Below are 230,686 nucleotides of genomic sequence, written 5' to 3'. Positions count from 1 at the left end.
GGCCTGCTGCTCGGGTCTGGCCATCGAATCAGCCCTTTTCGCTTCGGCATCCAGCGCCTTGTTGCAGTACAAGGCCCAGTTCCAGCCACCCGCTACCGCTCCCTCGCACCCCAGGATAGGACCGTAGAAATTCGATGGATCGGGGAAGTCGGCGATCCAGGCCATACCGCCCGACCACACCATAGGTGCCTTGTCTTTCTCGCTTCCTGCCGCAATCACGTTGGCCTGCGCCAGGGACTTGATCTGTGCACGAATACCCACTTTGGCCAAATCCTGCTGGATGGACTGGGCGATACGTGGCTGCGGGTCGGTATTCATCACATACAGCTCGGTATCGAAACCGTTGGGAAAGCCTGCATCGGCCAGGAGCTTCTTGGCGCCCTCCACATCGTAAGCATAGCCCTTGTACGCAGCGTCATACCCGGGCATGGCCGGCGGCAGTGGCTGGTTGGCCGGCTTGGCGCGACCATTGATGATGCGAACGATCCGGTCCTTGCTGATCGCCATGTTTACGGCCTTTCGAACCTCAAGTTTGTCGAACGGAGGCAACGTGGTCTTCAGCGTGAGGTATCCCGTTTGTAACTGGTCACCGATGACCATCAGCTCCTTCTGCTGCGGGTTATTCTTGAATTGCAGAAATTGCGCGGGGGGCACACCATCCCCGGCGATGTCCACTTCACCCTTTTGCAGGCGCATCAGGGAGACCGTCGGGTCCTGGCCGATCTCGAACTTGATGCTATCCAGATACGGTACGCCAGCATGGAAGTAGTTCGGGTTCTTCTTGAAGACCAGCTGCTGGCCCAGTTTCCACTCGGCCAGCTCGAAGGCACCGGAACCTACCGGATGCTTGCCGAAGTCAGCGCCCCACTGTTCGACCGCCTCTTTCGGAACGACCGAGGCGAAGTTGATCGCCATGATGTGCAGGAAGGTAGCGTTAGGCTGATTCAGCTTTATCTTGACGGTGTATTCATCAGGCGTCGTGACCCCGCTCAGCGTCTGGCTCTTGCCAGAGGTCATGTCTTCATAGCCCTGGATGGACGAGAAAAATCCGGCGCCCGGACTCTGGGTTTTCGGGTTGACGGCCCGCTCCAGGGAATATTTCACGTCGCTGGCCTTCAACTCGCGACCATTATGGAATTTGACGCCTTTCTTCAGCGTAAAGGTGTACTCGGTGCCGTCATCGGAGACGGTGTACTGTTCAGCCAGTGACGGGACCAGCTCCGTCGTGCCGGGCTTGTAGTCGACGAGCCTGTCAAACAGGCTTTTAATCATGGACCAGTTTTGCCAGTCGTAGCCAATGGCTGGATCCAGCGTCGCCACATCGTTCTGATAGGTGATGACCGCCTCGCCGCCCGTCTTGGGTTCGGCCGCCAGCAGGTTGCCAGCGAACAGCGTAGCCGCAATGGCCAGGGATAAAGCGTTCCTTCTCATGCTCCTGCCTCTTTTTAGATGTCGTTAGTGCTTTTTCACATCGATACGCGGATCAACCAGCGGAATCACCAGATCAGCCAGCAGATTGCCTACGACAATCGCCACGGCCGAGACGGTCGTAACGCCAACAATGACGGGAATGTCCACTTGCTGAATGGCCTGCCAAGCGAGCTGACCAATGCCAGGCCAGCCGAACACTGACTCCACGACCACCAGCCCACCCATAAAAATGCCGATATCGATTCCGATCATCGGAATGATTGGAACGATGGCATTAGGCAGCACATGGCGAAACACCACACGCAGACGACTCAGCCCCTTGGCCCGCGCCGTCCGAATAAAGTCCTGATGCAAGGCCTCGATCATGGAAGAGCGCACCATCCGCGAGTACCAGCCGCTCCCCAGGAGCCCCAGTGTCAGAGCAGGCAACAGAATATGGCGAAACTCGCCATACCCGCCCATGGGAAACCAGCCAAGCTTTAAAGCAAAGAAGTACAGAAAAAGCATGGCGGCGATGAACTGGGGGGACGACACGCCTATGAAGGAAAAGGCCATGAGCAGGCGGTCGGCAAACGAATCCCGCTTGAGCGCGGCGATAATGCCCAGGCCGATCCCGATGATCAGCTCGAACAGGATGCCCATCCCCATGAGCTGCAGCGAAGGCACAAGACGTGAGCCGATCAGCTCAGAGACCTCCGAGCGCTGGATAAAGGAGCGCCCCAGGTCGCCGTGTAACAGCCCTTTCAGGTAGTTGAAGTATTGCTGGTAGAACGGTAGATCCAGCCCCAACTGATGGCGAATGTTCTCGACCACCTCGGGTGTCGCGCTGCGCCCGGCGATCTGTCGCGCCGGATCGGCCGGCAGCATGAACAGGAGCAGATAGGTAATCAGCGTAACCCCTAGCAGGATCAGCAATGCGTACGCCACTCGGCGGGTCATGAAGGTCAACATCAGCCTCTCCCCTTCAGCGTCGGATCAAGGGCATCGCGCAACGCGTCACCGACCAGATTGAACGACAGCGACAGCAGTACGATGGCCGCCCCGGGAAACAGCACCAGCCAGGGCGCTGACGTAAAGTAGGTCTGACTTTCAAAAATGATGTTGCCCCAGCTGGGTGTTGGCGGTTGAACCCCCACACCCAGAAACGACAACGTAGCTTCCAGCAATACGGTGGTGGAGATGCCCAGCGTGGCCCAGACCAGAATCGTAGGGACCAGATGCGGTAATAGGTGGGAAAACAGAATGCGCATGGAGCTTGCACCCAGGGTACGCTCGACCTCAACGAAATCCCGCGCCGACAGCGCCACGGTTTCCGAATAGATCACCCGGGCGATCTGCACCCAGTTCACCATGGCGATGACCAGCGCCACAATCCACACGCTGGGCTGAAAGATGGCCGCCAAGGCGATGGCCAGCAGTAGCGCCGGAAAAGCCATCATGAGGTCGGTGAACCGCATCAGAATCGTTCCGAGCCAACCGCGTATGAAGCCCGCCGCAAGGCCGACCAGCGTGCCGATCAATACGGCAATCCCATTGGCCAGTACGCCGATGAATAAGGAGGTTCGTGCGCCATAGAGCAGACGCGACAGCAGATCACGGCCCAGCAGATCCGTTCCCAGGTGATACGTCGCGTCCGGCGGTAATGGCGCACCTTCCAGGGTCAGCCCCTCGATGAACTGCTCAGAAGGATCATAGGGCGCCACCCAGGGCGCCAGTACAGCCAGCAACACGATTGCCACAATGAACAGCAATGCGATCACGACGGAGGGCCGACGGTACAAAGTGGCTACGCCCGTCATGAGCGAGCCTCCCTTGCATCTTGCCGATGCGCCTGGGTCAGATCCAGGCAGATCTCTTCCAGGCTCCGGTTGGTTTGCATCGAAAGGTGACGGATACGCTCGTAGGCCTGGGTTTCAGTGATCTCCAGCTCGACCATCAGCCAGGCCAGCGCCTGAGCCACGAGGGGGCGGCTGTCCACCTTGTCTTGCAGACCTACGACTTTCTGCTGCTCATCACGCAGCCGGTCGCGCAGCCCGATGGCCATCATCAGCGTGGTATAAACCGAGCCCTGCGTGATGGGCTTGTTCAGCATCGCAGTTGCGCCTAACTCCAGCGCACGCTGAATTTGTGACAGCGTCTCGTGCTGGGTCAGTGCGATGATCGGCAGAGCGCGTCTATTCGCCTCGGCCAACAGCTCGGGGCTGGCGAACTGATCCAGCTCCACGACCAGCGCCAATACATCATTCAGGCCGGTTTCGGCATCCTGCGCCACGACCGACGCCGCAACACCCAGACGCTGCAGGCTTTTTTGCAGACTCGCCTGGGCGCGCTCATCACAATCCACCAGCAGCAAACGGGTATTCTCGAAATCGGGACGCTCAAGCAGAGTCATTTGACGATCCTCAAATGGCGGGACGGTACGGCGTGCCGCCGGGTACGAAATACGCTGAGGTCAGTCGCCGTCAGGTACGGGTCCGCCTCACATAATGTGGGCTCGACATGCCGGATCACGAAGCGCTCGTCTTCAAGCTCGGCGATGTAGCATGGCAGGCTGGTGTGGTTGTTGCGGGGCGATACCTGTAGGTCGCCCAACGCTGTTTTCACCGGTGCGGCATACAGGGCTTTGCATACCTCGGCTGGTGTATCGTTGCTGCCTCTCTGGCAGGCCTCCGCCAGCAGATACACTCCGGCGTAGGTACAGGCGTAATAGTGTGAATAAGGGTGCGGCCCATGCCGACGGCGTTGGCGCAAGCTGAACACCGGGTCCACTGCCTCGAAGTAAGGACCGCAGGAAAACAGCCGCAAGGCCTGCATGCGTCCCAGCTCGACCAGCTCCCCTTCGGTAAAGTTGCAGCTGAGCACCGGCAGGCGCATATCACGCTCGACGCACACCTGGTCCAGCTGCTGCAAAAAGGCATAAGAAGATTCGCCAACCAGGTTGTTCAGTACGAACGTTGGCCGACTGGTGAGTAAACTTTCGATCACCTCGCCAAACGCAGTAATGCCCAAGTGGAAATACTTCTCACCACAAGTGACGCCACCCGCTGCCTCCATGATTTCGCGGGCAATGCGGTTGCTTTCCCAACCCCATACGTAGTTGGAGCCAATCAGCATGGCTCGGTCACCAAATGCCTCGATGGCAAAACGCAGCAGGGGAATCAACGTCTGGTTAGGACAGCCCCCGAGGTATAAGACGTTTTCGCTGCTTTCGAACCCTTCATAAGGGCATGGAAACCAGAGCAGACTGTTGCGCTGCTCAAGATCAGGGATGATGTCCTTACGGCTGGCCGAAGTGATAGGCCCGAAAATGTGTCGGACTCCCTGTGCATGCAACTCAGCCAGCCCTTCACTGTAGCGCTCTGGTCTACCTTCGGGGTTGAAATGATGCAGACGAAGCTCAAAGTCCAGGTGACCGCTTTCATTAAGCTCGGCAATGGCATGCTCTGCACCCGCTAGGGCATTCCGGCCCATACGCCGGTAAGTGCCGTCGGTAGAGAGTAAAGCGCCAATCGATACCACCTTACGGTGCATTTTTTCGCTCCAAAAAAAAGCCCGAACAGGTGTCGTGAAACACGTGTTCAGGCTTCGTTACCCGGGCGCATCGGGGCGCATAAAGAGTCAAGGCTTACAGGCACATCGCCATGCTTTGTGAAATAGATAAGAAAAAATGATGCCAACTCTCCTTCTATCAGGGAACAAGGGCTCTAGCTCGCGCTCTAACCGCTTGCCTCCTCTGATGACGTGCACCACTTTCAGGCATGATCAGACGGGAAGGCCCTGATTCGGAGCGTTTCCATACTTGGAAAGTGTTTCGAAAGGCCCCATTCATTAGGGCTGACAAATAACGCAATACATTAAGAATAGGTGACAAGACCGTTTAGGCCTTATATAAATAGGGCTTAGCCTGATGGCCGTTCAGTATCTTTTCAACTTGGCCATCGACTCGTGCGGTCAGTAGCAATACACGCTCGCCCTGAGCTTGTATCAACCGCCTTGACTACAACAAATAGTGAAGATTTAAATAAAGTGACGAAAGAAGAACTTCGCGCCGAACTGGAACGCCAGGCCCAGCGCTTTCAAAACATCTATGGTGGTGAAATCACCACATACGCGGCTCAATCAACTCCTGACCGTAAACCCTGGCGGAAACGTCCCAGCGTCATGGACCGGGTCTACGAAGCGGAAGTGCAGAAGATCGCTGAACAAAAAGCTCAGTCCGAGCAGGACGTTCACGAACAGGAAGCCTGACCGGCAACTGTTGTCTACCAAGACTAGAAGGCGCTCGCCTCACTTAATGACAAAAGAGGCATTGTCATGCCTCTTTTGTCACTGCCTTTACACTGATCCCTTTGCCGACACGCCAATTGAGCTGACGGCTACTCGACTTATTTCTATTTCCTTTAACCCGCCTGAACTCCCTATCAGGGCTATCCAGGCAGACTCGAAGGAAAAGAATCAGTGCTGATGATGATGCTCATGGGCGTCAGGCGCGTCATCCTGAACAGCCACCTGTACTTCAATATTGCCTGCCTTCTCGAAATGCAGCGTCAGCGGAAAACGCTGTCCTGCAACCAGAGGCTGCTTGAGCCCGACCAGCATCAGGTGATTACCCTGAGGCTCCAGGCGCAACTCGGCACCGGACGCGATCTCGGCCCCCTGCTCCATATGGCGCATGCCCATCATCCCATCCTTGTTGATAGTGGTGTGCAGTTCGGCACTTGCTGCGACAGGCGAATCAGCGCTTAACAGTCGATCCGCCTGCTTACCGTGATTGTGCACGACAAAGTAAACCGCTCCGGTGGGCGCCCCGGGAGGCGTAGCGCGTGACCAGGGATGATCAATATGCAGCTGGCCCGTTTCATATTCATGTGCCATGGCATAAGGCGTGAGAAGCAGTGCAGCAACAAGACTCAACAAAATACGCATAAAAATACCTTACAGGCGTCAGACGCCAGCGTGAACAAAACAGAATTACCGTGCCGTCGAGGCACCTAAAATATCGAGTTGCTCAAACACCTGCGGGCGGCGCCCGGGTCATGGCCCCTATAAAAACGGGCAGCCGCGCAAAGCCCCGTGCAGCCAGGCCCAGGTATGCCGGGCTGTCATACAGTGTGCGCGGCGGACGTATGACGAATTCAGATGAAAGCGGCGGATTATTGAACAGCAGATCGCAATAGCCGCATTTCTCCCAGACATACACCCAGTGTGGCGTCTGTGTAATCTGCAAGGTATTCGATACGGACGGCTGCTTGTCCAGAGAATGGGTCATGCCATCGTGATGATGCTCATGCCTGTGGACGTGATGGGCTGCCAGAGCCTGGGACACCACCGGTGCGACAAAGGCCATGGCCATGGCAAACAAGCCAAGCCAGGCAAAACGTCGCGGGCGCCTCTGCGGTATCACGTATCAGCTTCCAGTCTCAGTGAGTCATTATGGTCGCATGTTTGATATTCCCAAGCGACCAGACATCCGAACCATCGCTCGGACACCCTTTACGCGCATCAAAAAATAATCCAACAAACCCCTAATTTTTAACTTTTTATTGCTTTAAAAAGCATCTGGCGATGATTTATACCAATTTTTTAAACATGCTTGCCATTCAAGGCATTCCTCACTAGTGTTGAGGGTATGACTACTTCACATACCCTCATCCTGCTACGGCAACACGCCTGCCTGCGTCTGGTCAGTCCGCGACTGCGACCCTGAACTCGACACACATCGAATTCACTTGCCGCAGTGCTTTCTAGCGCCATGACCGGCAATTCAACTATGGCGCCGCTCTTACGGTCGCGGAAAGAAACAAGAACTAAAGGATTATTCTCATGGCCATGCTCAACGATCCGTCCAAGAAATACCGTGCATTTCCCACTATCGACCTGCCCAACCGCACCTGGCCGTCCAAGACCATTACCGAAGCGCCTATCTGGCTGAGTTCGGACCTGCGTGATGGAAACCAGTCTCTGATCGAGCCTATGGACAGCGAGAAGAAAATGCGTTTCTTCAAGACGCTGGTGCAGGTAGGCGTAAAGGAAATCGAGGTAGGCTTCCCATCAGCCTCGCAGACCGATTTTGATTTTGTCCGTGAGCTGATCGAAAACGGCCACATTCCGGATGACGTTACCATTCAGGTATTGACCCAGGCGCGGGAGGACTTGATCGAGCGCACCTTCGAGTCGTTGAAAGGTGCCAAGCAGGCAATCGTGCACTACTACAATGCCTGCGCGCCCAGCTTCCGTCGCATCGTCTTCAACCAGGACAAGGAAGGCGTCAAGGCAATTGCCGTCAATGCCGGTCGTGTCATCAAGCGCCTGGCTGATGCCAATCCGCAGACGCAATGGCGTTTCGAGTACTCACCTGAGGTATTCAGCTCCACGGAAACGGATTTTGCCGTCGAAGTATGCAATGCCGTGATTGACGTTTTTCAGCCGACGCCACAAAACCGCCTGATCCTCAACCTGCCCGCCACCATCGAGGCGGCCACGCCAAATGTCTATGCGGATCAGATCGAGTGGTTCTGCCGTCATGTCAATCGTCGCGACAGCGTGCTTGTCAGCCTCCATACTCATAACGACCGCGGTACTGGCGTTGCAGCCAGCGAGCTGGGCCTGATGGCAGGCGCCGATCGTGTCGAGGGCTGCCTGTTCGGCAATGGCGAGCGCACCGGCAACGTGGACCTTGTGACACTGGCTCTGAATCTTTATACCCAGGGAGTCGATCCCAAACTGGATTTCTCCGACATCGATGCCGTGCGCAAGGTGGTCGAGGAATGCAATCAGTTGCCGGTTCATCCCCGCCATCCCTACGTGGGTGATCTGGTGCACACGGCGTTTTCGGGCTCACACCAGGATGCCATCCGCAAAGGCTTCGTCCAGCAGAAGCCGGACACCCTGTGGGAAGTACCCTACCTGCCGATCGACCCCGCCGACATTGGTCGCAGCTACGAGGCGGTCATTCGGGTCAACAGCCAGTCCGGCAAGGGTGGTATCACCTATCTGCTTGAGCAGGAATATGGCATTACCTTACCGCGTCGGATGCAGATCGAATTCAGCCAGGTCGTTCAGAAGGAAACCGATCGCCTGGGACTGGAAATGACGGCACAGCAGATTTACGACCTGCTTGATAACGAGTATCTGAAGGCCGTTTCGCCTTACCAGCTCAAGCGCCACCGCCTGCAGGAAGAGAATGGTATCAGTGCGGTCAACGTTGAAGTCATGGCCAAGGGTGAAACCCAGCATTGGCAAGGCACCGGCAATGGCTCACTGGAGGCGCTGGTGTCAGCGTTGCCGGTCCAGATCGAAGTCATGGATTATCATGAGCACGCCATTGGTGCGGGCGCCAATGCCAAGGCGGCAGCTTATATTGAGGTCCGCCTGGACGGCGGCCGTCCGTTGCATGGCATCGGCATTGACGAAAACCTGACAACCGCCAGCTTCCGCGCACTCTTCAGTGCCCTGAACCGCGCCGTCTCCCAGATACAGTAACGCCTTTGGCCCCGGTCAATGACCGGGGCCCCACCCTTTCGCTCCTCCTTCCTTACGCCCGCGTCCAGAACGATCCCTGCTCACTCTAGTCACACCTCCTTTGAGGTCTGTTCGCCGCTTGGCAGCGGACGGTCCTATCGTCGTTAAAAGGAGAACACCATGAGCACACGTCAACTCGGTCAATCCGGCCTGCACGTTTCTCCACTTGCCTTGGGTGGGAACGTATTCGGCTGGACGCTTGATGAAGCCAAGTCGTTCACTCTACTTGATGGGCTAGTCGACCACGGGCTCAACTTCATCGATACGGCTGACGTCTACGAGCGCTGGGTACCCGGCAATCAGGGCGGTGAGTCGGAAACCATCATTGGCAACTGGTTGAAGAAGAGCGGTAAACGCGACCAGATCGTTCTGGCTACCAAGGTCGGTATGGATATGGGGGACGGTAAGAAAGGTTTACGCGCCGACTATATTCAGCGGGCCGTAGAGGACTCCCTCAAGCGCCTGCAAACCGATCATATCGACCTGTATCAGGCCCATATCGACGATTCTGATACGCCTTTGGAAGAAACCCTGCAGGCCTTGGCCAAACTGGTCGAGCAAGGCAAGGTCCGCGCTATCGGCGCATCCAACTACAGTGCCGAGCGCCTACGCGAAGCGCATCAGATCGCCCAGCGTCTTGGGATTCCGGGTTATATCAGTCTTCAGCCTCACTACAACCTCTACGAGCGCGAGGACTATGAAAAGAATCTTGAGCCTGTGGTACAGGAATTGGGGCTGGGTGTGATCAGCTACTACTCATTGGCCAGCGGCTTTCTGACCGGCAAGTACCGCACCAAGGATGATATCAAGGGTGCCCGCAGCGATTCCGTGAAGAAATACATGACCGAGCGAGGCGTTACGATTCTGTCAGCTCTGGACGAAGTGGCTGAGGAGTATGACGCGACCCCAGCTCGTGTAGCCCTTGCCTGGCTTATGGCACGTCCCAGCGTCACGGCCCCCATTGCCAGCGCCACCTCTCTTGACCAGCTCAAGGAGTTGGCAGAGGCCACCCGCCTTCAATTGAGTGCCGAGGATATCAGCACGCTGGATCACGCCAGCGCGTACTGATATTTGGCGCTTCGAAAGACGTCGCGTTCTATTTCCTGGCTCAAGTCTCCCTGCGGTAGCCCGCAGGGAGACCCTGTCGTGTTTGTTCTTTAGCTAACGAAGCGAAAGCTTTCGCTCTAGAACAAGGTCTTAGCGAACGTCTTTTTACTGTAATGGTCCATTCATGGGCACAGGGAGAGAACATCTGAACGCATGAGCCTGCATTATCCTTTTTACCCACAATGCTCATGTCGGTGGTTTCAGACGGTTCTTATAAGAAGCCGAACGGAGGAAGCTCCATCGTGCATATTGCTGATATGACCATGTTTTATGCACCTGCCAGCGGCGGTGTGCGCACATATATTGATGCCAAACACCGCCGTCTACGTCGTTATCCTGGAGTTCAGCACAGTGTGCTTGTTCCAGGAGAAAGCTATCGACAAAACGGCGGAATCTATGAGATTCCATCGCCCCCCCTACCCTTTGGAAAGGGCTACCGCTTTCCAGTCCGACGCGGTCCGTGGCGCAACGTACTGCACGAGCTGCAGCCTGATCTGATTGAAGTGGGCGATCCTTACATGACGGCCTGGGCAGCACTGGACGCAGGTCGCCGGCTGGACGTACCCGTTATCGGTTTCTATCACTCCGACCTTCCGCTTCTGGCCAGTAACCGGCTCGGCACCTGGTTCGGCAGCAACATGAGTACCTACATCGCGCGCCTGTACCGCAGCTTTGATCGTGTCCTGGCACCGAGCAAGGTCATGGTCGAAAAGCTTGAGCGCATGGGCGTGAGCAATGTATATGTGCAGCCGTTAGGGGTGGATCTTGAAACGTTCCATCCATCCTTGCGAGATCCACATCTCAAGCGCGAGCTCGGATTGGATGAGTCTACTCGTCTGATGGTGTTTGCCGGTCGCGGTTCAAGGGAAAAGAATCTGCCCATCCTGCTGGAAACTGCTCGTCAATTGGGCAAGCCCTATCACCTGCTGTTAGTGGGCTCGAATATGCCCAGCTATGTACCGGACAACGTTACGGTCATGAATGGCTTTCGCCCGGCATCCGAAGTTGCACGCCTGGTCGCCAGTTGCGACGTGCTGCTGCACGCAGGGCATCAGGAGACGTTTGGCCTGGTGGCGCTCGAGGCCATGGCCTGTGGTATTCCGGTTGTTGCCGTCAAGGCAGGCGCCCTGGCGGAAATCGTTCCCTTCAATACCGGACGCCTTTGCCAACCCCATGATCCGGTTTCCATGGCGGCCACCGTACGCGAGCTCTTCGAGGACGATGCCCGTCTCGTGGGCCGTCAGGCCCGCCAACATGTAGAGGCCCACCATGCTTGGGATACAGTAGTCGCGGGTCTGCTCTCTCACTATCATGCCGTGCTGGGTACGTCTGAAATGCCGGTAGCTGCACATGGTTGAACGCAATGTCATGCTGGTGCTACATGATGTGGCACCAGAAACCTGGAAAGATTATCAGCCCTTTGTGGAGTCGGTAGACGAATTGGGCAATGTGCCCATGACGCTGTTGGTCGTTCCCGATTTCCATCATCGTAACCCGCTCGATCAGCATCCAGCCTTCATCAAGCTCATGGACCAGCGTCTGGCTCGCGGCGATGAACTGGCGCTTCATGGCTACTTCCACTGTGATGATGCCCCAGCGCCCACGAATCCGCGTGACTGGTTCATGCGCAGGGTTTACACCTACGAGGGTGAGTTCTACACCCTTGATGAAGCACAGGCCCGCGAGCGTCTTGAGAAAGGCATTGCGCTGTTTGAGCGCTTTGGCTGGCCTCTGCATGGGTTTGTGGCGCCAGCCTGGTTGATGAGCGAAGGAACATGTCGTGCCCTGAGCCAGACCGACTTACGATATACCAGCGATCCTCAGCATTTTTATCTGCTACCTGACCATCGCCAGATAGAAGCGCCTGGGTTGGTATGGAGTGCCAGAAGCCCATGGCGAAGAGGCATGTCCTGGCTTATGAGCGAGCAAGCCGCTCGCCGTCATCGATCAGCGCCCCTGCTTCGCCTGGGGCTACACCCTGTCGATATGCGACATGAATTTTCCAGGGACTACTGGCTGGGGCTACTTAAACGCCTGATGGCAGAAGGACGCACCCCCATCAATAAAATCGATTGGCTCAACCGGCATTATTTCAACGAGCGTCTCGCGGCATGAGCCGTGGTGTATGGCTGCTGCTCAGTGCATTGCTGGCAGCAGCACTCATTCCCCTCCTATTAGGCGGCACCGGTCTACTAGGCAAGCTGCGGGACTTTCCACTTGATCTGCTGCTGCTTATGCTGGGCATGATAGTGCTGTGCTGGAACATCAATGCGATTCGCCTGCGCCTGCTACTCAGACGCCTGCATCGCACCACTCACCTTCGCTCCCTAGGTATTGTGATGGCAACCGAATTTGCCATTTGCGCCACGCCTGGCGGTGCAGGCGGTCCGTTTACCATGATGGCGCTTCTTGCGCGCCGCGGCGTACGACCGGCACAAGCCACCGCAGTCTTTGCAGTGGATCACATCAGCGACCTGCTGTTTTTCGTCTGTGCACTGATCGGCATCCTGATTTATGCCCTCTTCCATGCGCTGAGTCCCCACGTAGGTTTGCTGCTGGGAGGCACGGCTGCCCTGATGACAGGAATTATCGTTCTGCTGTTCGGATTGGCACGCTTTCATCGCGCCGTTTTGCGCAGCAATGGACGAATCATGAAGCGCCTGGGCGTAAAACAGTCACGACGCCTGCGCTGGGGACGCAAGGTACTGCGCTTTCGCAATGCCTTGAAGGAAAGCTTGCGGATGCCTCACTCCACTCTGGCGGCGGTGTTTGGCCTGACAGCCCTGCATTGGTTGCTACGCAACAGCATCTTGTATATCACGCTGGTCGGTTTGGGAGCCGTCATTCCCTGGGCGTGGACCTTTCTGATACAGATGCTGGCCCTGACCGCTGGACAGGCAAGCCTGCTGCCCGGCGGCGCCGGAGGTGCGGAGTTGGCATCAGGTGCGCTGCTTACGCCCATGGTGGGCAAGTCGACAGCAGCGGCAGCTATCCTGATCTGGCGAGCCGTGACGTATTACTTCTATCTCATAGCAGGCGCCCCGGTGTTTATTCACCTGGCGGGACGTCCCTTGCTTAATCGCTTGATTCGCTTTCGCCAGGCGTAGAGCCAGCCAAGAGATTCTGCCAGAGCTCAGCGGCACCCGGAAAATCGGTGCCGCTGTCTTCATTGAGCGCCTCCGGGTCGTAGCGCTGCGTACATCCCTCCCCCAGGATGGGAGGAGGAAAAGCCACTGCACGCTCGAAAGGATCGCTCATAAGACCTCAGGACCTATCAGTTGAAGACGACCGTCTTGTTGCCATGTACCAGCACACGGTCTTCCAGGTGATAGCGCAGACCACGCGACAGCACCATCTTTTCAACATCCTTGCCCAGACGCACCATGTCCTCGACATTGTCACGATGGGTGATACGCACCACATCTTGCTCTATGATCGGACCAGCATCCAACTCCTCGGTCACGAAGTGACAGGTTGCCCCGATCAGTTTTACGCCCCGCTTGGCGGCCTGGTGGTAAGGCTTGGCCCCCACGAAGGACGGCAGAAAGCTGTGATGGATATTGATGACCTGATGCGCATAGCGCTGGCAAAGATCCGGCGGCAGGATCTGCATGTAACGCGCCAGCACCACAGTATCGGCCTGATGCTCATCGATCAGCCGGGAGACCTCGGCAAAGGCGGGCTGCTTGTCAGTCGGGTCGACCGGAACATGGAAATAAGGAATACCATGCCATTCGACCATGCTGCGCAATGCATCATGATTGGAAATAACACAGGGAATTTCACAATCAAGTTCGCCACTGTGCCAGCGATGAAGCAAGTCTGCCAAACAATGGGATTCGCGGCTGGCCATAAGTACTACACGCTTTTTAACTGCAGAGTCAGTAATGCGCCACTGCATGGAGAACTCTTTGGCTATTGGCGCAAACGCCTGATAAAAACCCTTTAAATCGAAGGGTAAAGAATCGGCGCGTATTTCGTGACGCATAAAGAACCAGCCACTCTCGGTATCGGAGTGGTGGCTGGCTTCACTGATCCAACCATTGTAAGTCGCCAGGAAGTTACTTACCTTGGCTACTATACCTACGCCGTCCGGGCAGGCAATCACCAGACGAAAAGTGCGCATAGAACAACCTCGAAAAAACGGAGGCCGCCATTCTAGCCTTGCGCACGGAAAACTTCAGCTTCCATCGACTTGCGGCGACGAATATCGCGCCTGAGTTTTAATGTTAGTTGAACATTATCAACCTTATTAACTTGTTTTATGCTTGCAAAAAGTTAATAGTAGGTTTACTTGTTGTTACGCCAACACTATCATTAAAAAAAGACCAGCCCTTGCATTGCAGGTAAATGTATGTCCCTTATCAATGAATACCGTGCCACTGAAGAAGCTATTAAAGAGCTGCAGGAGCGCCTGCGTAATCTTTCCCAAGACGATAAACTGAAAAAAGAACTGGAATTCGAAGAAAAGCTGCGCGCATTGATGGGTGAATACTCCAAGTCCCTGCGTGACATCATCGCTATTCTTGACACTGATGCCAAAAACACTCGTGGCACTCGCAGTAATGCCAAGAGCACTCAAGGCAGCGGCACCAAGCGTGCACGCAAAGTAAAGCAATACAAGAACCCGCATACGGGTGAAGTTATCGAAACCAAAGGCGGCAACCACAAGACTCTGAAAGAGTGGAAAGCCAAGTGGGGCGCCGATGATGTCGAGAGCTGGGCCACCCTGCTCGACTGATATCCGTCAGTTAGATAAAAAACGCCAGCAATGCTGGCGTTTTTTATAGGTGTTTAAAAGGTTTTAAACTCCGAACCGAGTTCTCAACTGCTGCGCATGTACCCGCCATGTATTGAGCAGGGCTTGCTGTGATTCGCTGGCGGTCTGCACCAGTGCATGCAAGGCTTCCTCAAAAGAGGACAGTGTATTGGGTGCGCCCAATTCACTATTGATCAAACGATCACGGCAGAATGAATGCCAACGCCCTTGCTCCTCAGCCGTCAAAGTATGGGAAAAGTTTCGGGCCCGATAACGGAAGTAAAGTTCAGGCAAACGTTCGTCCGTGAATAACCACCTTTTATCTACCAACTTAATAGGGTCACAGCTTCGAATTTCATCACATAAGCGCCTATCGCTTTCACATATAAAGCCATTGTACAGCTGCTGTTCAGGATCAAAGACTGCATTCTCAGCCTTTATTTGATAAAGCTGCGACAATTTGTCTCGCCATATTTTTGCCTTACTTTGTAAAAGAGCTGCGCGTTGCTTGTACATCTGCATATTTATTTGCAGTCTTTCCTGATCCTGCTCTCTTAGAACAGCCAAAGGTGCCAACACCGGGCATCGGTTTATCTGGATAAGTTTAAGCGGTACTGGCAGTTCGTCATTGGCCAACAAGTCCTCACGCCGGGTATAGAGTTTTTGATGTAGCGTTTGAACGTCCAGCTCTAATATAGGGTTTGGGTCAAAGTGAAGATCACAGACAACTAACGCATTACGGTTATGAGGATGCCAGCAAAGCGGCAATACAATGGAAAGAAAATTACGCTCGGCTGAAAACCGTCCCGAAACGTGGACTAGCGGTTTAAGTAACGTAATGTGCTCCAACACTGAACGTTTGTGTCTGAGCTGATACAAGAAATGATACAGCCGTGGCTGCCGATCACGTACCAGCCGAGCGAGTTGTATCGTAGCGTGTACATCCGACAGAGCATCATGTGCCTGACCATGCTCCAGGTCGTTGGCCTGGGAAAGACGCTCAAGCTTCAAGGTCACCCGCCCCTCATCCTGAGGCCACTCGATGCCCTCCGGCCGCAAGGCATAAGCCGCACGTAGCAAATCGATCAGATCCCAGCGGGTATTCCCGCCCTGCCATTCCCGCGCATACGGATCGTAGAAATTTCGATACAGGCTATGCCGTGTCACTTCATCATCAAAACGCAGCGTGTTGTAACCAGCCGTACATGTACCTGGCTGGCTTATATGAGCATGCAGGTGGGCCATGAAGGTGGCCTCGGGAAGCCCCTCGCGTTCGAGGCGCTCAGGCGTAATGCCGGTAATCAGGCAGGCAGCCGGATGCGGCAGGATATCGTCGCCCAAGCGGCAATACAGGTTGAGCGGCTCGCCAACAATGTTAAGGTCCTCATCCGTTCGCAAGCCGGCCACCTGTAGTGGGCGATCGCAGCGTGGATTGGTTCCTGTGGTTTCGAAGTCATACCAGAATATGGTGCGGCTCACGACAAAGCTCTCCTAGCTATCAGCGCCTCGAGTCGAGCACTCTGGATTTTTCAGTTGCCTATACGCCTGATGGGTCGCTAGGCTTATCATGTCGCAGGCTGCGACCGTATGTATGTCATTGAATTCATGATACCCATGGATTCCAAGCCGTGCGTCAGAATAGCCAAGCTGCGTTAACGTGCACAGACGCACCAGGTGTGGGTGATGACCTTATCAAAGGAGTGATAATGTGCTGAAGCGCTTGCCTGCCGACTGGTTATTTTTGTCGTTCCAGTCTGCGTAGGGGTTCTCATCCAATGACACCGTGTGAACGCCGAGCAACCTCTTGTGCCGACCTACACTAGAGAAGGCTCATCTGTACCCATGTCACTTCCACTCGATACGCTGTTACGCGTCGAAACCCCGGAAGCCATCGACCTGATGTTGCGTCCAGCCAGCGTCATACCTCGCGCCCTGGCGTATGCCATCGACCTGGCTATTCGAGGCGCTATCATGGCGCTTGCCTACCTTGTGCTCGGCTTTCTAGGCCATGTCGGGGTTGGCTTGATCGCTCTGCTGACATTTCTGATCAGCTGGTGGTACATGGTGTTGTTTGAAGTGCTCAACCAAGGCCGCTCACCAGGCAAGCAGCTCATGAAACTGCGCGTTTTGAATGATGATGGCACCCCGGTGGGCTGGTCCGGCTCGCTGCTACGCAATCTGTTGCGCGTCGTGGATCTTCTCCCCTTCGGCTATGCCATGGGTATCCTGAGCAGCCTGTTACATCCCAGCTTCAAACGCTTGGGAGATCTGGTGGCAGGCACCCTGGTCGTTCACCAAGAGCAACCACACGAGCGCTTTACCTTACAGGACGTCATTCCATTGTCCCCCCCATTTGCGCTGGGGTTAATAGAGCAGCAGGCCATTCTCTCGTTTGCCGAGCGTCAGAACGGGTTGTCTCTATCCCGTCGAGACGAGCTGGCTGCACTACTGGCAGAGCCTCTGGGGGTAGACCGCAGCGAAGCCACTGAGCGTCTGAACCGAATTGCACAAGCCCTGCTAGGGGCTCACGTATGAGGCAGGCGCCTTTCGAACATCGCTACCAGGCTGAGTGGGCTCGCTTCAGTGAGCAGTTGTCTGCGCTGGAAAAACGCACCCCGACTTCAACGCTCGAACACAGCAAGGCATTTGTTGCTAGCTACCGTCGTCTGTGCCAGCACTTGGCACTTGCTCAGGCACGTGGCTACAGCCCCCAGCTGATTGAGCACCTGCATCAACTGACGCTGCGTGGCCACCAGCTCATCTATCGCCATCCGGGCAATATTCGGCAGCGATTGCTCGGCTTCCTGCTGGCAGACTTTCCTCGACTGGTCCGGGCAGAATGGCGCCTGGTCGCTGTAGCAAGCGCCCTCTTCTATGGCAGCCTTCTCATAATGGGTTTACTGGTCTATTACATACCTGATCTAGTCTACAGCCTGCTGGACCCCGCCCAGGTTGCCAACATGGAAAGTATGTACAGGCCGGATGCCGAGCGCATAGGAGCCTTGCCCGAGCGGGCCAGCAGTCAGGACTGGCAAATGTTCGGCTATTACATTCGCAACAATATAGGAATCGCCTTTCAGACATTTGCAGGCGGGTTGCTGTATGGCCTGGGGACACTGTTCTTTCTGCTGTTCAATGGGCTTAACATCGGTGCGGTGGCAGGTTACCTGACGCAACTGGGCTCAGGCTCTACCTTCTGGCCCTTCGTGGTAGGGCACGGCGCATTTGAGCTGACAGCGATTACGCTGGCCGGCTCGGCAGGCCTGAAGCTGGGCTGGGCGCTGGTGGCGCCGGGCCGGCTGCGCCGCAGTGATGCCCTGCGACATGCCGCCAAACCCTGTGTTGGCATGATTGCCGGTGTCTTTGTGCTGCTAACGCTGGCCGCCTTTGTCGAGGCCTACTGGTCATCAAGCGCTGCACTCAGCCCTACCCTTAAATACAGCGTAGGTGCCCTGTTGTGGCTGGCCGTTGGAGGTTATTTCGGGCTGGCAGGAAGAAATCGACATGCGCCTGAGTGAAAGCCAGGCGGTTATCCGCCCCCGTAGCCCTTGGGAAGCTCTGGATCTTGGCGTGAGACTCGCCCGTGAACACCTGCGTGTCTTGATGACCAGCTGGGCACTGCTCACCCTTCCTGTTCTGGCCCTGTTGAGCGCCGCCCTCTGGAATTATCCTTCCATCGTCATGCTGGTTTTCTGGTGGTTGAAGCCACTGTTCGAGCGGCTACCCCTGCATATTTTGTCCCGTGCGCTTTTTGGCGAAACGATTACGGCCAGACAAGCGCTGATGGCTTATCCATGGTTGCTGAGCGTACAGCTGCTGCCCAGCCTTCTATGGAGACGTTTTACGCCCAAGCGCAGCTTTCTATTACCCGTACAGCAGCTTGAAGGCCTGTCCGGCGCATCACGTCAGGCTCGTGTTCGGGTCCTGACGCAACAAGATACACAGGCCGCCTTCTGGTTGACCCTTACCGGTGCGCACATTGAAATGGCCCTTTATCTCGGTCTTCTGGGCCTGATTTATCTCTTCATTCCCTCGCAGATCGTCGAGCAACTCGATTGGCTCAAACTGATCGATGTCGAGGCTCATAGCCTGCTCTGGGTGGAGCACCTTACAAATTTGCTATATGCACTGGTTCTGCTTGTATGGGAGCCCGTGTATGTGGCGTGCGGCTTCAGTCTTTATCTGAACCGGCGTACAGCGCTGGAAGCCTGGGACATTGAGCTGACCTTTCGACGCCTGCGCCAGCGCCTGACAGGTGCGATACCCATGCTGCTTGTGGTCGGAGCCATGAGCGTTTTGTTTTCGCCGCCGCCCGTCCTGGCAGATGAGCTGTCAGCTGCGGCGATCTGCCCACTGCCACCTCAGGAAGCAGCCGGCCCGGATGCGCCTCGCCTGCTGAACCAGCCCCTGAACAGTCAGGTTGCCCGGCAGCACATCAGCGTCATACTGACGAGCCCGCCCTTCAGGAATGAGCGCACCCAGTTGGAATGGCACGTCGGCCAGCAGGACAAAAACAAGGCCTCGGTGACGTCATCCAATGGCCTGCACTGGCGGGACCTCGAAACACTTATTGCCCATGCGGCCCGCTTCATTGAGATCCTGTTATGGACGTTACTGATTGCAGGGCTTGGCGTGCTGCTCTGGCGTTACCGCGTCTGGCTAACCCTCTTTACCCGGCGAATCGCCACCAAACCTGCCAGACCTGTCGACACGCCTCGTCAGCTGTTTGGTCTGGAAGTCGCCCCGACCAGTTTACCTTCCGATATCCCTGGCGAAGCCGAGCGCCTCTGGCAACACGACCCTCGCAGCGCACTGGGGTTGCTTTATCGAGGCCTGCTGAGCCGTCTTTTGCATGACTTTCATCTGCCCTTGAAGGAGGCGCATACCGAAGGCGAAATCCTTGAGCTTGGCAGATCAATACCCAACGCCGATGTGGTCGGTTATCTGCACGGTGTGACGATCCAATGGCAGGCGCTTGCCTATGGCCATCGCATGCCTTCCCAGGAAACGCTTCAAGCGCTCTGTCACCAATGGCGTCATCTGTTTGGTCCGCAGGTGTCTGCATGACGCGTCGGCATTCGCTGTGGATTATTCTGATGGTGGCCGTCCTGCTGCTGACCGGGTTATGGGCCTGGAAGTACATCACCCTGACAGAGACGCTGAAAGATGCAGGGCCCAGTCCGGAAGCCCGGAACAACCCCTATCTGGCTGCCGAGCGCTTTCTGAAGGAACGGTCCATTACCATTCAACACAGTGATTCCTTTGCGGTGCTGAATGGGCTGCCTTCGACAGGCCACACGTTGCTGCTGCTTGCAAAACGAGACCGTATGTCACCCGCCCAGAGTCAGCAGGTCCTGGACTGGGCCAGCCGAGGTGGACATGTCGTTTTTGTAGCCGAGCAGTTGTGGGATGAGCAGAGCAAAAAAAGCGGCGACTTCCTGCTTGACGCCATCGGTGTACAGCAGTTGCTGACGCGCGACCTGGAGGATGAAGAGACGGATCAGCAGGACGCTGAACCCGCTCCTGCCGAAAAATGGGCTCCGTTGACCAAGCTTTATCTGGAAAACGAACAGGAGCCAGCCTATATCGGTTTCGACGACGAGTTTCATCTGTACGACTCCAGGAATCTAGCCCAGTCCTGGGCCAACAGCGAAGCCGCTACGCACATGATGCAGCTGCCATGGGGCAACGGTTTGATTACCGTCATGACGGACCCCTGGATCTGGCAAAACGCCCATATAGGCGAATATGACAATGCCTGGCTGCTCTGGTATATCACCCAGGACAGTGACGTCACGCTGCTATACCGCGCCGACAAGGAAAGCCTTGTTACGCTCATGGCACGCTACTTTCCTGAAACGCTGGCCGCCGCAGTCCTGCTTCTAGCGCTCTGGCTGTGGCAGTCAGCGCAGCGCCTGGGACCCCTGCTACCAAGTCCCGCCACCGGGCGCCGTCAGCTGAGTGAGCACCTGCGAGCCAGCGCCGAATTCATTCGCCGACATGCTGGGCTGGCCAGCCTGATCACATTGCTGCAGAAAGATATTCAGCAGCACGCCCGACGCCGTCATCCCGGCTTCGAACGCCTCCCTGTTGCCGAGCAATGGCAGCTTCTAGGCCGCCTGGCTCGTTTGTCTGCGCATGAGATCAGCCAGAGCATGCGTCCGCTGGCATCAGAGAAACTGTCTCCAATCGACTTCACGCGCCGCGTTGCACATCTGCAACGCATTAGGAAGGCACTATGACTCGCGGTGCACTCCCCTCGCGGCCTACTCAAGGAAATACGCCATGACCGAGCCTACTGCGACTCCCACGCCCCCTGATCATACGGCACAGCGTCAACGCGCCAGCAGCCTCGCTCAATCGCTGCGGCAAGCCCTCAACAAGGCATTGATAGGCCAGAGCACAGTAATTGATGATGTCCTGACCGCCCTGCTGGCTGGGGGGCATGTCTTGATCGAAGGTGCACCCGGACTGGGCAAAACCCTGCTGGTTCGCGCGCTGGCTCGCTGTTTCGAAGGCAGTTTTGCACGTATTCAGTTCACGCCGGACCTCATGCCCAGCGACATCACAGGTCATGCCATCTATGACCTGGCGACGGAGCAGTTCAAGCTGCGCAAGGGACCTGCCTTTACCAACCTTTTGCTGGCCGACGAGATCAACCGTGCGCCAGCAAAAACCCAGGCGGCATTGCTTGAAGTCATGCAGGAGCGGCAAATTACATTGGAAGGCCGAGCGCTGCCAGTTCCTCAACCCTTCATGGTATTAGCCACCCAAAACCCGATAGAGCAGGAAGGCACTTATCCGCTGCCAGAGGCGGAACTGGACCGTTTCATGTTCAAGCTCTATATCGACTATCCCGGCGAAGAAGACGAACGCGCCCTGGTCAGACAGGTCACTCGCTCCACACGCAGCGACATGTTGGATGTCACGCCTCTGCGCCCAATACTGCAAGCCAAGGAAATCATGGCCATGCAAAAGATTGCAGCGGACCTGCCGGTGGACGACCAAGTGCTGGATTATGCCGTGCGGCTGGCGCGCTCAACCCGTAACTGGCCCGGCATCATGCTGGGCGCCGGGCCACGTGCCTCTATCGCCCTGCTCCGCGGCGCGCGTGCGCGAGCCCTGCTGCGGGGTGGCGAGTTCGTTCTGCCCGATGACGTGAAGCAGTGTGCCCTGCCCGTTTTGCGCCACCGGATTAGACTGTCGGCAGAACTTGAAATCGACGGCATTACGGTTGATCAGGTGCTGCGGCAGATCATTGATCAATCCCCAGCCCCTCGCCTCTAATTCGCGCCTTTATGAAGCCCTCCAGACGTTTTCTGCTGATCCTGACCGGACTGCTTGGGACAGCACTGATCCTAGGTACGCTCGAGGCGCTGGGCCTCTCCGTGGCTGACACGCTACATACCGTCTGGTGGGGCGCTTTGCTGGCGCTTTTGCTGATGGCCGGAGGCGATGCTGTCAGTACCTATCGACGCGCCCCTCCCATCCTGAAGCGTACGCTGCCCGGGCAGTTATCATTGGGACGCTGGAGCGACGTTCAGCTTACGCTGTATCATTCCTATCCCCGCGAATGCTCCGTCACGCTGTTCGACCATATTCCCGCCTCCGTGGCCCACGAGCATCTACCGCTGGAGATGACTCTAAAGCCCGGCCAGCAGACCGAGGCGCACTACCGAATCAGGCCTCTGGAGCGAGGGCATATCCGCTTTCCGGCCTGTGATTGTATCCTGCCCAGCCCACTGGGATTCTGGCAGCGCCGTTACCGGCTGGAGCACCCTGGAGACGCACGGGTCTACCCGGACTTTGCCCGTCTTTATAGCTCATCGCCTCTGGCGGGCGAGCAATGGCTAGGTCAACTGGGTGTCAGGCAGAAACCTCGACGAGGCCTGGGGCTCGAGTTTCATCAGCTGCGAGAGTTTCGCCAGGGCGATACGTTGCGGCAGATGGACTGGAAAGCCACGGCACGCAAGAAAATGCCCATCGCCCGCGAATATCAGGAGGAACGGGACCAGCAGATCCTGCTGCTCCTGGACTGCGGCAGGCGTATGCGTAGCCAGGACGGTGAGCTGTCGCATTTCGACCAGGCTCTGGATGCGTGCCTGCTTCTGGCCCACGTTGCCCTTCGCCAGGGCGATGCCGTAGGTATCAGCACCTTTGCTCATGAGCAACCACGGCACGTGGCGCCTGCCAAAGGCCATGGGCAGCTGGGCCGACTGCTCAATGCCGTCTATGACCTCAAGCCTACACTGACCCCTGCCGATTACAGTTCAGCCGCCCAGCAGCTTCTCAGCCGCCAGCGTCGCCGTGCCCTGATCGTTCTGGTCACCAACCTGCGTGATGAAGATGACGATGATCTAAGGCTTGCCCTTGGCCATATCGGTCGCCAGCACCGCATGCTGATTGCCAGCCTGCGTGAAGATATCTTGGATACGAAGATGCAGCAGGTGATAGAAACCTACGAGGATGCGCTGGAATATTGTGGGGCCATGGATTACCGCCAGGCCAGGGAGTCGCTGCACGAGCGCCTGTCGGCCCAAGGTGTTGCGCTCATCGATACACGTCCGGCCGCCCTAGGCCCTGAACTGGTCAATCAGTATCTCACCTGGAAACGTGCCGGAACCCTCTGACTAAGCCTTGCAGCGTTCGTCTGCCTAAACGGACTGCTGCATGGGGTGAAAGCTGAAATAGTTACGCAGCGATTCCACCAGCTCGGTGAACTCATGCGGTGGCGCCGAGATCGAGAAGCCTGAATCGTAATACCCTGGCGTTACGTCTTCCCGGCTCCACTGACAGTTGGCATCGAAGTCAATGAAGTGCAACTGCCCGTCCTGACCCGGCACCTTCAAACGCAATTCGAATCTGGCCCCAACCAGCAGCGGTAGCTGGCTAATGAGCAACATCCCGTCCAGGGAAATATTACCCAGATAGCCCATGGGCCTGTCAGTGAAACGATTGAACACCTTCAGAAAGTACGGTAACTGATGGCGCTCGATATGACGATTCTGTTTCATGGACCCATCCCGGAAGTCACTGCAGTCTGATGCCGCTCCAGTCGGCACCCATCAGACCACAAGCATAACCAGAAGCATGCGAAAGGGCATCTTTACTTGGCCAGCACCGGCTTGAGCGGCTGCGGCTGAACGATTACCGGTCTGGAACCATCGAGCCCCAGCTGGGTGAGCGTATCGATTCTGGCCCGAGCCCGGTACGCATACTCGCTGCTGGGGTAACGCCTCTCGATGAAGCGATAGGTTTCCACCGCATCGACATACAAACGCTGCCGCTCAAGGCATTGACCACGCAGCATGGAAATCTCCGGCTGAACCCACGGGCGAGCCCGGCTCTTGCGTTCGGCCTGGGACAGCTCCAGCATGACCTGATCGCAGTCACCCTCAGTATAGGCATCGTAAGCCTTGTCCATATGACGATTCATGGACGCACCCGTACAGCCGGCCAGCGACACGACGACGAGCGAAAATAAGATATGACGCATGATTGATCCTCCGTTGCCGGGTTATCGGCAGGCTCGTCCAGGCCTGAAGCGCAGCTCACCGGTTAATTCAAGCATTACTTTTTTAGGATTGCCGCACGGAGATGAAACCTTTCATGTGCCTGGACGCTCAGCAAGGCTACAATGCACAGTAGCCTTTGAAGCCAAACGTCAGATTCGGCCCGTTTCATTGCCGATCACGGTTGAAACCATCTGAAAGGAAAACCTGAATGATTTATCGCCGTACCAAAATCGTTGCCACCCTTGGCCCAGCCAGCAATTCGCCTGAGGTGCTCGAGCAGCTCATCATTGCCGGTATCGATGTGGCCCGCCTGAACTTTTCTCACGGAACCCCGGATGAACACCGTGCACGGGGTCAGCTGGTACGCGAACTGGCTGCCAAGCATGGCCGTCATGTGGCCTTGCTGGGCGATCTTCAGGGTCCCAAGATCCGTATCGCCAAATTCACTGACAAGCGCATTCAGCTCAAGGAAGGCGACACCTTCCGTCTGTCCACGGCCCATCCACGTGATGCTGGCACCCAGGAGGTCGTTGGTATCGACTATCCGGGCCTCGTGACCGATTGCCATGTCGGCGATGAGCTGCTGCTCGATGACGGCCGCGTGGTACTGCGCGTCGAAGGCGTAACGGCCAATGAACTGCATACCGTCGTTTTGATCGGCGGCCCGCTGTCGGACCACAAGGGCATCAACCGTCGCGGCGGCGGTCTGACCGCACCGGCCCTGACCGACAAGGATCGCGAAGACATCAAACTTGCTAGCTCCATGGAAGTGGACTATCTGGCGGTGTCCTTCCCACGTGATGCGGCAGATATGCACGAAGCCCGTCGCCTGCTGGAAGAAGCCGGCGGCAAGGCCTGGCTGGTGGCCAAGATCGAGCGCGCCGAAGCTGTAGCCAATGACGAAGCACTGGACGGTCTGATTCAGGCCAGTGACGCAGTCATGGTGGCCCGTGGTGACTTGGGCGTCGAGATTGGCGATGCCGAACTCGTAGGCATCCAGAAACGCATCATTTCCCATGCGCGCCGCTTCAACAAAGCGGTTATCACGGCTACGCAAATGATGGAGTCGATGATTACTAACCCGATGCCGACACGCGCCGAAGTGTCTGACGTTGCCAACGCCGTACTCGACAACACCGACGCCGTGATGCTGTCCGCCGAGACGGCTGCCGGTGCGTACCCGGTTGAGGCCGTCAAGGCGATGGCCCGCATCTGTATCGGTGCTGAAAAGCAGCCTACCAGCAAGCTGTCCAGCCATCGCCTGGGGCAGACCTTTACCCGTTGGGACGAAAGTATCGCGCTGGCGTCCATCTATGTGGCTAACCACTTCCCGGGCGTGAAGGCCATCATCAGCCTGACCGACAGTGGTTATACCCCGTTGATCATGTCTCGCCTACGATCCTCCGTTCCGATTTTCTCGTTTGCTTCATCCCGCATAACACAGGCGCGCACTGTACTATTCCGCAACGTCTACACCATTCCGTTCGATCCCAAGTCAATGCCGGCCGACAAAGTCAGCCAGAATGCCGTAGACGAACTGCTCAAGCGCGGCATCGTGGAGCGTGGCGACTGGGTCATTCTGACCAAGGGCGACAGCTACACCAAGCGTGACGGCACCAACACCATGAAGATGTACCGTGTCGGTGATCTGCTCGTCTGATTATTGCTCACAAAAAAGCCGCCTTCGGGCGGCTTTTTTAATGCTAGAGAGCCTTGGACACAAAGGTCTCTGTCAGCAGTTGTCCCCGCGGAAGCCCTGCCATGAATAATCGACGGGACACAGCCTCAACAAATGCGGGACTGCCACAAACCAACGCGATCGTACGCCGACTGGATAGCCGCAAAGTCTTGAGCCACGGCTCCCACCCCTTTTCATCCAGGTACTCGACACTCAGCGCGGGTTGCTCGGCGGCCAACCTATCCAATGCTGGCCTCAGGTAATGCCCAGACGCCCCGCGCGCCCGGTGTACTACCGTGATCGGCCCAGCATGCTCCTGATCCAGCGCTTCACGAAGAATGCCCCAAAGCGGCGCCAATCCTGAGCCGGAGCCCAGCAGCAGCAACGGAGAATCGGGTTGTTCCGCCGGATAGTGCAGCGCACTGGGATTCAATACACCCAGGCACAATCGATCACCCGGCTTTATTACGCGTGCGGCAGTGCTGAACTGGCCCGGACGGCTGCAATCGATGTGAAACTCAAGCCAAGGTGCCTCTCCAGGCAAACTGGCTATGGAATAGGAGCGAGCAATACCGTTGAGCCAGAGCACTACGGACTGCCCCGGTCGATAACGTACGGAACGCTCCGGCTGCATACGTAAGCGAACCACATCTGCACCTAGCCAATCGACAGCCGTCAGCGTCGCAGGAATCCCATCTTCCTCAGGGTTGAAGATCGATACCCGAACATCACCTACAATACGGCACTGGCAGGCCAGCCGCCATCCTTCGGCCCGCCGTTCAGGAAGTAGCGCTTCCGGCTGCGCGTCTGCAACATGCCCCTCAAGACACCGAACCAGACATGCATGGCAACTGCCCGCCCGACAGCTGAAAGGCACCGCCAGGCCTACGTCGAGCAGGCTGTCGAGCAGAGTGCGATCCGACTCGACTGTCCAGACCGATGCTCCTACCTCAAGCTTAGGCACGTCAGCTCTCCCATGAAACCTCACAGCGATTACGCCCATTACGCTTGGCACGATACAACGCCTGATCAGCCAGCAGTAACGACTCTTCAAGGGTACGTCCGGTCATGATGAGGCTCATGCCGATCGAAACGGTCAAGGTGCCCAGATCAGCGTGCTCGAAAACCGTCCTTGAAAAGGCTTCACGTAAACGCTCACAGCAGACTACCAGCTGCTGCGGATCGCTAAAGGGCAGCAGGAGGACGAACTCTTCTCCGCCGTAACGTGCCAGGACATCCTGCTCTCGCAAGCAGGCCTCGCCTACCTTGGCAAACGTTTTAAGCACCAGATCGCCTATTCCATGCCCAAACTGATCATTGATCTGCTTGAAAAAATCCATGTCGATCAATGCCAGCCCGTGCATCCGGCCATGCCCCAGCCGATGAAGCGCCTCACTGGCTATTTGCAGAAAATAACGGCGATTACGCAGCCCCGTCAGCTCGTCCGTAATCACCTGAGCTTCCAACTGACGCATCACATGGCGCAGGTTGTCCTGATGCCGCTCCAGATCGGCCCGCCGAACGTTGAGCTGGTAGCGGATACGGTGGTGGTAGCATGCAAATAGCACCATGGAAACCAGAACAATGGCTAATATGATGCTCTGGACAATCATCATTCTGACGGTCCGACTGTCCTGTGGCTCAAGGTTTATCCATAGGCACAACCCTACATAGGCACCGTAGGCCAGCAGCGCACAGCGTACAAACGCCGCCAGTCGTATCTGAAATATACCCAGCATCAATACGAGTACATAAGACACCAGAAAGGTACCGCGCAAATGCACGATATGGGTCAGGGAATACGTTAGAAACAGAATCGAGACAATGATATAGGGCTCAAGCGGCAAGGCCTTCAGATGCTTGCCACCGGCCCAGACAATCACCACCGTCATCACGGCGACTCCCGCCAGAAAGCCCAGCGTGTCGGCAAAAAAAGAGCTGATCGAAAATGAATAGAACCCCGCAGCCGTAGATAACAGCAGCGGAAGCAACGCCAGCACAACCACGGCTAGAGGCAATACCTGATGACCAATGACAAACGCATTGATGCTGCGCGTGACAGTAAGATCCCGCATGGTGACGACACCTGATCCATGGCATAGCAATTAGCCAGCAGTTTACCCTGTTTCTGTGACGTATTTCCTTATCAGCTGGTCGGCTTCGCTCAAGCGTCTCATAGCGCTATACTGCCCCGCCTTTGTCGTGTCGGCTACACCCTAGACGTGGTGTCTGGACTTCTTTTCTCAGTGTTGGAAGCCGGACCTGCGCGCCCGGACGCTGCTTTTCGTGATCAGACGACTTTCGCCTGCTTCCAAAACGACGCCACGGACGAGACACGAGAACCGCGCAGTACTGATAGCCTAATAAGGAGCGCGTACATGACCGTGATCAAGCAGGATGACCTGATCCAGAGCGTTGCTGATGCCCTGCAGTTCATCTCCTATTACCATCCCGTGGATTTCATCCAGGCTATGCATGAGGCCTACCTGCGTGAGGAATCCCCTGCCGCACGCGACTCCATGGCCCAGATCCTGATCAACTCGCGCATGTGTGCGACCGGCCACCGTCCGATCTGCCAGGACACGGGTATCGTGACCGTATTCGTCAAGGTTGGCATGGACGTGCGCTGGGACGGCGCCACAATGAGCCTGGACGACATGATCAACGAAGGCGTTCGCCGCGCCTATAACCTGCCGGAAAACGTCCTGCGTGCATCCATCCTGGCCGACCCGGCCGGCGCGCGCAAAAACACCAAGGACAACACCCCGGCCGTCATCCACTACAGCATCGTTCCTGGTGACAAGGTTGAGGTTGATGTTGCAGCCAAGGGCGGCGGCTCCGAAAATAAATCCAAGATGGCCATGCTCAACCCGTCCGACTCTATCGTCGACTGGGTTTTGAAAACTGTTCCGACCATGGGTGCAGGCTGGTGCCCGCCCGGCATGCTGGGTATCGGCATCGGTGGTACGGCCGAAAAGGCAGCGGTTCTGGCCAAGGAATCGCTCATGGAGGAAATCGATATCCATGAGCTGAAAGCCCGCGGCCCGCAGAACCGTATCGAAGAGCTGCGCCTGGAGTTGTTCGAAAAGGTCAACCAGCTGGGTATTGGCGCTCAGGGCCTGGGCGGCTTGACCACAGTCCTGGACGTCAAGATCAAGGACTATCCGACTCACGCGGCCTCGCTGCCGGTGTGCATGATTCCGAACTGTGCAGCGACACGCCATGCCCATTTCATTCTGGATGGCTCTGGCCCCGCTGCCCTGGAAGCTCCGCCGCTGGATGCCTATCCGGAAATTGTCTGGGAAGCCGGCCCTTCTGCACGTCGCGTCGACCTGGATACGGTAACCCCGGAAGAAGTATTGACCTGGAAACCAGGCGAGACCCTGTTGCTCAACGGCAAGATGCTGACCGGCCGCGATGCTGCGCATAAGCGCATGGTCGATATGTTGAACAAAGGCGAGACGCTCCCCGTAGACCTCAAGGGTCGCTTCATTTACTACGTTGGCCCGGTCGACCCGGTTGGCGACGAAGTCGTAGGTCCGGCAGGCCCCACCACGGCTACCCGCATGGACAAGTTCACCCGTCAGATTCTTGAGCAAACGGGTCTACTCGGCATGATCGGCAAATCCGAGCGCGGCCCGATCGCTATTGAAGCGATCAAGGACAACAAGGCGGTTTACCTCATGGCCGTAGGCGGTGCAGCGTATCTGGTGGCCCAGGCGATCAAGGCCTCCAAGACCCTGGCCTTCCCGGAACTAGGCATGGAAGCGATTTACGAGTTCGAGGTCAAGGACATGCCGGTTACCGTTGCGGTCGATAGCAATGGTGAGTCCGTGCATAACACCGGCCCGCAAATCTGGCAGAAGAAAATCGCTGAAAGTCTGGCGGTTGAGGTTTCCTAAACCTGTAGGATGGACAATAAAGCCCGGTACAGCCGGGCTTTATTGCATCTGCACCACTGACTCAAGGCTCAATACGTGTACCGAGCATATCCAGAAACTTGCGCAACCACTCCACATGAGCGGTCCACACCGGACCGGTTACCAGCTTGCCGCTGACATGAGCACCGTCCATGGGTAATTCAATATAGGTCCCACCGCCCCCTTTGACATCAGGCGCACACGCCGGATAGGCATTGCACTCAACGCCATCCCTGAGCACGCCGGCCGCTGCCAGGATCAGGGGACCATGACACAGTGCAGCAACGGGCTTGTCAGCCTTGAAAAATCCTCTTACCAGCTCAAGCACCTGTTCGTTGACGCGCAAATACTCGGGTGCCCGCCCTCCAGGAATGACCAGAGCGTCATAGTCGTCTACACGTACCTTGGCAAAGTCCCCATTGAGCGTAAAGCGATGGCCCGGCTTTTCACTGTAGGTCTGCTCACCTGTGAAGTCATGAATGGCGGTTTGCACAGTATCGCCGGGTGCCTTGCCTGGACAGACAGCATCCACTTGGTGTCCGGCAATCTGTAGCGCCTGGAAAGGCACCATCACTTCATAGTCTTCGATGAAGTCACCTACCAGCATGAGAATTTTCTTTGCCGCCATAGCAGTCTCCTTCCAAAGGTGGGTTCGACTGTTCTTCGAGCAGAGGGTCCACCCGCAGTTCCCTGGCAGACCCGGCGCCTGAAAGTTTCCTGTGCGCTATGTAGGCAGTTGCCTGGTCTTTTCTACCTTGGGCAACAAATGCCTGATCAACCATCGCCGGGTAGGTGCCACGGCCTGTTCCTGGAAAATCACACAGATGAAAATCACAAACAGCAGGAAGAGTCCGTAAACCTCGATGGCGTTCTCTACGTGACCGGCAGCCTCGATACACGCGCTCCAGTTGCTAAAGCACAGCGGGAAGTCACCCATAATCCATTTCTCGAGCGTCATGAACAGTCCTGACAACGGCACATGCAGTGCGAACATGGACAATGACGCCGCACCCAGCCGAGGCGACCAATGTTTGAGCCATTCGCTCTTGGGTTCCTGCGCCAATGCGCTGAGATAGACCAGTATCAATTGGGACGGCAGTAACAAACCGTTATGAAGCAAGAAGTACCAGAATTTAGGACCATGGGTAAACAGCGCGGTGGCCACTGCAAAACTCAATAGCAGATAGCCGGTCATCACCAGGCGGATGACCCGGCTTGGCTGCGCGCCTCGCTCACTTTGCTGACGGAAGAGGCCATACGCCACGATGCCAGCCAGAAACTCCGGCAGGCGCAGCAACGGGACTCGTTGCAGCAAACCGGTATACGGCATGCCGTAATCCTGGCTCCAGATCACCAGAACAGGAGGAATCAGGTAGCACAGGCCTATGATGGCAAGCACACCCCATTTGTTGCGCGCACGCATCAGGCGCGGCGCCGCATAGGGAAAGACCAGATAGAAAAAGAATAACGCCGAGATGGACCAGAGCGGCGCATTGAAGGTGAGGTAGTAGGGATTCCAGGCCTGCAGCATCGTCATCTGCAGCAGCCCATTGAACGCAAGCTCCAGATTGGTCATGTAGTGCTGGAACAGTTCCGGATTGGTTCGGGCCAGCACCTCGTTGGTGTCGTAAACCACGAACCGAACGCTGGCCTTGGCTCCATCAGGCGGTATGGCCATGAAGCCGATCCAGGTTACGACGACTATGGAAAACAGCAGCGCGAAAATATGGATCGGATACAGATTGGAAAATCGCTTAACCCAGAAACTCCTGGCAGGCTCTCGCATCTGGTTATCAGTGAGATAGACGTGCGCCAGCAGGAACCCGGAAAGTACAAAGAAGGTGCTGGTCGCAAAAAAACCCATACTGGTCAGTTCGTCCAGCAACGGAACGGTTTTGCGTTCGGGATAAAAATGAATGGTGTGGTAGATGACCACATAAAGACCCATCAGGAAGCGAAGCCATTCAAGCCCAATGAATCGTTGTTTTTCTATTTTGAGCATTACGCTCACTCCTTACTACAAGGCGCGTAGTGTATCGCCTTAAAAAAATGCAAGGCTTGCTTTACTCAAGACTTACGCTTGCTCAGAAGGGTCAGCACCAGACGGTCCAACGTGCCCCACAGACGTTCACGCAAGCGTTTCCACCAAGGACGGTTGCGCCAATCCTGTAGCGTGATTTCGCGGCTTTGCTGGAAGTCCATCAGAAAGCACTCGCTGACGGCCTGGCTCAGCGTCGGGTCAATGGCTTCCAGGTTAGCGTCAAGGTTGAACCGAAGATTCCAGTAATCGAAATTGCATGAGCCTACGCTGACCCAGTCATCGACCTGAACCATCTTGAGGTGGGAAAACCGCGGCTGATATTCATAGATCTTCACACCTGCCCGGAGCAAGCCCGGATAATAGCGCTGCCCGGCAAAACGGACGGGAGGATTATCCGTATGCCGGCCCGTCAGAATCAGCCTCACGTCGACGCCTCGCTGAGCGGCCTTGCGCAAGGCTCGCCTGACCCGCCAGGACGGTAGAAAATATGGCGTAGCAAACCAGATACGCTTCTTGGCAACAATCAGGGCTCGAACCAGGGACAGTACAATATCCCGATGCTGGCGAGCATCGGCATAGGCCACACGCCCAAGACCCGTAGTTGCCTGCGGCGGTCTGGGAACCAGGATACGACCACGGCTGGCCTCGGGCTTCCAAGCATACCGCTGATGGCAGGCTTGCCACTGGCGCTGGAACAGGCTCATCCAGTCGGACACCAACGGTCCGCGCATACGCACCATCACTTCATGCCACTGGCAAAGCTCCTCCCCCGGCGCCCAGAAATCATTGGTTGCCCCGCTTCCACCTACGAAGGCCTGCGACTCGTCCACAATCAGGAGCTTGCGATGGTCACGGTACAGGTTGCGCCAGCCACGCCAGAGACCTACCGGATTATAGATACGCACCTGACCGCCCGCTTCGCTCAACTGGGCCCGGTGCATATCGTCCATCTTGAGCGTACCAAAACCATCGAAAAGACAACGCACCTGTATTCCCCGATGCGCCGCCTCAATCAAGGCCTCCATCAGGGCAGTTGCACACGAGCCCTTTTCTACCAGATAGAGTTCGATGTCGATGCTATACCGGGCTTTGGATACGGCTTCCAGCATGGCAGGAAAAAAACACCCGCCATCAACCAGCAGCTCATATTCATTTTGTTCGCGCCATGGATACACCGCACCTGGCATGATGACGCTCCTGGAAAGCCCGCCACTCAGGTAGGGGTAGGCACTTGGCGAAGGGTTAACAGCACAGAAACGGGCACCTCAGGTGTAATCGAAGGGACGCTGGCAATTTCCTTGAGCTTGTCCAGCCCTTCCAACAGGCTGAAGTCAATCGCCTTGATCAACACCGGCTGCAAAGTACTGACCTGAACCAATGTTTCCCCGATTCGGGTAACCGAAACATCCGCTTTCAAGCGCTGCTTCTGGCCGTTGATTTCAAGCTCGAAGTCCAGCTTTTCCTGGCGAATGCTTCCTACCGGCATTTGCTCCCAGGTAGGCAGATCGATCTGACTGGTAATGACCGCTTCCGGATACTGATCTGCCTTGAACAGAGTTTCTCTCATCCGCTCGGTTTGTAGCGCCAGGGTGTTGTCCAGTGACTCGTATGGAAGCGCCAATCGAGCACTACCATGCTGATCGATCACGCCCGTTACGGTGGAAAAAAATTGAACGTCAGCCATGTTGCCGCGCTTCACGGTTACAAAGCTGACACGAGAATAGCTTGACTCAACCTGCCAATCCGCGAAGACAAAAGGACTGAAGGCCACTGTGAGGGCTAGGATAAATGCGCGCATGAGCTCTCCTGAGAGTTTGTCCGGCTCACCAGGACCTTGCCGCACAGTATTGACATGGGCCTCTTGCGAGCGCCTTCTATCCAAAAGACTGAGCAGCGATAGACCCGACCGGACCTGATCCAATCACGGTATGGCTTATACGGCACCCATCACAACGGCGAGTTCCCTGCCCACATGAGGAGTGTGAGCAAGGACACTTCTATAGCGAGTAGTCGGGACGACGACTGCTCCAGTCCACGCGATCAGGAAAATGCTGGGTCACATCGGAATTGAGCGGCTTGGAAACCAGAAAGCCCTGCATGATCTCGCAACCGTGCTCAAGCAACCACTCCCGCTGTTCCAGTGTTTCGACACCCTCTGCCACGACCTCAAGCCCCAGGTTACGTCCCAGCTCAAGAATAGTGCTGACGATCGCAGCATCGCGTGGCGAGTCGAGCATATTGGCAATGAACAACTGGTCGATCTTCAAGGTATCGAGTTCGAAGTGACGCAGGTAGGCCAGTGAAGAATACCCCGTACCAAAATCATCCACGGCTGTTCGAACACCAAGCGCGCGCAGTTGTGCCAGTTGAGCGCGGGTATAATCAATGTCATGCATCAGAGCCGTCTCGGTTACCTCAATCTCGAGCTGATCGGGTCGCAAACCATAACTGTCGATGATCTGCCGAAGGCTTTCAGCCAACTGCGGCATGCCGAACTGGACAGGACTCAAATTGATGCTCAGCAAAAGCCCGTTGCCGTAGACTTCGGACAGGCTTTGCAGCTTCATAGCGCCTTCGCGAAAGATCCAATCACCGATGCGATTGATCAGCCGAGTCTCTTCCAGCAGCGGGATAAAGACGTTCGGTGAAACCTTGCCCGCCACGTTGTGCTCCCACCGCAACAAGGCCTCAAAGCCGCGCAGCTTGCCGTTTTTCAGGTATACCTGAGGCTGATAAGCCAGCACGAAATCCTTGTTATCGATGGCGTTGCGGACGCTCTCCTCCAGCATGAGGCGGGAGCGTGCACGGCCATTCATCTCCGGTGAGAAGAAGCGGTATTGCTGGCGGCCACCTCGCTTGGCTTCATACATGGCGATATCGGCCGAGCGCAGCAATCCGTCGACACTATGACCACACTCGGGATAGCTCGCGATCCCAATGCTTGCGCCCAAGCTGACCTCTACACCGTCAACGGTATGCGTTTTGGTCATCAGCTCAAGCAGCTTTTCGGCGACCCGGGCGGCATCCTCGGGATGATCCAGGGTATCAAGCAATGCGGTGAATTCGTCACCGCCCATACGCGCCAGTACATCGTAAGGACGCATACAGGTTTTGAGCTGTTCGGCAATCATGCACAACACACGGTCGCCAGCCTCATGACCAAGCGAGTCGTTCACCTTCTTGAAGCCGTCCAGATCAATGTAGAGGACGGCCATACGCTTGCCGTTACGCCCCGTACGAGCCAGTGCTGCCTCCAGGGTCTGGTTGAAGCCCCGCCGGTTGAGCAAACCGGTCAAGGCATCGGTAACCGCCTGCGATTCCAGTTGATCCTGCAGCTCGCGCATCATGGACATGTCGAGTGCAATCATCACCATGGCGCGCTGCATCCGCGGCAGGGGCGCACAGGAAAGAGTCACCGGCAATATACCGCCTCGGGATGTGCACAGACTGGCATCATGCAGGCGATAGGTTTCACGTCTTTCGTAGTGCTCCATGAACGTCGAGTCGGCCCAGCTATCGCCTAAGTCAGGATTGCTCAGATGAGCCATGAACTCGGAGTTTACGAGATCGCTGATATGACGCTTGAGCATGCGGGCAATCGCCGCATTGGCAAATGTGATCAGACCATGCTCATTAACGACCAGAATGCCTTCTGCCGCATTGTCGAGCAGGGAGTCACTGAATGCCTTGGCAAGCTCCAGCTGCTGACTCAGCTGCAGGAGTTCGCGACGATTGCGCTCATGTTCGAGAAGGGAGCGCACCTTGTGCCGCAGGATGTTGGGATCAACCGGCTTGAGCAGATAATCCACCGCACCGGTAGCATAGCCTCGTAGAACAGCCTCGTAAGAGTGAGCCTCGGCAGAGACGAAGATGATCGGCGTAAAGCGGGTGCGCAAATTGCTGCGTATCATCCGAGCCACCTCAAAGCCATCCATGATGGGCATCTGCACATCCAGCAGTACGAGGTCAATAGGCTCGTCGAGCAAGTATCTCAAGGCACGCTCACCCGAGTTGGCGGTCAAAACACGCCAGTCCTCTATTTCAAGCAGTGCCTGCATGGCCATGAGGTTTTCTACCCGGTCATCGACAACGAGCAGTACAGGCCCCTGATTGGTATTAGGAACTGGACTTTCCGTGTCGCCTCCTTTCAGTTCGTACTGCACTGAATACAACTCCTCCCTTCGAGCACTCGGCAAGGCCCTACTGCATGCCAGTAATAGAACCGAGGTTTGGCGATAAGGTTATTATCCAGAACAACAAAAATACAGCGCCATTTTCTTGACCAAACCGTGACGCTACCAGATTCCGCTGAACGGTAGCATCACGGAGGGGTGCATTTACTGGGTCACTGCACCAGGCAACGGCCTTAGATTGACCTCGACACGACGGTTCTGGGCACGGCCATCAGCGGTCGCATTAGTCGCGACCGGTTGATCCGGCCCGGCACCGCGTGTACTGACGCGTGAAGCATCGACACCCTGAGCGACGAGGTAGTTCGCTACACTCTGGGCACGTCGATTGGACAGATCCATGTTATGAGCACGGCTACCTGTACTATCGGTATAGCCCACAATTTCGACACTGTTCTGATCGAACTGCTTAAAGGATGTCGCCAGATCGTTTAACGGCTTGTAGAAATTACCGGCGATATCGGCCGAATCCGTTGCAAACGTGATGTTGCCCGGCATGATCAGCTTGATGTCATCACCCTGGCGCTGTACTTCTACGCCAGTGTTCTGCATCTGGCGACGCAGCTCGGCTTCCTGACGATCAGCATAGTAACCATAGCCCGCTGCCGCCGCGCCTACCGCCGCCGCGCCAATTAAAGCGCCCTTGCCACGATGGTTATGATCGATGGCTGCGCCGGCGACAGCACCTGCCAATGCGCCCAGGCCGCCATAGGTCGCGGTACGGGATCCGCCACTACCGCCCTGGTTTTCGTAAGGATTACTGGATGCACACCCTGCAAGTAGCGCACCGGCCAGTGCCAGAATCAAAGGACGCTTCATAGACGCCATGAACTTCTCCAACTTCTAACGGACCTGTGAAAACTGCTCTTTTCACAGAAAGACTAGCCATGAGCAGTCATGCTTTCGCATGAAAGTCCTAATGAACCCATGGCGAAAGAGCGGTTTACCGGTATCAGGACGAATAATCAATTCGCTTCAGCGAAACGGCTGAACGACCGCACAAGACTAGTCGATAAACGTGCCCCTCTCTGGACGAAACCGCTAAACGGTAGTGTACGACCAGATGCCAACACACCTTCTTAAACAATCAGCGTATCTGCATCAGACATTAGGTAGCTAAACAACATTGTATATCGTTTCATTTCGATATAAGGTTCGTCTTATCCCGATAAACCGATATGCGAACATTATGGATATCGATGATCTGATCAAGGCGATAGCCAACCCCGTCCGACGAGAGATTCTGGCCTGGCTGCGCGAACCGGAAAAACACTTCATCCAACAGGACCACCCGTTGGAGATTGGCGTGTGCGCAGGCCTTATCGATCAGAAAACGGGACTTTCCCAATCCACAGTCTCGGCTCATCTGGCCACGCTTCAGCGTGCCGGCCTCGTTACAACCCGGCGTGTTGGCCAATGGGTCTTCTACAAACGTAACGAAGCAGTGATCAATGCCTTCGTCGAGCAGCTGGGCCGAGAGCTCTGATTTTTCCGCCTTAACATAGAGAGATGCGATGCCCGCTTCATTATTAGTGCTGGCGCTTAGCGCCTTTGCCATCGGCACCACCGAGTTTGTGATCATGGGGCTTTTGCCCAATGTAGCCAACGACCTTCATGTCAGCATCCCATCTGCCGGCTGGCTCGTCAGCGGGTATGCATTGGGTGTTGCAATCGGTGCGCCCTTCATGGCCATGGTGACGGCTAACTGGCCACGCAAGATGGCCCTGCTCGTTCTGATGGGTATCTTTATCATTGGCAATGTGCTCTGCGCCTTAGCCGGAGACTACAACATCCTGATGCTGGCTCGCGTCATCACGGCGCTCTGCCACGGTGCCTTCTTTGGTATCGGCTCGGTGGTAGCGGCCAGCCTGGTCCCAGCGAACCGCCGGGCCTCTGCCGTCGCTCTCATGTTCACAGGCCTTACGCTGGCGAACGTTCTTGGCGTACCGCTGGGCACAGCACTAGGACAGGCAACCGGTTGGCGTTCAACCTTTGCGGCCGTCTCCCTCATTGGTGTCCTTGCGCTGGCAGGTCTCTGGTTCGCTCTGCCCAGCAAGGCGCCACAGGAAAAAACCGACCTGCGCCGTGAAATGGCGGCGCTGAAGGGGGCCGGTTTCTGGCTGTCCCTCTCGATGACAGTGATGTTCTCTGCCTCGATGTTTGCCCTCTTCACCTACATCACACCGCTGCTTACTGATGTAACAGGTCTGTCAGAGTACGGTGTAACCAGCACGCTGCTATTGATCGGTGTAGGCCTTACCTTCGGCAACATCCTGGGTGGACGCCTTGCAGACTGGCGTCTGTCCACAACGCTCATAGGTATTTTCATCGCGATGGCCGTCGTGTCATCCCTTTTGGCCTGGACCAGTCATAGCATGGTCGCTGCCGAGATCACCCTGTTCCTATGGGCAGCCTGCGCCTTTGCAGCGGTTCCCGCACTTCAAATCAACGTGGTCACCTTTGGCAAGGACGCACCCAACCTCGTTTCTACCTTGAACATTGGCGCTTTCAACGTTGGCAACGCGCTGGGCGCCTGGGTAGGAGGAAGCGTTATCGCCCATGGACTGGGCCTGACCAGCGTTCCGCTGGCTGCCGGGGGACTGGCCCTGATTGCCTTGATTCTGACCCTACTGACCTTTAGCCATGCCCGGAAAAGCGGCTTGGCTGTCAGCCAATGATTCACCTACGGAGTCGTTACCATGCCCAACCTGTTTGATCCGATCAAAATCGGCGCACTGGAATTGCCGAACCGCTTCGTCATGGCACCGCTGACTCGTTGTCGCGCAGATGATAATCGCGTCCCTACCGACCTTATGGCCGAGTACTACGCGCAGCGTGCGTCGGCTGGTCTGATTTTAAGCGAGGCCACCTCCGTCGACCCAATGGGCGTGGGTTATCCAAATACCCCGGGCATCTGGTCCGACGAACAAGTGGAGGGCTGGAAAAAGATCACTTCAGCCGTGCACAAGTCAGGCGGGCGCATCATGCTGCAACTCTGGCACGTAGGTCGTATTTCCGCACCGCTTTACCTCCAGGGCGAAAAGCCGGTGGCTCCAAGCGCCATCGCCGCCAAAGGTCATGTGAGCCTGGTCCGTCCCAAGCAGGAATACGTCATCCCGCGCGCCTTGGAAACCGATGAGATTGCCAGTATCGTCGAGGCTTACCGCAAGGGTGCCGAGAACGCCAGAAAAGCGGGTTTCGATGGCGTAGAAGTTCACGGGGCCAATGGTTATCTGCTGGACCAGTTCCTGCAAACCAGCACCAACCAGCGTAGCGATCAATATGGTGGCTCCATTGAAAACCGGGCTCGCCTGATGCTTGAAGTGACCGATGCCTGTATCGATGTCTGGGGCGCCGATCGTGTAGGCGTTCACCTTTCGCCTCGGTGTGACTTGCATGACATGGGCGACGAAAATCCGGCCGAGACCTTCGGTTATCTGGCCCGTGAGCTGGGCAAGCGCGGCATTGCCTTTATCTGCGCCCGTGAGGCTGAAGCTGATGACAGCCTTAGTCCACAACTTAAGGACGCTTTTGGCGGCGTTTTTATCGCCAATGAACGCTTCACCCATGACAGCGCCAATGCCTGGTTGGAAAGTGGAACCGCCGACGCTGTGGCGTTTGGTGTTCCGTTTATAGCCAACCCTGACCTGCCGGAGCGCTTTGCCCGTCAGGCCATGTTGAACGAGCCTCACCCGGAAACCTTTTACGTGCCTGGCCCTGTAGGTTATATCGACTACCCCCGGCTGTAATAAAAAAAGCCCCGCTCTGGCGGGGCTTTTCATGTCTGAAGAATGTCAGCGGCGAGTGTTAATCTGCTGCTGAAGGTTCTGCAGCTGGGTCTGAATCGTACTGATATTGCGCACGGTCTGGGCCCTGAACGCATCGAACGAAGCGGAATCCGGTCCACTGTTGTTACTACGTGAGTCCAGCTCACTGCGCAGTACAAGAAGATCCTGCTGCAGGTTTTCGATAGCGCCAGAAGGGTCGCCCCGTTTCTTGAGCGCAGCGATATCTGCCTGCAAACTCTTGTTTTGCGCCGTGAGCGAATCGATCTGATCACTGAAGCGTTTCAAATCCCCTTGCGCCGCTTTCAGGCCAGCCTGCTCATCAGCCAACGCCGCTACGCGGCCATTCAGATCCGAGGCGTTGCCCTGCTGCGTCTTGAAGTCAGCGGCCAGCTGGTCGATTCGCTTGTCCAGGGCACTTTGCGCATCCACTGCCGCCTGTTGCTGGCGGGCTACGTCTGCTACCTTGGTCTCGATATTTTTCAGCCGCAACAACAAAGACTCTCGACTGGACGTCCCACTTGATTCGCTGGCAACCAGCTTGCCCGAGATATCCTGAAGCCGACCGGCAGCCTCTTCACTGATTCGTGCAAAGTTCTCCTGGGTCGCGACGACCTGCTCCTGCATGAGCTGAATTTGCTGATGACTCCACCAACCCAGCCCCGCCAACGCAATGATCATGGCCGCAATCAATGCCCATAGAGGACCTGTGCTCGGAACGCGAGCCGGTTTGGCTCCACGCGAAGCCCGTAATGGCTCTTGGGGATTAGCCGCGACATGGGCCTCGACTTCCCGCCCCTGTTCCACAGGCGCATGGCGATGATGCCGACCGTGGCTGGCACGCCCAAAGTCTTCGCTAAGGTCCTTGTCAGGCGTCAGGCTGGGTACATTGTCGAGTTCATCAAATGAATCGTTTCGCATGGCGGACCTTCATTGGTGAAAAAAGCATAAGCCGACAGGCACAGGGCTTGCTCTCAAAAAGTTAGTATACAAATGCCATCACAGCGCTGGCAGTCTGGCGTTATCGCCTTGCGGAGCGGTTTTCAATATATTCATCCAAAGCTTTCCAGACCGTGGTCTGGGGTTGAAAACCCAGGATATCGCGGGCCCGATTGATATCCAGTGTAAAATTGCGATCCATCAGGTGCAGAGGATCGGGTTCACGTTCTTTTCTGGCGGATTTGATTGCAGCAAGCATATCTTGCAGCAGAACCTTTGGCTGAATGCGAGCCGTGGCCTGCCCCAGAACCGGAAGCTTCAGACGGCGCATCAGATAATTCACTACGTCCCATACCGGCTGAGATTGCCCCTCGCTCAAGTTGAAAGCCTTGTTCCGCGCGTCTGGGTGCTCGGTCATAAGTGCAACACCCAAGGCTGTGCAAAGGCTGTTCATGCTGGTGAAGTCCCAGCGATTGAGACCGTTACCCAATTGCCGCAAACGTTTTTGACGGTTGAGCTGAACAAGCTTTGGCGCCCAAGCGTTATCAGGCAGCCCAATAATCTGCGCAGGGCGCAACACAATGACGTCCAACCCGAACTCTGCTGCTGTAAAAACCAGGCGCTCGATCTGCAAGCGCCGCTGCGCCTCGGCTGTCCGCGGCTTGGCAGGTACGGCATCCTCCTTGAGCGCCTCCCCTCCCGCTTCGTAAACATGGCTGGAAGATAGATAGACCAGGCGCGAGACCCGCATATGCAGGCAGGCCTCGATAAAGGAAAAACTGGCGTCCATGGCCTGCGCCGAAAGATCGCCTACGCCATCGGTACAATGTGCAACGGCATCGATGTCATCACACAGGCGCCGCGCCTGCTCCGTGTCGGTCAGGGTCCCCGGGATATATTCAGCGCCCTGCTTTACCAACGCATCGAGCATAGCTCCCGGCTGACCGTGAATACGCACCAAATGCTTGTCCGCCAATAGATCCAGGGCGAGGCGTGCACCAATGTAGTCACTCGCGCCCGTCACCAGAATTCGCATCAGATCTCCCCGTCAAGTCGCTACCAGCCAACAGGCTGCCTGGCTCTCCAGATGTCGAGTCAAGGCCGTCAGCAAATCACCACCGTTACGCCAGGAATGCCAGTACAGCGGCACATCGATCACCTGCCCCGGCACCAGATCAATTAATTCGCCTCGCTCGCGCTCCGCCTGGGTTTGCAGCTCAGGGAGCAACCCCCAGCCAAGCCCGTTGGCGACCATTTTCACGAAGCCCTCCGAAGAAGGACATAGATGATGATCGAAATGACCAGTAAAGCCCAGCCGTGCCAGGAAATGATGCTGAAGCTGATCATCCGGCCCATAGACGACTGCAGGCACCTGAGCGAGGCGCTCAGCCGTTACGCCCTCGGACAGGTAATGTGCATGAAAGGCGGGACTGGCGACTGCCCGGTAACGCATGGCGCCCAGCAGTACCGCCCGGGCACCGGCGACCGGACGCGCACTGGCACAGACGCAGGCAGCTACCTCCCCGGCCTGCATACGCTTGAGTCCCACCTCCTGATCCTCGACAACCAGATCCAGCAAGATTCCTTGCCTGGTACAGAAGGGGCCGACACTGGCCGCCCACCAGGTAGCCAGACTGTCGGCATTGATGGCGACCCGCAAACGCTCCACCGTCCTGGCTTCATCAAGCCCCGGCACCTGACTATGGAGGTCGCGTTCAAGCAATCGCACCTGCTGAACATGGTTTAGAAGCCTTTGCCCTACATCAGTAGAGGTGGGTGGTGATGTACGCACAATGACAGGCTGTCCAATGCGGGCTTCCAGCAGCTTGATTCGCTGTGAGACCGCAGACTGGGACAATCCCAGTACATGTGCCGCGCGCTCAAAACCGCCCTGCTCTACGACAGCGGCGAGCGCAGCCAAAAGTTTATAATCAAACATCAGTTTTCCTAATGACTGATCAGCACTATTTGTTTTTCTTATACAGGCTTTCTCTTCAGACTGGCCATCCCTTTCTGGAGAACACTGATGTCTCACGCCATTCATGATCTTTCGCTTCTGCTGAGCCAAATGCAGCCTGTGCTCAATCCAGGCCAATACGTGTTTTGTTCGTTGCATGAACAGACGTTGCCTCAGGACGTAATCCCCCTGGCAACCTTCAGGGAGCAGGAAGGCCTGACCGTTGTCCTGACCAGGCAAGATGCTGACTGCCTGGCGCTCTCCTATACCTACGTAGCTGCCTGGATCACCCTGAACGTTCACTCTGCCCTAGAGGCTGTTGGTCTGACTGCCGCGTTTTCGAGCGCTTTGGCACAACAGGGCATCAGCTGCAATGTAGTCGCCGGTTTTTACCATGATCATCTCTTCGTTGCAGAGGCGGACCAAGCACGCGCCATGGCTGCCCTACTCACGCTGGCGGGCCAATAAGATGTGGCAGAGCTATCTGACAGGACTCATGACCATGGGCGGTCTGATCATAGCCATCGGTGCGCAGAACACATTCATCCTTGCCCAAGGATTGCGCAGGGAACATCACCTGCCTGTGGCTGCGCTTTGTCTGTTCTTCGATATCAGCCTGGTAACCATTGGCGTGTTTGGCCTGGCCACCTTACTTGCCGGGAATGCCTGGCTGATGGGCGTCTTCAAATGGGCTGGTATTATCTTTTTGCTCTATTACAGCATCTGTGCCTACAGACGAGCACTTACGTCACAGTCACTGCATAGCGCAGCGGCGGCACCCCGCTCATTGGGCAAGACGCTGGGCATTGCGCTAGCCGTTACGCTACTCAATCCCCATGTCTATCTGGATACCGTTCTGGTTCTCGGAGCGTTAGGTAACCAGCAGCCGGCACCACTGGCTTTTACGGTCGGTGCAGGCTGCGCATCTGCTCTCTGGTTCTTCACATTGGCAATCGGCTCGGCGCAGCTGGCACCCTACCTGACCCGACCGCGCGTATGGCGCATGATCGATATGGCGATTGGAACCGTCATGCTGATCACGGCCATACAGCTCATCCTTTACAAGCCATAAGACCTTCTGTCGGGTTTGTTACATGGCGAGCTAACGAAGCGAGTGCTATGATCCCCCGCCGCGGTATTGAGCCTAATGCCTTACCGCAGGTTAGACCGGCGCCTGATCGGTCGACCATTGCCGTGCAATGCCCTGACGAAACATTATGGAGAGATAACCATGGCTTTCGAATTGCCGCCGCTGCCCTATGAGAAGAACGCCCTCGAGCCGCATATTTCCGCCGAGACGCTGGAGTTCCATCACGGCAAGCACCACCAGACCTATGTCACCGCACTGAACAACCTGGTGCCCGGCACTGAGTACGAAGGCAAAAGCCTGGAAGACATCATCAAGACGTCCTCTGGCGCGATCTTCAACAACGCTGCCCAGGTATGGAACCATACGTTCTACTGGAACTGCATGACGCCTAACGGTGGCGGCCAGCCTACGGGCGCTCTGGCAGATGCCATCGCAACGGCATTTGGTTCCTTTGACAAATTCAAGGAAGAGCTGACCAAGACGGCCATCGGCACATTTGGTTCCGGCTGGGCCTGGTTGGTCAAGAAGGCGGATGGTTCCCTGGCGCTGGCCAGCACCATCGGTGCTGGCAACCCCATCACTTCGGGTGATAAGCCCTTGCTGACCATCGACGTGTGGGAACATGCCTACTACATCGATTATCGCAACCTGCGTCCAAAGTACCTCGAGTCCTTCTGGAACACGGTGAACTGGGACTTCGTAGCGAAAAACTTCGCTGCCTGATCCTGGTATCTCTCGACAAAACCCGGCTTTTCGCCGGGTTTTGTTTTTAAGTCATGCCTACTTTTGCGAAGTGACAGCTAGACTCGGTTATTACACATTTCATCCTGTAGTAGACATAGGATGGCAAAGCCATCCATGGAAAGGAGCACGGAGTGAAACTGAGCATTCGGCATAGCCTGTCGTTGAAGCTGCTGCTTGTAGCATTACCAACGGCCTTGCTCGTCGGACTGCTGTTGGGCATCGTACAGATTGCCTATGAGGCCAGACAGGTACGTGATCAGATCCAGACGGACGCACGCCAGACGCTGTCCATGTTCAGGGACCCTGCCACCCAGGCCATGTATCGCCTGGATGACACCATGGCCGAACATGTTACCCGTGGCTTGTTCAAGCATCCCTCTATTCGTGAGGCTTACATTGGCGCTCCCGGCGAGCAGCCCTTGTCAGAGCACGCTCGCCCACTGCTCAGCGGCTCGACACGCCTGCTTACTGATAGGCTCTTTGGCAAAGAGCAGCGCTTCAACATCCGTCTTACAGGCGAGCCACCGATTGAGGAGTATTATGGCGACTTGCGCATCGCTGTGGACACAGCCCCTTACGGGCAGAAATTTTTAAAGAACTCAGCCTTTATCCTCGTCTCGTTACTGGTTCGCGTCCTGATTCTGGTGCTGGCGCTTTATCTGGTCTATCACTGGGTTCTGACGCGCCCCCTTTCCCGACTGCTCAACCATCTGGCATCGATCGAACCCGGCCTGCCAGGCCATAAGCCTCTTCCTCTCCTCAAAGGACATGAGCAGAACGAGCTAGGCCGCTGGATAACGACTGCCAACCAGCTACTTGCCTCGATCGAGCGAAACACTGCGCTTCGTGAAGAGGCCATCAGCAACCTTCAACGGATCAGTCAGCATGACCTGCTGACGGGCCTTTCCAATCGACAAGCCCTTCATGGTCAGCTTGAATGGATCCTTTCCGAGGCGGATCGACAAAACCTGAGCGTAGCCGTGCTGTGCCTGGGCCTTGATGATTTCAAAAGCATTAACGAGCAATACGGCTATCAGGTGGGTGACAGGCTTCTGCTCAAACTGGTAACCCGACTGCGGGCGGGCTGCCCGGGAGTAGACGGTTTTGGACGGCTTGGGGGGGATCGCTTTGCGCTCATCAAGCTGATCAAGCAACCCGACGAAGCCGCTGAGTTGGCCCATGCTGTTATGGATGCGCTCGATTCGCCCTTCAGTGTCGAACAGTATCAAGCCCACCTGAGCGCTTCGATCGGCATCGCGCTATACCCGGAGGATGGCCAGACCGCCGACCAGTTGATGCAGCGCGCCGAGCAGACGATGGCCCTGGTAAAAACCCAGGGTTATAGCGGCTACAAGTTCTACGTGGCCAGTGTGGATCAGGACATCCGCTTCAGGCGCGGTTTGGCAAAGGACCTTCGTGAAGCCCTGAGACGCCAGGAGCTTTATCTGGTCTACCAACCTCAGATTGACTATGCGAGCCAAGGGATCAGTGGAGTGGAAGCCCTATTGCGCTGGAATCATCCTGTCCACGGATTCATTCCACCCGATGTATTCATTCCCCTGGCCGAGCGCACTGGCAGCATCGTAGCTCTCGGAGAATGGGTGCTTGAGCAGGCCTGCAGTCAACTGCATACCTGGTACGCAAGCGGTTATACCTCCCTGCGCATGGCCCTCAATCTGTCAGCTGTGCAGCTACAACAGGAAAATCTGCCTGCGTTTATACAATCGCTCCTGTTACGCCACGGGATTCCGCCCAAGCGGCTGGAGCTTGAGGTTACTGAAACGGCACTGATGGAAGATGTGGACACTGCCGTGCAAACGCTGCGTCGTCTCAGGGAAGTCGGCGCGCTGATAGCACTGGATGATTTCGGCACCGGTTATAGCTCTCTGGCTTATCTGAAGCGACTGCCTCTGGACAAAATCAAGATCGACAAGAGTTTCGTACAGGATCTGAGCGACGAAAAAGACGACGCTCCCCTGGTACGCGCCATCATCCAACTGGGCAAAAGCCTCAACAAAGAGCTTATCGCCGAAGGTGTGGAAACCGACCTGCAGGAGGCCTACATTGTGGAGCAAGGCTGTGACGAGGGTCAGGGTTACTTCTACAGCAGGCCAATTCCCGCCGATCAGATCCCCGCGTTTATCGAGGCGCGTACTCAAGGCCTGCCCATTTCACGGGTTATGCCAGTAAAGCACTGACCCCTGGCGAAAAGGGTTTTCAAAAATGAAAATCTTTCGCATTATTATCCGGCTTTTCTCCTGACTCATGTAATGAGCACCCTATTTTAGAAAAGGATTCCGGAATGACCCGTATGCATTGGGCGAGCGTAAGCCTCCTCGCTATCGCCATTTCCCTGGCAGGCTGTGGTGACGACAAGAAAGAACAGGCACCCGCCAATCAAGCAGCAGCCCCTGCAGTCACCTCAGCGACAACGTCACAGGCGGCGAAACCGGATGAAGCCGCGGCCAAGGCCGTGATCAAGAATTACGCTGACATTGCCGAGGCTGTGTTCAGCGACGCCTTTACAGCGGGTCAGAATCTGCAGAAAGCCGTCGATGCCTTCCTGGCCTCCCCTTCCGACGCCACACTAAAAGCGGCGCGAGAAGCCTGGATGGCAGCGCGCACACCCTATTCCCAGTCCGAAGCCTTCCGCTTTGGCAACCCTGTTGTGGATGACTGGGAAGGTCAGCTCAACGCATGGCCTCTGGATGAAGGCCTGATCGACTATGTTGCATCCGATTATCAACATGCGACCGGTAACCCGGCTGCTACTGCCAACATCATTGCCAACGAAGAGATTCAGATTGGTGAAGACAAGGTTGACGTCAAGGACATTACTGGTGAAAAGCTGGCCAGTCTGAATGAGCTGGCCGGCTCGGAAGCCAACGTGGCGACGGGTTACCATGCAATCGAGTTTCTGCTGTGGGGTCAGGACCTTAACGGGACAGGCCCCGGTGCAGGCAACCGCCCCGCAACGGATTATCTTGCAGGGGATGGCTGCACGGGTGGTCACTGCGATCGCCGTCGCGCGTACCTGAAAGCGGTAACTGATCTCCTGGTTAGCGACCTTGAGTACATGGCTGGTCAGTGGAAGCCGGGCGTACCTGATAACTACCGCGCGACGCTAGAACAGGAAAGTGCAGACTCCGGTATTCGCAAGATGCTGTTCGGCATGGGCAGTCTGTCGCTGGGAGAACTGGCCGGCGAGCGTATGAAGGTATCTCTGGAAGCCAACTCGACTGAAGACGAGCATGACTGCTTCAGCGACGATACCCATCACACCCTTTATTACGATGCACTGGGCATTCGCAATGTTTATCTAGGCCAGTACAAGCGTATCGACGGTACAGAAGTGAAAGGCCCAAGCCTTTCCGAACTGGTTGCCAAGGCTGACCCGCAAGCCGATGCCACGCTCAAGGCTGATCTCGACGATACCCAGGCCAAGATGCAGGCCATTGTTGATCGTGCCGAGAAGGACGGGGTTCATTACGACCAGATGATCGCTCCGGATAACACCGCCGACCAGCAAAAGATCCGTGACGCCATTCAGGCCCTGGTCAAGCAGACCGGAGCCATTGAACAGGCCGCGGCCAAGCTGGGCATCCAAGACCTGAAGCCCGATAACGCCGATCACGAATTCTGATCCGCCCCAAGGGCACGGCGTTTTTACGAAGCCACGGCAGGCCCTACCTGCCGTGGCTTCGATACGTTCAGGTCGATTATTTAACGGTACCGTTTGGCTCTGATGATACTAGCTCCCTTTCGTTTGGCCCCCCTGGCGCTTCTCGTCTCGTTCCTCAGTGCCTGTGATGACTCACCGCACTTTACCCACGCAGAACCGGGCGAGGCCTTGTCAGCGGGTACAACCAGCGTCAATGACCAGAGCGCCAATGCCTTTTCGTTTCCCTCCAACAACCTGACGCCCGTCCAGCGTCTGGATTTCAGCGTAGGTAACAGTTTTTTCCGCAACCCCTGGGTCATCGCGCCCTCCTCCACAACAGCGCGAGATGGTCTGGGGCCGTTGTTCAATATCAACGCCTGTCAGAGCTGCCACCTGAGCGACGGTCGTGGTCATCCCCCGGGCCCGCAAGCAACCAACGCCTTTACCATGTTGGTCAGACTATCCATACCCGGCGGACCGCAGGATCAGGAGACCCTGAAAAGACTGGGCGTTGTACCCGAACCCACCTATGGCGGACAGCTACAGGACAATGCCATTCCTGGCGTTCCGCCAGAGGGCAAGGTCAGGTTCGATTACGCGGACGTACCGGTCACATTCAAGGATGGCACCGTCATCACCCTGCGAAAGCCTACGCTGCGCATAGAAAGTCTCGGGTACGGTCCGTTTCATCCACAAGCCCAGTTCTCCGCACGTGTAGCGCCACCCATGATTGGTTTGGGTCTTCTGGAAGCCATATCGGAAAGTGACATCCTCAAGAATGCTGACCCCAATGATGACAACAGGGATGGTATCTCCGGGCGTGCCAACTGGGTCTGGAGCTTTGCTGAGCAGAAGACCATGCTGGGCCGCTTCGGCTGGAAGGCAGGCCAGCCCACACTGGACCAACAGAACGCTACGGCGTTTTCAGGCGACATGGGTCTGACGACCAGCCTGATCCCCAATGACGATTGCACAGAGGCTCAGACAGCCTGCAAGCAGGCACCCAATGGGGGTGATCCGGAAGTCAGCGACAATATTCGCCGCATGGTGCTCTTTTATACGCGCAACCTTGCGGTTCCCGTCAGACGTGGAGTCGACAAGCCTTCCGTGCTGCAAGGCAAGACTCTATTTTACGCATCGGGATGTCCTGCCTGTCACATACCCACCTTTCAGACGGCTGCCAACGCTGCGGTCCCTGAACTGGCCAATCAGACCATTCACCCCTACAGCGATCTTTTATTGCATGACATGGGCGAAGGACTCGCCGACAATCGCTCCGAATTTCTGGCCAGTGGCCGTGAGTGGCGTACTCCACCCTTGTGGGGAATAGGCCTGACACAAAAGGTCAGTGGTCATACACAATTTTTACATGATGGTCGTGCTCGCAACCTGCTTGAAGCCATTCTCTGGCATGGCGGAGAAGCCGAGGCGGCCAAGCAAAACGTATTGGGGCTCAACGCCGAAGAGCGTACAGCCCTGCTTGAATTCCTGAATTCGCTATAAGGAGCGTTGTATGTTCCGCCCTCGGCTTTTGCTAACCGGGCTTGCCCTGGCACTCGGTGCCTGCTCGCCACAGAATCAACAGGCCCAGACCAGCGCCGCCTTGGCCGAGCAGGTCCTACTACCAGCGTACGCTCGCTGGGTGGAAACCGATCGGGCATTGGCGAGCAGCGCTGTAGCCTTCTGCTCCGGCAAGGAAGAGCTTGGCAAGGCTCGTGAAGCCTTTTTCAACGCACAAAAGGCCTGGGCCGAACTGCAACCATTATTAATCGGCCCGCTGGCCGAAAATAATACGGCTTGGCAAGTGCAGTTCTACCCCGACAAGAAAAACCTGGTCGCCCGCCAGGTGGAACAGCTGCTCAAGAGTAATCCTCAGGTTGATAAGGCCACCTTGGACAAAGCCAGCGTTGTCGTCCAGGGTCTGACGGCGTATGAATACATTCTGTTCGACAGCAATATCGAACTGGCTAATGCAGAACAGAGGGCACGCTACTGTCCGCTTCTGACAGCCATTGCCGAGCACCAGCAGGAACTGGCACAGCGTATCCTTACCCGCTGGAAGGAAACGGATGGCATGCTGGCGCAGCTCTCCAAGTTTCCGAATCAACGCTATGCCGATGCTCAGGAAGCTATTGCCGACCTTTTGCGGGTACAGGTCACAGCGCTAGACAGCCTGAAGAAAAAGCTGGGCGTTCCGCTGGGTAGACAAAGCAAAGGTATTCCACAGCCGTACCAGGCTGAAGCCTGGCGTAGCGAATCGTCGCTTCTCAGTATTGCCGCGAGCCTTGCTGGCGCCCAGGCGCTGTGGAATGGCGTAGACGGTAAAGGATTACGTGCCTTGTTGCCCAAGGAGCAAACACCCTTGGCTGATAAAATCGATACCGCTTATGCCGAGAGCAGCAAACAGCTGGCAGAGCTGCAACAACAGCCGCTGAAGTCCTGGCTCAGTAACGAGGCGGGCTTCGCCAAACTGAACGCCTTTTATGACAGCCTCAATACCGTACATCGTCTGCATGAAGGCGAGCTGGCTAAGGCCCTTGGCATCCAGTTAGGGTTCAACGCCAACGATGGTGATTGAGTAACGACATTGGGTATCTGTCATGTCCACTCTCTTGAGTAGTCTGTTCCATAACCTGCAACGCCTGGGTCGCTGGACGTTTACGTCAGGGTCCCAGGAACCCTTGCTGCTTTCTGCCCGGGACGATGTAGATGGCCGCCACTTTGCTGTGGGCTATCGCCTCACCGGTAAGGCTGTTTTCGTCACCGAGGTTGCGCAACGATGCCATGCCATCGTCACGCACCCCAGCGAGCCCTTTGCTGTCTTCGTGGCTCGCCGCCCAGGTACGCAGAGCTATGTAATCGACCTGCGCGATGGAAAACTTGTCCAGACGCTCGACTCGCCTGCAAATCGTCATTTCTATGGGCACGGGGTTTTCCACCCAGAAGGCACGTGGTTCTACGCTACCGAGAACGACACGACGGACCCTGGCCGTGGCCTGCTAAGTGCCTATCGCTTCAGTGATGGAGCCCTGATTCGCTCCCATGAGCTAAGCACCCATGGTCTGGGCCCCCATGAAGTAGCCTGGATGCCGGATGGAGAGACGTTTGTTGTTGCCAACGGGGGAATTCGCACCGAGGCTGAAAGCCGGGTAGAAATGAACCTGGATGCCATGGAACCCAGCCTGGTCTTGATGAGCCGCTCAGGTGAGCTCCTTTCCAAGGAGACGTTGGACCTGCAGATGAACAGCGTTCGCCACCTGGCCATTGCAAAGGACGGCACCATTCTGGCCTGTCAGCAATATATGGGCGCAGCCACCGACGCAGCCGCCATGCTCGGAATCAAGCGTCCCAGAGAAGCCTTCAAAGCCTTTCCGGTGGCAGAGACGCAGCGTCAATCCATGGTCCAATACACGGCAAGCGTAGCAGTACATGACGAATTGAGGCTGGTCGCCCTGACAGCCCCTCGAGGCAATCGTTTTTTTATCTGGGATCTGGACAGTGGCATGCTGCGGCTGGACGCACCTCTACCAGATTGTGCAGGCGTAGGCGCAGTGGAAAGCGGGTTTGTCGTGACTTCAGGTCAGGGCCGCTGCCGCCATTATGACTGCAGACAGATACAGATCGTGATGAAGCCACTCGAACTGCCTTCCGGTCTGTGGGATAACCATTTGCTGTTGCATTGATGGGTACCGGGTACCCATCAAGCCTTTTACTCAGGAAGCAACCCGAAAAACGTGTTTCAGGTAATAAACAAAATCCTGATCTTCACTTTGGGTCTTGCCAGGCACATCAGAGATCTTGGCGACGGGCTGACCATTGCAGGATGTCATTTTGAGCACAATATTCATTGGCGCAACGCCCGGCAAATCACACGTGAAGTTGGTGCCAATACCAAAGCTCACCTTGATTCGGCCCTTTAAGGCGCGGTAAAGATTTAGCGCCTTTTCCAGGTTCAACGAGTCGGAGAACACTAAGGTCTTGTTCATCGGGTCGATGCCCAGGCTTTCGTAATGCCTGATCGCTTTTTCGGCCCATGTCAGTGGATCACCAGAGTCATGGCGCAGGCCATCGAACAGCTTCGCAAAATACAGATCGAAATCGCGAAGGAAGGCATCCATGGTCACGGTGTCGGTCAGGGCAATACCCAGAAGTCCACGATATTCACGCACCCAGCAGTCCAGTGCAGCGATCTGACTGTCGATCAGTCTTGGCCCTAGTTGCTGGTGCGCCATGAACCACTCATGCGCCATGGTACCCAGGGGGGTTACGCCCAGGCTAAGGGCCAGATGCACATTGCTGGTCCCTACGAAACGCCCGGGAAAATCATCTCGCAGCGCCTTGACCACCATCTCCTGAACCGGAAACGAGAAGCGTCTGCGCGTCCCGAAGTCCGCCATTTTGAAATCGGCCAACTCGGCCGGACTGGCTTCCTGCTTCAGCCACTCAAATTTGCGATAGAGCTGCTCACGGGCTTGCTCCAAGGTCTGTTCAGGGTAGCGATTGCGGTTGCGCACCTCGCTTATCAGCGCAAGGATCGGCACTTCAAAAAGGATCAGATGCAGCCACGGGCCTTGCAGGCGCAGGCTGAACGCACCGTTCTCAACACCAATATGCACATAGCGCGGATTGAAGCGGAACAGGCGAAGAAAGCGGATAAAGTCGGGCTTGATGAAAGGGATACGCTCGAGGAACGCTAACTGCTCATCACTGATACTGATATCGGCAAGCCGTTCGATCTCGGCGCGAATTTCGGCCTCGTAAGGTCGAAGATCTTCATTGTTTCGGCATTTAAATGCCCACTCGACTTCCGCATTGGGATAGTTATGCAGGACAGCCTGCATCATAGTGAGCTTATAAAAGTCCGTATCCAGAAGGCTTTGAACGCTGCACCGGGAAAAAATACCATCAGCCATAGGTTTCGCTCGAGGTAATCAAATCAAACATCCACAGCATGCCCGAGCTCTGAATGAATAAAAACCCTTTTCCCGTACTTCGCAGCGTTAAATATCAATAAGCGCTTGCCGCGCGCTGGGTCATCCCATACAAGAACAGCATGAGGTTTTCATCGGACGGAACCGCTTTAACCATTCGTGCGTTGGCCGGAGTCTGGCAATAGGAGATTCCTTCATGCCCTTGGACTACCGTTGCACCCGGCTCATGCCAAGCCGAAAACGCCACTGTTGTAACGCCGAGGGCACCCACTAAAAGCAAAGTTCTTGTGATTGTTAAGTTCATGGCTGCAACCCTTTGATGACCCTGCCAAATACTGCTTGGTAACCGTAGACCAAGGTCTGCCAGTCCGCATGACTGAGCGACGAATGGCGCTTAAGTTGCAGAAGATCCCGCCGAGCGGCACGACGTGCTGAGAACCGACGGCGGCATTTTTCGAGATCCAGTAATGCAACATCGAACTCAACCTCGCCTAGTGTTTCACGGACGCGCAAGAACACATGCTTGTCATACAGGCAACCATGCTGCCAGCGCGCCTTATGCAGCCGAGCCAGCATAGCGCCGAGTCGTTTCAGGAATATATCGCGGGTCGCCTGGTCATACCGCGTCTGGGCACCGCTGGCGTACCAGTCTTCCAGCGATACATACCCATCGAGTTCGGCACTTACCAGCAGCGCACGCCAGCCTTGCTCATCCCGTCGAGCCTCGCAAAACAAGAGTTCCGGTACGCCCACGCCCAGCGCGGCGATAGAGGTCAAGGCATCTCGTTCACGCAGGGCCGTTGGCCGCCCAAACGGATGACGCAGACTCCGATAGATATGCCCTACCTGACGTTTGGCATAGGCAATGGTACCGTCATTGATCTGGATACGTTGGACGCCGCTTTCTCCACCCCGCCGCTCATTAGGCGCCTCGACCCACTCCCCCGACATGACCCACCAGTTTTCAAAGGAACGCTCTGTACCCTTGGACAACGTTGTACTCTGTGGGAAAGACATATCGGACATAATCAAACCTTTCTTAAAACATAAACACGCCACATCGAGTAGTGCGGCAAGAAATCAAGATGCTTTTCGACACAGAAACCAGCCTGTACGAATTCGTGCTCGACCTGCTCGGCATTTAGAACAATGCGATTTTGATAACCCGTACTTTTGTTGCGGAGCTGCCGCTTGGCTTCTAGCTGCTTGCGGCGCCATGCCTTGAAATTACCGTCCACCCATAATGACAGAATGACTGTATCGCGTGTTACACGATTGAATTCCTTGAACATTTCCAAGCGGTCGGTACTATCAGCAATGTGATGCACCAGGCGCATGCAGAAAATACTGTCCACTGCGTTATCAGGAAGATCGATAGCAAAAGCGGATGTTTGCAAGGTACGCACACGCTGAACTACTTCTTTGGGCTGGGAGGCACATGCCACGGCCAACATATCCGCCGAGTTATCAGCGCCAATAATGATCCGATTCTGTTTTTCCGCGAGCAGCGGCCAGAAACGACCGGCGCCGCATGGTAGATCCAGGACTAGATTGGGCTGTCCCGCCAGCCTCAAGGCGCGGCGGGCAAGTTGCTCATCTCGCCAATGAGACAAGCGGCGAGCCATGCCATCCTGGTGTTTCTTGAAGTACTGCTCGGCATGCGCGCGGTCATACTTCTCGGAGAAGGGAAGCTCAATCGTAGATTTCATGGCGGCACTCCATAAGTCAGATGAAGCCACCTTATGGAGCGCACCGTTAAATCAGGGTCAAGGTCAGGTGAAAATTACGTCAATCGTTTTTGCGCTTTCAGGCAATGCCAACTCAACCCGGAAACAGCAGCCGTTTGGCTGACGATTAGTCAATGCAACCTTCCATCCCTGCAACTGGCAGATACGATGGACCAGTGAGAGGCCAAGCCCTAACCCCTCGCCACGTCTTGCACTACCTCGTACAAAGGGCTTGAAGACCTCATCATGTTGAGCTTCAGGAATGCCGCTGCCCGTGTCTTCCACCGTAAAAGCAGCCTCCTCCAACGTCAGGCGAATTTCACCCGCATCCGTGTAATGAAGTGCGTTACGCAGCAGATTACTCATGACAGACCGCAGGAATGGGGCGTTGTAGGTCTGCTGATGTTCATAACCCCCAGGTTCATACCTCAAGGTTAGCCCCTTGGCCTCGATTGCTCCCTGCCACTGCAGCACCAGCTCGTCGGCAATCGTTCTGAGCGAACTGCGAGGCGCAATGACCGCCCCGTCGCGCTGTGCCCTGGCCAACTGGAGAAAGGTTTGCACCAGATCCCGCATTTCCTCAGTAGCGCTCACCATTCGCTGTAGCTGCGCCTTACCTCTGGGACCAAGGCCTGGATCCTCAGCCAGCAACTCACATGATGTGGCAATCACCATTAGTGGTGTTCGCAACTCATGACTCACATCACTGGTGAACAACTGCTCTCGGGTAAGCGCATCACGCAACTGACCTAATGCATCGTCAAACGCCGCTGCCAATTCCCCTACTTCATCATTGGTATAATCCGGGGCCAACGGGGGAGCCATCAGCAGCATCTGGTCACGATGCCGAACCTGACGAGCTAGACGACTGACCGGAGCAATGACTCGGCGCGCCAGCAACCAGCCGAGAAGGCCTGACAACGCCACACTGAGCAAAAACCCTTTGAGCACGACCCGATAAAGAGCCTTTTCCCGTCGCTCAAAATCACTTTGATCCTGCAAAAGGATGTAGTGCCGCCCATCCTGGAACCGAACCCAGGCATAGTAGTACCGACCGCCCTCCTTGACCTCACTGAAGCCCTGCTTGAGCCCCACCAGATCCGGCGGCAATGACTGTGGCTCATTTTCCGGCGCGTAGTAGAGCTTCATGCCAGGATCCAGTACCGGCTGACCACCGTTTCGCATGTCTCGTCGCAACATGCGATTCAGCTCGTTGCTCATGTCTTCGGAGATCAGCTGTTCTTCAACTAGGTGTACGACTTCGACAATACCAAAGGAAAACAGGCCGCCCACCACTACGGTCATCAGCACAAACGCAATGATGATCCGGCGTAAAAGGCTCTGCTTATACTCCATCGCTATCGTTCGTCAGGCGGTAGCCCACGCCATGTACCGTATGGAGCAAGGACGTTTCAAAGGGCTTGTCTATAACTTGGCGGAGCTGGTGAATATGACTGCGCAGACTATCGCTGTCAGGGCAGTCATCTCCCCAAAGCGTCTCCTCCAGGACTTCTCGCCGAATCACATGCGGGCTTTTTTGCATGAGCGCCGCAAGCAGCTTGAGACCGATGGGATTTAGCTTGAGCGATTTACCCCCACGGCTAACTTCCAGCGTGTCGAGATCATAGACAAGATCAGCCACCTGGAGCTGCCGCCTGCCTCCTCCACGCGTCCTGCGCATTACCGCTTCGATCCGAGCAGCCAACTCCGACAAGGCGAAAGGCTTTATCAGGTAATCGTCTGCGCCAGAGCGAAACCCCTTGAGGCGGTCATCCAGCTGATCTCGCGCCGTCAGCATGATGACCGGAGTATCGCGCCGGGCATCCTCACGCAAGCGCTGGCATAACGTGTACCCATCGATTCCCGGCAACATGATATCGAGAATCAACAGATCATAATGCTCAGTTGCCGCCAAGTGCAGGCCTGAGAGCCCATCCTGGGCACAGTCGACTGTATATCCCTTGAGACTCAAGTAATCCATCAGATTACTCAAGATATCGCGGTTATCTTCAACCACCAGAATACGCATGAACTCACCTCATAGCCTCGCGCGGTTGCAGCAGGCCTGTTTAACATTTTTTTCACTACCCATTCACCTGGGCATGACAAGGCACAGCGCACTGTGCAGGAGCACCCTGTTTCATCTGCTCAGATAGAAACTGCCTTCCCTGTAAACAATTGCCTCTCTCCTTCTAGGATACCCATGAACGCTTCTGCTTACTCTCGCCCGCTCAACTTTTTCTGGGCTCTGGGTCTGCCTTTGGCAGTAATGATTCTTTTATTGAGTGTTGAGCCCACACGACTCGACTTTGCACTGGCCGATGCATTCTATGATCCAGGCACAGGGTTTATTGGGCGACACAGTGCCCTTCTTGAGGATATTCTGCATGATCGGGCCAAACAGCTGGTTATCCTGATCGGTATTATTGCCATTGCAGGCTCGATCCTGAGCTTTTTCTGGACACCTCTGAAATCCTGGCGCAAGTCGTTGGGGTACTTGGTGCTTGCAATGGGTACGTGTACAGCGCTTGTCATGCCACTGAAAAAGCTGACCGATGTTCCCTGCCCCTGGAGTCTGGTTCAATATGGCGGTGACCAGGTTTACTCCCCGTTATTGTCAGAGCGCCCCGCGACCAACAAGAACAATCTGTGCTGGCCCGGCGGCCATGCTTCCAGTGGTTTTACCTTGTTTGCATTCTATTTCTTTTTGCGCGATCGCCGTGCACGGCTGGCACGCGGTGCGCTGGCTGCAGCCTTCGCGCTGGGCTGCATCTTTTCCATAGGACGGATGATGCAAGGGGCCCACTTTCTTTCCCATAACATATGGACGGCACTTTTTGATTGGCTGGTGTGCTTGGCTTTTTACCGATTGATGCTTTACCGCCCGGCCTCCTCACCAGAAAAGACTGCTCCAGCCCCGTCTGCGCTTTAAGTATTGCCCATAAAAAAGCCCGACCATTAGGCCGGGCTTTTTTAGCTAGGTAGCTGGGTGGCTTACATCATGCCGCCCATACCGCCCATGCCGCCCATGTCAGGCATTGCCGGAGCAGCCTTGTCTTCTGGGATATCAGCAACCATGGCTTCGGTAGTTACCATCAGACCGCCAATGGAGGCAGCAGCCTGCAGGGCGCTACGAGTCACTTTAGCCGGGTCAAGAATACCCATCTCGATCATATCGCCGTATTCGCCAGTCGCAGCGTTAAAGCCGTAGTTGCCTTCACCGGCCTTGACCTTGTCAACTACGACGCTTGGCTCGCCACCCGCGTTGGCAACGATCTGGCGCAGAGGTGCTTCAACAGCACGACGCAGCAGAGCGATACCTACGTTCTGATCTTCGTTGTCGCCTTTCAGACCTTCGATGGCCTGCAGGGAACGAACCAGGGCTACGCCACCGCCAGGCACCACGCCTTCTTCAACGGCTGCACGAGTTGCGTGCAGGGCGTCTTCAACGCGAGCCTTCTTCTCTTTCATTTCAACTTCAGTTGCCGCACCTACCTTGATCACGGCAACACCGCCAGCCAGCTTGGCCAGACGCTCTTGCAGTTTTTCACGGTCGTAATCGGAAGAAGTCTCTTCGATCTGAGCACGGATCTGCTTGACGCGAGCTTCGATATCAACCTGAACGCCAGCACCGTCGATAACAGTGGTGTTTTCCTTGTTGATAACAACGCGCTTGGCTTGACCCAGGTGCTCCAGAGTGGTGCTTTCCAGGCTCAGGCCTACTTCTTCAGAGATCACAGTGCCGCCAGTCAGGATAGCGATATCCTGCAGCATGGCTTTGCGGCGATCACCGAAGCCAGGCGCCTTAACAGCAGCAACCTTGACGATGCCACGCATGTTGTTGACGACCAGAGTAGCCAGCGCTTCGCCTTCAACGTCTTCAGCAACGATCAGCAGCGGACGGCCAGCCTTGGCAACGGATTCCAGCACCGGCAGCATTTCGCGGATGTTGGAGATTTTCTTGTCAACCAACAGCAGCAGCGGGTTGTCCAGCTCGGCGGACATGGTGTCCGGCTTGTTGATGAAGTAAGGAGACAGGTAGCCACGGTCAAACTGCATGCCTTCTACGACAGACAGTTCGTTTTCCAGGCCGGAACCTTCTTCAACAGTGATCACGCCTTCCTTGCCTACTTTCTCCATGGCTTCAGCAATGATGCTGCCGATGGATTCGTCGGAGTTGGCGGAAATGGTACCTACCTGAGCGATGGCACGGAAATCGGCGCAAGGCTTGGACAGTTCTTTCAGCTGAGCAACGATGGCGATGGTTGCCTTGTCGATGCCGCGCTTCAGATCCATTGGGTTCATGCCAGCAGCAACAGCCTTCAGGCCTTCGTTCACGATGGACTGAGCCAGAACGGTAGCAGTGGTAGTACCGTCACCAGCTGCATCGTTAGCCTTGGACGCAACGTCCTTGACCAGCTGAGCACCCATGTTTTCGAACTTGTCTTTCAGCTCGATTTCTTTGGCAACGGAAACGCCATCCTTGGTGATGGTCGGAGCACCAAAGCTCTTGTCAAGAACGACATTACGACCTTTCGGGCCTAGCGTTGCTTTTACAGCGTCAGCCAGAACGTTTACACCAACCAGCATTTTCTTACGGGCGGAGTCGCCGAATTTGACTTCTTTAGCAGCCATGTTCTTTTTCCTCTAAACGAATTCGGTGGAAACAGGGATCGGCAATTAGCCTTCCATTACAGCCAAGATCTCGGACTCAGCCATGATCAGCAGCTCTTCGCCATCAACCTTAATGGTGTTGCTGCCGGAATAGGGGCCAAATACTACTTTGTCGCCAACCTTTACAGCTGGAGCGCGAACTTCGCCGTTATCCAGAACGCGACCGGTTCCTACCGCAACGACTTCACCACGATTCGGCTTTTCGGCAGCCGAGCCCGGCAGCACGATGCCGCCAGCAGTCTTGGTTTCTTCTTCGCTGCGACGGATCACGACGCGATCATGCAGAGGACGAAGCTTCATAGTCGTATCTCCTAATATGTAAGCGTTTCCAATTACCGGTGAAGACCACCGGCTGTTTTGTTTTAACCGGCTTCGCCGGGTGCACCCTGCAATGCAAGGTGCGAATTCAGCCTGCCAATGGCAAGAACCTTACGGTGTCCGCTACATGAGGTTGTAGAAAATCATTTCAAGGGGCAGAGCAAAAAAAATTTTCTAATTCAGTGATTAAACGGCTTCTTATCATCTCGCCGTTCGTACTCACCTTCGATCACGCGAGGGGCCTCGGGGCGCTGATGATTCTGATGAAAATCACCCGGTCTGTGCTGATAAGTCTGCCCACCTCCGCGCACATTGATCCGCGCCATTACAGACCCTATCAGTAACTTGCGTGTAATGGGTAACAGCACCAGCAGCGCCAGCACATCACTGATAAAGCCGGGCAGGACAAACAAGGAGCCGCTGACGGCCATCGTCAGTCCCTGCATGATCTCTTTCTCAGGCACTTCACCCATGGCAATACGTATACGAGCCCGCCAAAGCGTCGTGAAGCCGGCCACCCGAAGCATGCCAATACCAATGAGAGTGCTCAGGACCAGCAGGATCAACGTCCAGCCGACTCCAATGGAACTGCCAATCTTGATCATGACTGCCAGTTCCAACAGGGGAAACAGTAAAAACAGAAACAGGAATTTGCGCATCGCAGTGTCCTTTGGGGCCTCCAAGGCCGAACCTACCAAAACTCCAAGGTGGCGTTGACCAGGGATTAATTCAACCCTTGCGTGTGGAATCACGCTATCAATAGACACTCAAGGCCAGGCGACACGGGCTTCTGCGCAATAGAAAGGAGTGTTACAAGGTATGGATTGATGAGGAGTCAGCTGACTACTGGCTAGCTAAGGCGCCACAAGGGCGCCCTAGCACAAGCAGTTACCACGTTACGCCAATCCCTGCGCTGTATTGGGTTTCGTTGAGACTTCCCTTGGCCCCGCTGACCAGCTGCTTTGACGCCTTCAGGTTAAGAGACGCCCAGTTGGTGACCTTGTAGCGCAGCCCTAAATCCGTATCCAGGCTGAAGTCCGCGGTATTGTCCAGCGGGCGTCCTACTTCACCAGTAGTGAATAGCTGAACCGTCTGTCCGTATACGTAACGGTTGTAGTCCCACTTCATTGACACGGAGTAGAAGCTGTCCTTGTCATCATCGCGGTATTGATAGTCGGCGCGATCCAGCAGCGCTGTCAGGGAGAAGGATCCCAGCTCGTTATCCCAGAACTGATAGCCCGGGCCTGTACCAACGTTACGCTGGCGAGCGATGTCTTCAACTTTGTCCCTGTCGTAGGACAGCCGTCCCTGCCAGAAAAACTTTTCATTGAAGAAACGATCCAGCGCGTACTGAAGCGACCAGTTATCCGTGGATACCGCTCCGTCCTTCTTTTCACGGTCGTAACTGCCCTGGGCATTGTGACGCCACATACCGTGCCGAGCCTGGGTCTTGAAGTCGATGTCGTAGTCGTCTGTATCCTTGTCGGCACGCTTGTAATTCAATGCCGCATCGATGTTGCCCTTCCAGGTAAAGTCATGCAGCAGCGGCTTTGGTGGCACAATCTGGCTGATGCTGGCCAGAGGTACGGTCTGCGCGCCCTGCTCTGCCGTTTCGACAATGACCTGACCCTGGCCGGCAGGCTTGAGGCTCTTGACCTCGACATCCTCCTCGTATTCACCACGCTGCACCAGCACGGGCTGATCGCGCTGCAGCGTAGCCACCTTGTCCCAGGACAAGGGAATGGAGCCACCGTAATCGGTCTGCAACAATAGCTTCTTGCTGTCTAAAAGCTTGATCGTCCCGGTCAAGCGGTCACCATTTTTCAGCCATACCGTGTCCGCAAAAGCGGTACTGGAAAGGGCTGAAAAAGCGGCAAGGTAAAAGAGAGTTCGTGACAACATAAAAGACGCCGTTGTAGAGATATAAACCGGTTATGTTTGTCCGGCCCTTGTTAAGAAAGCAGAAATAATCACGGGTGAGGTTGAGCAACCTTTTCACGCCAAGCGCATATGACTGATTTTCATTAACAAATTCCACTGGCCTAGCATTTCTTTGCTTGTTTTTTGAAATACGTCGAGTTCAGCCCCATGACCCACTCCCTTTTCCAACATTCAGACACACCCGAGACTCGCCAGGCAGCGCTTTTCGGCGTCATGGCAGAAATACCGCCTGGAAAGGTTGTCAGCTACGGTCAGTTAGCTGAACTGGCTGGCTTGGGCCGTGCGGCTCGATGGGTGGGACGGACACTTTCCCGTCTGCCGGAAGGGACCACCCTTCCCTGGCATCGAGTGATCGGGGCAGATGGTCGAATCAGCTTACCGTCCGATTCCCTTTCGGGTATCGAGCAACGACAGCGATTACGGGCTGAAGGCATCATTTTTCACAATGATCGGGTGGACATGCGTCGGCACAGGTGGAATCCACTTCAGGCTTGCGAGTAGAGTGTGTGTTTTTGTAAATACCGGTTCGCATGATCAGAAACTTCTGGCGAGAAGCCCTCGCCACGTACAAGTCCCCTGCCTGTCTGGCCTTGCTGCTGATGGGGTTTGCCGCAGGCCTTCCGACGATGCTGGTTTTCTCAACCCTGTCCGTCTGGTTGAGGGAGGCTGGCGTCTCGCGTGAAACCATCGGGTATGCCAGCTGGATCGGTCTTGCCTACGCCTTCAAATGGGTATGGTCGCCCATGCTCGATCAGTGGCGCCTGCCGGTCATTGGCAGTCTGGGCCGTCGACGCTCCTGGCTTGTGCTATCACAGGTATTGGTGGGGATCGGACTACTGGGCATGGCCTTATGTAATCCTCAATATGACTTGAGCGCCATGATTGCACTGGCAGTAATGGTAGCGTTCGCTTCGGCTACGCAAGATATCGCTGTGGACGCCTATCGGCTGGAGATTGCCGAAGATTCGCATCAGGCTGCGCTGGCCGCCTGTTATATGACGGGTTACCGAATAGCCTCGCTCCTGGCAAGTGCTGGCGCCTTGTTCCTGGCTGAAATATTAGGCTCAAGTGTCCTGAATTACAGTCAGTCTGCCTGGGCGACTACTTATATGCTGTTTGCCTTACTGGTATTGCCTGGGCTGCTTACCAGCCTCCTGATTCGAGAACCTCCGCTGGCCGCTCCCATGGGCCTCGCTGATTCTCGATTCGGCTTTAATCACCAGTTACTGTCTGTGACCCTTGTGTTGGTAATGCTGGTTTCCATTCCGGCCATGATCAACGCAATTATTGATTTTGCCTGGCCACGCGCACTGCTCTATGCCCTGTTTATTATTGGCTGCATATCTCCTTGGGGTCGTCGGATCTATGAGCCCATCAAGGATTTACTTGAAAAAGTCCGTCAACCAATGGATCTGCACCAGACCGCCTGTAATGCAGACGAAGTGCCACGCTTTGACTTTGCACACCAAGCAGTCTCGGTCATCGTATTGATCGTGTTATGTATTGCCGTAACGGGTGGCTGCAAATCCTTTTTTGGAGGCTATTGGCCTCGTGGCCTTATGTACCTTCTTATCGCAGCGCTTTGCTTATCCAGTTCGGGACGCAAGCTTATGGGACCTGTGCTGACTCCGGTCAGCGAGTTCATACAGCGCTATCGATGGCAGGCCCTAATGCTGCTGGGTCTAATTTCGACCTATCGCCTATCCGATACCGTTATGGGGGTGATGGCGGGTGTATTTTATATTGATGTGGGATACAGCAAAGAGACTATTGCCACCGTCAGCAAGGTATTTGGGGTAGTCATGACCTTACTTGGCGCCGCGGCGGGTGGCGTATTAACAGCACGGATAAGTATTCTTCCGATTCTTTTTCTGGGCGGTCTTGCTTCAGCGTTGACTAATTTACTGTTTGCCCTGATTGCTACAACAGGCGCTAACACCATGCTGCTAGTGATTGCAATCTGTTGCGATAATTTCAGTGCTGGGTTAGCGTCCTCCGCCTTTATTGCCTATCTGTCGAGCCTGACTAACCTTCGCTTCTCTGCAACTCAATATGCGCTTCTAAGCTCGCTTATGCTCTTGTTGCCACGCCTGCTAGGTGGATACTCTGGAAGCATGGTTGAGCATGTGGGGTATGTTTCATTCTTCATGATCACATCCCTATTAGGAATTCCAACACTGATTCTGATTGCAGTGCTCTGGATAAGGCAGCGAAGCCAGTCCAGTCGGCAAACAAGCACAGGCGAGCCAAGCATTTCTCCGCCGTAATAAAAAGCCCGCCAGTAGGCGGGCTTCGCTTAGGCAGCCTCTTTTTTCTCTGAAACCATATGCAGAACACGCTGGGGAAAAGGAATTCCGATACCAACTTCGCCAAGTCGATCTCGGACCTGTTCGTTCAGCATGAACATCAACGGCCAGTAATCCCCACTGTTAGTCCAGAAGCGCAGAGACAATGTAATTGCACTATCACCCAAGGCAGAAACAACCACCTCTGGTGCTGGATCACGGTGGACACGTGCATCTTCAGCTAACTTGAGCAGAACCTCCCGCCCTTTTTGCAGATCTGCCTCATAGTCCACGCCCACATCAAAAATCACCTTACGCTTGGCCTGGCGTGAGTAGTTAGTAATGATGCCATTGGAAAGTGTTCCGTTCGGGATCGTAACTGTCTTGTTGTCCCCCGTTAACAGGATCGTATGAAAGATCTGCACAGAATCAACCGTTCCCATTACACCCTGGGCCTCAATGAATTCGCCCACGCGGTAAGGGCGGAACATCAAGATCAGCACACCACCTGCAAAATTTGCCAAGCTGCCTTGCAACGCGAGCCCGACAGCCAGACCTGCAGCACCAATCACGGCCACAAAGGAGGTCGTGGCAATGCCAATCATGGAAGCCACACTGACGGCGAGCAGTACTTTGAGAACAATATTGGCCAAGCTGCCTACGAAACCGAGCAGCTCGGCATCAACGCGACGAGCCCTTAATAGACGGGACATGTTGTCTGTTACTTTATTAATAACCCACCAGCCAATAGCTAGGGTAATCAGAGCCAGTAGCAGTTGCCCTATGTACTGCAGTATGACCGGCAGCCAGGCTTCAGAAGCAGCAAGAAGTCGGTCGAACTGCACACTTAGATCCATCGTTGGATTCTCCTTAAATCAATGGAAGATGACCGGCCTATAGCAGTTGGTCACGCTAAGTGCGACGTACCGGTACTAAGAAGGTTCCCGTCACGCGGGACGCCAAGTCATGCAGAAGGGCTAATCACGGAAATTATTGAACTGCAGCGGCATGCCCAATTCCTGGCCGCGCAACATGGCAATGGTTTCCTGAAGCTCATCGCGCTTCTTGCCAGTCACGCGGACCTGCTCACCCTGGATTGCGGCCTGAACCTTGATCTTGCTGTCCTTGATGGTGGCAACGATTTTCTTGGCAAGCTCCTTATCGATGCCTTCACGCAGTACAACTTCCTGCTTGACACTTTTGCCAGAGGCATAAGCATCCTTAACTTCCAGACACTGCACATCGATCTTGCGCTTGGCTAAATTCATTTTCAGGATCTCCAGCATCTGCTCAAGTTGAAAATCCGCTTCCGCCGTTAGCGTGACGGTAAGCTCTTTGAACTCAAAGGAGCCCTTTCCGCGTAGGTCATAGCGGCGATCCAGTTCCTTCATGGCATTTTCAACCGCATTGGTCACTTCATGTTTATCCAGTTCGGACACTACATCAAAAGAAGGCATGTCATATCTCCATGTAGGCCAGGCGCTTGACTTGATGCGACTGGCTTGACGATCAAAAAGGGGCAGCCATTATAACGACTGTGGTCGATTACCCGGAATTCCATCCTGCCCGGACGTGAAACATGGGTTCCTTCTATTTTTGCTAACGAGGTATAACGTCATGAGCTGGCACATTCTGGGAGCTGGAAGTCTGGGAGGGTTATGGGCAGCGCGCTTGTTTCGCGCAGGTATCCCGGTACGCCTGATCTTCAAAGACCGCTTGCGCCTGGCCCAATACCGGGCAGCCGGTGGACTCTCCTTACGTGAGGGTGAGCAGGACAGCCTTTACCCATTGCCTGCCGAAACACCTCAAGAGACCTCCCCCATCCGACGCCTGCTGGTGGCTTGCAAGGCTTATGATGCAGAAGACGCCGTCGCAGCCGTGGCATCCCGCCTCGTTCCTGGCGCTGAAGTGGTTCTGCTGCAGAACGGCATTGGCAGCCAGGAACGCGTAGTCGAGCGTATACCGAGGGCTCGCTGCATACTTGCAAGCAGCACGGAAGGCGCCTTCCGTGAGTCCGATTTCAGCATCGTCCAGGCAGGGAAAGGCCACACTTGGCTGGGTGATCCGGCTCATCCCGATCATGTACCGGAGTGGCTGGATGAGCTCAACGAGGCGGGCATACCGGTCCAGTGGTCAACAGAAATCATGGGGCAACTCTGGCGCAAGCTTGCCATCAACTGTGCCATCAACCCTTTAACGGTGCTCCATAAATGCCGTAATGGTGAGCTCAACGCCTACGCTGGCGAGATCAAAGCCCTCACCCTTGAACTGGGCGCGTTATTAGAGGCAGTCGGGTACGGAAACCTTGCCCCTGGCCTTCAGGAAGCGGTGCTGGCTGTAATTGATGCGACTGCCGACAACACCTCATCGATGCTTCAGGACGTTACTCATGGGCGTCGTACGGAAATCGTTTTTTTGCTTGGCCATGCACTGCAAGAGGCCCAGCGCCATGGACTCAAGCTGGGCGCCCTTGAGCAACTCCATCGCCACTTGATCGATCATCTGGAGACCCATGGATTGCCGGTAGACTAAGCGCAGGCTACCCTTTCCGATCCTATTGCAGCGATGTAAGCCATGATTCTGCGCGAGCGACTCAGAAATCTTCCGGTTGGCCAGAAGTTGTTGGCTGCGCTTCTTGTACTGTTAAGCGCTGTGTTGCTGGTAGCTAACATTACCTTCATCTCAGCAGCCTACTGGATTTCCCAGGAAAACATGACGCCCCAGGCGTTGCAAACGGTTGGCAGGCTGCTGGCAATCCCCACGCTGAGCCAGGAGGCGCTGAGCTCCAAGGAGCGGGCTGAAGCGCTTCTGCATCGACTCGACAATTACAGCCCGCTCCGCCTGGCCGCCATCTACAACCAGGACGGACATCTACTTGCCGAAATACAAAATGGCACGTTGCTAAAGCTGCCTACGCATTACACAAGCCTTGAAAACTGGCGCTTGCGTGAGTTTCGTACGAATGTACTGATCGAGCTTCCTCAAGAAGATGGCCGCTCCGGCCATTTGCTGCTAGTCGCCAGCAGCGAGTTACCCGGAGCCTTCTATACCGGAACGCTGACCGCCAGTATCGCCATTCTGGTGTTCAGTCTCCTGCTCTGGTTTGTTGTGGCCAGACAGATTCGTCTGTTGATCACCCGGCCAATCCTTCAGCTGGAAGAGCTGTCTCGCCAGGTTACCCGCGAGGAAAACTACTCGCTGCGCGCTGGCAAGGGTAGTGACGACGAAATAGGTCGGCTGGCAGATGCTTTCAATACGATGCTGACCCGCATCGAGGGCCGCGAGCAACAGCTCAAACGCGCCCGTGATGACGCCCAGTCCGCAGTGCTTCAGGCTCAAACCCTGGCCGAAGAAACACGTCGCTCGAACCGAAAGCTCGAACTGGAAGTTCAGGTACGGGGCAAGATTGAGAAAAAGCTCACCGGCTTTCAAAATTACCTCAACAGCATCATCGACTCGATGCCATCGGCACTGATTGCTGTCGATGAACAGTTCTATGTGACGCAGTGGAACCAGGAGGCAACCAACCTCTCAGGCACCAATCTGGATGAGGCGTTGAATCAACCTATTTTTCTGGCCTTCCCCTCAATCAAGCCGTTTCTTCCCCAGCTAAGTCGCGCTGCCGAACATATGCGTGTGGAAAAAGTAGAGCGTGTCACCTGGGCGCTGATTGACGCTCCCCGACATTACACGCTGACATTTTATCCACTCATGGGCGGTGCCGGACGCGGAGTCGTCATCCGAATCGATGACATCACCCAGCGCCTGAACATGGAAGAGCTGATGGTGCAGTCCGAAAAAATGCTCTCGGTCGGTGGCTTGGCTGCGGGCATGGCGCATGAAATCAATAATCCGCTCGGTGCCATCCTGCATAACGTCCAGAATATCCGCCGCCGACTTTCGCCAGAGCTTCCCAAGAATATCGATCAGGCAGCAGAGTGCGGCGTGGGACTGGAGGATGTGAACTGCTACCTGGAGGGACGGGAAATCCCCCGTCTTCTTGATGGGATTCATCAGGCAGGAAGCCGTGCCGCCAAAATCGTCAGTCACATGCTGGCTTTCAGTCGTCGAAGCAACCGCAAGATGGTCGCCTGCGACCTGCCCTCCCTGATCGACCAAGCCATCGAAATTGCTGGAAATGATTTTGACCTGGCAGAAGGTTTCGACTTCCGCGCACTCAATATCCAGTGTGAATTTGATCCGGATCTGGGCCCCGTACCGGTTATTGCCAATGAACTTGAGCAGGTTCTCCTCAATCTGTTGAAGAACGCGGCCCAGGCCATTCATCAACGGGATGATGAAGAAGAAGGCGAAACGGGCCGTGTGGTGCTGCGTACATACCGCCGAGGAGATTGGGCAGAAATTCAGGTTGAGGACAATGGGATCGGGATTCCGGAATCAATTTGCAAGCGGATCTTCGAACCCTTCTTTACCACCAAGGAAGTGGGACAAGGGACCGGACTGGGTTTGTCCGTGTCTTATTTCATCATTACCAACAACCACAAGGGTCAAATGGAGGTCCATTCCAGACCTGGTGAAGGCACCTGCTTTACCCTGCGCTTGCCGCTCAATCAGCCGGAGGCAGGCAACAACTGATACCAAGGAGCTTGTACATGGGCTATCGCCTGTCAAAAATCTACACCCGAACCGGTGACACAGGCGAAACAGGTCTGGCAGACGGCAGCCGCGTCCGCAAGGATCATCCTCGTATCGAGGCCATTGGTGATGTGGACGAACTCAATAGCATGCTAGGCGTTCTGCTTGCAGAGCTGGAGGATCAGCAGGCTCACATCCCCGAGCTTGCCTCCGTCATTGACGTCCTGGCGCCCTGCCAGCATCGCCTGTTCGATCTGGGTGGTGAGTTGGCCATGCCAGATTATCGCGCGCTGGACTACGATGAGATCGAACGACTGGAGCAGGCGATCGATACCTGGAATGAAGAGCTGGGGCCCCTGGAGAACTTCATCCTGCCCGGCGGTTCACGTGCCGTTGCGTTGGCTCATACCGCCCGCAGCATCGCTCGACGTGCCGAGCGGCGTTGCCAGACGTTAAACCTAAGCGAGCCGCTCGAGGGTGTAGGGATGGCTTATCTCAACCGCCTTTCGGACTTGCTGTTTGTTGTCGCACGCATCATTGGTAGACGTCAGGGTATTGCCGAGCGCTTGTGGAAGCCGGCTCGGAAAGCGGGACATCATGATGGCTGATCTCACCACCATTCCACCGACACGTCGCCGCGAAGGGCTCCATGCCGCCTGGGATGGATTCATTCTCGTATTGGTATGCGCCAATCTGGCGTTGATTCTGTTTGATAGCCTTTATTCGATTGGCCCGCTGAATCGTCTGGTTGAGCTGGCCAGCCCCACTGCACATGGCTGGTATGCTCATTATGTGCATGCACACTTCCAGACAATCGATCTCTGCTTTGTTGCATTTTTCATTCTGGATGTACTGCTGGGCTGGGCGATTGCCATTGCAGAGCGTTGTCATGGCAAATGGTGGTACTACCCTTTTATTCACTGGTATGACGTTCTAGGTTGCATTCCCCTGAGTGGTTTCCGCCTCTTGAGAGCCTTGCGCGTCGCCTCCCTGCTTATTCGTCTGCAACGGCTGGGCCTCATCGACATTCGTCATTGGCGCCTCTACGAGTTTCTCAATCACTACTATCAGCTCTTGATGGAGGAAATCTCCGATCGCGTCATGATCAAAATCTTCGGTGAGATACAGGAAGAGCTTCGTACGCAGGACGACTTTTCCAGCCGCGTTATCGACGATGTCATTCGACCACGCAAACAGCAGTTGATAGATGCAGTCGCCTCGCGGCTACAACGCATGATCAATGAAAGCTATGCTCATAACCAGGCTACGCTACATCGCTATGTCAGCGAATTGATCAGCTCGGCAGTAGCCGAAAACGAGGACATCAAATCCCTAAAGCGACTTCCTATGGGCGATCGCCTCGCCAAGTCTCTCGACAATACGCTTGCCGATATCGTCAATCGCCTGATCCGTGAGGCGGTTGTTGGTCTGCAGTCAAGAGACTTCAAGGCGTTGGCTAGCCGTATTGCTGATCGTAGCTTCGATGAAAGTCTGCCTCGAGGACAGACGGATCTTGATGAAGTACTGGTCGAAATCCTTGAAGTATTCAAGCAAAAGGTTATTGCTCGCCGGGCTAGCGAGCTGGGTGAACTACTGCTGCCCACCCCGCTGGCTGACTCCTCTCAGCTAACGGGGCCAGGCAGACCTCGTTAGATAGATTCCGGTGACCGTATCAGCACCGGAACTCAACGTTCACTCCGCAGGCCAAAAAGCACGGATACCCGCTACCCCCTGGGCACCCGACGCCCAGGCACGGGACAAGTCAGCCGGCCCTAGGCCGCCTAGCAGGTATGCAGGATGGTTAAATGCCTTCAAAAGCGCCTCCGCGGCTTCCCATCCCAGCGTCGGTGCTCCTGGGTGAGACTCGGTAGGTTGAACAGGAGAAAGCGTTACGAAGTCCACTCCCATTTGCCTGGCAAGCTCAAGCTCCTCAGCATTATGACAAGACGCTGCCAGCCAACGGTGCTCAGGGAAAGGTCGCCCATTGTCAGCGTAACGGCGCAGCTGCTGGCTGGTTATATGCCATCCGGCAGCCGGAAAGTCACCCAACCATTCCAATGGCCCCTTGAGCATGAGCTGAGCACGGCCAGCACAGAGTCCTTGCGCATCCACTGCAAGGTCACGGTATTGAGGATCGAATGAGGCAGGCGTGCGCAGCTGAACCAGCTCGATACCTGCATCCAATGCTCTGGCAAGCCCATTAAGCAACGCCTTCGGCTCAAGATCCCCTGGCGTGATCAGATAGGTGCGTGGTAGCCGGGCAGCCTTGACGATAGGAATGTTTGCCTCGGGAAACTCATAGTCGGGCAAGTCACGTGGCCGTACCCAAGCCAACGGTTGGCCTTCGAGTCCTTTGGCCTCCCCTGCAAATGAAGTGACCTCCCATACGTCGAGTAGAACTGACTTATCCGTATAGTCATGACAAACCTGGATCAATGGACGGCAGGCCTCTACCTGAATACCTAACTCTTCGCCCAGCTCACGAGCCAGGGCGACCTGAACATCCTCGCCAGGCTCGACCTTTCCACCTGGAAACTCCCACAAACCACCCTGGTGCTGCTCCTTTGATCGCTTTGCTATCAGGATTTCACCTTGAGGATTGCGAATAACCGCTGCTGCGACGTGAACTCGACTCATGAAATAACCTCTTTCTCTTTCAATGCCTCCTCATACCAGCGTTGGAATGCAGGCCATGCGTAAATGGCATCTACATATCCATCAGCATCGGATGCAAGAGACACAGAATAACTTCTCAGGCGTGTAGCGACAGGGGCATAAAAAGCGTCAGCAATACTGGCACGACCAAACAGGAACGGCCCCTCTGCACCAAAACGCTCACGGCACTCTGCCCATAAGAAACAGATACGCTTGATGTCATTTTCAGCTTCGGCAGGTATCGTCGCGAGCCGTTGGCGGCGCTTCAGGTCCATGGGCAGATGATTACGCAACGCTGAAAAACCGCTGTGCATCTCAGCACACAATGAACGGGCCATTGCCCGCGCGGCAGCGTCAGACGGCCACAGTCCTGCTTGCGAGTAGTTTTCGGCCATATACTCGGCAATTGCCAGAGAATCCCAGATGACGCCTTCCGGGGTCTTCAGGACAGGCACCTTACCGGTAGGAGAGTGCTGTCTAAGCCGCGCACGGCTGTCTGGTGTGTAGAGCGGAATTTGGAGCTCGTCATAGGTAGCACCGGACAGCTCCATGACCAGCCAGGCTCTCAGCGACCAAGACGAGTAATTTTTGTTACCGATAACCAGGGTAAGAGACACGCGCCTCTCCTTATCCACAATCATGCATCTATAGGAGCACAAGAGAGGCGCGTTATGAAACGATTCCTCAATAAATCGGGAATGTTTTGCGTCAGGTGCGGTATTCCGCGTTGATCTTCACGTATTCATGGGACAGATCCGTTGTCCAGATCGTCTCACTGCAATGTCCACGACCCAATTCAATACGAATGCCAATTTCCTCTTTGCTCATGACTTCAGCGCCTTGCGCCTCGGTATAGCTCGCGGCGCGACCGCCTTTTTGAGCAATACAGACATCACCAAGGAAAACATCGATGAGGCTGACATCCAACTCCGGAACGCCTGCCCGGCCAACTGCCGCCAGAATGCGTCCCCAATTGGGGTCAGAGGCAAACAATGCTGTCTTGATCAGTGGGGAATGTGCCACAGCATAGGCTACGTCCAGGCATTCCTGATGATTCTTGCCGCCGTTGACTTCCACCGTTACAAACTTGGTTGCACCCTCGCCGTCTCGAACGATGGCCTGGGCAAGCTCCATGGACACCTCGAAAATCGCTCGTTTGAGCTGTGCGAACAGTTCGCCTTCGGCTCTATCAATCTCGGGGAGCAATGACTTGCCAGTAGCGATCAGCATGCAGCAGTCATTGGTGGAGGTATCGCCATCGATGGTGATGCGATTGAAGGATTTATTGGAAGCGTCACGCAACAAATCCTGCAGAACGGGTTGAGCCACCTTTGCGTCCGTCGCAATGTAGCCCAGCATGGTAGCCATGTTGGGACGAATCATCCCGGCGCCCTTGCTGATGCCCGTCACGGTGACGGTTTGCCCGTCAAAGGTAAACTGCCGGCTCGCCCCCTTGGGCAGGGTATCAGTCGTCATGATACCGCTGGCCGCTTGGGCCCAATTGTCTGCCTTAAGATCAGCCAGCGCTGCAGGCAGGGCAGCTTCGATCTTCTCGACAGGCAACGGCTCGCCAATCACTCCTGTTGAAAACGGTAGAATGGCTGAGGCTTCCACCCCGGTCAAATCGGCAAGCGCTTGACAGGTACGCTCCGCAGCGGCCATTCCAGGCTCGCCGGTACCTGCATTGGCGTTACCTGTGTTGGTCAGCAGATAACGCACATCACCTGCAAATCGTTTACGCGCCAAAACAACCGGAGCGGCACAAAATGCGTTGGTCGTAAAAACCCCAGCGACCCGCGCACCCTCTTCACAACGCATTACAACCACATCCTTGCGTCCAGGACGCTTGATGCCGGCAGATGCAATACCAAGCTCGAATCCTGGAACAGGATGTAACGTAGACAACGGGCCGAGACCAACAGCCATGAGGTTTCTCCTGTAGCTAACAATGAAACGCCGCGAGCGGCTGAGCCGGTCGCGGCGATAGGGTCATAGCGTGTGCACGTCAGCCGGGCATTAGTCCAGCTTGCCGTGGCAATGCTTGTACTTTTTACCGGATCCGCACGGGCAAGGCTCGTTACGGCCTATTTTCTGCTCGTTGCGTGCAGGCTCAAGGGGTACGACCGTGTCTTCGCCCTCTTCCGGTACCTGTACCTCAGGCTGCGCAATGGAAGGCGCTTCGGCATGCTGGAATTGCATACGCTTGGCCAGCTCCTCGGCCTCATGACGCATGCGCGCCTCTTCTTCGGCAGCGTCTTCACGACGAACCTGAACGTGAGAGAGCACACGAATCGTGTCACGCTTGACGCTTTCCAGAAGCTCCTGGAACAGGTTGAAGGACTCGCGCTTGTACTCTTGCTTCGGATTCTTTTGCGCATAGCCACGCAGGTGAATACCGTGACGCAGATGATCCATTGTAGTCAGGTGATCTTTCCACAGATCGTCCATGACACGCAGCAGCATCTGCTTCTCGAAGCTGCGCAGAGCCTCGGCACCTGCCATCTCTTCCTTCTCGTGGTAGGCCGCCACCAGCGTTTCGAGAATTTTCTCGCGAAGTGTTTCCTCGTACAGCTTGTCGTCTTCATCCAGCCACTGCTGAATCGGTAGCTTGAGTCCGAAGTCGTTATAGATCGCTTCTTCAAGCCCTGCCACATCCCACTGCTCAGGCAAGGATTGCGGTGGAATATGGGCGCTGAATGTTTGCGCCAACGCATCACGGCGGAACTCGTTGATCGTCTCACCCACATCCTGCGATTCCAGCAGGGTGTTACGCATGTGATAGATCACCTTACGCTGTTCATTGGCGACATCATCATATTCGAGCAGCTGCTTACGAATATCGAAGTTCCGACCTTCCACTTTGCGCTGAGCTTTCTCGATGGCATTGGTTACCATGCGGTGCTCGATGGCCTCGCCTGCTTCCATGCCCAACGCCTTCATGAAATTCTTCACGCGATCAGACGCGAAGATACGCATCAGGTTATCTTCAAGGGACAGGTAGAAACGGCTGGAGCCCGGGTCGCCCTGACGGCCTGCACGACCACGCAGCTGGTTATCGATACGGCGCGATTCGTGGCGTTCGGAGGCAATCACATGCAGGCCACCCGACTCGATGACCTGCTGGTGACGCTTCTGCCACTCGGCCTTTATCTGAGCGATCTGCTCTTCAGTAGGATTCTCAAGGGCTGCAACTTCAGCTTCCCAGTTACCCCCCAAGAGGATGTCTGTACCACGGCCAGCCATGTTGGTAGCAATCGTTACCATACCGGGACGCCCCGCCTGAGCAATGATCTCAGCCTCACGATCGTGGTATTTGGCGTTCAATACCTTGTGCTCAATACCTTCCTTTTGCAGCAGATGAGACAGGTATTCGGAGCTTTCAATCGACGCGGTACCTACCAGTACCGGACGACCTGCCTCCTGGCATTGCTTGACGTCAGCGATAATCGCCGCATATTTCTCTTCCTGGGTCAGATACACCAGGTCGTTGAAATCCTTACGTGCCAGCGGTCTGTGGGTTGGAATCACAATAACGTCCAGACCATAGATCTGACGGAATTCAAACGCCTCGGTGTCCGCCGTACCGGTCATGCCAGCCAGCTTGTTATACAGCCGGAAATAGTTCTGGAAGGTAGTAGAAGCCAATGTCTGGCTTTCAGCCTGGATAGGCAGACCTTCTTTCGCTTCGATCGCCTGATGCAGGCCCTCGGACAGACGACGTCCGGGCATCGTGCGGCCGGTATGCTCATCAATGAGCAGGACCTGGTTGTCCTGAACAATATATTCCACGTTACGGTGGAACAGCTTGTGTGCACGAAGCGCTGCGTAGACGTGAGTGAGAAGAGAAAGATTATGCGCTGAGTACAGGCTTTCACCTTCAGCCAGCAGACCGACCTGGGTAAGCAGTTCCTCAATGAACTGGTGTCCCTGCTCGGTTATTTCCACCTGACGTGTTTTTTCGTCAATGGTGTAATGGCCTTCCTTCTCCTCCTCTCCCTCCACAGCCTCAACGTGCTGCTGAAGACGAGGAATGAGCTTATTGATCTGGATGTACAGCTGTGAGCTGTCTTCCGCTTGACCAGAAATAATCAGTGGCGTACGCGCCTCGTCGATAAGAATAGAGTCTACTTCGTCGACAACGGCAAAATTCAGCTCACGCTGATATTTCTCCTCGATACTGAACGCCATGTTATCGCGCAGATAATCAAAGCCGAATTCATTGTTGGTACCGTAGGTGATATCCGCTGCGTAAGCCGCACGTTTTTCCTCCGGCGGCTGGAAAGGCATGACAATGCCTACCGTCAGCCCTAGAAATTCATACAGCGGGCGCATCCAGTTAGCGTCACGGCGAGCCAGATAGTCGTTCACGGTGACTACGTGGACGCCTTTACCAGACAAGGCATTCAGATATACCGGCAGCGTTCCTACCAACGTCTTACCTTCACCGGTACGCATCTCGGCAATCTTGCCCTCGTGAAGCGTCATACCGCCGATGAGCTGGACGTCGAAATGGCGCATACCCATTACGCGCTTGCCCGCTTCACGAGTTACGGCAAAGGCTTCAGGGAGGATATCGTCCAGTGTCTCGCCTTTAGCCAAACGCTCTTTGAACTCGAACGTCTTGGCACGCAATTGCTCGTCAGACAACCCAATAATCTGCTGTTCCAACGCATTAACGGCCTGTACGGCCTTGCTCATGCGCTTTACTTCTCGCTCGTTTTTACTTCCAAAGAGTTTCTTTAACAAAGGCGCAAACATATCGACTTGGGTCTTCCACTCGGAGAAATGGGGGGCGGCGGATCGGTGCCATCGCCCGCGCCGTCAAAAAGACAATGGGGCATTCTACTCGGAAACGCCGACGAGAAAAGGTTGACATCACTCAAAGGTCGGATTTCTGAATAGGTTTATCCGACTCATGAGGTTCATCTGTTAACATGCCAACCCCTGTCTGGAGTGCGCACACATGGTTTTTCGTCCTATTGTTGCCGTAGCGCCTGCCACCTTGCTTCGGCAGGCCAAACCCTTGAAACCATTACTGTACCAGGCAGAGCGTCTCGAACGGCTACAACGCCTAGTCGATGCACAGCTACAACCTGCAGCACGCGAGCACTGTAAAGTCGCAACCTGGCAGGACGGGTGCCTTCTGCTCATTATTACGGATGGACATTGGGCTACACGTTTGCGTTACCAGCAGCGCCGCTTGCTTCGACAGCTTCAGCAGTCTTCAGAATTTACAGCTCTTCAAAAGATACTGTTCAAGGTCAAACCCAACCCTGATCCAAATCGAAAGCCAGGCCCGCGACGCGAGCTTTCTAATGTCGCTGCAGAAAGCCTGCTATCCACGGCTGAAGGTATCTCAGACCCTTCACTGCGCGCCGCGCTTGAGCGACTGGCCAGTAGAGCGCAGCCGAAAAAGACAGAAGAATAAAAAAGCCACCTTTAAGGTGGCTTTTTTAACACGCGTTCCTTACACCGCAGCAGCTGGTCGCATGTAAGAAATAGGGGCATCGCTAGAGCCTTCGAACGTTACAACTTCCCACGCATCAGGCTGAGCAATTAATGCACGTAGCAAGCGGTTGTTCATGGCATGCCCGGACTTATAGCCCCGGTACTCGCCAATCAAGCTTTTGCCTAGCAGATAAAGATCGCCAATGGCGTCTAGTATCTTGTGCTTTACAAACTCATCCTCATAACGAAGACCGTCTTCGTTAAGTACACCGTGCTCATCAACAACGATAGCGTTTTCAACGCTTCCGCCCAGAGCCAGGTTATGAGAGCGCAGGAATTCCAGATCCCGCATAAAGCCAAAGGTACGAGCCCGGCTGACTTCCTTGAGGAAGGAGGTGCTGGAAAAATCTACGGAAGCTTTCTGAGTACGACCGCTGACCACTGGATGGTCGAAATCGATCTCAAAGCTGACCTTGAACCCGTCAAACGGTACAAACGTCGCACGCTTGTCGCCGTCTACGACGCTGACTTCACGCTTTATACGAATGAACTGCTTTGCAGATTCCTGTTCTTCAATGCCAGCGGACTGGATCAAGAACACGAACGGACCGGCACTTCCATCCATAATTGGAACTTCAGCGGCGGACAGTTCTACATACGCATTGTCGATGCCCAGACCTGCCAGTGCAGACAACAAATGCTCCACAGTGCCGACCTTGACACCACCTTGAATGAGATTGGTCGACATCGTGGTTTCGCCTACATACTCGGCCCAGGCGCGGATTTCCACGACCGGGTCCAGATCAATGCGGCGAAACACGATTCCGGTGTCTACGGGCGCTGGCTTCAGAGTGAGATATACCTTCTCCCCCGAATGCAGGCCAACGCCTGTAGCGCGAATAGTGTTCTTTAATGTGCGTTGTCTAATCATGACAGTTGCCGTTCATCGCTGATCGCGAATAGTTGTCAATAATGGGTCGATCATAACAGAACGACCCATTAATTCCCACCAATCACACAGATTGCATCGATTAATCTATTCAATCAGCCTGACGACGCAGGAACGCCGGAATATCAAGATAATCCAGATCATCGCTTGGATTCATCTTGGCTGCAGCAGCAGAGCTTGTATGATTCTGACTACGCATGACGGTCGGGCGATCCAGATCACGATAGTTGACGGCAGCATGTTCCTGACGCGGCGCAACGTTAGCCTGCTGAGTAGAGTTATCGACCACCTTGACCGGCTTTTCAAGACGAGCGCCCAGACCGGTAGCAACTACAGTAACGTGGAGCTCATCACGCATTTCCGGATCGATTACTGCGCCAACCTTGACGGTTGCATGCTCAGAAGCGAAGTCCTCAATGATCTCGCCCACTGCGGCGTACTCACCCAGGGATAGATCCAGACCTGCAGTGATGTTGACCAGAATACCGCGAGCCCCATGCAGGTTGACGTCTTCCAGGAGTGGATTACGGATAGCAGCCTCAGTGGCTTCACGTGCACGGTTCGGGCCACTGGCATGACCAGTACCCATCATGGCCATGCCCATCTCACCCATAACCGTCTTGACGTCAGCAAAGTCAACGTTCATCAAGCCAGGACGCTGCATGATGTCCGAAATACCACGAACCGCGCCAGCCAATACATCGTCAGCCTTGGCGAAAGCAGCCAGCAGACTGGCATCCTTGCCAAGAATAGTCAGCAGTTTCTCATTGGGGATGGTAATGAGAGAGTCGACGCATTCGGAAAGGGAGCGAATACCCTCATCAGCCACCTGCATGCGCTTGCGACCTTCAAAGGGGAACGGGCGAGTTACCACGGCGACGGTGAGGATACCCATCTCCTTGGCAACTTCAGCAATAATCGGGGCGGCACCCGTACCTGTACCACCACCCATACCAGTAGTGATGAAAACCATATCGGCGCCTTCCAGAACTTCCGCGATACGCTCGCGATCTTCCATGGCTGCCTGACGGCCAATCTCAGGGTTCGTACCTGCGCCCAAGCCCTTCGTTACCCCTGGGCCAAGTTGCAGCACTGTACGAGAGCTCACATTTTTTAGCGCCTGGGCATCCGTGTTGGCACAGATGAATTCGACGCCTTCCACGCCGCTCTTCACCATGTGGTTAACGGCGTTACCGCCACCACCGCCTACACCGATGACCTTAATGACTGCGCTCTGTGGAATATTGTCTACGAGCTCAAACATAATCCCCTCTCTTCCTCTCGGTTTTCGCCTACTGCTGCCGCGATTGAATTAGATTACAAATTGCCCTGGACCCAGCGCTTTATACGCTCCAGGACTGAATTCTTGGGTTCGTCACTGCTGTATCCGCCGGTGACAACCGGCACATTGTCGGATTGCTTCTGCAACCCATAGAGCAACAGGCCTACGCCTGTTGAATAAATTGGGTTACGTACAACATCGGTCAGCCCCTTGACCGTCTGCGGTACGCCAAGACGCACCGGCATATGGAAAATCTCCTCGGCAAGTTCAACTGCCCCTTCCATCTTTGCAGTACCGCCGGTTAATACGATCCCTGCCGGAATCAAGTCTTCATATCCGCTGCGGCGCAACTCTGCCTGAACAAGCGTGAAGAGCTCATCGTAACGCGGCTCTACTACCTCAGCCAATGCCTGACGCGAAAGTTCGCGAGGCGGCCTTTCTCCCACACTGGGCACCTTGATGGTCTCCCCAGCCCCCGCCAGTTTTGCCAGAGCACAAGCATACCGAATCTTGATCTCTTCCGCATATTGTGTAGGCGTTCGCAAAGCCATAGCGATGTCATTTGTGACCTGATCGCCTGCAATGGGAATAACCGCCGTATGACGAATGGCGCCCTCTGTAAAAATGGCTATATCAGTCGTTCCGCCACCAATATCCACCAGGCATACGCCCAGCTCCTTCTCATCATCCGTCAGGACGGAATATGCAGAAGCCAGTTGCTCAAGAATGATGTCGTCGACCTCCAGTCCGCAACGACGAACACATTTCTCGATGTTTTGAGCAGCATTAACGGCACAGGTCACTACGTGGACTTTAGCCTCCAGACGAACACCAGACATACCAAGCGGCTCACGTACACCTTCCTGGTTGTCGATGACATAGTCTTGAGCCAAAGTGTGCAAGACCCGTTGATCAGCTGGTATCGCCACAGCTTGAGCTGCGTCAAGAACACGATCGATATCAGCAGGGCTGACCTCCCGATCACGAATAGCCACGATACCGTGGGAATTCAAACTACGGATATGGTTGCCTGCAATGCCTACAAATGCCGAATGAATACGGCAGCCCGCCATGAGCTGGGCCTCTTCTACTGCGCGCTGAATCGACTGGACCGTGGATTCGATATTGACCACTACGCCCTTTTTCAAACCGCGGGAAGGATGCGTGCCGATGCCTACAATCTCAACCTGACCATCGGAAGACACCTCACCTACCAAGGCCACAACCTTTGAGGTTCCGATGTCCAGTCCGACGATCATCTTGCCGCTCTGCACGTTCGCCATGTTTATTGAATTCTCCTCAATTCTTTATTCGGCACGGGCTGACGCTACAGTTGTGGGAGCTACCGGCTCACGCCACGCCACCGCCAGCCCGTTTGGATAACGCAAGTCGATGCGAGCAATATTGGCCATCTGATCCTTGAGTACTTGGTCATACATCTTGACGAAGCGCCGCATCTTGTCCACGAGGTCATCACGACCAAAAATCAATTCAACGCCCTGACCCGTAGTCAGGAACCAACTCCCCCGATCATGCATTTCCAGCCGCGTAACCGTGAATCCAAGTGGACGCAGCATCTGACTGAACAATTGATACTGCTGCATCACCTGCTGCTGCGCACGTTGCGGCCCATAGAGGCGTGGCAGGTTGTCGTAATGTGCTAGATCCTTAGGTGCAAAGGCCTCGCCCTGGTTATTCAACAGGGCTTCGTCCCCCCAGCGCGCAACAGGGAGCTGCTCTTCAAGATGGATGGCTACTTCATCCGGCCAAACACGGCGAACCTCTGCATGGGCAATCCAGGGCATCTGCTCAAGTGCCTGACGCATATTGGCCAGATCGATTGAAAAAAATGTCCCGTCAGCATAGGGCGCAATACGTTGCTGCACAGCCTCTCGGCTGATGTAGCTCAGGTCACCTTCGACATTCACCTTCGTGATTGGACGATCCGCATAAGGCAGCAACTGTTGAGACAGCTCATATGTGCCGAAGCCAAGCCCTACCAGCAGAAGTGGCCAGGCCACACGCTTAAAGAGATTGAAGCTGGGCTTTGGCAGCCGAGCCGAGACAGGCTCTTTTTCCACCAAGCGGCTTGCACCACGCGGTGGTACCTTGCCACGAAGTGGCGTGCGACCCAATCCAGGTTGTGTATGACGAAGTGTCGTGACCATGTTAGCGCCTCGACTCCATTGTGCCTGCCAGAACCGTCAGGACAAGTTGTTGATAATCAAGGCCTGCGGCCTTGGCTGCCATGGGAACAAGGCTATGGTCCGTCATGCCAGGGACAGTATTGACTTCCAGCAGCCAGAACCGACCTTCTTTATCCTGCATGACATCAACGCGCGCCCAGCCAGCAGTCCCCACGACCTCACAGGCATGACGAGCCAATACCTTGAGTTCCAACTCACGCTCCTCATCAAGGCCACACGGAACCTGATAGCGAGTGTCGGATGCCAGGTATTTGGCGTCATAATCATAGAAGTCGTGGGTAGTACCCAGACGAATAGGCGGCAGTACCTGATCGCCTAACAGGGCGACAGTAAACTCAGGACCGCTAATCCATTGTTCGACAAGAACTTGCGAATCGTACGTCGAGGCGGACTGCCAAGCAGTGATCAGCTCATTAACACTGTTCACCTTGGCCATACCAATGCTGGAACCTTCATGGGCGGGTTTGACGATAAGTGGAAACCCGAGTTCCTCAGCAGCCTTTCGACAATCAGACTCACAGCACAAAACGGCGTATTTAGGCGTGGACAGGCCCTGGCTCAACCAGAGGTGTTTTGTTTTCAGCTTATCCATGGCCAATGCGGAAGCCAGCACCCCACTTCCTGTATAGGGTATACCCAGGCACTCCAACAGCCCTTGCATGCTACCGTCTTCCCCACCCCGTCCATGCAGGACGATAAAGGCACGGTCTACCTGTTCAGTGTTCAAACGCTGCAGCAGGTCCTGACCAACATCGATACCGAACGCATTAACGCCCGCAGCCTGCAGCGCAGCCAGCACCATTTTCCCTGAATTAAGGGAAACTTCGCGCTCGGCACTCTTGCCACCATACAACACGGCAACACGACCGTAATCGGCCGGCTGGATCGACATTGGATCAAGGATGGCGCTCATAGCGACTTCCTCAGAAAGTCAGAATTGAACAAAGGGCTTTTTATCAATTGCGGAGCCAGAGTGCCGATATCACCAGCACCTTGGCAGAGGAGAATATCCCCAGCCTTCAGGAGAGGCTTGATAAGAGGAGCAAGCTCGGTACCACGCTCGATGTAGATTGGGTCTAGCTGACCACGTTGACGGATACTATGACAGAGACGGCGGCTGTCGGCACCTGGAATCGGTTCTTCACCTGCCGGATAGACTTCCATCAACAACAATACATTGGCATCAGCCAGGACCTGCACGAAATCATCGTACAAATCACGTGTACGGCTATAGCGATGGGGCTGATAAACCATGACCAGGCGGCGCTCAGGCCAACCACCACGAACGGCCTTTATTACCGCAGCCACTTCACGGGGATGATGACCATAATCATCTACCAGCATCACACTGCCATTTTCGACAGGCAGTTCACCGTATACTTGAAAGCGACGACCTACTCCCTGGAATTCAGACAGGCCCGCTACGATGGCGTCATCGCTAAGCCCTTCATCTGTTGCAATGGCGATAGTTGCCAGCGCGTTGAGTACATTATGTACTCCTGGCATGTTCACAGACACCGCCAAGGGTTCACGACCATTGCGAAGCACGGTGAAATAGGTACGCATGCCTTTTTGGCGGATATCGACTGCGCGTACGTCTGCATCCTCGCTGGTGCCGTAAGTCACCGTGGGACGCGCAACCTGAGGAATGATCTCACGTACGACCGGATCGTCAACGCACAGTACAGCCAGTCCATAGAACGGCAAATTATGCAGAAAATCGATAAAGGTTTTCTTCAGCCGACTGAAGTCCCCTTCATACGTATCCATGTGATCGGCGTCGATATTGGTTACTACCGCCACCATAGGCTGAAGATGCAGAAAGCTCGCATCACTTTCATCAGCCTCGGCAACGAGATAACGACTGGTTCCAAGTTGAGCATTAGTCCCTGCTGCATTCAGGCGACCACCGATGACAAAGGTAGGATCGAGGCCTTCGGCCGCCAGCACGGAAGCAATCAGACTTGTAGTTGTGGTTTTCCCATGAGTACCTGCTACTGCAATTCCATGCCGGTACCGCATCAGCTCAGCCAGCATTTCAGCGCGAGGAACTACAGGAATACGATTTTCCAGGGCGGCTGCCACTTCAGGGTTGGACTTGTTGATAGCGCTGGAAACGACCAGTACGTCTACGCGCTCAAGGTTTTCGGCGCTATGACCTATATAAATCTTGGCACCAAATTGCTGCAAGCGCTCGGTAACAGGAGAAGCCCGGAGGTCGGAGCCGGATACTTCGTACCCCAGATTGAGCAGAACCTCGGCAATTCCACACATGCCTACGCCGCCGATTCCTACAAAATGAATTCGCCGAATGCTACGCATACGACGCACTTCTGCCTGGATTGCGCTCTGGGATTTAACCATTGGCCACCTCCAGGCAGGCATCTACCACGGCTCGGGTTGCATCAGGCTTAGCCAGGGCATGGCTACGAGTGGCCATGGCAGTCAATCGTTCGGGTTGCATCAAAACCTCAGTTAGCTGTGCGGCAATCGCCGTCGCATCAGTCATTTTCTGCGGGAACAAAAGGGCTGCGCCCTCGTTCACCAAAAATTCGGCATTGCGTGTCTGGTGATCATCAATGGCATGAGGCAGTGGAATCAGAAATGCCGGCAAGCCTGCGGCCGTAAGCTCACTTACCGTCAGTGCGCCTGCGCGACAGATCACAAGGTCAGCCCAGGCATAAGCCTGAGCCATATCCGAGATGAATGGCACCACCTCTGCATCAAGATTCGAGGAGCTATAGCGCTGCTGTGTTACTTCAGCGTGCTGCCGCCCTGCCTGGTGCTTCACGTTAGGACGCAGGCCGGCGGAAACCTGAGCAAGCGCTTCAGGCACAAGTTTATTGATAGGCTCTGCACCAAGGCTGCCACCCAAAATCAGCAGATTAGCCCTACGCCCTTCAAAAGAAGGCCGTACGGTTTGCAGGAAAAGCTCCTTGCGAACAGGGTTACCTGTACTTAACCGCTTGGGAGACGCGGCGAACGTGGCAGGAAAACCCTCGCATACTTTTTTTGCGATAGGCGCAAGCAGGCGGTTTGCAGTACCGGCAACTGCATTCTGCTCGTGAATAATCAGGGGGACGCCAGACAAACGAGCCGCCATACCGCCAGGCCCCGTGACGAAGCCACCCATACCCAGCACACAGACAGGCTTGAGAGTACGCATGATGCCGAGCGCCTGCATTAGGGCTCCGCTGAGCTGAAAGGGAGCTTTCAGCAGTGACTGCATGCCCTTACCACGCAGTCCGGTAACGGTAATACGGTGCAAGGGAAGACCTGCTTGCGGGACGACATCATTTTCAATACCACGAGGCGTACCCAGCCAATGAACGGTATACCCCCGACTTTCAAACTCCCTGGCGCAGGCCAGCGCGGGAAAAACGTGTCCCCCAGTACCGCCTGCCATGATGAGGACATTACCGGACATCAGCAAAATCCTCTTCCGAAAACTCAACTTCCTCGTCGTTCATGAGTGTCCGTCTTTCCCACTCGATCCTAAGCAACAATGCCATGCTGATGCAGCAGATGATCAGCGAACTTCCGCCATAGCTTAAAAATGGCAGTGTCAGTCCCTTGGTAGGCAATAGCCCGACATTTACGCCGATATTGATCAGGAACTGGCCAATCCAGAGCATGGAAAGTCCATACGCCATATAGGCTGCAAAATACTGTTTGGCCTGCTCTGCCCAATAGCCAATGTAAAGGCCGCGTACGCATACAAAGAGAAACAACCCGACGGTGGCCAAGGCTCCGACAAGCCCCAACTCTTCTGCCAGAACGGCAAATACAAAGTCAGTGTGAGCCTCTGGCAGGTAGAACTGCTTCTGGATGCTGTTACCCAAGCCAAGCCCGAACCAGCCTCCTCGGCCAAAAGCGATTAATGCCTGAGTGAGCTGGTAGCCCGAGCCAAATTGATCAGCCCAAGGGTCGGTAAAGGTGATGAGACGCTGCATACGGTACTCCTGGGTCTGAACCAGGATAAACACCGCCAGAACAGCCAGGGCCACCATTAGAATGAAACGGAACAACCCTACGCCACCCAGAAACAGCATGACAGCGGCTGCACCCATCATGACAACCGTTGCCCCGAAGTCTGGCTCACGCAGCAGAAGCATGGCCAGCGGAAGCAACACAATGAAAGGTTTGAAAAAACCGGCCCAACTACGTCGCACTTCCTGCTCTCGCCGCACCAGATAGCCGGCCAGGTAAATAACAACAAATACCTTGGCTATTTCGGAAGGCTGAACGTTAAACAAGCCGAAGCCAATCCAGCGCAACGATCCATTTACTTCACGGCCGATTCCGGGAATCAACACCATGATCAACAAGGCGAATGCTGCAATTAGCAGAGTTCCACCAAAACGCTGCCAGGTAGCCATTGGGATCATGAGCGTAGCTCCACAACCCACGACACCTATCGCCAGATAGATCAGATGACGAATCATGTAGTACAGCGGATTTCCAGCCTGAGCGGCTGCTACTTCCGACGATGCGGAGGTGATCATGACCAAGCCCAAACCGAGCAAGGCCAGACAGCCAGCCAGCAAAGGAAAGTCAAGATCAACACCGTTCCGGCTGATGAGCGGCGAAGGATAAGGGCGCAGCAAGGAAAACATCAATTAAGCGCCTCCACGGCCTGAGCAAACAACCGCCCACGCTCTTCAAAATTACGGAACATGTCCAGGCTTGCGCACGCTGGGGACAAGAGAACAGCATCACCAGGCTCAGCTAACGCTGCGGCTCTCTCGACGGCTTGCTCTAGTGTGGAGACATGAACGATCGCGATATCGGTATTCAAGGATTCAGCCAAGCGTTCAGCGTCCCGTCCAAGCAGAACGACTGCGCGGCAGAAAGCACTTATCGGTTTGCGGAGCGGTTCGAAATCGGCTCCTTTGCCATCGCCGCCAGCCAAAAGCACCAGCTTGCCTGCGATATCGCTTCCCAATCCTTCGATAGCAGCCAACGCAGCACCTACGTTGGTAGCTTTTGAATCGTTGTAATAGTGCACACCAGCCTTCTCACCTACCCACTGGCAACGGTGAGCCAAACCTGAAAACTCGCGAAGTGCTTCCAGCATCGGCTCGAAAGGCAATCCGGCAGCATGTCCCAAGGCTAGCGCAGCCAAGGCATTGGCCTGATTATGGGCGCCACGAATCTTTAGGTCCTTTACAGGCATGAGCGGATCGAACTGAAAAGCCAGCCACTTCTCACCGTCGTGCTCACGCAGGCCGAAGCCGTTGAAATCCGGCTGACCACAACCAAATGTCCAGCATGGGACTTGCTCGGACACTAACGGGCGAGACAAGGGGTCATCCCGATTGACGACCACCTGACGTGCGCCTCTGAAGATCCGGTGCTTGGCCAGATGGTAAGCAGCCATACCACTGTAGCGATCCATGTGATCTTCACTGACGTTCAATACCGTGGCCACCTCAGCGTTCAACCGCTCACAGGTTTCCAATTGAAAACTGGACAGCTCAAGCACATAAAGGTCAACATTGTCGTCCAATAGATCCAACGCTGGCGTTCCAAGGTTTCCGCCTACGCCGACGTGCTTGCCCGCCTTGCAGGCCATTTCACCAACAAGGGTCGTTACGGTACTTTTAGCGTTGGACCCAGTAATCGCAACGATAGGCGCCTTGGCCAGACGGGCAAACAATTCAATGTCACCGGAAAGCCTGACGCCCTGCTCCGCCGCCTTCTGAATTGCAGGCGTCTGCAATGACAAGCCGGGGCTGACATAAAGCTCACTGGCGCGGCTCAAGAAATCGGCATCCAATTCACCACAGCGCACTTCTACCTGGGGATAGTGGGTGCGCAGTGTTTCCAGCTCAGGCGGATTTTCCCGCGTGTCCACCACAGCGAATGGAACACCTTGGCGCGCCAAATGGCGAACCAGCGACATGCCACTCTTGCCAAGGCCTACAACAATGCGAAACTGGTCGGAAGCGATCAGGCTCATGGTTGTCTTACCTCAGCTTCAACGTAGCCAGGCCGATCAGCACCAGAATTACGGTGATGATCCAGAACCGGACGATAACGCGCGGCTCAGGCCAGCCTTTGAGTTCAAAATGGTGGTGTATCGGTGCCATGCGAAAAACACGACGGCCGGTGAGTTTGAAGGAGGCAACCTGAATCATTACTGACAGGGTCTCCATCACAAACACCCCACCCATGATGAAGAGCACAATTTCCTGTCTGACGATGACCGCAATGGTGCCCAGTGCCGCACCCAGCGCCAGTGCGCCCACATCACCCATGAAAACCATGGCGGGATAGGTGTTGAACCACAGAAAGCCCAGTCCGGCTCCGATCAGCGCGCCACAAAAGACGATTAGCTCACCAGAACCTTCTACGTAGGGAATTAGCAGATAATCAGCAAACTTCACGTTACCGGATAGGTAGCAAAAGATACCCAAGGCACCACCTACCATTACGGTCGGCATAATGGCCAGACCGTCCAGGCCATCAGTCAGGTTAACGGCGTTACTGGATCCGACGATCACAAAGTAGGTCAGCACAACGAAGAAAATCCCAAGCGGGATTTCGATGTTTTTCAGCAGCGGGACAATGAATGTCGTCTCGATAGGTGTCTTGGCTGTCACATAAAGGAAGATTGCTGCTCCCAAGCCGAAGACCGATTGCCAGAAATATTTCCACCGGCTGGGTAAGCCTCGAGAATTTTTTTCGATTACCTTGCGATAGTCATCCACCCAGCCAATGGCACCGAATAAGAATGTAACGGCCAGCACGGTCCACACATATCGATTGGAAAGATCAGCCCAAAGCAGCGTGCTGATACCAATCGACGTTAGGATCAGCGCGCCCCCCATCGTAGGTGTACCCGACTTTGAAAGGTGCGACTGCGGACCATCGTTACGTACTGCCTGGCCAATCTGCCGTATCTGCAAGGTACGGATCATCCATGGCCCCAAGGCAAGCGAAAGCACAAGCGCTGTCAACACGCCAAAAATGCCGCGTAGGGTCAGGTACTGAAAGACCGCGAAGCCCTTGTAAAACTGTTGCAGGAACTCCGCCAACAGCAGCAACATCAGTGTTTCTCCTCAACATCTTTATTGCACAGCGCGAAAACGACGTTATCCATCGCCGCACTACGCGAACCTTTGATCAAAAATGTGGATTCAGGAGCCGCCTCGAGAAGCAATGCCTCGATTAACGCAGCCCGATCATCGAAATGCCGTGCATCGGCCCCAAATGCCTCAGCGGCATGCTTCATGAGAGGACCTACGGCGTAGAAAGCGGATACCTTACCTTTCGCATACTCGCCGACTTCGCGGTGAGCAGATTCAGCCCATTCGCCCAATTCACCCATATCGCCCAAGACAAGAACGGTACGGCCAGAAAACCCTGTCAGTACATCGATAGCGGCTTTCATGGAGCCGGGGTTGGCGTTATAACTGTCATCGATAACACGTGAATCATTGATACCCAGCTTGCTTACTGTCCGCCCCTTGACCGGCTGCAACGCCTCAAGCCCCTGGACAATATGCGCAAGCTCCACACCCAGGGCATGGGCGGCCGCGGCCGCGGCCAGTGCATTGACAACATTGTGCTCGCCCAGCAGATTTAGCTGAATGTCAGCAGAACCCGCCGGGCTGAGCAGCGTGAAGGAAGGGCAGCCACGAGCATCACGAACAATATTCGCAGCCCGGAACATAGCCGTGTCATTCAGGCCAAAGCTGATAACGTTGCGCCCCTTGGCACGCTTTCTCCATATTTCGAAGGCCTGATCGTCTCGATTCAATATGGCAGTGCCGTTTGCTGCCAACCCCTCCAGGATTTCACCCTTGGCTTCGATAATCTTTTCGACGCCACCAAACTCTCCTACATGGGCTCGTCCTGCATTGGTAATGATCGAGACGTGGGGATGGGTCAGTCCTACGGTATAGGCGATCTCGCCCAGGCGTGAGGCTCCCAGCTCGATAACGGCATACTGATGGCTCTGCTCCAGCCTCAATAGCGTCAGCGGAGCACCCAGGTCGTTGTTCAGATTGCCTTGAGTTGCCAGTGTCGAGCCCAGCGTATTCAAAATGGCAGCCAGCATTTCCTTGACTGTGGTCTTGCCGCTTGACCCCGTCACGGCAACCACAGGGCCAGAAAACGAGAGCCGGTTAAGCTCACCCAACTGCCCCAGGGCGACACGGGTGTCTTTGACGATTAGCTGAGGAATGTCCAGGCCAGGCTGCGCTTTTTCTACCAATGCAGCGACAGCGCCTTTCGCCGCTACGCTGGATAGATACGCGTGACCATCGAACCGAGGCCCTGTAAGTGCAACAAAGAGTTGTCCAGCCTCAAGTGTGCGACTGTCCGTAGAGACCGCTGTAAAACTTACATTTCCACCTTTCAGGGAAGCTGAAAGCGGTTCGGTCAAATCCTGGAGAAACATTGGTTTAAGCATGGCTTTCATCCCTTGCAACCAGCTCGCGAGCGGCCTGCTCCAGATCAGAGAAAGGCATCCTAACCCCGTTGACCTCCTGATAGTCCTCATGCCCTTTTCCAGCAATGAGCACTACGTCGTCACGGGAAGCCTCTCCAATGGCATACGCAATGGCTTCGTCGCGAGCGGGTATAAATGTGGCACGCGCCGGTTCATTAAAACCGGCACGGATATCGTCGATAATTCGAGCGCTGGACTCGGTACGAGGATTGTCATCGGTAACGATAACGGCATCGGCCAGCCGCTCAGCAATGCGAGCCATCAGCGGGCGCTTGCCACTGTCTCGATCACCACCACAGCCAAACACGCAGATCAATCGCCTCTTGGCATGAGGTCGTAAGGCAACCAGAACTTGTTCAAGCGCGTCAGGAGTATGGGCATAATCGACAACGACCAGGGGTTGCGTACCGCCTCCCAGGCGCTGCATTCGCCCGACGGGTCCCTGAAGCTCAGGCATTACACGCTGGATATGGCTCAAAGTGAATCCCATACCCAGCAGAGCCCCTATCGCTGCGAGCAAATTGCTGAGATTGAAGCGACCAATCAATGGGCTGACCAGCCCGGCCTCTCCCTCTGGCGTTACAAGACTCGCCTCGATACCCGCATCGCTAAAAGCGATGTGTTTGCAATACAGCGTAGCGGTGGGATTTTCCAGGCTGAACGTAATAAGCCGAGAGGCATGCTCGACTTCAGCCAGGCGACAGCCCTGCTCATCATCCAAATTGATTACACGTGCCTGTAAAGACGGCCACTGGAACAGCTTGGCCTTTGCGGCGGCGTAAGCCTCCATCGTGCCATGATAATCAAGATGATCTCGAGACAGGTTGGTGAACACGGCCACATCAAACTGCACAGCCGCCACACGGCCCTGCTCCAGACCATGAGAAGAAACCTCCATTGCAACAGCTTGAGCACCCTGTTCCTTGAGTGCAGCCAACGCTGCCTGAACCGCAAAGGGATCCGGCGTGGTATGTCGACCGGCCTCAAGTGCTCCCCAAAACCCTGTCCCTAACGTGCCTACGATGCCGCAGCGCTGCCCTAGGCGATCACAGGCTTGGGCGATTAGCTGCGTCACGCTGGTCTTACCATTGGTACCGGTAACGCCTATCAGCGTAAGAGCAGCGCTGGGCTCGCCATAAAAACGCCCTGCAATGGCTGAAAGTTCGGCGCCCAGCTCTTTGACTGGCACAAGAGGTACCGAAGCGGGAGGCAAATCGGGGGCTTGATCTGCCTCATAGACGATTGCCGAGGCACCATTGGCAATCGCTTCGGCAATATGTAAACGCCCATCACGCACTCCGCCAGGTACTGCAAAAAAAACGGATCCTGGTTGGATGCGTCGACTGTCCAGGCAAAGTGCTTTTACAGAAACATCATTACTAGCCTGCGGTATCAACCGGGTGAGGGACATCATCAGCCACGCCCTCCACTGGATACTTCAGTAGCGCTGGCTTGCTCCTGCTCTGGCAACGGAGCGACATTGTCGGGGGAAACATTCATGAGTCGCAAAGCACCCGCCATGACTCGGCTGAAAACAGGCGCAGAAACCACGCCGCCGTAATATCCGCCCTTGCTGGGCTCATCAATGACGACCACCATGGCAATACGCGGATTGCTGGTCGGCCCGAAGCCGGCAAAAAGGGAACGATAGGAATTCTGGGTATATCCTTTCGCACCTACTGCGGCCTTACGGGCGGTACCACTCTTGCCAGCCACGTGATATCCCGGCACCTGAGCACGGAACACGCCGGTAGGCGCTTCAACTACCTGTTGCAGCATTCCCTGAAGGGTTTTGGCTACCTGTTGAGGGACCACCTGGGAGCCTTGAGGAGAACGTTCGACGCGTGTCAGGGACAGCGGGATAAAACTTCCATCATTGGCTAACGTGGCGTAGGCATGCGCCAGCTGGATAGCGGTGATGGAAAGACCATAGCCATATGACAATGTGGCTGTTTCTGCCGGATGCCACTTACGGTAGTTGGGTAGATTACCTACACGCTCACCGGGAAAGCCCAGACCAGTGTCCTGCCCAAGGCCGAACTGGCGCATGGTGTTGTAAATGGTTTCGCCGCCGATATCGAAAGCAATCTTGCTCATGCCCACGTTACTAGACTTGATCAGAATACCTGTCAGGTCCAGGGGGCCCTGGCTGCGAGCCACGTCCTTGATCGTGTAACGGCCGATCTGCAGATAACCAGGATAAACATTCACTGTGTCCGATGGCTTCCAGCGTCCACTTTCAAGAGCAGCGCTCATCGAAAGCGGCTTCATGGTGGATCCTGGCTCGAACACATCGATCATGGCCCGGTTGCGCATGCTGGCCGGGTTCAAATTGCGACGGTTGTTCGGATTGTAGGTAGGCTGATTAACCATAGCGAGGATCTCGCCAGTCTTGACGTCAACCATCGTCAGGCTACCGGACACTGCGCCAAACTGCGCCAGTGCGTTGCGCAATTCACGATTTGCAAGGTACTGAAGGCGCAGGTCAATGGACAAGGCAATCGAATTGCCCGGCTTAGCGTTTTTTGCAACCTGAACGTCCTTGATGACCCGACCTCGCCGGTCTTTCAGAACCTGCCGTTTGCCTGGGACACCAGCCAGCCAGTCATTGAACGCCAGCTCAACGCCTTCACGGCCGCGATCATCAATGTCGGTAAACCCCACGACATGTGCAGCCACTTCACCCGCTGGATAAAAACGGCGAAATTCCTCAATGTCATAAACACCAGGAATCTTGTGCTGCTTGACCGTAGCCATGACGGCTTCGCCCTGCTCCGGTGTTATTCCCCGAACCAGGTAAAGGAACTCTCGAGTGGAATTCTGCTCCAGCCGCTTTGCCAAATCACCGTAAGGCTGGCCTACAGACTCCGCCAGAATCGACCATTTATCTTTGGCACCAGCCAGCTCCTTGGGGTTTATCCAGATTGTACTGACAGGCGTACTGACAGCCAGCGGCTCACCATTACGATCCGTAATCAGGCCGCGGTGGGCAGCAATAGGAATAGTTCTGACGCTTCGGGCATCTCCCTGCCCCTTGAGGAAGGCACGATCAATGACGTGCAGGTCAACGACACGCCAGCCAATAGCGGCGACCATACCTGCCAAGCCAATGACAACCAGGCGAAATCGCCATGGATGTTGAATGCCCCCCAGCTTCATCATGGCGCCACCATCTTGATCTCTTCAGGATCAGGAATGCGCATCTTGAGTTGATCGCTGGCTAATGCTTCGATGCGGCTGTGAGCCGTCCAGGTGCTTTGCTCAAGCAACAGACGCCCCCATTCCGCCTGGGCCTTGTCTCGAACGCTCAACTCGGAATACAGGGTATTAAGCAACTGCCGGTTCCAGTGGGCGCTGTAAGCGACAGCAACAGCGGACAGCAGGACGGCTATGAATAGAACCAACATGGTCGTACTGCCCTTGGGCAGACGCTTTACAAAGAGACTACTCATCGCAGCTTCTCCGCAATACGCATGACTGCACTTCGGGACCGAGGGTTGACGGACAGTTCAGCCTCGGAGGCATACACAGGCTTGCCTACCAGCAAGGCGCGGGGCTCAAAAGCCTGCGTACGAATAGGAAGATTTCGTGGAAGTTTATCGGCCTCACCCTTAGCCAGGCGACGCATGAAGAGCTTGACGATTCTGTCTTCCAGAGAGTGAAAGCTGATCACCACGAGCCGGCCGCCTATGGCCAGACTTTCAAAGGCCGCTTCCAGACCTCTTTCCAGATCGCCCAACTCGTTATTGATGAAAATCCGGATACCCTGAAACGCTCGCGTGGCAGGATGCTTGCCTTTTTCCCAAGCAGGATTCGCGTCAGTCAGTACCTGGGCCAGATCAGCCGTACGCGTAAAGGGTGTGACGTCCCTGCGCTGTACCACAGCCCTGGCCATCCGCTTGGCGAATCGCTCTTCGCCATACTCTTTGAATACGCGAGTGATTTCATCTTCCGGTGCGGTTGCAATCCACTCAGCGGCGCTTATACCGTGAGAGGGATCCATACGCATATCCAGAGGACCATCATGCATGAAGCTGAACCCGCGCTCGGGATCATCCAGTTGAGGAGAGGACACGCCCAAATCGAGAAGCACGCCATCCGTACGTCCCATCCAGGCGCGCTGCAACAGTTCTTCGCCTATGTCGGCAAAGCTTCGCTGCACAATGACAAAGCGGCCATCTTCGGCCGCCAGTGCTTGTCCCGACTGGATCGCTTGGGGATCCTTGTCGAAACCAAGCAGGCTTCCGCTTTTAAGTCGTGCAAGAATTGCACGGCTATGCCCTCCGCGGCCAAATGTGCCATCGACATAGAGGCCTTCGGGACGCACAGCCAGGGCTTCGACGGCTTCGTCGAGCAAGACAGTGACATGGCTGAACGTAGTGGTCATATTCACAGGATTAAATCGCGCAGTTCTTCCGGCAAACCGCCGGGTTCCTTGATTGCCTTGAGGTCGCTTTCACACAGACCATTCCAGGCATCCTCATCCCACAGCTGAAACTTGTTCAGCTGCCCTACCAGTACAGCGCGCTTATCCAGACGAGCATAATCCCTCAAGCGGGGCGGCACTAAAAAGCGCCCGTTCCCATCAAGCTCAAGGTCTACCGCATTACCGATTAGCAAACGCTGCAAACGACGTGTTTCTTCTCTTAAAGACGGAAGTTCACGGAGTTTGCTTTCGATGATTTCCCATTCGGGAAGGGGATAAACGCAAAGGCAAGTATCAATGGCATCAATCGTTACGATGAGCTGGCCGGCACAGCGCTCTAGAAGCTCATCACGATACCGGCTCGGCATCGTAAGGCGCCCCTTGGCGTCAAGGCTGATGGCATTCGCTCCACGGAACAAGTTGCTTCTTCCTTTGGCTGGCTTTCCCTACCATTAAATCCCACTTTTAACCACTTCGTACCACCGGGCACACTATATTGACGCGCTCCCCCCACCGTCAAGGCGAGGCCATTGCACAAAAAGGCTTGCAGACTAAGGAGTTACAGAAATTATGGGGCTTTTAGCGAAACGGTGACGAACATACTTTTCCGACAAACGGAAATTAACTCAACTAATTGCCTCGACTAGTTAAAGTAATTTCTCAGATCAGCAAGGATGTGAAGCAGGAGAAGGGAGAGTGAGTGGAGAGTCGATCTGTAAGCCGGGTTCTGTCGAGAACAGTCATTCCTCTAGGACAGCCATCACTGACTGCCTCAAGCAACCTACCCGAATCCAGCGCGGGCCACGCCTATGGATTCCTATTTGGTCTTGCTCCAGGTGGGGTTTACCTAGCCACGAACTGTTGCCAGCCGTGCGGTGCGCTCTTACCGCACCTTTTCACCCTTACCGGCGCTTGCGCGCTTAGGCGGTTATTTTCTGTGGCACTTTCCGTAGGCTCACGCCTCCCAGGCGTTACCTGGCACCTTGCCCTATGGAGCCCGGACTTTCCTCCCCTCCTGCTGCTTGCGCAGCGGGAGCAGCGACTGTCCGATCGACTCTCCGGGCGCAAGGGTACCTAGATGCCAGGCGTATAACAACCTTGATCTTTTCCTAATGCTTGTTCTGTTGCTCCAAAGCAAATTGGTACAGCATGTTCTTACGCTCTCCCGTGATTTCAGCGGCCAACGCAGCCGCGCGTTTGAGAGGCATTTCAGCGAGCAATATATTTAAAATCCGCACCGCCTCGGGGGGCAGAGAATCCTTTTCAGGCGACTCATAACCCGAGATCAGTAAAACGCACTCACCCCGCTGCTGATTGGAATCGGATCGGATCCACTCGACCAGTTCACCAAGCGGTGCGTCCTTGATGGTTTCAAACGTCTTGGTCAATTCACGGGCCAATACAGCGATGCGCTCGCCTCCCATGATTGCAACAAGATCTTCAACACTTTCCAGCAACCGATGGGGCGCCTCGTAGAAAATCAAGGTCCGTTCTTCCTGCTTCAAGGCATCCAGGCGGCTTCGTCGCGCCGTGGCCTTTGCAGGCAGAAAGCCCTCGAAAATAAACCGGTCAGATGGGAGCCCGGCCGCTGATAGTGCCGCTATGACAGCACTGGCACCCGGAACCGGCACAACAGGGATTTGCGCAGCACGCGCCTGTCGCACCAGATGGAAACCCGGATCGGAAATCAGGGGTGTTCCTGCATCGGAGACCAGAGCAACACTTCCCCCTTCGAGCAAACGGTTGATGAACCGCCCACCCTGCTCGCGCTCATTATGATCATGGCAAGCGGCCAGAGGGGTATTGATCCCGAAATGCTGCAACAAGCGCGAAGAATGGCGCGTATCTTCAGCGGCAATCAACGACACCTCTTTCAGAATGCGAAGCGCCCGAGCACTGATGTCCTCCAGATTACCTATGGGGGTCGCGACGATATAAAGCGTGCCGGGAGTGCTCATAATGAAACTCTTGTATCAATAAAGGCCTCCATTGTACGCGTTTCGAGGCATCGCTATTCGCGCCGCTCACCAGCACTCGCTACAATCCAGCCAATTAATTGTTTTGCGCCAGGAATTACGCCATGACTGTTCGCCTGCGTACGCTAGTTAGCGTTCCACTTATTAGCCTACTTGCCGCCTGTGCAAGCTCGCCTTCCAACACATTGGGTGAGCTGCCTCGTATCCCCCAGGCCAACATACAGCAATTGCTTGAGCAGGCAGGTAGTGATACATCAGAGAAGGCCAACATGCTGCGCCTCTCCGCTGCCGAGATTGCCTACAAGCAGCAAAACTTCACGCAGGCCAAACAGATACTGGGCAGCATTCAACTGCCGCAATTGAAGCCTATACCGCAGGTATACGCCGGCACCCTGAGAGGTGAAATTGCTTTAGCGGAAAATCAGCCAAAGGAGGCTCTGAAAGCACTCCAACAGCCTGGCTTCGAACACCTGAGCGAGCTGCCTGTCGAGCAACAGATCAGTGTATCCATGGTAAAGGCACGCGCCCTGCAGGCAGACAACCAGACCCTGGCGGCAGCCAAGGAGCGCATTTTCATTGCCCCGCTTCTCAAAAGTGATCAGGCCAGCGCCAACCACGAAGCCATCTGGAGTCTGATTTCGGCTCTTCCTGCCGACCAACTCCAACCTGTGGCAGGCAACAATGAGCTTAATGGCTGGCTGGCACTGGCCGCTATCACTCATTCAAACGGCTCACTGGATGATCAGCTCGCCGCCATTGATGACTGGCGCAAGCAGAATCCAAATCATCCAGCCGCCTCGCATCTTCCGCAAGCGCTTGAAAAGCTGCGCAACCTGGAGCAGCAGCCGCTGACACATATCGCCTTGCTGCTACCGCAACAGGGACAACTTGCCAATGTATCCCGCGCCTTACAGGACGGCTTCATGGCTTCGCTTTACGAGAGTCAGCAAAACGGCCAGATACCTCCTGCCGTATCCTTTTACGACAGCACACAGGTCCGCTCCATTGACGACTTTTATCGTCAGGCCAAAGCCGACGGCGCCCAGCTGGTGGTTGGTCCGTTAGAGAAAAGCCTGGTCAAGCAACTCAGCGATCATCAACAGCTACCTTTGCCTACTCTTGCGCTCAACTACAGCGACAGCCAAGGCGTAGGCCCAAAACAGCTCTATCAGTTCGGTCTGGCGGCAGAGGATGAGGCACGCGAAGCGGCCGACCGCGCAGCAGAAGAAGGCAAGCACACTGCGGTAGCGATGGTTCCGCGCGGCGATTGGGGCGACCGTGTACTGGCAGCCTTTGACCAGGAGTGGCGGGCTAAGGGCGGCATGCTGCTTGGAGCCGAGCGAATCGATCAGCCGGTAGAGCTGGCACGCCAGATTACGCGTCTGCTGCAAAACCGTCAGGGCGGGCAAAGCATCGACTTTATCTTCCTTGCAGCAACACCCCAACAGGCTCGCCAGATCAAGCCTACGTTGGCATATCAATATGCTGGAGATATTCCCGTCTACGCCACTTCACACCTGTACTCCGGCAGCAGCAATCCTGCTCAGGATCAGGACCTGAACGGAATTCAGTTCTGCGAAACACCGTGGCTGCTCAATACCAACGATCCTGTTCGCCGTAAGGTCGTCACTCAGTGGCCCCAAGCGTCCAGCAGCCTGGGTCGCCTATATGCCATGGGAGCAGATGCTTACTTGCTTTCTACTCGTCTGCCACAGCTCAAGGCGCTCCCCAATACGCAAATAAATGGCCTGTCAGGTGACCTGACACTAAGCCCGACGCAGCGCGTGGTGCGCAGACTACCTTGGGCCCAGTTCATCAATGGGCAGGTTCAGCCTGTTTCACAATCCGGTACGCTGTGAAAACCACGACGCGAGAAAAGGGGCAGGCCGCCGAAGATCAAGCGCTTGCCTACCTGCAGAAACAAGGGCTCAAACTTGTAGTCCGCAACTGGTCGCGACGTAGCGGCGAGCTTGATCTGGTCATGCTCGACAGGGATACAGTAGTATTTGTGGAAGTACGCTCCAGGCGTCATATTGCCTGGGGCGGAGCCGTTGAAAGCATTGACGCCAGAAAGCGTCAACGTCTGATTGCAACCGCACAGCTTTTTCTTCAAAGCGAGTCTCGTTGGGCTAAATCCCCTTGCCGCTTTGATGTTGTTGCGCTCAGCCCTGCTGCCGGCAGTACCTCTTCGCATCTCGAATGGATCAAGAACGCATTCGATTCCTGAGTAGTTTTACAAGGTCAAGCAAACCCGATGGACACGCAAGCCCGCATTACCAAACTTTTCCTGGACAGCATTGAGACCAAGCGTCAGGCCATGGATGTGCTTGTTCCTCACATCGAGCATGCCAGCCAGGTAATGGTCAATGCACTATTGAATGAAGGAAAAATCCTGTCCTGTGGAAACGGTGGCTCCGCAGGAGATGCCCAGCATTTTTCATCAGAGCTTCTCAATCGCTTTGAGCGAGAGCGTCCAAGCCTGCCCGCTCTCGCCTTGACGACCGACAGCTCGACTCTGACCTCAATTGCGAACGACTATAGCTACAACGAAGTCTTCTCAAAACAAATTCGGGCGTTGGGCCAGCCTGGCGATGTACTGCTTGCCATTTCCACCAGCGGAAACTCAGCCAATATAATCCAGGCCATACAAGCCGCCCATGACCGCGAGATGACCGTTGTGGCGCTTACCGGGCGAGACGGGGGAGGCATGGCCTCGCTGCTTCTGCCAGAGGACATCGAGATTCGCGTCCCAGCCAAAGTCACAGCGCGCATTCAGGAAGTGCATCTGCTAGTCATCCACTGCCTGTGCGACCAGATAGATCAGCAACTGTTCGGGAGTGAAGAATGAAAAAATGCTTGGCACTGTCCTGCCTCGCCCTCACCGTCGTACTCAGCGGCTGCAGCGGCTTTCTAAGCGCAACCCGTGACGACCCCATCGCGGACAACCGCGGCACGCGGACCATCGGTAGCAAGATTGATGACTCACTGATCGAGACCAAGGCAAAAGTGAATATATCCAAGGCCAACCCTGACCTGGATAAGTCGCACATTGTCGTTGTCAGCTATAACGGAGTAGTTCTACTGGCCGGCCAGACTCCACGTCCAGAACTCAAGGCACAAGCCGAGCAGGTTGCGCGCAATGTACAACGTGTAAAGCTGGTTCATAACGAACTCCAGGTACTTGAGCCTTCCTCACTACTGGCTCGCAACAACGACACCTGGATCACCACCAAGATCAAAAGTAAGATGCTTACTGATAACAGTGTGCCTGCCTCTCGCATCAAGATAGTCACGGAAAATGGCATTGTTTACATGCTTGGCCTAGTGACGCATCAAGAAGCCAATCTGGCCACAAACGTTGCTCAGAGCGTCTCTGGTGTTCAAAGGATCGTTAAACTCTTCGAGTACATCGACTGATTCGAGCATAAAAAAACCCGCCATATGGCGGGTTTTTTTATGCTCACTTTTCTTACTGTACGGAAGCAGTCTGCTCGGCCAATACCAGCTGACCACCCTGCACGGGGATCTGCTTACCGGGATCACGATCCATGCGGACTTGTCCCACCTTGCCATCCAGCAGATACTTGACGTCGTAAGCCACCACTTTTTCGCTCGCGTCTGTAACCGTGCTGCAGCGCTTTTGCGTGGTTGTATAGGTATCGGAGTTTTGCATGTGCTCCTGGGTTTTGTTACCTACGTAACCTCCACCCACAGCCCCGGCGACAGTAGCAAGCTTCTTGCCATTACCCCCACCGACCTGATTACCCAGCAGACCACCGACTACAGCACCGATGGCAGTCCCAGCAATCTGATGCTGATCCTGTACAGGCCTGCGATGTGTAACCGCCACATCCTTACAGACTTCACGGGGCGTTTTGATCGTTTCCTTGACCGGTTGGACGGCTACGACCTCAGCGAACTTTGGACCTCGATCTGAAACACCATAGGCAACAGCACCTCCAGCCGTAACCAGAACTGCGCCCAATACCGTTCCAACGAGCATCGATTTATTCACGTCAATCTCTCCTGCTTTACCAACAAGGCATCCACCTTATTCCAAGCCTTGGACATCAAGGTCTGTCATCAAGTTCCTTTGCTGCTGGTGGTATCAGGTCTTCCGAGTTCAAATTCAGCCAGATCAACACAACGTTTGCGATATAGATCGAAGAGTAAGTCCCTGCGAGCACACCAATAAACAAGGCAACCGAGAAACCGAAGAGGTTATCGCCTCCAAAAACCAGCAATGCTGTAATTGCCAACAATGTGGAAATGGATGTCGCCAAGGTTCTGAGAAGTGTCTGCGTAGTAGAGATGTTGATGTTATCGATCAGGCTTGCTTTGCGTAAAACACGGAAGTTTTCACGTACCCGGTCAAACACCACGATGGTGTCGTTCAATGAATAGCCAATGATAGCCAGTACTGCAGCCAGAACGGTCAGATCAAACGTAACCTGGAAGAACGACAGCACGCCAAGCGTAACAATAACGTCGTGTACTAGAGACAGGATCGCTCCCAACGCAAACTTCCACTGGAAACGAAAGCCGACGTAAAGCAATACCCCGCCTAGAGCCAGAAGCATTCCGAGTCCACCCTGGTCCCGCAGCTCTTCCCCTACCTGGGGACCTACGAACTCGACACGCGTAACAGAAGCCGGATTATCGTTACTGGCCTGCTGCAGCGCAGCCGCAACCTTCTGACCTAGCTGCGCATCATCGCCAGGCATACGTACAAGCACATCGGTAGTCGCACCAAAGCTCTGAACAACAGCATCCTTAAAGCCCGAACGCTCCAATTGAGTACGAATGCTTCCCAAATCCGCTGCTTTCTCATAACGCAGCTCAATCAGGGTTCCGCCTGTGAAATCCAAGCCAAAATTGAGTCCCTTGATAGCCAGGCTACCAATGGCAATCAATGTGAGCACCAGTGTCAGGGCGAACGCAACATTGCGCACGCCCATGAAATTAATGGTTCGTTTCATCGCAGCTCCTCAAATCCACAGCTTCTTGATGTTACGGCCGCCAAAGCTCAGGTTGACCATTGCGCGAGTCACCATGATGGCTGTGAACATGGAGGTGAAAATACCGAGCGACATTGTGACAGCGAAGCCCTTGACCGGGCCGGTGCCCATTGCAAACAGGATCGCGCCGACGAGAAGCGTAGTCAGGTTAGCATCGACAATCGCACTGAACGCCCTGCTGAACCCTTCATGAATGGCTCGCTGTACATGCATGCCATTCGCTAGCTCTTCGCGGATACGCGAGAAGATCAACACGTTGGCATCAACCGCCATACCCATTGTCAGAACGATACCGGCAATACCTGGCAGCGTAAGCGTTGCATTAAGGACAGACATCAACCCGATCAAAAGAACCATGTTGAAGCCCAACGCCACTGTCGCGATCACGCCAAAGACACGGTAGATCACGATAATAAACAGGGAGACAAAAGCCATTCCCCAGAGCGCAGCATCAAGGCCCTTGGCAATATTGTCTGCACCAAGACTTGGACCCAGCGTTCGCTCCTCAGCGAAATACATGGGCGCGGCAAGACCACCAGCACGCAACAGCAGCGCAAGCTCGGAGGCTTCACCAGAACCATTCAGCCCTGTAATACGGAAACTGTTGCCCAGCGCTGACTGGATGGTAGCCAGACTGATAATACGGCGATCTTCCTGGAAGCTTGGTACGGCGACATCCTTTTCAACACCATTAACGGTCTGACGCTCGTAGCGAGTCACCGGCTTCTGCTCAATGAACACAACGGCCATGCTGCGTCCAATGTTCCCACGCGTAGCACGACTCATCAAATCACCACCGTGACCATCCAGCTTGATGTTCACTTGCGGGCGACCATTTTCATCAAAGCTTGCAGAAGCGTCTGTAACCTGATCACCCGTAATGATTACACTGCGTTCCAGCGGAACGGATTGACGACCGGCATCACGGAACTCAAAGCTTTCTGTAGCACTGCGCGGAGTGTCTTGCGTTGCTGCCAGACGGAACTCTAGGTTCGCCGTCTTGCCGAGAATACGCTTCGCTTCTGCAGTGTCCTGTACGCCAGGCAACTCTACTACAATACGGTTGGCGCCTTGACGCTGAACAAGCGGCTCGGCCACACCCAGCTCGTTCACACGGTTACGAACAGTAGTAAGGTTCTGTTTGATGGAATATTCACGAATCTCCGTCAGCTTCGCCTGAGACAGTTCAAGGCGTAGCACCTGAAGATTATCACGCGCTTCATTTGTCAGAACGAAGTCGTTGTAATTCTTTCGGATCAGATCGGACGCTTGTTCTAGTGCTTGCGCATCAGCAAAACCCAGCTGAATGACATTGCCCTGCTGGGGAAGACTGCGGTAGCGGACTCTCTCGCGACGAAGCAGTGTCTTCACTTCGCTGTCGTACACCTTCATACGCGCATCGACAGCCTTATCCATGTCAACGGATAGCAGGAAATGCACACCACCCGACAGGTCAAGACCCAACTTCATTGGACTTGCGCCAAGCTTGCGCAGCCATTCGGGCGTAGTCGGGGCTAGGTTAAGCGCAACGACATAGTCATCACCCAAGGTCTTGCGCACTACGTCCTGAGCCGGCAATTGATCATCTGCCTTACTCAACCGAATGAGCCCGCGCTTACCGTCACTGGCAAGATCGACAGCCTTTACGCTGATATTGGCGTCGGCCAGCGCCTTGGTAATGTTATCCAATTCCGCCTGACTCACCGTCAGTTCCGTGCTTGAGCTGCTGATTTGAATAGCAGGATCATCGGGGTAGAGATTGGGCGCGGAATAAATGAAGCCGACCACCAGCACTGCCAGGATCAGCAGGTATTTCCATAAGGGATATTTGTTGAGCATGACACCGCCCGGATTAAGAAACGAGGCGCCTTGCGCGCCCCGTGCATATACCTAGAGGTAGGATTAGATTGCTTTCAACGTGCCCTTGGGCAACGTAGCGGCAATCGCACCTTTCTGGAACTTGAGTTCGACAGTATCGGATACTTCGATAACCACGAAATCATCCGTCACCTTTACTACACGTCCAGCGATACCACCGGACGTTACCACTTCGTCACCCTTCTGCAGATTGCCCAGCAGGTTCTTGTGCTCCTTGGCACGCTTGGCCTGTGGACGCCAGATCAGAAAGTAAAAAATGACCACGAAACCGATCAGGAAAATGAATTGAATATATTCACCACCTGGTGCGGCAGCCGCCGGAGCAGTCTCCTGGGCATAGGCAGCGGGGATCAGAAAGCTCATTGCAATAACTCCTGTTGCAAAGTCTGGAAATCAATCTGCCAACGGCGGGGTAGGCAAGCCGCGGCGCGCATAGAAGGAATCGACGAAGTCGGCCAATTTACCCTGTTGAATAGCATCACGTAAACCAGACATCAGCCGTTGATAGTGACGCAGGTTATGGATTGTATTCAGCATGCTGCCTAGCATTTCGCCGCATTTATCCAAGTGATGCAGATAAGCACGGGAAAAGTTGCGGCAGGTATAGCAGTCGCAGGTCGGATCCAAGGGTGAATCGTCATGCCGGTGGACAGCATTACGAATCTTGAGAACGCCGGTATCAATGAATAAGTGCCCATTACGTGCGTTACGTGTAGGCATTACACAATCAAACATGTCGACGCCACGCCGCACACCTTCGACCAGATCTTCCGGCTTTCCAACACCCATGAGGTAACGAGGTTTGTCAGCAGGCAGATGCGGCGGAAGAAAGTCCAGAACCCTGATCATTTCTTCCTTCGGCTCTCCCACTGAAAGCCCGCCGATGGCATAACCATCGAAACCGATGTTTTCCAGCCCCTCCAGCGAACGCAGACGTAGCTCCTCATGCATTCCGCCCTGGACAATGCCGAATAACGCCGAAGGGCTATCACCATGGGCAATACGTGAACGCTTGGCCCAGCGCAGCGACAGCTCCATGGAGCGCTTGGCTGTATCGAAGTCGGCAGGATACGGCGTGCACTCATCAAAGATCATGACAATGTCAGACCCTAGCGCTCGCTGAACAGCCATGGACTCTTCCGGCCCCATGAAGACCTTGGCACCATCGACTGGCGACGCAAAGTAGACGCCCTCCTCCTTGATCTTGCGCAGCGCCCCCAGGCTGAATACCTGAAAGCCGCCAGAATCCGTAAGGATAGGGCCCTTCCATTGCATGAAGTCATGCAGATCGCCGTGACGACCAATGACTTCGACCCCAGGCCTCAGCCAGAGGTGGAATGTATTCCCCAGGATGATATGTGCCCCAATCGCCTCAATGTCCCGTGGCAACATGCCTTTGACGGTGCCGTATGTGCCAACCGGCATGAACGCAGGGGTTTCGACTACGCCGCGAGGAAAACTCAGTCGGCCTCGACGGGCCCGGCCTTCGGTCGCCAGCAACTCAAACTTCATGAAGCTCATTTCAGGACTCTGGCCCTTTGGCGTTTGGGTTACGGGTAATGAACATGGCATCACCATAACTAAAGAAACGGTAGTTTTGCTCAACGGCAGCGGCGTAGGCGGCCATTGTCTCAGGATAACCTGCAAAAGCCGAAACCAGCATCAGCAACGTCGACTCGGGCAGGTGAAAGTTGGTCACCAGCGCATCGACAACGTGAAAAGGCTTGCCAGGGTAAAGGAAGATATCCGTATCGCCATTAAAAGCCTTGAGTTGACCGTCTCGCGCAGCGCTTTCCAAGGAGCGGACACTGGTCGTGCCCACTGCAATGACGCGCCCGCCACGGCCCTTGCAGCGCTCGACGGCATCGACGACCGCCTGACTGACCTGCAACCACTCTCGATGCATATGATGATCTTCGATGCGAACGACCCGAACGGGCTGGAACGTACCGGCCCCCACATGCAACGTCACGAATTCGGTTTCGATACCTTTTTCGCGAATGGCTTGCAGCATGGCTTCGTCAAAATGCAGCCCTGCCGTCGGTGCAGCCACAGCCCCTGCATTGCGGGCATAAACGGTCTGATACCGTTCACGATCCTCTTCATCGTCCGGGCGATCAATGTAGGGCGGCAGCGGCATGTGCCCTACCCGCTCCAGAAGCCCCAGCACAGGCTCTGCAAAGCGCAGCTCAAACAGCGCATCATGCCGCGCCAGCATCTCCGCCTCTCCGCCACCCTCGACATGGATGACTGCACCCGGCTTGGGAGACTTGCTGGAACGCACATGAGCCAAGACCCTGAATTCATCCAGGACACGCTCGACAAGTATTTCAAGCTTTCCGCCACTGGCTTTTTGCCCAAACAATCGCGCAGGAATAACCCGCGTATCGTTGAAGATCATGAGATCCTCTGGACGCAGATAGTCCAGCAGGTCGGAAAACTGCTGATGATTGATCGCTCCAGAAGGTCCGTCCAGCACCAGCAGCCGGCTTGCGCGGCGCTCGGATAGCGGATGACGTGCTATGAGCGATTCAGGTAGTTCAAAATAAAAATCGGAAACTTGCATGCAGGCTCATCTCGAAAGGTCGCACAGCTTACCGGAAGAGATGAAATAAGACCATTTAAAGCGTTGACTCGAAACAATCTCATCCCTATACTGCGCCGCCATTGCCTCGGTGGCGGAATCGGTAGACGCGGCGGATTCAAAATCCGTTTCTGGCGACAGAGTGAGAGTTCGAGTCTCTCCCGAGGCACCATACAAAGTTTTCAGGACTTCCCACCAAGTCCCGAAACATCAGAATAACCGGCTCTTGAGCCGGTTTTTTTGTGTCTCACTATCCTGCCCTCTTCTGGTTCTCCCAAGTAATAACTACTTCCTTGGTATAAAGCGTCTCAGGCGTGCCTTGGAGTAGATCATTACAAGCCAACGCGAAAGATTCACCCTCCCGATCTCTCTATGCATCGTTCTGCACCGTTTAACGCAGGCTTGAGCGGTCTTCCTGCCTCACCGCTTTACCCAACCTTTACCTGCCTTGACGTCACGCGACAGCCGTACGGTGCTTTATAGCAGCGAGGCAAAAGCTCTTGCTGAAGGAGGTACGTATGCCAGGTCGAATATTGAAAGTAACCTTACTCATCGGCTGCCTTATCAGTGCAGGTGAAGCCGCGGCTTTTGAGCGTGAGCGGGTTTACGGGCCGCTGACTCATGAGACTTACAAAGCCCCTATTGCTTACCGTCAGCTTCAAAGGCTGGACTACCATAGGTTCCACGCAAGGCACTATTACGCTCCACCGCCACGTCATCGTGCCCATTATCACAAGCCTGCGCCGAGGTATTACAGGTCCGCGCCCCACTGGTAACTAAAAGCCGGTTGACGCTTTGTTTTTAAAGCCTCGTCTTGCACGAGGCTTTTTAATAGTGCATGAACGCCAGGCACACTCCTCCAAGCCTCTTCCGCCAAACGGCGAGAACTCAGGGACCGGAAGTCATGTCATTCTGATACATCTGAGGGGATATGGATATGAAGAACCTGCTGGCCGCATTAGTCAGTCAACTCGCTTGCGAAGGCAAGGTGGAATGCCTGGAAAGAGATGAGAATTTCGCCAGAGTTATTGTCACGACACCACACGGCATCATTGTCGAGCGGGATCTACACGCTACCCAGCTTCATCATGCCGTTCTGCTCAAGGCTGTCGCCGATGAGATAAAAGAAGAAATTCAGGAACGAACCCTGCGTCTTTATGGTGATATTTCCGAATGCTAGCGGCACTCGGCTGACGCCCACTTCCCACCGTTTGGTATTTGAGCATAAGGGTTAGCATGATCGTACGCCCTCAGACCCCATCGCTATGGGTGCTGCTGTTTTCTCTGAAAGGTTCCATTATTCCCGCCATCTGGAAGCGAGTGCTCTACACGGTGCTGCTAAGCTCCTTTGTCGTAGCCACGCATGGCACTCTCTACCACTACAAGGTTATTTTGACAGCTACGCCTTTTACACTTTGGGGACTGACGCTGGCGATATTCTTGGGCTTTCGTAATAGCGTGGCCTACCAGCGCTTTTGGGAAGCGCGGACCCTGTGGGGAGAACTGCTCATCGTCTCTCGCAACCTAGTGCGGCAAACGTTGAGTTTTTTTCCTGGGATGACTGTTGAAGAGCGACGCTCCATAGCCCTTCAACTGACCGCATTCAGCCATGCGCTTCGCGACCACTTGAGAAACGATGACCCAACGCCCGACCTAAAGCGCCTTCTGACACAGAACGACTGCGCCCGGGCGCTGGCAGCCGCCAATCGGCCTAATGTGATACTAGGTCTTATTGGACAGAACATCAGTCAGTTGATGCGGCAACACAACTCCAGCGAAATTCTTCTTAGCTCTGTAGATCAACAGATCAGTCGCCTCTCCTATGTGCTGGGAGGCTGTGAACGCATCAGAAATACACCTATCCCCTATCCCTATATTCTGATGCTGCATCGCACCGTACACATTTACTGTTTTCTACTACCGTTCTGCCTGGTGGATAGCATTGGCTGGTTTACCCCACTTGCTGTTTGCGTACTGGCGTATACCTTTTTTGGACTGGATGCCCTGGGAGATCAGATAGCGGACCCTTTCGATAAGATGCCAAACGACCTGCCACTCAATACCATGTGCAGAGGTCTGGAAATCTCCCTGCTTGAACTGCTGGATGAACGAGACCTCCCGCCCCCTCTACACCCTCAGGACGGTTTATTGCTGTAAGCCTTTCGAGGAAAGACAGGCTTGCCATGCTAACTACCAGGTGTTGCAGTAGAACGCTTATTACGAACAGCAACGCCTCATGCCACGAACCCTATCTCTGCCTACCAGAAAATACCCACCCGCCGGTCTTGCCAGGCGACTAGCTGCGAGCTTCTATGACAGCATCCTGCTTGTTGCCTTGGTAATGGTGGCTACATTAGGTTATTTCGGCGGACTGGCTGCCTGGATGGGAGGTTCCCGCTTCAAGGCAATGGCCGAACAAGGGGAGCTAATAGGCGACCCTATATTGAGCATCCTGATTGTATTGGTCAGCTTTGCTTACTTTGCGGGCTACTGGATACATAACGGCCAAACGCTCGGCATGCAGGCCTGGAAGATCCGAATACAAAATACCGACGGCGCAAGGATTAGTCTGCCTCAAGCCGCCCTGCGCTTCGCTGCTGCTCTTTTCTCGTATCTCTGCCTGGGGGTAGGCCTTTTATGGATATTCGTCGATACACGCAGGCGAAGCTGGTCCGATCTGGCTTCCAAGAGTCAAACCATACATGTCTTGGAGTAGGACACAAAAAAGGCCGAACAGATGAATGTTCAGCCTTTTTCGTGAGGACATCAGCCCGCTTTACGCAATAACCATATGCCTGCTAATGCACAGACTCCTGCAGGCACCAGGACCGCTAGTATGGGTGAGAATCCAAATACCAGACTGGAGGGTCCCAACAGGTCCTGAGCAATACGGAATACGAATCCTACTACCACACCGGTAAAAATACGCTGACCCAATGTTACCGAGCGCAGCGGGCCGAAGATGAATGAAATGGCCATTAATACAAGTGCTGCTGTCACCAGCGGCTGGAATACCTTGCCCCAGAACGCCAGCCAGTAAGAGGCATTATTAAGCCCCTGATCCGCCAGGTAATGGATGTACCACCACAAACCAGAAATGGACAAAGCATCGGGCTCCATCACAACGGTGTCGAGTATTTGTGGTGTCAGTTCGATATCCCAATTTTCTGTTGGAGCTGTTATGACCTCGGTGTGACGATCACGGAAGTGGGTCGTGGAGATCGTTTGCAGCTCCCAATGGTCGCCTCGGTACTCGGCACGCTTGGCAAAGCTTGCCGACAGCAAATGGCGCTGCTCATCAAACTGATAACGTGTAATACCAAACAGAACACCGTTGGGCTGCACTGCATTGATATGAACGTACTCACGTCCCTGACGATGCCACAGGCCATGCTTGGAACTCTGGGCATCACCGCCACCCTGCGCCATTGCACGGTTGCTCTGAGCAATGTTTTCCGACCAGGGAGCGACATATTCACCAATAAGCACGCCTGCAAGCATGATCAGCAGCATAGGCTTCATGACAGCCCAGACAATTCGAGCCAGTGAGACACCAGCGGCTCGCATGATGATCAGCTCACTGCTACTGGCCAGCGAGCCCAGGCCAATTAGACAGCCGATCAGCGCTGCCATGGGCAGAAGCTCATAAGCCCGCCGCGGGCCAGTCAACAGTACATACGTAAGCGCCTGCAGGGCGCCGTAGTTATCATCGAAATCCCCTAGCTGATCGATATAGGCAAACAGCAAGGCCAATCCAAGAATAACGCCAAGAACAGCCAGAATACTGACTAGAACCGAGCGACCTATATAACGATCGAGTTTACTCATGACCTTTCTCCGTAGCACGGCGGCGCATGGACAGGCGCAACGGCTCCCAGAAGGCCAGCAGCAAACCTAACGCAAGAAACAACAGATGAACCGGCCAAAGACCGATGGCAGGCGGAAGCTTGCCCTTATCGAGCGAACCACGGGCGGCAATCAGCAGGGAAAGGTAGGCCATATAAAGCAGGATGGCGGGCAGTAGTTTAAGGAAGCGTCCCTGACGTGGATTGACACGCGATAACGGCACGGCAATCAGCGTCACGATGAAAACCAGCACCGGAATGGAAAGACGCCACTGCAGCTCGGCCTTCTGACGGATGTCATCGCTGGACATCAGGGCACGTGTCGGAATCGCTTCGCGCGCACCTACATCCGTACTGACTTCAGGTTTAGGAAGCAACACTCCGTAGGTATCGTATTGAACCGCACGATAGTCCGCCTGGCCTGGGGTACCGTCATACCGGAAACCATTTTCCAGAATCAGGTAACGACTGCCATCGGAATGGATTTCCTGGTGGCCCTTATCGGCGATCAGCACACCAATGCCCCGATCAGACCCGGCCTTGGCTTCATTCTTTTCAGAAATAAAGACGCCCGAGAGCTGGGTACGATCATTGCTGAGCGCTTCGGTATAGGTCACCCGCGAGCCATCACGCAGCGACTGGAAGCGACCGGGCGCCAGGGTGTCGAACTCGGTCAGCGCATCCTGCTGATTCAAGATCTCACCCACACGCTGAACGCCCATAGGGGTCAGCGACAGACTCAACCAGGCAACAACAAGCGCAATGAATGTTGCCGGTGCCATCGTATAGGCCAGGAGGCGTTGCTGACTCATTCCGGTAGCGGAAAGGACCGTCATCTCACTTTCCAGGTACAGACGGCCATAGGAGAGCAGAATCCCCAAAAATAGACCAAGCGGCAGAATCAGCTCTAGGAAACCGGGGATCCGGTATCCCATGATCATCATCAAGGCGCCAGGATCCAGGATACCCTGCGCAGCTTGAGCCAGATATTTAATGAAGCGACCACTCATGATGATCACCAGCAAAACGGCGCTTACCGCGCCCATGGTGGTGAGAACTTCACGTGCTAGATAACGAAAGACGATCAAACAAGGCTCTCCAGGGTTGTCAGGCTCAGGCGCGTACGCTCAAACTAGCCGCCGTTGCTAAACCGACCCGCGCAAGGCAGCCCGCAGGGCGGCCCCGGCGAAAATAGCTGGCATTATCCTGCAAACCTACTCGTTTGTCTTGGGGAGCTTCTCGTAATGGAATTTCTCGTTAAAAGTGCAAGTCCGGAAACACTGAAAACAGCCACACTGGTTCTTGCTGTTGGTGAACATGGTTATATGGACGCCTCGGCGGCCGCGATCGATACCGCTACCGGTGGCGCCCTGAGCGCTGCAGTCAAGCGCGGTGATCTAGCAGGCAAACCGGGGCAGACGCTGCTGCTGACCGGCCTTACCGGTCTGAAAGCCGAGCGCGTTTTGCTGGTGGGCACTGGAAATACTGAAGAAGGCCTGGGCGATCGCGCATATCGCAAAGTGGTCAGCGCAGCATTAGGCGTACTCAAAGGTTTGGGCGGTACTGATGCCGCCTTCTTCCTCGGCGATGTCAACGTCAAGCAGCGTGACAGCTATGCGAAGGCTCGCCTGCTGGCTGAAATGCTGGCGGATGGCCTGTATGTTTTCGATCGTTTCAAGAGCAAGAAAGCCGAGCCTCGTGCTCTGAAGAAAATCATTCTGGCAGGCAGCAAGGCCGTTCAAGTTGATATGGAGCGAGGCCTTGCCCACGCCCAGGCCATTGCTGCAGGTGTTGCCTATGCCAAGGATTTTGGCAACCTGCCGCCAAACATCTGTAACCCCGCCTACATTGCGGACGAAGCCAAAGCACTTGGCAAGCAGTACAAGGAAACCGGCCTCAAAGTCGATGTACTGGACGAAAAGAAGATGCGCGAGCTGGGCATGGGTTCTTTTCTCGCCGTGGCACAAGGCAGCGAGCAACCGCCCCGCCTGGTAGTGCTTCAATATAAGGGTGCTGCAAAAGACACAGCCCCCCATGTTCTGGTCGGCAAAGGCATTACGTTCGATACCGGCGGCATCAGCATCAAGCCCAGCCAGGGCATGGATGAGATGAAATACGACATGTGTGGTGCTGCCAGCGTACTGGGTACATTCCGTGCCGCGCTCGAGCTCAAGCTCCCAATCAACCTGGTAGGCCTGTTGGCTTGCGCCGAAAACATGCCTAGTGGAACGGCGACCCGCCCTGGCGACATCGTCACAACCATGAGCGGTCAGACGGTGGAAATCCTCAATACAGACGCTGAAGGCCGTCTGGTGCTGTGCGATACACTAACCTATGCCGAACGCTTCAAGCCCCAGTCCGTGATCGATATCGCTACACTGACCGGCGCCTGCGTCACAGCCCTGGGGTCGGTTGTCTCTGGCCTGCTAGGTAACGATGACAACCTGATCCAGCAGATCAAAGCCGCCGGCGATGCGGCTGATGACCGCGTATGGCAGTTGCCTCTGCATGATGAGTATCAAGAGCAACTCGACAGTCCCTTCGCTGATATCGCAAACATTGGTGGCCCTAAAGCAGGCACCATTACGGCAGCGTGCTTCCTGTCGCGCTTTGCCAAGAACTACAAATGGGCTCACCTGGATATTGCCGGCACCGCCTGGATCAGTGGTGGCAAGGACAAGGCCTCTACCGGCCGCCCCGTCCCATTGCTTATGCAGTATCTGCTAGACCGCAGCCAAGGCTGAATCGGTGCAGCGCGATAGGGTTCGCTTCCCTATCGCGCCGCTGCTGCCAGCCATACTCCGGAGCCAGACATGACCCGTGTCGACTTCTATGTTCTTCCCAGCGACGACCCTGACGCTCGACTGACCTTTGCGTGCCGCCTCGCCGAAAAAGCGTGGAGACAGCAGATGCAGACGTATATCCATTGCGCTGACGAAGCCCAACGCAATCAACTGGACGAACGGCTTTGGGACTTCCGTCCCGACAGCTTCCTGCCTCACGACTTTGCCGAGGACAAGCCGGATAGCCCAGTCCTGCTGGGTATTGACACCCAACAGGAGCGAGCCGGCGAACTGTTGATCAACCTGGATACTCGTATTCCTGCTTTCTTTGCCAGCTTCAGCAGAATTGCCGAACTAGTCATCGAAGAGGCTTCAATACGCAAAGCGGCTCGTGAGAATTTCCGCTTTTACCGAGAGCGCGGCTATGCTTTACAAGACCATCGTCTGCCGCGAGTCTGACAATCATGGACAAAGACCTCCCGCCTCGCCCGGCACATCTCATGAATGACCTGGAATCGATCCGCCAGCTATTGGATAAACACGACCTCCCCATGCTTACCGACCGGCTGGACCAGGATGGTATTCCTGTACTGTCCGATGTGGTCGTACCCTCTATTGAACGGCTAAGCGCCATTCCTCCGCTGCTTGATCAGATCGAGCCGGAGCGCGTTTCTCGACAGGATGAGGAATCCCTGGAGAAGCTACTTCGCCAGGAAGCGCGCCTCATACTCCAGGAGGTCATTGCCGAATTCGCACCTAAAGTTGAAGCCGAACTGCAAAAACGCCTGGATGCCCGCCTCGATGAACTGATCAGGCAGCGCGAGCAGGTCTGATTACAAGACGGTCAGTGCTGCGATCAATCGCACCTGACCGTTATCCCCGTTATACTCAAAGGCTTTCCCTCTTTAGACGCCTTTGCCAACGTACATGGACAAGACTTACCAGCCACACGACATCGAAACCTCTTGGTACCAGACCTGGGAATCCAAGGGATACTTCGCGCCTCAGGGCTCCGGCGAGCCCTATACCATTATGATTCCGCCGCCCAACGTCACCGGCAGCCTGCACATGGGCCATGGCTTTAACAATGCCATCATGGACGCCCTGATCCGCTTCCGCCGCATGCAGGGCCGCAATACCCTGTGGCAGCCCGGCACGGACCACGCAGGCATTGCCACCCAGATGGTGGTGGAGCGCCAATTGAGTGCGCAGGGCGTCAGCCGTCATGATCTGGGTCGCGAGAAGTTTCTAGAGAAAGTCTGGGAATGGAAAAACGAGTCTGGCGGCAACATCACTCGCCAGATTCGTCGCCTGGGCTCTTCCGTAGACTGGTCACGCGAACGCTTCACCATGGATGACGGTCTGTCTGAAGCAGTCAAAGAGGCCTTTGTCCGTCTGCACGAGGACGGCCTGATTTATCGCGGCAAGCGCCTGGTCAACTGGGATACCAAGCTGCATACGGCTATCTCCGATCTGGAAGTCGAGAACCATGATGAGAAAGGCTCATTGTGGAACCTGCGCTATCCCCTGGCTGATGGTGCCAAGACGGCAGAGGGCAAGGATTATCTGATCGTTGCCACGACCCGTCCGGAAACCATGCTGGGCGACTCCGCTGTAGCGGTACATCCTGAAGATGAGCGTTACAAGGCACTGATCGGCAAATACATTGAGCTTCCGCTGGTAGGTCGTCGCATCCCGATCGTGGGCGACGACTATTGTGACCCAGAATTTGGCACAGGTTGCGTCAAGATCACTCCTGCTCACGACTTCAATGACTATGAGGTCGGCAAGCGCCATAACCTGCCCCTGATCAATATTTTCGATAAAAACGCAGCGGTACTTGCTACAGCACAAGTATTCAATCTGGATGGCAGCGTAAACACTGAAGTCGACGCAGGGATTCCGTCCGCATACGCGGGCCTGGATCGTTTCGAAGCCCGCAAGCAGATCGTAGCGGCCTTCGACTCTGCCGGTCTTCTAGAGAAAATCGAAGACCATGCGCTGAAAGTACCCAAGGGCGATCGCTCCGGCACTGTTATTGAGCCTTGGCTGACCGATCAATGGTACGTCTCCACCAAGCCTCTGGCTGAAAAAGCCATTGAGGTTGTGGAAAACGGCTCTATTCAGTTCGTACCCAAACAGTACGAGAACATGTACTTTTCCTGGATGCGTGATATTCAGGATTGGTGCATCAGCCGTCAACTCTGGTGGGGCCACCGTATTCCGGCGTGGTATGACGAGGCTGGCAACGTCTATGTTGGTCGCGATGAAGCGGAAGTCCGCATCAAGCACAATTTGGGCGAGATCGCGCTGCGCCAGGACGACGACGTACTCGACACCTGGTTCAGCTCGGGTCTGTGGACATTCTCTACCCTCGGCTGGCCGGAACAGACCGAATTTTTAAAGACGTTCCACCCCACCGACGTTCTGGTAACCGGCTTTGACATCATCTTCTTCTGGGTCGCCCGGATGATCATGCTGTCTACTCACCTGACTGGGCAGATTCCGTTCAAAACCGTCTACGTTCACGGTCTTGTACGCGACGGTCAAGGCCAGAAGATGTCCAAATCCAAGGGCAACGTGCTTGACCCGCTGGATATCGTCGATGGCATTGATCTGGAGAGCCTGCTGCAGAAGCGCACCAGCGGCATGATGCAGCCCAAGCTTGCCGAAAAGATCGCTAAGCAGACCCGGGCCGAATTTCCGGAGGGCATTGCCAGCTATGGTACTGATGCCTTGCGCTTCACATTCTGCTCGCTAGCCTCTACCGGCCGCGACATCAAGTTCGACATGGGTCGCGTCGAAGGCTTCCGCAACTTCTGCAACAAGATCTGGAATGCTGCCAACTTTGTTCTGGAAAATACTGAAGGCAAAGATTGCGGGATCAATGATGAGCCGGTTGAGCTGTCTTCCGTGGACCGCTGGATCATTTCCCAGTTGCAGCGTACTGAAGCTGAAGTGACTCGCCAGTTGGAGCAGTTCCGCTTCGACTTGGCCACTCAAGCGCTTTATGAATTCATCTGGGATGAATATTGCGCTTGGTATCTGGAGCTGGTGAAGCCGGTATTGTGGGATGAAAATGCCTCCATTGAACGTCAGCGCGGCACACGCCGTACCTTGGTACGTGTGCTGGAGGTTGCGCTGCGCCTGGCCCATCCGTTCATGCCTTTCATCACGGAAGAAATCTGGCATCGCATCGCACCGCTTGCCAGCCAACAGGGCGAAACCCTCATGCTGCAGACTTGGCCCGTTGCCAATGAGGCCCGTATCGATAGCGCGGCTGAGGGTGATATCGAGTGGATCAAGGCGCTGATGCTAGGAGTACGACAAATTCGTGGCGAAATGAATATTTCCATGGCCAAGCGCATCGACATTCTGCTCAAGCATGCCAGCGCTGAAGATCAGCGACGCATGAGCGAAAACGAGCCCCTGCTCAAAAAGCTGGCCAAGTTCGAGTCGATCCGCATTCTGGCTGCCGATGAAGAGGCACCGCTTTCTGCTACAGCGCTTGTTGGCGAGATGGAAGTGCTGGTCCCAATGGCCGGATTGATCGACAAAGCTGCCGAGCTAGGCCGCTTGGATAAGGAAATCCAGCGCCTGGAAGGTGAAGTGAAGCGTGTAGGAGGCAAGCTGAGCAACGCCAGTTTCGTGGATAAGGCACCCGCCGAAGTCATTGCCAAGGAGCGCGCCAAGCTGGCCGAGGCCGAACAGGCGCTCACTAAACTGGCCGAGCAGCGTGAGCGTATCGCCAGCCTGTAAAGGTTAAATGCCACAGGAGGCCCGCTTAGGCGGGCCTTTTGGTTTGTTATCGATGGATGCTCAAGGATTGGACAATGGACGTAAGCAAAACCAAGACAAGCTTCTACCGCCGCCTGTACGTCGCCTGGCTGGTCGACTCTGGAGTCGCAACGAGTGTACCGGCCCTGATGGAAGCGACAGGCATGCCCAGACGTACTGCACAGGACACCCTTTCGGCGTTGAGCGATCTGGATATCGATTGTGCATTTGAGCAGACCGAAGGCGCTCGCAACCATGCAGGACATTATGTCATCCGTGATTGGGGCGCTATCGATAAGCGCTGGATCCGCTCCAACCTCCCCACCATAAAAGCCCTGCTGGGCTACCCCTAATCGTTCGAGCCTTTTCATGACTCAGCCACCCAAGCGCCCCGCTGCCCCCAACCTGAATAAAGGGGTTCTGCATCCCCGCAACCGTCACCAGGGGCGCTATGATTTTGCCAAGATGCTTAAGGCCTGCCCTGAACTGGCGCCCTTCGTCATTATCAACCCCTACGGCAAGCAAAGTATCGACTTTGCCGATCCTGCCGCTGTCAAAGTCTTCAATCGCGCCCTGCTCCGGCAATATTATGGAATTGCCCACTGGGATATCCCGGAAGGCTATTTATGCCCCCCCATTCCAGGCCGCGCCGACTATGTTCATTCCCTGGCAGACCTGCTGGCTGAGCGTAATGACGGTATTATTCCTCGTGGCGCTATGATCAGGGCGCTGGATATAGGGGTTGGCGCCAACTGCATCTATCCGCTGATTGGCCATCACGAGTACGGCTGGCATTTCGTTGGGGCCGATATCGACGCAACGGCGCTGGCCTCCGCCAAGACCATCCTGCAAGGCAATCAGCTGACCAAGGCCATATCGTTACGGCAGCAGACCGAGCCGAACCGCACGTTTCGAAACATTATCGCCCCAGATGATCGTTTCGATATAACTCTCTGCAATCCGCCCTTTCATACCTCTCTGGAAGAGGCACGCAGCGGCAGTCAGCGCAAGTGGAAAAACCTTGGCAAACTGGACCCAAAGCGCAAATTACCCGTACTCAATTTCGGCGGTCAGGGCGCTGAGCTATGGTGCAAGGGCGGTGAAGCCCGCTTTGTACGCACCTTGGCAGAAGACAGTGCCTGCTATGGTATGCAGGTGTTCTGGTTTAGTACTCTGGTGTCCAAGGTCTCCAATGTCGACAGTCTGGTGGCTGCTCTAAAGCAGGTCCATGCGGTAGATATCCGTACGATCGACATGTCCCAAGGTCAAAAACGTAGCCGGCTGGTGGCCTGGACTTTTCTTTCACCGGATGCTCAAGACCAGTGGCGCCACACACGCTGGATCAAGAATGCCGATTAAGCCCGTCGCACGGGTGCGGTACACTATCAGGCCACATCTGATTTTCGCGGCAATGTCGCCTGCGCTTCATTGATAGAGAGTCCCATGCCCATTCGCCACGCTATCGTTCACCTGATCGACAAGAAACCCGACGGTCAACCCGCTACGCTGCATGCCCGTGAAGCCGAGCTCGAGGCATCCCAGGCCATCGAAAACCTGATGGCCGATCTCAACGAAAGCTATAACGCCAAACCCAACAAGGCCTGGGGGCTGTTCCATGAGGAGTCTGGCGCCTATCCTTTCAGTGGATGGCTCAATGAGTATCTAGAGGGTGGCAAGAATTTTGTTACCTTCAGCCAGCAGGCTGTCGAACATCTCAAGCAGCTTATGGAAGGCTCAAACCTTTCAACAGGCGGCCATGTTCTCTTTGCCCATTATCAGCAAGGCATGACGGATTACCTCGCCATCGCCCTGCTGCATCATAGTGAAGGCGTAACCGTAACCGACACCCTGGACGTAGCTCCCGCCAAACACCTGGACCTCGGGCAGCTTCATTTGGCGGCACGCATCAATATTTCCGAGTGGCGTAATAACAAGCAGTCCAAGCAATACATCTCCTTTATCAAGGGCAAGGGCGGCAAGAAGGTCTCGGATTATTTTCGTGACTTCATTGGCTGCCAGGAAGGTGTCGATGCGCCCAGCGAGACGCGCACCCTGCTCAAGGCCTTTAGCGACTATGTAGAAAGCGAAGACCTGCCTGAGGAGAAAGCCAAGGAAAAAACCGACACCCTGGTCGACTATGCCAGCACCCAGGCCCGTATTGGCGAGCCCATTGCCCTGGATGAACTGTCGGAGCTGATGAGTGAAGAGCAGCCCAAGGCCTTCTATGATTACATCCGCAACAAGGACTACGGACTTGCGCCTGAAATCCCTGCAGACAAGCGCACCCTCAACCAATTCCGCCGCTTTACGGGGCGCGCCGAGGGACTATCCATCAGCTTCGAGGCTCACCTGCTTGGCTCCAAGGTAGAATACGACGAGTCTCAGGACGTATTGATCATCCGACAAGTCCCTACCCAGCTAAAAGATCAGATCAAGCGCCGCAAGGACTGACCGCCAAGCAGAGTGACAGCCCTGATCGCTCTGCCTGTCAGCCTCATAGCGTTTCGATATTGAATCCTATTCTGGGAAAGTGAACGTGGACAATGCCGGCACGCTCGTCCTCACGTCTTAGAATTACTTCCTCTGCCCCGGCATACAGCAATTCACCTTCTACAGTCTCCAGGCCATAATCCTGAGCTGAAATCGCTACACGATCGCCTTGAGTAAGGCCCGCCGGCAAGAACATTTCCCCTTCTGGAATAGGGGCAGGATCGGAATCATACGCAATGCGTATGGCCTCCTCTGCGCTCAGGTCGGAATAAGTGCCATGACCGAACCCCTGCACGCGGCCTAGCCAGGCGGATACTTCAGAATATGCATCTACCAGAGGCGCAGTCTGGCGAGCTGACTGCAAAAACCAGAGGCAATGCGCCAGCGAGAAATCTGCGATAGAGGGAGCATTGAAGAGGTATTCGCCACTGCTGCGCGCCAATTGCTCCTCAAGTCGTGCCATTAGGGTAGGCCAATGTTGCGCCGCCTGCCTTGCTGTAACCCGAGGAGCATTTCCCTTTTCAAAAAGCGCCTTACGGTCCGCCATGAACGCTTGAGCCTGCTCAGGCGGAACATTGGCCATGCGCTCGGCGATGACGTCGGGCTGGAAAATCAGTGCCACGGCATGCTGGAACACTACACTATCGGCCCAGGCTGCAAAGGCGCGACAGGCAAACTCCTGCCCTTCCGGAAAGAGTGTGGGAGTGACCTTGGCCTGTTCCAGGCGCTGCGCGATCAGCGCCGTATCACAATAGGTATCCGCCCCGACCTGAAGCACAGGCGTCTTACGATAGCCGCCGGTCAATGCGGTGAGATCCGGCTTTGGCATGACACGGGGAATAATGACAGAGCGCCAGGACAACTGCTTGAATCCCATCAGCAGATGCACTTTCTCGGCAAAAGGAGAGGTCCAGTAGTGATGCAGGATGAGATCGGTCATGCGCACGCCCTCTTATTGGAGAAGCGCAGAGTAACCGCCCTCCCCCTTGAAGACTATCCTCCCTGAGCCACTATCATGGCTTCCTTGATGTTCTTTTTGAGTTTTTTAATGGCGCGTTCACGGCGAAGCGCTGCAGATTTGTCTACACACGGCTCCGTATAGACCAGTGCCTTGGCAGGACTTGAATGAAAAAAGCGAGCCCCCTTACCTTGTTGGTGAGCCTTGAAACGGCGCTGAGGGTTATCGCTGATGCCGCAGTAGAGTGAGCCATTTTCAGCTCTGACCAGATAGACGAACCACGGCCGCAGCGGATGAGTCATGGTCAAGGATAAGGGTAAAGCGTCCACGTACAGCAAGCCATTCAACCAGAGAGCGTAGCTGTATTCTCCCGCCTGGCCCGGTAAAAGAACAGCCTATAAGAAAGGCGCCCTGAGGCGCCTTTCTTGATGGATCAGTGAAGGATCTGACCCAGGAAGAGCTTGGTACGCTCGTTTTGAGGATTATCGAAGAACTGATCTGGCGGGGCCTGCTCCACGATTTCACCCTTGTCCATGAAAATCACACGGTTTGCTACCGTTCGGGCAAAACCCATTTCGTGAGTCACGCACAGCATGGTCATACCATCCTGAGCAAGACCGATCATGGTATCGAGCACCTCCTTTACCATTTCCGGGTCAAGTGCTGAAGTAGGCTCGTCAAACAGCATGATCTTGGGCTTCATGCACAACGCGCGGGCTATGGCCACACGCTGTTGCTGACCACCGGAGAGCTGTCCCGGATACTTGTGAGCCTGATCTGGAATGCGTACGCGCTTCAGATAATGCATCGCGACTTCTTCGGCTTCCTTTTTGGGTAGCTTACGTACCCAGATAGGGGCTAGCGTACAGTTTTCCAGTACCGTCAGATGAGGGAACAGATTGAAATGCTGGAAGACCATCCCGACTTCACGGCGAATGGCCTCGATGTTTTTCAGGTCCCCATTGAGCTCTACATCATCAACGACAATACTGCCCTTCTGATGCTCTTCCAGACGATTGATACAGCGGATCGTGGTCGACTTGCCTGACCCTGACGGGCCGCAAAGCACGATACGCTCGCCCTGTCGGACCGTCAGATTGATGTCCTTAAGCACGTGGAACTGACCGTACCACTTGTTCACATCTTGCATCTGGATCATGATCTTGTCACCGATGCCCAGAGTCTTGGCATTTTCACTCATGCTGATTCGCTCCTTAGCGGCGATGGCCGGTGTCGAGACGGCGTTCCAGACGCTGACTGTACTGCGACATACCGAAACAGAAAGCCCAATAAATCAATGCGCCAAAGACATAGCCTTCGGTCGACATACCCAGCCAGGCTGGATCAACGGTAGCCTGGTGCAGGCTGTTCAAGAGATCGAACAGACCAATGATGATCACCAGACTGGTATCCTTGAACAGCGCGATAAACGTGTTCACGATTCCCGGGATCACCAGCTTCAATGCCTGAGGCAGTATGACCAGCCCCATGGCGCGCCAGTAGCCCAGCCCCATGGCTGACGCCGCTTCGTACTGCCCTTTCGGGATCGCCTGCAAACCACCACGCACGACTTCGGCAATGTAAGCTGACTGGAACAGGATGACGCCAATCAGTGCCCGCAAGAGTTTGTCGAAGCTCATACCTTCAGGCAGGAACAACGGCAGCATGACGGATGACATGAACAACACCGTGATCAACGGAATACCCCGCCAGAACTCGATAAAGGTCACGCACAACACGCGTACGGCCGGCATTTCCGAACGACGTCCCAATGCCAGGAATATACCCAGCGGCAGCGCACCGGCAATACCTACAGAGGCAATGACCAGTGTCAGCGTCAGGCCACCCCAACGGCTAGTGGGCACCGCGTCGAGACCCAGCACGCCGCCATGCAGCAACACCCAGGCAACAACGGGATAAACGATCAGAAAAACGATGCCATAAACTACCTTTCGGGGCATCGCTTTGATGAACAGCGGTGCAGCACCCAGAACCGCGAGCACCAGCGCTACATCCACACGCCAGCGCAGCTCCGGCGGGTAAAACCCGTACATGAACTGACCAAAGCGCATCTTGATGAATACCCAGCATGCGCCTCCCGGCGTACAGTCGGAACGCTCGGTCCCGCTGAACGTTGCATCCAGGAAAGCCCATTTGATCATGGGCGGAACCAACAGCCAGACCAGATACAAAGCAAGTAACGTAAGCAGCGTGTTGTAAACGCTGGAAAACAGATTGGCCCGCATCCAGGCCCACGCACCGATCGAGCGATTCGGCGGCGGCAGATCAGGTTTGAACGTATGTGTAGTCATGATCGCCTCTTATCGCTCACGCAAAGCCATTCGCTTGTTGTACACGTTCATTAACAGCGAAATGCTCAGGCTGATAACCAGATAGACTGACATCGTGATGGCAATGGTCTCGATCGCCTGCCCGGTCTGGTTCAGTACCGTACCGGCAAACAGCGACACCATGTCCGGATAGCCAATACCGGCAGCCAATGATGAGTTCTTAGTCAGGTTAAGGTATTGGCTGGTCAGTGGCGGGATGATGACCCGCATGGACTGGGGAATGATGACCAGGCGTAGCGTCCGACTAGGCTTCAGCCCCAGGGAATTGGCTGCTTCGGTCTGCCCATGGCTCACCGACTGGATACCCGAACGTACCGTTTCAGCAATGAATGCTGCGGTATAAACGGAGAGTGCCACCAGCAAGGCGAACAGCTCAGGAATCACCACCCAGCCGCCCTGAAAGTTAAAGCCCTTGAGCTGCGGAACGGTCCAATGGAACGGTGCACCAAATATCAGGGCTGCCAAACCTGGCAGAACGATCAGCAAAGCGATAATCGAGATCAGCAGCGGAAAGCCTCTTCCGGTCCTGTCACGCCGAACCTTTACCCAGCGCGCCAGGGCAATACTGGCCACAACAGCTAGCGCAATCGCCACCAGGAACGGTACGACATCTTCTGCCGACACGGGTGCTGGAACGTACAGTCCTCGGTTGTTCAGAAACAACGTGTCGAAGAAGCTGAGGCTCTGTCGGGGTCCAGGCACCAGACGCAATACAGCGAAATACCAGAAGAATATCTGGAGCAGTGGCGGAATGTTGCGAAAGGTCTCAATATAGATCGCGGCGAGTTTACGTACCAGCCAGTTCGGCGAAAGACGAGCAATACCGATGATAAAGCCCAGCACAGTGGCCAGGATGATACCCAGGATGGATACCAGAAGCGTATTCGCCAGGCCGACCAGAAAGAGTCGTCCATAAGAATCCGATTCCTTGTAGTCGATCAGACTCTGGCTAACGCCAAAGCCTGCGCTATGCTCAAGAAAAGCAAAACCGGAGGTGATCCCCCGGTGTTCCAGGTTGGTTTGTGTGTTGTTGAACAAGTACCAGCCAAGTGCAGCGACCGCCACAATAGCCAGTATCTGAAACGCCCAGGCGCGAGCGCGCGGATCGTTGATCAACGACCCAGACGTGCCTATTGATTTAGACATGATGTTTTCCGAGATGCGATGAAACAAAACGCCGCGACCTGGCTATTAACCAGGCCGCGGCGATAGGCAAATCAGCGCACGGGAGGTGCGTACAGGATGCCGCCTTTGTTCCATTGAGCATTCAGGCCGCGCTTGATCTTGAGCGCACTACCCATGCCGACGTTACGCTCGAAGACCTCGCCATAGTTACCAACCTGCTTGACGATCTGAACCGCCCAATCTTTGGGCAGCTTCAGGTCGTTACCAAAGTTGCCTTCGGCACCCAGCATACGAGCCACATCAGGATTCTTGGCGTTCTTGGCCATGTCTTCCACGTTGGCAGAGGTAATACCTAGTTCCTCAGCGCCGATCATGGCGAATAGCGACCATTTTGCAATGGCAAACCATTCATCATCACCTCGGCGTACAGCAGGACCGAGAGGCTCCTTGGAGATCACTTCCGGCAGAACCACGTAATCGTCCGGGTTGGCCAGCTTGATACGCTGGGCATAGAGTTGAGACTGGTCAGACGTCAGTACGTCACAACGTCCGGCTTCGAGGGACTTGGCGCTTTCGTCAGAACGATCATAAGTGATCGGGGTGTACTTCATGCCATTGGCACGGAAGTAGTCAGACACGTTCAGTTCGGTCGTGGTACCCGCCTGAATGCAGATCGTTGCACCGTCGAGTTCTTTAGCACTTGAAACACCCAGCTTCTTATTGACTAGAAAACCAACGCCGTCGTAGTACGTTACGCCCGTGAAATTCATACCCATGCCAGCGTCCCGTGAACTGGTCCAGGTAGTATTACGGGAGAGAATATCGATTTCGCCAGACTGCAACGCCGTGAAGCGCTCCTTGGCAGTCAATGGTGAATAGCGGACTTTCTCGGCGTCACCGAATACGGCAGCAGCCACTGCCCGGCATACATCAACATCAAGACCTGCATACTTGCCACCCGCCTCTGCATAGGAGAAGCCAGGCAGACCATCACTGATACCGCACTGCACGAAGCCCTTTTTCTTCACGGCATCCAAGGTCGCACCTGCATGGGCGAAGCCACTGACACCCAATACAGCCGCAGTGGTCAGAATCGCCAGGGTGGATTTCACCATTTTCATCGATAACCTCCAGTTGTTATAAAAGTCAGCATCCGGTCCCGCTTGCCCTTTAGGGCTTGTACGCAGCCATGAGAGCAACGTATACATCGCAAGAACCATCGAGGAATTGAGAGGTTCAACCCCTTCGCTCTCGGCTCGCTGCTGGAAATATTTGTTTTTATTTGCTTGACCGAGTGGCCTTTAATACACCAGACAACATGACAACGTTGTGTTACCTGTCGGTGCATCAAAAAGCACACATTGCAGATACAGCAAAAGGCGGACCACTTATAGCGACATGGCAGAATCGAAGCGGCTTAGTAAACTTCACTGAGACTGCAAAAGAATTTATATAAATGCGACACTCCCTTAACGCACCATTTGTTACCGCTGCCGATCAGAACGCACTCTTATGGAGCACACATGCCTGAAATAACTCCGCTGATCATCGAATCCCCCCAACCCGCAGACTCATGCGTGATCTGGCTACACGGCCTGGGCGCAGACCGTTACGATTTTCAGCCGGTGGCCGAAATAGTGCAGCGCGTGCTCACGACGACCCGTTTTGTACTGCCTCAGGCCCCTTCACGCCCAGTCAGTATCAATGGCGGCTGGGCCATGCCGTCCTGGTACGACATCCTGGCCATGTCACCTGCACGCGCCATTGATCACTCACAACTGGATGAGTCGGCCCGCTATGTCGATGAGTTGATCACGCAGCAGATAGACATGGGCATTGATGCCCGACGCATTGTGCTAGCAGGCTTTTCACAAGGCGGAGCAGTTGTGTTTCATACTGCTTTCGCCATTGCCCACAAACCTCTGGGTGGCGTACTGGCTCTTTCGACCTATGCACCCGGCTTCCAGGAAACGCTTGCCAGTGAGGCTCAGCGAGACATTCCGGTGCTATGCATTCATGGCACGCTCGATGATGTTGTACCGCTGGGGTTGGGACGTGAAGCCTATGATTTTCTCGCCAAGGAGCAGGTGCCTGTTCAATGGCAGGACTACCCCATGGGCCATGAAGTAACACAGGAAGAAATCGCCCTGATCGCTCAGTGGTTACAGGACCGTTTGGCTTGAGAGTGACGGCTCAACGGCTATTGTCGTTGAGCCTTTGTACCAGTTCATATACAAAACAAGATAACGCTCACAGTACTGAACAATGGATGAAGAACTTTCTTTACTTATCTCAGTCAAGAAGTGATCTCTACACGTCCGCTTTCTGTAGTTTTGGAGCGACCATGCCTTCTGGCGCCGTTTTCACTCTTGTAATGCCATGCTGATGATGGCTATTCCTCAGTGGCAGGAAAACCTTCAGCATATACGCCATCTACGGTTGTTCCGGGATGTTGATCTGTCGCACCTTGAAAAACTGGCCCGCACGCTGACCAAGCGTGTTCTGAATCCAGGCGAGATGCTTCTGTCGCCCAGCGAACATAATCACTACCTTTATATGATTGTCCAGGGCCGCTTCAGGGTTCATCTGGAGTCGCTGGATAATCAACCTGTATCCGTTCTGAGTGAGGGCGACTGTGCAGGTGAGGTCAGCTTTCTCGACAATCACAAGCCAACGGCGTACGTGATCGCCGATGAAGTCTGCGAAGTCATAGGCCTGCACCGCAAGGACCTGTTCCAACTGATGGAGCATTCTCCTAAAACTATTCAGAACCTGCTTGAAATCCTATGTGAGCGTGTCCGCCAGAACAATCGAATCATTCTGGATACCGAGCGCAACGCGAATGTCGACACGCTTACCGGCCTGTTCAATCGCAGGCGCCTTGAACAACTCTATGAGCGAGAAAGTACCCGCTGCGCATTCAACCAGCAGCCGCTTTGCCTGTTGATGCTCGATGTGGATCATTTCAAACGCTATAACGATACGTATGGGCATCTGGCAGGCGACTACGCACTTTGCATGGTAGCCAATACCCTACGTTCCCAGTTAAGGCCTAAGGACAGCATGTCGCGCTACGGTGGAGAAGAATTTGTCATTCTGCTTCCCGAGCTGGATAAGCCTGAAGCTCGGATGATTGGCGAGCGTTTGCGGGAAAGCCTTGCCAGTATCGCCGACTTTTACTCTCCTGCCGGCAAATTACCAGGCGTTACCATTTCAATCGGCTTGGCTGAAATGCATAAACAGGATACGCTCGAGACTCACATAGAGCGTGCAGATAAAGCGCTTTATGAAGCCAAGCGCAACGGAAGAAATTGCCTGTTTGGCTAAAACAGGCAACACTCCCCTCCCTCCTCTCGATCAAGCCTCATTTGCCAGGCCCGTAACTTGCTTTACACTCCTGGCTTAATTCCTATTCAAATTACGAGATAAACCGTGCTCAAGGCACTAAAAAAACTATTTGGCAAAGGAGATGCGCAAGCACCTCAGCCCACCCCTGAAAAGGTTGCGCCCCTTCAGCGCGACGAAACCCCGTCACAGCCTGAACAGGCACACCCCACGACTCAGGCGAAAGCCGAGCGTCAGCCCAGGCCACCGAAGAAAGAAAGCGGGAAACCTGCAGCGACCAGATCACCAAAGCCACGACGCGAGCGCAAGGCGCCTGTCAGCAACTGGACGCTTAATGACTTTGCAGTAGAGCCTCAGGAAGGCAAGGTCCGCTTCCACGACTTCAACCTTGCACCCAGCCTGATGCATGCCATCCATGACCTGGGTTTTCCTTATTGCACGCCCATCCAGGCACAAGTGCTGGGATTTACACTGAAAGGCCAAGATGCCATAGGTCGAGCTCAAACCGGGACAGGCAAGACAGCCGCGTTTTTGATTTCGACCATTACCCAGCTGCTTACCACCCCGCCGCCTGAAGAGCGCTACATGGGTGAGCCACGTGCACTTATTATTGCGCCGACTCGAGAGCTGGTCGTACAGATTGCCAAGGATGCAGAAAATCTGACCAAGTACACGGGCCTCAATGTGATGACCTTTGTAGGCGGAATGGATTTCGACAAACAGCTCAAGCAACTGGAGTCGCGCTTCTGCGATATCCTTGTAGCAACACCAGGGCGCCTGCTGGACTTCAACCAGCGTGGCGAGGTTCATCTGGACATGGTGGAGGTCTTGGTTCTGGACGAGGCGGATCGCATGCTCGACATGGGCTTTATCCCCCAGGTCCGCCAGATTATTCGCCAGACTCCCCACAAGAACGAACGTCAGACCTTGCTGTTCTCGGCCACCTTTACCGAGGACGTCATGAACCTTGCCAAGCAGTGGACAGTTGATCCAGCCATTGTGGAAATCGAGCCTGAAAACGTAGCCAGCGAGACCGTTGACCAACGCGTATATGCAGTGTCTTCAGATGACAAGTATCGTTTGCTATACAACCTCATCAGCCAGAACAACTGGGAACGCGTGATGGTTTTCGCCAACCGCAAGGATGAGGTGCGTCGCATTGAGGAGCGCCTAACCAAGGACGGCATCAGTGCAGCGCAGATGTCGGGCGATGTTCCGCAGCATAAACGGATCCGAACGCTGGAAGGCTTCCGCGAGGGCAAGATCCGTGTCCTGGTCGCTACAGATGTCGCGGGTCGTGGCATTCATATCGACGGCATTAGCCACGTTATCAATTTCACGCTACCGGAAGATCCAGATGACTATGTACACCGGATAGGACGTACAGGTCGTGCAGGTACCAGCGGAATATCAATCAGTTTTGCAGGCGAGGACGACGCATTTGCCCTACCGCCAATCGAGACATTGCTAGGCCGCAAAATCGCATGTGATATGCCTCCGGCAGAGCTACTCAAGCCAGTCCCACGCAAGCATTCCTGACGACTCGGGGGCGGAGTCGAACACTCTGCTCCCCTTTGCGCGCCTCAAAAGCCAAAAGGTGCCAGCGGTGCCAACAGGTTCAACAACCAGACCTTAACGATACTCCTGTGTGTCGGTTTAAAGCCCACACAACAGAACGAAGGGTCGCTGGTGCAATAGTAAACCTGGATCCTATCGCCTACTGCTACCTGCTCCGCCAAGGCTTTTAGACTGGAAGACGAACACCCCATCAGCGTATCCAGGAAGTTCAGGCTGTAGCGCTGCTCTTGGACCTGATAGCTGAATGTCAGCCGATAGAGTGGGGCCTTTTCCAGAGAAACGATATACCCGTCTGTCAATGCGCTGTCTGTCAGCTTCAGCCATTGCCACAGCTGACAGAGGCTTATGACAAGTACCAGCCCAAGAATGGCTCCCATCGCACACAGCCAAACCATACCTGCCCTCCGGTTTTACGCTGTCAGAGCATGGGCCTACTTCCAGCGCTGGGCAGCGCTGACATCGCTGCTCTTGCCTTCAACCCAGCGTGGGCCTTGGGGAGTATCTTCCTTCTTCCAGAAAGGCGCCCTTGTTTTCAAATAGTCCATGATAAATGCACAGGCTTCGAACGCCGCCTGACGATGTGCGCTTGCCGTACCTACGAAAACGATGGGCTCACCAGGCTCCAGACGCCCTACCCGATGGATGATATCCACCTTGAGTAGCGGCCAACGAGAGTTTGCGTCATGAGCGATCTTCGCCAGCGACTTTTCAGTCATGCCAGGAAAATGCTCCAGATAAAGACCGGATACATCCAGTCCGTCATTGAAATCGCGTACATAGCCTATGAAGGTTACGACGGCACCTACGCCTACATTGGCCGCATGCATTGCGCTGGTTTCGACGCCAGGATCGAACGCCTCGGCCTGCACTCGTATGGTCATGTCTAACCTCCCGTTACAGTCGGGAAGAAAGCCACTTGATCACCGTCAACCAACGGCTCATCCAACGTGCATAGCTCTTCGTTACGTGCGCACATCAGGTTTCGCTCGCTTAACACATCCGCCCACATACCACCTCTGGAGACCAAGTGAGCACGAAGATCGTTTAGTTGAGTAAATTCATCCTGCCATTGGATGCGCTCGTGCTCGCATTGCAATGCTTCACGGTAACGCGCGAAATAATGCACTTCGATCATGCGTCGTGCTCCACTTTGAAATGGCCGCTCTTACCACCTTTTTTTTCCAGCAGACGAACCGCTTCGATACTCATACCCCGATCCACAGCCTTACACATGTCATAGATCGTCAAGGCCGCCACGCTAGCAGCAGTCAAGGCTTCCATTTCCACGCCCGTCTGGCCTGACAATTTGCACGTTGCCTGAATATGAACGCTATCGGGCTCGCAGGCAGTGAGCTCAACTTTCACGCCTGTCAGCAGAAGCGGATGACACAAGGGGATCAATTCATGGGTTTTCTTGGCCGCCTGAATACCGGCTATACGCGCCACCGCAAAGACGTCACCTTTCGGGTGGCCGCCCTGCTGAATCATTTGCAGCGTTTCAGGGAGCATGCGCACTTGCGCTTCAGCAACAGCCTCACGAAACGTTACCTGCTTGTCAGTAACGTCCACCATGTTGGCGCGGCCCTGGGAATCAAGATGGGTCAGCATGTTTGGCCTTCCGTTATACAGAGGCCCTTGATTCTACTATGGACGAACGGGATAAGCAGGAAACCGGCAATATCCTTTGCCGGTTTCCTGCCAGGAGGTCATTACATATGCGCTTCGGCGTACTCGGCCAGCACCGAGCGAGGCACGCCTTGCAACGTGATGTGCACCCCATGGGGGAAGCCTTTGAAACGCTCGCTCAGATACGTCAATCCTGAGCTGGTTGCTGACAGATACGGCGTGTCGATCTGCGCCAGGTTACCCAGACAGATGACTTTTGAGCCAGCGCCGGCGCGGGTGATGATGGTTTTCATCTGATGCGGCGTAAGGTTCTGGCACTCATCAATAAGGATCAGACTCTGCTGGAAACTACGCCCACGAATGTAATTCAAGGATTTGAACTGAAGCGGCACCTTACTCAGGATATAATCGACGCTGCTATGAGGACTTTCATCATCCATATGCAGCGCTTCCAGGTTGTCGGTAATGGCGCCCAGCCATGGCTCCATCTTTTCCGCTTCGGTGCCGGGCAGGAAGCCAATATCCTCATCCAGTCCCTGAACGCTACGCGTCGCGATGATGCGACGATAACGCTTTGTAACCATGGTTTGTTCAATGGCTGCGGCCAGGGCAAGAATGGTTTTCCCCGACCCGGCTGCCCCGGTCAGGTTTACCAGATGGATGTCAGGATCCAACAGAGCGAACAACGCTAGGCCCTGGTAGATGTCTCGAGGCCGAAGGCCCCAGGCCTCTTGATGCAGCAGAGGCTCCTGATGCATATCGAGAATAATGAGTTCATCATCTCGAACAGCCTTGACCCAACCAACGAACCCCTGCTCGTCGATAATGAAGTCATTCAAGTGCATTGGCGGCAAACTATCGGACAGCTGTACCCGATGCCAGACGCGCCCTACATCCTGCCGTGAATCGACCTTGCTGACGCGATCCCAGAAAGAACCTTCAAGGGTGTGATAGCCACGCGACAACAGTGCAATATCATCTACCAGCTGATCGGTATGGTAATCCTCAGCATCAATCCCGCATCCCCGCGCCTTTAAACGCATGTTGATGTCTTTGGTTACCAGTACTACGCGCTCACCGGGATGGTGGGTACACAGTTCAACCAGCTGATTGATGATGCGGTTATCGTTGTGATTATCAGGCAGCCAGGTAACAGGGGCCGCCCGCTTGTTCATCAAAATGGAGAGATACCCTTTCGTCTCCCCTTTGCCGCGCGGTATGGGCACACCTTTTTCGACATCCTGAGGAGAGGCCTCAGCAAGAACGGTATCAATCAGCCGAATCGCCTGACGGCATTCGGCAGCCACGCTATGTTTCCCGGTTTTTAACTTATCGAGCTCCTCCAACACCGTCATCGGAATAGCAACGTGATGTTCTTCGAAGTTCAGTAGTGCATTAGGATCGTGAATCAGTACGTTGGTGTCGAGCACATAGAGGGTGGGCTGGGTGGGGCGGGAGCGTCCATGATCATCCATACTCGTTCACCTCATCGAGAATCCCAACGGGACTCTTGTGGCCAGTCGACGGAGGCCAATACGGCGCTCCGCAGCGAAAGGTGCCACCACACTTCGGGGCTTCAGGGCCAAGCCTGCAACTCAAGGGCAACCCCGTTCGTGCAGCGGACATCTTGGTAATACCCTAATCTTTGAGCAGGCAAAACCCCTTTTTTCTAACTGGACACCATTTTTTTCTTATTGGCTAATACCACTGGCAACGTTACCGATCTGGTACTAAAGTTTTTACCCGCTGTTTACAGAGCCTCCTACCTTCATATGCCATATAGCTTTTTCCAACTGGAGCTACGTTTTGTGCACGGCCTACAATGAGCCGCTAATCGAAAGGAGCTCCATACCATGCTGATGGTGATTTCACCCGCCAAAACCCTTGACTACGAAACACCGCCAGCCACTCGGCGCTATACACAGCCTGAATGCCTCGACGACGCTCAAGCGTTAATCAATCAGCTCGTTACGCTTTCGCCTGCCGATATCGCAAGACTCATGGGAGTTTCAGACAAGATCGCCGGCCTTAACGCTGCACGCTTTGCCAGCTGGTCTCCAGATTTTACGCCTGAAAATGCCAAACAGGCTCTACTGGCCTTCAAGGGTGACGTCTATACCGGCTTAGCGGCTGAGGGTTTCGACGACGCTGACTTTGACTTTGCCCAGACACACTTGCGTATGCTGTCCGGCCTTTATGGCATCTTGCGTCCTCTGGACCTTATGCAGCCCTACCGGCTGGAGATGGGAACCAAGCTGGTCAACTCACGCGGCAAGGACCTTTACGCCTTCTGGGACACGCACATCACACAGCGATTAAATGATGCGTTGGAAAATCAGGGCGACGATATTCTCATCAACCTGGCCTCGAACGAATACTTCGGCTCCGTCAAACGTGCACAACTCAAGGGCCGCGTTATCGATATCGAGTTTCGGGATCTTAAAGGCGGTCAATACAAGATCATCAGCGTCTATGCAAAAAAAGCCCGCGGACTCATGACGCGTTACATTATAAAAAACCGGTTACGAGACCTTGCTGATTTAAAGTCATTTGATGTTGAAGGCTATTTCTTTAGTGAACCATCCTCGACTCAGGAAAAACTGGTTTTCTTACGAGACAGTCCTGTTTAAGGCATAAATAGTTTATTTATATAAGCCCTCTTTTTAACCATGCGTAACTTCGTCTGCTTACCTTTATTGGAATTTTAGTAAGACAAGAACTTTACAGTGGAGATGGATCCAATGAGCGCACCCGACACCAGTTCCATACAAAGGCAGCACCTGCGCGTTCAGTTGCCCGCTAGGATCCGTTATCAAGGCGCCCACCGTGAAGGCATGGAGCATCAATTGCTTGAGCTTTCCACAGGCGGATTTAGTTTTATTTCAAAGTCTATTACTGCTCATACGGGCGATAACCTCAAGGGCAAACTCCTTTTTGCAATCAACTCCCTCAGTCTTGCTATCGACGTAGCATTTGAAATCAAATCAGTTGACCGGGATACAGGTCGGGTAGGCTGCGCCTTTTATAACCTCGCCCCCAGAGAACTCTCTGCGCTTCAATATCTGATCGAGGCTTATCGCTTTAACGATGACGTTACCGTCAGTCATATGATCGACTCGGCGTTTGCCCAAAAGCGGCTAGGCAGAGGTGCTGCCGGGCTTGTAAAGGAAAGCGGAGCAGCATTACAAATCGAAGGACGATTCGAATTCGATGAGTATCGTTTTGTGCTACCCGGCTCGTCAGTTGACTTCTATCTTTTCAACGAGCAACAGCCAAGGTCAGGTACGATTACATCGTTAATACTCGAAGCAGCAGGAAGCACCTACGTCGTTATTGCAACCATAGAACCCAACCAGCAGATTCCCTCCTCCTACATGGGTACGCCCATCAAGCTCTTCATTGCGCCTCAAGCCTAACGGCGATTCAGTTCTGGCAGCTCTGATCAAGGGCTGCCCTGCTTAGCGAGAGCTTGACCCAGATCACAAAAAGAAAAGAAGCAACCCTTTTTAGTGAACGTTTCACAGAAAAGAAGTCTCACAGGGACTAGCGTTACTACAGTTGATTCCTGCCCTGGCATTTTCAAGTGTTTAGGCTTTAATGAACTTTTTTAAGAGCACTATGTCAATGAAGACCTTGATGGCAAAAAGGAATCACTCGAGCCATCTTCCTAATTATCATTCTAATCAGCGGTAACGATCATCATTTGGGTAAAGCAGTTCAATGCTTATTAGCCTGCCGATGATGTACTGCATATAAGTTGTAACTAATTTGTAACTAAAAAGCTAATTAATTAGCTTGGCTTTTTATTTTTATTCATAACCCTGCTTAGGCAGGAAACAGAAGCACGGACGCTTCGTCCCGCCCGAAGGGACTGCGACCTACAACTCAGCAAGCGCTGAAGGAGAATGCCATGATTCCAGTGATTCTTTCCGGGGGAAGCGGTTCACGACTCTGGCCGCTATCTCGAAAAATGTATCCAAAGCAGTTCCTGGCTTTGGCAAGCGAAAAGACCCTGTTCCAGGAAACCATATCAAGACTGGCCTGCGAAGAGCGCATGCAGCAGCCTTTGATTGTTTGCAACATCGAGCACCGCTACATTGTTGAGGAGCAGCTCAAAGCCCTTAAGTGCCAGCCTCAATCACTGATCATGGAACCGTTTGGTCGCAATACGGCTCCTGCCGTGGCGATTGCTGCCATGAAGCTGCTGGCCGATGGCAAGGACGAGTTGATGCTGGTTCTGCCAGCGGACCATGTCATCGAAGATATCGATGCGTTCAAAGCATCCTTGAATTCGGCCACCGAAGCCGCTGAAAAAGGCGAAATGGTGCTGTTCGGCATTCCTGCACTGCGCCCGGAAACCGGCTACGGCTATATCAAGGCAACCCACTCAGCTAACCTGCCTGAAGGGGTCAATCGCGTCGAGCGCTTCGTAGAAAAGCCAGACGCCATTCGCGCCACCCAATACGTAGAATCAGGCGATTACTACTGGAACAGCGGCATTTTCATCTTCCGCGCCAGCCGCTTCCTGGAAGAGCTGAAGCTGCACGATCCTGATATTTATGATACCTGCCTGCTTGCGCTTGAGCGCAGCCAGGTCGATGGTGATCACATCATTATCGACCGCAACTCGTTTGCCGTCTGCCCGGACAACTCCATTGACTATGCTGTCATGGAAAAGACTACTCGCGCCTGTGTGGTTCCGATGTCTGCTGGCTGGAACGATGTAGGCTCCTGGTCAGCCATCTGGGATGTGCATGACAAGGATAGCGATGGCAACGTTATCAAGGGTGACGTGGTTCTGCACGAAGCCCGTAACTGCCTCGTTCACAGCACCAACAAGCTGGTCTCCCTGATCGGCATCGAAGACGTCGTGGTTGTAGAGACCAAAGATGCGGTCATGATCGCACACAAGGATAAGGTCCAAGACGTCAAGAAGGTGGTCAACAAGCTCGAAGCGCAAGGTCGCCAAGAGGTCAAGAGCCATCTGGAAGTGTTCCGTCCTTGGGGCTCTTACGATTCCGTCGACATGGGTCAGCGCTTCCAGGTCAAGCGCATCACTGTCAAACCAGGCGCTCAGCTGTCTCTGCAGATGCACCACCACCGCGCCGAGCATTGGATCGTGGTCTCTGGCACAGCGCAGGTCACGTGCGATGACAAGACCTTCCTGCTGACCGAAAACCAGTCCACTTACTTGCCGATGACGTCTGTACATCGCCTGGCCAATCCTGGCAAGGTACCGCTGGAAATCATTGAAGTACAATCAGGTGGCTACCTGGGCGAAGACGATATCGTTCGCTACGAAGACGTTTACGGTCGCGTCGACGCACCACAGACCAAGAGCACTAACGCTGTAGCGCGTTAATCGCTCTGAGCTGAGCCAAGAGAAAAAATAAAAATAAGAGCCTTCTTGTCTCCAGATTCAACAACACCGGCCAAGCGCCGGTGTTGTGCTTTCTAGGCCGAAGTGATCTCAATCGCTAAAGCAGGTACCCTGGCTTCTTTCAGCTCTTGTAACCTTATCTGGACGTGATTTTCCATGACGCCATCCACGCCCCTTCCTCTCCTTGTCTCCCACTCTGATCTGGATGCTGTATGCGATCAGTACGATGGATTTATTCTCGACCTATGGGGGGTACTGATCGACGGCTACGACGCCTTTCCTGGTGCGCAGAACTGGCTGGCACGGCGTGCAACCGAAGGCAAACCTGTCTGGTTCCTGAGCAACGCATCCCGTGATGCCGCCTCCATGACAGAGCACCTGGTTGAGCTGGGTATCGCTCGAGAGCAATTTGCCGGTATAACGACCTCAGGGCAGCTGGCCATCGACGCCATTAGCCAGGAACCAGCGCTGGCACAGGGCGGTATCTATCTGACCGGACCTGGCGAAGGTCAGACTGGCTGGCCCGAGCACATACGCAGCCGATTCGTAACCGACATCCAACAGGCATCCCTCATCCTGGGTGTAGGGAGCTTCCCTCAGGATGAGCTGACGCTTCGTCAGGCCCCGCTCAAGGACTTCACACATTTACCGTTTCTCTGCGCCAACCCTGATCGCACAGTAGTCTCTGGCGGCCTACCCTACTACGCCGCCGGTAAGCTGGCTGACTACTTCGCTTCGCTGGGCGGAAGTGTGCGCTGGTACGGAAAGCCTGATCCCTATGCGTTTCTTTGTGCTCAACGAGAACTGGCAACCTTGGGCGCCACCAAGCTGCTGTTTGTGGGTGACTCATTAGTCACCGACGTACCGGGTGCAGTTTCGGCCAGCATTGATTGCTTATGGCTGGCGTCAACTGGAATCCACCGCGAGGCATTGGGTGCGGAGTTCAATGAGCAACCGGAGCAAGAGCAACTTGAGCGCTTCCTGATGGATTATTCGATACGCCCTCAATATGTCGTTGCTGGTCTAGTCTAAAGAAACCAGACCCTAATGGAGATCCGTTGCCCGTGAGAAAGAATGTCGTTATCTATAATCGTCTTCCCGCCCCACTGGTTCAACAGTTGAGCGAAGCCTTTAACGTTACCGTCATTGATACTCAGGGCAATGTCGATGAGCAGTTCCAGCATGCCCTCCTTCACGCACACGGCCTGATTGGTGCCAGCAAGACACTAGGCCGCCATGAGTTGCAACATGCAGAAAACCTGGAAGTAATTTCCAGCGTTTCGGTTGGATATGACAGCTATGACGTGCCCTACCTGTCCGAGCAGGGCATTCTACTGACCAACACCCCCGATGTACTGACCCAGACCACAGCAGACCTTGGATTTGCTCTGCTGATGAGCACCGCTCGCCGCCTGCCTGAGCTGGATGCCTACACCAAGGCAGGGCAATGGACAAAAGGCATAACGGAAGAGCATTTCGGTACGGACGTTTATGGAAAGACGCTGGGAATCGTAGGTATGGGCCGCATAGGTGCAGCCATTGCAAAGCGCGGCCACTTCGGCTTCGACATGCGGATTCTTTATCATGCAGGCAGCCGCAAGCCCGAGCTGGAGAAAGAATTCAAGGCAGAGTATCAAGACCTTGAAGCTCTGCTTCAGGAATCCGATTTTGTTTGCCTGGTAGTCCCTCTGACAGATTCCACCCGCCAGATGATCAGCGCACGTGAACTAAGGCTCATGAAGCCCAGCGGTATTTTGATCAATATTGCACGCGGGCCAGTGGTTGATGAAGCGGCTCTAATCGAGGCGCTTTCCAACCAGCAAATTCGCGGCGCAGGCCTGGATGTTTTTGAGCAGGAACCGCTTTCGTCATCGCCCCTGTTCTCGCTGAAGAATGTCGTCACCTTACCGCATATCGGTTCAGCGACTCACGAAACACGGTATGCCATGGCAGAGCGCGCCGTCTCCAATCTGACAGCCGCCTTAAGCGGCAATCGGCCACAGGATTTGGTTAATCCTGAAGCATGGAAGGGTTAAATCAAGCCAATCTGAAACCAGCGCTTAACAGCAGACTCTTTAGATAAGCCATGCTGTGGTAATTAAGTGATATCTATTTGAGCAACCTGAGCGACTTCAGTACGGGGACGCTTTCGGTCTGTGGCACAATTACCCGTTTGTGCTTCGTGTTACAGGCTTCATATGCGTCTACGTTTCGACCATCTGCACTGGCAAGACTGGAAAGGCTCCTTTACTGAGCGCAACTATGAGCGTGGCCGGCGCTATGCTCAAGAAGGTTACGCCACGGTCCGGTCAGCCGCCGATGGGCTGGTCTATGCCATATGCAGCAGTCCTTCAGGATTGGATTACCGCCAATCCATCACGCTCAAGCCTGGTCCAAGAGGTTGGTTTGTTGATGGCCGATGCACATGTGGTGCTGGCAGAAACTGCAAGCATACTGCTGCCGTGCTGTTCGAGCTGGAGCGCCTTCAGCGGGCCGGCAGCCCTCCTCCACGCCGCGAAGCGGCCGAGACAGCCATCAATCTGGTCAAGCCGCCCAAGCCATTGTTGGTATTGGGTAGCCACACACAGGTTGACTATGATCGGCAAACCGCACGCATGCGCCCCGTCACCCGCCACAGGGCTGCCCTGGCGTTTCTTTACGACGGCAAAAAAGTGTTCGGCAAGCCTGTACCGGGTCGTAGTAGCGCGGCAACGCTGCCAACACGCCACAGTGAAGCCGAGCAGCGCCTACGACAAGTCTTACAGGACGCAGGCCTCCGAGTAGCGACACGGCGAAGCGCAGCCTTGCCCGAAGATGCGGGCGAGATGTTTGAAATGCCTGATGACTCCAGTTGGCTGCGCTTTATCGAAGTCACACTTCCGCAGCTGCGTGAAGCGGGCTGGCAGATAGATATGCGTCCAGAATTCGCCTTTGAGCTGACCGAAGTGGAGAATTGGTACGGCGAAATTGAGGAGGCGCCTGATCATGAATGGTTTGATCTGGAGCTCGGCATCGTCGTACAAGGGCGGCGCGTCAGTCTGCTGCCTATCCTGATCGATCTTATCCGGCGGGATCCCCAATTATTCGAACCGGGAGCACTGGCCAGACGCTCTGACGATGAGCGCCTGCTGCTCCGCGTGGAAAGCTCTGCTGCGCGCAAGCAAGGACGCCCCGCACGTATCGCCCTGTCTCTAGGTAGACTAAAGCCCTTGCTTGCCGCACTCATGGAACTGCATGGGCATTCGTTACCTGCTAATACCAAGCAGATACGCCTGTCTCATCTGGACGCCGCACGGCTGGCTGAACTTGAAGAAAATATCCCATTGACATGGCAGGGTGGTGAGCAGCTCAGAAACTTCGCCCATCGACTACGCCATTACTCAGCTTCGCCCCTGCACGTCCCGGAAAGCCTGCGTGCCGAGTTAAGACCGTATCAGCGCGATGGCCTGGCTTGGTTGCAGGCACTTCGCGAGCTGAATGTGGGCGGGATCCTGGCCGATGACATGGGTCTTGGTAAGACCTTGCAAACCCTGGCTCATATCCTGGTCGAGAAAACGGCTGGCCGGTTGACCAGCCCTGCCATGATCGTCATGCCTACCAGCCTGATACCCAACTGGCAGGACGAAGCAGCCAAGTTCACACCTGAGCTGAAAGTACTGGCCCTCCACGGTACTCAACGGCGTAACCTGTTCGAGCGGATACCTGAGCACGATATCATCCTGACTACCTACGCCCTGCTGCCGCGCGATGCCGAGCAGTTGGCCAGCTTCTCCTTTCATCTTCTGGTATTGGATGAAGCACAATCCATTAAGAATGCGGCAACCAAAGCGGCGCAAGCGGCGCGGGGACTCAATACGCGACACCGTCTATGCCTGACGGGCACCCCGCTGGAAAATCATCTGGGTGAGCTTTGGTCTCAGTTCCACTTCCTGATGCCAGGCTGGTTAGGCGATATAAAAGACTTCAAGCGCGACTACCGAACGCCGATCGAAAAAAATGGAGACACCCAACGCCTCGCCCAATTAAAGGGCCGAGTAAAGCCCTTCATTCTGCGTCGTACCAAACAGCGAGTAGCCAGCGAGCTGCCACCCAAGACGGAAATTGTCCAGTTGGTCGAGCTGACTCAGCCACAGCGCGATCTTTATGAAACGGTACGTGTTGCACTTGATGAGAAGGTCCGTAGCGAAATCTCCAAGAAAGGCTTGGCCAGAAGCCAAATTATCGTTCTTGATGCACTGCTGAAACTCCGCCAGGTCTGCTGCGATATCCGACTGGTCAACGGCAACGAAACATCTGCCAAGTCGTCTGGAAAGCTACTCGGCTTGCTGGAACTGCTCGAAGGTCTATTGGCCAATGGCAGTCGTGTCCTGCTGTTCTCGCAGTTCACTTCCATGCTGGCGCTGATCCAGCAGGCGCTGGATGAAAGACGGATCGACTATGTCACGCTTACCGGTGAAACCCAGGATCGCCGTACGCCTGTCGAACAGTTTCAGTCCGGTGAGGCCCCGGTTTTCCTGCTGAGCCTTAAAGCAGGCGGTACGGGACTCAACCTGACTGCGGCCGACACGGTGATTCACTTCGACCCCTGGTGGAACCCGGCGGCGGAGAGCCAGGCCACAGACCGTGCCTATCGCATAGGGCAAGATAAGCCGGTTTTTGTGTACAAGCTCATTGCAAGAGGCACCCTGGAAGAGAAAATCCAGCAATTGCAGTATGAGAAATCCCGTATTGCCGCAGGGATTCTTGAGGAGAACACAGCCGACTGGCGAATGTCGGAAGCGGATATCGAAGCGCTTTTCACCCCATTGGGTAAATAGACTCTCCTCCTTGGCCGTTCTGCTTGTCTGAGCAGAGCGGTGCATCACTCGAGAAGCGGTCTAAACTTGTCAAACATAATAAAGTCCATATCCCTTATGATCTGGATGCTGTTTGCCTGCGCTTACCCTGCTGTGGCATGGGGTTTGGGAGATTGCGATGGAGTTACCGCGCCAAGCCTGCCTGGATGCGCTCAACCGTGAGCCACCTGCTGTATTTGAGGCAGCACTCTGGATAGCCGCCGAACATGACCTGACCTTTCAGCCTGAAATGGCTCAGCATCTTCTGACGGATCTCATCCCTTCTGTCGAGGCAGCTATTGATCATCAAGGCTCGTCCGCCGAGCGCGCGCAGCAACTCGTACGCCGGATGATCGAGCTGGGTTTTCACGCCGATGACTGGCCCCTGAAGCCTCAGGCAGCGTTGCTGCATAAGGTGCTGGCTCGTCGAAGGGGACAGCCACTTTCCTTATCACTGATCGCGATGGAGCTGGCCCGTAGACTGGACATTCCTCTGGTCGGCGTCAACTTTCCAGGCCATTTCCTGCTACGTGTCCCTGAGGCGGATCACCTACTTGACCCTACCAGTGGAAGACGACTTTATTCCAAGGATTGCCGCGGACTGCTCGCCTATCAGTTTGGTCCACATGCCCAACTGCAAGCGCAGCACCTACGCACTGCTCAGCCTCGCGAACTGCTCCAGAGACTGTCTCGAAACCTTCGTCAGTTGCATGAATTTGATAACCAACTATTGGCAGCCCTGAAAGATGCGCAGCGGGTATTGGAAGTAGGGCCGCCCAGCGTCTCGGATCATCTAGCCCGTGCAGAACTGTATAGCCGACTGGACTGCCCTCAGGCCCAGCGTTATGACCTTGAGCATGCCCTATTGTTAAGCGATGACCCAGCCGAGCAACTGCACCTGAGCCGTCGCCTGGCCGCGCTGAGTGATAGTCGCCGCCGTCTTCATTGATAGGTGTAGAAACATGCCTTAACAGTCAGAACCTTCTGTCTCCAGCCAGGCGGGTATCAAGTCCTGTCAAGCACAGCCGATAGTCAAGCAACCTCCTTTACGCTGTACTTAGCAGGACCTAAGCAATGACCCTTCGTAACTTAAATATCGCACCTCGTGCTTTCCTGGGGTTTGCGTTCATAGCTGTACTCACTCTTTTTCTAGGCATTTTCTCTCTCTATCAGATGCGTGATATCCGCCAGAACAGTATTAACTTTGAACAAAATGTGCTCCCCAGCGTAACCAGTCTGGATGAAATAACATCACTGACCTTGCGCCTGCGCGTACTTTCCTATCGCCTGCTCATCAACCGCGAGCCAGAAAATCTGCAAAAGACATCGGCCTTGTTTGATCAGCGGATCAGTCAGGTTGAAGCTGCACGGACTCGCTATGAGAAGCTGATTGCATCCGAGGCGGAGCGCAGTCTGTACAACGATTTCCAAAAACTATGGGGTGATTACCTTCAACTGAAGAACCGCCTGATGCAGCTCTCCACAGCGAATCAACTTGATGAGCTTAAGGCTGTACTCAACGAGAACCTTCTGAAGAACTCCGATGCAATCAATGTGGTGCTGGGTAAACTAGTTGATATCAATGCAGATTCAACGACAAAGTCTAATCAAGATGCCGCCCAGAGTTATTCCACTTCTGTGGCTACCGCTATTACTTTGTTGGTCATCGTTGCACTACTGACCGTACTCCTGGCCTGGCTGCTGACCCGTAGCATCGTGCAGCCGGTTGATCAGGCCCTGCGTGCCGCTGAAGAGATTGCCAGCGGTGATCTGACCAAGCACATTCAGGTTACTGGAAACGATGAGCCTGCTCGCCTTTTAATGGCTATGCGCACCATGCAGGAAAGGCTGCGTCATACGCTCGAGCGCATCTCAAGCTCCTCAAGTCAGCTGGCTGCCGCCTCCGAAGAGCTTAGCAGCATCACTGACGAGAGTGCTCGTGGTCTGAATCGCCAAAATGACGAAATCCAGATGGCTGCAACGGCCGTAACAGAAATGAGTTCGGCGGTAGAAGAAGTGGCTCGCAATGCCATGACAACGTCAGAAGCCTCCAAGCACTCTGCCAGTGCGGCTCAGGAAGGTCAGGGTCGCGTACTGGAGACCGTTTCGTCCATTGAGCAGATGACCTCGGAGGTTCAGACGACCGCATGTCTGGTCGGTGAACTTGCCAGTCAATCACGCGATATTGGCAAGGTGCTTGATGTGATTCGTGGCCTGGCTGACCAGACCAACCTGCTGGCACTCAACGCCGCTATTGAAGCGGCCCGTGCGGGAGAGGCAGGTCGCGGCTTCGCTGTCGTCGCCGACGAGGTGCGGGCCCTGGCGCATCGTACCCAGGAGTCGACTCGTGAAATTGAGCAGATGATCATGAGTATCCAAAACGGTACTGAGCAGGCTGTGAACTCAATGGAGTCCAGCACAACCCGAGCAGGTTCTACGCTGGAAGTAGCTCGTCGTGCCGGCGAAGCGCTGGAAGAAATTACCCGCGCCATCAGCGAAATTAACGAGCGCAACCTGGTCATTGCCAGCGCAGCCGAAGAGCAGGCACAGGTAGCCCGCGAAGTAGACCACAATCTGGTCAATATTCGGGATTTGTCAGTCCAGAGTTCGGAAGGTGCCCGTGATACCACGGCAGCCAGCCAAGAGCTGTCGCGCCTGGCTGTTGAACTGAATACCCTGGTATCTCACTTCAAGGTTTAAGGATGAACGCGGTGCAAGGATGCACCCCCTCCATCAAAGCACCCAGATCAGCAGTTGGGCGCCCAGCAGATTGAACAAGCCGGTCAGTACCATCGTCAGTCCGGCCACTGTCCCCTCCTCAATGCCTACCTCGTAAGCGCGGCTTGTACCGGCACCATGGGCACCTACGCCAAACATCGCACCTCGCGCCAGAGCAGAGCGCAACGGAAGAAAGCGCAGAAGAAGGCTACCCACCACAGCGCCAAAAACACCTGTGACCAGTACGAAAGCAGCGGTCAGTTCAGGTACCCCCCCCAAGTCTTTGGACATAGGCATGGCAAACGGTGTCGTAATCGAGCGTGGCAGCAGGGATAACGTGACAGGCGCTTCCAGAGCCAGCAAATGGGCCAATGCCCAAGAGCTGAAGATTGACACAAAGCTGCCTACTACAATGCCGGCCATAAGTGCTCGCCAATAACGGACCAGGAGTCGACGCTGCTGCCAGATCGGTACGGCAAACGCGACGGTAGCCGGCCCAAGCAGGCTAATCAGCCAACCGGTGTAGTGGGAATACTGCGCATAGCTCGTGCCTGTCGGAATGGCAATCAGATAAAGAATAGTCGGCACAAAGACAATAGGAGCCAGCACATACCACTTGATGCGCTTGTAAATCATCCGGCTCAGGATATACCCACCCAACGTCAGAAGCAGCCAGAACATGCCAGTCCAATCAAGCATCCTGGCGGCCCCTGCGACGAAACATCCATTCCACCGTCAAAGCGGTACTGATCATGACCAGAAGCGTGCTGAAGCACACCGCCATAAGAATACGGATGCCCTCTTCCCGGACGAGAGGCCCATAATCAAGCAGACTCATCAGCGCTGGGATGAAAAACAGCAGCATCTCACCGACCAGCACACGGGCACCGCTTTCAAGCCACTCTGGCTTTATCACTCGCAGCGCAAGAGACAACAGAAGGATCGCCAGACCTAGAACACCTGCCGGGATAGGCAAACCGAAATACTGCCCAAGCCATCCGCCTAGCCACCAGATACCTAACAACACAGCCAACTCAACCAGCGTCCGCATGTAACGGGAAACCATAAGACATCCATTACGTTTAACTGGCTCCAAGGATACGCCCGGCCTTACTATCCCAGAAGCGAATTATTAGAATCAGAGCTATTCCAAAATGGAATTCAAACAACTCCGCATGTTTGTCGAGGTTGTACGCCAGGGCGGTTTTACCGCCAGTACACGCGTGCTTCACGCGACTCAATCGACCGTCAGCAAGCAGATTGCCCATCTGGAGCAAAGTCTGGGGTTGCGTCTGCTGGATCGGACAGGCCCCGCCCTACAATTGACCGATGCGGGACATGTTGTGCTCAAACATGCTGAGCACATATTGCGCCAACACCGCGAAATGCTGACGGAGCTGGATGATCTAGCCCGCCTGGGTCAAGGACAGCTGCGCGTTGGGCTGCCCATTCTGGGTGCAGAAACATTGTTTGCAGCACCCTTTTCCCTCTACCGTAAGCGCTATCCGCAAATTACGGTTCACTTGGTGGAAGGTGGCAGCAAGCTCATGGAGGAGTTGGTCATCAAGGGTGATATAGAGATTGGTGGCTGTCTTACCCCTAATGATCCTTTTTTTGATTATCAACCTTTTTGCAATGAGCCATTGGATGCCGTGTTGTCATGTATTCATCCATTGGCCAATAGGCCCCGATTGGCATTAGCGGAGCTGGCCGCTACGCCCTTCTTGCTATATCAGCAGAGCTATACCTTGAACGATCGACTGTTACAGGCGTGCCGCGAAGCGGGCTTTACGCCCCAAGAAGGTGGCAGAAGTGGACAGGCGGACTTTCTAATAGCATTGGCAGCAGCAGGACAAGGCGTTGCTCTCCTACCCCGAATCGTGGCCCAAAAGCTGATACGTCCCGATGTCGTACGCATTCCTCTGACCCAACCTGACCTCCGGTGGGACGCCTCCTTTATCTGGCGGCGTGGTGCATACCTTTCCCGGGCGGCAAGAGCCTGGCTCGATCTCATGCAGGAAGTCAGCCTGGAGCAATTCGGCAAACTGGATACTTGAGTCTGAATATCCTGAATTAAAGTCTGCCATGACAACATAGTCATCAAGCCATTAGCGCCTGATGACTTAGCAGGCTGCCGTTCCCCTCAGCGGATCAAGGCTGTTATCAGACGATCCAGCCACGGCTCCGCGTCCGTTTCGGGAGTAACGGTTTCACTGGCATCGAGCTTTAATATAGGCAGCACTTCCTGCAGTCCAAGCTCGGCAAACAGCTCCTGCATTTGCATGCCACCACCACAGTAAGTATCGCCGTAGCTGGCGTCCCCCAAACCGATCACGGCTGCGGGCCTGCCACGCCAATCCGGAAGCGTATCGCGCAGCGCATAGTAAAGCGGCTGTACGTTGTCCGGCAGCTCTCCCATTCCGGTTGTCGATGTCACGGCAAGAAACGCATCGGCATCGAAAGCCAGCAAATCGTCCAATCCTCCACGCAAATTGAGCCAGACCTCATGCCCACCTGCCCCCAGAATCTGCTTGGCGTGCCTGGCGACCTCCTCGGCCGTGCCGTAAACAGAGCCACATAAAATGGCGACTTTCATGACACCTCCTTAATCACTGGTATGCCTAACCTTACCATGCTGCCTTTTGGTTCACACACAGCGCTTCTTGCACTGACATGACGCCTACTACTTAGGTCTAGCCAGCGCTCATCGGCATTTAACGCAAATGGAATGAACCTTGTATATGCTTGCACAGCCTGATACTCAGGCGATCGAAGCACTCCAAAACGAGCCGCTTCCTGTTCTCGACCGCAGTGCTTACCCGGCGCTGTGTAATCAGACCGTCCTATCCGGATAGTTGCATGTGGAGAGTTCTATGATGCATCCCGTCACCCTGATGGTGGCTCGCCGTGTCGCCGATGGCTGTTACGATAATTTTCTCGAATGGCTGCGCGAAGGTGAGCGCTTGGCGACCTGCTATGAAGGCTATCTTGGATCGGGCGTCCTCTCCCCACCGCCAGGCGATAATGAAGTCCAGATCGTGTTTCGTTTTTCTAATGAGCAGACATTAGGTGCGTGGGAGCATTCCTCGACGCGTCAGCACTGGCTTGAGCGGGGCAAGGATCTCTTCGAGCAGCCGCAGGAGCTTCGTGCACAGGGCCTTGATACTTGGTTTGGCGATGCCCGCCGCACACCCCCTCGCTGGAAGCAAAGCATTGCTGTCTGGCTTGCGTTCTTTCCTGTATCGCTGCTATTCAATGCCTTGTTAGGCGACAGGTTGGCTGGGTTGCCACTGGTACCCAGAATATTGCTCAGCACCCTGATCCTGACCCCTATCATGGTGTGCTTCTTTATCCCATGGGTAACTCGCCTGCTTTCCGGCTGGCTCAATAGTGATGCCTCGCAGGCTCGCCGGAGAACACTCCGGCCTGCTACGACCCGTCATTCATGATGTCACGATGGTGAAGGGTTTGCGATAATCGAAAGCTGTCTGCAGAGTATCGAAGCTCTAGCAGACAGCCCTTTCGTCTGTCGGAGCCCCATCCCATGCATCACACGTTTGCTGCCCCGCTGATTATCACGGGCGCCAATAAACGAGTCGGCCTTGCCTTGACCAAGACGTTGAGCAGTCAGGGGTATGAGATCGTAGCCACGTACCGCAACGATCCTGGCGAGCTGGTGACGCTGGAAAATGTTTACCCTGTTCAGGTAGACCTGACCTCCGTTGAAGACAGGCAACAGTTTATCGACTATGTACTCACTTACGCCAAAAGCCTGCGCGGCATCATTCATAATGCATCGCTTTGGCTGGACGACTCGCTTCATCATTTCCAGACCATGTATCAGGTACATCTCGAAGCGCCGTATCACCTGAACCTGGCTCTGGAGCCGCTCCTGCTTGCCAGTACGCGCGCCGATATCATCCATATTTGTGACGACAGTGCCTCCCGAGGCAGCAAGAATCACATCGCCTATGCAGCGACCAAGGCGGGGTTGAGTAACATGACCCTGTCGTTCGCTGAAAAGCTCGCACCTACTGTCAGAGTGAATACCATTGCTCCCGGTCTCCTCATTTTCAAAGAAGACAGCAGTGCTGATTATCAGGAGGCTACGCTGAAAAAGGCTCTACTTCCGTATGAGCCTGGAGCCGCGCCGATCATCGAGGCTGTGACCTATCTGTTGCAGTCCACCTATACAACAGGCAGTACGGTTACGGCCAATGGTGGCCGCCACCTGCGTCATTCGAAGAATGCCTGATTGTCCCAGGCATTCATTTTTGGAGGAATCGATCCATGACCGAACAAGAGCGCATTGAGCTGGAGGCTGCGGCCTTTCGTACATTAGTAGAACATTTGCGCAAGCGTACCGACGTACAAAACATCGACCTGATGAACCTGTCAGGCTTTTGCCGGAACTGCCTATCGAAATGGTATAAGGCGGCGGCGGAGGAAAAGGGCGTGGAACTGAGCATGGACGATGCACGTGAGGCCGTCTATGGAATGCCGTATGCCGAGTGGAAATCGCTTTACCAGAAGGAAGCCACACCTGAACAGGCTGCTGCTTTCAAGGAGAGTGCCAAGCCATGACTCCCCTCGAGACCTTTCGCGCTCGGCTTCGTAGTGATGAGCATCTGTTCGCCGATACTTTGGCTTTCATTGCAGAGCACTATGATTACACGCCTCAAGCCTTTGTAAATGGTTCGGTAGAAAACGCAGCTGGCCAAAACGAAGGCTCCTGCAAAACTCTAGGCCTTGCGCTGCTAGAGAGCTTCGAGACACAGGAAGCCCTGTTGGCCTTTGGCGAGCATTACCGTAGCGTTATTGCGACTCCTGAAGGTGCTGATCACGCTAACATCCGCTCGCTGATCACCCATGGTCTGGCAGGCGTCCGCTTCGCCCAGCTGCCATTGGCAGCAAAACAGTCGGTTTGATCTGTCGCTTGCGCCTTGATCCGAAAAGATCAAGGCGCAACAGTGTTGCTCATAACTTTTTCGCGCTCAGTGGCTAGATCCTACTTACCTAATTGAATCAAGCCGTGCCTTCAGCTCATGGGTCAGTAATAATAGGCAGCGACTGCTTTCTAAACCTGTGACTGCCAATGCGCCTATCTCGCTTTTACGTCGACCTTCCCCTTTCGCTCGGGCAACAGATCCTCCCTGAAGCACAGGCTCACTATATGGGACGTGTATTACGTCTTACCTCGGGTACAGCCGTACAGCTATTCGATGGGTCTGGCTATGAATACAAGGGAGTGCTAACCGAGATCGGGAAAAAATTGGCGCACGTGGACATACAGGAGCGCTTTTCCGGAATGGAGGAATCAACGCTTCGTGTCCATTTAGGGCAAGGTCTTTCCCGAGGGGAAAGAATGGATTGGGCTATACAAAAAGCGACAGAACTGGGCGCCGCCGAAATCACTCCTGTCATGACGGAGCGCTGCGAGGTGCGCCTGAAAGATGAGCGAGCCGACAAGCGTCTTCTACATTGGAAGCAGGTCGCTATTAGCGCCTGTGAGCAGTGCGGACGTTCAACCCTCCCTATCATCCATGCCCCCGTCACGCTAGCCGAGTGGCTTGGAAAGGTCGAGGCCGATTTGAAGCTTGTACTTCATCCCGTTGCGGAGCCGCTTACCAGCCACACACCACCCTCTAGTCTCGCCTTTCTGATAGGCCCAGAAGGTGGTCTTACTGATAACGAGGTGGCAGAGTCCCAGAAGGCCGGTTTTGTTTCTGCACGTCTGGGACCGCGTGTACTGAGGACTGAAACAGCGCCGGTTGTGGCGCTGGCTGTAGCACAGCAGCTCTGGGGAGACTTCTAGAAGAGTTAGAAAGCCTGGTTTCAACCGGCCTTTCTGATTAGATCACTCCGATTTCAGCCAGCTTTTCTTCCAGCGCAATCAGATCGGGAATCTTCACTACACTACCCTGATGCTTCACAGCTGCCAGCTCCAGAGGATCCAGAAGAACATCAGCCGACTCAAGGTCAGGTGTAACTCTCATGGAACGTGGAATACCTTGCACGAGGATGGCCAGGAAACGCACATGAGCACGCCCTCCCAAGGCATTGATGATCGCGACCCGAGCTGACGTACTGTTACGGTCAAACTGCAACGGCGCTCCCGAGGCGGCTTCGAAGCTGAGCAGCGGGAGCCGAAGGTCTCGCCACGCCACCTGCCCCAAACACCAGTCAGGCTGATCGGCCAGCTTGGCAACCGGTCGATACGGTATCAACTCAGCCACAGCAACGTTAGGCAGCAAAAGCGTGCGGTCCGTAAGAGAAAGCAGCAGTCCTGTCAGGTTTTCAGGTGTGCTTGTGAGTGCTGGTGTTTGGCTCATAGGAACTCCTTTCAATGAGCATGCTGCTTGGCTAGGCGGTTGACCAGCGCTTCGGCCAGCCCCCGCGGATCACTCGTGAACGAAGAGAATCCTGCCTCTCGAAGTGTCTCTGGCATACTGGCGCAACTACAACTGTCGGCGCTTTGAGTCCATATCTCCGCACCTCTTCGGCGCATATAGGCTGCTGAGCTGCTACCGTCATTACCCATGCCACTAAAAATGATCATGCCGCAACGCGAACCGAAATGTTGAGCCAGATTGAGCATCATCTGGTCGACCGAAGGCGTATAGGGCTCCGGCCATTTGCGGCTCAGGACATCCAGCTTGGAATCATTACGAAAGCTCAGCTCGTTCTGTGTTGGAACGACTATGACCTCACCACACCTGACCTCAAGTCCCGGCTGCGCAATTTGTACATGCCATTGACTGTGGCGACCTACCGCCATTGGAAGTGTTGCCTCGAAATTGGCATCGATATGCTGTGCATAAAGAAAGCCAATCGGCAATCCGCCTGGCAAAGCGTCAAGAAAAGCCTTTACTGCATCCGGTCCGCCCAGCGATGCGGCCAACAGCCATACCTCTTTGGCAGACTCCCCCATCTGCAAGGGTGTTGAGGCCAGAGACGCTGGCAAACTCAGTCGCTCCGGACGCTCGGTATCAGCCAGAAGCGCCTGAAGGCTCGGACCAACTGCCTCGGTCGTATCACCCACCAAATGTTTCAGCTTGGTAATAAGGCGGCGCTCCCAGCGCGGGAAAAGATCCGAGCTGAACTCAGGTGCCTGGCCTTCTCCAAAGAGAACGGGCGTAGAGGTATGTTCAAGCAGATCCTCCAGCACGTTGGAGTCTTCCGACTCAGCCAGATCCACCAGCCAAAGATCCGTCTCACAGGCTCGCAAGGCTTCCACATCAAGGCGCGTCGGATCGCTGTTGAATACCACCTGATAGCCGTTGCCAGCCAATACCTGTTGCAACACATACCGTTGCAACGAGGTATCAGCCAGAATGGCAACTCGAACTATTGCTTTCTCAGTCATTTACCTTGACCAACTGTTGGATGTGATTGAGAAGCTCATTTTCCTGGTACGGCTTGCCTAGGTAATGATTTACGCCAATAGTGAAAGCACGATCACGGTGCTTCTCGCCTGTGCGTGACGTAATCATGATGATAGGCAGGTCCTTGAGATGCTCATCGTGACGCACGAGTGAAGCCACCTCGAAGCCATCCATCCGCGGCATCTCGATATCAAGCAACAGGATATCGGGCTTGCGCTCCTGAAGTAGAGCAATCGCATCCACGCCATCCTTAGCGGTAATCACGTCCATCCCGCTCCGTTCAAGCAGACGGCTAGTCACCTTGCGAACCGTAACCGAGTCGTCAACCACCATAACCAGTGTCGGCCGCTCAACTTCGATCTCCGCGGCATAGTCGATCGCAATAGAGAGGTCGGCCGGCGCGCCAACGGCACGAGCATAGCGGCTGCGAATCAAGGCCAGCAGGTCAAGAATCACGACTACTCGACCATCCCCTAGAATCGTAGCGCCAGAGATACCATGCACGCCGGTAAACTGTGGGCCCAGGCTCTTTACTACGATCTCTCGCGAACCGGCCAGGCTGTCGATCTGTATAGCCACGGCATGGTCATTCGAGCGCACCAAAATAACCGGCAAGGGAAGCGGCTGGTTGATCAGTTTAGGCCGTTGCCCATTTTCCAGCAGCTCACCCAAGTATTTCAGCTCATACGTCTGGCCTGCATACTCGAAGGAACGAGCACCGGCCTGATAGTAAGCCTCCAGCTCAGTCGCCGACACACGAACGATACCTTCGATTGTGTTCAGCGGAACTGCATACAGGTCCTCGCCAGAGTGCACCATTAGTGCCCGGTTGACCGACACCGTAAAGGGCAAACGGATCGAAAAGGTCGTTCCCTCTCCTGCAACCGAGTGAATGCCCATGGTTCCACCCAATTGTTTAACCTCGGAGTGGACCACGTCCATACCAACGCCGCGTCCGGAAATCTGAGTCACCTGTGCAGCGGTGGAGAAGCCCGACTCCAGGATGAACTGCATGACTTCCTGCTCGGAAAGCTCACTGCCCTCATCCATCAGGCCGCGCTCTATGGCTTTGCGACGTACCGCAGACAAATCGATACCACGGCCATCGTCAGAAAGCGTCAGCAGAATATCACCGCCCTCACGACTCAAGGAGAGGTGGATATTGCCCGTTTCGGGCTTGCCTGTTTCCTTACGTGCTTCACTGTTTTCGATGCCATGGTCTACCGCGTTACGCAGCATGTGCTCGAGCGGAGCGACAATGCGCTCCAGCACATTGCGATCCATTTCGCCTTCAGGGTTGTTTACCTCAAACTCAACCTGCTTTCCCAGCTCACCCGCCACCTGCCGAACAACGCGGCGCAGGCGTGGAACCATACGGTCGAAAGGCACCATGCGCGTACGCATCAGACCTTCCTGAAGTTCCGTGTTGACGCGAGCCTGCTGCAATAGCAGGGTCTCCGCATCACGGTTACGGGATGCCAGTGTATTTTTCAGATCGAGCAAGTCAGACGCCGACTCGAACAAGGAGCGGGATAGCTGTTGCAGTTGCGAGTATCGGTCCATTTCCAGTGGATCGAACTCTTCATAGCCCGCACGCTCATGCTCATCCTGGTGACGGCTGAGGATCTGGGCCTGCGTTTCGGTATCCAAGCGACGTAACTGATCGCGGACCCGCTCAATGGTCGCTTCCATCTCACTGAGCGTGGCACCGATATCACTAACCTGCTGCTCGACACGACCTCGGAAAATGGAAGTCTCACCGGCCAGATTAACCAGGTTTTCGAGCAGATCAGCCGGAACGCGTACCAATTCCTGAGGAGCTCGACGGTTACTGTCTTTGCGCGCCGCTTCCTGCGCACGTTGTACGAAAGGCAGCACCTGAACTTGATCATTGACCTCGTGCGGTGCGGCGGCCATGACAGGAGCAAGCACCTCCAGAGGTTGCTCGGGCTCGCTCACCGGTTCAGGTTCAATCGCTACAGCCAATGCAGGCATGGGCGCTGCGGTGAAATGTTCACGCAGGTCCGCAATTCGTGCCCCTAGATCAGCCAAGCCGTCATGGGCCTTACCTTTCAACTCAACAATACGGTCCGAGGCAACGGGCCCGTTTAATGGGCTGGCGTCCCCTAGTTCCTGCTCAAGCAAGTGGGCCTGGTCACCCAGTGCGAACTGGCCTGCGAGACGAGCACCACCTTTCAAGGTATGCAGGCAGCGCAGCAGATCATCAACGGCCTCATTCGAGCCTTCGACTTCCTCCCAACGATGGAACGCCAACTCCATATTGGTGAGCAAGTCCTCAGCCTCCTCGATAAAGATCTCCAGAATTTCGTCTTCATCGGAGTCTTCTACTTGAGCAGGCGGCAATGTAATGCTGACAGGCTGCTCTAACTGCTGATCCGTGCTGGTACGGAAAGCATGAATGGCCTCCACCAGACGCTGACCAGACGGTACAGGTTGGCGGTTACGAACATTTTCCAGCATCTCAAGCAACAGATCGTGGCTTTGATGTAGAAGGCCAAACAAGTGCTCACTTGAACGGAGGCGTCCTGCACTCAATCCCTCGTAGAGGAATTCAAGCTCATGGGCCAAATCGCTGACGGGTGTGATGTCAGCCATACGGGCACCGCCCTTGAGCGTATGCAGGTCACGTTGCAAGGCTTCCAGCTCAAAGCTGTTATGCGTGTCCATCTGCCAACGTTGCAGAGAGCCTGCCGCGCTTTGAAGAATATCGAAACCTTCCTCAAGGAAAATATCGATCAGTTCCTCGTCAGCCTCGTCCAGAGGCTCGGAAGGTTGTACCTCTGACGTTGACGTGTCCTCGGGATACGCAGCGTCTTCATCCTGCTCGACCTGCTGCATCCGCTGTATACCCTGCCGATAGGCCTGAATCGAATCGACCAGGTCATCAGGCTGACTAAGCGCTTGATGATTCTGCAACTGGTCAAGCTGCTGAGCCAAGCGGTCATGACAACGTTGGAGCAGTGGTTTCAAGTCGTCACTTGGTTGGTAACGACCGTCAACAAGCCCCTCGTATAACGTCTCAAGCTCATGGGCCAAAAGGCTGATGGGCTCGATATCAGCCATCCGCGCTCCGCCCTTGAGGGTATGTAGGTCGCGCTGCAGAATCCAGAGATTGTTATGGTTGGTCGGCTCCTTGAACCAACGCTCAAGTGCCTGTCCAGCGCTATCAAGCAGGTCGACCGCCTCTTCCAGGAAGATGGCCACCATCTCGCTGTCAAGCTCATCGTCAACTGGAATAGCAGGAGCCTGTACAATGGGCTCGACCGTATTGATCGAAGAGGACTCGACTACCGGATCGACATGATCAGCAGCCTCAGCCTCAGCCTCAGCCTCAGCCTCAGCCTCAGCCTCAGCCTCAGGAGCATCCAGTTCAGCAAGAAGCAAATGCAACGCATTGATGCGCTCACCCTGAGGTGTGGCTCTAAGCCCCACGGCCAGTTGGTTAAGCATGCTGACCAAGGCTTCCTGGGAAGCCAGCACCTCTTCGAAGAACGCGTCGCGATGAGGAATATGCGCACTAATGCAGGATTGATAGACCTCGCAAAGAACCGAACTCAACGCCTCCACGTCTGAAAGACCCGCGTTAGCGGCCCGATCAGAGAAATGAGTAAACTCAGCAGACAGCGAGGCAGCATGATGAGCATCATCACCCGTTGCTTGCCAAGCCTCTAGCAGCCCATCGGCCTTGAGCAGGATATCCATGCTCTCGATAAGAAAATCGGAGAGGCGTTGACGATTGTGATGCGTATTCGACTCTGCTGCATCGATCGAAGCGGTCTGCTCGGACCTTTGCTCCAGCAGATCCTGCAATCGAGCCAACAAGGCATCATTATCGATAAGCTGAATATCGATATGGTCGTCACTCAATTGTCTGAGGCCGTCCTCTATCGAATACGCTGCATCCGCCAGTACCTGCTGCTCTTCAGAGCCAAACGGTGTATGGCTTGCCTTGTATTCCTTAACAACACGCTCTAACAAAGAAGCAAGGTCAGCAATCGCTGAAATACCTGCCATATGAGCGCTACCCTTGAGGGTATGCAAGGCACGCAGCAGATTATCAGTAACCTGTTGAGGTACCTCAGGGTCCGCCTGTTCGAGGTATTCCGCAATTGTTGCAAGATGAGCCTCTGCCTCATTACGGAAGATATCTAGTAGCAACGGATCAACATTTTCACGCTCAGGCAGCTCTTCAAGCACAGGCTCGCTTGTAACCTGTGCATCCAGCGACTTTTCGTCATCAGCTTCAAGGCTAAGCTCTGGCTCTGGCTCTTCAGCATGGTCGACAGCCGTAACCGGAGCCTCGACGTCAGCATTTTCATTCTGAGAACCGGGCTCAACCTCAGAAGCAGGCTCTACCTGTTCAGAAGACTCAAACGCGTCTGGAATAGGAAGCCCGCGGGCCAGCGCATGAGCCGCCGCTGCAAGGTAATCGACATCGTTACGCTGACGCTGAGCATTCAACTCGTATTCATCAATCAGCTGCGGCAGTAGCTGTACGACCTCGTTTACTACATGCTGAATATCGGCAGAGGTTTCTACACTGTGGTCGATGACACGGTTGAGAAGATTTTCAACTGCCCATGAGAGCTCGCCAATGATCAAGGCGCGCACCATGCGCCCGCTACCCTTTAGGGTATGGAAGGCTCGACGGCTCTCAGATAACGCTTCACGATCCGAGGCATTAGTTAGCCAGCGGGGAATATACGTGTTAAGCGTTTCGAGTACTTCTTCTGCCTCTTCGATGAAGACTTCTCTCAAATCTTCATCGACAGGCTCCTCATCAACAGGAGGAGGAAGAATAGAGGGAGGAACTTCTTTTGCAGGCGGATTGATAGCCTGCACAGGGGAGGCCATGACTTCCCCCAGATCCATACCTGTCTCTTCGCCATGAATGGGTGCAGGAGAGATGTCAGTTGCTGTATCGATATGTTCAGGCAACGCCTCAGCCTCAGTCGGCTGCGACGCATCCAGAGACGCGGTGGCTTCCTGCTTGTCATCCCTGGCTTCCAAGGCACCGGTAGCTGCGTCGGCAGGCAGTTCTGGCTCTGTCGAGGGCTCGTGAGAAAGCGCCTCCTCCGCTGTCGGCTCAAGTGATGTAGCGTCCTGCTGTTGGCCGTCAACACCAGAAGCGGTGCTGGCTTCAGGAGAGCTGCTTTCGAGCGAATCAACCGCTCCAGCGTGGGCAGGCTCTTCAACCTCTGCATCAGCATCGCTCATAGCGCTGTCAGCGCTTGCGTCCGGCGTCGGCTCTGTAGCGATTTCCTCTATAACCAGAGGCACATCAGTCGAACTGGATACCAAGGGATAGCCCAAGGTTTCCATGCTCTCCTCTGCTACATCAAGAATCAGCTCCTGCTGTGCATTGGAGTCGTCAGCGAGACGTTCAAGGTAATATTCGACACTGGTAATAGCATCTGCCAGCGTGTCCAAGCTCTGCCAGTCTGGAACGACCTGGCGAGCCAGGAGCTCTTGCTGAATATAGCGATTACATGCCTCAACCAGGCCTGCTGCACGCTCCAGAGGAATCATGCCCAGGCCGCCTCGAACCTGGGTCAGCAACTGGGGAATCGGCAACAAATGCTCATGATTCCATTGAGAGGCTATGAATTCGATAATGGCATCTTTGGTCTGCTCAAGACCGTTACGCGCCTCTCTAATGACAAGCTGATGTACCTGGGCAACATCTGTCGTGGGAAGATGAGACTCCTCATCATCGCCATGATCCGTCACGCCAATCATGCCCGCCAGTGTTGCCTCGACATAAAGCAACGCACCTGCGATATCCATGAGCGCAGAATCGGTACTGGGCATATCCCCAGCGGCCAGCGCCGAGACCTGATCAATCTGATCCAGAATAACGCGACGCGGCTGGCCAAAGCCCAGGACAGCCAACGTGTCTGCAATTTGCTTCAAGGGAAGCAGCAGTGCGCCCAGCTCGCTAGACTGCTGACGGTCGCTACGTACATACAAATCAAGGCTGTCCTTGATGCGCACCAGCTCTTCGCATAGAGCTGTCACCACGGAGCGCATCGCATCGCGATCCGGACCAATGCTTCCATTGTTTCCAGTATCACCCTGCCCTGAAATCTGCAGCGCTTCTTCGAGCTTGTAGAGAGCCTTTATTTCCTTGATTCGGGGCGTATCGCTTGTAGCTTGGCCCAGATAGAAAAGCAGATCGCGTGTCAGATCATAAGAAGCTGGCACATTGAGTGCCGCTGTTCCGCTTGCCAGCAGCCGCTTCAGCTCATTATCGATGCGACGCAGAAATACACGTACGCGGCTATCGTTCTCGAAGACGCCAGCGCTGAGTCCTTCAATCAGAGCAGAAGCCATCGGCCACAACTCGCCAAGCGGACTGCCTGCGCATAACTGCTCAAGACGCTCGAACACCTTCGTCAGATAATTGAGGTGACTGGCAACACCTTGGTTACGGAACAGGCTGACTTGTGCAACCTGTAAAACCTGACGGAGTTTGCGTACGACTACCGGCCAATCGGTTGCTTGTCTGCGAGCCAGCTCTTCGGGCTCGAGAAGCGGTACAAGGGGCGGAGAAGCTGGCGAGAAGAAGTTAACCTCGGATAAAGGCTTCTCGCCTCTGACTGCACGCAGTTCGTTCAGAAGCGGCAGCACCATCATCGGCAGGTCGCGACGGGCACCGAGAATGCGATCCAGATAGGATGGAAGTTGCAAGATGGCTCGCATCAGAACTTCAAGGGCATCACTCTGGGCTGCTGCCGGATCGTTCTGAAGCACCTCGGCCAGCCGCTCCATTTCTTCGGCAAGCAGCGCCGCGCCATAGAACTCGACCATCTGCAGGGTGCCGTGGACCTGGTGAATGTAGGTCAGGCAGAAGCGAATCCGGGTAGTGTCCTGAGGATTCTCAACGAAAGCTTCAAGTGCATGCTGGGCTTGCTTCAGCGTTTCGGCAATCTCACCCTTCACCCACTCCAGAGCGACATAATCGTGCCGATCTGCCATATTCACTCCATTCATACCGTTAAGCTACCCTGCGGGTAAAAGCCAAAACACGCTCATCAGCGACCGGGATCAGGTCTGGATGACTCCAGCCAGTGACCTCTCCCACGCCAATTACTAAAAGTCCGCCGGGGTTCAGCTTGCTGACAAGCTGATTGAGAATGTCCTTACGAAGCCACCGACGAAAATAAATGAGCAGGTTTTGACAGAAAATGACATCCATGCCAGATATGGGTGTTCTACCAAGCTCGAGCACATTCAATCGCGCGCAACACAGGCGAGCTTTCAAAGCGGAAGCTATGGAAAACGTTCCATCTGCATGATTTGAAAAATAGCGATCAAGCAGCGAACTATCTAAATGCTTAACTTTCTCAGAGGCATATATTCCAAGACGAGCGTTGCTCAAGGCATGTGAACTAATGTCTGTAGCAAAGACACCGTAGCGCTCGGATAAACCCGCCTTGCGAAAGGTCTCTGAGGCCGTTATTGCCATTGAGTAAGCTTCTTCTCCACTGGAGCAACCCACACTCCACAAAGACAAGGTTGCCTCGCTGTCCAATTGGATACGCTGACTCAAATAAGCCTCCAACGTCTCGAAGGAAGGAAGGTGGCGAAAAAACTGAGTGAACTGCGTGGTTAAGTGATTCAGCAGATCAGCCCATTCCCTTGCGCCCGTCACTCCCCGTGTTACATATCGATAGTAGTCTGCGTAATCGTTGATACCCAGCGCTCGCATACGGCTCGTCAAATGGGTCTGAAAAAATGGGCGCCTCGCGATGTCGATAACAATCCCGACACGACTCTCAAGCAAATGCTGCCAAGCGATGAATTCGCTTGGCAGCATTTCCATCGAGGGCTGGAAGCTCCAGCCCTGGGGATGCTCGACATTCGTTGCGATAGCGTCCATACCTCTCGCCGCTCCGTACGAGCTATGCACTTAGCTAGGAGACTGATCTTCTGGCAGCTTGAAGCCCGAAACCGAACGTCTCATTTCATTCGCCATCTTCGCCAGGTCTCCAATGCTACGAGCGGTAGCGGTAGTACCGGCAGAGGTTTGCGAAGTAATTTCCTGAATGACATTCATAGTATTCGAGATGTGACCTGCAGATGACGCCTGCTGACGCGCAGCATTGGAGATGTTCTGGATCAGACCTGCCAACGCTCTGGAAACCTTTTCAATTTCCTCGAGCGCCACACCCGCGTCCTGGGCCAGAGAGGCACCGCGAACTACTTCAGAGGTCGTTTGCTCCATGGAAATAACAGCTTCGTTGGTATCGGTCTGAATCGCTTTTACAAGGGCTTCGATCTGCTTGGTTGCGCCAGAGGAACGCTCAGCAAGACGTTGAACTTCATCGGCTACCACGGCGAAGCCGCGACCCGCATCACCGGCCATCGAAGCCTGGATGGCCGCATTAAGGGCCAGAATGTTTGTCTGGTCGGCAATGTCGTTAATCAAGCTAACGATGTCACCGATCTCTTGGGAGGATTCACCCAGTCGCTTGATCCGCTTGGAGGTGTCCTGAATCTGCTCACGGATGTTATCCATGCCCACGATCGTATTATGTACGACCTGGTTGCCCTTGTTTGCAATGGATACAGAGCGCTCTGCTACCGCAGTCGACTCGGAGGCGTTGGCCGATACCTGGTCAATAGAAACTGCCATTTCGTTAACAGCGGCAGAAGCCCCGGCGATTTCCTGCGCCTGGTGCTCGGAAGCCTCCGCTAGATGAATAGCGGTTGACTGAGTTTCCTGAGCAGCTGCCGATACCTGAACCGCTGTCTGGTTAATGGTTTTAACCAAGTCACGCAACTGGTCGATCGAGTAGTTGATCGAGTCAGCAATCGCCCCTGTAAAGTCTTCGGTAACGGTTGCCTCTACGGTCAGGTCACCGTCGGCAAGGTCTGCAATTTCGTCAAGCAAGCGAAGAATCGCAGCCTGGTTACGCTGGTTCTTTTCATTGGTTTCAGCCAGACGCTGACGTGCTTCTTTTACAATGATAAGACCGATTGAAATAATCGATACCAACGCGATAAGGCCCAGAACGTAGTTACCGAGGACGTTGATACGTCGCTCAGCCGTTACGTTGCCATAACCTTGCGCCAGATCCGACGCTTTGGTCAAAAGCTGCTGTGAACTGGCAAAAATCTGGTTGGCTGCTTCACGAACGACAAGCAGTTCAGAAGACGTACCGAGAATTTCGTCCACGTTGCCGGAAACGAATTCAAACAGCTCGTTAACCTCATTCAAACGGCTAACAGCTTCGGGGTCAGTCACTTTTGCGATGTTCATCGAAGCGTTGCCCTCAAGCATCGCGTTCAAGACACGGCCAAACATACTGGCATCACGACCGAAACTATCGGCGGCCTGAACAGCAGACTGATCGCCAGCCAGCACCTTGTTAACCGAACCGAGAATACGCTCAGCCAGGAGTGACTGACGTTGCGCGACCGCTACTTGTTCAGCGGGTGCCTTACGCTCCAGCAGGATGTTAACGATCTCATCGTACTCTACCTGCAACTGGGGAATCGTCTGGGCAAGCGTAGTCGCAAGCTGATGCAATGATAGTACGGTCTGCTCACTGGCCGTAATGTCATCCGCACTTTTCCGGACACGATCCCATTCAGCCTGTACCGCTTCCATTTGTGGGGCAACAGACAATGAAGAAGGCGGCAAACCTGCTAGCTCATTACCGTTACGCAAGATATCCCAGCGTCTTTCGAACTCGTTACGAGCCGCCTTAAGCTGATTGAATGCCTCGGGCTTACCTGTTGCAGCCTCACTTGCGTTGGTGGAAATACGCTGTGAGAGAACACGCAACTCACCCGCATGCTCAAGATATTGCTTATCGTGGTTGGCTTGCGTACTGAGATACGCGAAGTTTGCGAAAAGCAGAACAATTGAAATGATCAGCGCGACAAAAAGGCCGGCGACCAAAGGACTCGTTTTCCCCGTACTCGTTTTCTTCATTGCTGGCCCCCGCCTGGACCGGTTTATTGCATATTCCTTTGTGATAAAGCCAATTCATTTGGCCCCACAATCCATTGCCCATGCAATTAGATGGCCAGCTTGACTGGCTCTCGTTCAGCATGGATGTGTCCGCCTGCATGTCTTATACAGAGAAGCGTGGCGATACTGATGTTACGTTGTGCGCTAAGCGGCAACGTTTAAAAACTGCTGGTGTTGAACCAGTGCGTGTGGACTGAAAACCAACCACTCCGATTCCCGGGTAAAAACCCCGTGAATAAAAGCCTCTAGCTTTTCTATCGGCGCAGCGGACTTTTCACTGAAGGAAGTGATTGAAAAATGTTGCATACCAAACACTTCATCGACGATCAGTCCAGCATAAATGTCCTGGTGATCAACAACCAGAACACGGCGCTGAGCACGAACAGACGATGACTCGCCGCCCAGAAATCCATTGAGATCCATCAAGGGAAGCAAGCGTCCGCGAACATTGGCTACACCCTTCACCCAGTTTTTTACGCCAGGTAAAAGGGTATAACGAGGCTCATGGAGAATTTCACTTACCTCCCCCATTGGAGCAACAAACAGACGGCCTCCCATACGGAACCCGACCCCGCTCCATGAGCGCACCACCTCCTGCTGAGCAGGCAATCCCGCCGCCAGGTCCCGGCATCGCTGATCGATCTGAGCGAAAAGGGTATAAGGAGTATGGCTTCCATTCATATGAAGATCCTGCCTTGAATGACCTTAAGCGCTGAGTACACCAGCCAAGGTTTTCAACAATGTGTCTTCATCAATCGGCTTCGTCAGATAATCACGCGCACCTTGACGCTTGCCCCAGACCTTGTCGGTCTCCTGATCCTTGGTCGTCACGATAACGACAGGGATCTGGCTGGTTTCGCTGTCTTTGGTTAACTGGCGGGTTGCCTGAAAACCGTTCAGACCGGGCATCACGATGTCCATCAGAACGACATCGGGCTTTTCCTGACGAGCCAAGGCAACGCCATCGGCACCGTTTTCAGCCTTGAGAACCTGATGGCCGTGCTTTTCCAGCATGGCGGTCAGCTTGTACATTTCAGTCGGTGAATCATCGACTATCAAAATTCTAGCCATTTTCGAATCCTACTTGGTCAGTACCACGAACCAGACGCCTCAGGACGTATGCTCGACTGGGGTAAAATTAGGCACATGGTTTTTTATTGCGCCGATCAGCTCTTCTTTGCTGAACGGTTTGGTCAGGTATTGATCGGACCCAACGATCCGACCCTTAGCCTTGTCAAAGAGGCCGTCACGCGAAGAAAGCATGATGACCGGCGTCGATTTGAATGCGCTATTGTTCTTGATAAGCGCACAGGTCTGATAACCGTCCAAACGAGGCATCATGATATCAACGAAAATGATGTTGGGATGGTTATCCGCAATTTTTGCGAGCGCATCGAATCCATCGACGGCAGTAATAACTTCGCAGCCTACTTTCTTGAGAAGCGTCTCGGCGGTTCGACGAATCGTTTTCGAATCATCGATTACCATTACCTTCAGACCTTCGGAGTACTGTTCCATGTTTGCTTTACCACCACATAGGCGAGTTATGACGCCTTTATCAATGCATTCCAGCCCTTTTAAGCTATCGGCTGGAAATCGAATCTTTTTAACACAGTCTACAGGGTCTATCTATTAACCACCGGACTACCGGTTTTTCTTGATAACTAAGCGCGCTATCGCCACTCTGAGCATTCATCAGTGTCGGCCGATCAGAGCCGTCAAACCGTTTGCTTTGGAGAATCGATCAATGAGCATACGCATCGGGATAGTTATGGATCCCATTGCCCATATTGCCTACAAAAAAGACAGTTCCCTTGCCATGTTGTGGGCTGCTCAGGCGCGTGGATGGACACTACATTACATGGAGATGCAGGACCTGTACCACCTTGACGGCAAATCTCGTGCGCGCTGCCGTTTATTGAAGGTACATCAAAATTCTGAACACTGGTACGACCTGCATGATGAGCTGGACATTCCTCTTGCAGACTTAGACGTCATTCTGATGCGCAAGGATCCACCCTTCGACAATGAGTATGTCTATGCTACTTATATGTTGGAACAGGCAGAGCGGGAAGGATCGTTGATTGTTAACAAGCCCTCCAGCCTTCGCGACTGCAATGAGAAATTTTTTGCCACTTTATTCCCAGAATTGACACCCCCTACACTGGTCAGTCGCCGTGCCGACTTGATTCGGGAATTTGCCCAAACCCATCAGGACGTCATCCTCAAGCCGCTCGATGGAATGGGTGGCTCGTCCATCTTCAGACACCGCGAAGGCGACCCGAACCTGTCGGTCATACTGGAAACGCTGACACAGCACGGAACACAACAGATCATTGCGCAGCGCTACCTACCGGCTATCAAGAGTGGCGACAAGCGTGTACTCATGATCGATGGCGAACCCGTGGAGTACTGCCTTGCCAGAATACCGGCTCAAGGCGAAACCCGAGGCAATCTGGCGGCGGGTGGCCGAGGTGTCGCGCAGCCCTTGTCTGACAGCGACAGAGAAATCGCGGCCAAGGTAGGACCTGAGCTTCGCAAGCGTGGCCTACTGTTTGTAGGTCTGGATGTAATTGGCGAGCATCTGACGGAAATCAACGTGACCAGCCCTACCTGTATTCGGGAAATTGATAACGCCTACGATACCCGCATCGCTGAGCGGCTGATGGATGTCATCGAAAAGAAGGTGGCGATGAGACCTGGACGATAGACATTTGTCCCAACTCTCTTCAGACTTCCTCAAATAGTCATCAACCGGCACGACAGGATCGTCCTGCCGGTTAGCAGTTTTCTCATAGCGTAATCTCAACTACTCATCATGAATGCCGCTATCCCAAATACGCTGCCTGCCGCCTCTGCCGTTCGCCCTGCAGACCGTCTTGGCTTTACCCTCTTTATAGCGGCACTGGTTCATGTCGTTCTGATTTTGGGTTTGGGCTTTTCTATGCCGGAACCTAGTGAAGTCAGCAAGTCCCTTGAGATTACACTCGCCTCATTCAAGAGCGACAAGGCGCCGGAGAAAGCGGATTTTCTGGCCCAGGAAAATCAGCAGGGTAGCGGCACGCTTGATAAGGCACTGGCACCTAGCACTACAGAGGAGGTGCCATTCAAAGACAGCGAGATAAAGCCTGCCGTCAAGCCGACTTCCCCTCGGCAAACCACTGAACCCAAGACCCCTAAGGCCGCCGTCACGACCAAGTCGGCACGCCAGGACAAGGCATCTACCCGGAAAGAAAAACCCGAGCCTGAAGCTGTCGCCCGAGAAACACCTCACTTTGATAATTCTCAGATCTCAAGCGAAATAGCCAGCCTTGAGGCCCAGCTTTCCCAAGAGCGTCAGCAGTATGCCAAGCGGCCAAAGATCTACCGGATCAATGCAGCCTCTACCATGAAGGACAAAGGCGCCTGGTACAAGGAAGACTGGCGCAAGAAGATCGAGCGAGTCGGCAACCTGAACTATCCAGAACAAGCCCGCCGCGAACGACTTTACGGAAGTCTTCGCCTGCTGGTCTCTATCAACCGAGACGGCTCGCTTTACGAGGTTCAAATCCTCGAGTCCTCTGGACAAACCGTGCTTGATCAGGCCGCCCTGCGCATTGTGCGCCTGGCTGCGCCATTTGCACCGTTTAGCGGAGACCTCAGCGATATCGACAGGCTTGAAATCATACGGACATGGCGCTTTGAGCGTGGAGACCGACTCGCCAGCCAATAATGTTGTTGAGTTAGGCTTGAAGCTTCCTACGTGAAGCTAGAAACTAGCAGCATGAACGCTAGCACTCCGCAATACCTCAAAAACCATCTTTTGATCGCCATGCCGCACATGGCGGACTCCAACTTTGCCCAGACGCTCATCTATCTGGTTGAGCACGGCGAGGATGGTGCCATGGGCATTATCATCAACAAGCCCAGCGCATTAAATCTGGAAGATGTTCTGGAACAGCTGCGCCCTGATGAAGCGCCGCCGCTTTCCTCGAGAAGCACTGCCATTTATAACGGCGGACCAGTGCAAGTCGAGCGCGGCTTTGTTCTTCATCCATCCGGCCCGCAATTCCAGGCAACACTGGAGCTGGGTGAGCTGGCACTTTCCACCTCTCAGGACATCTTGTTTTCCATAGCCGATGGCCACGGGCCCGAGCAGCACCTGATTGCCTTGGGCTACGCCGGGTGGGAAGCAGGCCAGCTTGAAGTCGAGCTGGCTGAAAATGCCTGGCTTACCTGCGAGGCCGACCCATCCATTCTGTTCGATGTTCCCAGTGAGCTTCGTTTGAAAGCAGCAGCGGCCCAGCTAGGTATCAACCTATCCTTATTGACCAGCCAATCGGGTCATGCCTGAATGATTTCCTCATTTAAACTGGTACTGGGATTTGACTACGGCACGCGCCAGATAGGCGTTGCGGTGGGCCAGCCTGTAACAGGCCAAGCTCGAGAGCTATGCATTCTCAAAGCACAAAATGGTGTGCCGGACTGGTCGAAGGTTGAGAGCCTGCTTAAAGAGTGGCAACCCGATGCGCTGGTAGTGGGCCTTCCATTGAATATGGACGGTACGTCTAGCGAGATGAGTACACGTGCGGAGAAATTCGCACGACGCCTCAATGGTCGATTCAATCTACCTGTTTACACCCACGATGAGCGCCTGACCACATACGAAGCCAAGGGTGTACGTCTTGCCCAAGGCCAGCGTGATGGTTACCGTGAACGCCCTGTCGACGCCTTGGCCGCTGCCATGCTCCTTGAAGGCTGGCTTACTGCCCAAGCCGAGACGGTCAAACCCGAGCCTCCGCAGGAGAATGCATGAGCACCCCGAATCCTACCGATCTAATTCCGCAAATGGCGGATCAATTGACTCGCCACCTTGAGCGCAAGGGTATTAGCGAACCCTGCTTGGTGGGAATCCGAACCGGAGGTGTCTGGGTTGCTCAAGCGCTACTGGATGCTCTTCAGAATGAATGGCCTCTAGGCACCCTGGATGTTTCATTCTATCGGGATGACTTTACTCAGAATGGGTTGCATCCACAGGTACAACCCTCTGCCCTCCCCTTTGAAATAGAAGGCAGACACCTTGTTCTGGTTGACGATGTGCTTATGACCGGGCGCACCATTCGTGCGGCATTGAATGAATTGTTCGATTATGGCCGCCCAGCCAGCGTGACCCTCGTCTGCCTATTGGATCTGGAGGCGCGCGAACTTCCTATTCGCCCCGACATCGTTGGTCAAACGCTTCCCTTGGGTCCGGATGAGCGCATCAAGCTGACAGGGCCTACTCCCCTGGCCTTTGAACGAAAAGCCCTTTCTTCTGCTATTTGACACTCAAGGCTTACCGCCATGACCAACGCTACGCGTTCCTTGCAACTGAATGCCAATGGTCAGTTGCGCCATTTTCTTTCCCTGGATGACTTACCTCGCCCTTTGCTGACCGAACTGCTTGATACGGCAGACTCCTTTCTTGAGGTAGGCGCACGCGCAGTCAAGAAAGTACCCTTGTTGCGCGGCAAAACGGTATGCAATGTTTTCTTTGAAAACTCAACCCGGACTCGAACCACTTTCGAGTTGGCGGCCAAGCGGCTTTCTGCCGATGTCATCACACTGAACGTTTCGACTTCCTCGACCAGCAAAGGCGAAACACTGTTCGATACCTTACGAAACCTGGAAGCTATGGCGGCGGACATGTTCGTAGTCAGACATGCCGACTCCGGCGCTGCCCATTTTATTGCCGAGCATGTTTGTCCACAGGTAGCAATCATCAATGGCGGCGACGGCCGTCATGCACACCCCACACAGGGCATGCTCGATATGCTCACCATTCGCCGTCACAAAGGTGATTTCGAAAAACTGTCTGTAGCGATTGTTGGGGACATCCTGCACTCCCGCGTGGCGCGCTCGAATATGCTGGCGCTACGGACTCTGGGATGCCAGGACATTCGCGTCGTCGCACCACGCACGCTCCTGCCCATCGGCCTTGAAGGTAGTTATGGCGTAAAAACGTTTACGGACATGACGGCCGGACTGAAAGATGTGGATGTAGTCATCATGCTGCGTCTTCAACGCGAACGGATGCAGGGTGGGCTACTGCCCAGCGAAGGCGAGTATTACAAGCTGTTCGGACTGACCACACAACGCCTGGCTCAGGCTAAACCAGACGCAATTGTCATGCACCCCGGACCGATCAACCGTGGAGTGGAAATAGAGTCGGCCGTCGCTGACGGGAGTCAATCTGTGATTCTTAATCAGGTGACCTACGGCATTGCCGTACGTATGGCTGTTCTATCCATGGCAATGAGCGGGCAAACGGCCCAGCGTCAACTTGAGCAGGAGAATATCTAAGTGACTCTGAGCATTATCAAGGCGCGGATAATAGATCCCGCCACCCGCCTCGATCAAATAACCGATATTCACGTTTCCCAAGGCAATATCATTGCCTTGGGTGAAGCCCCTGTTGGTTTCAAGGCAGAAACTGTAATTGATGCCTCTGGACTGATAGCAGCTCCCGGCCTTGTTGATCTGAATGTGTCGCTCCGCGAACCAGGCCATACCCGAAAAGGCACTATAGAAAGCGAAACGCAGGCAGCGGCAGCAGGTGGTACAACCAGCCTGTGTTGTCCGCCTTCTACCAAGCCCGTACTGGATACTACTGCGGTCACCGAACTCATTCTGGATCGTGCGCAAGCGGCAGGTAAAGCGCGTGTCTTTCCTGTTGGTGCCCTGACAAAAGGGTTGGCCGGAGAGCAACTTGCCGAACTCGTTACATTGCACAGTGCAGGCTGTGTAGCCTTTACCAATGGGCTGGCTCCCATGGCAGGCATGCGCACGCTTCGGCGAGCACTGGAGTACGCAGCGACCTTTGATTTGAAGGTTATCTTTACGTCTCAGGATGCTGATCTAGCAGAAGGCGGGCTGGCTCATGAGGGCCCTACCGCTAGCTTCCTAGGTCTTGCTGGCATACCAGAGACAGCTGAAACCGTTGCCCTATCCCAAAACCTTCTTCTGGTTGAGCAAAGCGGCGTACGAGCACACTTTAGCCAGCTGACCAGCGCCCGTGGAATCGAGATGATTGCTGAAGCGCAGGCACGGGGGCTCCCTGTCACCGCCGATGTAGCGTTGTATCAACTGTTCCTTACTGATGAACGGCTTGAAGGCTTTTCCAGTTTTTACCATGTGCAGCCGCCTCTTCGCACCGAGCGAGACAGGCAGGCGTTGCGTGAAGCAGTACGAAGCGGCGTAGTACAGGCCATTGCCAGTCATCACCAGCCGCATGAAGAAGATGCGAAGCTTGCGCCTTTCGCAGCCACCGAGCCCGGCATCAGCAGTGCAGAACTGTTGTTACCTCTGACCCTGAAGCTTGTAGAAGAAGGATTACTGGATTTATCGACTGCCCTTCACAGGCTAACAAGTGGCCCTGCCTCTGTATTGGATCTGCCTGCCGGTCAGTTATCAGTAGGTACTCCAGCCGATATCGTCCTCTTCTCGCTCGAAGAGCGTACCACCGTAGGCAGGCCCTGGCTTTCACGCGGGCGCAATACGCCATTCATGGACGTAGAGCTGCCGGGAAGGGTTCGCCACACACTGGTTGCAGGCAAGACAACGTATCAGGCCTGAAACCAGCGAACCCGCTGTGTACAGCGGGTTCGCTCATCCCTACCCTAGAATACCGCCTCCTTTCTGCCGATTCTCGATGGAGACCTGATCGTTCAGCGTCCAGAAATCGTACAGCACACCTAACAGGAAAAATCCGCCGGTAAAGAAGTACAGAATGGCCGTAATCCATTTACCCATGTACAACCGATGGACGCCAAAAATGCCTAGAAAGGTCAACAGTATCCACGCAATGCTGTAATTGACGCGACCGCCCTGGAACCGCATATCTGCCTCACGATCCATGCTGGGGATCAGGAACAGGTCGATCAGCCAGCCAACCCCTAGAAGGCCTAGCGTAAAAAACCAAATGGTGCCGGTAACCGGCTTTCCGTAATAAAAGCGATGAGCACCCAGAAAGCCAAAAATCCACAACAGGTATCCAAGCACTTTGCTATGCGTATCGTTTTGGTACTTCATGACAACCTCAGTCACAGAGCGGTAATGTCTGCTTCATAAGCAAGATTTTTTGATTTCACTGGTCATTCTGCCAGTGATTCCAACTGGTATAGAAACCTTTTGCGACATGAACCGCTGATTTTTGATAAATATCTCGACCGGCGGAGCGGAAATAAAACTATCGATCTGATATAAAGTTGCGCGATTTTGATTATCAGGTCCGTCGACAATGCGCTCTTTACTCATTACCTGGCTATCAGCCTGTTTGGTACTGCCTGTGACGGCAGTCCAGGCCAAAGAAGCCGTTAGTGCTCGCGCTGCCGCTCCGGCTCATGCCAAGTCAGCACCACGTGCCAATAAACCCAAGGCACGTACACAACATGTTTATGCTCCTGCCAAGCCCAAGGCGGGAACCCTTGTGCAAGCACATGCTGCCGCTCAGCATGCTGCGGCCAAGGAAAGCACCAAAGTAGTCAACCGCGCAATCGATGTACTAGGGACACCCTACCGTTGGGGCGGCACAACACCTAAGCATGGTTTTGACTGCAGCGGACTCGTGAATTATGTATACCGTGACGTCCAGAATCTTGAGCTACCTCGTACCTCTCAGGAGCTGGCTCGCATGGATGGCATGAAGGTTGGAAAAAAGGATCTAAAACCTGGCGATCTGATCTTTTTCAAGATCCACGGCCGTAACGTTGATCACGTTGCAATCTATATGGGCCATGACCGCTTTATCCATGCACCACGTCGTGGAGAAAGCGTACGAATTGATCATCTCAGCCGCCCCTATTGGAAAACGCGTTTCGCCTCAGCCAAGCGTGTTCTTCCCCAGATGGTCGCCACGAGTGAACAGCAGGTCCGCCCACGTAGTGCGCCTAATCCCCACAAGTCCTAACGATAGCGCTACCGTGAGCCCACCGTTGAGCAGAAGCGGTTGAAGACTTTCTGCAGCCCTTTATACTGTGCACATATACAGCATAAAGGGCTGCTTCATGGAGTTGACCGACAAACTCATCGTTTTGGCTGACGCCGCCAAATATGACGTGTCATGTGCCAGTAGTGGAGCACCCAAGCGCTCATCCAAGGGTAAGGATGGTCTAGGCGCCACAGATGGCATGGGTATTTGCCACAGCTTTACGCCCGATGGCCGTTGCGTCTCCCTGCTTAAAATCTTACTGACCAACTTTTGCCTCTACGACTGCCAATACTGTGTCAATCGTAGGTCCAGCAATGTCCCCCGCGCCCGTTTCACGCCGGAAGAAGTTGTAAAACTTACGCTCGATTTTTATCGGCGCAATACCATCAGCGGTCTCTTCTTGAGCTCAGGAATTATCCGCTCGGCAGACTATACGATGGAGCAGCTGATCCGAGTGGCTCAGTTACTGCGCGAGGAGCATCAGTTTCGAGGTTATATTCATCTAAAGACCATTCCTGATGCAGATCCCTTACTAATCGCCAAGGCAGGGCTTTATGCCGATCGTCTTTCAGTCAATATCGAACTGCCTACCGAATCGGGCCTGACACGTCTTGCCCCTGAAAAGGAGGTTCGCAGCATCAAAAAAGCCATGGGCACGATCCGTCTTGGTCTAGAGGAAACCGCCGCCGAAAAGAATGCGCCACGCTTTGCACCGGCTGGGCAAAGTACGCAGATGATCGTAGGCGCTGATGCTACTGATGACCGGACCATACTGGATACCGCACAAACCCTGTACGGCGCCTATCAGCTGAAACGCGTGTACTATTCGGCGTTCAGCCCCATCCCGGATAGTCCAAACTCCGTCCCCCTCATACCTCCGCCTTTACTGCGCGAACATAGGCTTTACCAAGCAGATTTTCTTATTAGAGGTTACGGTTTTACGGCCACGGAATTACCAACGGAAGGTGGAAATCTCCCGCTGGATATTGATCCTAAGCTTGCTTGGGCTCTGAGCAACCGTGACACCTTTCCCCTTGATCTCAATCAGGCGGAGCCTGCGTTGATTGCTCGGGTTCCAGGCATCGGGATGTTGTCAGCCAAGCGCCTCGTGACATTAAGACAGCAACGGCGTATCCGCTATGCAGATCTCATTCGTCTTCGTTGCAGCCTGGAAAAAGCCAAGCCATTCATCATTGTTCACGATTATCGTCCCAGCTCCATGCTTGCGGAATCCTTGCACCTTCGTACCCAACTCAGTGAAAAGCCTGCCCAATTGGCGCTCTGGTGACCATGCGCACTGTTTCCTTTGACGGCTCGTTTGCAGGTTGGCGGCGCGTAGCCAGACAGTTGCTAGAGCAGGACGTAGCGCCCCATGAAATCAATTGGCAAACCGAGCCTCTATCAAATGATTTGTTCGCTACTGCAGATGCACAGCCATTGGAAACGGCCTCATCAACTATCCGAGTACCCAGGCAACTCGCAGACTTATTGAACCTAGCAGCCTGTTATCGACATCCCCAGCGTTGGGCATTGCTATACCGTGTCCTGTGGCGAGCCGTACGGGGTGATCAAGCGGCAATGCTGGCCGGTGACGAGGATGGTAGCGAATTGCACCGTTGGGCCAAAGCAGTCAGACGAGAAATTCATCATTTACATGCCTTCCTACGCTTTAAACAGCGGGGCGAGCATGCGGGTAACCCCCACTACGTTGCGTGGCATGAGCCGGCTCATGATGTGTTGGCGCTGGCCGCCCCACATTTCTGCAACCGGATGGGGAATACCTCCTGGCTGATCGCCACACCGGAGGCAGCCGCATTATGGGATGGAAAGACATTAACGCTCGAGGCCCCCTGCCCCACAGGACTGGAAGCGCTTGCTAAACAGCAACGTGATGATGGCGAGCGCCTCTGGATGGCTTATTACGCAAGCACATTCAATCCCGCCCGAGCCAACCCCAAGGTCATGACGGGACATATGCCCAGGCGATTCTGGAAAGACCTGCCGGAGGGACCGTTGATCCCCACACTGCTTAGCGAGGCGCGCACCGGTACGCAGCGAACGGCCCAAGCGAAAAGCGTAAGCGAACAGACAGGAAAAACGGTACCTGTATCAGCTGCTGAGGTATTACCGGTACGCGAACAACCAAACACCCTGGAAACCTGCCGTCGCTGCCCGCTCTGGCAGCGCGCCACTCAAGCCGTTCCAGGCGAGGGGCCTCTCAATGCGAGGCTTTTCCTGATAGGCGAGCAGCCCGGAGATCAGGAAGATCTGCAAGGCCGCCCTTTCATGGGGCCGGCTGGGCAGGTACTTGATCGAGCTATTCGAGAGGCAGGCCTGCAGCGGGAATCGCTCTATCTGACCAATGCCGTCAAGCATTTCAAGTGGACGCCACAGGGACGTCGACGCAAACACGTTACCCCTACCGTTGAGATCGCCCCGTGCCGCCATTGGCTCGAGAACGAGCTGGATACCATCAAGCCTGACGTCATTGTTGCATTAGGGGCTACCGCACTGGAGTCCCTGACGCACAGAAAACCAGGCTCATTGAGTGAGTATATGGGTCGTGTTACACAGTGGCAGGGACGGTGGCTAATCGTCACGTATCACCCATCCTATGTTCTACGCGTACCCGAGGAAGCCAGGCAGAAACAGGCCCAAGCAGCGCTTACCGCAGCCCTGGTACAGGCCAGGCAGCTACTTGAGCCTTAAAGGTTATCGGAAACGCTTGCTGTCCTCGCCCATATCCAGGGAGAGTCCTTGAGTAATGTTCGTCAAATGATCCGCATCGGTTTCGGAGCCCAGCTTGATCATCAAGCGCAGATCGTTGGCAGAGTCCGCATGCGCCAACGCATCTTCGTAGCTGATCTCACCGTCGCGATACAACTGATACAAGGCTTGGTCGAACGTTTGCATGCCCAACTCCGTCGAGCGCTTCATGAGCGGCTTGAGCTCATGCACCTCCCCCTTCCGAATCAGGTCTGCCGCCAACGGCGTGTTGATCAACACTTCGATAACCGCCCTACGGCCTTTACCATCAACCGTGGGAACCAGCTGTTGAGCCACAATGGCCTTGAGGTTGAGCGAAAGGTCCATCCATATCTGCTGATGCCGATCAGCCGGGAAAAAGTGGATGATCCGCTCCAACGCCTGGTTCGCATTGTTAGCGTGTAACGTTGCCAAACACAGGTGGCCGGTCTCGGCGAATGCCACCGCATACTCCATGGTTTCCCGAGTACGCACCTCGCCGATCATGATGACATCAGGTGCCTGACGAAGCGTGTTCTTCAGCGCGACCTCAAAAGACTCCGTATCCAGGCCCACTTCCCGCTGCGTCACAATGCAGTTCTGGTGCTGATGAATGTATTCGATAGGGTCTTCAATCGAGATGATATGGCCAGTGGAGTTCTTGTTGCGGTGACCAATCATGGCAGCTAGCGACGTGGATTTGCCCGTGCCGGTTGCCCCAACGAACAGCACCAGGCCACGCTTGGTCATGGACAGCTTTTTCAATGCCTCGGGCAGACGCAACTGATCAAGCGTAGGGATGTTTACCTCGATACGCCGAAGCACCATGCCCACCAGGTTACGCTGATAGAACGCACTTACCCGAAAACGCCCCACGCCTCTAGAGCTGATCGCAAAATTACATTCATGCTTTTCGGCGAACTCCGCTCTCTGCTGTTCATTCATGACGCCAAGGACCACTTCCCGAGCCTGATCAGGCGAAAGCGGCTCCTTGGTTACCGGCAGAACACGACCGTTCACCTTCATGGACGGTGGAACACCAGTTGTAATGAACAGATCGGAGCCGCCCTTTTCGACCATCAGCCGCAGCAGCTTTTCGAATTCCATCAGAAGTTCTCCGGAATCTTGGCTTTCTCACGAGCGCTGTCGCGACTGATCAACCCCTTCGCCAGCAGGTTTTTCAGGCACATATCCAGCGTTTGCATTCCAAGACCACCACCTGTCTGGATGGCAGAGTACATCTGCGCCACTTTGTCTTCACGAATGAGGTTGCGGATCGCAGGCGTCCCAATCATGATTTCATGGGCAGCCACACGGCCCCCGCCGACCTTCTTGACAAGGGTCTGAGAGATAACGGCCTGCAGCGACTCGGACAACATCGAGCGAACCATGGATTTTTCTTCGGCCGGGAAAACGTCCACGATACGGTCGATCGTTTTGGCGGCCGATGTGGTGTGCAGCGTACCAAATACCAAGTGTCCGGTTTCCGCAGCGGTCAACGCCAGCCGGATCGTTTCAAGGTCACGCAACTCACCGACCAGAATGATATCCGGGTCCTCACGCAGAGCAGAGCGCAATGCCTCCGAGAAGCCTAGAGTATCGCGGTGCACTTCCCGCTGGTTGACCAGGCATTTCTTGGACTCGTGAACGAATTCGATCGGGTCTTCGATAGTCAGGATATGGTGATACTTGGTGTTATTCAGGTAATCCAGCATGGCCGCCAGCGTCGTTGACTTGCCGGAGCCTGTAGGACCGGTGACCAACACCAGACCGCGAGGAACATCGGTTATCTTGCGAAACACATCGCCCATTCCCAGCTCTTCCATCGAAAGCACTTTAGAGGGAATAGTACGGAATACGGCGCCTGGCCCACGGTTCTGATTGAAGGCGTTGACACGGAAGCGTGCAATGCCCGGCACCTCGAACGAAAAGTCAGTCTCAAGGAACTCTTCATAATCCTTGCGCTGCTTGTCGTTCATGATGTCGTAGATGAGCGCATGCACCTGCTTGTCGTTGAAAGCGGGCAGGTTGATGCGTCGAACATCGCCGTCGACACGGATCATGGGTGGCAAACCGGAGGAAAGGTGTAGGTCGGATGCACCCTGTCTGGCACAAAACGCCAGCAGTTCCGTGATATCCATGAAGACTCCCTTAATACAAACAAGCAGGTAGAATGCCGCCTTATCAGCAGCGGTATTTAGAGAACGAGGTTGAATGTCAACGATAGCTGAAAATATCGCAACAGTACGCACCCGTATCCAAGCCGCAGCGCAGGCTTGTGGTCGTGACCCTGAGACCGTTGGTCTACTTGCCGTCAGCAAGACCAAACCGGCATCGGATCTACGCGAAGCGTACAACTGCGGGTTACAACATTTTGGCGAGAACTACCTGCAAGAAGCGATCCAGAAGCAGGAGATGCTAAAAGATCTGCCCTTGATCTGGCATTTCATCGGCCCGATTCAATCCAATAAGACACGCTCGATCGCTAGCCATTTCGATTGGGTGCATTCCGTTGATCGCCTGAAAATCGCCCAGCGGCTTTCCGAGCAACGCCCAGAGGACATGCTCCCGCTCAATATTTGCCTACAGGTCAATATCAGTGGTGAGGCCAGCAAGTCAGGATGTTTGCCAGAAGAACTGCCTGAGCTGGCCCGTGCCGTTGCTCAGCTGCCCAACCTCGTCTTACGTGGGCTGATGGCTATACCAGAAGCCGCTACGGAACCTGAGGCGCAGCATGCTGCCTTTTCATCCCTACGAAAACTCAGCGAGGCGCTGAACCTGAATCTTGATACCCTGTCCATGGGCATGAGCCACGACTTGGAAGCAGCGATTGCCGAGGGCGCGACCTGGGTTCGAATCGGTACAGCACTGTTTGGTGCCAGACATTACAGCGCAACCCCTTCGCCTGCTTCTCATTAAGGAATTTACCTATGAGCGATACCCGCATCGCCTTTATCGGCGCCGGAAATATGGCGGCCAGTCTGATTGGAGGTCTGCTCGCACAGGGACTGCCGGCCAGCTGCATTACTGCAAGCAATCCTGACGCTGCACAACGCTCAGCGCTTGAGTCTGACCATGGGATTCAGACATTCACATCTAACCTTGAGGCTGCCCAACAGGCTGATGTAATTGTCCTGTCGGTCAAGCCACAGGTCATGAAAAGCGTCTGTGAGGAACTCTCCAGCGCACTTACCGGCACTCAGCTGATCGTTTCTGTTGCAGCTGGAATCACCTGTGCCAGCCTGACTCAATGGCTAGGCGAGCGTGCCCTGGTGCGCTGCATGCCCAACACCCCGGCACTGCTTCGCCAGGGTGCCAGCGGCCTGTATGCCAATGAGCATGTGTCATCAACCCAGCGTGATCAGGCTGAGCAGTTATTGTCTGCCGTAGGCCTTACCGTCTGGGTAGAAGACGAAAAGCAACTGGATGCCGTAACGGCAGTATCAGGCAGCGGCCCAGCGTATTTCTTCCTGATGATGGAAGCCATGACCCAGGCCGGTGAAGCACTTGGCCTGGACAGGGAGACATCAGCACGGCTGACCCTGCAGACAGCCCTTGGCGCCGCCCAGATGGCCTTGAACAGCGAGGCGTCACCGGCCGAACTGCGCCGCCGCGTCACTTCACCTGGCGGCACTACCGAACAGGCCATCAAAACCTTTCAGGAGGGCGGCTTCGAAGCCCTCGTTCAACAAGCACTTTCAGCGGCTGCACGCCGCTCGGCCGAGCTGGCGGAAGAGCTCGGTAAATAAGGAGTAGTCATGTACGGATTGAATACCGCCCTGATTCTTATTCTGCAAACGCTTGGCAGTCTCTATCTGCTCATTGTTTTGCTGCGCTTCATTCTACAACTCGTGAAAGCAGATTTTTATAATCCCCTGAGTCAGTTCATCGTCAAGGCCACACAACCCTTGCTGCGCCCGCTACGCAGAGTCATTCCAGGCTTTGGCGGCATCGATCTGGCATCACTGGCGCTTGCAGTACTGGTACAGCTGGTTCTCATGGTTCTGCTGCTCCTGCTGACCAACGTTGAAGGCATAAACGGCCTTACCTTGATCACCATGCAATATGGCGTCGGTGGAGCGATTGCCCATCTGTTCATCTGGTCGTTGATTGCCGTGGCATCCCTGTTTCTCAAGGTCTTTTTCTTCGCCATGATCATCAGCGTGATTCTCTCTTGGGTCGCGCCGGGCAGTTACAACCCCAGCGCCCAGCTTGTAAACCAGATCTGCGAACCTGTTCTGGCGCCTTTCCGTCGTCTCCTGCCTAATCTCGGCGGGCTGGATATCTCGCCCATTTTCGCGTTCATTGCGATCAAATTGATCGACATGCTGGTCATCAACAACCTGGCCATGATGTCAGGTATGCCGTCAGTCCTCGCACCGTTCCTGTAAGCGATGGCTCCATCTGTTCGGTGGGGCCTTTATCGTTAACCATTCACACACTTTGCGTGACCGCCTAGAGAATCCCGTCGGGTCTTGATTGACGCAAGACCCGCCTTACGGCACCGTACCGCCCTTTATTACGCTCATGATGATGACAGGGATGGGGTATGGAGCGTCTGTCTCAGCAAGTCGATGCCTACGCGACTTGGAAGCTTGAACTCATACAGCAGATCAATCGCTACAGCGGCTGGCTTGTTCGTAATCGCCTCAATTCGCAAAGCCTTGATGAAACCCTGGCACGCTGTGTTCAGATCCTGCGCGACGATCACATTACGCTAGCATTCGCAGGCGAGTTTTCGCGTGGAAAAACCGAACTGATCAATGCCTTGTTCTTTGCCGACTACGGGCAGCGCATGCTGCCGTCCCAGGCTGGCAGAACAACCATGTGCCCTACCGAGCTCTTCTATGATGTCAAGGCAGAAGCTCCGTATATTCGGCTTCTACCTATCGAATCACGGCTGGATGACCTCAGTATTGCAGACCTGAGAAGCGATACGGCCCGTTGGCAACAGATTGCACTGGATTACCAACAGCCGGACCTCATGGCAGCTGCGCTCGGAAAGGTTGCCGAAACGCGCCTAGTGCCGGTTGAGCAGGCCATATCTCTTGGATTCGATGCCGAGCAGCTGGACAAGCCCAGCAAGGACGGAATGGTCGAAATCCCGACCTGGCGCCATGCGATCATCAACTTCGATCATCCCTTGCTGCGTCAGGGCCTGCGCATACTCGATACGCCAGGCCTCAACGCGCTTGGCAGTGAGCCTGAACTGACACTTTCGATGCTTCCAGCCGCTCAGGCCGTACTGTTTCTGCTCGCGGCCGATACGGGGGTTACAGCCTCTGACCTTCAGCTGTGGGAGCATCACATCAAGCCAACCAGTGACGACGCGGAAGGCTCGCTGTTCGCGGTACTCAACAAGATTGATACCCTTTGGGGCGACCTGAATGGTGACGAATCCGTCGATCATTCTATCCAGCGCATTCGTGAGGTCAGCGCTCGTCATCTGGGCATTCCCATGACGGATGTACTGCCCTTGTCTGCCAAGCAGGCCTTGCTTGCCAAGGTACGCCATGACACAGCGCTACTTGAGCGCAGCCAGCTGGCCGCCCTCGAACGCCTGCTCTGTGACCGTATCGTTGGACACAGAGAGCGTTTGCTACAAAGCCGAGTGGTCAATCAGGTGATTTCACTTCTGGCGAGCAGCCATGCGCTTCTGGGCGAACGCTTCGAGGATATGAAGCGGCAACATGCATTACTGGAAAATGCCGCTACCGGCTCAACGCTGGCAGAGCAGATAGAAAAAACACGTGAGGAGCATGCGCTTTATCACAAGCGGCTACTTAACCTGCGCACCACGCAGCGGATGCTTCAGGGGCAGGCCGTCCTACTCAACGATGCCTTGAACCCGGCACGTCTTGAAAGGCACCTGACCGACGTACGCAATAACCTTGCAGGAAGCTGGACCACGCTAGGCATCAGCGAAGCGATCCATCGCTTCTTCCAAAGCGTCGAACACGACATGTTATCCCTTTACTACGAGGGTGAACGTGCAAACAAGGTTCTTCAGTCGATTTACCAGCGTCACAACGAAGAAAATCCTGGCCATCGCTTGGATGCTCCCCGTTTGCGTGTCAAGGCGCAGATCCGTGCGCTTCGCCAGCTACAGCAGAAGTCGGATCGTTTCCGTCGTCAGATGAAAACGCTGTTTACTGAACAGCGTGTGCTGACTCGCCGGTTCTTTGCAACGCTGGTAAAGGAAGCGGTCTTCGTGCATGAGCAGGCCTGTCGGGAAGCCAAACGCTGGAACGAGGTTGCCCTGCTGCCCCTCATTCAGTTTACCCGCGAGCACAAGCAGTTGCTGGAATCCAATATGCTGGAGCTCAAGGCGCTGACCCAGCAGGCACTGGATACCCAGCAACAGAAGAGTCGTCTGCAAACCTACTGCGAAACACTGGCAGGTCAGCTTGATGAAGCCAACGATATCTTGCGACAGTTGCGCCGCCCTGCTCCGGCCCAACGCCATGCCAAGGTCGTCGCTCTTCCCGGAGTAAGTGTCGCCTAGCCACATCGGGCCTTTATCCGATGCGGCAAGCACCCTGCTTGCAGGATGCTTGCCGCTTGCGATGGCGCTCTTTAGACTGGCGCCCTCTCACGTATAAGAGCCTTAAATGCCCAGCGTCATACCCCCTGATTCCGTAGGCCTGGTTACGCCTCAGGTCCTTCACTTCTCCGAGCCGCTCCCCTTGGCTTGCGGCAGGTCTTTGGCCGAGTACGATCTGGTCATCGAGACGTATGGAGAGCTCAACGAAAACCGTAGCAATGCCGTGCTCATTTGCCATGCCCTGTCCGGCCATCACCATGCAGCGGGCTACCACAGCATGGACGATCGCAAGCCGGGCTGGTGGGACAGCTGTATCGGTCCAGGAAAGCCCATCGATACCCGTCGGTTCTTTGTCGTCGCACTGAACAACCTGGGCGGCTGTAACGGATCAACAGGCCCAGGCAGCGCCAATCCTGCTACAGGAAAGCCCTACGGCGCCGACTTTCCCGTCATTACCGTGGAAGACTGGGTCAATAGCCAGGCACGTCTGGCTGATGCGCTAGGCATTCAACAATGGGCGGCCGTCGTAGGCGGCAGCATGGGAGGCATGCAGGCCCTGCAATGGACCATCAGCTACCCTGATCGTGTACGTCACTGCATGGCTATCGCCTCGGCGCCCAAACTGTCAGCTCAGAACATTGCGTTTAATGAAGTGGCACGCCAAGCCATTCTGACTGATGAAGAATTCCATGGCGGTCGCTTCTATGAGCAGAACGTCGTACCCAAGCGAGGACTGATGCTGGCCCGCATGGTAGGTCACATCACCTATCTGTCCGATGACGCAATGGGGCAGAAGTTTGGCCGCGAACTCAAGACAGACAAGTTGAACTACGACTTCCACAGTGTGGAATTTCAAGTCGAAAGCTACCTGCGCTATCAGGGCGAAGAATTTTCAGGCCGCTTCGATGCCAATACCTACCTGCTGATGACCAAAGCGCTGGATTACTTTGATCCCGCCAGTGCACACGATGGTGATCTAGCCAGAACGTTTGCGGATGCAAAGGCCGATTTCTGCATCATGTCCTTCACGACAGACTGGCGCTTCTCACCGGCCCGCTCACGCGAGATCGTGGATGCTTTGATTGCAGCGAAAAAGAATGTCAGCTATCTCGACATCGACGCGCCACAAGGGCATGACGCTTTTCTTCTACCGATCCCCCGGTACCTGGAAGCCTTCGTTAGTTATATGAATCGCATTGCTGTATGAGGGCCTGAACGTGCGTGCCGATCTGGATATCATCAAAGACTGGATTCCCGCCGGTAGCCGGGTCCTTGACCTGGGATGTGGTAATGGCGAGCTGCTTGCCTATCTGCAGACAAACAAGCAGGTCACCGGCTATGGCCTTGAGATCAACGACGAAAACATCAAGCAGTGCATTCGCAGAGGTGTAAACGTCCTTGAGCAAGACTTGGATAAGGGGCTGGGGAATTTTGCCAGCAACAGCTTTGACATTGTTGTCATGAGCCAGGCCCTGCAAGCGGTACATTATCCTGATCGTATTCTCGAGGAAATGCTGCGCGTAGGCAGAGAATGCATCATTACCTTCCCGAATTTTGGTCACTGGCGCTGCCGCTGGTATCTGGCCCGTAACGGTCGAATGCCGGTATCGGAGTTCTTGCCTTATACCTGGTACAACACGCCGAACATCCACTTCTGTACGTTTGAGGATTTCGAGCGTCTGTGCCACGAACTCAAGGTCAAGGTGCTTGACCGGCTGGCCGTTGACCGTCAGCACCGCCACGGCATTGGTAGCCGCCTGTGGCCCAACCTCCTGGGCGAGATCGGTATTTATCGCGTAACGGGCCAGTCGTTGTAAGACAGGTTCGTCACGCTGATTCAGATGACGTCATGACCCGCCATCTGAATCACGTACATCGACTTTCCAGATTTCATATCATGCGAGCAGGCATTCGCCTGTCTCCGCCTTAAACCAGAGATGACACGACATGATTCAATTGTCCGAGCTGGTGCTGGCCAGCCACAACGCCGGTAAGCTCAAAGAACTTCAAGCCATGCTGGGTAACGCCGTCAAGGTGCGCTCCGTCGGTGAATTCAGTCAGGTCGAACCGGAAGAGACTGGACTTTCCTTTATTGAAAACGCCATTCTCAAAGCGCGTAATGCAGCGCGTGTATCCGGCCTGCCCGCCCTGGCCGATGACTCCGGCCTTGCTGTCGACGCCCTGGGTGGCGCGCCCGGTATCTACTCGGCACGCTATGCAGAAGGACGCGGCGATGCCGCGAACAATGCAAAGCTGCTCAAAGCTCTTGAAAACACTCCTGAAGCCGAGCGTGGCGCTCAATTTGTCAGTGTGCTGGCCTTGGTTCGCCACGCTGATGACCCGCTTCCTATCGTTTGTGAAGGGATCTGGGAAGGGCGCATCCTCTTCGAGGCCCGAGGTGAGCATGGCTTTGGGTATGACCCACTCTTCTGGGTGCCCGAGCGGGACTGCTCGAGTGCAGAGCTGGCACCTGAGGAAAAGAACCGTATCAGCCACCGTGCCCGTGCCATGACTATTCTTCGTGAGCGGCTCGGACTTTGATTCGATCAGCCTCGTTTGAACTGCCGCCCCTGTCGGCCTATATCCATATTCCGTGGTGCGTGCGTAAATGTCCTTATTGCGACTTCAACTCACACGCAGCGGGGCCTGAGCTACCTGAAGAGGCCTATGTCGATGCCTTGCTGGCAGACTTGGATGCGGACCTTGTCCATGTGCATGGCCGACCACTGACCTCCATCTTTTTTGGAGGTGGCACTCCCAGTCTGTTTTCCGCCAGGGCGCTGGGGCGCTTGCTTGAAGGCGTCGAGCGCCGCGTTGCCTTTGCTTCCAATATCGAAATTACCCTTGAAGCCAACCCAGGGACATTCGAGCAGGACAAGTTTGCCGCCTACCGACAGCTCGGCATCAACCGGCTTTCAATTGGCATCCAGAGCTTTCAGGACGCCAAGTTAAAAGCCTTGGGCCGGATCCACGGGCAGGACGAAGCGGTTCGAGCCGCCGAGATGGCACGTCGGGCAGGGTTCGATAACTTCAATCTGGACCTCATGCACGGCCTGCCAGACCAGAGCGTTGCCGATGCGATGGCGGATCTTGAACAGGCGATTTCCCTCGCGCCTACGCATATTTCCTGGTATCAGCTTACCATGGAACCCAATACCGTCTTCTGGAGCCAGCCGCCTGAGCTACCCGAAGACGATACCCTCTGGGATATTCAGGAAGCGGGACAGGCTCGACTTGCGGAAATGGGTTATCGGCAATACGAGACCTCGGCCTATGCCCAGCCTGGACGCCAGGCACGTCACAACCTGAATTATTGGACATTCGGTGATTTCCTTGGAATTGGCGCGGGCGCCCACGCCAAGCTGAGCGCACCTGATGGTCAGATTACTCGCACCTGGAAGACGCGCCTTCCCAAGGACTATCTGGATTCTGCCAAGCATTTCCAGGCCGGTGAGCGTGTACTGACGCCAGCAGAGCTGCCCTTTGAATTCATGATGAATGCCCTGCGCCTGGTAGAGGGCGTTTCAAGTGAGCAGTATACACAGCGAACCGGTCAGCCCTTGGAAAGCCTATCTGGGGCACTGGAAGCGCTACGCGGCAAAGGTCTGCTTGAGAAGGATTCGACCCGGTTGGCCCCTACGTCCCGAGGGCAGCTTTTTTTGAATGATGTGCTGCAGCATTTTCTGTCTGACTAAGGAGACATGACGCTTGGACTACCTACTTAGCCTTATTGCAGAGGCTTCTCGCTGGTGCCGCGGTCATCTGGCCGAGATCGCCCTGGCTCTGATTTCAACCCTGCTGGTAATGTTCGGCACTGAAATCAACAACTGGATGAAGCAGCGCCTGGGCAGTTTGCCTACCTTTGTACGGGTTCCGGTTCTGGCTTCGGCTTCAGTAAGTCTTTACGGCGCGGCAACTACCCACCTGACCCCCTGGGTTGTGAAAGGCTTAGGACAGTTCAACAATTACAGCCTGGCACCCGCCTTGCTGGTCGGTGCTTGTCTGCTGGGTGTTCTAGCCGAGCGACGCTGAGATATGCAGAAAAAGGCCTGACACCTGTCAGGCCTTTTTTATTATTCGGTACGCTCGAACTTTAAATCCCAAACACCGTGCCCAAGTCGCTCACCTCTACGCTCGAACTTGGTGATGGGTCGCTCTTCGGGACGCGGAACATAGCGCTCATCTGAAGCCTGATTCCGATACCCCGGCGCGACACTCATGACTTCCAGCATGTATTCCGCATAGGGCTCCCAGTCAGTTGCCATATGCAGCACCCCACCAACCTTGAGCTTGCTACGAATCAGCTCGGCAAACTCAGGCTGAACGATACGACGCTTATGGTGGCGGGCCTTGTGCCATGGGTCCGGGAAAAACAGCAGGACCCGATCCAGGCTTGCATCAGCAACGCACTGGCGAAGCACTTCCAAGGCATCGCAGCTATAGACACGCACATTGGACAATTGCTGTGTCAGAAGGCCATTCAGCAACGCGCCGACCCCAGGACGGTGGACCTCAACACCAATGAAGTCCTGCTCCGGCGCTGCGGCTGCCATTTCCAGCAGAGAGTGACCCATACCAAAGCCGATTTCAAAAGTACGAGGCGCTTGGCGGCCAAACACAGCGTCGAAATCCTGTAGCCCCGCATCCAGGTCGAGACCGAAGCGGGGCCAGCCTTGGTCATGCCCCTTTTTTTGACCTTCCGTCATGCGTCCCGCACGCATGACAAAGCTTTTGATGGTACGCATTGGGCGTGCGGGGGCGTTATCGAATTCCTGATCGCTCATGGCTATTCACAAAGACAGCACGACCCGGCCTGGAGGCCGGGTCGTTAAGGTTAAGGTGGAATGAAATGTCGGGATCAGCTGATCAGACCTTCCAGAGGTGACGAGGCGGAGGCATATAGCTTGCGTGGCATGCGACCTGCCAGATAAGCCATGCGTCCTGCCAGGATGGCGTGCTTCATGGCTTCTCCCATCAGGACAGGATCCTTGGCGTGGGCAATGGCGGTGTTCATCAGAACGGCATCACATCCCAGCTCCATTGCGATGGTGGCATCCGAAGCAGTACCTACACCGGCATCGACCAGAACCGGCACCTTGGCCTCTTCCAGAATGATGCGCAGGTTGTACGGATTGCAGATACCCAGACCGGAACCGATCAGACCGGCCAGCGGCATAACCGCAATACAGCCAATCTCCGCCAACTGACGGGCAATGATAGGGTCATCACTGGTATACACCATGACATCGAACCCATCCTTTACCAAGGTTTCGGCGGCCTTCAAGGTTTCGATGACGTTTGGGAACAACGTTTTCTGATCCGCCAGTACCTCAAGCTTGACCAGTGAGTGCCCATCAAGAAGCTCGCGCGCCAGACGGCAGGTACGCACAGCTTCAACAGCATCATAGCAGCCAGCCGTATTGGGCAGAATGGTATAGCGATCCGGTGGAATAACGTCCAACAGATTAGGCTCACCGGGATTCTGACCGATATTGGTCCGGCGAACCGCAACGGTCACGATTTCGGCTCCCGACGCCTCGATGGCCAGACGGGTTTCTTCCAGGTCCTTGTATTTACCGGTGCCCACCAGCAGACGCGACTGGTAAGTGCGTCCGGCCAGGGTAAGCGGTGTATCTTGACGATTGCTGTTCATGGCAGATTCTCCGGCGGTCTAGCCGCCACCAATAGCATGAACCACTTCCAGCTGATCGCCGTCCACAAGCGTGGTATCGGCGTGCTGGCTGCGGGGTACGATATCGAGGTTTCGTTCCACGGCTACCCGTTTTCCGGTCAGTTCAAGCCGGACGAGCAAGTCCGCCACGGTGGCACCGTCAGGAAGTTCGAAAGATTCGCCGTTCAATTGAATGCGCATGGCAGAAGCGGTCTGAAATGTATGAAGGGCTGCATTCTAGCCCCTTCTGCCACGATGACCAACGTTGTATCGTCATCTAGGCCAGACGCCAGGCCACCAATCCAAGACAAACCCACCCTGCCAGGAAGGCGAGCCCGCCAAAAGGCGTGACGATGCCCAGCTTGCTGATACCGGACAATGTCAGGACATAAAGGCTGCCAGAGAACAGAATAATCCCTATGGCGAAGAAGGCGCCGGCCAAGCTAACCAAACGTCCCTGCAGATGCGTCGCCAGCAGGGCAACGCCCAGCAATGCCAGGGCATGTATGAGCTGATATAACACGCCGGTCTGGAATACAGCCAGGTGCTCCGGCGACAGTCGCCCTTTCAAACCATGGGCGGCGAATGCACCAAGGCCGACGCCAGTAAAACCAAACACGGCGGCCAGCATGAGAAACGTACGAAGCATGGATAACTCCCAGACAGAATCGAAGCGATCGTTATAATGGACCGCTCATAACTAAAGACCAAGTCGCATGGTGCGCTCTCTTCTACGCCGTCTATTTCGCTACACGCTCATCTTCATGGCTGCGAGCGTACTGCTCGTGTTGCTCTTTCGCTGGGTGCCCCCACCCGGCTCGATGGTCATGGCCGAACGAAAGATAGAATCCTGGATCGATGGCAAGCCCATCGATCTGCAGCGGGAATGGCGGCCATGGCGTGAACTACCGGACAACCTGAAGATGTCGGTGGTGGCAGGAGAGGATCAACACTTTAGTGAGCACTGGGGCTTCGACATGGACGCCATTCGTCAGGCCTTCAGCCATAACGAAGCCGGTGGCTCCCTACGAGGGGCTAGCACGATCAGTCAGCAGGTTGCCAAGAATCTATTTCTCTGGACGGGCCGCAGCTGGGTACGTAAAGGCCTGGAAGCCTGGTTTACCGTGCTGATTGAAACCCTTTGGCCCAAGCAGCGCATCCTGGAGGTTTACCTCAACAGCGTTGAATGGGATTCTGGTGTCTTCGGCGCTGAAGCCGCTGCGCAGCACCATTTCGGTATTGGCGCACCGTACCTGTCGGATCGCCAGGCCAGCCTGCTGGCTGCCATCCTGCCCAACCCTAGGGAATGGAGCCCAACTCACCCTAGCGCTTACGTCAGCCGTCGTGCCAACTGGATACGGCAGCAGGTCCGGCAGTTGGGCGGTAGTGACTACTTGTTGCACATGAAATAAAAAAGGCCCTGGTAATAACCAGGGCCTTTTTTTGATCAACCTGCTAGATAGGACGAGCGGGTCAATCCCAGACGCAAGGCATCCAGATACTGCGTACGCTCGCGTGCAGTCAGCTTTGCCCCGGCTACCTTGTCGCGGTAGTAGGTCATCAGCTCCTCTGGCGAGAGGTGCACATAGCGAAGCATGTCTTCGATGGTGTCATGAGTCTCGATGCCACCATGACGCACAGTGCCATCCGCATCCTGATAGACGTTGACCGAGTCCGTATCGCCAAACAGGTTATGCATATCGCCCAGGATTTCTTGATAGGCACCTACCAGGAATACACCCAACATGTAATCTTCATTCGGACGCACATCGTGAACCGGCAAACTGGTCTCGATACTCTGCTCATCTACGTAATGGTTGATTTTGCCGTCCGAATCGCAGGTCAGATCCTGTAACACCGCGCGGCGCATCGGCTCTTCATCTAGACGCGTCAGCGGCACGATAGGCAGGATCTGCCCTATCGCCCAGGTATCCGGCAAGCTCTGGAAAACCGAGAAGTTACAGATGTACTTGTCGGCCAGCTTATCGTTCAGTTCGTCGAGCACCTGGCGATGCGAACGCTGGCGTGCCTTGAGCTGATTGTAGAGTCGACGGCAAATCGCAAAGTAGCATTGCTCTGCAAGCGCCTTGTCACTCAGGCTCAGGCGACCTGACGCATACTGCGCAGAGGCTTCGCTCACGTACTGGGTTGCACGCCAGTACGTCTCGGTCACCATTTCCGGATCGGTATCACCCAGCAGCTCAACTAGCCACTGCACGACTTCAGGCTTGTCGGAGAAATTCTCGATATCAGGCATGGCGTCGTTGTTGCGCTCGACATCGGTTACCTGCATGACCAGCACGGCATGGTGCGCAGTCATGGCACGGCCACTTTCCGAGAAGATGTTTGGATGTGGGAGGCCCTGACGATCGCAGAACTCCTTGAGCATCCCCACGACCGTCGCGGCATAGTCATCCATGTCGTAATTGATGGAACTGGCGTTACGCGAGTGCGTACCGTCGTAGTCCACACCTAGGCCACCGCCCACATCGACATGATCGACCGGCAATCCAAGCGCGCGCAGTTCGGCGTAATACCGAATGGCCTCACGGAAACCCTGACGATAATCAGCCAGATTGGCAATCTGCGAACCCATATGGAAATGCAGCAGGCGAACCCCCTGCTCGAGTCCTGCCTTGCGGAAACGCTCGATCACGGACAGCAGCTGTGCCGCCGACAGGCCAAACTTGGACTTTTCGCCCCCGGTATCGGCCCATTTGCTGGAAGCCAACGATGACAGGCGAACGCGGAGACCTACCTGCGGAGTCACCTTGAGATCGGCCGCCTCTTCAATCACCAGCGGGACTTCGGACTCCTTCTCGATCACGATGAAGACGTTGTGACCAAGCTTGAGCCCCATCAGGGCCAAGCGTATGAATTCGCGATCCTTGTAACCGTTGCAAACGATGGTGCCCCCCTTGGGCGCCAGCGCCAGCACAGCCATCAGCTCAGGTTTGGAGCCAGCCTCGAGCCCGATCGACACATTACGCGTGGCAATAATGTTCTCAACGACCGCTTCCTGCTGATTGACCTTGATCGGATACAGGGCAGTGTACTGACCACCATATTCCATTCGCTCGATATTGGCATCGAACGCACCGGTCAGTGCCCGCACGCGACCTTGCAGAATGTCAGGGAAGCGCACCAATAGAGGCAGCGAGAGACCCGCCTCGCACAGTTGCCCCACCAGTAGATGAAGGTCGATGGGCTCTCCATCGGGACCATGAGGACGGACTTCGACATTGCCGATGTCATTGATAGCGAAGTAGCCAGCGCCCCAGTGGCGAATGCCGTACACACTACGGCTATCGGCTACGGTCCATTGGCTGCCGTCATCTTTGCGCGTACGTCGTGGGGACATCCGCCAGATTCTCCTGTTGAAAGGTAATAAGGTGTTGACCGCAGATCGCTGCGGTAAGTTTGGATAGATATGGCCTGAACGTGGAACCGTTCGTTTAACCGCCGGACTTCTTGGCTTTGAAACCGCGTTTGGTCAGCTCGTCAATCAGCAGGTCGACATGATCGCCCTGAATCTCGATGACGCCATCCTTCAACGCACCACCAGTACTGCACCGCCGCTTCAGTGTGCTCGCCAATTCTTTCAATTCATCGGCCGTCACAGGCACACCACTAACCGTGGTCACGGTCTTGCCGCCACGACCTTTGGTTTCGCGGCGAACACGTGCAATACCGTCTCCAGCCTGCACGGGGGCCTGCTTACAGAGACAGTCAGCGAGAGGTTTGTTACAAGCCGGGCAATGACGACCACTATCGGTGGAATACACCAGGCCGCCGAGACCGGCAAAGGAAGAGGCTTTCTTGACCACCGGGCATTCCTCACAGGGTCAGGATAGCGACAGGCTGGAGAACCAACCAAGAGCGCCCCACTCTGGCAGGGGCTGCGCATCAAAAGGTCGCGCAATTTACCAGCATTGAACACAAATGCTAAGTACAAATTTGCGTCAATGCTGGATATTTTCATGACAGGCTCACAGAAAACCTGCTGCTGGGCTCATTACCCTTTTCGTGTCGGTGGCGCCATGAATTCCGGCCCTACCGGATCAGTCACATGTCGGGTCAGAATTTTATCGATTTCGTCTAGCTCCTCTTGACTCAGGGACCAGCCGAATGCCTCGTCTACTCCCTCGATCTGCTCGGGCTTTCGTGCCCCCCACAGCGCAATCGTTGGGCCCTTATCAAGAATCCAGCGGATAGCCAGCGCCAAGACCGTCTTGTCATGGCGAGCACGGGCGTAATCCTCCAACGCGGCCACTGCTGCAAGGTACTGCTCAAAACGCGGTGACTGAAACTTTGGATCGACCTTGCGCAAATCGTCCCCATCAAACCGTGTCGAGGGTGACATTTTACCGGCTAGCAGGCCGCGGCACAGTGCCCCGTAAGCCAACACCGCCAGCCCGTGATCCTTGGCATAAGGCAGTACGTCCTTTTCGATATCGCGCTCGAACAAGTTATAGGGAGGCTGTACCGCTGCCAGAGGGGCTACATCGCGAAAGGCATCCATCTGCTCAGGCGAGAAGTTGCTGACGCCCAGGGCCAGCACTTTTCCTTCCTGGCGCAGCTTTTCCAACTCGCGGGCAGTCTCGTCAATGGGTGTCAAGGGGTCTGGCCAATGTACCTGGTAAAGGTCGATGTGATCGGTCTTAAGGCGACGCAGAGAATCTTCGATTTCCTGACGGATACGGGCCGGAGTAGCGTTACGGAATGGGCCGTCATCATTCCAGTCCAGTGCGACCTTGGTAGCAATCACTGCTTTATCGCGTATTCCTTCCAGCGCCTTGCCCACGATCTCTTCGGAATTGCCGAAACCGTAGACGGGCGCAGTATCAATTAGATTGATACCACGCTCTACTGCACTGCGGATCGTGGCGATGGCCTTGGATTCATCACTACCGCCCCACATCCAGCCGCCAATCGCCCAGGTACCCAGGGCGATGCGGCTGACGGGACGGGATATACCTTGAATAGTCAATGTTTCAACTGACATGAGACCTCCTGTATGGCTCAGGGGTGGATAGGCTGATAACGCCTGATAAGCGCAAGACATGCGTATGGAGAGGTATTGAACAGGCCGTTCAATGAAAGTTGCCTGGCTGCAGCGCAACACTGCAGCCAGGCGAGGTATCAACCCTGCTCCATCAGCTGGCGCAAGTCGATAATTGCCGCATTAGCGCGGGAGATATAGTTAGCTATCACCAGAGAATGGTTAGCCAGAACACCGAAGCCACTGCCATTGAGAATCATCGGGCTCCAGACCGGCTGCTGAGCGGCCTCCAGCTCACGAATGATTTCGCGCACGTTTACCGTTGCGTTCTTCTTGGCCAGCACATCGGCAAAATCTACTTCGATGGCGCGCAGGATATGAGACAGCGCCCAGGCCTGCCCGCGTGCCTCGTAGAAAACGTTATCTATCTGAAGCCAGGGCGTCTTGACGATACGCTCGTGAACTTCAGGCACCTGTCCGGGGAGCAGATCCTGATTGGGATTGATGTCAGCATCCAGACGAGAGCGACCCACACTGGCGGAGAGCCGTTGTGACAGGGACCCCAGGCGAGTCTCTACGTCGCCCAGCCAGTTACGCAGGTTATCGGCACGCGCGTAAAAGAGCGCACGCTGCTGCTCCTGCCCACCCAGACGCGCCAAGTAAAGGTCAAGGGAGCGAATACCCGCACGATATTCAGACTCCGAAGACGGCATCGCCCAGCTACGGTTGTCAAAGTTGAAGTGTGGCTCGGCCTTGGCCAAATCAACATCTTCCGTTGACTGAGACTGAGAGCGGGCAAAGTCCTTGCGCAGCGCACGGGAAAGATCACGTACCTGCACCAGGACGCCGTATTCCCAGGAAGGCATGTTGTCGAGCCAGAGACCAGGGGGCGCAACATCGTTGGACAGATAGCCGCCTGGCTTGTCGAGCAAAGTGCCCGCCACCATCTTGAGTGTCTCTACCGTGGTATAACCCAGGGCCAGTTTGCGTTGAGCGGCAGCCGCCGCTTCCTGGGCATGCTGCTGGACAGGAAAGCGGTCCGGCTCGCGGCTCCAGTACCAACCCAGGATAAACATCACGAGCAGATAAAGGCCGATGATGATAGCCACGGCGCGCAGCCAGGGGCGGCCGCCAACAGCCGAAGCGCCGTCTGTCCGCCGCCTCCAACTGCTTGTACGATTCTTCCAGTCCAGCATGATGTTATTCCTTATAGTCGACTCCAGCGTTCGACCACGTCTATGACAAGGGGTTGCCGATTAAGTACGCTCGGTAGTGTACATAAGCCGTTCAGCTCTTGGTCCTAATGTTGCTCGATCCTGAGCCGATGACCTAGCAAGGCGATGCTGGTAGGCTCTAGTGATGGCCTATCGCCACCGATCTTTACTCAGGACGAGCCGGACTACCATGAGCGAGCATGACGATCCTTCACTGGACCGTATCAAGAACCATTTTGCCCAAAGGGTCATCACCCAGGCCAGACATGTTCTGGAAATCTGGCAACGCCTGCATCGTGTGGAGTGGAGTACGGCAAGCCTGGAAGAGCTGACCGAGGCCAACAATCGCCTCCTGCGCTATGCCCAGCGATTCGATCAACAGGAGCACAGCCAGCTGGCAGAACGGATTGCTGGCTGTCTTTTGGCCGTCGAGGCCAACCGGGGACGCCTGACCAGTACAACGATTTCAGAACTGAGCCAGCTCATGCAAAGCTTGTCTCGCACTGGCTTACGCCATGGCGATCAGCTGGAAAGCACCAACCTGCCCCCGTTGCGCAAGCCTATTTATATTGCCCTGCAGGATCGGGAGCGCTCTGAGCGCCTAGCCCTGCAAATGGAGTACTTTGGCGTCACGATTCATATCTTCGAAGACGCAGTCACATTCCGCCAGGCTATTTCCGAGCGCCACCCGGCAGTGCTCATCATGGAAGTGGATTTCAACGGCCCGGGCGCGGGTCTTCAGCTGACAGCCGAAATCCAGGCGAACCTGACTATCAAGCTGCCAGTGCTGTTCTTCAGCCATGAAGAAGCCGACACCGCCATGCGTCTGGCAGCCGTACGCGCGGGTGGCCACGAGTTCTATACCGGCACCCTGGATGCCTCGCACCTGCTTGAAAAGGTCGAAACGCTGACCCGCGTCGCCTATTACGACCCGATCCGCGCCCTGATCGTCGACGACTCGCGCGCCCAAGCGATGCATACGGAGATGTCTTTAAACAGTGCCGGCATCGTGACTCGCACCCTGCTCAACCCGACTGCCGTGATGCCGCATCTTGCCGAGTTCAACCCGGACCTGATCATTCTGGACATGTATATGCCGGAGTGCATGGGGACGGAGCTGGCCAAGGTCATCCGTCAGCATGAGCGCTACGTAAGCGTCCCGATTATCTACCTTTCGGCTGAAGGTGATCTGGACAAGCAGCTGGATGCCATGAGCGAAGGCGGCGATGATTTTTTGACCAAGCCGATCAAACCCCGCCACTTGATCGCCACCGTGCGTACACGCGCCGCCAGGGCACGTAACCTCAAAGCGCGCATCGTTCAGGACAGTCTGACAGGCCTGTATAACCATACCCACATTTTGCAGCTCCTGGAGGACGCGAGTTTTCTGGCTCGCCGACGCAGCAAAAGCCTGTCGTTTGTCATGCTCGATATCGATCACTTCAAAAAAGTGAACGATCAATATGGCCATCCTATGGGGGATCGCGTCATCAAGAGCCTGGCCCTGTTTCTGAAACAGCGCCTGCGCAAGACCGATCATATCGGCCGTTACGGTGGCGAGGAATTCGCCGTGGTGCTGCAGGACACCGATAGCCAGAATGCCCTGCGACTGATCGATGAAATCCGCAAACGGTTTTCAGAAATTTGCTATCCAGCCCAGCAGGAAAGCCTCTTCTGCACGTTCAGCGCAGGGGTTGCACAGCTGCAGCCCGACCAGGACATCAAGAGCCTGGCCAGGCAGGCTGATGAGGCGCTTTATCAGGCCAAGCGCGGTGGGCGTAACCGCGTGGAAATCTATCAGCCCCAGCCGTCAGCCTGACAATCCATCACGCATATGGAGACAATTCCTGAGGGCTAGCGGCGAACGCTTTCGGTATCATGGACGGGAGTTTTACCTGCCGAGAGTGTCATGCGCCGCCTGTTATTTCTGCTTTTGCTGATTATCGCCCTGCCCGTCTCTGCCGGCCTGTTTGACGGTAACCGTCCTGCATCGACTCTTGGCGCTTCAAGTAACGCCAGCGATTTTCTGCCTGTTGACCAGGCGTTCCGGCTGGAGCAGCTCGAATCCACTCCTGATAAACAGGTGCTGCGCTTCATTATTGCGGACGGTTATTACCTGTATCGGCATCGCTTTCAATTCAGCACGCAACCTGAAGGCCTGACACAGGATATTGCCTTGCCGGCTGGAGAACCCAAGCATGATGAGTGGTTCGGTGATGTACAGGTTTATCATCATGTAGTGGATATCGAGGTCCCGCTGGCACAGGCAGGCGTATCCGGACAATTGTCCATTACCTACCAGGGCTGCGCTGACAAAGGTCTGTGCTATCCGCCGGAAACCAAGCAGATCGCATTGGGTGGCGCCTCTGCCTTACCCGCTCCCGTGCCCTCTTCAACGACAGTCGAACCCGCGTGGCACTGGCGTGACATGCTCCTGTTTTTCCTGGCAGGCCTGGGGTTGACCTTTACCCCTTGCGTACTGCCCATGCTGCCTATCATGTCTTCAGTCCTGCTTCACGGTCGGGACAGAAGCTCTCATACCGCAGGCCGCGGGTTATTTCTTTCTCTGGTGTATGTCGTGCACATGGCAGGGTGCTTTGCCCTCCTGGGCTCGCTGATGGGGCTTTTTGGCGCAAGCCTCAATCTGCAGGCACGTCTGCAGTCGGCCTGGGTGCTCGTTCCCTTTGCTGCATTCTTCGTAGCCTTTGCACTGGCCATGTTTGGACTGTTCGAGCTTCGCCTGCCCGCCTTTATCCGAAACCCAGTCGACCGCCTGGCCAGTGGCGCGAAGGGCGGCTCCGTACTAGGTGCAGCCACGCTGGGCGTTCTTTCCAGCCTGTTGGTATCGCCGTGTGTCTCGGCGCCACTGGCGGGTGCATTGCTCTACATCAGCAGCAGTGGTGATGCGTTAGGCGGTGGACTCAAGCTGTTTGCTCTGGGCTTGGGGATGGGTACTCCACTTATTCTTTTTGCTACAGGCGGTGGGGCTCTCCTACCCAAATCCGGTGCCTGGATGGTGGGTGTACGAAACGCCTTTGGCGTTCTGCTCCTCGGAGTAGCCGTCTGGATGCTGGAACGCTTGCTGCCCGGCCCTGTGGCATTGGCCCTATGGGGCTTGCTGGCCGGCGGAACCGGGCTGTTCCTTGGAGCCTTGGAGTTGACACCCAAGACTCCCCGTCAAAAGCTGGCTCAGCTTTTGGGACTGGCCTTGCTGGTCTATGCCGTAGCGGCATGGATTGGTGCGCTGCAAGGCCGCTCAGATCCGCTTCGCCCGCTCACAGTGACCTCATCTCCTGCCACCCTGTCTAGCAGTACCAGCGCCTCGAATTGGCAGACGGTCAGTACGCCCGCCGAACTGGATGCTGCCTTGAAGGCCGCAAAGGATGCGGGGCAACCTCTTCTGCTCGACTGGTATGCCGACTGGTGCATCAGCTGCAAGGTAATCGAGCGTGAAGTGTTCAACGATCCTGCCATCATGGCCCGGCTGACTGCCTTTCGTCTGATACGCTTCGACATTACGGCCAGCAACGCACAACAGCGTGCGCTTCTGGATCGTTACCACCTCTTTGGCCCGCCCGCGATCCAGTTTTTTGATCGCAAGGGACAGGAAGCCCAAGACCTGAGGGTCATTGGTGAAATCGGCGCAGATGCGTTTGCCAAACACCTCGAACGCGCTCAAGAAACCTTATAACCCCCAATTAGATAAAATTTCGCCCAACGTGCTGGCATTTACAGCAAACATCGGGCGACTGGACAGTCAGCGAGCAATGCGGCATAGTCCGCGGCCATCGCTTTGCCTGTTGAAGGATGTCGTCATGGCTACGCTGCTGGTCCTGCATGGACCCAACCTGAATCTGCTGGGCACCCGCGAGCCGGGCGTCTACGGCGCGGTCACGCTGGATGAAATCAACCAGGATCTCAAGTGTCGCGCGGAAGCGGCCGGACATACACTGGACTATTTCCAGAGCAATGCCGAGCACCAATTGATCGAACGAATCCATGCCGCTCGTCATGAAGGCGTGGATTTTATTGTGATCAATCCTGCTGCCTTCACTCACACCAGCGTTGCGCTACGTGACGCATTGCTGGCTGTGAGCATCCCATTCATCGAGGTGCATCTTTCAAACGTGCACAAGCGAGAACCCTTTCGTCATCACTCCTACTTTTCAGACGTTGCCGTAGGGGTGATCTGCGGTCTCGGTGCCAGCGGTTATCGCATGGCGCTTGACGCTGCAATCGAAATGACAGGCAAGGCACAGAACGCCTAGCCGCTGCATAACCGGGCATTGAATCGACACCTCGATGTGCCCGACAAAAACTTAAACGTAACAGACCTTAGGGGAGTGCCAACGTTAATGGACATTCGTAAAGTCAAGAAGCTGATCGAACTGCTGGAAGAATCCGGAATCGACGAACTGGAGATCCGTGAAGGCGAAGAATCCGTTCGCATCAGCCGTCAGAGTCAGCGTGCTGTACAGACTGCTGTCTACGCTGCTCCGCCCGTCGCTGCCCCGGCTGCTGCACCCGCTCCGGTTGCTGCCCCGGCTGCCGAAGCACCCGCTGCGCAACAACTGACAGGCAACGTGGTTCGCTCGCCCATGGTAGGCACTTTCTATCGCGCCTCCTCTCCTACCTCTGCGCCCTTCGCCGAAGTGGGCCAGGCCGTGAAGAAAGGCGACATCGTCTGCATCGTGGAAGCCATGAAAATGATGAACCACATCGAAGCCGAAACCAGCGGTACCATCGGCGCTGTCCTGGTCGAAAACGGCCAGCCGGTTGAGTTTGACCAGCCGCTGTTCACCATTGTCTGATCGACAGGAGTCCGCGATGCTGGAAAAAGTCCTGATCGCCAACCGCGGGGAAATTGCCCTGCGTGTGGTTCGTGCCTGCAAGGAGTTGGGCATCAAGACGGTGGCCGTACACTCCACCGCTGATCGTGAGTTGATGCACTTGTCCCTGGCCGACGAATCGGTCTGCATCGGCCCCGCCCCGTCTCCTCAGTCTTACCTGAACATCCCGGCCATCATCAGCGCAGCTGAAGTTACCGGTGCCACTGCTATTCACCCTGGCTACGGTTTCCTGGCAGAAAATGCCGACTTTGCCGAGCAGGTCGAGCGCTCCGGCTTTACCTTTGTCGGTCCGACCGCAGACGTGATCCGCCTAATGGGCGACAAGGTCTCCGCAAAGGAAGCGATGAAAAAGGCAGGCGTACCCACGGTTCCCGGCTCCGATGGCGCGATGCCAACCGACGAAGCCGAGTGCCTGCGTATTGCACGCGAAGTGGGCTACCCCGTCATCATCAAGGCGGCTGGCGGCGGCGGTGGCCGTGGCATGCGCGTTGTTTACGAAGAGTCCGAGCTGATCAAGTCCATCAGCATGACTCAGACCGAAGCAGGCGCTGCGTTTGGCAACTCTACGGTTTATTTGGAAAAGTTTCTGGGCAACCCGCGTCATGTGGAAGTTCAGGTTCTGTCCGATGGCCAGGGCAATGCCGTTCACCTGTTCGACCGCGACTGCTCGCTGCAACGTCGTCACCAGAAAGTCATTGAAGAAGCACCTGCCCCGCAGATCGACGAAAAGGCACGTGCCGAAGTACTTGCCCGCTGCGTTCAGGCCTGCGTTGAGATCGGTTACCGCGGTGCCGGTACGTTCGAGTTCCTCTATGAGGACGGCCGTTTCTACTTCATCGAAATGAACACGCGCGTTCAGGTGGAGCACCCGGTTACCGAGATGATTACCGGTGTCGACATCGTCAAGGAGATGCTGAGCATCGCCGCTGGCAACAAGCTGTCGATCAAACAGGAAGACATCAAGATCACCGGACACGCCATCGAGTGCCGGATCAACGCGGAAGACCCCAAGACCTTCATGCCCTCGCCTGGTTTGGTCAAGCACTTCCACGCGCCGGGCGGCAATGGCGTACGGGTCGATTCGCACCTGTACAGCGGTTACAAGGTTCCGCCGAACTACGACTCGCTGATCGCCAAGCTGATCACCTGGGGACGTGACCGTGACGAGGCCATGGCCCGCATGCGTAACGCGCTGGATGAACTGATTGTCGATGGCATCAAAACCAATGCCGACCTGCATCGCATGCTTACACGCGATGAAGCCTTTAGCAAAGGCGGTGTGAACATCCATTATCTGGAGAAGAAGCTAGGCTTGAAACACTGATAGCCTTGCTTGAAGCCCGGGCCGCACATGCGGCCCGTTGCTTTTTAAACTACCCATTTACGTATTTGAAAGGTTTCGCCATGCCGTGGCTGCAAGTCCGACTCGCCATTACCCCTGATCAGGCAGAGCCCTATGAAGACGCCCTGCTCGGCCTGGGTGCTGTTTCCGTGACATTCATGGATGCAGAAGACCAGCCCATTTTCGAGCCGGACCTGGGCACAACGCCTCTTTGGAGCAAGACGCATCTGCTGGCCCTGTTCGAGTCAGATATCAATGAGCAGGACCTGGCGAAACACCTGACACTTATTGCAGGCACCGACGCTGATTTTCATATCGAGCATATCGAGGATCAGGACTGGGAACGCAGCTGGATGGATAACTTCCACCCCATGCGCTTTGGTCAGCGTCTATGGATCGTACCCAGCTGGCATGAAGCGCCCGAGCCGGGTGCAGTCAACCTGCATCTGGATCCCGGGCTTGCTTTCGGTACGGGGACGCACCCCACCACTGCACTGTGCCTCGAATGGCTGGATGGACAGCCACTTGAAGGCTATCAGATTATCGATTTTGGCTGCGGCTCAGGCATTCTGGCCATCGCGGCACTACTGCTGGGCGCAACGCGCGCCGTAGGAACAGATATCGACGTACAGGCGCTTGAGGCCTCCCGCGACAATGCCAACCGAAACGGCATTGACCCAGCCCGCTTCCCGGTCTACCTGCCAGCCGACATGCCGAACGAACCGGCTGATGTCGTCGTTGCTAACATTCTGGCCGGCCCGCTTGTAAGCCTCGCGCCACAATTGAGCTGCCTAGTAAAATCGGGGGGCCGACTGGCCTTGTCCGGCATTCTGGCGGAGCAGGCGGAAGAGGTACGCGCCGCCTACAGTGCCGATTTCGAGCTGGATCCTACGGCCGAGCGCGAAGGCTGGATCAGAATTACGGGCATAAAACGCTAAGATGAACGACGTGCGGCAAAAAGTGGCTTCAACGAGCCACTTTTCAGCCTTGAGCGTTAGAGTAAACTAGTCGGCTTTTCCGCAGGACCAGACCAGATCGCCATAATGACTGAAACCTACGTCACTCAATGCCCGCATTGCAGTACTCGCTTTCGAGTCAAGCAGGAGCATTTGGCGATTGCCCAAGGCAACGTGCGTTGCGGCGCCTGCCTTGAAATCTTCGATGCCACTCAGCATCTCGAAGGATTGCCGACACCGCTCAAGCCCGTCATCGAGTCGACAGCCGTCGTCATTCAGCCTGCGCCCCCTATGGTTCAGTCACCTTCGACGCAGCCCCAGTCTATCAGCCATGTTTCAGATGCTGCCGAAGCAGTGCCCAAGCACCCTTCGGACACTCTATTGATCCATGACGACCTGGATCTGGACGGGCTTGACCTGGATGAAGAGCTGGCCAAGCTGGACGCCATGGAGTCGGCGCAACGCCTTCCTCCCCTGCCAACATTTGGGCAGCAGAAACCCGCCTCGAAAGCCACACCGGCTTATGATGAAAGCTGGGCTGAGGCCCTGCTGCGCGAGGAAAATGCAGAATCTGACAACGAGCAGCGCCAGGAACCGACCTTAACGCTCGACACCATCGAGGAAGATCATGCTCATGAAGAGCCCTCGCTAGGGCTACATGCCTCGCATGAGGCAGACGAGCCCGAGTTTGAATCATCTCTGAGGGCTGACGAGAAAGACGATCACGATCAGCCGATCGAAGCGGCCGAACCTCATGTGGGTGACACGGCGCCCTCTGACCGGGAAGCCACGCCTGTACGTGCCGAGCCCGCTTTGCGTAACGACACGTTGCTCGACCTTCATGACGAGCCATTGCAGCTCGACTGGCAACCGCCGAAGAAGCAGTGGGCCAAGCGGCTCGGCTGGGTGCTGTTGAATCTGGTTGCCCTGTTTGGTTTGTTTGCTCAGTACGTTGGCTTTCATTTCGACGAGCTGGCGCGTCAAGACCAGTATCGTCCCTGGTTTGTTCAGTTCTGCGCGTGGGCGGACTGCAAGGTTCCGTCCAAGGTCGATGTAAAACAGATCCGTAGCAGCAACCTGGTTGTGCGCAGTCACCCAGAGTTTTCAGGCGCGCTACAGGTCGATGCGATCCTGTATAACCGGGCAACGTTCTCACAGCCCTTCCCGCTTCTGGAACTGCGCTTTGCCGACCTGAATGGGCAGCTCATTGCCAGCCGTCGGTTCAAGCCGTGGGAATACCTGGGCGGCGAATTGAAAGGACAGACTGAGATGCCACCGCAGACACCTATCCATATCTCGCTGGACATTCTTGATCCAGGCAGCCGAGCTGTAAATTACAGCCTCAGCTTTCATTCGCCCGAGTAAAAAACACTCCAATATGGCAAAGGTGTCCGGGCCAGGCTGAACTGTTCAGTTTTTGTTCAATTCAGCCTTTATCCGGACACGGCGAGCGGGTATCATTGCCGACCCTTTTCCAGTACACCCGTACCTCCAAAGCGCCTGCAGTTGCTATTGGATAAGGTAATTTCGGCCAGGGAAACTCATGTCGATGGTACGCATCGGCCCATATACATTGCCCAACCCACTGATCCTCGCGCCAATGGCCGGGGTGACTGATCGCCCATTCCGCCAGCTGTGTCGTCAGCTTGGTGCAGGTCTGGTCGTATCGGAAATGGTAACTAGCGACGTTCGTCTGTATAACAGCCGCAAGTCACGGCTACGCCTGATTCACGACGGTGAGGCCGAGCCGCGCTCGGTGCAGATTGCCGGCGGCGATCCAGCCATGCTGGCTGAAGCGGCACAGCGCAATGTCGAGCTGGGTGCACAGATCATCGACATCAATATGGGTTGCCCGGCTAAAAAGGTCTGCAACAAGGCAGCCGGTTCGGCGCTGATGAAAGATGAAGCGCTGGTAGCCGATATCCTGGATGCCGTCGTAGCCGCCGTTGACGTGCCCGTCACGCTCAAGATCCGTACAGGTTGGGACCGTGAACACCGCAATGGCGTGACGATTGCCCGCATTGCAGAACAGGCCGGTATTGCGGCACTCTCCGTGCACGGACGGACGCGGGCCGATCTGTATACCGGGACAGCGGAATACGACACCATCGCTGAAATCAAGCAGGCGGTTTCCATTCCGATTTTTGCCAACGGTGACATCGACTCACCGGAAAAGGCTCGCTACGTGCTGGACCATACCGGTGCCGATGCCCTGTTGATTGGCCGTGCGGCGCAAGGGAGACCCTGGATCTTCCGAGAGATCGATCATTACCTGCGTACAGGCCAGCATCTGCCGGCACCGACCCTTGGCGAAGTGGAACAGATCCTGCTGGGCCATTTGTCCGAGTTGCATGGTTTCTACGGCCCCGAAATGGGCGTACGGATCGCTCGCAAGCACGTAGGCTGGTATCTTTCAGCTCTTCCTGGCGCCCAGGACTTTCGCGCTCAGTTCAACCGTCTCCAAGATATGGACGCACAACACGCCAGCATTTGCGCCTTTTTCGCGCAGTGCCCATCTGATGGGAAGGAAGTGGCATGACTTCGTTGACCGATAACTCTATGACTGGAATCACGCCTGTGAGCGACAATGCCAATCTGAAGCAGCACCTGACGGCACCGCTGCAGGAAGGCCAGACCCTGCGAGACAGCGTTGAAAAGGCGCTTCGCAACTATTTCGCTCACCTGGACGGCCAGCCGGTTACCGATGTCTACAACATGGTGTTGTGTGAAGTCGAAGCCCCCTTGCTGGAAAGCGTAATGAATTACGTCAAGGGCAACCAGACCAAGGCGTCTGAGATGCTCGGCTTGAATCGCGGCACCCTGCGCAAAAAGCTCAAGCAATACGATCTGCTCTGATTCTCATGATGTCCAGAGCCGGTCGAGCAAGGTCCGGTTCTGGACAGCCCTTCCTCTCGCCTGACCGATGGACTTTGTGATGACAGACCAAACCGCCCGCCTTCCCGTTCGCCGTGCGCTGATCAGCGTCTCCGACAAGACTGGCGTCGTTGATTTTGCCCGAGAGCTTGCAGCATTAGGTGTCGAGATTCTTTCGACTGGCGGCACCTATAAATTGCTGCGCGACAATAATGTCCCGGCAGTGGAGGTGGCGGATTACACCGGCTTTCCAGAAATGATGGACGGTCGCGTCAAGACGCTGCATCCCAAGATTCATGGTGGCATCCTGGGTCGCCGCGGTACGGATGATGGCGTCATGGGTCAGCACGGCATCCAGCCGATTGATCTGGTAGCCGTTAACCTCTACCCCTTCGAGGCAACTGTAGCCAAGCCAGACTGCGACCTGCCGACTGCCATCGAGAATATCGATATTGGCGGTCCGACCATGGTTCGCTCAGCCGCGAAAAATCATAAGGACGTTGCTATCGTCGTCAATGCCGGCGATTACGCTCAGGTCATCGAAAGCCTCAAGCATGGCGGCATGACCTATGCACAGCGTTTCGATCTGGCCCTGAAGGCCTTCGAACATACATCAGCCTATGACGGCATGATCGCCAACTACCTGGGCACGATTGACCAGACGGCCGAAGTATTATCCACCCAGGGCCGCGGCAGCTTTCCCCGTACCTTCAATACCCAGTTCATCAAGGCGCAAGAGATGCGCTACGGTGAAAACCCGCATCAGAGCGCTGCTTTCTATGTAGAAGGCAAGCCCCAGGAAGCCAGTGTCGCCACGGCGACCCAGCTTCAAGGCAAGGAGCTTTCCTTTAATAACGTGGCTGACACCGATGCAGCCCTGGAGTGCGTAAAGGGCTTTGATGCTCCAGCCTGCGTTATCGTCAAACATGCCAATCCCTGTGGCGTTGCGGTAGCCTCTGAAGAGGATGGCGGCATTCGCAAGGCCTATGACTTGGCATATGCCACTGATAGCGAGTCTGCCTTTGGCGGCATCATCGCTTTCAACCGCGAGCTGGATGGCGAAACGGCTAAGGCGATTGTCGAGCGCCAGTTCGTCGAAGTCATCATTGCACCCAAGGTATCAGCTGCCGCTCGGGAGGTCGTCGCAGCCAAAGCCAATGTTCGACTGCTGGAATGCGGCGAATGGAGCACCGATCGCGTGGGCGGCTGGGACTTCAAGCGAGTAAACGGTGGCCTGCTGGTACAGAGCCGCGACATCGGTATGATCACTCAGGCCGATCTCAAAATCGTTACTCAGCGCGCGCCCAGTGAGCAGGAAATCCAAGACCTGCTGTTCGCTTGGAAAGTCGCCAAATTTGTGAAGTCCAACGCCATCGTTTATGCCAAGCATCGCCAGACCGTAGGCGTAGGAGCTGGCCAGATGAGCCGCGTCAACTCTGCCCGCATCGCTGCCATCAAGGCCGAGCATGCCGGACTGGCCGTGCAAGGAGCCGTCATGGCATCCGATGCCTTCTTCCCCTTCCGTGACGGCATCGACAATGCTGCCAAGGCCGGCATTACCGCCGTGATTCAACCCGGCGGCTCGATGCGTGACGCGGAAGTCATTGCGGCTGCCGATGAAGCAGGCATGGCCATGGTCTTTACCGGCATGCGTCATTTCCGTCACTAATCAAACCGGCTTTGCCGTATTGTCCGGAGCCTTGATCTGCCACTGCGCAGACGAGAGGCTCTGGACATCTTGCATCACTGCGGGCTCATGCCCTGGCCGGCATGAGCCCTAGAAGGAGCGAACATGAATGTATTGATCATTGGCAGCGGCGGACGAGAACACGCGCTGGCCTGGAAGGCGGCACAGGATCCTCGCGTTGAAAAGGTATTCGTTGCGCCGGGTAATGCGGGTACGGCCATCGAAGATAAATGTGAAAACGTCGCTATTGATGTCCTGGCCCTGGAGCAACTGGCGGACTTTGCCGAGAAAAACGTTGCCCTGACAATCGTCGGACCAGAAGCCCCTCTGGTAAAAGGCGTCGTAGACCTGTTTCGCTCACGTGGCCTGAAGTGCTTCGGCCCTACGGCAGGCGCTGCCCAGCTGGAAGGATCCAAGGCCTTCACCAAGGATTTCCTGGCCCGCCACCAGATTCCTACAGCGGCATACCAGAACTTTACTGAAATTGAGCCTGCCCTCGCCTACCTGCGTGAAAAGGGCGCACCTATCGTAGTCAAGGCCGACGGCCTTGCTGCAGGCAAGGGTGTGATCGTCGCCATGACGCTTGAAGAAGCTGAGGCTGCCGTACGTGACATGCTGTCAGGCAATGCCTTTGGCGATGCGGGTGCTCGTGTTGTTATTGAGGAGTTCCTGGAGGGCGAAGAGGCCAGCTTTATCGTCATGGTCGACGGCCATAATGTACTGCCCATGGCGACCAGTCAGGATCACAAGCGGGTAGGCGATGCGGACACTGGCCCAAATACCGGCGGCATGGGTGCGTACTCACCTGCTCCGGTGGTCACAGCTGATATTCACCAGCGCATCATGAAGGAGGTAATCTATCCCACCGTACAAGGTATGGCTGCTGAAGGTCATGTCTATACCGGTTTTCTGTACGCTGGCCTGATGATCGACAAGAACGGCGCTCCCAAGGTCATCGAGTTCAACTGCCGCTTTGGCGATCCTGAAACGCAGCCGATTATGCTGCGCCTGCAATCCAGTCTGGTAGCACTGGTCGAGGCAGCGCTGGCTGAGCAGCTGGATACGGCTGATGCCCAGTGGGATCCTCGACCCAGCCTGGGTGTCGTACTGGCAGCAGGTGGCTACCCTGGAGATTATGCCAAGGGAGACACCATTTCCGGCCTGGAACAGGCAGTCACTGCCGACGGCAAGGTCTTTCATGCTGGTACAGCATTAGCCCAGGATCAGGTCGTGACCAGTGGTGGCCGCGTCCTGTGCGCCACGGCACTAGGTGACTCCGTGGCTCAGGCACAGCAGAATGCCTATGCCCTAGCCAGACAGATCAACTGGAACGGCTGCTTCTACCGCAACGACATCGGTTATCGTGCGATAGCTCGCGAACGCAGCTAATACCACTGCCGGACGTCACGAAGATGTCCGGCAGCATTTATCCCTGCTGGTCGGCTCGCTATACTTTGAATTCAACTTACGAAGGGAATTTTCGTGCGCCGGCTCAGGACCGCCATCTGTTTGTTTGCCAGCGTTATGCTGGCTTTCCTGTATGCCTCGTTTCCTGCAGCTGCCGACGAAATGGCGGCATGGTCACGCCTGGATGATCCAGAGGGTAGCCTGCAGCTGAGCGATGTACGTGAGCGACTTTCTGAGTTCAGATCGCTCCCAGGCCAGGAAACCCATCGTCCGGCTGATGAAGGAGCAATCTGGCTCTATACTCGCCTGCCCGCCTCGGATGCCTCACGCGTTCTACGGGCCATTGCACCAAACGTGGCATATATCGATTTTTATGCCCTGAGTGATGGCAGGACCCTGTCCCTCAATCGAACCGGCATCGCGCGCCCCGGTAACTACCGTGAGCAGCCCAGCCGCGACTTTCTGTTTACCCTACCGAGTACCGCCGGCCCGCTGGACGTTTTTGTCCGCATGGAAAGCCGAAGTCCGATTCGTGCCTTTCTGAAGATTGCGCCCAATGCCGAGATCACCATCGCCTTCCGGCTACTGATGTTCGGTACGCTGCTGGGCTGCCTGTGCATGCTCATGATCTTCAATATGATGCAGCTCTTCTACCGGCGCAGCAGTACCGGTATTGCCCTGACCATTCTGCTCGGCCTGCAGATGGTGGCCGCCTTTAACATTTTCGGCCTGGCCAGCATGATCCTGGTCGAAAAACTCTACCTGACGCCATTGCTGATGGATCTCTCCACTCTGGCAGCAATGGCGTGTGCGCTCTACTTCACCAACGCCTTCTTTAGCGGCCAGCAATTGCCATTACGCCTGCAACTGGTGCTTTACATCGAGTTCATCTCGCTTGTGCTGGCGGCCGCGTTCCTGATTCTGACCAAGGACGTATACATCGGCGAGGTGCTTTACAGCCTCATTGGCCTAAGTGTTTTCACCCTTTTCGCCATCAGCGTCAAATACTGGCAACAGGGCTTCAAGCCCGCACGCTGGCTGGCGCTGGCCTATCTGCTGGCCATCATTGCGGGTGGTTTGGCCCTGCCCCGCATGATGGGTTACTGGTCCTCACCAGAATGGCTGGGACGCGCACTGGTTATGGTCAGCGTGATTACCGGCTTTCTGTTTACAGTAGCCGTAGGCGAGCGCCAGCGTTATCTGCTTGAAAAGCACTTCCTGATGAGCCGTGACCAAGCCGCCAACACGGCTGAAATCAAGGGCAAGGCAGACTTCCTGGCACGCATGAGCCACGAGATACGCACCCCCATGAACGGTGTATTGGGCATGACCGAGCTGCTTTTAGGCACCGCCATGTCACCCAAGCAGCGGGATTATGTCCAGACCATTCACAGCGCGGGTAATGAGCTGCTTAGCCTGATCAATGAAATTCTGGATATATCAAGGCTCGAGTCCGGCCAGATCGAACTGGAAGATGTCCAATTCGACTTCAATGCGTTGATCGAGGACAGCCTTGATATTTTCAGAGCCAAGGCCGAGCATCGACAGGTTGAACTGATCAGCTTTATCCAGCCCCAGGTGCCGCGCATGATGACGGGTGACCCGACGCGTCTGCGCCAGGTGTTGCTGAGCCTGCTGGATAATGCCTTCCAGCGGACTGAAATAGGCGAGATCCTGCTGGTGGTGGCTCTGGAAGGCCAGGGAACGCCAAACCCTCGCCTGCGTATCGCCGTTCAGGACAGCGGTACGCCCCTGGAGCCTGAGGCCCGTAACCGCCTGGTTTCCAGCACGTTGGACAGCCGGGAGTTTCTGGCAGCTGGTGTATCGGGTGCCCATCGGGGTCTTGCTATCACGCAGCGCCTGATCATGCTGATGAAGGGTGAGCTGGGTATCGAAAGCGGCGCTGAAGCTGGCTCGACCGTCTGGCTTACCCTTCCCGTTCCACAAGGCCTTCTGGATAATCCCGGCGCTGATCTCGACCGTCCCTTGCATGGTGTCCGCCTGCTGGTGGTCGACGATAATGAAACCTGCCGCAAAGTTCTCCAGCTGCAATGCAGTGCCTGGGGCATGAACGTCACCCTGGCGGCCTCCGGGCGGGAAGCCCTGGCACTCCTGCGTACCAAGGCGAACCTGCAAGAATATTTCGATGTCGTGCTGCTGGATCAGGAGATGCCAGGCATGACCGGCATGCAACTGGCCGCACGGATCAACGAAGATCCCAACCTGAGCCATGATCTGCTACTGATCATGCTGACCGGTATCACTAACGCGCCCAGCAAGATCATTGCACGCAACGCGGGTATCAAGCGTGTCCTGACCAAGCCTGTAGCAGGCTACACACTGAAGGCCACACTGGCCGATGAACTCTCCCGACGCAGCCAGCCACTGGGCGAGACGCCTCGAGAGAACCAGTCGGCACCTCTGCCGAACGACCTCAAGGTTCTGGTTGCCGAGGACAACATCATCTCAACCAAGGTTATTCGCGGCATGTTGAAAAAGATCAACATCGAGCCGGATACAGCTACAAATGGCCTCGAAGCCTTGGCAGCCATGCAACAGACCCAATACGACCTCGTATTGATGGACTGCGAGATGCCGGAAATGGACGGCTTTACAGCAACCGAACGCATGCGTGCGTGGGAGACCCGTGAGAACCGCCCACGAACACCGATTGTGGCGCTGACGGCGCATATCCTTTCCGAACACAAGGAACGCGCCCAGGAAGCCGGAATGGATGGTCATATGGCCAAGCCTGTGGAGTTGTCTCAATTGCGTGACCTTGTGCAGTTCTGGGCTGGCGAACGCGAGCGAGGCGAAACAAAGAAGTAAGGTGGCAGCTACGTGACTTCTTCACCATGTAGCTGCCTGACTCGTCCAATAGGCTGCTTATAATTCATCCAAATAGCGGCCCAAGCCAGGCGCCCCAAAAAAGGGCCGCCTGGTTTTTCGTATTTACCCAGAGCACCAAAAGAAGGCAGCACGTCTACTACGCCGCCAGCCTTTAAGCATGAAAGCCTAGTCAAATCAAAGGCTGTGGCAGTTTGGCATGGATAGTGAAATGCATCGATTAAAGCCGAAAAGGCTTACCCACAATCGAGCACGATCATCCAGGAGCCATGCATGAAGCGCCGTCCCCTACTCAAGACAACGTTGGCCGCTAGCGCCCTGCTGTTCAGCGGACTTTTCCCTTTCAGCGCTGCGCACGCCGCCGACACCATCAAGGTCGGTATTCTGCACTCCCTGTCCGGCACCATGGCGATCTCCGAAACATCGCTCAAAGACATGGCGCTAATGACCATTGATGAAATCAATGCCAAGGGCGGCGTAAACGGTAAAAAGCTTGAGCCTGTGGTGGTTGACCCTGCTTCCAACTGGCCATTGTTTGCAGAAAAAGCACGCCAATTACTGACTCAGGACAAGGTAGCCGTGGTATTCGGCTGCTGGACCTCCGTCTCTCGCAAATCCGTACTACCGGTTTTTGAAGAGCTGAACGGCATGTTGTTTTACCCCGTTCAGTATGAGGGCGAGGAAATGTCGCCCAATGTGTTCTATACCGGCGCAGCGCCCAATCAGCAGGCCATTCCGGCAGTGGAATACCTGATGAGCGAGGATGGCGGTGCCGCCAAGCGTTTTTTCCTGCTGGGCACCGATTACGTCTATCCTCGTACCACAAACAAGATCCTCCGCGCGTTCCTGCATAGCAAGGGCGTAGACGACAAAGATATCGAAGAGGTCTATACCCCCTTTGGTCATAGTGACTATCAGACCATCGTTGCCAATATCAAAAAGTTCTCTGCCGGCGGCAAGACCGCTGTGGTCTCGACCATCAACGGCGATTCCAACGTGCCCTTTTACAAGGAACTGGCCAACCAGGGGTTGAAGGCAACAGACGTACCGGTAGTGGCTTTCTCGGTGGGTGAGGAAGAGCTGCGTGGTATCGACACGGCGCCACTGGTCGGTCATCTGGCAGCCTGGAACTACTTCCAGTCCGTCGAGAATCCGGTCAACCAGAAATTCTTATCTGACTGGAAGGCCTATGCCAAGGCCCATAACCTTCCCAACGCCGCTACAGCTGTCACCAATGACCCGATGGAAGCGACCTACGTAGGTATCCACATGTGGGCGCAGGCCGTCGAGAAGGCCAAGTCGACCGATGTGGACAAGGTGCGTGATGCGCTGGCGGATCAACGCTTCCAGGCGCCTTCGGGTTATACCCTGACCATGGACAAGACCAATCATCACCTCCATAAGCCGGTCATGATCGGCGAGATCCAGGATGACGGTCAGTTCAGTGTGGTCTGGCAAACTGAAGGTCCCATCCGCGCACAGCCCTGGAGCCCTTATATCACCGGCAATGACAAGAAACCGGATCATCCAGTCAAGGGTACGTTTTAACGCATGAGTTGATAACGCGTCGCGGGCACTGGCGAGCCTTTCGCTTGCCAGTGTCTGCTTCGCCACGAAGCGCCCGAGGGTGCAGCCCCTGCACACACGAGAGAAAACATGCGCCTGGTTTCCTTTTTATTGACTGCCTTGCTGCTGAGCGCTACCGGCTTGGCCTGCGCCGGCCCGGCCAGTGATTTCGCCGCCGCCAGCAGCGCCGAACAGATCAAGCTACTACAAGCCTGGTCGGCTGAGCCCAGCCCTGACCGCTTACCTTTTCTACAAGCCCTGCAGGACAACACCGTAGTTATCGACGATGAAAAGCACGTGTTCTACAAGGACGGCAATACACTGCATGCCGCAGAAGGTGACTCTACAGTAGCGCCTGTCGGCACGCCGAAAAGCTTCCGCTTGAACAACCGGCTCCGGGTCTTGATCAGCAATGCCCTGGCGAGCCACCAGCTCCTGTCCGACGATGCTTCGGCACGTCTGCACGCTGCACAGGCATTACGGCAGGAAGCCAAGCCAGAACAGCGTACGCTGCTCGAACAGCGCCTGCATATCGAGGCAGATGAAGACGTCAAACAGGCGTTGAGCCTTACCCTGGCCAACCTACAGTTGACCGATCCTGATCCTGCCGTGCGTTTGGCTGCGGTGCGCCTGCTGGGCGACACCGGTGAGCCCCAGGCACGCACGCGCCTGCAGGCGCTGACCAATCCCGCCAACGAGACCGACGCCAATGTACGCAAGGCCGCAGCAACCAGTCTGCAACAGGTGGAACGTCGCCTGCTGATCGGTGATCTGCTTGGACAGGCCTTTACCGGCCTTTCCCTGGGCTCGATTCTGCTATTGGCAGCCTTGGGCCTTGCCATCACGTACGGACTGCTGGGTGTGATCAATATGGCCCATGGCGAGATGCTGATGCTGGGCGCCTACTCCACGTACGTGGTTCAACTGCTATTCCAGCGTCTGGCGCCCGATTGGCTCGCGTTTTATCCACTGCTGGCTCTGCCTGTGGCATTTCTTATCACGGCGGTCATTGGCATGGCACTGGAACGTACCGTGATCCGCCATCTGTACGGCCGCCCGCTTGAAACCCTGCTGGCAACCTGGGGCATCAGCCTGATGCTGATCCAGCTGGTGCGCGTCGTGTTCGGGGCCCAAAACGTGGAAGTGGCAAATCCGGCATGGCTCTCGGGCGGTATCCAGGTCTTGCCGAATCTGCTGCTGCCATATAACCGGCTGATCATCATTGGTTTTGTAATTGCGGTTCTGGTTCTCACCTGGAGTCTGCTCAATATGACCCGGCTAGGCTTGAATATCCGCGCCGTGACGCAGAACCGCAACATGGCAGCCTGCTGCGGCGTGCCGACCGGGCGCATCGACATGCTGGCATTTGGCCTGGGCTCGGGTATTGCCGGCCTGGGTGGCGTGGCGCTGTCGCAGGTTGGCAACGTCGGACCTGACCTGGGTCAGGGCTACATTATCGACTCCTTTCTGGTCGTGGTGCTTGGCGGGGTTGGCCAGCTGGCTGGAAGCGTCATGGCTGCGTTCGGCCTGGGCATTGCCAACAAGATTCTCGAACCACAGATCGGCGCAGTACTGGGCAAGATCCTGATCCTCGCGCTGATCATCCTGTTTATCCAGAAGCGCCCCCAAGGCCTCTTCGCTCTCAAAGGGAGGGTTATCGATTGAACCAGCCCCTGACCATTACGCTTGCGCAAAAAGCCGGCCCGCGCTGGACCCTGGCCCTTGGCGGATTAGCCCTGGTTGGCCTGCTTGCCTTGCCGCTTCTCTCCTTGCTACCGGCCGACAACCCATTACAGGTGTCGGCTTATACCCTAACACTGGTAGGCAAGATTCTCTGCTATGCCATCGTGGCGCTTGCTCTGGACCTGGTCTGGGGATACGCCGGACTGCTGTCGCTCGGCCACGGCCTGTTCTTCGCCCTGGGCGGCTACGCGATGGGCATGTACCTGGTACGCCAGTCTGCCGGAGAAGGCGTCCCGGCCTTCATGTCGTTTCTGTCCTGGACGGAAATCCCCTGGTTCTGGGCGGGTACGCAGCACTTCTTGTGGGCGCTGTGCCTGGTCGTACTTGCGCCGGGCGTCCTTGCCTTTGTATTCGGTTTTTTTGCCTTCCGCTCACGCATTAAAGGCGTGTACTTCTCGATCATGACGCAGGCGCTAACCTTTGCCGGCATGCTGTTGTTCTTTCGCAACGAGACTGGTTTTGGAGGCAATAACGGATTTACCGGCTTCACTACCCTGCTCGGCTTCCCGATCGCCTCACCGGGCATACGTGCCATGCTTTTCCTGCTGACAGTCGCCCTGCTTGTAGGCAGTCTGCTCCTGGGCTGGCAACTCGCACGCAGTAAATTCGGCCGCATTCTTACCGCCATCCGCGATGCGGAGAACCGCGTCATGTTCTGCGGCTACGATCCACGCGGCTTCAAACTGTTCGTCTGGACGCTGTCGGCGGTGCTTTGTGGTCTGGCGGGTGCGCTGTACGTACCTCAGGTGGGCATCATCAACCCGAGCGAAATGGCTCCGACCAATTCCATCGAGGCTGCCATCTGGGTGGCTCTGGGCGGCCGCGGTACGCTGATTGGCCCGATTATTGGTGCGGGCATCGTCAATGGTGCCAAGAGCTGGTTCACCGTTGCCTTTCCCGAGTACTGGCAGTTCTTTCTGGGCCTGCTGTTCATCGTAGTGACCCTCTATCTTCCCAAGGGCGTGATCGGACTGATCCGTAAGGATAAAGACCTATGAAAGCCGCTCCTGTACCTGAACTGCTCGATGCCTCCCTAGGCAGCGAATCGAGCGGTCTTGGCCACCGTGTTACAGGCGGTCTCGACACCCGCCACGGCACGATTCTTACGCTAGAGGACATCAGTGTCAGCTTCGATGGATTCAAGGCGCTAAATGACCTGACGCTTTACATCGGTGTCGGTGAGCTGCGCTGCATTATCGGGCCCAATGGTGCCGGCAAGACGACCCTGATGGACGTCATCACCGGCAAGACCCGTCCCGATACTGGCAAGGCCTACTTTGGCGAAACCCTGGACCTGACTCAGATGAGCGAGGTGCAAATCGCTCAGGCAGGCATCGGTCGGAAGTTTCAGAAGCCTACGGTATTCGAAGCGCTTACCGTGTATGAAAACCTGGAGTTGGCACAAAAGGCCGACAAGTCTGTCTGGGCCAGCTTGCGAACAACGCTTAGTGGTGAGCAGAAGGAGCGACTCGAAGACATCCTGACCACGATCCGCCTGAGCGAATCGCGTCATCGACCGGCCGGGTTGCTCTCCCATGGACAAAAGCAGTTCCTGGAAATCGGCATGCTACTGACGCAGGAGCCCCAGTTACTCCTGCTGGACGAGCCGGTAGCCGGTATGACAGATGCCGAAACCGAGTTTACAGCGGAGCTGTTCAAGTCGCTGGCTCGCAAGCATTCGCTCATGGTGGTGGAGCATGACATGGGCTTTGTCGACACCATCGCTGACCATGTCACCGTGCTGCACCAAGGGCGTGTTCTGGCAGAGGGCTCGCTTGCCGAAGTACAGGCCAATGAGCAGGTCATCGAGGTCTATCTAGGTCGATGAGAGCGCCCCATAGCGTGGATCAAGCCCAGCAATGCTGTGCAGCTGGCAATTGATGAGTAGGTATCGCCCTTCTCGCTCATGCGTCCATAAGGAACAACGATGCTTCAGGTTAACGAACTTCATCAGTATTACGGTGGTAGCCACATCCTGCGCGGTCTGTCCTTTGAGGCAAGAATTGGCGAAGTCACGTGTCTGCTGGGCCGAAACGGCGTTGGCAAGACAACGCTGCTCAAGTGTCTGATGGGTCTCATCCCCTCAAAACAGGGAAGCGTGACCTGGGAAGGCAATGTGATTACTTCGCTCAAGCCACACCAGCGGATTCATGCCGGTGTCGCCTATGTACCGCAGGGTCGTGAGATTTTCCCTAGGCTTACCGTAGAGGAAAATTTGCTGATGGGCCTGTCTCGCTTTCCGGCCGGACAAGCCAAGGAAGTCCCTGATTTTATCTATGAGCTGTTCCCTGTCCTCAAGCAGATGAAGCATCGTCGAGGGGGAGACCTCTCTGGCGGTCAGCAGCAACAGCTCGCCATTGGCCGCGCCCTGGCCAGCCAACCGCGCCTGCTGATTCTTGATGAGCCCACTGAAGGCATTCAGCCCTCAGTCATCAAGGAAATCGGTACAGTCATCAAGCGTTTGGCGGCCAAGGGCGACATGGCCATCCTGCTGGTGGAGCAATTCTATGATTTTGCCGCCGAATTGGCCGATCACTATCTTGTGATGTCTCGTGGGGAAATCATCCAGCGCGGCCAGGGTACACAGATGGAGGCCGACGGCGTACGCGGTCTGGTCGCCATTTGAAAACCGCTTGCCAGAGCACCCAGGCGGCATGCCATGATCCCGTCAGTTCAGCGTAATGATGCTGACGGTAAACCAAAACAGATAAGAGCCGATGAACGCACCAATTACATCCGCCCTATTTACCCCTGCCTGGCAGGCCGAGCTGGAATTGGCCTATTCACGCCAGGGTGACTGGACTCGTCCAGTCATGCGGCGGCATGCCGGTCCGCTGCGGGTGCAGAAGCATTTGCACGCGGAGGGACCGGAGGTGTGCCAGCACATCATTGTTCACCCACCTGGCGGTATTGCCGGCGGAGATCGCCTGGCAATCAATGCTCGTGTCGGTGAGCAGGCCTGGGCGCAACTGACCAGTCCGGGTGCCGCCAAGTGGTATCGCGCGACAGGCCCGGCTCATCAGTGTCTCACACTCGCCGTCGAGCCCGGCGCCACGCTGGAGTGGCTACCTCAAGAAACCATTGTCTTCTCGGGTGCGCAGGCCGAGCTGGCTACTCGTATCAATCTTGAAGGTGACGCCCGCCTTTTTTACTGGGACATGGTTGCCCTGGGTCGCCCCGCCAGCCAAGAGCGCTTTGCTACAGGACACTTCCAGTCTCATCTGGACATCTACCGCGACGGCCATCTGCTATGGCATGAGCGTCAGCGCATTGCCGGAGGCGACCGTTTACTGGAATCGCCTATTGGACTCGCCGGATATCCTGTCTTCGCCACGCTGATCGTGACCGGCGATATTGACGAATCCCTGCTACAGGCCTGCCGCGCCCTGCCGTGCCAGGGCCGTGGCGATCTCTCACAACTCCCTGGCCTGCTGGTAGCTCGTTGTCTTGCCCATGAGGCGTTGGCGGCACGTGCCTGGCTGATCGAACTCTGGACGCTGTTACGCCCTGCCCTGCTGGGCCGCCGCGCCGCCCCTCCCCGCATCTGGAGCACCTGATGGATTTGACACCTCGCGAAAAAGACAAGCTATTGATTTTCACTGCCGGTCTTGTGGCTGAGCGGCGTCTAGCCAGAGGCCTCAAGCTCAATTATCCCGAGGCCATGGCTTTCATATCGGCCGCCCTGCTCGAAGGCGCCCGGGACGGCCAGACGGTAGCCGAGCTGATGCACTACGGCACCACGCTGCTTACCCGCGAACAGGTCATGGAAGGGGTTCCGGAAATGATTCCAGACATCCAGGTGGAAGCTACCTTTCCTGACGGGACCAAGCTTGTAACCGTACACCAACCGATTGCCTGAGGCTGTTATGACGTGCTCTATCGCTCCTGCCCACGAATCCGATCTGCCTGGCATTCTGGCCATCTACAACGACGCCGTGGAAAACACCACGGCGATCTGGAACGAGACCCTGGTCGATCTAGCCAACCGCCGTACCTGGCTGGCAGACCGTACGGCTCAGGGGTTTCCCGTACTGGTTGCCCGTGATGCTGCCGGTGAGGTAGTCGGCTATGCCAGTTATGGCACCTGGCGAACCATTGAGGGTTTCCGTCATACCGTCGAGCATTCGGTATACGTTCGCAGCGATCAACGGGGTCAGGGCATCGGCCCCATGCTGATGAAGGCCCTGATCGAATATGCCCGCAACGCCAATCTACACATGATGGTGGCGGCTATCGAGAGCGGTAATACCGCGTCGATCCGCCTGCATGAGCGACTGGGTTTCGTAACGACAGGCCAGATGCCAGAAGTGGGCCGCAAGTTCGATCGATGGCTGGACCTGACCTTCATGCAACTCAAGCTGGAGTCCCATCATGGTTGACGTCACCCTTGAACGCATCGATGCAGAAACATTTCAGCACTATAGGCAGGGCTTAGGCGCCCTTTTGCGTGATTGTGTTGCAGGCGGCGCCTCGATCGGATTTCTATCGGATCTGAGCGATGCCGAAGTTGACGCATATCTGGATAGCGTTAAACAGGGCATAGCGGATGGCAGCCTTCATCTCTGGGTTGCGCTATTACCCGATCGGACGGTGGCCGGTAACGTGCAACTGGCGCCAGCGACCAAACGCAATGGCCTCAAGCGCGCCGAAGTACAAAAGTTGATGGTACTACGTGGCGCTCGGCGGCACGGCATCGCACATCGGCTGATGATCACGCTGGAAAGCGCTGCATTGGACATGGGGCGCACCCTGCTCTACCTCGATACGCTGGCGGGTTCAGGCGCCGAACAGCTCTATCAATACCTAGGATATCAGCGTGTCGGGGAAATCCCGGACTATGCCGCGAGTCCCGACGGTACCTATCACCCGACCGCCCTTTACTACAAGCAGCTCAGGAGCCTCTCATGATCCCTGGCGAATACCAGATCAAAGACGGCGATATAGAACTCAATGCCGGTCGTCGAACCTTGAGCCTGACGGTAGCCAACACGGGGGATCGCCCTGTCCAGGTCGGCTCTCACTATCACTTCTTCGAAACCAACGATGCCCTCGCCTTTGACCGTGAGCAGGCCCGTGGCATGCGCCTGAACATTCCGGCGGGTACGGCAGTACGCTTCGAGCCGGGTCAGTCACGCGATATAGAGCTGGTGGAGCTGGCAGGCGACCGTATCGTGTATGGCTTTGCTGGCCGTGTGATGGGCCATTTATAACGCGCAGCTCCGATGCAATGAATATCAGTCTTGATGATGGGTATTGCTTCGCACCTTCCATCCCATTGCCAGGATGGTCAAGGCGCGCCGCCTGAAGGCAGTAATACCCCCTACCAACCCACACCCGAAACACAGAACGGGACCGGCGCTGCGCCCCCCTTCCCTACACGATCAGGATGAGTGATATGAAGATTTCACGCCAAGCCTATGCCGACATGTTCGGTCCCACTACGGGCGACAAGGTGCGTCTGGCGGATACGGACCTGTGGATTGAGGTCGAGCACGATCACACCGTTTACGGTGAAGAGGTCAAGTTCGGGGGCGGCAAGGTCATCCGCGACGGCATGGGCCAGAGTCAGCGCTGCGCAGCCGACGTGGTCGACACGGTGATCACCAATGCGCTGATTCTTGACCACTGGGGAATCGTGAAGGCGGATGTCGGCCTCAAGAATGGCCGTATTGCAGCCATCGGCAAGGCAGGCAACCCGGACATCCAGCCGGGAGTAACGATTGCTATTGGTGGCGCAACAGAGGTCATCGCCGGAGAAGGCATGATCCTTACAGCAGGCGGCATCGATAGTCACATTCACTTCATCTGTCCGCAGCAGATCGAAGAGGCCCTCATGAGTGGTGTGACTACCATGATCGGCGGAGGCACAGGCCCAGCGACAGGCACCAATGCGACTACCGTAACGCCCGGCCCCTGGCATATGGCGCGCATGCTGCAGGCAGCAGATGCCTTCCCGATGAACATCGGTTTTACCGGCAAAGGCAATGTGAGCGTCCCCGAACCGCTAATAGAGCAGATCAAGGCTGGTGCTATTGGCCTTAAGTTGCATGAGGACTGGGGCACGACACCGGCAGCTATCGACAACTGCCTTGCAGTGGCTGACCAGTACGATATCCAGGTTGCAATCCATACCGATACGCTGAATGAGTCTGGCTTCGTCGAGACGACCCTGGGCGCGTTCAAAGACCGCACCATTCACACCTATCACACCGAAGGTGCAGGTGGTGGACACGCGCCGGATATCATCAAAGCCTGTGGTTTTCCCAATGTGTTGCCCAGTTCCACCAATCCAACCCGGCCGTTTACCAAGAACACCATTGATGAGCACCTGGACATGCTTATGGTCTGCCATCACCTCGACCCAAGCATCGCTGAAGACGTAGCCTTCGCCGAGAGCCGTATCCGTCGTGAGACCATTGCTGCCGAGGATATCCTCCATGACCTGGGCGCGTTTTCAATGATCAGCTCTGACAGCCAGGCCATGGGCCGGGTAGGCGAGGTCATAACCCGTACCTGGCAAACCGCCGACAAGATGAAGAAGCAGCGTGGCGCCCTGCCTGAAGACGGCCCCGACAACGATAATTTCCGCGCCAAACGCTATATTGCCAAGTACACCATCAACCCAGCCATTACCCATGGTGTCAGCCATGAAGTGGGCTCCATCGAAGTGGGTAAATGGGCGGACCTGGTCTTGTGGCGCCCGGCCTTCTTTGGCGTGAAACCCTCATTGATCCTAAAAGGCGGTGCCATTGCGGCGAGCCTCCTGGGCGATGCCAACGCGTCTATCCCTACGCCACAACCGGTTCACTATCGCCCCATGTTCGCAAGCTACGCCGGTGCGCGTCACGCCACGAGCCTGACCTTTATCAGCCAAGCTGCTTTTGACGCCGGTATACCTGCCCAGTTAGGGCTCAAGAAGCAGATCGGTGTCGTGAAAGGCTGCCGTACGGTAAAAAAGACTGACCTGATCCATAACGGCTATCTGCCAACCATCGAGGTCGATCCACAGAACTATCAGGTGAAAGCAGACGGGCAGTTGTTGTGGTGCGAACCGGCAGAAGTCCTGCCAATGGCGCAGCGGTATTTTCTGTTTTGATCAGGGTCTTGCGGAAGACCCAAGGCAGCGTTACCGCTTCTGAGCGGTAACGCTGCCTTAGAGAAACGGAATTACTTGCTGGCGGCGTCGATGGCCTTCTGCAGGTTTTCCGTATCGGTCGCGCCGGGAATAACGGTCACGTTGTCTGCGGTTGCGCCCTTGGTCGGCATGACTACGAACGTAGGCGTACCCTGGATCTGCATCTTGCTGCCTAGGTCCATGTTGGCCTGGATCTGGGACTCTAGCGTCTTCGCGTCAGCCTTGACATCGGCCAGCTTCAGATCAACGGCTTTCAGAGCCTTCTCCACGTCCTGCTCGGTCAGTTTGCCCTCGTTCTTGCCGGTTGCAAACAGACCGTTATGGTATTTCAGGTAAGCCTCACCACCCTTCTTCGCATACACATACTGACCGGCTTCCGCCGCCAGGATGGAGGCCGGCCAGCGAGCACCAAAGACCGGGAACTCCTTGAAGACGAAGCGAACATTAGGATTCGCCTTGATCAGTCCTTCGACCGTCTCGGACATGTGATAGCAATAGATGCACTGGTAATCGAAAAACTCGACGATCGCCACCTTGGCATCTTTCGGCCCTACGGCAGGCGTCTTGGCATCGTTGAGCAAGGCATCGGCGGAAGCTACGGCACCCACGGTCAGCTGACTGATCTGCTCTTCCTGTTGTTTCTGCTGCAACGCCTGGCTGACCTGAACCAGCACCTCAGGGTGCTTGATCAGATAATCCGCGGCGATCTTGCCAATCGCATCCTGCTGGCTGGCATTGAAACCGCCAACACTGCTATCGGCGTGGGCAAAGGGAGCGCAGGCCAGAACCAATGCTGCAAGAGCTGATTTGGCACGCAGCGTCCGACCTTTGAAATTCTGCATCTGTGGTTCCTTGGCTATGAACGAGGGGAAATAGCACTCCGCCGGTGGGCGGAAAGCTCATGATCGTACCGCATGCCGAGGCCTTTACAAAAACAGGTTGAATTGAACAGGCACAAACCTGAGGCATTCGGCACACCTGAGGGCAATCCAGCAGAATGCCTTGGGGCAGCTGGTCGCCTTCAACTGACGTTTGCCATGAATGAGAGTCCGAATGGTTTTAGCGAGGTAAATGTAAATGACTGATCAAGCTGACTTCATCCGGATAGTCAAGAGCGAAGTGCTCTCCGAAGGCTTCTCCGTACTCAAAAAAAACACCTTCGACTACCGTCGCCGTAACGGTCAGTGGCAACAGCTGACCCGGGAAACCTACGATGCAGGCGACAGCACTACCGTGCTCCTCTATAACCGGGCGCAGCGGACCGTTGTGCTCACCCGGCAATTTCGCTTTCCTGCCTTCGTCAATGGCGTAGCGGACGGCATGTTGCTCGAAACACCAGCCGGCAAGCTTGATAAGGCGTCTCCTGAGAAACGTATTAAGGAAGAGATACGTGAAGAGACCGGCTATGACATCCAGAATGTCACGCCACTGTTTGAAGCCTATTCAACCCCCGGCTCCGTGACGGAAAAGCTCTCTTTTTTCACGGCTGAATACGAGTCAAGTAACCGCAAGGAAGACGGTGGTGGTCTGGAAGGAGAAGGTGAGGACATCGAGGTATTAGAAATGCCTTTCGATGAAGCGCTAGGTTTGGTCAGGCGGGGGCAGATAAAAGACATGAAGACCATCACCCTGCTCTATCACGCAGCGTTACACGTATTCGATAAACCTGTAGCGTAATGTCAGTCATTTTTCGGGCGAGTAAGCTTACTAAGCCCACTCGCCCCAACGCGGTTCCTTACAGGCGGAACCGTGCCATTTGCGTGGCCAAGTGATCGGCCATAAGAGACAGTTCCTGACAATCCGCACGACAGGCATTCACATCCTTGACCGTTGTTTGAGCAAGATCAGCGATACCCTGAACGTTTCGGTTGATCTCTTCCGTTACTGAGCTTTGCTCTTCAGTAGCGGTCGCCACCTGATGGTTTCTATCCGTAAGCTCTTCGACATGCGCAGCAATGGCATCTAATGATCGGCCTGTTTGTCTGCTGGCCTCTACGCCCGTTTCAGTAGCCGATTGTCCGGCACGTATGGAGGCAACGGCCTCGTCAGCACGCCCTTTGAGTTCACCAATCATGCGCTGAATTTCAGAGGTCGCGCTTTGGGTACGGCCAGCCAAGGTACGAACCTCATCAGCCACCACGGCAAATCCACGCCCCATTTCCCCTGCACGTGCTGCCTCAATGGCTGCATTGAGCGCCAGCAAATTTGTCTGGTCGGAAATACTACGAATTACCAGCAAAACCTCATCAATGGTATCGACCTGTTGAGCCAGGGCACCTACAGCGCTTGCCGCCTCCTCAATATCGGCCGACATCCCTTGGACATACTGGATAGATTGCCCAACCACCTGCTTAGCGGATACCGCCTCTTCTTGAGTGCTGCAAGAGACCTCAGCTGCAGCGCCGGCATTGCGTGCGATCTCTTGCACGGTCAGCCCCATTTCATGCACAGCGGTAGCCACCATGTCAGTCATATGCTGCTGCTGGGTCGCTCGCGTCGATGTGCTATCCACTACCTGGGCAACCTGGACCACATTCTGCCGAAGCTGCTCGCTGGTATGCAGGGCATTACCGATCAGCTCGCGCAAACTTTCAACAAATCGATTAAAGCCACGCGCCAGATCACCCAATTCGTTCGCACGGCTTTCATCAAGCCGACGCGTTAGATCGCCATCACCGCTACCAATATCAATCAGCGCGGTTGTTACCTGACGAATCGGCCGAACGATACTGCGCGCCATCCAGACAACCAGTCCCAGAAACGCCAGAACAACGGCCAGACTAATACCTGAAATGACAAGCAAAGCCTTTTGGGCAGGACCATACACCTCCGAAAGCGGCACCTCGCTAACCAGCGTCCATCCAAGCGACTCGACTGGCTCAGCTACCGCTACGTATTCCTGGCCATCTCGCTCAAACATCACAGCCTGACTGTCAGCGCCTTTTGCCTTGGCAATCAGTTGCTGGGCGGGTCCGGTTCCTACTAACTGCTCAAGCATCTTCTTGTCATTGAGTTCGGCTTGGGGATGGATTTTCACCTTGCCGTCTGGACTGACTAAATATACCTGACCCTGCTGGCCAAAACGGAAGTCACGAATCATGTCTGACAATGCTGTCAGGCTGAAGCCTAGCCCTACTACACCCAACAGGCGGCCGTCGCGCTCGATACGCTCATCAATAAATAAGGTGGGCATATGAGTATTGTTATCAATGTCGATCACGATCAAACGCTGTTGTCCGCTCGCCAGAAAGTCATAAAACCACTTGCTGTTCGCTTCGCCAGGTTTGAGCGTGATATCCAAGCCTTTGTTCGTAAAATAATGGCCGGAATCCTTGGAGATGATAAAGGACACGAGCGCGTTGTAATGCTGTTGGAGATTCGATAAATAATGTACGAACTGAGGCTGTTGCTCGACAGCTTCGCCAGCACTCAACCAGTCGGCAATCAATGTATTGTTGGCCATATTACTGGCCGTGGTCAGCGGGACAGTCAGTACTCGCTCAAGATCATTTCGAATCGCTTTGACACTGGTCGGCATAGCCTCTTGAAGCAGATAACGATCGGTTAACCGATTCAAGGCATAGGCATAGATACCGATTACAACCAAGCTGCTAATGACCAAGGCGGCGCCCATGCTCAGGATAAGCTGCCACTGGATACTGTTTCGCCAAAGACGCATAACGTAACGTGCCTCGAATTCCGCGACTGGAAGAGATGCTGCAAAGAGATCTGGAGATGGTTAAGCGGTAACCCTAAATGCAAGGGCATAGCTAGCGTCTAGACGTTCTTTGAGTAAACGAATAAGTAGTGCAACGCGTATCGACGAACAGAAGAAGAACTTTACGGGGAGAGAATGGTTTTTGGAGAGCGGGTGACTGACGGCAACAATAAAAACCGGACAATAAGGAGTTGCCTTTTAACAAAGGCAACGTCAATAGACTCCATGAAGTACGCGTAACGTGCAGTAGCGAGCCCTGCATTTATAAGGCTTTAACGAGCAGCAAGGTGACTCTACTGCCTTGCTCCTACTACTCTTTAGCGTAGCTGACTATCCTTACTGCCGCGTCGGTTATAGCCGCTGAATCTGGCCTGCTCCTTGTCGTGCGCGGCCTGACAGTTAACGCACAAGCGCACGCCCTTTACTGCCTGGCGGCGAGCCTCGGGAATAACCGCATCGCACTCTTCGCAGTGCGTCAGGCTTTCACCACGCGCCATCTGGCTTCGGGCACGCTGGATAGCATCTTCAATGGTGCTGTCGATCTGCTCTTGAACCGCACCGTCGTTTGCCCAACCACTGGCCATAGGACTCTCCCATTAGCTGTGAGACATCCTGTTGATATGGGTACATCTGCACCTATAACAAGAGGCCAGCGCAACGTCATTTACCGTAGCCGACCAATGACATCCTATGACTCGTTTACACCAGATCTGCTCGTGTCAGCTCACTTTTGAGATAGGCGTAATAAATAGGCGCAGCCACAAGTCCTGGTAGGCCGAAAGCCGATTCAAAAACCAGCATGGCTAACAGTAACTCCCAGGAGCGGGCCTTGATCTGCCCTCCGACAATGCGCGCATTGAGGAAATACTCAAGCTTGTGGATAGCGACCAGATAGCACCCTACGGATACTGCCACCCACAGAGAAACCGACAGCCCTACGATCAGAATCAGGGTATTAGAGAGCAAATTCCCGATCACGGGCAGCAGCCCCAGAATGAAGGTCGCTACGATCATTGTCTTGATCAGGGGCAAATGGATGCCACAGAGCGGTAACACACCCGCAAGAAAGACGGCTGTCAGAATGGTATTGATAAAAGAGATCTTTACCTGGGCAAAAACCACGTTGCGAAACGCCTCTGACAGCAGCGCCACACGGTCCAGCAGCGCGGTGGACAGCGGACGTTCCTGGGCTCTGCTGCGCTTGCGCTGCAAGGCAACGGCAGCGCCCAGGATCAGGCCAATTACGAGGGTGACAAAGGTGTGTATGGCATCCTTGCCAATGGTCTGCAGCTCACCCAGGTGAGCACCCAGCCACTCATTGACCGAGTGACGAAAATCCTCAGCGCTGGCGGGCAGGTATTTATCGAGCGCCATCGGAAGTTGCCCACGGGCACGCTCGGTGAGCGCCATGAATTTATCGATCAGACTGCCCGGATTACGGACTTCATGCAGTACAAAACTGATCGCGCCCGCAAAGAATACAACCAGGACACAGACAACCAGGGTCACCAGCAGGGCTACCGCCACGATACGGGCACGATCACCGGAAATAAGCCCCTGCAGGCGAGGCTCCAGCATATTGGCCAGTTCAAAGACCAGCAGACCGGCAAATAGACTAGGGACCAATCCAAGCGGAAAAACCAACATGAGGCTGGCCAGAATAACGAACCAGCTAACCAGAAGAATCTGACGAGGCGTAAATACGGGCATGATGTCCTATGCGTTATAAGGCAGCCTCAAGGAGGCAATCCATTCCATCAATCATTATCGTAAAACAGAGGTGACTACGGCTCTTGCGCAACCTCTATTGTGCCCTGTTAAGGGCCTGCGCGGGAAATACCGTTCATGTCCGGGTCTTTCAAAATTCGACGGCATAACGCCTAAAGCCACTACAAAATGAAGGGTTGCTCTATACTACGCGTTTCCCTTTCAGAGGCTTTGCCACGTGTTCGCCGGTCTCGCTCATTTTCGTCAAACGTACCTTGTCCGCTTCTGGGCTCCCCTTCCGACACTGGTCGCCTTGGGTGTCCTTTCGGCGTATTACTTCACGCTCACCCATACGTTCTGGGCCGTCACCGGAGAATTTACCCGTTGGGGAGGACATGTACTGTCCTGGTTCGGCCTCCATCCTGAGGAATGGAGCTATTTCAAGCTTATCGGTTTGCAGGGCACCCCGCTGGACCGGATCGATGGCGTCATGATTGCCGGCATGTTTCTCGGTGCCTTGAGCATGGCGTTGTTCGCAGGCAATGTGGGCTGGCGCTGGCCTACCAGTCGTAGGCGCCTGCTGCAGGGATTGATTGGTGGGATCGTTGCAGGCTTCGGTGCTCGCCTGGCCATGGGATGTAACCTGGCCGCCTTTTTTACCGGCATTCCGATGTTCTCCCTACATGCCTGGGCTTTCATGCTGGCGACTGTCGCAGGAGCCTGGATAGGGGTAAAGCTCAGCCTGCTGCCCTTTCTGAGAGCGCCACTCAAGGTTGGCAAAACCCGCTCGCCCATGCCTTCCCCAGATGCGCTTGCACGCCGGGCCAGAACACAATCCCGCCTGGGCATCACCGTACTGTGTGCCGCGGCACTGCTGGCTGCCTGGCGATTCGAAGCCTCCTTTGTATTGGGTATCGCCTGCGTATTCGGACTCTTGTTCGGTACCCTGATCGAGCGGGCTCAGATCTGCTTTACCAGCGCCGCCCGTGACATCTGGACGACCGGCCGCACTCGGGCTGCCCAAGGGATTCTGTTGGGGATGGCGGTTGCGTCCATTGGCACCTTTGGTGCAATTCAGCTGGGCGTTGCGCCCAAGATTTTCTGGATGGGCCCGAACGCCATCATTGGCGGCCTGCTCTTTGGCATCGGCATCGTATTGGCCGGTGGCTGCGAGACCGGCTGGATGTACCGCGCCGTGGAAGGACAGGTGCACTTCTGGGTAGTGGGCCTGGGCAATGTGATTGGCGGTACGTTGGTGGCAGTGTATTGGGACGAGCTGGGTAATGCACTGGCGCTTCCTTATCCTAAGATCGACTTACTGAAAGCCGTCGGCCCTGGCTATGGTTTGCTACTGACCTTTATCGGCCTGGGCATCACCCTGCTATTGATTCAACTTAACGCTCGCCGTTTCGGCACCTCCAGGAGAGTCCATGAGCACACAACCGGATCTGTCTCTCGACCTGAGGGGCGAACACTGCCCCTATAACGCCATCGCTACACTGGAAACTCTGGAAACGATGCAGGCTGGTCAATTGCTCGAAGTCATTACCGACTGTGCGCAGTCGGTACATGGCATTCCAGAGGATACCCAACGCTATGGCTATCTGTGCCGTAGCGTCGAGCAGCATGGCTCGCTGTTCCGCTTCCTGATTGAGGTCCCTGCGGAAAAGGCAGGCCAGACGGCAGCCAGCGTTACCGTGTAGTCAGGAGGCCTCTCTAGAGGCCCCCATTCGACTTACGCCTCGGCAGCCACTCGGTGCGCCATGGCAACACCGGGCCTTATGGCTGAGCCGACTGACATCAGTTCATTCAATGCCGACACTACCTGATCGACAGTGATCGCCTGCATGGACGCCCGGCACTTTTTGCAAGGCAGCCGTGCGCCATTACCCAACGGCGTCTTGCCTTGATACAGATTGATATGGCCCAGGTAACCCGTGACCCGTGGCGAAATAAACTCTGAAAACAGCACAACGGCTGGCGTCGAAACCGCTGCAGCAGCATGGTGCATTCCGCCTTCAGCCCCAACAAAACCCCGGGCGTGAGCCAGTACGGCCGCCGCTTCGCGAAAACTGGCCGTCACGACATGCCGTACCCCTGGAAGCAGCCGGGTTCCCTCCGGCCCCAACTGCACGAAGTCGAAGCCGCACCGAGCCAGCTGTTCCCAACGCTCCCAGAGCCAGGCCTTGTTGGAATCGGTCACCTTGGTATGGGGCTCAATGACAATCGAGCCCTGGGCATGTTGTCGACCGAACGCCAGTTCCTGGGCAGAGAAAAATATCTCGCCAGGCACCAGCTCAAAGACCTGCCACTCGCAGACCTTCTTGTTCTTGCGGTAGATATACGGACGGCTCTTGGGTGCGTTGCATATCGTGACGCACCCTGGCTCCGGCTGTTTGAGAATATAGGGATTATTCTCCCAGATCTCCGACCAGCGCGGCTGCCCCTCACAATCCACGAAAACCACTTTCTGCCGTGTCTTTTCATAATGCACGCGGGCCTGACCCGCAGCCATCAGCTCGTCACCCCATCCCATTCGATTTCTCCCGAATGTAATGCCGAACCCAAAATGTGCCAGGAGACTAGCAGGCTCATCCTTAAGATTTGCTTAACCAAACTGCATTCGTAAGCGTTTCGTTAAGCAGACACCTTTCAAGGGTGTAAGCGGGTATTTCCATCGGTTCTGAGCGATGCTGTCGACAGCATCGTCACAGAGTAACCACAGGGGCACACGGCTTTTCAGCCAGACGTGCAATAGTGTGGGCTGATCGGATACCGGAGCGCTTGATGTACCAGGAACTCAACGAGCTATGGCTGCTGTTCATTCAGACCCTGGCCTGGACGACCTACTATCTTCAGCTCGGGCTGCTGCTTTGCGCTGTTGGCATTGTGGCCGGCCTTGTGAAATGGGGCGTATGGTGGGGTAAGGCTCTGGTTATAGGCTCTGTCGGGATTGCCGCCCTGCTTGCGCTGGCACTGGACGCCATTGGCAAACTGGTTGCCACGTTATAGATGAGAAGCATTATACAAGGCATGTCAAAAAATCCCTGGAGCCGAACCTGTAAGGAACACTACCCGGCACCGCCGGTCCGTGTGTAGGTGACAAAGAAACTGCTTATAACAAGTTGTTTATCCATGGAGACCACCATGACTGTCAAAGCCCTGTTTGCTGTAACTGCCCTTCTGGCCTCCAGCGCTGCGCTGGCAGCCTCCCCAGCGATGGAAAAAAATGGTGTTCTGGTCGATGACCAGGGCAGAACGCTATATACCTACGACAAGGACACTGAAGGAGTTTCCAGTTGCAATGGCAAATGCGCGGAAAATTGGCCGCCGCTCAAGGTAGAGGCTGGTAGCAAGCCTTCGGATGCCTGGACCGTGATCGAGCGCGAAGATGGCGCCATGCAGTGGACCTACAAGGGCAAGCCGCTGTATACCTTCGTCCAGGACAAAAAGGCTGGTGACAAGACTGGCGATGGCAAGGGTGGTGTCTGGCATATAGCCAAACCATAACGGCTCAGGAAACCGGCTACCGCGCCGGTTTCCCTTCTGACACACCGCTGCCAAGATGCACTGGCATGCTCATCAATACCCAGCACCTGAGCCCGGCATCAGCCCGCCTGAATACCCTCTTTCGAGAACTCTTCATGACCGACTCCTCGCCCATCCGTATCCTCGACTCACAGATTCTTGCCAATGACTGGGGCGTGCTGACCAAGTACACCCTGGATTACCAGCGGCGTGATGGATCACGACAGCAGCACACCCGTGAGACCTACGACCGCGGCAACGGCGCGACGGTACTGTTGTACAACCTGGAGCGCCGTACCATTGTGCTGATCCGACAGTTCCGCCTGCCGACCTATCTCAATGGCATTCCTGATGGCATGTTGATCGAAACGCCGGCCGGCCTGCTCGACAACGCCGCGCCTGAAGAGCGCATCCGCGCTGAAATCGAAGAGGAAACGGGATACCACCTCCATCATGTCACCAAGCTGTTCGAAGCCTACATGAGCCCGGGCTCGGTCACAGAAAAACTTTACTTCTTCGCGGCAGAATACGATAGCGATACACATAGAAGCGAAGGGGGTGGGCTGGCTGATGAAGGTGAGGACATCGAAGTGATGGAGTTTGGCTTCGATGAATTGCTAGACATGATTCGCGCCGGACGCATTCTGGACGCCAAGACCATTATGCTGGTGCACTATGCAGCGCTCTACTTGTTCCCTAAGCGCTAGACATCGTACACATGGCTAATCTGCCTCTCAAAGCGAATATCCTGCTGCAGACCTTGCGGCCTACGACCATGCTCTTCGTTGAACATGGCCAGGACGTGCTTTAACCAGATTTTCAAGCCGTTTCACACTTTTAGACCCCTCTCCTGCAAAGGCAGAAACCTCTGCGTTTGCAGGAGGTCGCACACCTCTTATCAGTTGAATCAGTGGCCAGCCAATATGCTGGCAAGCCCGTGATATGCAAGCACCGGATAGACGCATCAGGAAATAATATTCCGGCTTACTGGCCTGAAAAGGTGTGGATCGTTCAGGTTCTAGCCAGAATTTGGCATATACCCTGTTTGACGACTCCTGCGCGGCGTGCTCCATGCACAAACTCTGCATGAGGTGATTGCTGATCATAGGCCAGGCTTGTTACGGTACGGCCCTTTCCAAAAGATGGCCTTTTGTCCAGGCTCTCATACTTTTATTACATGACCATTTAATGCCTATGCCCACTTTTCTCGCAGCCCTTTTTTCTCGTACCCCGTTAGCCAAGGGCACACGCATTTTTTCCAAAGGCTCTACCTGGAGCGCCTGTTTGCTCGGAGCAGCCCTTACAGCAGGTCTGGGTCAAGTACAGGCCCAGGAAAACAAGGCGGCTGACCGTTGGGTCAGCGATACGCTGTCCACTTATGTTCGCAGCGGCCCGACCGATGGCTATCGTATCGTTGGATCACTCAAGTCCGGCCAGAAAGTCGAGCTGGTTAACACCCAAGGTGATTACAGCCAGATCCGAGGCGAAAGCGGTGATCTGGTATGGATTCGCTCCAGCGAACTGCAGGAACAGCCAGGCCCGGTAGAGCGTGTACCGCAACTGGAACAGCAGGTAAACGAGCTAAGCAGCAAGCTCAAGACGATCGATGACAGCTGGAAATCCCGCGTTCAGGGCATGCAGGAAACCATGGACGCCCGCAAAGCACGCATAGATGAACTTGAGCAGACCCGGCGCCAGCTAGATGCTGAACTGACCGACGCACAGTCCGAACTTCGCAGCGTTAAGGCGCGCCTGGGTGATGAGAACAAAGATGCCATGATGCGCTATCTCGTTTACGGAGGCAGTATTGCCGGAGCCGGCCTGTTGGCAGGTTTGATCCTGCCGTCATTTGCGGGTCGCAGAAAGCGCAACGATCGCTGGTTCTAAAGGGCAGGCTCCAGCACAACATATGTGCCTGGAGCCCTCCTTTTACTCATCAAGCACAAAGCGGGCAAGCCGCTGCCTGAGCATGCGGTTTTCCATACGCAGGGTTTCTACCTGGGTCAGCAGGTCGAGCGCCAGTGCGATGCCCGCCCAGTCCAGCTCAAGCTCTCGTTGCAGCCGTACGGCACGACGTACCGTATGCAACGCTGGCAGGTCGAATACCCATACTTCTGGTCGCGGCCCGCGTGGCTCGACGATGCCATGCTCGACAAGCTCGACGATGTGAATCACTGGCGTATCGACCAGCTGGCTGATCTCTTTGATGTCAAATTCCACGATTACGGTGGTCATCTCAGTCCCTCCACTCACTTCTGGGGTTGAAGCTGGCCTTGTTTGCCAATTGCTCCCATAGTTTCCGAGTAGCCTCATCATGAGTCTTGGGCATGACAATCTTGATCACGGCGTACAGGTCTCCTGCGCCGCCCTTCCGGGTTCGTAATCCCTTACCCTTGAGACGTAAACGCTGCCCCGCCTGGCTGTTGGCCGGAACGGTCAATTGCAGTTTTCCGCTCAAGGTGGGGACAGTTACCTTGGCGCCCAGTGCAGCTTCCCAGGGCGCAAGCGGAACGGTCAGAAGCAGGTCATGCCCGTCGACATCGAAGAGTGGATGAGGAACCAGCCGGACAACCAGATAAAGATCGCCGTCGGGTCCGCCATTGAGCCCTGGGGCGCCCCGCCCTTTCAACCGGATTCGCTCGCCATCGGTCACGCCTGCCGGAATACGTACGTTCAGGCTCTTGGGTACGCTCTCGTGACGCAGCCCGTTCGCACTATAGCTAGGCACCCGATAGTTGATGGTCCGCGGCTCGTCCGACAGCGTGTCTTCGAGAAACAACGGCAGTTCCATTTCCACATCCTGCCCTCTTCGTCCGGCACTACGCTCCTGGCCGCGCCCACTACCGGGTCGGGCACCAAAAACAGATTCGAAGAAATCGGAAAAATGCCGCTCGTACTGCCCGTCTCCTCCTCCGCCAAAATTGCCGTTGAACTCCCAGCCTGGCGGCGGCTCGAACTGCTGCCCGGCCCGGCCGTACTGGCGTAGTTGATCGTATTCGGCTCGTTTTTCCGGATCTCTGAGAACCTCATAGGCCTCGGAGACTTCCTTGAATTTGTTTTCCGCATCCGGCTCTTTGCTGACATCTGGATGATATTTGCGCGCCAGCTTGCGGTATGCGGTCTTGATCGCTTTTTCGTCTGCGCCCGGGTCGACGCCCAGTAGCGCATAATAATCTTTGAATTCCATCGAACCTCACCGTCTCGTCAATCGACAACAGTCAAAAGCAGACAGCCATGACAGGCCTGCCGCTGCCCGGTGATCGTGCCTGTCTATAACCATCGCCCTATCAGCCCGGTATGGCGCTGATACAGGTCAGTGCACGACACAAACACCCTTCGATAAAGATGTGGACAGTACGCCAGGAATCCAGTGCCGGTTGCGAAAAAGACACGGAAGGCAGCCGTTTGCCAAGCGGCTTCAGGCGCGCACCGCCTGTGCGAAGGCGGTGCGAAGGCGGTGCGCGAGGGAGGATCAGTTTTACTGCTGAATCAGATTGACGCGGTTGCCTGTGCCGGATTGGCTCAGGTTGACCCGTAGATCAGCACCGGTCTGCTGTAGCGTGCTGTGGTTATCCGATCCGCTCAGCTGGCTGAGATACGCCACGTTACGATCGCCCTGCTGCCCGATGATGATTTCATTGAGCGAGCCTTCGGTCGAAGCGCTCAGGATGTTGTCGCTACCCTCTTGCGTGCCGTACAGGACGTTACTGTTGCCGGTCTGGTCGGCATAGAACTCGTTACCGGTCCCGGTCTGGTTGGCGGTCGCAATGTTGTAGTCACCCACCTGGCTGAGCTGAGCGGCCTGCCAGTCACCTGCCTGGAAAGCATCGATACTGTTCGAGACACCACTCTGGGTAGTGTCTGCGTCGTTATTGCTGCCTTCCTGAGTGACCAGGGCGCCGCCATTCTGACCGTCGATACGAACAGCGGCTTGCTGCTGCGTACCGCGCTGGGTGACATAGGCCGAGGTATTCACACCACTGACCTCAAGCGTGGCCACGGAACCCTGGCTGTCCAGCTGGTAGATATTGGCGGAGGTATCGTTCCCTGTCTGAATGACCGTCGCAACGTTACTGGAGCCGTCCCGCTGCCACAGCAGAGCGGTGTGATTGTCGCCCTGTTGATTAACGGATACTTCACTGGCCACGGCCCCTTCCTGCAGCGTATGGGCCCAATGAGTATTGCCGTTTTGCGTAATCCGGGAGGTTGCCTGGGTCGTGTTTAGTTGCTCGGTTTCAGCTTCGTTGGCAGTGCCTGTCTGGCTCTGGTTGACTGAAGCCGATTCGGAAGCTTGCTGGGAGACCGACGCCTGATTGTTCCAGCCATACTGGTATTGGTTGGAATAGGCATTGGTCGAGTCAGCCTGCTCGACAGTCGCAACGTTGTAATTGCCCGCCTGTGCCTGCTGTGCAGTACCGGCTTGGCTATTGGCCTGAGCCAGACGAGCCTCATTGGCGTAACCGCTATGCGACTGCTTGGCGGCGTTACCGGAGCCGGACTGCTCGATCGTAGCCGTATTGAGCACACCGTGCTGGTCCTGTCGGGCCGTATTGTTTTCAGCGAAGGCTTGCGTGGCTAACACCGCGAGAACGGCAGCGGCGAGCGGTTTGAAGATAAACATAGCTCTCTCCATGAATGTTTATTTCCACCAGAGGTACAGCAAGGCCTAGAAGACCTTTACCGCATTACCATTGCGCAAGAACCTGCAAGGGCACCCTAGCGATCAGGCATTGTGAATCGGGAGGCTATATTCGCCGTTTAGCGCAGCGACGGGTATCAACCGAAAGATTGAAAATATGTGCGTCTTGCCTTTTGCCAAGCGATGACCGGCACCTTATGGATGGGCGGTTAGAACCTTACGACGCCCTTACGGCCTAATGGATAACGCCTGAATAAGGCCCGAACGGGAGACGAACATGAGCGACATCAAGCACCCCGAAAACCAGAACGCTGAAAACGAAGACCTCGATAATCGTGACGTCGATGACGACCAGCTAGACCAGGCCGTAGAGGAAACCTTCCCTGCCAGCGACCCGATTTCACCATGATCTGATCAGTCGATCGGATTTCTTCTACTCGGTCTTGGGGTTGAAGACTATATGCCTATAGCTTCAACCCTTTTTTTGTGCCTGATGTTTCCCAACGCCTGTCTATCACGGATGCGCTAACGGGTTGGCCATCAGGGGACGGATCAGAATCACCGAACGCAGCAGCGTTGAAAGCCTGGCTGCCGCCTTCGACATCCGGCGTAATCATTCCTGGATAGCAATCGTGCCCCTCATGCCTGTGGCAGTCAGGGCATGTTGCGATTGA

General features: G+C 55.2%; 220 protein-coding genes, 1 tRNA gene, 1 other RNA gene and 2 pseudogenes (1 of these 224 cut by a window edge). 118 read left to right on the top strand and 106 right to left on the bottom strand.

Annotated elements, in window-relative coordinates; all coding sequences use genetic code 11:
• The 5 genes in view from EAW52_RS07650 to EAW52_RS07630 are tightly spaced (at most 24 nt apart) and all read right to left on the bottom strand, a layout consistent with a single transcriptional unit that may run on beyond the window.
• Positions 1-1,431: the 5' portion of an ABC transporter substrate-binding protein gene (locus EAW52_RS07650; RefSeq protein ID WP_122041991.1), read on the bottom strand. Its footprint begins 177 nt before the window's first position; only the first 1,431 of its 1,608 coding nucleotides appear in the window; its start codon is at positions 1,429-1,431; the stop codon falls past the left edge of the window.
• 24 nt (positions 1,432-1,455) lie between these two features.
• The gene (locus tag EAW52_RS07645) at positions 1,456-2,382 is read right to left on the bottom strand and encodes an ABC transporter permease (RefSeq protein ID WP_122041990.1); all 927 of its coding nucleotides are present in this window, start codon (positions 2,380-2,382) and stop codon (positions 1,456-1,458) included.
• A complete protein-coding gene (locus EAW52_RS07640; RefSeq protein ID WP_122041989.1) occupies positions 2,382-3,230 on the bottom strand; it encodes an ABC transporter permease in 849 nt (282 codons plus the stop codon). The genes EAW52_RS07645 and EAW52_RS07640 overlap by 1 nt, the downstream gene beginning before the upstream one ends.
• The gene (locus tag EAW52_RS07635; RefSeq protein ID WP_122041988.1) at positions 3,227-3,823 is read right to left on the bottom strand and encodes an ANTAR domain-containing response regulator; all 597 of its coding nucleotides are present in this window, start codon (positions 3,821-3,823) and stop codon (positions 3,227-3,229) included. Before EAW52_RS07635 ends, EAW52_RS07640 begins: the two co-directional genes overlap by 4 nt.
• Positions 3,820-4,962: a transporter substrate-binding protein gene (locus EAW52_RS07630; protein ID WP_122041987.1), complete on the bottom strand. Its 1,143-nt coding sequence runs from the start codon at positions 4,960-4,962 to the stop codon at positions 3,820-3,822. The genes EAW52_RS07635 and EAW52_RS07630 overlap by 4 nt, the downstream gene beginning before the upstream one ends.
• Positions 4,963-5,457: 495 nt before the next feature.
• On the opposite strand from EAW52_RS07630, the gene EAW52_RS07625 reads away from it, so the two are divergent.
• Positions 5,458-5,679 carry a hypothetical protein gene (locus tag EAW52_RS07625; RefSeq protein WP_122041986.1) on the top strand — a complete coding sequence of 74 codons (222 nt, stop codon included), beginning with the start codon at positions 5,458-5,460 and terminating at the stop codon, positions 5,677-5,679.
• A 207-nt stretch (positions 5,680-5,886) separates the two neighbouring features.
• Here EAW52_RS07625 and EAW52_RS07620 read toward each other — a convergent pair whose 3' ends face one another.
• Positions 5,887-6,357, bottom strand: a complete 471-nt coding sequence (locus EAW52_RS07620; protein ID WP_122041985.1) for a copper chaperone PCu(A)C — start codon at positions 6,355-6,357, stop codon at positions 5,887-5,889.
• A gap of 82 nt (positions 6,358-6,439) precedes the next feature.
• Positions 6,440-6,835, bottom strand: coding sequence for a DUF2946 domain-containing protein (locus EAW52_RS07615; RefSeq protein WP_122041984.1), 396 nt, complete (start codon positions 6,833-6,835; stop codon positions 6,440-6,442).
• 419 nt (positions 6,836-7,254) lie between these two features.
• Between EAW52_RS07615 and leuA the strand changes: the two genes are divergently transcribed.
• The 5 genes from leuA to EAW52_RS07590 all read left to right on the top strand — a co-directional run bounded on the left by leuA (position 7,255) and on the right by EAW52_RS07590 (position 13,166).
• Positions 7,255-8,913: a 2-isopropylmalate synthase gene (gene leuA / locus EAW52_RS07610; RefSeq protein WP_122041983.1), complete on the top strand. Its 1,659-nt coding sequence runs from the start codon at positions 7,255-7,257 to the stop codon at positions 8,911-8,913.
• 159 nt (positions 8,914-9,072) lie between these two features.
• Entirely contained in the window at positions 9,073-10,020 is a 948-nt protein-coding gene (locus EAW52_RS07605) for an aldo/keto reductase (protein ID WP_122041982.1), read from the top strand.
• 281 nt (positions 10,021-10,301) lie between these two features.
• Complete coding sequence (locus EAW52_RS07600; RefSeq protein ID WP_122044746.1) at positions 10,302-11,417, top strand: glycosyltransferase family 1 protein; 1,116 nt, start codon at positions 10,302-10,304, stop codon at positions 11,415-11,417.
• Positions 11,410-12,174: a DUF2334 domain-containing protein gene (locus EAW52_RS07595; RefSeq protein WP_122041981.1), complete on the top strand. Its 765-nt coding sequence runs from the start codon at positions 11,410-11,412 to the stop codon at positions 12,172-12,174. The genes EAW52_RS07600 and EAW52_RS07595 overlap by 8 nt, the downstream gene beginning before the upstream one ends.
• Positions 12,171-13,166: a lysylphosphatidylglycerol synthase transmembrane domain-containing protein gene (locus EAW52_RS07590; RefSeq protein WP_122041980.1), complete on the top strand. Its 996-nt coding sequence runs from the start codon at positions 12,171-12,173 to the stop codon at positions 13,164-13,166. Before EAW52_RS07595 ends, EAW52_RS07590 begins: the two co-directional genes overlap by 4 nt.
• Here the strand turns inward: EAW52_RS07590 and EAW52_RS07585 are convergent.
• Together EAW52_RS07585 and purU are read right to left on the bottom strand one after the other, a co-directional pair.
• The gene (locus EAW52_RS07585; RefSeq protein ID WP_122041979.1) at positions 13,135-13,317 is read right to left on the bottom strand and encodes a hypothetical protein; all 183 of its coding nucleotides are present in this window, start codon (positions 13,315-13,317) and stop codon (positions 13,135-13,137) included. The two genes, EAW52_RS07590 and EAW52_RS07585, sit on opposite strands and share 32 nt — an antisense overlap.
• Positions 13,318-13,333: 16 nt before the next feature.
• Positions 13,334-14,185 carry a formyltetrahydrofolate deformylase gene (purU, locus tag EAW52_RS07580; protein WP_010795250.1) on the bottom strand — a complete coding sequence of 284 codons (852 nt, stop codon included), beginning with the start codon at positions 14,183-14,185 and terminating at the stop codon, positions 13,334-13,336.
• A 228-nt stretch (positions 14,186-14,413) separates the two neighbouring features.
• Here purU and mvaT point away from each other — a divergent pair, with 228 nt between their 5' ends.
• Positions 14,414-14,800: a histone-like nucleoid-structuring protein MvaT gene (gene mvaT / locus EAW52_RS07575; protein ID WP_019366367.1), complete on the top strand. Its 387-nt coding sequence runs from the start codon at positions 14,414-14,416 to the stop codon at positions 14,798-14,800.
• Between the two features lie 63 nt (positions 14,801-14,863).
• Here mvaT and sbcB read toward each other — a convergent pair whose 3' ends face one another.
• The gene (gene sbcB, locus EAW52_RS07570) at positions 14,864-16,297 is read right to left on the bottom strand and encodes an exodeoxyribonuclease I (RefSeq protein ID WP_122041978.1); all 1,434 of its coding nucleotides are present in this window, start codon (positions 16,295-16,297) and stop codon (positions 14,864-14,866) included.
• Positions 16,298-16,660: 363 nt separating this feature from the next.
• Between sbcB and EAW52_RS07565 the strand changes: the two genes are divergently transcribed.
• The 6 genes from EAW52_RS07565 to EAW52_RS07540 are packed head-to-tail and all read left to right on the top strand — an operon-like array spanning position 16,661 to position 23,448.
• On the top strand, positions 16,661-17,353 hold the full coding sequence (locus tag EAW52_RS07565) for an RDD family protein (protein WP_122041977.1): 693 nt from the start codon (positions 16,661-16,663) through the stop codon (positions 17,351-17,353).
• Positions 17,350-18,336 (top strand): stage II sporulation protein M, encoded by a 987-nt coding sequence (locus EAW52_RS07560; protein WP_122041976.1) that lies wholly within the window; start codon positions 17,350-17,352, stop codon positions 18,334-18,336. The genes EAW52_RS07565 and EAW52_RS07560 overlap by 4 nt, the downstream gene beginning before the upstream one ends.
• The gene (locus tag EAW52_RS07555; protein ID WP_122041975.1) at positions 18,323-19,885 is read left to right on the top strand and encodes a DUF4129 domain-containing protein; all 1,563 of its coding nucleotides are present in this window, start codon (positions 18,323-18,325) and stop codon (positions 19,883-19,885) included. The genes EAW52_RS07560 and EAW52_RS07555 overlap by 14 nt, the downstream gene beginning before the upstream one ends.
• The gene (locus EAW52_RS07550; RefSeq protein ID WP_122041974.1) at positions 19,882-21,060 is read left to right on the top strand and encodes a DUF4350 domain-containing protein; all 1,179 of its coding nucleotides are present in this window, start codon (positions 19,882-19,884) and stop codon (positions 21,058-21,060) included. Before EAW52_RS07555 ends, EAW52_RS07550 begins: the two co-directional genes overlap by 4 nt.
• Positions 21,061-21,103: 43 nt before the next feature.
• Positions 21,104-22,105 (top strand): MoxR family ATPase, encoded by a 1,002-nt coding sequence (locus EAW52_RS07545; protein ID WP_010795257.1) that lies wholly within the window; start codon positions 21,104-21,106, stop codon positions 22,103-22,105.
• 11 nt (positions 22,106-22,116) lie between these two features.
• On the top strand, positions 22,117-23,448 hold the full coding sequence (locus EAW52_RS07540; protein WP_122041973.1) for a DUF58 domain-containing protein: 1,332 nt from the start codon (positions 22,117-22,119) through the stop codon (positions 23,446-23,448).
• A gap of 24 nt (positions 23,449-23,472) precedes the next feature.
• Here EAW52_RS07540 and EAW52_RS07535 read toward each other — a convergent pair whose 3' ends face one another.
• Positions 23,473-23,832 (bottom strand): PilZ domain-containing protein, encoded by a 360-nt coding sequence (locus tag EAW52_RS07535; RefSeq protein ID WP_010795259.1) that lies wholly within the window; start codon positions 23,830-23,832, stop codon positions 23,473-23,475.
• A gap of 92 nt (positions 23,833-23,924) precedes the next feature.
• Entirely contained in the window at positions 23,925-24,314 is a 390-nt protein-coding gene (locus EAW52_RS07530; protein WP_010795260.1) for a tol-pal system YbgF family protein, read from the bottom strand.
• A 227-nt stretch (positions 24,315-24,541) separates the two neighbouring features.
• On the opposite strand from EAW52_RS07530, the gene pyk reads away from it, so the two are divergent.
• The gene (gene pyk / locus EAW52_RS07520) at positions 24,542-25,993 is read left to right on the top strand and encodes a pyruvate kinase (protein WP_010795261.1); all 1,452 of its coding nucleotides are present in this window, start codon (positions 24,542-24,544) and stop codon (positions 25,991-25,993) included.
• Positions 25,994-26,036: 43 nt separating this feature from the next.
• Here the strand turns inward: pyk and EAW52_RS07515 are convergent, their stop codons facing one another.
• Positions 26,037-26,975 (bottom strand): iron-sulfur-binding ferredoxin reductase, encoded by a 939-nt coding sequence (locus EAW52_RS07515; RefSeq protein WP_122041971.1) that lies wholly within the window; start codon positions 26,973-26,975, stop codon positions 26,037-26,039.
• Between the two features lies 1 nt (position 26,976).
• Entirely contained in the window at positions 26,977-28,086 is a 1,110-nt protein-coding gene (locus tag EAW52_RS07510) for a GGDEF domain-containing protein (RefSeq protein ID WP_122041970.1), read from the bottom strand.
• Positions 28,087-28,389: 303 nt separating this feature from the next.
• Between EAW52_RS07510 and EAW52_RS07505 the strand changes: the two genes are divergently transcribed.
• Positions 28,390-29,913, top strand: coding sequence for a fumarate hydratase (locus EAW52_RS07505; RefSeq protein WP_122041969.1), 1,524 nt, complete (start codon positions 28,390-28,392; stop codon positions 29,911-29,913).
• 61 nt (positions 29,914-29,974) lie between these two features.
• Here the strand turns inward: EAW52_RS07505 and EAW52_RS07500 are convergent, their stop codons facing one another.
• The 6 genes from EAW52_RS07500 to EAW52_RS07475 all read right to left on the bottom strand — a co-directional run bounded on the left by EAW52_RS07500 (position 29,975) and on the right by EAW52_RS07475 (position 36,990).
• Positions 29,975-30,559 (bottom strand): DJ-1/PfpI family protein, encoded by a 585-nt coding sequence (locus EAW52_RS07500; protein ID WP_122041968.1) that lies wholly within the window; start codon positions 30,557-30,559, stop codon positions 29,975-29,977.
• Between the two features lie 96 nt (positions 30,560-30,655).
• On the bottom strand, positions 30,656-31,933 hold the full coding sequence (locus EAW52_RS07495; RefSeq protein ID WP_122041967.1) for an acyltransferase: 1,278 nt from the start codon (positions 31,931-31,933) through the stop codon (positions 30,656-30,658).
• 65 nt (positions 31,934-31,998) lie between these two features.
• Positions 31,999-33,159, bottom strand: coding sequence for a phosphatidylserine/phosphatidylglycerophosphate/cardiolipin synthase family protein (locus EAW52_RS07490; RefSeq protein WP_122041966.1), 1,161 nt, complete (start codon positions 33,157-33,159; stop codon positions 31,999-32,001).
• A gap of 26 nt (positions 33,160-33,185) precedes the next feature.
• A complete protein-coding gene (locus tag EAW52_RS07485; RefSeq protein ID WP_122041965.1) occupies positions 33,186-33,770 on the bottom strand; it encodes a YceI family protein in 585 nt (194 codons plus the stop codon).
• Between the two features lie 199 nt (positions 33,771-33,969).
• Positions 33,970-36,123 carry a bifunctional diguanylate cyclase/phosphodiesterase gene (locus EAW52_RS07480; RefSeq protein ID WP_122044745.1) on the bottom strand — a complete coding sequence of 718 codons (2,154 nt, stop codon included), beginning with the start codon at positions 36,121-36,123 and terminating at the stop codon, positions 33,970-33,972.
• 186 nt (positions 36,124-36,309) lie between these two features.
• Positions 36,310-36,990, bottom strand: a complete 681-nt coding sequence (locus EAW52_RS07475; RefSeq protein WP_122041964.1) for an OmpA family protein — start codon at positions 36,988-36,990, stop codon at positions 36,310-36,312.
• 361 nt (positions 36,991-37,351) lie between these two features.
• Between EAW52_RS07475 and EAW52_RS07470 the strand changes: the two genes are divergently transcribed.
• From EAW52_RS07470 to EAW52_RS07460, 3 genes are read left to right on the top strand one after another with little or no spacing between them, the layout of a single operon-like run.
• Entirely contained in the window at positions 37,352-37,648 is a 297-nt protein-coding gene (locus EAW52_RS07470) for a helix-turn-helix transcriptional regulator (RefSeq protein WP_019366736.1), read from the top strand.
• A 28-nt stretch (positions 37,649-37,676) separates the two neighbouring features.
• On the top strand, positions 37,677-38,840 hold the full coding sequence (locus EAW52_RS07465) for an MFS transporter (RefSeq protein ID WP_122041963.1): 1,164 nt from the start codon (positions 37,677-37,679) through the stop codon (positions 38,838-38,840).
• 21 nt (positions 38,841-38,861) lie between these two features.
• Complete coding sequence (locus EAW52_RS07460) at positions 38,862-39,911, top strand: alkene reductase (RefSeq protein WP_122041962.1); 1,050 nt, start codon at positions 38,862-38,864, stop codon at positions 39,909-39,911.
• 45 nt (positions 39,912-39,956) lie between these two features.
• On the opposite strand, the gene EAW52_RS07455 is transcribed toward EAW52_RS07460, so the two are convergent.
• The 3 genes from EAW52_RS07455 to EAW52_RS07445 form a co-directional block, all read right to left on the bottom strand.
• Complete coding sequence (locus EAW52_RS07455; protein WP_122041961.1) at positions 39,957-40,868, bottom strand: ATPase; 912 nt, start codon at positions 40,866-40,868, stop codon at positions 39,957-39,959.
• A gap of 100 nt (positions 40,869-40,968) precedes the next feature.
• Positions 40,969-41,922 carry an NAD(P)-dependent oxidoreductase gene (locus EAW52_RS07450; RefSeq protein ID WP_122041960.1) on the bottom strand — a complete coding sequence of 318 codons (954 nt, stop codon included), beginning with the start codon at positions 41,920-41,922 and terminating at the stop codon, positions 40,969-40,971.
• Between the two features lie 12 nt (positions 41,923-41,934).
• Positions 41,935-42,825, bottom strand: a complete 891-nt coding sequence (locus EAW52_RS07445; protein ID WP_122041959.1) for a LysR family transcriptional regulator ArgP — start codon at positions 42,823-42,825, stop codon at positions 41,935-41,937.
• Between the two features lie 87 nt (positions 42,826-42,912).
• On the opposite strand from EAW52_RS07445, the gene EAW52_RS07440 reads away from it, so the two are divergent.
• The 8 genes from EAW52_RS07440 to EAW52_RS07405 all read left to right on the top strand — a co-directional run bounded on the left by EAW52_RS07440 (position 42,913) and on the right by EAW52_RS07405 (position 52,021).
• Positions 42,913-43,311 (top strand): ACT domain-containing protein, encoded by a 399-nt coding sequence (locus tag EAW52_RS07440; protein WP_122041958.1) that lies wholly within the window; start codon positions 42,913-42,915, stop codon positions 43,309-43,311.
• 1 nt (position 43,312) lies between these two features.
• A complete protein-coding gene (locus EAW52_RS07435; protein ID WP_122041957.1) occupies positions 43,313-43,915 on the top strand; it encodes a LysE/ArgO family amino acid transporter in 603 nt (200 codons plus the stop codon).
• Positions 43,916-44,074: 159 nt separating this feature from the next.
• On the top strand, positions 44,075-44,656 hold the full coding sequence (locus EAW52_RS07430; protein WP_010795280.1) for a superoxide dismutase: 582 nt from the start codon (positions 44,075-44,077) through the stop codon (positions 44,654-44,656).
• A gap of 152 nt (positions 44,657-44,808) precedes the next feature.
• Positions 44,809-46,875, top strand: a complete 2,067-nt coding sequence (locus tag EAW52_RS07425; RefSeq protein WP_122041956.1) for a bifunctional diguanylate cyclase/phosphodiesterase — start codon at positions 44,809-44,811, stop codon at positions 46,873-46,875.
• A gap of 104 nt (positions 46,876-46,979) precedes the next feature.
• Positions 46,980-48,320, top strand: a complete 1,341-nt coding sequence (locus EAW52_RS07420) for an imelysin family protein (protein ID WP_122041955.1) — start codon at positions 46,980-46,982, stop codon at positions 48,318-48,320.
• A gap of 102 nt (positions 48,321-48,422) precedes the next feature.
• Positions 48,423-49,841 carry a di-heme oxidoredictase family protein gene (locus EAW52_RS07415; RefSeq protein ID WP_122041954.1) on the top strand — a complete coding sequence of 473 codons (1,419 nt, stop codon included), beginning with the start codon at positions 48,423-48,425 and terminating at the stop codon, positions 49,839-49,841.
• 10 nt (positions 49,842-49,851) lie between these two features.
• Entirely contained in the window at positions 49,852-50,916 is a 1,065-nt protein-coding gene (locus tag EAW52_RS07410) for an imelysin family protein (RefSeq protein WP_122041953.1), read from the top strand.
• A gap of 22 nt (positions 50,917-50,938) precedes the next feature.
• On the top strand, positions 50,939-52,021 hold the full coding sequence (locus EAW52_RS07405; RefSeq protein WP_122041952.1) for a DUF1513 domain-containing protein: 1,083 nt from the start codon (positions 50,939-50,941) through the stop codon (positions 52,019-52,021).
• A gap of 30 nt (positions 52,022-52,051) precedes the next feature.
• Here EAW52_RS07405 and pncB read toward each other — a convergent pair whose 3' ends face one another.
• From pncB to EAW52_RS07375, 5 genes are all read right to left on the bottom strand, one after another.
• Positions 52,052-53,251 carry a nicotinate phosphoribosyltransferase gene (gene pncB, locus EAW52_RS07400; RefSeq protein ID WP_122041951.1) on the bottom strand — a complete coding sequence of 400 codons (1,200 nt, stop codon included), beginning with the start codon at positions 53,249-53,251 and terminating at the stop codon, positions 52,052-52,054.
• A 318-nt stretch (positions 53,252-53,569) separates the two neighbouring features.
• Positions 53,570-54,295 carry a lipopolysaccharide kinase InaA family protein gene (locus EAW52_RS07390; protein WP_122041950.1) on the bottom strand — a complete coding sequence of 242 codons (726 nt, stop codon included), beginning with the start codon at positions 54,293-54,295 and terminating at the stop codon, positions 53,570-53,572.
• Between the two features lie 2 nt (positions 54,296-54,297).
• Positions 54,298-54,978 (bottom strand): class I SAM-dependent methyltransferase, encoded by a 681-nt coding sequence (locus EAW52_RS07385; RefSeq protein WP_122041949.1) that lies wholly within the window; start codon positions 54,976-54,978, stop codon positions 54,298-54,300.
• A gap of 63 nt (positions 54,979-55,041) precedes the next feature.
• Complete coding sequence (locus EAW52_RS07380) at positions 55,042-56,352, bottom strand: HAMP domain-containing sensor histidine kinase (RefSeq protein WP_122041948.1); 1,311 nt, start codon at positions 56,350-56,352, stop codon at positions 55,042-55,044.
• Positions 56,342-57,025 (bottom strand): response regulator transcription factor, encoded by a 684-nt coding sequence (locus EAW52_RS07375; RefSeq protein ID WP_122041947.1) that lies wholly within the window; start codon positions 57,023-57,025, stop codon positions 56,342-56,344. Before EAW52_RS07375 ends, EAW52_RS07380 begins: the two co-directional genes overlap by 11 nt.
• Before the next feature lie 174 nt (positions 57,026-57,199).
• Between EAW52_RS07375 and EAW52_RS07370 the strand changes: the two genes are divergently transcribed.
• Positions 57,200-57,928 (top strand): phosphatase PAP2 family protein, encoded by a 729-nt coding sequence (locus EAW52_RS07370; protein WP_122041946.1) that lies wholly within the window; start codon positions 57,200-57,202, stop codon positions 57,926-57,928.
• A gap of 62 nt (positions 57,929-57,990) precedes the next feature.
• On the opposite strand, the gene groL is transcribed toward EAW52_RS07370, so the two are convergent.
• From groL to EAW52_RS07350, 4 genes are all read right to left on the bottom strand, one after another.
• Positions 57,991-59,631 (bottom strand): chaperonin GroEL, encoded by a 1,641-nt coding sequence (groL, locus tag EAW52_RS07365; RefSeq protein ID WP_010795293.1) that lies wholly within the window; start codon positions 59,629-59,631, stop codon positions 57,991-57,993.
• A 45-nt stretch (positions 59,632-59,676) separates the two neighbouring features.
• The gene (locus tag EAW52_RS07360) at positions 59,677-59,970 is read right to left on the bottom strand and encodes a co-chaperone GroES (RefSeq protein ID WP_019366756.1); all 294 of its coding nucleotides are present in this window, start codon (positions 59,968-59,970) and stop codon (positions 59,677-59,679) included.
• A gap of 197 nt (positions 59,971-60,167) precedes the next feature.
• A complete protein-coding gene (locus EAW52_RS07355; RefSeq protein WP_010795295.1) occupies positions 60,168-60,647 on the bottom strand; it encodes an FxsA family protein in 480 nt (159 codons plus the stop codon).
• Positions 60,648-60,876: 229 nt separating this feature from the next.
• Positions 60,877-61,890: a DUF481 domain-containing protein gene (locus EAW52_RS07350; RefSeq protein WP_122041945.1), complete on the bottom strand. Its 1,014-nt coding sequence runs from the start codon at positions 61,888-61,890 to the stop codon at positions 60,877-60,879.
• A gap of 186 nt (positions 61,891-62,076) precedes the next feature.
• On the opposite strand from EAW52_RS07350, the gene EAW52_RS07345 reads away from it, so the two are divergent.
• Positions 62,077-62,430 carry an MGMT family protein gene (locus EAW52_RS07345; protein ID WP_122041944.1) on the top strand — a complete coding sequence of 118 codons (354 nt, stop codon included), beginning with the start codon at positions 62,077-62,079 and terminating at the stop codon, positions 62,428-62,430.
• Positions 62,431-62,459: 29 nt separating this feature from the next.
• Positions 62,460-64,196 carry an AmpG family muropeptide MFS transporter gene (locus tag EAW52_RS07340; RefSeq protein WP_122041943.1) on the top strand — a complete coding sequence of 579 codons (1,737 nt, stop codon included), beginning with the start codon at positions 62,460-62,462 and terminating at the stop codon, positions 64,194-64,196.
• A 29-nt stretch (positions 64,197-64,225) separates the two neighbouring features.
• Here EAW52_RS07340 and EAW52_RS07335 read toward each other — a convergent pair whose 3' ends face one another.
• Both EAW52_RS07335 and EAW52_RS07330 read right to left on the bottom strand, forming a co-directional pair.
• Positions 64,226-65,071, bottom strand: a complete 846-nt coding sequence (locus EAW52_RS07335) for a mechanosensitive ion channel family protein (protein WP_019366761.1) — start codon at positions 65,069-65,071, stop codon at positions 64,226-64,228.
• 120 nt (positions 65,072-65,191) lie between these two features.
• Positions 65,192-65,671, bottom strand: a complete 480-nt coding sequence (locus EAW52_RS07330; RefSeq protein WP_010795300.1) for a YajQ family cyclic di-GMP-binding protein — start codon at positions 65,669-65,671, stop codon at positions 65,192-65,194.
• A gap of 160 nt (positions 65,672-65,831) precedes the next feature.
• Between EAW52_RS07330 and EAW52_RS07325 the strand changes: the two genes are divergently transcribed.
• The 4 genes from EAW52_RS07325 to EAW52_RS07310 are packed head-to-tail and all read left to right on the top strand — an operon-like array spanning position 65,832 to position 70,463.
• Entirely contained in the window at positions 65,832-66,746 is a 915-nt protein-coding gene (locus EAW52_RS07325) for a putative 2-dehydropantoate 2-reductase (RefSeq protein WP_122041942.1), read from the top strand.
• Between the two features lie 42 nt (positions 66,747-66,788).
• A complete protein-coding gene (locus EAW52_RS07320; protein ID WP_019366764.1) occupies positions 66,789-68,810 on the top strand; it encodes a HAMP domain-containing sensor histidine kinase in 2,022 nt (673 codons plus the stop codon).
• Between the two features lie 17 nt (positions 68,811-68,827).
• Positions 68,828-69,418 carry a cob(I)yrinic acid a,c-diamide adenosyltransferase gene (locus EAW52_RS07315; protein ID WP_122041941.1) on the top strand — a complete coding sequence of 197 codons (591 nt, stop codon included), beginning with the start codon at positions 68,828-68,830 and terminating at the stop codon, positions 69,416-69,418.
• Positions 69,408-70,463, top strand: a complete 1,056-nt coding sequence (locus EAW52_RS07310; protein WP_122041940.1) for an ion transporter — start codon at positions 69,408-69,410, stop codon at positions 70,461-70,463. The genes EAW52_RS07315 and EAW52_RS07310 overlap by 11 nt, the downstream gene beginning before the upstream one ends.
• Before the next feature lie 39 nt (positions 70,464-70,502).
• Here EAW52_RS07310 and EAW52_RS07305 read toward each other — a convergent pair whose 3' ends face one another.
• From EAW52_RS07305 to secA, 4 genes are all read right to left on the bottom strand, one after another.
• Positions 70,503-71,447 (bottom strand): Nudix family hydrolase, encoded by a 945-nt coding sequence (locus tag EAW52_RS07305; RefSeq protein ID WP_122041939.1) that lies wholly within the window; start codon positions 71,445-71,447, stop codon positions 70,503-70,505.
• On the bottom strand, positions 71,444-72,082 hold the full coding sequence (locus EAW52_RS07300) for a glutathione S-transferase family protein (protein WP_010795306.1): 639 nt from the start codon (positions 72,080-72,082) through the stop codon (positions 71,444-71,446). The genes EAW52_RS07305 and EAW52_RS07300 overlap by 4 nt, the downstream gene beginning before the upstream one ends.
• A gap of 91 nt (positions 72,083-72,173) precedes the next feature.
• Positions 72,174-73,391, bottom strand: a complete 1,218-nt coding sequence (argJ, locus tag EAW52_RS07295; protein WP_122041938.1) for a bifunctional glutamate N-acetyltransferase/amino-acid acetyltransferase ArgJ — start codon at positions 73,389-73,391, stop codon at positions 72,174-72,176.
• A 90-nt stretch (positions 73,392-73,481) separates the two neighbouring features.
• On the bottom strand, positions 73,482-76,223 hold the full coding sequence (gene secA, locus EAW52_RS07290) for a preprotein translocase subunit SecA (RefSeq protein WP_122041937.1): 2,742 nt from the start codon (positions 76,221-76,223) through the stop codon (positions 73,482-73,484).
• 205 nt (positions 76,224-76,428) lie between these two features.
• On the opposite strand from secA, the gene EAW52_RS07285 reads away from it, so the two are divergent.
• Positions 76,429-76,893: a DciA family protein gene (locus tag EAW52_RS07285; protein WP_010795309.1), complete on the top strand. Its 465-nt coding sequence runs from the start codon at positions 76,429-76,431 to the stop codon at positions 76,891-76,893.
• A 39-nt stretch (positions 76,894-76,932) separates the two neighbouring features.
• Here the strand turns inward: EAW52_RS07285 and lpxC are convergent, their stop codons facing one another.
• The 18 genes from lpxC to rsmI form a co-directional block, all read right to left on the bottom strand.
• On the bottom strand, positions 76,933-77,844 hold the full coding sequence (gene lpxC, locus EAW52_RS07280; RefSeq protein WP_010795310.1) for a UDP-3-O-acyl-N-acetylglucosamine deacetylase: 912 nt from the start codon (positions 77,842-77,844) through the stop codon (positions 76,933-76,935).
• Positions 77,845-77,953: 109 nt separating this feature from the next.
• On the bottom strand, positions 77,954-79,126 hold the full coding sequence (gene ftsZ / locus EAW52_RS07275; protein ID WP_122041936.1) for a cell division protein FtsZ: 1,173 nt from the start codon (positions 79,124-79,126) through the stop codon (positions 77,954-77,956).
• A gap of 53 nt (positions 79,127-79,179) precedes the next feature.
• Positions 79,180-80,427: a cell division protein FtsA gene (gene ftsA / locus EAW52_RS07270; protein ID WP_010795312.1), complete on the bottom strand. Its 1,248-nt coding sequence runs from the start codon at positions 80,425-80,427 to the stop codon at positions 79,180-79,182.
• Positions 80,428-80,451: 24 nt separating this feature from the next.
• Entirely contained in the window at positions 80,452-81,312 is an 861-nt protein-coding gene (locus EAW52_RS07265; protein WP_010795313.1) for a cell division protein FtsQ/DivIB, read from the bottom strand.
• A gap of 1 nt (position 81,313) precedes the next feature.
• On the bottom strand, positions 81,314-82,264 hold the full coding sequence (locus EAW52_RS07260; RefSeq protein ID WP_122041935.1) for a D-alanine--D-alanine ligase: 951 nt from the start codon (positions 82,262-82,264) through the stop codon (positions 81,314-81,316).
• A complete protein-coding gene (murC, locus tag EAW52_RS07255) occupies positions 82,261-83,715 on the bottom strand; it encodes a UDP-N-acetylmuramate--L-alanine ligase (RefSeq protein ID WP_010795315.1) in 1,455 nt (484 codons plus the stop codon). Before murC ends, EAW52_RS07260 begins: the two co-directional genes overlap by 4 nt.
• Positions 83,708-84,778, bottom strand: coding sequence for an undecaprenyldiphospho-muramoylpentapeptide beta-N-acetylglucosaminyltransferase (gene murG / locus EAW52_RS07250; RefSeq protein ID WP_122041934.1), 1,071 nt, complete (start codon positions 84,776-84,778; stop codon positions 83,708-83,710). The genes murC and murG overlap by 8 nt, the downstream gene beginning before the upstream one ends.
• Complete coding sequence (gene ftsW, locus EAW52_RS07245; RefSeq protein ID WP_019366775.1) at positions 84,768-85,967, bottom strand: putative lipid II flippase FtsW; 1,200 nt, start codon at positions 85,965-85,967, stop codon at positions 84,768-84,770. Before ftsW ends, murG begins: the two co-directional genes overlap by 11 nt.
• Positions 85,967-87,313, bottom strand: a complete 1,347-nt coding sequence (murD, locus tag EAW52_RS07240; protein ID WP_122041933.1) for a UDP-N-acetylmuramoyl-L-alanine--D-glutamate ligase — start codon at positions 87,311-87,313, stop codon at positions 85,967-85,969. Before murD ends, ftsW begins: the two co-directional genes overlap by 1 nt.
• Before the next feature lie 7 nt (positions 87,314-87,320).
• Positions 87,321-88,403 carry a phospho-N-acetylmuramoyl-pentapeptide-transferase gene (gene mraY, locus EAW52_RS07235; RefSeq protein WP_019366777.1) on the bottom strand — a complete coding sequence of 361 codons (1,083 nt, stop codon included), beginning with the start codon at positions 88,401-88,403 and terminating at the stop codon, positions 87,321-87,323.
• Positions 88,403-89,770 carry a UDP-N-acetylmuramoyl-tripeptide--D-alanyl-D-alanine ligase gene (gene murF / locus EAW52_RS07230; protein WP_122044743.1) on the bottom strand — a complete coding sequence of 456 codons (1,368 nt, stop codon included), beginning with the start codon at positions 89,768-89,770 and terminating at the stop codon, positions 88,403-88,405. Before murF ends, mraY begins: the two co-directional genes overlap by 1 nt.
• Positions 89,763-91,226: a UDP-N-acetylmuramoyl-L-alanyl-D-glutamate--2,6-diaminopimelate ligase gene (locus EAW52_RS07225; RefSeq protein ID WP_162997760.1), complete on the bottom strand. Its 1,464-nt coding sequence runs from the start codon at positions 91,224-91,226 to the stop codon at positions 89,763-89,765. Before EAW52_RS07225 ends, murF begins: the two co-directional genes overlap by 8 nt.
• Entirely contained in the window at positions 91,223-92,971 is a 1,749-nt protein-coding gene (locus EAW52_RS07220; protein WP_372238887.1) for a peptidoglycan D,D-transpeptidase FtsI family protein, read from the bottom strand. The genes EAW52_RS07225 and EAW52_RS07220 overlap by 4 nt, the downstream gene beginning before the upstream one ends.
• Positions 92,968-93,261, bottom strand: a complete 294-nt coding sequence (ftsL, locus tag EAW52_RS07215) for a cell division protein FtsL (RefSeq protein WP_010795323.1) — start codon at positions 93,259-93,261, stop codon at positions 92,968-92,970. The genes EAW52_RS07220 and ftsL overlap by 4 nt, the downstream gene beginning before the upstream one ends.
• Complete coding sequence (gene rsmH, locus EAW52_RS07210; RefSeq protein ID WP_162997759.1) at positions 93,258-94,196, bottom strand: 16S rRNA (cytosine(1402)-N(4))-methyltransferase RsmH; 939 nt, start codon at positions 94,194-94,196, stop codon at positions 93,258-93,260. Before rsmH ends, ftsL begins: the two co-directional genes overlap by 4 nt.
• A 2-nt stretch (positions 94,197-94,198) precedes the next feature.
• Positions 94,199-94,654 (bottom strand): division/cell wall cluster transcriptional repressor MraZ, encoded by a 456-nt coding sequence (mraZ, locus tag EAW52_RS07205; RefSeq protein WP_010795325.1) that lies wholly within the window; start codon positions 94,652-94,654, stop codon positions 94,199-94,201.
• A gap of 281 nt (positions 94,655-94,935) precedes the next feature.
• Positions 94,936-95,293: RNase P RNA component class A (rnpB, locus tag EAW52_RS07200), an RNA gene on the bottom strand.
• Positions 95,294-95,344: 51 nt separating this feature from the next.
• Positions 95,345-96,193: a 16S rRNA (cytidine(1402)-2'-O)-methyltransferase gene (gene rsmI, locus EAW52_RS07195; protein ID WP_122041930.1), complete on the bottom strand. Its 849-nt coding sequence runs from the start codon at positions 96,191-96,193 to the stop codon at positions 95,345-95,347.
• 122 nt (positions 96,194-96,315) lie between these two features.
• On the opposite strand from rsmI, the gene EAW52_RS07190 reads away from it, so the two are divergent.
• Genes EAW52_RS07190 through EAW52_RS07175 form a run of 4 tightly spaced genes read left to right on the top strand, consistent with a single transcriptional unit; the run spans position 96,316 to position 99,628 of the window.
• On the top strand, positions 96,316-98,070 hold the full coding sequence (locus tag EAW52_RS07190) for a penicillin-binding protein activator (protein WP_122041929.1): 1,755 nt from the start codon (positions 96,316-96,318) through the stop codon (positions 98,068-98,070).
• Positions 98,067-98,438 (top strand): YraN family protein, encoded by a 372-nt coding sequence (locus EAW52_RS07185; protein WP_122041928.1) that lies wholly within the window; start codon positions 98,067-98,069, stop codon positions 98,436-98,438. The genes EAW52_RS07190 and EAW52_RS07185 overlap by 4 nt, the downstream gene beginning before the upstream one ends.
• A gap of 27 nt (positions 98,439-98,465) precedes the next feature.
• On the top strand, positions 98,466-99,059 hold the full coding sequence (locus tag EAW52_RS07180) for a phosphoheptose isomerase (protein ID WP_010795329.1): 594 nt from the start codon (positions 98,466-98,468) through the stop codon (positions 99,057-99,059).
• The gene (locus EAW52_RS07175; RefSeq protein ID WP_010795330.1) at positions 99,056-99,628 is read left to right on the top strand and encodes a BON domain-containing protein; all 573 of its coding nucleotides are present in this window, start codon (positions 99,056-99,058) and stop codon (positions 99,626-99,628) included. The genes EAW52_RS07180 and EAW52_RS07175 overlap by 4 nt, the downstream gene beginning before the upstream one ends.
• Before the next feature lie 52 nt (positions 99,629-99,680).
• On the opposite strand, the gene EAW52_RS07170 is transcribed toward EAW52_RS07175, so the two are convergent.
• From EAW52_RS07170 to queA, 6 genes are all read right to left on the bottom strand, one after another.
• Positions 99,681-100,226, bottom strand: a complete 546-nt coding sequence (locus EAW52_RS07170; protein ID WP_010795331.1) for a glycine zipper 2TM domain-containing protein — start codon at positions 100,224-100,226, stop codon at positions 99,681-99,683.
• A gap of 55 nt (positions 100,227-100,281) precedes the next feature.
• Complete coding sequence (gene secF, locus EAW52_RS07165; RefSeq protein WP_010795332.1) at positions 100,282-101,190, bottom strand: protein translocase subunit SecF; 909 nt, start codon at positions 101,188-101,190, stop codon at positions 100,282-100,284.
• A gap of 9 nt (positions 101,191-101,199) precedes the next feature.
• On the bottom strand, positions 101,200-103,068 hold the full coding sequence (gene secD, locus EAW52_RS07160) for a protein translocase subunit SecD (protein WP_010795333.1): 1,869 nt from the start codon (positions 103,066-103,068) through the stop codon (positions 101,200-101,202).
• A 63-nt stretch (positions 103,069-103,131) separates the two neighbouring features.
• Positions 103,132-103,470, bottom strand: a complete 339-nt coding sequence (yajC, locus tag EAW52_RS07155) for a preprotein translocase subunit YajC (protein ID WP_010795334.1) — start codon at positions 103,468-103,470, stop codon at positions 103,132-103,134.
• A gap of 30 nt (positions 103,471-103,500) precedes the next feature.
• The gene (tgt, locus tag EAW52_RS07150) at positions 103,501-104,619 is read right to left on the bottom strand and encodes a tRNA guanosine(34) transglycosylase Tgt (RefSeq protein WP_037030442.1); all 1,119 of its coding nucleotides are present in this window, start codon (positions 104,617-104,619) and stop codon (positions 103,501-103,503) included.
• Between the two features lie 10 nt (positions 104,620-104,629).
• On the bottom strand, positions 104,630-105,673 hold the full coding sequence (gene queA / locus EAW52_RS07145) for a tRNA preQ1(34) S-adenosylmethionine ribosyltransferase-isomerase QueA (protein ID WP_122041927.1): 1,044 nt from the start codon (positions 105,671-105,673) through the stop codon (positions 104,630-104,632).
• A gap of 103 nt (positions 105,674-105,776) precedes the next feature.
• Between queA and EAW52_RS07140 the strand changes: the two genes are divergently transcribed.
• From EAW52_RS07140 to EAW52_RS07125, 4 genes are all read left to right on the top strand, one after another.
• Positions 105,777-105,863 (top strand) — tRNA-Leu (locus EAW52_RS07140).
• Positions 105,864-106,628: 765 nt separating this feature from the next.
• Positions 106,629-106,871: a hypothetical protein gene (locus EAW52_RS07135; RefSeq protein WP_010795338.1), complete on the top strand. Its 243-nt coding sequence runs from the start codon at positions 106,629-106,631 to the stop codon at positions 106,869-106,871.
• A 56-nt stretch (positions 106,872-106,927) separates the two neighbouring features.
• Entirely contained in the window at positions 106,928-107,848 is a 921-nt protein-coding gene (locus EAW52_RS07130; protein WP_122041926.1) for a bestrophin family protein, read from the top strand.
• Between the two features lie 79 nt (positions 107,849-107,927).
• Positions 107,928-108,407, top strand: coding sequence for an RDD family protein (locus tag EAW52_RS07125; RefSeq protein ID WP_122041925.1), 480 nt, complete (start codon positions 107,928-107,930; stop codon positions 108,405-108,407).
• Positions 108,408-108,457: 50 nt separating this feature from the next.
• On the opposite strand, the gene lptG is transcribed toward EAW52_RS07125, so the two are convergent.
• Entirely contained in the window at positions 108,458-109,519 is a 1,062-nt protein-coding gene (lptG, locus tag EAW52_RS07120) for an LPS export ABC transporter permease LptG (RefSeq protein WP_010795341.1), read from the bottom strand.
• Complete coding sequence (gene lptF / locus EAW52_RS07115; RefSeq protein WP_122041924.1) at positions 109,512-110,624, bottom strand: LPS export ABC transporter permease LptF; 1,113 nt, start codon at positions 110,622-110,624, stop codon at positions 109,512-109,514. Before lptF ends, lptG begins: the two co-directional genes overlap by 8 nt.
• 156 nt (positions 110,625-110,780) lie before the next feature.
• Here lptF and EAW52_RS07110 point away from each other — a divergent pair, with 156 nt between their 5' ends.
• The 7 genes from EAW52_RS07110 (at position 110,781) to yejK (ending at position 118,547) form a co-directional block, all read left to right on the top strand.
• Complete coding sequence (locus EAW52_RS07110; protein ID WP_122041923.1) at positions 110,781-112,280, top strand: leucyl aminopeptidase; 1,500 nt, start codon at positions 110,781-110,783, stop codon at positions 112,278-112,280.
• A gap of 69 nt (positions 112,281-112,349) precedes the next feature.
• Complete coding sequence (locus tag EAW52_RS07105; protein ID WP_122041922.1) at positions 112,350-112,778, top strand: DNA polymerase III subunit chi; 429 nt, start codon at positions 112,350-112,352, stop codon at positions 112,776-112,778.
• A 5-nt stretch (positions 112,779-112,783) separates the two neighbouring features.
• Positions 112,784-113,152, top strand: coding sequence for a hypothetical protein (locus EAW52_RS07100; protein WP_122041921.1), 369 nt, complete (start codon positions 112,784-112,786; stop codon positions 113,150-113,152).
• Positions 113,153-113,246: 94 nt separating this feature from the next.
• On the top strand, positions 113,247-116,078 hold the full coding sequence (locus EAW52_RS07095; RefSeq protein WP_122041920.1) for a valine--tRNA ligase: 2,832 nt from the start codon (positions 113,247-113,249) through the stop codon (positions 116,076-116,078).
• A gap of 74 nt (positions 116,079-116,152) precedes the next feature.
• Positions 116,153-116,449: a helix-turn-helix domain-containing protein gene (locus EAW52_RS07090; RefSeq protein ID WP_010795347.1), complete on the top strand. Its 297-nt coding sequence runs from the start codon at positions 116,153-116,155 to the stop codon at positions 116,447-116,449.
• 16 nt (positions 116,450-116,465) lie between these two features.
• Positions 116,466-117,455, top strand: coding sequence for a 23S rRNA (adenine(1618)-N(6))-methyltransferase RlmF (rlmF, locus tag EAW52_RS07085; RefSeq protein WP_122041919.1), 990 nt, complete (start codon positions 116,466-116,468; stop codon positions 117,453-117,455).
• A gap of 84 nt (positions 117,456-117,539) precedes the next feature.
• Positions 117,540-118,547, top strand: a complete 1,008-nt coding sequence (yejK, locus tag EAW52_RS07080) for a nucleoid-associated protein YejK (protein ID WP_122041918.1) — start codon at positions 117,540-117,542, stop codon at positions 118,545-118,547.
• Positions 118,548-118,590: 43 nt separating this feature from the next.
• On the opposite strand, the gene EAW52_RS07075 is transcribed toward yejK, so the two are convergent.
• The 6 genes from EAW52_RS07075 to EAW52_RS07050 all read right to left on the bottom strand — a co-directional run bounded on the left by EAW52_RS07075 (position 118,591) and on the right by EAW52_RS07050 (position 124,141).
• A complete protein-coding gene (locus EAW52_RS07075; protein ID WP_122041917.1) occupies positions 118,591-119,526 on the bottom strand; it encodes a glutathione S-transferase family protein in 936 nt (311 codons plus the stop codon).
• 53 nt (positions 119,527-119,579) lie between these two features.
• Positions 119,580-119,846, bottom strand: a complete 267-nt coding sequence (locus tag EAW52_RS07070; RefSeq protein ID WP_122041916.1) for a GIY-YIG nuclease family protein — start codon at positions 119,844-119,846, stop codon at positions 119,580-119,582.
• 131 nt (positions 119,847-119,977) lie between these two features.
• Positions 119,978-120,745: an amino acid ABC transporter ATP-binding protein gene (locus EAW52_RS07065; RefSeq protein ID WP_122041915.1), complete on the bottom strand. Its 768-nt coding sequence runs from the start codon at positions 120,743-120,745 to the stop codon at positions 119,978-119,980.
• A gap of 13 nt (positions 120,746-120,758) precedes the next feature.
• The gene (locus EAW52_RS07060) at positions 120,759-121,856 is read right to left on the bottom strand and encodes an amino acid ABC transporter permease (protein WP_122041914.1); all 1,098 of its coding nucleotides are present in this window, start codon (positions 121,854-121,856) and stop codon (positions 120,759-120,761) included.
• A 9-nt stretch (positions 121,857-121,865) separates the two neighbouring features.
• A complete protein-coding gene (locus EAW52_RS07055) occupies positions 121,866-123,041 on the bottom strand; it encodes an amino acid ABC transporter permease (protein ID WP_122041913.1) in 1,176 nt (391 codons plus the stop codon).
• Between the two features lie 71 nt (positions 123,042-123,112).
• A complete protein-coding gene (locus EAW52_RS07050; protein WP_074824850.1) occupies positions 123,113-124,141 on the bottom strand; it encodes an amino acid ABC transporter substrate-binding protein in 1,029 nt (342 codons plus the stop codon).
• Between the two features lie 402 nt (positions 124,142-124,543).
• Here EAW52_RS07050 and EAW52_RS07045 point away from each other — a divergent pair, with 402 nt between their 5' ends.
• From EAW52_RS07045 to rhlB, 3 genes are all read left to right on the top strand, one after another.
• Complete coding sequence (locus EAW52_RS07045) at positions 124,544-125,203, top strand: alpha/beta hydrolase (RefSeq protein ID WP_122041912.1); 660 nt, start codon at positions 124,544-124,546, stop codon at positions 125,201-125,203.
• A 205-nt stretch (positions 125,204-125,408) separates the two neighbouring features.
• On the top strand, positions 125,409-126,347 hold the full coding sequence (locus tag EAW52_RS07040; RefSeq protein ID WP_162997758.1) for a GGDEF domain-containing protein: 939 nt from the start codon (positions 125,409-125,411) through the stop codon (positions 126,345-126,347).
• A 105-nt stretch (positions 126,348-126,452) separates the two neighbouring features.
• Complete coding sequence (rhlB, locus tag EAW52_RS07035; protein ID WP_122041910.1) at positions 126,453-127,904, top strand: ATP-dependent RNA helicase RhlB; 1,452 nt, start codon at positions 126,453-126,455, stop codon at positions 127,902-127,904.
• A gap of 44 nt (positions 127,905-127,948) precedes the next feature.
• Here the strand turns inward: rhlB and EAW52_RS07030 are convergent, their stop codons facing one another.
• From EAW52_RS07030 to EAW52_RS07010, 5 genes are all read right to left on the bottom strand, one after another.
• Positions 127,949-128,338 (bottom strand): hypothetical protein, encoded by a 390-nt coding sequence (locus EAW52_RS07030; RefSeq protein ID WP_122041909.1) that lies wholly within the window; start codon positions 128,336-128,338, stop codon positions 127,949-127,951.
• Positions 128,339-128,374: 36 nt separating this feature from the next.
• A complete protein-coding gene (gene moaE / locus EAW52_RS07025; RefSeq protein WP_122041908.1) occupies positions 128,375-128,824 on the bottom strand; it encodes a molybdopterin synthase catalytic subunit MoaE in 450 nt (149 codons plus the stop codon).
• Positions 128,825-128,826: 2 nt separating this feature from the next.
• A complete protein-coding gene (locus tag EAW52_RS07020; RefSeq protein WP_122041907.1) occupies positions 128,827-129,078 on the bottom strand; it encodes a MoaD/ThiS family protein in 252 nt (83 codons plus the stop codon).
• Positions 129,075-129,551, bottom strand: coding sequence for a cyclic pyranopterin monophosphate synthase MoaC (gene moaC / locus EAW52_RS07015; RefSeq protein WP_010795362.1), 477 nt, complete (start codon positions 129,549-129,551; stop codon positions 129,075-129,077). Before moaC ends, EAW52_RS07020 begins: the two co-directional genes overlap by 4 nt.
• Positions 129,552-129,652: 101 nt before the next feature.
• Positions 129,653-131,044: a PhoH family protein gene (locus EAW52_RS07010; protein ID WP_122041906.1), complete on the bottom strand. Its 1,392-nt coding sequence runs from the start codon at positions 131,042-131,044 to the stop codon at positions 129,653-129,655.
• Between the two features lie 378 nt (positions 131,045-131,422).
• Here EAW52_RS07010 and yaaA point away from each other — a divergent pair, with 378 nt between their 5' ends.
• From yaaA to EAW52_RS26775, 9 genes and pseudogenes are all read left to right on the top strand, one after another.
• Positions 131,423-132,199 carry a peroxide stress protein YaaA gene (gene yaaA / locus EAW52_RS07005; RefSeq protein WP_122041905.1) on the top strand — a complete coding sequence of 259 codons (777 nt, stop codon included), beginning with the start codon at positions 131,423-131,425 and terminating at the stop codon, positions 132,197-132,199.
• Positions 132,200-132,310: 111 nt separating this feature from the next.
• A complete protein-coding gene (locus tag EAW52_RS07000; RefSeq protein WP_162997603.1) occupies positions 132,311-132,985 on the top strand; it encodes a PilZ domain-containing protein in 675 nt (224 codons plus the stop codon).
• Positions 132,986-133,479: 494 nt separating this feature from the next.
• A complete protein-coding gene (locus tag EAW52_RS06995) occupies positions 133,480-134,931 on the top strand; it encodes a mannose-1-phosphate guanylyltransferase/mannose-6-phosphate isomerase (RefSeq protein ID WP_122041903.1) in 1,452 nt (483 codons plus the stop codon).
• Positions 134,932-135,105: 174 nt separating this feature from the next.
• Positions 135,106-135,981, top strand: coding sequence for a TIGR01459 family HAD-type hydrolase (locus tag EAW52_RS06990; protein ID WP_122041902.1), 876 nt, complete (start codon positions 135,106-135,108; stop codon positions 135,979-135,981).
• Positions 135,982-136,013: 32 nt separating this feature from the next.
• Complete coding sequence (locus EAW52_RS06985; protein WP_122041901.1) at positions 136,014-136,985, top strand: D-glycerate dehydrogenase; 972 nt, start codon at positions 136,014-136,016, stop codon at positions 136,983-136,985.
• Positions 136,986-137,147: 162 nt separating this feature from the next.
• Positions 137,148-139,766, top strand: a complete 2,619-nt coding sequence (locus EAW52_RS06980; protein WP_122041900.1) for a DEAD/DEAH box helicase — start codon at positions 137,148-137,150, stop codon at positions 139,764-139,766.
• A gap of 157 nt (positions 139,767-139,923) precedes the next feature.
• Positions 139,924-140,733, top strand: a complete 810-nt coding sequence (locus EAW52_RS06975) for a SirB1 family protein (RefSeq protein WP_026003757.1) — start codon at positions 139,924-139,926, stop codon at positions 140,731-140,733.
• Positions 140,734-140,858: 125 nt separating this feature from the next.
• A pseudogene (locus EAW52_RS26780) lies at positions 140,859-141,626 on the top strand (MCP four helix bundle domain-containing protein); the annotation flags it as partial.
• Positions 141,606-142,484 carry a methyl-accepting chemotaxis protein gene (locus tag EAW52_RS26775; protein ID WP_372238909.1) on the top strand — a complete coding sequence of 293 codons (879 nt, stop codon included), beginning with the start codon at positions 141,606-141,608 and terminating at the stop codon, positions 142,482-142,484. The pseudogene EAW52_RS26780 and the gene EAW52_RS26775, both read left to right, overlap by 21 nt.
• Positions 142,485-142,517: 33 nt before the next feature.
• Here the strand turns inward: EAW52_RS26775 and EAW52_RS06965 are convergent, their stop codons facing one another.
• Both EAW52_RS06965 and EAW52_RS06960 read right to left on the bottom strand, forming a co-directional pair.
• Positions 142,518-143,201 carry an LrgB family protein gene (locus tag EAW52_RS06965; protein ID WP_122041898.1) on the bottom strand — a complete coding sequence of 228 codons (684 nt, stop codon included), beginning with the start codon at positions 143,199-143,201 and terminating at the stop codon, positions 142,518-142,520.
• Positions 143,194-143,568, bottom strand: a complete 375-nt coding sequence (locus EAW52_RS06960; RefSeq protein ID WP_122041897.1) for a CidA/LrgA family protein — start codon at positions 143,566-143,568, stop codon at positions 143,194-143,196. Before EAW52_RS06960 ends, EAW52_RS06965 begins: the two co-directional genes overlap by 8 nt.
• An 88-nt stretch (positions 143,569-143,656) precedes the next feature.
• Between EAW52_RS06960 and EAW52_RS06955 the strand changes: the two genes are divergently transcribed.
• Positions 143,657-144,559: a LysR family transcriptional regulator gene (locus EAW52_RS06955; protein WP_122041896.1), complete on the top strand. Its 903-nt coding sequence runs from the start codon at positions 143,657-143,659 to the stop codon at positions 144,557-144,559.
• Positions 144,560-144,645: 86 nt separating this feature from the next.
• Here the strand turns inward: EAW52_RS06955 and EAW52_RS06950 are convergent, their stop codons facing one another.
• The gene (locus EAW52_RS06950) at positions 144,646-145,098 is read right to left on the bottom strand and encodes a flavodoxin (protein ID WP_122041895.1); all 453 of its coding nucleotides are present in this window, start codon (positions 145,096-145,098) and stop codon (positions 144,646-144,648) included.
• Between the two features lie 280 nt (positions 145,099-145,378).
• On the opposite strand from EAW52_RS06950, the gene EAW52_RS06945 reads away from it, so the two are divergent.
• The 5 genes from EAW52_RS06945 (at position 145,379) to EAW52_RS06925 (ending at position 148,317) form a co-directional block, all read left to right on the top strand.
• A complete protein-coding gene (locus tag EAW52_RS06945) occupies positions 145,379-145,951 on the top strand; it encodes an antibiotic biosynthesis monooxygenase (protein WP_033351670.1) in 573 nt (190 codons plus the stop codon).
• Between the two features lie 95 nt (positions 145,952-146,046).
• Positions 146,047-146,757, top strand: coding sequence for a dihydromonapterin reductase (gene folM / locus EAW52_RS06940; protein WP_122041894.1), 711 nt, complete (start codon positions 146,047-146,049; stop codon positions 146,755-146,757).
• Positions 146,758-146,792: 35 nt separating this feature from the next.
• Positions 146,793-147,086, top strand: coding sequence for a DUF1244 domain-containing protein (locus EAW52_RS06935; RefSeq protein WP_122041893.1), 294 nt, complete (start codon positions 146,793-146,795; stop codon positions 147,084-147,086).
• Positions 147,083-147,430 (top strand): HopJ type III effector protein, encoded by a 348-nt coding sequence (locus EAW52_RS06930; protein ID WP_122041892.1) that lies wholly within the window; start codon positions 147,083-147,085, stop codon positions 147,428-147,430. The genes EAW52_RS06935 and EAW52_RS06930 overlap by 4 nt, the downstream gene beginning before the upstream one ends.
• Positions 147,431-147,597: 167 nt before the next feature.
• Positions 147,598-148,317, top strand: coding sequence for a 16S rRNA (uracil(1498)-N(3))-methyltransferase (locus tag EAW52_RS06925; protein ID WP_122041891.1), 720 nt, complete (start codon positions 147,598-147,600; stop codon positions 148,315-148,317).
• Between the two features lie 37 nt (positions 148,318-148,354).
• Here EAW52_RS06925 and EAW52_RS06920 read toward each other — a convergent pair whose 3' ends face one another.
• From EAW52_RS06920 to pilG, 8 genes are all read right to left on the bottom strand, one after another.
• The gene (locus tag EAW52_RS06920; protein ID WP_122041890.1) at positions 148,355-148,834 is read right to left on the bottom strand and encodes a chemotaxis protein CheW; all 480 of its coding nucleotides are present in this window, start codon (positions 148,832-148,834) and stop codon (positions 148,355-148,357) included.
• An 11-nt stretch (positions 148,835-148,845) separates the two neighbouring features.
• Positions 148,846-149,868 carry a chemotaxis protein CheB gene (locus EAW52_RS06915; protein WP_019364357.1) on the bottom strand — a complete coding sequence of 341 codons (1,023 nt, stop codon included), beginning with the start codon at positions 149,866-149,868 and terminating at the stop codon, positions 148,846-148,848.
• Complete coding sequence (locus tag EAW52_RS06910) at positions 149,861-156,886, bottom strand: Hpt domain-containing protein (RefSeq protein ID WP_122041889.1); 7,026 nt, start codon at positions 156,884-156,886, stop codon at positions 149,861-149,863. Before EAW52_RS06910 ends, EAW52_RS06915 begins: the two co-directional genes overlap by 8 nt.
• Before the next feature lie 19 nt (positions 156,887-156,905).
• A complete protein-coding gene (locus EAW52_RS06905; protein ID WP_010795385.1) occupies positions 156,906-157,790 on the bottom strand; it encodes a protein-glutamate O-methyltransferase CheR in 885 nt (294 codons plus the stop codon).
• Between the two features lie 30 nt (positions 157,791-157,820).
• Positions 157,821-159,851 (bottom strand): methyl-accepting chemotaxis protein, encoded by a 2,031-nt coding sequence (locus EAW52_RS06900; protein ID WP_010795386.1) that lies wholly within the window; start codon positions 159,849-159,851, stop codon positions 157,821-157,823.
• Between the two features lie 183 nt (positions 159,852-160,034).
• On the bottom strand, positions 160,035-160,571 hold the full coding sequence (locus EAW52_RS06895; RefSeq protein ID WP_010795387.1) for a chemotaxis protein CheW: 537 nt from the start codon (positions 160,569-160,571) through the stop codon (positions 160,035-160,037).
• A 24-nt stretch (positions 160,572-160,595) separates the two neighbouring features.
• Positions 160,596-160,961 (bottom strand): twitching motility response regulator PilH, encoded by a 366-nt coding sequence (pilH, locus tag EAW52_RS06890; RefSeq protein ID WP_010795388.1) that lies wholly within the window; start codon positions 160,959-160,961, stop codon positions 160,596-160,598.
• 39 nt (positions 160,962-161,000) lie between these two features.
• A complete protein-coding gene (pilG, locus tag EAW52_RS06885; protein ID WP_010795389.1) occupies positions 161,001-161,408 on the bottom strand; it encodes a twitching motility response regulator PilG in 408 nt (135 codons plus the stop codon).
• Positions 161,409-161,637: 229 nt separating this feature from the next.
• On the opposite strand from pilG, the gene gshB reads away from it, so the two are divergent.
• From gshB to EAW52_RS06850, 7 genes are all read left to right on the top strand, one after another.
• Positions 161,638-162,600, top strand: a complete 963-nt coding sequence (gshB, locus tag EAW52_RS06880) for a glutathione synthase (RefSeq protein ID WP_122041888.1) — start codon at positions 161,638-161,640, stop codon at positions 162,598-162,600.
• 108 nt (positions 162,601-162,708) lie between these two features.
• The gene (locus tag EAW52_RS06875; RefSeq protein ID WP_122041887.1) at positions 162,709-163,602 is read left to right on the top strand and encodes an energy transducer TonB; all 894 of its coding nucleotides are present in this window, start codon (positions 162,709-162,711) and stop codon (positions 163,600-163,602) included.
• 51 nt (positions 163,603-163,653) lie between these two features.
• Complete coding sequence (locus EAW52_RS06870; RefSeq protein WP_010795392.1) at positions 163,654-164,223, top strand: YqgE/AlgH family protein; 570 nt, start codon at positions 163,654-163,656, stop codon at positions 164,221-164,223.
• A complete protein-coding gene (ruvX, locus tag EAW52_RS06865; protein ID WP_019364349.1) occupies positions 164,224-164,685 on the top strand; it encodes a Holliday junction resolvase RuvX in 462 nt (153 codons plus the stop codon).
• A complete protein-coding gene (pyrR, locus tag EAW52_RS06860) occupies positions 164,682-165,194 on the top strand; it encodes a bifunctional pyr operon transcriptional regulator/uracil phosphoribosyltransferase PyrR (protein WP_010795394.1) in 513 nt (170 codons plus the stop codon). The genes ruvX and pyrR overlap by 4 nt, the downstream gene beginning before the upstream one ends.
• A gap of 18 nt (positions 165,195-165,212) precedes the next feature.
• Positions 165,213-166,211 (top strand): aspartate carbamoyltransferase catalytic subunit, encoded by a 999-nt coding sequence (locus EAW52_RS06855; protein WP_122041886.1) that lies wholly within the window; start codon positions 165,213-165,215, stop codon positions 166,209-166,211.
• On the top strand, positions 166,212-167,483 hold the full coding sequence (locus tag EAW52_RS06850; protein ID WP_122041885.1) for a dihydroorotase: 1,272 nt from the start codon (positions 166,212-166,214) through the stop codon (positions 167,481-167,483). It begins immediately after the preceding gene.
• Between the two features lie 39 nt (positions 167,484-167,522).
• Here the strand turns inward: EAW52_RS06850 and EAW52_RS06845 are convergent, their stop codons facing one another.
• A complete protein-coding gene (locus EAW52_RS06845) occupies positions 167,523-167,939 on the bottom strand; it encodes a TM2 domain-containing protein (RefSeq protein WP_010795397.1) in 417 nt (138 codons plus the stop codon).
• 208 nt (positions 167,940-168,147) lie between these two features.
• Between EAW52_RS06845 and EAW52_RS06840 the strand changes: the two genes are divergently transcribed.
• The 3 genes from EAW52_RS06840 to EAW52_RS06830 all read left to right on the top strand — a co-directional run bounded on the left by EAW52_RS06840 (position 168,148) and on the right by EAW52_RS06830 (position 171,546).
• Positions 168,148-168,816, top strand: a complete 669-nt coding sequence (locus tag EAW52_RS06840; RefSeq protein WP_122041884.1) for a C40 family peptidase — start codon at positions 168,148-168,150, stop codon at positions 168,814-168,816.
• Positions 168,817-168,913: 97 nt separating this feature from the next.
• Positions 168,914-170,125: a putative DNA modification/repair radical SAM protein gene (locus EAW52_RS06835; RefSeq protein ID WP_122041883.1), complete on the top strand. Its 1,212-nt coding sequence runs from the start codon at positions 168,914-168,916 to the stop codon at positions 170,123-170,125.
• A 2-nt stretch (positions 170,126-170,127) separates the two neighbouring features.
• Positions 170,128-171,546 carry a UdgX family uracil-DNA binding protein gene (locus EAW52_RS06830; RefSeq protein WP_162997602.1) on the top strand — a complete coding sequence of 473 codons (1,419 nt, stop codon included), beginning with the start codon at positions 170,128-170,130 and terminating at the stop codon, positions 171,544-171,546.
• Between the two features lie 3 nt (positions 171,547-171,549).
• Here EAW52_RS06830 and EAW52_RS06825 read toward each other — a convergent pair whose 3' ends face one another.
• Positions 171,550-172,689: a PilT/PilU family type 4a pilus ATPase gene (locus EAW52_RS06825; protein ID WP_010795401.1), complete on the bottom strand. Its 1,140-nt coding sequence runs from the start codon at positions 172,687-172,689 to the stop codon at positions 171,550-171,552.
• Entirely contained in the window at positions 172,689-173,723 is a 1,035-nt protein-coding gene (locus EAW52_RS06820; RefSeq protein WP_010795402.1) for a type IV pilus twitching motility protein PilT, read from the bottom strand. Before EAW52_RS06820 ends, EAW52_RS06825 begins: the two co-directional genes overlap by 1 nt.
• A 73-nt stretch (positions 173,724-173,796) precedes the next feature.
• Here EAW52_RS06820 and EAW52_RS06815 point away from each other — a divergent pair, with 73 nt between their 5' ends.
• From EAW52_RS06815 to EAW52_RS06775, 9 genes are all read left to right on the top strand, one after another.
• The gene (locus tag EAW52_RS06815; RefSeq protein ID WP_122041881.1) at positions 173,797-174,501 is read left to right on the top strand and encodes a YggS family pyridoxal phosphate-dependent enzyme; all 705 of its coding nucleotides are present in this window, start codon (positions 173,797-173,799) and stop codon (positions 174,499-174,501) included.
• Between the two features lie 11 nt (positions 174,502-174,512).
• On the top strand, positions 174,513-175,331 hold the full coding sequence (gene proC, locus EAW52_RS06810) for a pyrroline-5-carboxylate reductase (RefSeq protein ID WP_019364342.1): 819 nt from the start codon (positions 174,513-174,515) through the stop codon (positions 175,329-175,331).
• A gap of 9 nt (positions 175,332-175,340) precedes the next feature.
• The gene (locus EAW52_RS06805; protein WP_010795405.1) at positions 175,341-175,973 is read left to right on the top strand and encodes a YggT family protein; all 633 of its coding nucleotides are present in this window, start codon (positions 175,341-175,343) and stop codon (positions 175,971-175,973) included.
• Between the two features lie 158 nt (positions 175,974-176,131).
• Complete coding sequence (locus tag EAW52_RS06800; protein WP_122041880.1) at positions 176,132-178,087, top strand: dynamin family protein; 1,956 nt, start codon at positions 176,132-176,134, stop codon at positions 178,085-178,087.
• Between the two features lie 106 nt (positions 178,088-178,193).
• Positions 178,194-179,333, top strand: coding sequence for a homoserine O-acetyltransferase (locus EAW52_RS06795; protein WP_122041879.1), 1,140 nt, complete (start codon positions 178,194-178,196; stop codon positions 179,331-179,333).
• A gap of 10 nt (positions 179,334-179,343) precedes the next feature.
• Positions 179,344-179,943, top strand: a complete 600-nt coding sequence (metW, locus tag EAW52_RS06790) for a methionine biosynthesis protein MetW (protein ID WP_010795408.1) — start codon at positions 179,344-179,346, stop codon at positions 179,941-179,943.
• Between the two features lie 130 nt (positions 179,944-180,073).
• Positions 180,074-180,667, top strand: coding sequence for an RdgB/HAM1 family non-canonical purine NTP pyrophosphatase (rdgB, locus tag EAW52_RS06785; protein WP_019364339.1), 594 nt, complete (start codon positions 180,074-180,076; stop codon positions 180,665-180,667).
• The gene (gene hemW / locus EAW52_RS06780; protein WP_122041878.1) at positions 180,664-181,821 is read left to right on the top strand and encodes a radical SAM family heme chaperone HemW; all 1,158 of its coding nucleotides are present in this window, start codon (positions 180,664-180,666) and stop codon (positions 181,819-181,821) included. Before rdgB ends, hemW begins: the two co-directional genes overlap by 4 nt.
• 13 nt (positions 181,822-181,834) lie before the next feature.
• A complete protein-coding gene (locus EAW52_RS06775) occupies positions 181,835-182,158 on the top strand; it encodes a DUF3392 family protein (protein ID WP_122041877.1) in 324 nt (107 codons plus the stop codon).
• A gap of 41 nt (positions 182,159-182,199) precedes the next feature.
• Here the strand turns inward: EAW52_RS06775 and trmB are convergent, their stop codons facing one another.
• The 4 genes from trmB to EAW52_RS06755 all read right to left on the bottom strand — a co-directional run bounded on the left by trmB (position 182,200) and on the right by EAW52_RS06755 (position 184,446).
• Positions 182,200-182,871, bottom strand: a complete 672-nt coding sequence (gene trmB / locus EAW52_RS06770; protein WP_218567940.1) for a tRNA (guanosine(46)-N7)-methyltransferase TrmB — start codon at positions 182,869-182,871, stop codon at positions 182,200-182,202.
• 113 nt (positions 182,872-182,984) lie between these two features.
• A complete protein-coding gene (locus EAW52_RS06765; RefSeq protein ID WP_074824958.1) occupies positions 182,985-183,779 on the bottom strand; it encodes a thiazole synthase in 795 nt (264 codons plus the stop codon).
• 18 nt (positions 183,780-183,797) lie between these two features.
• Positions 183,798-183,998, bottom strand: coding sequence for a sulfur carrier protein ThiS (gene thiS / locus EAW52_RS06760; RefSeq protein WP_010795414.1), 201 nt, complete (start codon positions 183,996-183,998; stop codon positions 183,798-183,800).
• Positions 183,999-184,074: 76 nt separating this feature from the next.
• A complete protein-coding gene (locus EAW52_RS06755) occupies positions 184,075-184,446 on the bottom strand; it encodes a DUF423 domain-containing protein (protein ID WP_074824961.1) in 372 nt (123 codons plus the stop codon).
• 67 nt (positions 184,447-184,513) lie between these two features.
• Here EAW52_RS06755 and mtgA point away from each other — a divergent pair, with 67 nt between their 5' ends.
• The gene (gene mtgA, locus EAW52_RS06750; protein ID WP_122041875.1) at positions 184,514-185,209 is read left to right on the top strand and encodes a monofunctional biosynthetic peptidoglycan transglycosylase; all 696 of its coding nucleotides are present in this window, start codon (positions 184,514-184,516) and stop codon (positions 185,207-185,209) included.
• A gap of 35 nt (positions 185,210-185,244) precedes the next feature.
• On the opposite strand, the gene speA is transcribed toward mtgA, so the two are convergent.
• The 4 genes from speA to EAW52_RS06730 all read right to left on the bottom strand — a co-directional run bounded on the left by speA (position 185,245) and on the right by EAW52_RS06730 (position 189,995).
• Positions 185,245-187,158, bottom strand: a complete 1,914-nt coding sequence (gene speA, locus EAW52_RS06745; RefSeq protein ID WP_010795417.1) for an arginine decarboxylase — start codon at positions 187,156-187,158, stop codon at positions 185,245-185,247.
• A gap of 94 nt (positions 187,159-187,252) precedes the next feature.
• A complete protein-coding gene (locus EAW52_RS06740; protein ID WP_122041874.1) occupies positions 187,253-187,624 on the bottom strand; it encodes a translation initiation factor Sui1 in 372 nt (123 codons plus the stop codon).
• A gap of 188 nt (positions 187,625-187,812) precedes the next feature.
• Entirely contained in the window at positions 187,813-188,802 is a 990-nt protein-coding gene (locus EAW52_RS06735) for an aldo/keto reductase (RefSeq protein ID WP_019364332.1), read from the bottom strand.
• 137 nt (positions 188,803-188,939) lie between these two features.
• Positions 188,940-189,995 (bottom strand): DUF2333 family protein, encoded by a 1,056-nt coding sequence (locus tag EAW52_RS06730; RefSeq protein ID WP_177411895.1) that lies wholly within the window; start codon positions 189,993-189,995, stop codon positions 188,940-188,942.
• Positions 189,996-190,203: 208 nt separating this feature from the next.
• Here EAW52_RS06730 and EAW52_RS06725 point away from each other — a divergent pair, with 208 nt between their 5' ends.
• The 23 genes from EAW52_RS06725 to ureC all read left to right on the top strand — a co-directional run bounded on the left by EAW52_RS06725 (position 190,204) and on the right by ureC (position 216,381).
• On the top strand, positions 190,204-191,832 hold the full coding sequence (locus EAW52_RS06725; protein WP_019364330.1) for a PleD family two-component system response regulator: 1,629 nt from the start codon (positions 190,204-190,206) through the stop codon (positions 191,830-191,832).
• Between the two features lie 90 nt (positions 191,833-191,922).
• A complete protein-coding gene (locus EAW52_RS06720; RefSeq protein WP_122041873.1) occupies positions 191,923-193,704 on the top strand; it encodes a protein-disulfide reductase DsbD in 1,782 nt (593 codons plus the stop codon).
• A 124-nt stretch (positions 193,705-193,828) separates the two neighbouring features.
• Positions 193,829-194,281 (top strand): type II 3-dehydroquinate dehydratase, encoded by a 453-nt coding sequence (gene aroQ, locus EAW52_RS06715; protein ID WP_010795423.1) that lies wholly within the window; start codon positions 193,829-193,831, stop codon positions 194,279-194,281.
• 87 nt (positions 194,282-194,368) lie between these two features.
• Positions 194,369-194,824: an acetyl-CoA carboxylase biotin carboxyl carrier protein gene (gene accB / locus EAW52_RS06710; RefSeq protein WP_010795424.1), complete on the top strand. Its 456-nt coding sequence runs from the start codon at positions 194,369-194,371 to the stop codon at positions 194,822-194,824.
• Positions 194,825-194,840: 16 nt separating this feature from the next.
• Positions 194,841-196,187: an acetyl-CoA carboxylase biotin carboxylase subunit gene (gene accC, locus EAW52_RS06705; protein WP_122041872.1), complete on the top strand. Its 1,347-nt coding sequence runs from the start codon at positions 194,841-194,843 to the stop codon at positions 196,185-196,187.
• An 80-nt stretch (positions 196,188-196,267) separates the two neighbouring features.
• Positions 196,268-197,143, top strand: coding sequence for a 50S ribosomal protein L11 methyltransferase (gene prmA / locus EAW52_RS06700; protein WP_122041871.1), 876 nt, complete (start codon positions 196,268-196,270; stop codon positions 197,141-197,143).
• A gap of 105 nt (positions 197,144-197,248) precedes the next feature.
• On the top strand, positions 197,249-198,526 hold the full coding sequence (locus EAW52_RS06695; RefSeq protein WP_122041870.1) for a DUF3426 domain-containing protein: 1,278 nt from the start codon (positions 197,249-197,251) through the stop codon (positions 198,524-198,526).
• Between the two features lie 178 nt (positions 198,527-198,704).
• Positions 198,705-199,700 (top strand): tRNA dihydrouridine synthase DusB, encoded by a 996-nt coding sequence (gene dusB / locus EAW52_RS06690; protein WP_122041869.1) that lies wholly within the window; start codon positions 198,705-198,707, stop codon positions 199,698-199,700.
• Positions 199,697-200,017: a DNA-binding transcriptional regulator Fis gene (gene fis, locus EAW52_RS06685; RefSeq protein ID WP_010795429.1), complete on the top strand. Its 321-nt coding sequence runs from the start codon at positions 199,697-199,699 to the stop codon at positions 200,015-200,017. Before dusB ends, fis begins: the two co-directional genes overlap by 4 nt.
• Positions 200,018-200,096: 79 nt before the next feature.
• Positions 200,097-201,704: a bifunctional phosphoribosylaminoimidazolecarboxamide formyltransferase/IMP cyclohydrolase gene (gene purH, locus EAW52_RS06680; protein WP_122041868.1), complete on the top strand. Its 1,608-nt coding sequence runs from the start codon at positions 200,097-200,099 to the stop codon at positions 201,702-201,704.
• Between the two features lie 123 nt (positions 201,705-201,827).
• A complete protein-coding gene (gene purD / locus EAW52_RS06675; RefSeq protein WP_122041867.1) occupies positions 201,828-203,111 on the top strand; it encodes a phosphoribosylamine--glycine ligase in 1,284 nt (427 codons plus the stop codon).
• Between the two features lie 93 nt (positions 203,112-203,204).
• Positions 203,205-205,958 (top strand): hybrid sensor histidine kinase/response regulator, encoded by a 2,754-nt coding sequence (locus tag EAW52_RS06670; RefSeq protein ID WP_218567923.1) that lies wholly within the window; start codon positions 203,205-203,207, stop codon positions 205,956-205,958.
• Between the two features lie 291 nt (positions 205,959-206,249).
• The gene (gene urtA, locus EAW52_RS06665) at positions 206,250-207,524 is read left to right on the top strand and encodes an urea ABC transporter substrate-binding protein (RefSeq protein WP_122041865.1); all 1,275 of its coding nucleotides are present in this window, start codon (positions 206,250-206,252) and stop codon (positions 207,522-207,524) included.
• 108 nt (positions 207,525-207,632) lie between these two features.
• A complete protein-coding gene (gene urtB / locus EAW52_RS06660; RefSeq protein ID WP_122041864.1) occupies positions 207,633-209,207 on the top strand; it encodes an urea ABC transporter permease subunit UrtB in 1,575 nt (524 codons plus the stop codon).
• Positions 209,204-210,283 (top strand): urea ABC transporter permease subunit UrtC, encoded by a 1,080-nt coding sequence (gene urtC / locus EAW52_RS06655; RefSeq protein ID WP_122041863.1) that lies wholly within the window; start codon positions 209,204-209,206, stop codon positions 210,281-210,283. Before urtB ends, urtC begins: the two co-directional genes overlap by 4 nt.
• Positions 210,280-211,113 (top strand): urea ABC transporter ATP-binding protein UrtD, encoded by an 834-nt coding sequence (gene urtD, locus EAW52_RS06650; RefSeq protein WP_122041862.1) that lies wholly within the window; start codon positions 210,280-210,282, stop codon positions 211,111-211,113. Before urtC ends, urtD begins: the two co-directional genes overlap by 4 nt.
• A gap of 99 nt (positions 211,114-211,212) precedes the next feature.
• Complete coding sequence (gene urtE / locus EAW52_RS06645; RefSeq protein WP_122041861.1) at positions 211,213-211,911, top strand: urea ABC transporter ATP-binding subunit UrtE; 699 nt, start codon at positions 211,213-211,215, stop codon at positions 211,909-211,911.
• 91 nt (positions 211,912-212,002) lie between these two features.
• Entirely contained in the window at positions 212,003-212,842 is an 840-nt protein-coding gene (locus EAW52_RS06640; RefSeq protein ID WP_122041860.1) for an urease accessory protein UreD, read from the top strand.
• Entirely contained in the window at positions 212,842-213,144 is a 303-nt protein-coding gene (locus tag EAW52_RS06635) for an urease subunit gamma (RefSeq protein ID WP_010795439.1), read from the top strand. The genes EAW52_RS06640 and EAW52_RS06635 overlap by 1 nt, the downstream gene beginning before the upstream one ends.
• Before the next feature lie 7 nt (positions 213,145-213,151).
• Entirely contained in the window at positions 213,152-213,664 is a 513-nt protein-coding gene (locus EAW52_RS06630) for a GNAT family N-acetyltransferase (RefSeq protein WP_010795440.1), read from the top strand.
• Positions 213,657-214,193 (top strand): GNAT family N-acetyltransferase, encoded by a 537-nt coding sequence (locus tag EAW52_RS06625; protein ID WP_122041859.1) that lies wholly within the window; start codon positions 213,657-213,659, stop codon positions 214,191-214,193. Before EAW52_RS06630 ends, EAW52_RS06625 begins: the two co-directional genes overlap by 8 nt.
• Positions 214,190-214,495 carry an urease subunit beta gene (locus tag EAW52_RS06620; RefSeq protein ID WP_010795442.1) on the top strand — a complete coding sequence of 102 codons (306 nt, stop codon included), beginning with the start codon at positions 214,190-214,192 and terminating at the stop codon, positions 214,493-214,495. Before EAW52_RS06625 ends, EAW52_RS06620 begins: the two co-directional genes overlap by 4 nt.
• A 185-nt stretch (positions 214,496-214,680) precedes the next feature.
• Positions 214,681-216,381 (top strand): urease subunit alpha, encoded by a 1,701-nt coding sequence (ureC, locus tag EAW52_RS06615; protein ID WP_122041858.1) that lies wholly within the window; start codon positions 214,681-214,683, stop codon positions 216,379-216,381.
• Positions 216,382-216,452: 71 nt separating this feature from the next.
• Here ureC and EAW52_RS06610 read toward each other — a convergent pair whose 3' ends face one another.
• Complete coding sequence (locus tag EAW52_RS06610; RefSeq protein WP_122041857.1) at positions 216,453-217,262, bottom strand: DsbA family protein; 810 nt, start codon at positions 217,260-217,262, stop codon at positions 216,453-216,455.
• Between the two features lie 235 nt (positions 217,263-217,497).
• Between EAW52_RS06610 and EAW52_RS06605 the strand changes: the two genes are divergently transcribed.
• Positions 217,498-218,097 (top strand): NUDIX domain-containing protein, encoded by a 600-nt coding sequence (locus EAW52_RS06605; RefSeq protein ID WP_122041856.1) that lies wholly within the window; start codon positions 217,498-217,500, stop codon positions 218,095-218,097.
• Between the two features lie 58 nt (positions 218,098-218,155).
• Here EAW52_RS06605 and EAW52_RS26770 read toward each other — a convergent pair whose 3' ends face one another.
• The 4 genes and pseudogenes from EAW52_RS26770 to EAW52_RS06590 all read right to left on the bottom strand — a co-directional run bounded on the left by EAW52_RS26770 (position 218,156) and on the right by EAW52_RS06590 (position 221,848).
• Positions 218,156-218,884 (bottom strand): methyl-accepting chemotaxis protein, encoded by a 729-nt coding sequence (locus tag EAW52_RS26770; RefSeq protein WP_372238908.1) that lies wholly within the window; start codon positions 218,882-218,884, stop codon positions 218,156-218,158.
• Positions 218,885-219,010: 126 nt separating this feature from the next.
• Positions 219,011-219,958 (bottom strand): annotated as a pseudogene (locus EAW52_RS26765) (cache domain-containing protein); the annotation flags it as partial.
• 497 nt (positions 219,959-220,455) lie between these two features.
• Complete coding sequence (locus EAW52_RS06595; protein ID WP_019364310.1) at positions 220,456-220,722, bottom strand: DksA/TraR family C4-type zinc finger protein; 267 nt, start codon at positions 220,720-220,722, stop codon at positions 220,456-220,458.
• A 115-nt stretch (positions 220,723-220,837) separates the two neighbouring features.
• Positions 220,838-221,848, bottom strand: a complete 1,011-nt coding sequence (locus EAW52_RS06590) for an AI-2E family transporter (protein WP_019364309.1) — start codon at positions 221,846-221,848, stop codon at positions 220,838-220,840.
• A 235-nt stretch (positions 221,849-222,083) separates the two neighbouring features.
• Between EAW52_RS06590 and yedE the strand changes: the two genes are divergently transcribed.
• A complete protein-coding gene (gene yedE, locus EAW52_RS06585) occupies positions 222,084-223,331 on the top strand; it encodes a selenium metabolism membrane protein YedE/FdhT (RefSeq protein WP_122041855.1) in 1,248 nt (415 codons plus the stop codon).
• A complete protein-coding gene (gene yedF / locus EAW52_RS06580; RefSeq protein WP_074825034.1) occupies positions 223,276-223,548 on the top strand; it encodes a sulfurtransferase-like selenium metabolism protein YedF in 273 nt (90 codons plus the stop codon). The genes yedE and yedF overlap by 56 nt, the downstream gene beginning before the upstream one ends.
• 32 nt (positions 223,549-223,580) lie before the next feature.
• Here yedF and EAW52_RS06575 read toward each other — a convergent pair whose 3' ends face one another.
• A complete protein-coding gene (locus EAW52_RS06575) occupies positions 223,581-224,381 on the bottom strand; it encodes a glycosyltransferase family 9 protein (protein ID WP_122041854.1) in 801 nt (266 codons plus the stop codon).
• Between the two features lie 251 nt (positions 224,382-224,632).
• On the opposite strand from EAW52_RS06575, the gene EAW52_RS06570 reads away from it, so the two are divergent.
• The 4 genes from EAW52_RS06570 (at position 224,633) to EAW52_RS06555 (ending at position 227,260) form a co-directional block, all read left to right on the top strand.
• Positions 224,633-224,857 carry a hypothetical protein gene (locus tag EAW52_RS06570; protein ID WP_010795453.1) on the top strand — a complete coding sequence of 75 codons (225 nt, stop codon included), beginning with the start codon at positions 224,633-224,635 and terminating at the stop codon, positions 224,855-224,857.
• Between the two features lie 135 nt (positions 224,858-224,992).
• A complete protein-coding gene (locus EAW52_RS06565; RefSeq protein WP_074825039.1) occupies positions 224,993-225,355 on the top strand; it encodes a hypothetical protein in 363 nt (120 codons plus the stop codon).
• A gap of 134 nt (positions 225,356-225,489) precedes the next feature.
• Positions 225,490-226,080, top strand: coding sequence for an NUDIX domain-containing protein (locus EAW52_RS06560; RefSeq protein ID WP_010795455.1), 591 nt, complete (start codon positions 225,490-225,492; stop codon positions 226,078-226,080).
• 487 nt (positions 226,081-226,567) lie between these two features.
• The gene (locus EAW52_RS06555) at positions 226,568-227,260 is read left to right on the top strand and encodes a TIGR04211 family SH3 domain-containing protein (RefSeq protein WP_372238907.1); all 693 of its coding nucleotides are present in this window, start codon (positions 226,568-226,570) and stop codon (positions 227,258-227,260) included.
• Positions 227,261-227,302: 42 nt separating this feature from the next.
• Here the strand turns inward: EAW52_RS06555 and EAW52_RS06550 are convergent, their stop codons facing one another.
• From EAW52_RS06550 to EAW52_RS06540, 3 genes are all read right to left on the bottom strand, one after another.
• Positions 227,303-227,608 carry a chaperone modulator CbpM gene (locus EAW52_RS06550; RefSeq protein ID WP_122041852.1) on the bottom strand — a complete coding sequence of 102 codons (306 nt, stop codon included), beginning with the start codon at positions 227,606-227,608 and terminating at the stop codon, positions 227,303-227,305.
• Between the two features lies 1 nt (position 227,609).
• Entirely contained in the window at positions 227,610-228,560 is a 951-nt protein-coding gene (gene cbpA, locus EAW52_RS06545; protein ID WP_122041851.1) for a curved DNA-binding protein, read from the bottom strand.
• 291 nt (positions 228,561-228,851) lie between these two features.
• On the bottom strand, positions 228,852-229,994 hold the full coding sequence (locus EAW52_RS06540; RefSeq protein WP_162997601.1) for a hypothetical protein: 1,143 nt from the start codon (positions 229,992-229,994) through the stop codon (positions 228,852-228,854).
• Positions 229,995-230,289: 295 nt separating this feature from the next.
• On the opposite strand from EAW52_RS06540, the gene EAW52_RS26365 reads away from it, so the two are divergent.
• Complete coding sequence (locus EAW52_RS26365) at positions 230,290-230,421, top strand: hypothetical protein (RefSeq protein ID WP_010795460.1); 132 nt, start codon at positions 230,290-230,292, stop codon at positions 230,419-230,421.
• The last annotated feature ends 265 nt before the right edge of the window (positions 230,422-230,686 follow it).

Source organism: Pseudomonas sp. LTJR-52, assembly GCF_003691465.1.
GTDB classification, from domain to species: Bacteria; Pseudomonadota; Gammaproteobacteria; order Pseudomonadales; family Pseudomonadaceae; genus Chryseomonas; species Chryseomonas luteola.
This window is presented reverse-complemented; position numbering and strand designations above follow the sequence as displayed.

Coding starts and splice junctions, on each gene's coding strand:
- accB (WP_010795424.1), top strand. CDS start 194,369: ATGGACATTCGTAAAGTCAAGAAGCTGATCGAACTGCTGGAAGAATCC.
- EAW52_RS07260 (WP_122041935.1), bottom strand. CDS start 82,264: ATGAGCGCCATCCTTGATCCAATGTCGATCCAGCCGGCCGATTACGGT.
- EAW52_RS07050 (WP_074824850.1), bottom strand. CDS start 124,141: ATGAAAATGGTGAAATCCACCCTGGCGATTCTGACCACTGCGGCTGTA.
- EAW52_RS07340 (WP_122041943.1), top strand. CDS start 62,460: ATGATCAGAAACTTCTGGCGAGAAGCCCTCGCCACGTACAAGTCCCCT.
- dusB (WP_122041869.1), top strand. CDS start 198,705: ATGTCGATGGTACGCATCGGCCCATATACATTGCCCAACCCACTGATC.
- gshB (WP_122041888.1), top strand. CDS start 161,638: ATGAGCATACGCATCGGGATAGTTATGGATCCCATTGCCCATATTGCC.
- EAW52_RS07540 (WP_122041973.1), top strand. CDS start 22,117: ATGAAGCCCTCCAGACGTTTTCTGCTGATCCTGACCGGACTGCTTGGG.
- EAW52_RS07125 (WP_122041925.1), top strand. CDS start 107,928: ATGCCACGAACCCTATCTCTGCCTACCAGAAAATACCCACCCGCCGGT.
- EAW52_RS07330 (WP_010795300.1), bottom strand. CDS start 65,671: ATGCCTTCTTTTGATGTAGTGTCCGAACTGGATAAACATGAAGTGACC.
- pncB (WP_122041951.1), bottom strand. CDS start 53,251: ATGGCTGATGGTATTTTTTCCCGGTGCAGCGTTCAAAGCCTTCTGGAT.
- yaaA (WP_122041905.1), top strand. CDS start 131,423: ATGCTGATGGTGATTTCACCCGCCAAAACCCTTGACTACGAAACACCG.
- EAW52_RS26775 (WP_372238909.1), top strand. CDS start 141,606: ATGGCTATGCGCACCATGCAGGAAAGGCTGCGTCATACGCTCGAGCGC.
- purU (WP_010795250.1), bottom strand. CDS start 14,185: ATGCGCACTTTTCGTCTGGTGATTGCCTGCCCGGACGGCGTAGGTATA.
- leuA (WP_122041983.1), top strand. CDS start 7,255: ATGGCCATGCTCAACGATCCGTCCAAGAAATACCGTGCATTTCCCACT.
- prmA (WP_122041871.1), top strand. CDS start 196,268: ATGCCGTGGCTGCAAGTCCGACTCGCCATTACCCCTGATCAGGCAGAG.
- EAW52_RS06975 (WP_026003757.1), top strand. CDS start 139,924: ATGGAGTTACCGCGCCAAGCCTGCCTGGATGCGCTCAACCGTGAGCCA.
- EAW52_RS07045 (WP_122041912.1), top strand. CDS start 124,544: ATGCCTGAAATAACTCCGCTGATCATCGAATCCCCCCAACCCGCAGAC.
- EAW52_RS06835 (WP_122041883.1), top strand. CDS start 168,914: ATGGAGTTGACCGACAAACTCATCGTTTTGGCTGACGCCGCCAAATAT.
- EAW52_RS06935 (WP_122041893.1), top strand. CDS start 146,793: ATGACCGAACAAGAGCGCATTGAGCTGGAGGCTGCGGCCTTTCGTACA.
- EAW52_RS06980 (WP_122041900.1), top strand. CDS start 137,148: ATGCGTCTACGTTTCGACCATCTGCACTGGCAAGACTGGAAAGGCTCC.
- ftsZ (WP_122041936.1), bottom strand. CDS start 79,126: ATGTTTGAGCTCGTAGACAATATTCCACAGAGCGCAGTCATTAAGGTC.
- EAW52_RS07375 (WP_122041947.1), bottom strand. CDS start 57,025: ATGCGTATTCTGGTGGTTGAAGATAACCGCGATATCTTGAGTAATCTG.
- EAW52_RS07560 (WP_122041976.1), top strand. CDS start 17,350: ATGAGGCAGGCGCCTTTCGAACATCGCTACCAGGCTGAGTGGGCTCGC.
- EAW52_RS06800 (WP_122041880.1), top strand. CDS start 176,132: ATGGAGCGTCTGTCTCAGCAAGTCGATGCCTACGCGACTTGGAAGCTT.
- EAW52_RS07640 (WP_122041989.1), bottom strand. CDS start 3,230: ATGACGGGCGTAGCCACTTTGTACCGTCGGCCCTCCGTCGTGATCGCA.
- EAW52_RS07490 (WP_122041966.1), bottom strand. CDS start 33,159: ATGCCAGGTGCGGTGTATCCATGGCGCGAACAAAATGAATATGAGCTG.
- yejK (WP_122041918.1), top strand. CDS start 117,540: ATGCCCATTCGCCACGCTATCGTTCACCTGATCGACAAGAAACCCGAC.
- moaE (WP_122041908.1), bottom strand. CDS start 128,824: ATGACCATACGAGTGCAGGCCGAGGCGTTCGATCCTGGCGTCGAAACC.
- murF (WP_122044743.1), bottom strand. CDS start 89,770: ATGCTTAAACCAATGTTTCTCCAGGATTTGACCGAACCGCTTTCAGCT.
- EAW52_RS06805 (WP_010795405.1), top strand. CDS start 175,341: ATGTACGGATTGAATACCGCCCTGATTCTTATTCTGCAAACGCTTGGC.
- EAW52_RS06895 (WP_010795387.1), bottom strand. CDS start 160,571: ATGAATGGAAGCCATACTCCTTATACCCTTTTCGCTCAGATCGATCAG.
- EAW52_RS06915 (WP_019364357.1), bottom strand. CDS start 149,868: ATGACTGAGAAAGCAATAGTTCGAGTTGCCATTCTGGCTGATACCTCG.
- EAW52_RS07135 (WP_010795338.1), top strand. CDS start 106,629: ATGAAGAACCTGCTGGCCGCATTAGTCAGTCAACTCGCTTGCGAAGGC.
- EAW52_RS07495 (WP_122041967.1), bottom strand. CDS start 31,933: ATGCTCAAAATAGAAAAACAACGATTCATTGGGCTTGAATGGCTTCGC.
- EAW52_RS07000 (WP_162997603.1), top strand. CDS start 132,311: ATGAGCGCACCCGACACCAGTTCCATACAAAGGCAGCACCTGCGCGTT.
- mraY (WP_019366777.1), bottom strand. CDS start 88,403: ATGTTGCTGCTGTTGGCGGAGTTCCTGCAACAGTTTTACAAGGGCTTC.
- EAW52_RS06910 (WP_122041889.1), bottom strand. CDS start 156,886: ATGGCAGATCGGCACGATTATGTCGCTCTGGAGTGGGTGAAGGGTGAG.
- EAW52_RS06620 (WP_010795442.1), top strand. CDS start 214,190: ATGATCCCTGGCGAATACCAGATCAAAGACGGCGATATAGAACTCAAT.
- urtD (WP_122041862.1), top strand. CDS start 210,280: ATGAAAGCCGCTCCTGTACCTGAACTGCTCGATGCCTCCCTAGGCAGC.
- EAW52_RS06830 (WP_162997602.1), top strand. CDS start 170,128: ATGCGCACTGTTTCCTTTGACGGCTCGTTTGCAGGTTGGCGGCGCGTA.
- EAW52_RS06905 (WP_010795385.1), bottom strand. CDS start 157,790: ATGGACGCTATCGCAACGAATGTCGAGCATCCCCAGGGCTGGAGCTTC.
- EAW52_RS06735 (WP_019364332.1), bottom strand. CDS start 188,802: ATGTCAGTTGAAACATTGACTATTCAAGGTATATCCCGTCCCGTCAGC.
- EAW52_RS06855 (WP_122041886.1), top strand. CDS start 165,213: ATGACCAACGCTACGCGTTCCTTGCAACTGAATGCCAATGGTCAGTTG.
- ureC (WP_122041858.1), top strand. CDS start 214,681: ATGAAGATTTCACGCCAAGCCTATGCCGACATGTTCGGTCCCACTACG.
- EAW52_RS07320 (WP_019366764.1), top strand. CDS start 66,789: ATGATTCTGCGCGAGCGACTCAGAAATCTTCCGGTTGGCCAGAAGTTG.
- EAW52_RS07060 (WP_122041914.1), bottom strand. CDS start 121,856: ATGACTACACATACGTTCAAACCTGATCTGCCGCCGCCGAATCGCTCG.
- EAW52_RS07595 (WP_122041981.1), top strand. CDS start 11,410: ATGGTTGAACGCAATGTCATGCTGGTGCTACATGATGTGGCACCAGAA.
- EAW52_RS07070 (WP_122041916.1), bottom strand. CDS start 119,846: ATGACTCATCCGCTGCGGCCGTGGTTCGTCTATCTGGTCAGAGCTGAA.
- thiS (WP_010795414.1), bottom strand. CDS start 183,998: ATGCGCATTCAATTGAACGGCGAATCTTTCGAACTTCCTGACGGTGCC.
- EAW52_RS07055 (WP_122041913.1), bottom strand. CDS start 123,041: ATGTCTAAATCAATAGGCACGTCTGGGTCGTTGATCAACGATCCGCGC.
- EAW52_RS07030 (WP_122041909.1), bottom strand. CDS start 128,338: ATGGTTTGGCTGTGTGCGATGGGAGCCATTCTTGGGCTGGTACTTGTC.
- rdgB (WP_019364339.1), top strand. CDS start 180,074: ATGATTCAATTGTCCGAGCTGGTGCTGGCCAGCCACAACGCCGGTAAG.
- EAW52_RS07590 (WP_122041980.1), top strand. CDS start 12,171: ATGAGCCGTGGTGTATGGCTGCTGCTCAGTGCATTGCTGGCAGCAGCA.
- EAW52_RS07475 (WP_122041964.1), bottom strand. CDS start 36,990: ATGGCGTCTATGAAGCGTCCTTTGATTCTGGCACTGGCCGGTGCGCTA.
- EAW52_RS06725 (WP_019364330.1), top strand. CDS start 190,204: ATGAGCGAGCATGACGATCCTTCACTGGACCGTATCAAGAACCATTTT.
- EAW52_RS06920 (WP_122041890.1), bottom strand. CDS start 148,834: ATGAGCCAAACACCAGCACTCACAAGCACACCTGAAAACCTGACAGGA.
- urtB (WP_122041864.1), top strand. CDS start 207,633: ATGCGCCTGGTTTCCTTTTTATTGACTGCCTTGCTGCTGAGCGCTACC.
- EAW52_RS06870 (WP_010795392.1), top strand. CDS start 163,654: ATGAACGCTAGCACTCCGCAATACCTCAAAAACCATCTTTTGATCGCC.
- EAW52_RS07305 (WP_122041939.1), bottom strand. CDS start 71,447: ATGAGTCGAGTTCACGTCGCAGCAGCGGTTATTCGCAATCCTCAAGGT.
- EAW52_RS07535 (WP_010795259.1), bottom strand. CDS start 23,832: ATGAAACAGAATCGTCATATCGAGCGCCATCAGTTACCGTACTTTCTG.
- pilG (WP_010795389.1), bottom strand. CDS start 161,408: ATGGAACAGTACTCCGAAGGTCTGAAGGTAATGGTAATCGATGATTCG.
- speA (WP_010795417.1), bottom strand. CDS start 187,158: ATGTCCCCACGACGTACGCGCAAAGATGACGGCAGCCAATGGACCGTA.
- EAW52_RS07530 (WP_010795260.1), bottom strand. CDS start 24,314: ATGCGTCATATCTTATTTTCGCTCGTCGTCGTGTCGCTGGCCGGCTGT.
- murD (WP_122041933.1), bottom strand. CDS start 87,313: ATGAGCCTGATCGCTTCCGACCAGTTTCGCATTGTTGTAGGCCTTGGC.
- folM (WP_122041894.1), top strand. CDS start 146,047: ATGCATCACACGTTTGCTGCCCCGCTGATTATCACGGGCGCCAATAAA.
- EAW52_RS07180 (WP_010795329.1), top strand. CDS start 98,466: ATGGACACGCAAGCCCGCATTACCAAACTTTTCCTGGACAGCATTGAG.
- EAW52_RS07485 (WP_122041965.1), bottom strand. CDS start 33,770: ATGCGCGCATTTATCCTAGCCCTCACAGTGGCCTTCAGTCCTTTTGTC.
- EAW52_RS06945 (WP_033351670.1), top strand. CDS start 145,379: ATGCATCCCGTCACCCTGATGGTGGCTCGCCGTGTCGCCGATGGCTGT.
- ftsL (WP_010795323.1), bottom strand. CDS start 93,261: ATGAGTAGTCTCTTTGTAAAGCGTCTGCCCAAGGGCAGTACGACCATG.
- EAW52_RS07040 (WP_162997758.1), top strand. CDS start 125,409: ATGGCTATTCCTCAGTGGCAGGAAAACCTTCAGCATATACGCCATCTA.
- EAW52_RS06840 (WP_122041884.1), top strand. CDS start 168,148: ATGCGCTCTTTACTCATTACCTGGCTATCAGCCTGTTTGGTACTGCCT.
- EAW52_RS07335 (WP_019366761.1), bottom strand. CDS start 65,071: ATGGATCTAAGTGTGCAGTTCGACCGACTTCTTGCTGCTTCTGAAGCC.
- yedF (WP_074825034.1), top strand. CDS start 223,276: ATGAGCACACAACCGGATCTGTCTCTCGACCTGAGGGGCGAACACTGC.
- EAW52_RS06565 (WP_074825039.1), top strand. CDS start 224,993: ATGACTGTCAAAGCCCTGTTTGCTGTAACTGCCCTTCTGGCCTCCAGC.
- EAW52_RS06625 (WP_122041859.1), top strand. CDS start 213,657: ATGGTTGACGTCACCCTTGAACGCATCGATGCAGAAACATTTCAGCAC.
- EAW52_RS26770 (WP_372238908.1), bottom strand. CDS start 218,884: ATGGTGGCTACCGCTGTGCATGAAATGGGGCTGACCGTGCAAGAGATC.
- EAW52_RS06995 (WP_122041903.1), top strand. CDS start 133,480: ATGATTCCAGTGATTCTTTCCGGGGGAAGCGGTTCACGACTCTGGCCG.
- EAW52_RS07505 (WP_122041969.1), top strand. CDS start 28,390: ATGACCGTGATCAAGCAGGATGACCTGATCCAGAGCGTTGCTGATGCC.
- EAW52_RS07020 (WP_122041907.1), bottom strand. CDS start 129,078: ATGATCGAAGTGCATTATTTCGCGCGTTACCGTGAAGCATTGCAATGC.
- trmB (WP_218567940.1), bottom strand. CDS start 182,871: ATGCGTACCATCAAAAGCTTTGTCATGCGTGCGGGACGCATGACGGAA.
- EAW52_RS07605 (WP_122041982.1), top strand. CDS start 9,073: ATGAGCACACGTCAACTCGGTCAATCCGGCCTGCACGTTTCTCCACTT.
- mvaT (WP_019366367.1), top strand. CDS start 14,414: ATGTCCCTTATCAATGAATACCGTGCCACTGAAGAAGCTATTAAAGAG.
- EAW52_RS07345 (WP_122041944.1), top strand. CDS start 62,077: ATGACCCACTCCCTTTTCCAACATTCAGACACACCCGAGACTCGCCAG.
- EAW52_RS06820 (WP_010795402.1), bottom strand. CDS start 173,723: ATGGATATCACGGAACTGCTGGCGTTTTGTGCCAGACAGGGTGCATCC.
- EAW52_RS06605 (WP_122041856.1), top strand. CDS start 217,498: ATGACTGATCAAGCTGACTTCATCCGGATAGTCAAGAGCGAAGTGCTC.
- EAW52_RS07645 (WP_122041990.1), bottom strand. CDS start 2,382: ATGTTGACCTTCATGACCCGCCGAGTGGCGTACGCATTGCTGATCCTG.
- fis (WP_010795429.1), top strand. CDS start 199,697: ATGACTTCGTTGACCGATAACTCTATGACTGGAATCACGCCTGTGAGC.
- pyrR (WP_010795394.1), top strand. CDS start 164,682: ATGAGCACCCCGAATCCTACCGATCTAATTCCGCAAATGGCGGATCAA.
- secD (WP_010795333.1), bottom strand. CDS start 103,068: ATGCTCAACAAATATCCCTTATGGAAATACCTGCTGATCCTGGCAGTG.
- ruvX (WP_019364349.1), top strand. CDS start 164,224: ATGATTTCCTCATTTAAACTGGTACTGGGATTTGACTACGGCACGCGC.
- EAW52_RS07510 (WP_122041970.1), bottom strand. CDS start 28,086: ATGCGGGATCTTACTGTCACGCGCAGCATCAATGCGTTTGTCATTGGT.
- cbpA (WP_122041851.1), bottom strand. CDS start 228,560: ATGGAATTCAAAGATTATTATGCGCTACTGGGCGTCGACCCGGGCGCA.
- EAW52_RS06795 (WP_122041879.1), top strand. CDS start 178,194: ATGCCCAGCGTCATACCCCCTGATTCCGTAGGCCTGGTTACGCCTCAG.
- moaC (WP_010795362.1), bottom strand. CDS start 129,551: ATGCTGACCCATCTTGATTCCCAGGGCCGCGCCAACATGGTGGACGTT.
- mtgA (WP_122041875.1), top strand. CDS start 184,514: ATGGTGCGCTCTCTTCTACGCCGTCTATTTCGCTACACGCTCATCTTC.
- EAW52_RS06815 (WP_122041881.1), top strand. CDS start 173,797: ATGTCAACGATAGCTGAAAATATCGCAACAGTACGCACCCGTATCCAA.
- EAW52_RS07010 (WP_122041906.1), bottom strand. CDS start 131,044: ATGGATGATCATGGACGCTCCCGCCCCACCCAGCCCACCCTCTATGTG.
- EAW52_RS07075 (WP_122041917.1), bottom strand. CDS start 119,526: ATGACCGATCTCATCCTGCATCACTACTGGACCTCTCCTTTTGCCGAG.
- tgt (WP_037030442.1), bottom strand. CDS start 104,619: ATGAAGTTTGAGTTGCTGGCGACCGAAGGCCGGGCCCGTCGAGGCCGA.
- EAW52_RS06900 (WP_010795386.1), bottom strand. CDS start 159,851: ATGAAGAAAACGAGTACGGGGAAAACGAGTCCTTTGGTCGCCGGCCTT.
- EAW52_RS07175 (WP_010795330.1), top strand. CDS start 99,056: ATGAAAAAATGCTTGGCACTGTCCTGCCTCGCCCTCACCGTCGTACTC.
- EAW52_RS06720 (WP_122041873.1), top strand. CDS start 191,923: ATGCGCCGCCTGTTATTTCTGCTTTTGCTGATTATCGCCCTGCCCGTC.
- rsmH (WP_162997759.1), bottom strand. CDS start 94,196: ATGACCACTACGTTCAGCCATGTCACTGTCTTGCTCGACGAAGCCGTC.
- EAW52_RS07415 (WP_122041954.1), top strand. CDS start 48,423: ATGATACTAGCTCCCTTTCGTTTGGCCCCCCTGGCGCTTCTCGTCTCG.
- EAW52_RS06560 (WP_010795455.1), top strand. CDS start 225,490: ATGACCGACTCCTCGCCCATCCGTATCCTCGACTCACAGATTCTTGCC.
- EAW52_RS06990 (WP_122041902.1), top strand. CDS start 135,106: ATGACGCCATCCACGCCCCTTCCTCTCCTTGTCTCCCACTCTGATCTG.
- EAW52_RS06550 (WP_122041852.1), bottom strand. CDS start 227,608: ATGACCACCGTAATCGTGGAATTTGACATCAAAGAGATCAGCCAGCTG.
- EAW52_RS06960 (WP_122041897.1), bottom strand. CDS start 143,568: ATGGTTTCCCGTTACATGCGGACGCTGGTTGAGTTGGCTGTGTTGTTA.
- accC (WP_122041872.1), top strand. CDS start 194,841: ATGCTGGAAAAAGTCCTGATCGCCAACCGCGGGGAAATTGCCCTGCGT.
- EAW52_RS07460 (WP_122041962.1), top strand. CDS start 38,862: ATGCCCAACCTGTTTGATCCGATCAAAATCGGCGCACTGGAATTGCCG.
- murC (WP_010795315.1), bottom strand. CDS start 83,715: ATGGTTAAATCCCAGAGCGCAATCCAGGCAGAAGTGCGTCGTATGCGT.
- EAW52_RS06950 (WP_122041895.1), bottom strand. CDS start 145,098: ATGAAAGTCGCCATTTTATGTGGCTCTGTTTACGGCACGGCCGAGGAG.
- EAW52_RS06555 (WP_372238907.1), top strand. CDS start 226,568: ATGCCCACTTTTCTCGCAGCCCTTTTTTCTCGTACCCCGTTAGCCAAG.
- lptG (WP_010795341.1), bottom strand. CDS start 109,519: ATGAGTAAACTCGATCGTTATATAGGTCGCTCGGTTCTAGTCAGTATT.
- EAW52_RS07190 (WP_122041929.1), top strand. CDS start 96,316: ATGACTGTTCGCCTGCGTACGCTAGTTAGCGTTCCACTTATTAGCCTA.
- EAW52_RS07380 (WP_122041948.1), bottom strand. CDS start 56,352: ATGGAGTATAAGCAGAGCCTTTTACGCCGGATCATCATTGCGTTTGTG.
- EAW52_RS07410 (WP_122041953.1), top strand. CDS start 49,852: ATGTTCCGCCCTCGGCTTTTGCTAACCGGGCTTGCCCTGGCACTCGGT.
- EAW52_RS07310 (WP_122041940.1), top strand. CDS start 69,408: ATGATGGCTGATCTCACCACCATTCCACCGACACGTCGCCGCGAAGGG.
- EAW52_RS06590 (WP_019364309.1), bottom strand. CDS start 221,848: ATGCCCGTATTTACGCCTCGTCAGATTCTTCTGGTTAGCTGGTTCGTT.
- EAW52_RS07385 (WP_122041949.1), bottom strand. CDS start 54,978: ATGAAATCTACGATTGAGCTTCCCTTCTCCGAGAAGTATGACCGCGCG.
- EAW52_RS07635 (WP_122041988.1), bottom strand. CDS start 3,823: ATGACTCTGCTTGAGCGTCCCGATTTCGAGAATACCCGTTTGCTGCTG.
- EAW52_RS07545 (WP_010795257.1), top strand. CDS start 21,104: ATGACCGAGCCTACTGCGACTCCCACGCCCCCTGATCATACGGCACAG.
- EAW52_RS07440 (WP_122041958.1), top strand. CDS start 42,913: ATGTCTCACGCCATTCATGATCTTTCGCTTCTGCTGAGCCAAATGCAG.
- purD (WP_122041867.1), top strand. CDS start 201,828: ATGAATGTATTGATCATTGGCAGCGGCGGACGAGAACACGCGCTGGCC.
- ftsA (WP_010795312.1), bottom strand. CDS start 80,427: ATGGCGAACGTGCAGAGCGGCAAGATGATCGTCGGACTGGACATCGGA.
- EAW52_RS06640 (WP_122041860.1), top strand. CDS start 212,003: ATGAACGCACCAATTACATCCGCCCTATTTACCCCTGCCTGGCAGGCC.
- proC (WP_019364342.1), top strand. CDS start 174,513: ATGAGCGATACCCGCATCGCCTTTATCGGCGCCGGAAATATGGCGGCC.
- EAW52_RS07435 (WP_122041957.1), top strand. CDS start 43,313: ATGTGGCAGAGCTATCTGACAGGACTCATGACCATGGGCGGTCTGATC.
- EAW52_RS07420 (WP_122041955.1), top strand. CDS start 46,980: ATGACCCGTATGCATTGGGCGAGCGTAAGCCTCCTCGCTATCGCCATT.
- EAW52_RS07315 (WP_122041941.1), top strand. CDS start 68,828: ATGGGCTATCGCCTGTCAAAAATCTACACCCGAACCGGTGACACAGGC.
- EAW52_RS07470 (WP_019366736.1), top strand. CDS start 37,352: ATGGATATCGATGATCTGATCAAGGCGATAGCCAACCCCGTCCGACGA.
- rsmI (WP_122041930.1), bottom strand. CDS start 96,193: ATGAGCACTCCCGGCACGCTTTATATCGTCGCGACCCCCATAGGTAAT.
- EAW52_RS06595 (WP_019364310.1), bottom strand. CDS start 220,722: ATGGCCAGTGGTTGGGCAAACGACGGTGCGGTTCAAGAGCAGATCGAC.
- pilH (WP_010795388.1), bottom strand. CDS start 160,961: ATGGCTAGAATTTTGATAGTCGATGATTCACCGACTGAAATGTACAAG.
- EAW52_RS07130 (WP_122041926.1), top strand. CDS start 106,928: ATGATCGTACGCCCTCAGACCCCATCGCTATGGGTGCTGCTGTTTTCT.
- EAW52_RS07220 (WP_372238887.1), bottom strand. CDS start 92,971: ATGATGAAGCTGGGGGGCATTCAACATCCATGGCGATTTCGCCTGGTT.
- EAW52_RS07370 (WP_122041946.1), top strand. CDS start 57,200: ATGAACGCTTCTGCTTACTCTCGCCCGCTCAACTTTTTCTGGGCTCTG.
- urtA (WP_122041865.1), top strand. CDS start 206,250: ATGAAGCGCCGTCCCCTACTCAAGACAACGTTGGCCGCTAGCGCCCTG.
- EAW52_RS06630 (WP_010795440.1), top strand. CDS start 213,152: ATGACGTGCTCTATCGCTCCTGCCCACGAATCCGATCTGCCTGGCATT.
- EAW52_RS07620 (WP_122041985.1), bottom strand. CDS start 6,357: ATGCGTATTTTGTTGAGTCTTGTTGCTGCACTGCTTCTCACGCCTTAT.
- secF (WP_010795332.1), bottom strand. CDS start 101,190: ATGAAACGAACCATTAATTTCATGGGCGTGCGCAATGTTGCGTTCGCC.
- EAW52_RS07285 (WP_010795309.1), top strand. CDS start 76,429: ATGGTTTTTCGTCCTATTGTTGCCGTAGCGCCTGCCACCTTGCTTCGG.
- pyk (WP_010795261.1), top strand. CDS start 24,542: ATGATTTATCGCCGTACCAAAATCGTTGCCACCCTTGGCCCAGCCAGC.
- EAW52_RS07555 (WP_122041975.1), top strand. CDS start 18,323: ATGCGCCTGAGTGAAAGCCAGGCGGTTATCCGCCCCCGTAGCCCTTGG.
- EAW52_RS07445 (WP_122041959.1), bottom strand. CDS start 42,825: ATGTTTGATTATAAACTTTTGGCTGCGCTCGCCGCTGTCGTAGAGCAG.
- EAW52_RS07350 (WP_122041945.1), bottom strand. CDS start 61,890: ATGTTGTCACGAACTCTCTTTTACCTTGCCGCTTTTTCAGCCCTTTCC.
- EAW52_RS07630 (WP_122041987.1), bottom strand. CDS start 4,962: ATGCACCGTAAGGTGGTATCGATTGGCGCTTTACTCTCTACCGACGGC.
- EAW52_RS06755 (WP_074824961.1), bottom strand. CDS start 184,446: ATGCTTCGTACGTTTCTCATGCTGGCCGCCGTGTTTGGTTTTACTGGC.
- EAW52_RS26365 (WP_010795460.1), top strand. CDS start 230,290: ATGAGCGACATCAAGCACCCCGAAAACCAGAACGCTGAAAACGAAGAC.
- EAW52_RS06965 (WP_122041898.1), bottom strand. CDS start 143,201: ATGCTTGATTGGACTGGCATGTTCTGGCTGCTTCTGACGTTGGGTGGG.
- EAW52_RS07450 (WP_122041960.1), bottom strand. CDS start 41,922: ATGCGAATTCTGGTGACGGGCGCGAGTGACTACATTGGTGCACGCCTC.
- EAW52_RS07455 (WP_122041961.1), bottom strand. CDS start 40,868: ATGCGAAACGATTCATTTGATGAACTCGACAATGTACCCAGCCTGACG.
- EAW52_RS06610 (WP_122041857.1), bottom strand. CDS start 217,262: ATGCAGAATTTCAAAGGTCGGACGCTGCGTGCCAAATCAGCTCTTGCA.
- aroQ (WP_010795423.1), top strand. CDS start 193,829: ATGGCTACGCTGCTGGTCCTGCATGGACCCAACCTGAATCTGCTGGGC.
- EAW52_RS06695 (WP_122041870.1), top strand. CDS start 197,249: ATGACTGAAACCTACGTCACTCAATGCCCGCATTGCAGTACTCGCTTT.
- EAW52_RS07465 (WP_122041963.1), top strand. CDS start 37,677: ATGCCCGCTTCATTATTAGTGCTGGCGCTTAGCGCCTTTGCCATCGGC.
- murG (WP_122041934.1), bottom strand. CDS start 84,778: ATGTCCGGTAATGTCCTCATCATGGCAGGCGGTACTGGGGGACACGTT.
- EAW52_RS07585 (WP_122041979.1), bottom strand. CDS start 13,317: ATGAGCGATCCTTTCGAGCGTGCAGTGGCTTTTCCTCCTCCCATCCTG.
- EAW52_RS06925 (WP_122041891.1), top strand. CDS start 147,598: ATGCGCCTATCTCGCTTTTACGTCGACCTTCCCCTTTCGCTCGGGCAA.
- EAW52_RS07360 (WP_019366756.1), bottom strand. CDS start 59,970: ATGAAGCTTCGTCCTCTGCATGATCGCGTCGTGATCCGTCGCAGCGAA.
- EAW52_RS07105 (WP_122041922.1), top strand. CDS start 112,350: ATGACCCGTGTCGACTTCTATGTTCTTCCCAGCGACGACCCTGACGCT.
- EAW52_RS07100 (WP_122041921.1), top strand. CDS start 112,784: ATGGACAAAGACCTCCCGCCTCGCCCGGCACATCTCATGAATGACCTG.
- rlmF (WP_122041919.1), top strand. CDS start 116,466: ATGACTCAGCCACCCAAGCGCCCCGCTGCCCCCAACCTGAATAAAGGG.
- EAW52_RS06635 (WP_010795439.1), top strand. CDS start 212,842: ATGGATTTGACACCTCGCGAAAAAGACAAGCTATTGATTTTCACTGCC.
- EAW52_RS07265 (WP_010795313.1), bottom strand. CDS start 81,312: ATGGTCACGACACTTCGTCATACACAACCTGGATTGGGTCGCACGCCA.
- urtE (WP_122041861.1), top strand. CDS start 211,213: ATGCTTCAGGTTAACGAACTTCATCAGTATTACGGTGGTAGCCACATC.
- EAW52_RS07390 (WP_122041950.1), bottom strand. CDS start 54,295: ATGTCCGATATGTCTTTCCCACAGAGTACAACGTTGTCCAAGGGTACA.
- EAW52_RS06825 (WP_010795401.1), bottom strand. CDS start 172,689: ATGGAATTCGAAAAGCTGCTGCGGCTGATGGTCGAAAAGGGCGGCTCC.
- EAW52_RS06845 (WP_010795397.1), bottom strand. CDS start 167,939: ATGAAGTACCAAAACGATACGCATAGCAAAGTGCTTGGATACCTGTTG.
- argJ (WP_122041938.1), bottom strand. CDS start 73,391: ATGGCTGTTGGTCTCGGCCCGTTGTCTACGTTACATCCTGTTCCAGGA.
- EAW52_RS07405 (WP_122041952.1), top strand. CDS start 50,939: ATGTCCACTCTCTTGAGTAGTCTGTTCCATAACCTGCAACGCCTGGGT.
- EAW52_RS07095 (WP_122041920.1), top strand. CDS start 113,247: ATGGACAAGACTTACCAGCCACACGACATCGAAACCTCTTGGTACCAG.
- purH (WP_122041868.1), top strand. CDS start 200,097: ATGACAGACCAAACCGCCCGCCTTCCCGTTCGCCGTGCGCTGATCAGC.
- EAW52_RS06875 (WP_122041887.1), top strand. CDS start 162,709: ATGAATGCCGCTATCCCAAATACGCTGCCTGCCGCCTCTGCCGTTCGC.
- EAW52_RS07355 (WP_010795295.1), bottom strand. CDS start 60,647: ATGCGCAAATTCCTGTTTCTGTTTTTACTGTTTCCCCTGTTGGAACTG.
- yajC (WP_010795334.1), bottom strand. CDS start 103,470: ATGAGCTTTCTGATCCCCGCTGCCTATGCCCAGGAGACTGCTCCGGCG.
- ftsW (WP_019366775.1), bottom strand. CDS start 85,967: ATGTTTTCCTTGCTGCGCCCTTATCCTTCGCCGCTCATCAGCCGGAAC.
- EAW52_RS07430 (WP_010795280.1), top strand. CDS start 44,075: ATGGCTTTCGAATTGCCGCCGCTGCCCTATGAGAAGAACGCCCTCGAG.
- groL (WP_010795293.1), bottom strand. CDS start 59,631: ATGGCTGCTAAAGAAGTCAAATTCGGCGACTCCGCCCGTAAGAAAATG.
- EAW52_RS06570 (WP_010795453.1), top strand. CDS start 224,633: ATGTACCAGGAACTCAACGAGCTATGGCTGCTGTTCATTCAGACCCTG.
- secA (WP_122041937.1), bottom strand. CDS start 76,223: ATGTTTGCGCCTTTGTTAAAGAAACTCTTTGGAAGTAAAAACGAGCGA.
- EAW52_RS06955 (WP_122041896.1), top strand. CDS start 143,657: ATGGAATTCAAACAACTCCGCATGTTTGTCGAGGTTGTACGCCAGGGC.
- queA (WP_122041927.1), bottom strand. CDS start 105,673: ATGCAAGTTTCCGATTTTTATTTTGAACTACCTGAATCGCTCATAGCA.
- EAW52_RS07065 (WP_122041915.1), bottom strand. CDS start 120,745: ATGAGTGAAAATGCCAAGACTCTGGGCATCGGTGACAAGATCATGATC.
- EAW52_RS06930 (WP_122041892.1), top strand. CDS start 147,083: ATGACTCCCCTCGAGACCTTTCGCGCTCGGCTTCGTAGTGATGAGCAT.
- EAW52_RS07550 (WP_122041974.1), top strand. CDS start 19,882: ATGACGCGTCGGCATTCGCTGTGGATTATTCTGATGGTGGCCGTCCTG.
- lpxC (WP_010795310.1), bottom strand. CDS start 77,844: ATGATTAGACAACGCACATTAAAGAACACTATTCGCGCTACAGGCGTT.
- EAW52_RS07565 (WP_122041977.1), top strand. CDS start 16,661: ATGTCACTTCCACTCGATACGCTGTTACGCGTCGAAACCCCGGAAGCC.
- EAW52_RS07110 (WP_122041923.1), top strand. CDS start 110,781: ATGGAATTTCTCGTTAAAAGTGCAAGTCCGGAAACACTGAAAACAGCC.
- EAW52_RS07325 (WP_122041942.1), top strand. CDS start 65,832: ATGAGCTGGCACATTCTGGGAGCTGGAAGTCTGGGAGGGTTATGGGCA.
- EAW52_RS06540 (WP_162997601.1), bottom strand. CDS start 229,994: ATGTTTATCTTCAAACCGCTCGCCGCTGCCGTTCTCGCGGTGTTAGCC.
- EAW52_RS07500 (WP_122041968.1), bottom strand. CDS start 30,559: ATGGCGGCAAAGAAAATTCTCATGCTGGTAGGTGACTTCATCGAAGAC.
- EAW52_RS07090 (WP_010795347.1), top strand. CDS start 116,153: ATGGACGTAAGCAAAACCAAGACAAGCTTCTACCGCCGCCTGTACGTC.
- EAW52_RS06765 (WP_074824958.1), bottom strand. CDS start 183,779: ATGAACAGCAATCGTCAAGATACACCGCTTACCCTGGCCGGACGCACT.
- EAW52_RS06730 (WP_177411895.1), bottom strand. CDS start 189,995: ATGCTGGACTGGAAGAATCGTACAAGCAGTTGGAGGCGGCGGACAGAC.
- EAW52_RS06575 (WP_122041854.1), bottom strand. CDS start 224,381: ATGGGATGGGGTGACGAGCTGATGGCTGCGGGTCAGGCCCGCGTGCAT.